The organism is Amorphus sp. MBR-141 (assembly GCF_053628695.1).
This window is the reverse complement of record NZ_JBRJGW010000004.1, coordinates 110,416-334,608: the sequence shown is the minus strand read 5'-3', so window position 1 is coordinate 334,608 and position 224,193 is coordinate 110,416. Positions and strand designations below refer to the sequence as shown.

Genomic DNA, 224,193 nt, shown 5'->3' with positions numbered 1-224,193 from the left:
TACTTCGAGACCATCGAAGACCTCCAGGCGCGCGGCTTCGCCGTCGCCACCTTCGACTGGCGCGGCCAGGGCGGCTCGAGCCGGCTCCTGCGTGACGTCACCAAGGGCCACGTCGCCAGCTTCGACGACTATGTCGACGACCTGGAGGCGGCCGTCGCCGCCGCCGCGCTGCGCGGCCTGCCGCGGCCGTTCTACCTGCTCGCCCATTCCATGGGCGGCGCGGTGGCGCTGCTGGCGGCCGGCCGCCTCGCCGACCAGATCGAGCGGATGGTGCTGACCGCGCCGCTGATCGAGCTCGCCGACAAGCGCGCCTCCAGCCGCTGGGCGAAGAACGCCGCGAGCGTCGCCGCCGCCGTCGGCCTCGCCCGCAGCTCGGTGCGGCCGCGCCGCGCGCCGCCGCCCCAGGACGTGCCGTTCCAGAGCAACGTCGTCACCTCCGACCGCAAGCGCTTCGCCCGCACCCAGGCGGTTCTGAAGGCCGAGCCGCGGCTCGGTCTCGGCGCCCCCACCGTGCGCTGGTTCGCCGCCGCCAACCGCGCCACGCGAACGCTGAACGAGCCCGGCTTCGGCGACGAGCTGAAGATCCCGGTGCTGGTCGTCGCCTGCGGCATGGACACCGTCGTCTCGGTCCGGGCGATCGAACGCTTCGCCAGGACGCTGCGTGGCGGCGGACGGGTGATGATCCCGGGCGCCCGCCACGAGATCCTGATGGAGCGGACCGGCTTCCGCACCCTGTTCTGGGCCGCCTTCGACGCCTTCGTCCCGGGCACCGGCCTGCGGCTTCCCACCGACATCGCGCCGCCGCGGATCCGGATCGCGCCGCCGAAGGGCAAGGTCGCGACCTCCGTGCCGCCGGTGCCCCCGGTGGCGCCCGGCGACACCCGCCAGGCCGGCGAGGCCCAGGCGCCCGCCGGCGACACGGCTTCTGCGGGCGACACCGCGTCGGCCGTCGACACCCGTCCCGCGGACGCCACCGCGACGGATGCCCCGGCCGCGACCGCCGGTCCGGATGCCCAGACCGGGGAGAACGCCGCGCAGCCGGCGGCGCTGGCGCCTGCGGCGCCCGAGGCCGCCGTGGCGGCGAAGCGCTCCCGGTTCGGCTTCTTCCGCCGGCGCAAGGCGGCCGAGGCGGATACGGCCGACGAGGCCTCCGCCCCCGAGACCACGCCCACCGAGCCATCGGAAGACGAAGCCGACCGATCCCGGGCCGACGCACAGCCCAACGCCGCCGAAGCCGCCTTCACCGCGGCCGCCCACCTCGTCGCCGAGGCGACCCGGGGCGAGACCCGCCCGTCGCCGGAGGCCGCGCAGGCGCCGTCCGGCGCGGACGACGCGGCCTCCTCCGCCGCACCGGATGCCAAGTCCGGCCCCGCCGTCCAGCAGGCATCGCCCGACGCGCCGCCGGCGCGGTCCGCCGGCGGCGACGGCCCGTCGCGGGTGAGCCGCCTGTTCCGGCGCCGCGACGCCGGGCCGGCCACCGAAGCCGCCGACCCGCCACGGGAGGCCCCGTCGGAGGGCACCCCCTCCGAGCCGTCCGGGCCCGAGGCGGACCCCGCCGAGGCCGCCGAAACGGCCCTTGCCGAAGCGCCGGCGGCGCCCGCCGAACCGCAGGCCGCCGAACTGCAGGCCACCGGCGCGACTGAGCCGCCCGCCGCCGCGTCGGAGAGCCCCTCGGAGCCGAAGGACGCCGCAGCGGCCGACGCGGACATGACCGCCACCATCACCTTCAAGACAGCCTCGGCGGAGGCCGCGCCGACCGACGCGCCGCCAGCCGCCGAGGACGCGCCGCTGCCGCAGACCGCCGATGCCGAGCCGGCAAAGCCGGGCGACGCGACGGCGGTAGCCGCCGCGGGGCCGTCGGACCTTGCAGCGTCTCCGGAAGACGCCGCCGCACCGTCCGGCGAGGCCGGTGCCGGGCCCGATCCCATGCCATCTGACACATCGACCGACGCCGAGGCGGACGAGCCGCCCGCGGATGCCGCGTTGGGCGGCGGCGAGCCGGACCCCGGCGCCGACCCGTCGCAGGCCGCCGGGCGCCGCAAGGTCGGCAGCACCGCCCGGCCGACCCCGCGTCCCGTCAAGCGCAAGCGCAAGCGCTGAGAGCCCTTTCCAATCAGGTGGACGCGCTTGATCGATTCGAAAGGGCTTAAAATTCAGCGCCTTGAGCAATTCCTCTTCAGTCAGATCGCTTCAATCTGAATGGGAAAGGCTCTCGCGCGGCATGAGGAAAGGTCGGCACCGGCATGTCGCGCCCTTTGCCGGCGCGGCAGATCATGCCACTACCGGCAGTGCGCCGGATCGCGTCGATCCAGCGTCACCCCCACCGGTGCCGCTTCGGGTCCGCTGGCTCCACCCGGTCGACACGGACCGGCGCCGGATTCCATAAGGTGCGTGCGTATCTGCCGGTCGGACCGATTCGCACCGGCCAAGCCGTAGGATCCTGGGCTCTTCGCGATGTCGATCTGGTCCCGTGTGACCCATGCCGTTCAGGACGTTTCCACCGCCGGCGCGGACCTCGTCGAGCGCGTGGTGGAGAGCGTCGCGGGCACCGAGGAGGAGCGGCGCGCGGTCGCCTTCACCGCGGCGATCGTGGCGCTCGCCGCCAAGATGGCGAAGGCCGACGGGGTGGTCACCTCCGATGAGGTCGCGGTGTTCCGGCGCAACGTCCAGATCCCCGAGGGCGAGGAGCGCAACGTCGACCGGCTGTTCCGGCTCGCCCAGCAGGACGTCGCCGGCTTCGAGAGCTATGCCGAGCGCATCGCCCGCCTGTTCCAGGACGACCCCGCCTTTCTCGCCGACATCCTCGACGTTCTGTTCCGCATCGCCGCCGCCGACGGCATCGTCCACGAGTACGAGCTCGGCTTCCTGGCGCGCGTCGGCGAGATCTTCGGCATCGGCGACCTGCAATTCCGCTGCCTGCGCGCCCGCCACATCCGCGAGGGCGCCGTCGATCCCTATCTGGTGCTCGGCATCGACCCCGGCGCCGATCCGGACGCGCTGAGGCGCCAGTACCGCAAGCTGGTGGTCGAGCATCACCCCGACCGGATGATCGCCCGCGGCGTGCCGGCCGAGTTCGTGGCGATCGCCAACGACCGGCTCGCCGCCGTCAACGACGCCTGGGCGCAGATCCGCCGCGAGCGCGGGATCTAGGCGATGATCGCCTCCCCCGGCCGCGATCCCCATGCCACGTGGCAGCCATCGCCCAACATCGACGGCCGCAACGGCGTCCGCCCGTCGCTGGTGATCCTGCACTACACCGGCATGCCCACCGCCGACGGCGCGCTCGCCTGGCTGTGCGACCCGCGCTCGAAGGTCTCGTCGCACTATTTCGTCTTCGAGGACGGGCGCATCGTCCAGTCGGTCGACGAGGCCGAGCGGGCCTGGCATGCCGGGGTGTCCGGCTGGCACGCCTTGCGCGACCTCAACGCCGCCTCCATCGGCATCGAGATCGCCAACCCCGGCCACGACCATGGCTACGTGCCCTTTCCCGACGTCCAGATCGACGCCGTCGAGGCGCTGGTCGGCCGCATCATGGCGCGCTGGGACATCCCGGGCCGCAACGTCCTCGGCCATTCCGACGTCGCCCCCGGCCGCAAGATCGACCCCGGCGAGAGGTTTCCCTGGGCGCGCTTCGCCGAGGTGGGGATCGGCGCCTTCGTGCCGCCCGCGCCGCTCGAGGACGGCCCGTCCCTCGGCCCCGGCGATGCCGGCGAGACCGTCGCCCGCGTCCAGCGGGGGCTCGCCGCCATCGGCTACGTGCTGGAGGAGACCGGCCGCTACGACGACCGCACCGAGACCGTGGTCGCCGCCTTCCAGCGCCACCACCGCCCGGCCCTCATCGACGGCCGCGCCGACATCTCCACCCTCGACACCCTCGACCGGCTGCTGCGCGCATAAGCTCTCAGACGAAAAAACGGGCCGGCGCTGGCCGACCCGTTCACGCATCACACGGAGGGTGGGGCGGTCAGTTGCGCACCACGCCGATGACCTCGCCCGTCTGCGAGTCGACGATCAGCGTGCGACCGTTGACGTTGGCATAGGAATAGGTCGGATAGTCCGGAACGCGGACGACCTGGACGGTGCCCGGGAGCGGCTGGCCGATCATCACCGGCTGCTCGACCCGGACGGCCGGGGCCGGCTGCTGCAGGGCATAGGTGCCGACGGCGGGCGGGACGTCCGAAACCACGTACCTCTCGGGCGGGGTCGCTGCAGCCCGGGAGTTCTGCTCGACGGTGTCGGCCGACGCGCCGATCGTCCCGCCGGCGATCGCCCCGATCACCGCACCGGGAGGGCCACCGATGACGGCACCGGCGATGGCGCCGCCGGCCACCCCGGTGAGGGTCGCGTCCTGGGCGGCGGCGGGGGCGGCTGCGGTGATGGCGAGCGCCAGGGAGGCCGCGGAAGCGACCGTGAAGATCTTGTTCATTTTAGGTTTCTCCTCTGCGCTCCCCAGCTTCCGGACAACAACGCCATCCTCGAATTCCGGTTCCCATCACGCCATCACCCTGCGTTACGAATTCTTACTTTCTCATGCCGGATGATTTCTGCGTGAATACCGCGCGCAGGGATGTCCAACGCAAACGGACCGGCAAAGAGCCGGCCCGCGTAGCGCGTTTCGTCACTGTGATTGGATTAGGCCAAGGGGGTTACCCCTTGACGACGCCGAGCACCTTGCCCGTCTGCGCGTCCACCACGACCGTCTGGCCGTTGATGTTGGCGTAGGCGTACTTCGGGTAATCCGGCACCTTGACGACCTTCACCGAGCTCGGAAGCGGTTCGCCGATGCGGACCGGCTCCTGCACGTTCACGCGCGGGGCCGGCTGCTCGATCGCGTAGGTCCCGACTTCGCGCGGCACCTGCTTGACGACGTGGGCCTGCTGCGTCTGGCCCTTGTTCATCTCGGCCTCGGTGGTGTCGGCCGTGGCGCCGATGGCACCGCCGGCGATCGCGCCGATGACCGCGCCGGGAGGTCCGCCGATGATCGCGCCGGTGGCGGCTCCGCCGGCCACGCCGGTCATCGTCGCATCCTGGGCAAGCGCCGGCGCTCCCGCCGTGGCAATGGCGATGGTGGCAGCGGATGCGAATGTGAAGAACTTGTTCATGATCGGTACTCCTTTGCTGTGTGAGACCGCCCCCTCCCAGGTTCCCTGGCTGGCGACGGTCGAGGCAGCCGCGAAGAGCGCTCGATGGTGATGAGATCGCTCTCGCCCCGTTCACGGTCCGGCCAACGATCCCGTCGGCCATTCGTTCCCCAATAAATTTTCCGGCGCGGCCGGGAACCGCCGCGGGCGCCACCGCGTGTGGTCGGCCGAGCCCCGCTGACCGCCGCTCCCGTCCCGCACCGGCCCGCAGCCGTTTTCCGGGCGGACCGCGGCGATCCGAACCGGGCACGGCCGCGTATCACCGGTCGGGGCAGGCGCCCGCCCGTCCCCTTGCCGCATCAGGATGCCCGCCGTGCCCGACCGCCTCTCCACCGACCGTGACCCGCCGGGCCGGGCCGCCCTCGCCGGCGCCTTCGCATGGCTCGCCACCGTGCAGCTGTTCGCCGTCCAGATCGTCGCCCAGGCCAGCGCCTCCGGCTACACCATGCGCGACGACGACATCAGCGCCCTCGGCATCCCGTTCTGCAGCCCCGCCATCGCCACCTGCTCGCCGCTCCACGCGCTGTTCAACGGCGGCATGATCCTGGTCGGCGTGCTCACCATCGCCGGTGCGCTGCTGACCGGCCGGGCCTGGCCGGCCGGCCGCCTCGCCGGGGCGGCCCGCGTCGTGCTGGCCGGGGCGGGCGTCGGCGCCATCCTCGTCGGCGCGGCGACGGTGGCGACCAGCCCGGTCGTCCACGCCGTCGGCGCGGTGGTCGATTTCTGCTGCTGCGCCATCGGCATGGCGCTGATGGGCCTCGCCGTGCGGCGGCGCGAGCCCGGCTTCGCCGCCTTCAGCGTCGCCTGCGGCGCCCTTGTCCTGACAAGCTTCGCGCTCTACGCCGCCGGCCTCTATCTCGGCCTCGGCCGCGGCGGCATGGAGCGCGTCGCGGCCACCGCGGCCACCGTCTGGTTTGTCGTCGCCGGCGTGCGGGTGCTTGCCCTGGCCCGGCCGATCCGCGCCTGAGCCGCGCTGGCGCTGCGGCAGGCGCGCAACACCCCGCCCCAAACGAGGCGCGCGCGAGCGATCCCGTCTTGCGCAATTCCTGGATGCGGGAATGATGGCCGGTGACGCTCTGAGTCCCGGCCGCGCGGCCGGCCTGGACGCCCGTCCGGACAGGGCGATCGCAACGACAAGAACGCTGGAAAGACCGGTATGAACGACGGAGGCGGAACCCGCAGCGTGGCAGACCCCTCGGCCGATCGACCCGTCGCCCATCCTCCGGCCCGCGCGCTGCGCTCCCCGGCCGCCCTCGCCGCCCTTGCCGCCGCAGCCACCGGGCTGTTCGCCACCGCGCTGCCGCCGCTTCCCGCCGCCGCCCAGTCGTGGTCGCTCTACGACAGCGGCGGCGCCTCCTATGCGATCGAGCCCACCGGCAGCACCGCCAACCGCTACACCTACGCGATCTCGCTGGACGTCGGCGTCACCAGCACCAACACCCCGGTCCCCGTGGAGATGGACACCGGCTCCACCGGCATCGTCATCACCGCCGACCTCATCAGCCGCAACACGAACGCGCTCACGGGCCCGCCCGGCTGGGCCTTCTACAACTCGTCCGGCCTGCTGCTCACCGGCGTCCTCACCCAGGCGACCGTCACCTACCTCAACACCGCCAACGGCACGCCGGTCACCGCCAGCGTCCCCGTCCTCGCCGTCAAGAACCGCTACTGCCTGGGCGTCGGCGGCAACTCCGCCCACTGCTCGGAGACCGGCACCATCGCCATGATGGGCGTCGGCTTCGGCCGCAACACGCTGGGCGCCGACGGCAGCACCGTCGCCGTGAACACGCTGAACTTCGTGACGATGTCGCCGTCGGAGAAGGCGTCGCTGGCCGGCCAGCTCGACGGCGTCGGCGTGACGCCGCTCGCCTACAACCCCCTGGTCAACGTCGTCCCCAACGGCACCTCCACCTTCAACCAGGGCTACATCATCCGCGACGGCAAGATCGAGGTCGGCCTGACCGCCGCCAACACCTCCAACTTCGCCTACGGCAAGCTGCAGCCGACCGCCGACAGCCAGGGCACCAGCACCTGGAGCCAGGCACCGATGGCGATCCAGGTCGGCGCCGCCGGCCCCGCCACCGGCGTGCTCCTCGCCGACACCGGCGTCACCGACGGCTTCGTGCACATCCCCGGCGCCCAGACCTCGGGAGCGGTCACCGCCGGCAGCCTGGTCACCGTCCAGGTGCTCGATGCCGGCGACCTGGTCACCTATTCGTTCGTCGTCGGCTCCCAGTGCGCCCAGGCGCCCCAGCCGGCCAACTGCAACCCCCAGGCCCCCAACGGCATCAGCTGGGTCACCCGCGTGACGTCGGACGCCTACCTCAATTCCAGCATCTACTTCTACAAGGGCTTCGACTACCTGTTCGACCCGGCGAACGGCTATCTGGGGGTGATGAACTCCCAGCGCTCCGGCACCAGCGTCTCCGTCACCCCGGTGATCTCGGCGCTCGGCCAGCTCGACTTCGCCAGCCCCTTCACCACCGACATGCAGGTGGTGCTGCGCGGCGCCACCTCGATCGCCGCCGAGACCACCGCCACCTTCGACGCCGCCCTCATCGGCCCCGGCAGCCTGACCCTCAACGGCACCGGCACCGTCACTCTTAACGGCGCCAACACCTACACCGGCCCCACCACGGTGCAGTCCGGCACCTTCGCGGTGACCAACGCGCTCGCCAGCGCCGTCACCGTCGGCGCCGGCGGCACCTTCGACCTGTCCGGCCGGCTCGCGGTCGCCGGCGCCACCGCCCCGGTGGTCACCGTCGACACCGGCGGTGCCTTCGCCCTCTCCGGCACGGTCACCGGCGCGGTCTCCAACTTCGGCACCACCACCGTCTCCTCCACCGGCACCGTCGCCGGCGACGTCACCAACGCCGGCACGCTGGCCAACAACGGCTCTGTCACCGGCACGCTCACCACCACCGGCCGCCTCACCGGCGCCGGCACCGTCGGCACCCTGGTCGTCGGATCGGGCGGCACGCTCGCCACCGGCAACTCGGTCGGCACGATGACCGTCACCGGCAACTACACCTTCGGCCCCGGCGCCACCCGCGAGGTCGAGGTGGGCTCCGACGGCTCCATCGACCTCCTCGCCGTGGGCGGCACGGCGACGCTCGCCGGCGGAACCGTGGTCGCCACCGAGAACCCGGCGCTGGTGCCGGTGCTCGGCGCCTCCTACGTCTTCCTCACCGCCGGCGGCGGCGTCAGCGGCACCCACGACACCCTCGTCGGCGGGCTGTTTCCCGACGCCGCCTACCCGTTCCTCACCACCGGGCTCGCCTACTCCGCCAACGCCGCCGCCCTCGTCGTCACCCGCAGCGGCGTCAGCTACGCGGCCGCCGGCGTCACCGACAACCAGAAGTCCGTCGGCGCGGCGCTGGACACGTTCGTCCCCGGTTCGGCCCTCGATCTGCCGCTCACCCATTTGAGCGTCGCCCAGTACGACGTCGCCGCCGACCAGCTGTCCGGCCAGATCCACGCCTCGGCGCTCACCACCCTGCAGAACGACGCCACCGTGGTACGCACCACGCTCGCCAACCGGCTCGATGCCGCCTTCGCGGAGATGTCGGGCGGCCCGGCCTTCGCCGCCAACGGCGCCCCCGCCGCGGTGCTTCCGGGCGTCACCGCCAGCGCGTGGATCTCCGCCTACGGCAACTGGGGCGACACAGACGCGAGCTTCAACGCCGCCGAGCTCACCACATCGCTCGCCGGCACGCTGGGCGGCATCGACGCCGCCATCCACGATTGGGGCCGGATCGGCCTCGCCGCCGGCTACGGCGCCAGCCGCTTCAAGGCGGCGGACCTGTCATCCTCCGGCACGGCCGGATCCACCACCGTCGCGGCCTATGGCGGCGCCACCTTCGGCCGCCTCCGCGCCAACCTCGGCGGCACCTGGTCGTGGCACGACGTGGAGACCGACCGCCTCGTCGCGGTCCCCGGCTATTCCGAGAGCTACGACGCCGACTATTCCGCCACCACCGGCCAGCTGTTCGGGGAAGGCGCCGTCGATCTCGGCCAGGGTCCGGTGGATCTGGAAGCCTTCGCCGGCCTCGCCTTCGTGTCGACCACCACCGGCTCGTTCAGCGAGGGAACCGGCCTCGCGGCGCTGTCGGGCGACGGCGACACCCAGTCCAACACGCTGTCGACCCTCGGCCTCAGGATCGCCCGGGTCTATCCGATGGGCGGCGGCTGGCTCCGGCCCCACGCGACGCTCGGCTGGCAGCACGCCTTCGGCGACGTCGAGCCGGAGGCCGACCTCGCCTTTTCCCAGAGTGGCGCCGGATTCACCGTCATCGGGGCCCCGATTGCCCGCGACGCGGCGGTGGTCGGCGCCGGCCTCGACTTCTCGACCTTCCGCTCGGCCGAGGTCTCCGTCCGCTACGACGGCCGCATCGGAAGCGGCACCCAGGAGCACTCCGCCTCCGGCCACCTGTCGTTCACGTTCTGACGGGCGGCGGCAGCCTCGTTCGGCACCGAAAGATAGCGGTGCGACGGGTCGCGCATCTTCTGGTATGATCCGCGGCCTTTCGGGGCCAGTTCGGGGCGTACGGGCGTGGCGCTGCAGCACGCTCAAACCCATCGATTACTTCGCAACCCGGGGAGTCGTTGGATGGCTGACGAGAAAAAGGACCCCTTCCACCCCTACGTTCAGGAACTGCAGGGGCAGGAAGGCGACATCGACAGCAAGATCGGGACGATCGAAGCGATCCTGAAGAATGTCGATGTCGATAGTGGCTTCGACGGCCGCTTCAAGGAGGCCAAGGCCTGGCTGAAGGAAATCAAGAAGAAGATCGCCGAGCGCAAGATTGAGGACCTTGAAAAGGAACTCGAAGATCTGAACGGCCTCGCCCAGAACCCCGGCGGCTTCAATCCGCCGCCGCCTCCCACGCCCTGGATCTGGCCGTGGCCGTGGCCGCCGCCACCCGGCTTTCCCGGCCCGGGCTCGGGCACGCCCGGCGTCATCAACGTGGGCATCGTCAGCCCGCCGAGCGATGCGAAGTTCAAGGTCGGCCTTGCCGAGCGCGACTTCATCGTGGCGCGATCGAACCGCAAGGTGTGGGTCTGGGACCCCGCCAAGCTGGTCTGGGGAGCGGAACTCGACACCGGCGGCGAGATCGTCGAGATGGACAAGGTCGACGGCACCATCGCGGTCCGCACCTCCGCGGACCTCTGGCTGTTCCATCCGCTGGACTATCGCTGGCTGGGCCCGCTCCACGCCGAGATCGAGGAGGTCACGGCCTACAATCTCGCTTTCCCAACGGTGGTGAAGGCCGGGGATTGAAGCGGGACCCGAACATGTGAGAACCCGTTTCCCGCCCGCAGTCCGCCTTGAAACGTGATCCGGCAGCGAGTGTGCTTGAGCGTGCAGCCGACCTTCGACACCCCGCGGCTGCGGCTGCCACCGCGCACCGTGGCCGACCTCGACGCCTGTCTGGCGATGGACCGGGACCCCGAGGTCACCCGCTTCATCCCCGGCCCGTGGGCCGATCCCGTCGCCCACCGGGCGTTCGTGCTCGCCCGCATGGCCGCAAACCACCCCGAAGGCCTCGGCTACTGGACCATCCGCGACCGGGCCGACGGGTCCTTTCTCGGCTGGGTCCTGCTCCTGCCCGTCGAAGGCGTCGGCGACGAGATCGAAATCGGCTGGCGCCTGGTGCGCAGCGCCTGGGGTCGGGGCATCGCCGGCGAGGCGGCGGCCCCGGTGCTCGCCTACGGCCTGTCGATCGCCGGCAACCGCATGATCGTCGCCGACATCGATCCGGACAACGTCGGCTCGATGCGGGTGGCGGAGAAGATCGGCATGACGGCGCGCGGCGACCGCATCGTCGACGGCGTCCCCGCCCGGCGGTTCGCCGCCGGTCCGGACGCGCCGGGCGTCGCGGATTGACATTCGCCGCCGCGCCACTACCCAGCATGATCGGACAGCGCCGCTTTCCGCCGGGTCGATTTCCCTGACCGGTCGGGCACGGCTCCCGTTTCGAGTAGTCGGTCAGCAGAGGCAGCATCATGGACACGGACAACGCAGACGGCGGCATTCGCGGGCGCATGTTCCGGGAATTCCGCGACCTCGACCTCCTCGACCGCGCCGGCGCCCACGCCCGCGCCTACGTGTCCGGCGCGCTCGACCGCCACGTCTTCCCGACCGACGACGCCATCGCCGCCCTCGACGGCTTCCGTGAGCCGCTGCCGGAGCGCCCCGGCGACGGCGCCGCGATCCTGGACCGGCTGAACGACCTCGGCAGCCCGGCCACCGTCTCCCAGATCGGCGGCCGCTATTTCGGCTTCGTCATCGGCGGCGTGGTGCCGACGGCGCTGGCCGCCAAGTGGCTGACCGACGCCTGGGACCAGAACAGCGCCCTCTATCTCCTCTCGCCGCTGGCCGCGACCATCGAGGACGTCACCGAAGGCTGGCTGCGCGACCTGTTCGGGCTGCCCGACGACACCGTCGCCGGCTTCGTCACCGGCAGCTCCATGGCGATCTTCTGCGCACTCGCCGCCGCCCGCTACCGGCTGTTCGAACGCCAGGGCTGGGACGTGAACGCCGACGGCCTCGCCGGCGCGCCGCCGATGCGCATCGTCACCAGCCGGCAGATCCACGGCACGGTGGCCAAGTCCGTCGCCCTGCTGGGCCTCGGCACCCGCGCCATCGAAACGGTGGAGACCGACGTCGAGGGCCGCATCCGTCCCGACCTGATCCCCGAGCTGGACGCCCGCACGCTGCTGATCCTGCAGGCCGGCAACGTCAACTCCGGCTCCTTCGACGACTTCGCGGCGATCTGCGGCAGGGCCCGCGACGCCGGCGCCTGGGTCCATATCGACGGCGCGTTCGGCCTCTGGGCAGCCGCCTCGCCGACGCTGAAGCGCCACGTCGCCGGCGTCGAGCTCGCGACCTCGTGGTCCGCCGACGCCCACAAGACGCTGAACGCGCCTTACGACAACGGCATCGTGCTCTGCCGCGACCGCGACGCGCTGGTCCACGCCATGCAGGCGTCGGGCTCCTACATCACCTACAGCGAGCAGCGCGACGGCATGACCTACACCGCCGAGATGTCGCGGCGGGCCCGCGCCGTGGAAATCTGGGCGGCGCTCAAATACCTGGGCCGGGCGGGGCTGGGCGAGCTCGTCGACGGCTTCCACGCGCTCACCTGCCGGATGCGCGACCGGCTCCAGGCCCGCGGGTTCACCGTCCTCAACGAGGTCGTGTTCAACCAGCTTCTCGTCGCCTGCGCCGATGACCGGGAAACCGAGGCGGTGCTCGCCCGCATCCAGGCCTCCGGCGAGTGCTGGGTCGGCGGCGCCCGCTTCCGCGACCGCGCAGTGATCCGCTTCAGCGTGTGTTCCTGGGCGACCACGCCCGACGACATCGACCGCGCGGCGGCCGCCTTCGCGGCGGCGCTCGAGGCCGTGCGCAATCGGGAAGCGGCCGAATAACGAAAAACGCCGCCGGAGAGATCCGGCGGCGCTGTTCAGTCGAGGCGGTTGGCGTGGGGTTCGCCAGCTCAGAGCTCGTCGCGGTGCCGTCCACCCAGGGCACCGGCGGCGGCGGCCACGAACGCCCCGATCGCCAGCGACAGGGCAAGTGCGAACGACCCGACAGAGGCGGCCTGACGGGCCTCGTCCGCCGTCTCGCGGGCCGAGGCCACCACCTGGTCGACCCGCGCCTCCGCATCCGCCTGGCTGAGACCCGTCTGACGGGCGACGATGCCGGCCAGATAGGTGCGGTCGGCCGGCGACAGGTCGTCGGTGACGCCGCGCGCCAGGATGCGGGCCGCTTCGCCGCGTGCTTCGGCCGGCGATGCCGGCTCGCCGGGGGCGGCGGCATCGGTGCGGAACAGCGTGTCGACCAGATAGCCGTCGGCGCCGTCCATGCCCCGGCTGACGGCGGCAGCGCTTGCGCCCTGCGCGGCACCGGAGCCCACCACGGCCGCCGCACCGACGCCGGTGCCGGCGGCGGTCATCAGGCCGCCGAGGACCACGAGGGTCGCCAGCGCCCAGGCCAAGAAGCCGTGGGCGGTGTCGCGGAAGAACACCTCGTCGGAGTGCATCGCGGCCCACTTCGTCCTGAGACGGCCGGTGAGATAGCCGCCGAAGGCGGCGGCCAGCCACTGCACCACCACCAGCGCGATGACGGCGCCGACGCCGATGCCGGCGAGCGAGGCGCCGCTGTCAGGCCACGCCGAGACGCTGGCGAAGCCGAGGCCTCCGGCGAGGCTCGACAGGACGAGCGACACCGACAGCGCGCCGACGGCGCCGCCGATGATCGCGCCCCAGGAGACACCCGAGCGGGAGGATTCGAGGTTTGGCATTTGACCCGCAACGTAAGCGGGCACGGTCGATCCCGCGGGATCGGCGACGACGGTTGCCATGTTCTTATGTCCTGTCCGCGCCTAGTGCCAGAAAAGCGCAAGGAGAATGATGATCGGAATCGGAATCCCGAGGAACCAAAGGAGAATTGAGCGGCCCATTTTTCTCTCCGGATGTCGTTGCGGCACTCAACAACGACCGACGAGACGCGAATGTTCCGGCTCAATGAGCACTATTGAAAATATTCGCCTGACGAAGACCGCGCCGACCCGAAGACGATGGAAACGCTCGACTTGCGCGGGAGGCCGCTGGGATCAGGCCCACAGCTCCGGGCGCATCAGCGCGTCGGCGCACCGGACGGTACCGCGGGCGCGGGCGAGCACCCCCTCGCAGGACGGTCGGACCATCCAGGCGTCCTGGTGGGCCGGGGCGACCGGAAACGGCGGCGCCACGTCGTGCGGCATGGCCTGGGCGAAGCCGAAGCGGCCGTAGTAAGCGGGATCGCCGAGCACGAACACCAGGGCGATGCCGCCGGCGGCGCAGCGGGCCAGCCCTTCGGCGATCAGCGCCCGCCCGACCCCGAGCCCCTGCACGGACGGCAGCACCGCCAGCGGCGCGAGGATGGTGGCAGCCGGCCGGTCCTGATCGCCGACCCGCGCATGGGTGAACAGGATGTGCCCGACCGGCACATGGTCACGCACCGCCAGCAGCGAGATCACCGGCTCCGCGGTCGGATCGGACAGCAGCGCCCGGACGAGGTCGGCCTCCGCCTCTCCGCCGAACGCCTGCCGCTGCACGTCGAGAACCGCGCCGATATCCCCATCGGCGGTATCGCGAATGTTCATTGAACCCACCAGACCAACACGCACGCTCGGGTTCGCCCCCGGCGGTCACCCTCGCGCGTCGGAGGGCCGCTGGAAAGCCCTTCGCCCGATCACTTTTGCAGCGTGGCGGCGATTGACGCCGCCACGCCTTCTGTTTACCAATTGGTACACTCAAAACCGATCGGTACAAGAGAGGCCGCCCGATGTCGGAATCCCGTCCGCCTTTCCCGCCCTTCAGCCGCGACACCGCCATCGCCAAGGTGCGCGCCGCCGAGGACGGGTGGAACTCCTGCGATCCCCGGCGGGTGTCGCTCGCCTACACCGTCGACAGCGTCTGGCGGAACCGCTGGGAGTTCCCGAAGGGCCGCGACGAGATCGTCGCTTTCCTCACCCGCAAGTGGGCGCGCGAGCACGAGTACCGGCTGATCAAGGAGCTGTGGGCCTTCGAGGGCGCGCGGATCGCGGTGCGGTTCGCCTACGAATGGCACGACGAGGCCGGCCAGTGGTACCGCTCCTACGGCAACGAGAACTGGGAGTTCACCGAAGACGGCCTGATGGCCCGGCGGTACGCCTCCATCAACGACCTGGCGATCGGCGCGGACGACCGCAAGTTCCACTGGGACCGCAGCGGCCCGCGGCCGGCCGACCATCCGGGTCTCTCCGACCTCGGCCTCTGAGGGCCGCTCGATGGCCCGCACCGTTGCCGAACGCCAGGACGTCGTGCCCGTGCTCGTCGAGGTGTTCCGCGAGCACGGCTACGAGGCCGCCAGCCTGGCGCTGATCGGCAAGGCAACCGGCCTCGGCAAGGGCAGCCTCTACCACTTCTTCCCGAACGGAAAGGAGGACATGGCGGCCGCCGTGCTCGCCCACATCGACGGCTGGTTCGCGGCCCGCGTCTTCGCCCCGCTCCGCGATGCCGACGATCCCGCCGACGGCATCCGGACGATGCTCGCCGAGACCGACGCCTACTTCCGCTCCGGCCGGCGGGCCTGCCTGGTCGGCATCTTCGCGCTCGGCGACGCCCGCGACCGCTTCGCCGAGGCGATCCGATCCTACTTCCGGCGCTGGGAGGACGGCTTGCGCGATGCCCTGGTGCGGGCCGGCCACGAACCCCAAGAGGCCGCCGCAACGGCGGAGGACGCCATGGCCACGATCCAGGGGGCGCTGGTGCTCGCCCGCGCCCACGACGACCCCGCCTGCTTCGGCCGGAGCCTCGATCGGCTGGCGGTGCGCATGGGGCTGGGCGCGCCGCGCTGAGGCGGTGCGCACGGCTGCCAATTTGGTGCGCAAAACCCGCGTTTCGCGCAGAAGTACGCAAGTTGGTGCACGCACCGCTGCGCGGCCTGCAGCGCGCGCTGCGGGGTGGATTGCGCAGCGCTGAGCGCGATGCGGATCGTTCGAAATCGCCTGCGGCAGGCGGACGGCGCCAGACCGCCCTTGCGGCGAAACAGCCGGCCGAAGACGCTCGCATCCTCGTCGCCGATCTCCAGCGCCACCGCTTGAACACCATGCACTGCATGCCGGTGTCCCTCGCCCAGGGCGGTGACGGGCTCGGTGCCATGTAGGGGCGCGCGGTGGCCGGGTGCGACTTCGCCGAGGCCGGGTTCGGCTCGGCGCAAGCCCATGAGCCGCCCCACGACGTGCAGGCCTTCTCCTATGCCTGCCGTCCCTGACGGGCGCTTTCGCCGGTGGGCCCGAGCGCCGGCCGACCGGCTCCCTCCCGCCGCCTGGCGTATTCGGGGATCTGGAAGCGCCGCCGATAGGCTCCCGGCGACAGGCTCGTCACCCGCTTGAACAGGCGGCGGAAGAAGGCCGGGTCCTCGTAGCCCACCTGCCAGCCGATCGCCTCGATGGGCTCCGAGGTCCGCTCCAGGCGCCGCTTCGCATCCTCGACCCGCAGCCGCTGGACGTAGTCGATGGGCGAATGGCCCGTGGCGGCCGTGAAGCGCCGCTTGAAGGTGCGCTCGGCGAGGCCCGAACGGCGGATCATTTCCTCCACCGGAGACCCCACCGAGAAATGATCCGCCAGCCACCTCTGGGCATCCGTGATCGCCGCGTCGCCGTGGCCGACCTCGCCGTCGAACACGATGTAGGGCGACAGTCCGTCCCTGTGCCACTGGAACGCGAAGAAGCGCGCGATCGCCTGGGCGACGTTGGCTCCACCATTCCGCGCCGCGAGATAGAGCACCATGTCGTGCCATGTCATGGAGGCGCCGGAGGAAACGAGGTTCTCCGTCTCCCCGGAAACGACGAGGGGGCGTTCGGGAAAGACCGGGATCTCCGGATAGGTGTGGCGGAACGCGCGCTCGAAGCCCCAGTGCACCGTCGCCTCATGCGCGTCGAAGGCGCCTGTCTCGGCAAGCAGGAACAGCCCCGTGCAGGCGGAGGCGAGGACGGCGCCCTGCCGATGCTGGTCGGACATCCATTCGACGAGCTCGCCGTAGCGCCCCTTCTGCCAGACGCCGTCGGTGAGCAGCAGGGACGGCGCGATCACGATGTCGGTGCGGCCGACGTCACGGACGGATCGCTGCACCTCGATCGGCATGCCGCTCGCAAGCGGCAGTTGGCCGGCCGCCGCGCCGACGATCTCGACCCTGAAGGGAGCCGCCATCGGAGGCAGTTGGCCGGCTTCGACGAGGATCGGAATCGAGGAAAGGACGTCGTGGATGCCCGCGAGCGTCGACATCATCGCATCGGGAAATGCCACGATGCTCACGTGCAACTGGCGACCATCATCCGGCATTGCCGTTGTTCCGATGCAGAATGACACGGATGGCGACTGTTCTCTCACCCGTTGTGGCGAGGGTCAACGCGCATTTTCGCGTTGCAGAACCCCTGCGCCCCCCGTGCGCCGCGCCCGCCCGTCAACCCGCCGCGTCGCGCGGCGCCGACCCGATCGCCTGGATCATCGCGTCCACCGCTGCCTCGGGCGCGAGTCCGCCCTCTTTCACCAGGCTGCGCCACGTGTGGAAGCTGAGCGCCAGCCCGAGCATCGCCTGACCGGTGGGATCCAGCCCCTCCCCCAGGACCTGGTGAAAGGCGGCGAACAGCGGCCCCATCCGCTGCGCGACGATCTCCCGCGTCAGCTCGTGCGATTCCGCGTCGCGGAGCACGCACGCCGCCTGCCCCTCGTTGCGGCTGTACCAGGCGTAGATCGCCCCGAGCCCTGCCCGCAGACGCTGGTCACGGCCGGACAAGGCCCTCCACGGCCCCGGGTCCGGCAGCGGATCCCGTTCGAGCGCGGTGCTCGAGCAGACCAGCAGCAGACTGCGTTCGTCGGGGAAGTGGGCATAGAGCGTATGGCGCTGAACGCCTGCGCGCTCCGCCACCATGCTCAGCGTTGTGAAGGCGGGGCCGACGGTCGCATGGAGACCGATTGCGGCATCGACGATGCGCTGCCGCGTTTCGGCCTGCCGCTCCGCCCGCTTTTTCAACCTGTAGGGCCGCGTTTTGGATTTCACTGCACTTGGCCGTGCATCCATATTGACGCCTTCTGATTTTTTCACTACACACCAATGTACGCTTAAATTTCCGATTGTCCAGATCGGCTCCGAGCGAAGCCGCCGGGAGGATCCGTCCACTCCCAGGCTTCGCCGGCTGTCCGCGAATGGCACAAATGGCCCGTTCCTGGCCTTGCACGCACTCGTTGTGAAGGCGCCCGCCGCGCATGGTCGCGCTGCATACATGCCGGGGCGCCGATCGGCGCGTCCGGCGATCACAGGGAGAAACAGGATGAACGCTCTCAACCACGACCGCCTCGCGGCGCTGACCGCGCAGGCGATTTCCGACCTCTCCGCCGGCTACGCGGGGGTGATGGTTTCCATCGGCAGCCGGCTCGGCCTCTACAAGGCCATGGCCGGCGCCGGTCCTCTGACCGCGAGCGATGTGGCGCGCCGCAGCGGCTGCGCCGAACGTTACGTCCGCGAATGGCTGAACGCCCAGGCCGCCGGCGGCTACGTCGCCTATCACCGCGCGGACGCCACCTACGAGTTGACGCCGGAGCAGGAACAGATCTTCGCCGACGACGACAGTGCCGTCTTCGTGCCGCACGCCTGGGAGGTCGTCGCCTCGCTCTGGCAGGATGCGCCACGCGCAGCGGACGCCATCAGGACCGGTGGCGGCATCGCATGGGGCGATCACGACGAGCGCTTGTATTGCGGCTGCGCCTCGTTCTTCCGCAACTCCTACAAGGCGAACCTGATCTCCGACTGGCTCCCGTCGCTCGATGGCGTCGTGGAGCGGCTGGAGGCCGGCATCACGGTGATCGACGTCGGCTGCGGCCACGGGCATTCGACCGTGCTGATGGCCGAGGCGTTCCCGAATTCGCGCTTCTTCGGCGTCGATGCCCATGCCGGCTCGATCGCCGCCGCGCAGGCCCTGGCCGAGGAGGCCGGCCTTGGCGACCGCGTGCACTTCGAGGTCGGCGACGCCCGCTCCTATCCCGACCGCGGCTACGATCTCGTTTGCTTCTTCGATTGCGTGCACGACATGGGCTTCCCGGTCGACGCCGTGGCTCACGCGGCCGAGACGCTCGCCCCGGGCGGCACCGTCATGCTGATCGAGCCGTTTGCGGGAGACCGCGCCGAGGACAACTTCAATCCGGTGGGACGCCTCTACTATGCGGCCTCCACGACGCTCTGCTGCGCCCACGCGATCTCGGAAAAGGGCACGCACGTGCTCGGCGCCCAGGCGGGAGCCCGCGCGATCGCCGCCATTTGCGAACAGGCGGGGCTGTCGAAGGTCCGCCGGACGTTCGCGACGCCCTTCAACATGGTGATCGAGGCCCGAAGATAGCGGCCCGCGCCGCAGACCCGGAAGACCCGCCCGCGCCTGATGACGCGGGCGGCGTCTCTTCCAGAGGCGAGCGGCTCTTCATTCGATGGGAGACACACGATGATGCCCCCGCAAGGCGGTCGCACGGGACTGGTCTGGGACGAGCGCTTCGCGCGCTACGACCCGACGCCCGCGTCGGCAAACGTCTGGAACGCCCCCTTTTCCTCCGCCGACGGGCGGGAGTCCAAGCGCCGCATCTGGAGCCTTCTCCAGGCCAGCGGGCTTGCCTCCAGCCTCGCGCCGATCGCACCCAGGCAGGCCAGCGAGACCGAGCTCCTGCGCGCCCATTCCAGCGCCTATCTCGACCGGCTCTCCGCGCTCGCGGCAACCGGCGGCGGCGATGCCGGCGACAGCGCGTCGGTCTCGAGCTCGAGCCTCCCCGTCGCGCGCCTTGCGGCCGGCGGCTGCATCGAAGCCGCCGACCGGATCATGCGGGGCGACGTCCGCAACGCCTATGCGCTCGTGCGGCCGCGCGGCCATCACGCCGAGCGGGACCGTGGCCGGGGCTACTGTGTGTTCTCGAACGCGGTGCTCGCCGCGCGGCATCTGCAGGCGGTTCATGGGATCGAGCGGATCGCGATCGTCGACTGGGACGTCCATCACGGCAACGGAGCCCAGAAGGCCTTCTACGGCGAGCGGAGCGTGCTGACCGTGTCGCTCCATCAGGAGGGCTACTATCCGGCCGACAGCGGCGGCGTCGACGAGCGCGGCACGGGAGAGGGCTTCGGGTCCAATCTCAACCTGCCGCTGCCGCCGGGCTCCGGACACGGCGCCTATCTCGCTGCGTTCGACGAGATCGTGCTGCCAGCTCTGGCGGCGTTTCGGCCCGAATTCATCATCGTCGCCTGCGGTTTCGATGCGGCGATCGGCGATCCGTTCGGCAGGATGCTCTGTACCAGCGAGACGTTCCGCGAGATGACGAAGGCGGTGCGGGAGATTGCCGACAGCCATGCCGGCGGACGGGTTCTGTTCTGCCAGGAAGGCGGCTATTCGCCGAGCTACGCGCCCTATTGCGCCCTCGCCGTGATGGAGGAGCTGTCGGGCATCCGCACGGCCGTGCAGGACCCGCTTCTCGCCTGGTATGCCGACATCGGCGGACAGGACCTGCAGCTCCACCAGGCCGTTCGGATCGAGGCCCTGGGCCGCATCCTCGACGTGGCGCCCGTTCGTGCTCGACACGCGGCGTGCGTTCCGCAATCGGCCGGCAAAAGCCCCAGCGGGCGGCAAGACGCCGCGTGATGAACAAAAGAAGGCCGGCCGCGCAAAGCGCAGCCGGCCCCTTTTCGACCGGGACTGGAATGGAGGAACGGTCCCGATCGGGCGGACCTCGCGGAGGGGGAACGAGGTCCGTGTCCGGGCGGCCTCAGGCGGCCTGGGTCTCGGCGAGGGCCGGATAGTCGGTGTAGCCCTTGCGACCGCCGCCATAGAGCGTGTCGGGGTCGAGGGTGTTGAGCGGGGCATCCTTCTCCAGCCGCTCGGCAAGGTCGGGGTTGGCGATATAGGGCCGGCCGAAGGCGATCAGGTCGGCCTTGCCGCTCTCCACCGCGTCTATGGCCATCTGCCGGTCGTAGCCGTTGTTGGCCATGTAGACGCCGTCGAAGCGGGCCCGCAGCGCCTCGATGGACAGGCCCTCGTCCAGCTCGCGCGACCCGCCGGTCTGGCCTTCCACCATGTGGAGATAGGCGAGCCCGAAGCCGTTCAGGATGTCCACCGCGCGCTCGAACAGCGGCATCGGATCTGAATCGGCGAGGTTGTTGGCGGCGGAGAACGGGCTGAGGCGAATGCCGACGCGGCCGGCGCCCCACACCTCGGTCACCGCCTCCACCACCTCGCGCATGAAGCGCGTGCGGTTCTCGATGGAGCCGCCGTAGGCATCGGAGCGCTGGTTGGCGCCGTCGCGCAGAAACTGGTCGATCAGGTAGCCGTTGGCGGCGTGGATCTCGACCCCGTCGAAGCCGGCGTCCACGGCGTTCCTGGCGGCCTTGCGATAGTCGTCGATCACCCGCGGGATCTCGGACAGCTCGAGCGCCCGGGGCTCGGAGGTCTCCACGAACCCCTTGCCGTCGAAGGTCTTGCTCTTCGCGCCGATCGCGGACGGCGCCACAGGCGCCTGGCCGTCCGGCTGCAGTACGGTGTGGGAGATGCGGCCCACGTGCCACATCTGCAGGACGATCCGCCCGCCCCTGGCGTGGACGGCGTCGGTGACGGCCCGCCAGCCGGCGACCTGGGCGGCGCTGTAGATGCCCGGCGTAAAGGCGTAGCCCTTGCCTTCCCGACTGATCTGCGTGGCCTCGGTCACGATCAGACCGGCGCCGGCGCGCTGGGCGTAGTACTCGACGTGCATGTCGTAGGGCGCGTCGTCCTCGGCGCGGGCGCGGTTGCGCGTCAGCGGCGCCATCACGATGCGGTTCTTGAGGTCGATGGCACCCGCCTTGAGCGGGGTGAAGAGCTTCGGGGTGGTCATGGGAGGCGGCTCCGGTTTCGTGCGGTCCTGGGAGATGAATTCAGGACTGTCTGGTCCAAAAATAGGTACGAAAAGGTGTTGGAGAAGGGGCAATCAGGCAGGCGGGTCGATCAGCGAGCGGGCTTCGTCCAGCGCGGCGGAGATCGCCTCGGGCGGCAGCCCGGACTTGCGCAACGTTAGCGTGCCGATGGCGAGGGCCGACAGGGCCCGCGCGCGGCCAACGGCGGAGTCGGGATCCGACGGCGAGAGCGCCTCGGCAAACAGCCGCTCGATCCGATCGAGATGGCGCCGCCCCACTTCGCGGACCTCCTCGTTGTGGGGCGCGAGTTCGGCGATGCAGTTCACCAGCATGCAGCCGCGCGGCCCGCCCTTCGGATCGGCGAGCGCCGACAGCATGGCCGGCACCGCCGCACCGTCCGGCTTGCGCGCGAGGTCGGCGAGGGCGGCAAGGCCGGCATCGGAATAGGCCGTGAGGGCGGCGAGCAGCACCTTCTCCTTGGACCCGAACCCCGCATAGAAGCTCGACCGGCTGAGACCCATGGCGGCGGTCAGCTCGTCGAGGGTCGTCGCCTCGAACCCCTTGGTCCAGAAGACCTGCAGGGCGGCGTCGAGGGCGGCGCGCTCGTCGTAGGCGCGAGGGCGTCCTGGGCCGGGCCGGGGTCTGGTGCGGATTGCTTCCATGGCTTGACAATATGGACCGTTCGGTCCCGAAATCAACGCCAAGTGCATCCCGGGGGTCGCCGGACGGCCGCCTCCACCCCAACTGTACGATCGAGACCGGCCTGTGCGATCTCCGGAGCGGCACCTCGCGACCGGACAAGCGGGCTGAGCGAACGCGTGAGGCTTCGATGATCCCCTATTCCCTGCTCGACCTGTCCCCGATTCCCGAAGGCGGGACCGCCGCCGATTCGCTGCGGAACACAGTCGATCTCGCCCGCCACGCCGAACAGCTCGGCTACAACCGCTACTGGCTGGCCGAGCACCACAACATGGCCGGCATCGCCAGCGCCGCCACCGCCGTGCTGATCGGCCAGGTCGCCGCCGCCACCTCGACCATCCGCGTCGGCTCCGGCGGCGTCATGCTGCCGAACCACGCGCCGCTGATGGTCGCCGAGGCGTTCGGCACGCTGGCGACGCTGTTCCCCGACCGCATCGACCTGGGCCTCGGCCGGGCGCCGGGCACCGACATGGCGACCGCCCGGGCGCTGCGCCGCAATCTCGGCGGCGGCGACACGTTCCCCCAGGACGTGGTCGAACTGATGGACTATTTCGACGATGCCGACCCGGCGACCCGGGTGCGGGCGATCCCCGGCGTCGGCACCCACGTGCCGGTGTGGATCCTCGGCTCCAGCACGTTCGGGGCGCAGCTCGCCGCCCATCTGGGCCTGCCCTACGCGTTCGCCTCGCACTTCGCGCCGGCCGCCCTCTCCCAGGCGATCGAGGTCTACCGCACCACCTTCCGACCGTCGAAATACCTGGCCCGACCCTATTTCATGCTGGCGATCAACGTCTTTGCCGGCGCCGACGATGCGGAAGGCCGATACCTGATGTCGTCGATGCAGCAGGCCTTCGCCAACCTGCGCACCGGCAACCCGGGACCGCTGCCGCGCCCGGTGGAGAACGTCGAGGAGACGCTCGACCCGCGCATCATTCCGATGGTGTCGGAAGCACTCGCCTGCACGGCGTTCGGCGGACCGGAGAGCGTCAAGACACGGCTCAAGACGCTGATCGGCCACTACGCTCCGGACGAGGTCATCCTCGCCGGCCAGATCCACGCCCACGACAAGCGGCTGCGGTCGTTCGAGATCGCCGCCGAGGCGATGCGGTCGCTCGGGATGGCGTCGGCTGCCGAGTAGCGCCGAAGCAATCAGGCCAGCACGCGCACCGGCTTGCCATCGAGCCAGGCGCGGATGGCCTCGACCGTCTCGGGGTAGAAGACCTCGTAGGATTCGCGGGTGACGTAGCCGATGTGCGGCGTCAGCAGCAGTCCCGGCACCGAGCGGAGCGGGTCGTCGGCCGGCAGCGGCTCGTGGTCGTAGACGTCGAGCGCCGCCCCGCCGAGGCGCCCCGCCTCGAGCGCGGCCACCAGCGCGTCGTTGTCGACGAGGCCGCCGCGCGAGGTGTTGATCAGGCAGGCATCCGGCTTCATGCGGGCGATGTCCTCGCGCCCGACGATCCCCTGCGTGCGGTCCGACAGGCGCAGGTGCACGCTGACGAAATCGGAGGTCGCGAACAGCTCGGCCTTCTCCACGTAGCGCGCGCCGGCGGCCTCCGCCGCCTCGGGCGTCAGGTTCTGGCTCCACCCCACCACGTCCATCCCGAACGCGGTGCCGAACTTCGCCATCTCGGTGCCGAGCCGGCCCATGCCGAGCAGCCCCAGCCGGGTCCCGCGCAGGTCGCGGCCGAGCCCCACCTGCCAGCCGCCTTCGCGCATCGACGCCATCTGCTCGGGAAGCTTCCGGGCGAGCGACAGGATCATCAGGAAGGAGAGTTCGGCCGTCGCGTGCCCGGACGACGCCGTCCCGCAGACGGCGACGCCATGGTCCCGCGCCGCGTCGAGGTCGACCGCGGCGTTCTTCATGCCCGATGTGACCAGCAGCTTCAGCGCCGGCAGACGGGCGAACAGCGAGCGGGGAAACGGCGTGCGTTCGCGCATGATGGCGATCACGTCGAAGGGCTGCAGCGCGGCGGCGAGCGCGGCCTCGTCCTCGATGTGGCGGTCGAAAACGGTGATCTCCGCCTCGGACAGGGCGGACCAGTCGGCCATGTCGAGCGCCACGTTCTGGTAGTCGTCGAGGATGGCAATTTTCGTCATGCGGATTCCCTCACCTGTGGAACTTCGTGGCCCGTTTCAGGACCGATCCCGGCCGCGCACCAGCGTCGCCATGCCGGAGATGAAGAACATCGCCAGCGCGGCGGTGACGATGGTGGGGCCGGTCGGCGTGTCCCAGACATAGGACGCGTAGAGCCCGGCAAGGGCGGCAAGGCCGCCGATGGCGCCGGCCAGCACCGCCATCACCTCGGGCGTGCGGGAGAAGGGTCTGGCCGCGGCGGCCGGGATGATCAGCATCGCGGTGATGAGCAGCGCTCCGACCACCTTGATCGCCACCGCCACCAGCAGCGCCAGCGCCACCGTCAGGATCAGCTGCTCGCGGCGCGGGTTGAGCCCGCTGGCCGAGGCCAGGTCCTGGTCGAGGGTGGAGGTGAGCAGCGCCGACCAGCGCCAGCCGACCAGGGCCAGCACCGCCAGGGAGCCGGCCCAGATCACCGCCAGGTCGGCCTTTCCCACCGCCAGGATCTCGCCGAACAGATAGGCCTCCAGATCGAGCCCGACCTGCGCCGTGAGCGCGAAGGCGACGAGGCCGACGGCCAGCGAGCCGTGGGCGGCCACGCCCAGCAGCGTGTCCATCTGGAAGGTGCGGCCGGCGAGCGAGGAAACCGCAAACGCCATGGCGACTGCGACGACCAGCACGCCGGCGAACACCGAGACCGAGAAGGCGAAGGAGAGCGCGACGCCGAGGATGGCGGCGTGCGCCGTCGCATCGCCGAAATAGGCCATCCGCCGCCAGACCACGAAGCAGCCGAGCGGGCCCGCCGCGACGGCCAGCCCGACGCCGGCGAGCCCCGCGCGCACGAGAAAATCATCCAGCATGGGTGCCCGCGTCCTCGCTGTCGGCGTGGGTGTGGGTGTGGTCGTGGTCGTGCTGGTGCTGATAGAGCGCGAACGCGCCATGGGTGCCGCTGCCGAACAGCGCCCGGTATTCCGGCGCCGCCGACACGACGAGCGGCGTGCCCTCGCAGCAGATGTGTCCGTTGATGCACAGGACGCGGTCGGAGGCGCTCATCACCACGTGCAGGTCGTGGCTGACCATCAGGACGGCGCAGCCGATCTCCTGCCGGACCATCTCGACGAGCCGGTAGAAGGCCGCGGTGCCGGGCTGGTCGAGGCTCTGGGTGGGTTCGTCGAGGATCAGGATCTGCGGTTTCGACAGCAGCGCCCGGGCGAGCAGCACGCGCTGGAACTGGCCGCCGGAGAGCGCGCTCATCTGCTGTCCCTCCAGTCCGCTGACCCCGACGTGCTCGAGCATCCGGCCGATGTCGTCGCGACGCCGGCGGACGGGGAGGTTGAGGAAGCGCGCCACGGTGATCGGCATGGTCGCGTCGAGGGAAAGGCGCTGCGGCACGTAGCCGATGACCAGCCCGGGCTGGCGCCGGACGAGGCCCCGGGTCGGGGCGATCGCGCCCACCAGGGCCCGCACGAACGTCGACTTGCCCGATCCGTTGGGACCGACCACGGTGACGATCTCGCCTGGCACGATGGAGAAATCGATCGCGCGCAGGATTTCCCTGCCGCCCAGATCGACACCCATTCCGACCGCCTCAATCAGGCCCATGCACACTCCGCTTGTCCGCCGGCCGCGCCCACCCGCCGCGTCCGGCCGCCTCTGATCCCACATTGCGGACGAGCGGTCCACGCGGCGGATGCGAAATCTGCGGGAGGGGACTGGACAAGCGCGGCACCACCGGGGCATAGGTTATGTTATATTATTACATTTCGTCGCCTTGCCCGGCAAGGCGGCCCTGATCCTGAAATGCAGAGAGGACTGACGCATGGGACTTTCACGACTGGGCGTTTCGGCGGCCCTTTTCGGCGCCGTCGCGGGTGTCGCCCTGAGCGCACCGGCTTTCGCGGGGCCTGTTGTCGTCACCGACATCGGCCCTGTGCAGGCGCTCGCGGCCCGCGTCATGCAGGGCGTCGGCGAACCGACCCAGATCCTGCCGCCGGGCGCCTCGCCGCACGGCTATGCCATGCGCCCCTCGGAAGCCGCCTCGCTGGCCGACGCCGACGTGGTGTTCTGGGTCGGCCCGGAGCTCACGCCCTGGCTCGACCGGGCGATCGACACGCTGGCCACCAAAGCCGAGGCCGTGGAGCTGCTGGAGGCTCCGGGCACCGTCCATCTGGCGTTCCGCGAAGGCGCGACGTTCGAGGCCCATCATCATGACGAAGACGGGCACGAGGCGCATGCGGACGGAGAGCCGGAGGGTCATGCCGAGGAGGATCACGCGCACGAGCACGCGGCAGAGACCGACGGCCACGATCACGACGATGACCACGACGCGGCGCATGGACACGACCATCACGGTGTCGATCCGCACGCCTGGCTCGATCCCGAAAACGGCAAGGCCTGGCTCGCCGCCATGGCCGGCGAACTGGCGAAGGCGGATCCCGCCAATGCCGAGACCTACCGCCGCAACGCCGCCGAGGGCCAGAGCGAGCTCGAAGCCCTGACGATCAAGCTCGAGGCGAAGCTTGCCCCGGTCCGCGGTGCTCCGTTCGTGGTGTTCCACGATGCCTACCACTACTTCGAGAACCGCTTCGACATCGAAGCCGCCGGCGCAGTGTCGCTCAGCGATGCCTCCAAGCCGGGACCCGCGCGGGTCGAAGAGGTTCGCAACACCATCCGCAAGCTCGATGCGGTCTGCGTGTTCACCGAACCGCAGTTCAAGCCGACGCTGGTCGCCACCATCGTCGAAGGCACCGACGCACGGGTGGCCACCCTCGACCCGCTGGGCATCAACCTCGAGCCCGGAGCGGCGCTCTATCCCGCCCTGCTGACGCAGCTTGCCGACAACCTGGTCGCCTGCCTGCACTGAGGCCCTCCTCGCCTGCCCGACGTCCGCCGGATCCGTCCGGCGGGCGTTTCCGTTTGCGCCGTCCGCGAAACTCCCAGAACATCAGGATTCCTGCGCCATTCGGCGACTTCAGCGCGTCGATTGACTCGGGGTGTACTACCGTAATACGGTAGTGCGAACGTTTGCACGATGGAGCCCGAAAAAGGGCCGCCGGCCGCAACGACGATCGGCAAACCACCAAGCGTTCGACCGCGGAAAGAACCGCGGTGCAGGGGAGGATACGGAATGCTCGATGCCGCATGGGCCGGTCTCGTTGCACTCGGGACACCGACGGTCGTGTTGTTCACGGTGGTCGGCATCGTCTACGGCATCATCATCGGCCTGCTCCCGGGGCTTGGCGGCATCGTCGCCATGGCGCTGCTGCTGCCGTTCACCTGGGGCATGGATTTCGCGGCCGCCATGTCGCTGCTGATCGGCGCGCACATCGCCACCATTTGGGGCTCCTCGGCCACCAGCATCCTGTTCCGGGTTCCGGGTGCCGCCAAGAGCGTCGCCCTCATCTTCGACGGCTACCCGATGACCCAGCGCGGCGAAGCGAGCCGCGCGCTGGGCGCCTCCGCCATGGCCGCGCTGCTGGGCGGCGTGTTCGGCGCCGTTTTCCTGGCGATCTCGATCCCGATCACCCGGCCGGTGATGATGGCCCTCGGCCCGGCCGAGTACCTGATGCTCGCGCTGTGGGGCCTGACGATCATCGCGACCTTCTCGGAAGGCTCGCTCTTGAAGGGCATGACGGCGGCCTGCCTGGGCGTGCTCACCGCGCTCATCGGCATGGACGTCGTCACCGCAACGCCGCGCTTCACCTTCGACAGCGTCACGCTGATGGACGGGATCTCGTTCCCGGTGGCGATGATCGGCCTGTTCGCCATCTCCGAAATGATGAAGCTGATGGTCAAGGGCGGCGCGCTGATCGAGCGGACCGTCACCGCGGAGAACAGCAGCGTCTGGCAGGGGGTGGGCGATGCCTGCCGCCACTGGGGGCTGGTGATCCGCTCCAGTCTGCTCGGCCTGTGGATCGGCGTGCTGCCGGGCATCGGCCAGAGCGTCGGCTCCATCGCCACCTACGCCCAGGCGCTCCGGACCTCCAAACACCCGGAGACGTTCGGCAAGGGCAACGTCGAGGGCGTGATCGCGCCGGACGCCTCGCTCGGCGCCAACGAGGGCGGCGGCCTGCTGCCGACGCTGGCGCTCGGCATTCCGGGCGGCGAAGGCATGGCGATCCTGCTGATCGCCTTTGTCGGGCTGGGCGTGGTACCGGGCCCGCAGATGCTCACCCAGAACCTCGACCTCGTCTACACGCTGGTGTGGATCGTCGCGATCGCCAGCATCGTCACCGGCATCTTCGCCATCATCCTGACGCCGCTGCTGGCCCGGGTTCCGACGCTCAACCCCAATGTCATCATCCCGCTGGTGCTGGCCGTGTGCGTGATCGGCGCCTACTCGGACCGGCGGGAAGTGGCGGACGTGGTCGTCGCCGGCGTATTCGGCATCATCGGCTACGTGATGGACAAGTACCGCTACTCGCGGGCCAACTTCGTCATCGGCATGGTCCTCGCCCTGCTCATCGAGCGCAACCTGCACATCTCCGTCGCGCTCTACGGCGACTGGTTCATCTTCAAGCGGCCGGTGGCGCTGGCGATGCTGGCGCTGATCATCCTCACGACGGTCTGGCCGTTCTACCGGAACTGGAAACGCGACAAGGAGCTGAAGAAGATCGCGCACGCCAGCCACGGGAGCGCGTCATGAGCCGCCGCATCCAGGAGAACATCGTCGCGGGGCTGATCCTGCTGCTGTTCGTCGCCGTGCTGATCGAGACGAGGAACTACGGCGCTCGCGCCAGCATGGTGCCGAACATCATCGCCGGCATCGGCATCGTGCTGATGACCGCCCAAATCATCCTGCAGAACCTGCGCTCCGAGGCGTCGATGCAGGTCGATCTGATGGAGCTGATCTCGCGGCGGGCGACCGGCGACGAAGAGGGCCTGCCGGAGCACCTGCGCACCGACCTGGCGGAAGCCAAGCAGAAGCAGTTCGTGGCGGCCGGGCAGAGCCGCGGGCCACGACCGGGCAGTTTCGCCCGCGAGCTCCTCGCCCTCGTCGTGGTGGCCTGCGCGATCGGGCTGTTCTTCCTGATCGGGCCGATCCCGACGATGTTCGTCTTCACCTTCGGCTACCTGACGATCACCGGCCACTTCGGTGCCGTCCGCGCCTTCGCGCTGTCGGCCATTTTCACCCTGTGCGTCTACGGGCTCTTCTACGTCTGGCTGCGGATCGACATGAAGCAGGGCCTCTTCGACCTGGGCTTCGGCCTCTGGTGAACCGGGCAACCGCGGCTGCCGCGCGACGGCCGCACCCCTATCAAGACCAAGACGCTGAACGCGCACTGAAGGGAGAGAAGCATGAAAAACCGGGAGGGATACATGCATAGGAAAGCCAAATCCGCCGTGGCGGGCCTCGCTGCGGCAGCGCTCGTGATGGGCGCCTCGATCACCGGCGCGCTGGCCGCGTCGGTCTACGAGGGCAAGGACGTGACGCTGATCGTGCCGAACTCGCCGGCCGGCCTGATGTCCCAGTACGCCCACACGCTGGCCCCGCACATCGCGGAGAACCTCGGCGCCCGCAACGTCCGCGTCGTCAACCACCAGGGCGGCGGCGGTCTCAAGGGATCGAATATCCTCTGGGAAGCCAAGCCCGATGGCATGACGTTTGCGCTGACGAACGTGCCGACGCTGCTGGTCGCCCAGCTGGCGGAGAGCCCGGGCGTGCGGTTCAACGCCACCGACTTCACCTATCTCGGCCGCCTGCAGGCCGACGCGCGGCTGATGTTCACCGGCAAGCCGTCGGGGCTCAAGACCATCGAGGACGTGCGCAAGCTCGACCGGCCGTTCGTCTTCGCCTCCCAGGGCACCGACGAGGACTTCTACACCATGGTCGTGCTCGCCGATGCGCTCGGCTACGACCTCAAGATCGTCACCGGCTACGAGGGCGACGCCGACACCTCGCTCGCGGTCATCCGTGGCGATGCCGACGGCCACATGACCACCTGGACCCAGTCGGCCCCGGCCGTCGAGGCGGGCGACAAGAACGCCGTGCTGACCACCACGTTCGAACGGTTCGAGGGCGCCCCGGACGTGCCGACGGCGCTCGAGCTGATCGACGATCCGGCCCTGAAGGCGAAGATGGAGGCCATCAGCTCCATCCTGGTGCTGAGCCGCGGCTTCTTCGGGCCCCCGGACATGGACCCGGAAGCCGCCAAGGAACTGCGCGCCGCCATCGAGAAGACCCTGACGGATCCGGCGACGCTGGAGGAAATGAAGAAGAAGGGCCTGCCGGTCGGCTACAACTCGGCGGAAGCCCAGAAGGAAAACGTCGACCGCGTGTTTGCAGCCGGCAAGGACCTGACGCCGATGTTCAAGGACGCGGTGTCGAAGATCCAGTAGCGGCGCAAGACCGCGACGGACACGCGTGCCTGCGGCCGCCTCTTCGGAGGCGGCCTCTTTTTTGGCCCCTGCCCCCTGTCGGAACGGACACGATGTCATGGACGCGTTTGTGGCGATGGTGCGCGAATTCGGACCGTGGACGCTGGTGGCGATCGCGCTCGCCGCGCTGGTCACGTCGACCATTCACGGCACGGTCGGGGTTGCCGGCGGGTTCCTGATGACCGCCGCGCTGTCGCTGCTGATCGGCGTGCGCCCGGTGGTGCCGGTGATGAGCATCGCCCTCGTCGTCAGCCACGGGGCGCGCAGCCTGATGAACGTCTCCGATTTCGACCGGCGCGTGTTCCTGGCGATCATGCTGCCGGCGATCCCGATGATCCTGATCGGCGGCGTGATCTACGCCGTGCTGCCGGTCGACTACGTCGCGCTGGTGCTGGGCCTCATCATCCTGAGCTCCATCCCGCTGCGCCATTGGGCGCGGGCCCGCAAGATCCAGGCGTCCCGCCGCACGCTGGCCGGCGTCGGCGCCGCCTACGGCACGCTCGCCGGTGCCTCCATCGGCTCGGCGATGCTGCTCACCCCGTTCATGCTGGGCGCGGGCCTGACGAAGGAAGCCTTCGTCGCGACGATGGCGGTCATCTCGCTGGCCACCAACCTGGCACGCATCACCGCCTTCGGTGGCGCCGATCTGCTGACCAGCGACTACGTGCTGCTGGGGCTCGCCGTGGGCATCGTCATGATCCCCGGCAACTGGATCGGGCGGACCTTCCTGCGCCGCATGGCGCCCGGCACCCACAGCGTGCTCATCGACCTGTTCGCGCTGATCGGCGGCGCAAACTTCCTGTGGCTGGCGTGGGCGGGATGACGGATCCGGAAGTCAGGCCGGCACGCCGGCGGTCGGGTCGAGCACGTGGCGGTGGGCGCCGCGGCCGAGCTGCAGCTCCGGATAGATCTCCGACAGCCGGCAGCCGTGATAGTAGGCCCGCTGGAAGGACGGCCGCGCCTGGACCGCGGCGAGCCACTCGGTGACGCGCGGACAGCCGTCCTCCCACAGCACCTCGAAGCCGATGTCCTCGTTGCGGTCGATCAGCGGCGCCACCGCGATGTCGGCGAGGGTGAACTGCTCTCCCATCAGCCAGGGGCCGCCGGAGGCCGCCAGCATGGCCTCCATGCGCTCCACCGTGGCGCGCAGGTCGCGGAAGGCGGCGTCCATCACGTCGGGCGGAAAGCCGTCCTGCTTGCTCATCTTCTTGTAGAAGCCCGACTTCACCGGCCGCTTGTTGGTCTTCTCGTCGAACTCCTCCTGGCTGAGCGCCTGGAACTTGATCCTGAGCCCGCCGTACTGGAATGACGGAAAGCGCGACGCCGGCGTGGTGACGAGATCTACATAGACGAGCCAGGCGCGCACCGTGGCCTGATCATACGGGTCGGCCGGCATCAGCGGCGGCTCGGGGGCGATCTGGTCGATGTACTGCATGATCACCGAAGACTCGATCACCGGGCGCCCGTCGTGGAGCAGCGTCGGGACGACGCCGTTGGGATTGAGCTTCAGGTACCAGTCGGAGAGATGGTCATGGTCCTTGGAGACGAGGCGCTTGTCGACCCAGGGCAGGCTCTTCTCCTCCAGCGCGATGCGCACCTTCAGGCTGCAGGTCGACTGGGAGAAATTGTAGAGCTCGAGCATGGCGGTCCCTCTCGGGGCGCGGCGCCGGGCAACCGCGCCCGCCCGGCGAGGCCGGGCGTGTTTCCTCCGCGGGCGCTCTCGTTTCCGATCGCCGGCCGGACGCCTCGCAGGGGGAAGACTACCGCGATCGCCCGCCGCTGTCGATCATCGTACTACCGTAATACGCCTATACAGCATGCGGGCGCCAGCACGTCGGGACCGGTTCGCCAGCCGCGTCCGCGCCCTGCGCACGACCCTAGACGGCCAGCGCCTTGAGGTCGGCTTCCGGGTCGGCGGCGACGTCGGGCGGAACGGTGATGCCCTTGTCGAGGAGGCGGCGGGCGGCGAGGTGGTCGGCCGGCGCGTTGACCGATTCCACCGCAATCAGCCGGCCTTTGCGGTAGAGGAAGACGGAGAACTTGTCGGCTGACGGGTCGCCCCGAAGCACCGTTTCGTCGTAGCCGGCCGACAGCCCGGCGATCTGCAGGCGCGCCGGGCCCTGATGGCTCCAGAACCACGGCAGGTTCGTGTAGGGCGCGGGATTGCCGGTCAGCCGACGGGCGATCGACCGGGCCTGGTCGTTGGCGTTCTGCACCGATTCCAACCGCACCCGCCCCTCGCCGTGGACGCACGGGAAGGACGCGCAGTCGCCCAGCGCCGAGATCGACGGGTCGGAGGTGAGGAGCATCTCGTCGACGACGATGCCGTCGCCGATCTCCAGTCCGGCGGCCTCGGCCAGCTCGACGTTGGGCACCACGCCGGCGGCGAGCAGGACCGCGCCGGCGGCCAGGCTGCGGCCGTCCGACAGCTCGACGCGGGCGCCGCCCGCCTCGTGAGCGATGGCGGTGACGCCGGTGTTCAGGTGGATGTCGGTGCCCATGCCCCGGTGCAGGGCCAGGAACCAGGCCGAGACCGGCTCCGACACGGCGCGCGCCATCACCCGGCCGGCCAGTTCGATCACCTCGACGGCCTTGCCCTTCTCGCGCAGGAAGGCGGCGATCTCCAGCCCGATGAAGCCGGCGCCGACGACCGCCACGTGCTCCAGGCCGGGGGCGCGCGCCAGGATGGCGCGGCAATGGTCGAGGCCGCGCAGCTCCATCACCGCCGGGTCGTCGAGGCCGGGCACCGGAGGCCGCCGGTTGCGCGCCCCGGTGGCAAGCGCGAGGTGGCCGTAATCCAGCCGCGTGCCGTCGTCGAGGCGGACGGCCTTGGCCTCCCGGTCGATGTCGGTGACGCGGCGGCCGAGCAGCAGCTCGATGCCGAGCTTCCCGTACAGCGCCTCGGCCTTCAGGAGCAGCGGGCTCGCGCCGTCGCCCTTGAGGAAATCCTTCGACAGCGGCGGCTTCTGGTAGGGCACGTGCGGCTCGTCGCAGACCAGCACGACGCGGCCCTCGAACCCCTCCTTGCGGAGCGAGTGCGCCAGTTCCGCGCCGGCATGACCGGCGCCCACGATGATCACGGCTTCGTTCGACATGCGGGCTTCCTAGACCATTTCCCGGCGAGATCGAAGCGGTCCGGCCGGCAAAAGTTGGGGGACGGGCGCTCCGGCCCCGATCCCCGCCCGCGGCGGACGCCGGGGCCGCAGCGCCGCGCAGCACCCGAGCTGCCCATCGCCTCATCAGAAACCGGATCGGCAGATCCCGCCGCTGCATCTGTTTTAGGCGATGTGCGCGGATTGTGCACATTGTCCTCTATAGGAGTTGACGACACTTTCCGGGATAAATACGCTCTCTTCTCATAGTCCATGAAAGGACTTGATGGAGGGAGGCCGGAGCTCATGAGCGACACGCACGGCGACGGCCGCACGGCGGGCGCGCATGCCGGCCGCAAGTCGAAGCACCGGCTGATCGCCGAACAGCTTCTCAGCGACATCGAGAGCGGCCGCTGGCGGCCCGGCGAACAGCTGCCCTCCGAGGAACAGCTGGCCGGCGAGACCGCCACAAGCCTCGGAACCGTGCAGCGCGCGCTCCGGAACCTGGTGGAGATGGGGGTCGTCGAGCGCCATCACGGGCGCGGGACGTTCGTCTCCGGCGCCCGCGCGCCCGAGCGGCACCTGCGCCACTTCCGCTTCATGGCCGAAGGCGGCACGCAGATCCTGCCGGTCTACTTCAACATCATCGGCATCGAGGTGACGCGGGACACGGGTCCCTGGAAGGACTTCCTGCAGGACCCCACCGACACCTTCGTGCGCATCCACCGGCTGGTGTCGGTGAACAAGGAATTCGAGGTGTTCAGCGAGGTCTACCTGCAGGAGCACCGCTTCGCCGAACTCGCGGCGGTGAAGAAGCCGGCCCTCGACGGCGTGTCGATCCGCGACATGCTGGCCGAGCGCTTCAACGCCCCCACCCTCAACATCCGCCAGACCATCGTCTGCGAGCCGCTGCCGCCCCGGGTGACCCGGCTGATCCACCAGCCGGCCGGCCAGTACGGCATGGTCTGGACGATCTGCGGCCTGAGCTACCGCGACACGCCGCTCAGCTGGCAGCGCGTGTTCGTGCCGCCCAGCGACCGGGTGCTCGACCTCGGCTCCGCGCCGTTCGCCGACGCCGCCCAGAAGCGCGGCCGATGACCAGAGCGGCGGCCCTCGACCCGATCATGCGGATCTTCCGCCTGGCACAGCTTCACGAGAGCGGGCGCCACCGAACCCGCCGGACCGACGGCCCCCGGATCACCGGGGGCTCCACCACCAGAGACAAGGATCGCACCATGGCATTCGCATCCCCCCTCCGTTCCCTGCGCGGCATCGGCCTGAAGGCCGCCGGCCTCGCGGCCGCGGCCCTGATCGCCTCGGCCGCCGTGCCGCCGGCGCTCGCCCAGGACATGCCGGAGCTCGATCTGAAGTTCGGCCACCCCTACAATGAAGACCATCCGCTGGCGAAGGGCGCACAGATGTTCGCCGACATCATCGCGGAGAAGAGCGGCGGCAAGATCACCATCGCGGTGTTCCCGAACTCGACCATCGGCTCGTCGCGCGACCTGGTCGAGGCGATGCAGATCGGCGCGGTCCACTTCGCCCTGGTGCCGACCACCAACGTCGCCAGCTTCTACGAGCCGCTCGACATCTTCTATCTGCCGTTCCTGTTCCGCGACAAGGAGCACGCCTACGCCGTGGCCGACGGCCCGGTCGGACAGAAGCTCTACGCCGACATGCTCGACAAGATCGGCATCCGGACGCTCGGCATGTACGAGAGCGGCTTCCGCACCATCACCACCCGCGACACCAAGGTGGAGATGCCCGACGACATGAAGGGCATCAAGTTCCGCGTCGTGAACAACCCGCTGAACGTCGACACCTTCAAGGCGCTGGGCGCCAACCCGACGCCGATGGCGCTGTCGGAGGTGTTCACCGCGCTCCAGCAGGGCACCGTCGACGGCCAGGACAACCCGGTCGGCAACGTCAAGGCGTTCGGCTTCGACAAGGTGCAGAAGAACATCACGCTCTCCCACCACCAGTGGGCCGGCATCATGTTCCTGGCCGACGACAAGATGTGGGCGGAGCTGCCGGACAACGTGAAGGAGCTGTTCGCCGAGACCGCGCTGGAGACCCAGGAGTGGGAGCGCAAGGCGCTGAACGAGCAGGAAGGCCAGTTCCTGGCCGAGATGGAAGCCGGCGGCATGGTGGTGACCCGGCTGACGCCGGAGCAGAGCCAGGCCTTCCAGGACGCCATGGAGCCGGTCTGGAACACCTACCGCGACAAGCTCGGCAACGACCTGATCGAGAGCGCCGTCAACGCCAAGTGAGGCTGGGCATCGCCCGCCCGCCCGCCGCCGGGGCGTTCCTCCGGCGGCGGTCTGCCGGCCGCCCCGGCCCGTTCCCGAACCGCAATCGGATCAGATCCTGCTTTTCCGAAGACGCATCCCGACCGATGGTGGCGGAGATCGACGAATCTCCGACAAGGACACGGGTCTCATGACGACACAGCCGCCCCGCACCACCATCGCCACCCCCGACGACCTGCGCGCCGTCTACCCCGAACCGCACGAAATGGCCCGGCTGAAGTGCATTCCGCGCCTCGACGACCACTGCCGCCGCTGGATCGCCCTGTCGCCGTTCATCGTGCTGGCGTCGACCGACGACGGCAGCCATGTCGACGTGTCGCCGCGCGGCGGCGAGCCCGGCTTCGTGCGGGTGGCCGACGACACCACGCTGCTCATGCCCGACGTGCCGGGCAACAACCGCCTCGACACGCTGACCAACATCCTGTCGTCGCCGGGCGTCGGCACGATCTTCTTCGTCCCCGGCTTCGAGGAGACCCTGCGGGTGAACGGCACCGCCGAGATCGTCCGCGACGCCGAGCTGTGCGCCTCGTTCGCCGAGCGCGGCCGGCCGGCGTCCGCGGTCGTCCGCATCACCGTGCGCGAGGTCTACTTCCACTGCTCCAAATCGCTGAAGCGCTCCGGCATCTGGCGCGCCGAAACCTATCCGGACCGCGCCTCCTTCCCCTCCCTGGTGGAGGTCGTCACCGACCAGATCCGCGCCAACACGCCGGCGGCGGAGCGGATCGCCGAGACGACGACCGACGGAGCTGGCACCGCATGACCGCAGCCCAGGAGCTCCGGCTCCCACCCTTTCCGCGCGAGGTGAACGCATGACGATGGTCCGCAAGGTTCTCGATGTCAGCGAAACCGTCCTGATGGCGGTGTGCATCGCCATGTTCGCGGTGATGGTGGGGCTCGGCGTCGCCACGGTGGTGTTCCGCTTCCTGCTCGACAGCTCGCTGGCGTTTCCCGACGAACTGATCCGCTATCTGTTCATCTGGCTGATCTTCCTCGGCTCGGCGGTGGCGCTCCGGCGCAATTCCCACGCCGCCATCGGCGTGCTCGTGGAGTACACGCCGCCGCTGGCGAAGCGCGGCCTGGTGATGCTGGCGACGCTGGTCAGCGCCTTCTTCTTCGTCGTGCTGATCGTCAAGGGCATCGAACTGACCATCCGGGTGCTGCCGCAGATCTCGCCGGCGCTGGAGGTGTCGATGGCCTGGGTCTACGCCGCCGTACCGGTCGGCGCCGTGTTTCTCCTCGTCTATTCGATCGAGGTCCTCGTCTGGCAGCGCACCGCGCCGGCCGACGAGCTGAGCACCATCGGCAACTGAGCGTGACGCCGCCCCGCCCTTCCGCAAGGACACCCCGCCCATGACGACCACTGCCGTGTTTCTGGTGCTCCTCGGGCTGATGGCCATTCGCACGTCGATCGCCGTGGCGCTCGGGCTTGCGAGCCTCGTCGGGCTGTGGCTGAGCGGCATCAGCCTGGAGATCGTCGTCCAGCGCATGGTGTCGACCAACAACTCGTTCCCGCTGCTGGCGATTCCCTTCTTCATCCTGGCCGGCGAGATCATGTCGACGGGCGGCATGTCGCGGCGGCTGGTGGCGTTCGCCGGCGCGCTGGTCGGCCATTTCCGCGGCGGGCTCGGCGCCGTGGCGATCCTGAGCTCCAGCTTCTTCGCGGCGCTGTCGGGCTCCAACGCCGCCACGGTGGCGGCGATCGGCGGCGTCATGAACGAACCGATGGCGGAAAAGGGCTACCGGCCCTCCTACACCGCGGCGACGATAGCCGCGGCCGGCGTCACCGGCATGATCATTCCGCCGTCGATCCTCCTGATCCTCTACGGCGTCGTCACCGGCGTCTCGATCGCCGACCTGTTCATCGCCGGCGTCGGGCCGGGCGTCCTGATCTGCGTCAGCCTGCTGCTGCTCAACTATTTCCTCGCCCGGCGCGAGGCCATCGAGACGGAACCGTTCCAGGGCGCCGGCGAGATCGGCCGCACCTTCAAGGCCGCGATCCGGCCGCTGCTGATGCCGGTGATCATCCTCTCGGGCATCTACGGCGGCGTGTTCACCCCCACCGAGGCGGCCGTCGTCGCCGTCGCCTACGGCCTGATCGTCGGCCTGGTGTTCCGGGAACTGACGCTGGCCGGCCTCTACCGGGCGTTCGGTCGCGCGGTGATCTCGTCGGCGGTGGTGATGTTCATCATGAACGCGGCCGGCGTGTTCGCCTGGCTGATCACCATCAACCAGATCCCCCAGTCGATCTCGGCGATGCTCGCCGACACCGCCGGCAGCCAGTTCGTCTACCTGCTGTTCGTCAACCTGTTCCTGCTGTTCGTCGGCTGCCTGATGAACGCGGCGGCGGCGATCGTCATCTTCACCTCGATCCTCTACCCGGCGGCGATGAGCTTCGGCGTCGACCCGGTCCTGTTCGGCATCATCGTCGCGGTGAACCTGTCGATCGGCACCGTGACCCCGCCGCTGGGCGTCGACCTGTTCATCGCCTCCGCCATCACCAAGGTGTCGATCGAGCGGATCGTCGTGGCGATCTGGCCGTACATCCTGGTGCTGGTGATCGACCTCCTGCTGATCACCTTCGTGCCGCCCATCTCCACCTTCCTGGTGCGCCTGATCGGCTGACCGACGCCGGGCGCGCCACCCTTTACCGCGTGAAACTCCGAGGATTGACCGAATGACCGACCGCTGCGCAGCCGAGCCGCAGACCGACCGCCCCTGGGACGACATGGACAGCGGCGTCATCCGCCACGCCATCCCGACCGGCCAGCTCGGCCGCGCCGAGATCTCGCCGACCGGGCGCTTCGAGGCCGGTTCCTACGCCTCGTTCACGCTCACCTATACGGCCGGCGTCTTCGGCATCGACGATTCCGGCAGCCTGCGCATCTGCTTCCGCTTCGCCTCCGACCAGAGCACGCCGCAGTTCGACGACCCGGCCGGCGCCAACTACTGCACGGTGGAGGCCTCCAACGGCGCCGTGCTGCAGGTCCGCTGGGACCCGAAAGCCAACGTGCGCCCCTGGGACCGCACCCTGTGGATCAAGGTCGTGCGCGGCTACCTGAAGGAGGGCGAGACCATCACCGTCCGCTTCGGCGTCACCGACCACGGCGGCCCGGGCATGCGCCTGCAGACCTTCTGCGAGGACACGTTCGAGTTCCGGGTGCTGGCGGATCCGATCGCCACCTTCAACTTCCAGCCGCTGCCCGAACAGCCGATGATCGCCATCGTCCCCGGCAAGCCGGAGCGCTTCGTGGCGGTGATCCCGACGCGGCGCCGGCCGGGCGAGACGTTCTCGCTCAAGGTGAAGGGCGAGGACCGGTGGGGCAATCCGTCCGACCAGTGCGACCGGACCTTCCGCCTGGAGGCGACGGGTCCGATCGGCGGCCTGCCCGAGACCATCATGCTTTCGCCCGGCGCCTTCGCGCTCGAGGTGCCCGGGCTCTCGGTTGCCGAGCCGGGGACAGTCGCCGTCATCCTGCGGGACGCGGCCGGCGCGGTCGCCTTCGAAACCAACCCGCTGATCGTCGAGGACACGCCCCTCGTCCACTTCTGGGCCGACCTGCACGGCCAGTCGGAGGAGACCATCGGCACCGGCAGCGCCGAGGCCTATTTCGCGTTTGCCCGCGACCGCGCCTTCGTCGACGCCTGCGGCCACCAGGGCAACGACTTCCAGATTTCCGACGCGTTCTGGGCCGAACTCAACCGGATCACCGAACGCTTCGACGAACCGGGCCGGTTCGTCGCCCTCCCCGGTTACGAATGGTCCGGCAACACCTCTCTGGGCGGCGACCGCAACGTCTACTTCCCGACCGAGGGCCGCACCATCCGCCGCTCGTCGCACGCGCTGATCGAGGACCGCTCGACCGCCGATACCGACTGCCTGACCGCCAACGACCTGTTCGCGGCGTTCGCCCGCGAGGGCGAGAGCGACGTCGTCTGCTTCGCCCATTGCGGCGGCCGCTATGCCGACATCGGCTACGCCCACGACGGGCGGTTCGAGCGCTCCGTCGAGGTGCATTCCTCCTGGGGCACGTTCGAGTGGCTGCTCCACGACGCCCTCGACCTCGGCTACCGGGTCGGCGTCGTCACCAACTCCGACGGCCACAAGGGCCGGCCGGGGGCGAGCTATCCCGGCGCCGGCAAGTTCGGCGCCATCGGCGGGCTCTCCTGCTACCTGATGGAGGAGCTGTCGCGCCCCGCCCTCCTCGATGCGCTGCGCAAGCGCCACCACTACGGCACCACCGGCGGGCCGGGCGGACGCACGATCATCGACCTCACGGCCAGCTTCCCGGCCGGCGGCACGCTCTATCACGACGATCCGGCGCTTTTCCCCACGTCGGAGGGACGTCCGGCCACCGAAGCGCTGATGGGCGACATCGTCCACCTGCCCGACGGCGACTTCACCCTTGACGTCGCGGTCGCCTCCAACGCGCCGATCGAGCGCATCGACATCTTCAACGGGCGCGAGCTGGTGGAGACGGTGCGGCCCTACGGCGAGGCCGATCTCGGCGCGCGCATCCGCGTGCTGTGGGAGGGGGCAGAGTATCGCGGCCGCTTCCGCGAGGTGATCTGGGACGGACACGCTCGCTTCGACGGCAACGCCATCGTCTCGGCCACGCCGGTGAATTTCCTCAACCGCGACAAGACGCTGTCGCGCCAGGGCAGCAACGGCCTGTCCTGGAAGGCGCTGACGACGGGCAACTTCGGCGGCTTCGACGTGGTACTGGAGAGCGGCGCGGACGGCGTGCTCAGGTTCGAGACGCCGCTGGTCTCGTTCGAGCTGCCGGTCGCTTCGATCGGGCTGGAGGACACCGTGTTCGACGCGTCCGGCGATCTGCCGCGGTTCGTGACGGCGTTCCGGCTGCCGGAGACGAACCCGCACCGCCGCTGCACGCTGTCACGCCCGATCGCGCTGAAGCCCGCAGGCGACAATCCGATCTACGTGCGCGTCACGCAGGAAGACGGCACCCGCGCCTGGACGAGCCCGATCTACGTCTATCGCTGATGTGAGGGGGAATGCGCCTGCCGGCGGATGCAACGGCGGGGGCGTCGATGGCCCGGGCTGATCAAGCCGGAAGCGGGGAAAGCGCCAGCGGCGCCGTGAATTGAATCGTCCCGCCACCAGGCTGCAATCGCCCGGTGGAACGGCCTCAGTCGATCTGAGGTTCGGCGGCGGCGCGCATCGGCACCATCGGCTCGGCGTTGTCGTTGCCGAGGCTCATCTCGGCGCGGCTGAGCGCCTTCAGCAGGTCGGCGCGGTGCACGGGCTTGCTGAGCAGCCCCAGCGGCTCCGGGTCGAACTCGCGGATGGTCTCGATCTTGTCGGCAAGCGTGCCGCTGGCAAAAATGCAGCGGACGTTGAAGTCGGCCTTGAGCTGGCGAGCGACGTCCACGCCGCAGTCGCCGCCGGCGAGCCGGACGTCCATCACGGCCACGTCCGGCCGGCAGGCATTCGCTTCGGAGAGGGCCTCGGCCTTGGTGCGGGCAATGCCCGTCACTTCGTACCCCGCCTCGGCGATCTCGTATTCGAGATCCTCGGCGACCAGCCACTCGTCTTCGACAATCAGCACTTTCATTCGAATCTCCCCCGGAACCTCCCGAAACCGGCAGCGATCGGCGAACTCATCCGATCGTCAGCCATAGCTTCAGGGTCAGCGCCTCGAGCCATTCCTTCTCATCCGGATCGTTCCGATCTCACTCTTTCGGATCGGTTCGATCTCAACGGGAATGGCCCTACCGACCAGCGACGTCAGCCGGTCGTTCATGCGTTGGCTCCAGATTCACGTAACCCACAGAGTCCTTGACGTTTAGCCCAATCCGGCGGCAAACGGCAAAGGCGACAGTGCACAGGCAACTCCCACGCGTGGATTTCGTTCCCAGCTAAGAACATTAGGTGGATTTCGGCAATTTTGCGTTAAGTTGCAAGCCCTCCTCGCAATCGAAATCCTTGGCTGACGGACCGGTACGGCAGACCCCTGAATTGTGATGGCCGGCACTTGGGGCCGACCGGCGGTGTGGCGCCTCGACCCGGGCGGAAGCCTCAGGCCGCCGCCGACGCCGCGTCCGACAGCGCCTCGGCGAGCAGGATCGAGAAGGCCTTCCCCGCCACCCGCGCGACCGTCGGATCCTTGGTGATCATCGCCGTCACGATCGCCCCGTCGATGAGCATCGCCGCCTGGTGGGTCAGGCCTTCCGGATCTGCGGCCCCCGCCTCGCGCGCCAAGCGGCGGATCTCGTCGAGGATGACGGTCTTGTGGGCCAGCGCCATGGCGCGCATCCGGTCGTCGGTCTTGGTCGCCTCGCCCACCGCGTTGATGAACGGGCAGCCGTAGAAGCGCGGCGCCGCGAACCAGGTCTCCAGGACCTTGAAGATGCGCTCCAGCTTGCGGCGGGCGCCACCGCGGGAGCGGTTCACCTCGGCGACGAACCAGGTGCGCCACGCCTCACCCTCCGCCTCCAGCACCGCTTCGACCAGTTTTTCCTTGGAGCCGAAACACTTGTAGAGCGTCGTCTTGGCCGTCCCGGCGGCCTCGACGATCCGGTCCACCCCGGTCGCGTTGATGCCGTCGCGGCAGAAGAGGGTGGAGGCGGCCTCCAGCAGCTTGTCCCGCGGGGTCGCCCCGAAGCGCGGCTCGAAGCCGCTCGCATCAGACATTTCGGCCTCGCCGCCCGAGAAGATGGTGGCACTTCAAGACGCAAACCCTCTGATCCAGCCCGACCGGAGCGGCGGGCGACCTTCGGTCGAAGCGGACCGTCGCGGCAACGCGCGATGCGCCGGGGGCGCGGTCGCTCGGAGCCGGCCCGCTACGGAACGATCTGTTTCCTCATACGCGCCTGCCGGAGATTCGGCAATCCGCGGGGCGCGCTCGGGCGGCCGCGCCGCGCGCCGAACGGGCACCGACCATCGGCGAGAACAGCATTTCCGCTTCGGCGCCGAAATTGGAATGCCGCTGCGTTTCATGACGAGACCGAGCCGCTAGGGTTGGGCGCAAACCATGGAGATATCCATGGCGCTCGAGCGAGGAAATGAGCGGATGCACATGCTGTAGGCGCATGGCGCGCCGTCGGAACCGCGTTGCGGGGGGCGCCCCGACGACCACGCGCACCTGAAATTACCTATGCAAGGCAGATATTTAGCCACTTCTTGGGCAGCGTGGCACAATTTTTGATATTGCCCTTCGGAAACAGACCGGTTTGTTTTTATCACCAGCCAGTCCAGATGGCGGCTGAATTCGAGGAGGGAGCGGCATGGCGCTTCGCGGCGCGCACATCCAGGTCGACCGTGTCAGCCACGCCTACAAGCGCGGCGGACCGCTCGCCATCCGCGACATCGCCTTCGAGGTCGAGCCGGGCGAGGCGCTCGTGCTGGTCGGCCGCTCGGGCTGCGGCAAGTCCACCCTCCTGCAGGTCCTCTGCGGGCTGATCACGCCCGGCCAGGGGCGTGTCCTCATCGACGGGCACACCGTGACCGCGCCGTCGCCCGACTGGGTGATGATGTTCCAGGCGCCGAGCCTCTACCCGTGGATGAGCGTCGAGCAGAACGTCTCGCTCGGCCTGCGCTTCTCCGGCCGCAGCAACGAGATCGCCACCCGGGTGCCGGAGGTTCTGGAGCTCGTGGAGCTCGCGGCGTTCGCCAAGCGCAACGTCCAGGACCTCTCCGGCGGCCAGCAGCAGCGCGTGGCGCTGGCCCGCTCACTGGCCCCGAACCCGCACGTGCTGCTGCTCGACGAGCCGCTGTCGGCGCTGGACGCCTTCACCCGCCACTCGCTGCAGCGCGACATCCGGCGCATCGCCTCGGAGATGGGCATCACCCTGATCCTGGTGTCCCACGACATCCAGGAGGCGGTGATGATGGCCGACCGGGCGCTGGTGCTGACGGCGCACCCCGGCGAAATCTCCGCCGAGATCGCCATCCCGATCCCGGGCGAACGCCTTCCCAACACCGCCGAGTTCGCCAGCGCGCGGGCCGAGCTGGTGCGCGCCTACGAGGACGCCGCCGGGCTCGCCATGGCCGACGTGGAGCGCCTGGGCGATCCCGCGCCGCCGCGCCACGACATTGCGCACACCAGCCGAGCCCGGGTCTGACCGGTGATGACATGCAACGAGAGGGGACATTGATGGGCGATCACGAGGACGACACGCACCGGGCCTGCGGCTGCCACCACGACCACGTGAGCGGCGGCGTCACCCGGCGCCAGACGCTGGACATGCTGGCCGCCGGCGGCCTCGCCGCCCTGATGGGCTCGCTCACCGCCGGGCTCGCGCGGCCGGCCTACGCCCAGGACGATGACGTGGTGCGGATCGGCTACCTGCCGATCACCGACGCCACCGCGCTGCTGGTCGCCCACGGCATGGGCTACTTCGAGGACGAGGGCCTGACCGCGGAGCGCCCGACGCTGATCCGCGGCTGGTCACCGCTGGTGGAAGGCTTCGCGGCCAACAAGTTCAACGTCGTCCACCTCTTGAAGCCCATCCCGGTGTGGATGCGCTACAACAACAACTTCCCGGTCAAGCTGATGGCCTGGGCCCACACCAACGGCTCGGCGCTGGTGGTCGGCGGGCATACCGGCATCCAGGACTTCTCCCAGCTCGGCGGCAAGCAGGTGGCGGTGCCGTTCTGGTACTCGATGCACAACATCGTGCTCCAGTACGCGCTGAAGAAATCCGGGGTCACGCCGGTCATCCGCTCGGCCACCGATCCGCTCGCCGACAACGAGTGCAACCTGCAGATCCTGCCGCCGCCGGAAATGCCGGCCGCCCTCGCGTCGCGCAAGATCGACGCCTACATCGTCGCCGAGCCGTTCAACGCCATGGGCGAGATGAAGGCCGGCGGCCGGGTGCTGCGCTTCACCGGCGACATCTGGAAGAACCACCCGTGCTGCGTGATCTGCATGCACGAGGCAGCCACGACGGAAAAGCCGGAGTGGATCCAGAAGGTGATGAACGCGCTGGTCCGCGCCCAGATCTACGCCTCCCAGAACCGCGCCGAGGCGGCGCTGCTGATGTCCAAGGACGGCGAAGGCTACCTGCCGATGCCGGCGCCGATCGTCGAGCGGGCGATGACCCACTACGCCGAGGATCCCGCCTACATCGACAGCGGCGCGATCAAGCACGCCGACTGGGACATCAACCGCATCGACTTCAACGGCTACCCCTACCCGTCGGCGACCAAGCTGATCGTCGACGCCATGAACGACACGCTGGTCGGCGGCGACACCACCTTTCTGGCCAATCTCGACCCCGAGTTCGTGTCCAACGACCTGGTCAACTACGACTACGTGAAGGCCGCCCTGAACGCCCATCCGGAATGGCTGAACGACCCGTCGGTGAACAAGGCCGACCCGTTCGTCCGCGAGGAGGTCCTTCAGCTGTGACGGTTTCAGGCGACATGGCGGAGAATGCCGTTCCCCTGTCGATGCGCGAGCCCGCATCGGCGGAGCGGCTGGCGAAGGCCGGCGAAGGCATCGCCTACGCGCTGGCGGGGATCGTGCTGCTGCTCGCGCTCTGGTGGGTGGGCGCCTGGCTCGTCCGCAACGATCCGCGGCTGTTCGCCTTCGCCGACTTCGCCCCCGGCCCGGCCTTCGCCCGCCTCGCCGACATGATCCGCGACGGCGAGGTCCGGGACATGAGCGTCCCGAGCCTCTACCGGGTCGGCGGCGGGCTCGCCTGGGCGATCTGCCTGGGCGTGCCGATGGGGCTGGCGGTGGGCTGGTTCGAGCCCGTGCGCAAGCTCACCAACGTGCCGTTCCAGTTCCTGCGGATGATCAGCCCGCTGTCGTGGATGCCGATCGCCATCATGGCCTACGCGACGTGGGACGGCGCCATCGTGTTCCTGATCTCCGTCGCCGCGGTCTGGCCGATCCTGTTCTCCACCGCCGCCGGCCTGAAGCGGATCGACCCGGCCTGGTTCAAGGTTGCCCGCAACCTCGGCGCGCGGCCCTGGCACATGCTGTTCACCATCATCCTGCCGGCCATCTCCCAGGACATCCTGACCGGCATCCGCCTCGCCCTCGGCGTCGCCTGGATCGTGCTGGTGCCGGCCGAGTATCTCGGCGTCACCTCCGGCCTCGGCTACGCCATCAACGACGCCCGCGACACGCTCGAATACGACCGTCTCGCCGCCACCGTCATCGTCATCGGGATCATCGGCTTCACGCTCGACAGCCTGCTTCAGCTCGCCATCCGGCGGCTGAACTGGGTGCGGGCCCGCTGAGACGGCCCGGCCACACCAACCTGGAAAAGGAGACGACCATGTCACAACCCGCAACCGCCCTCACCGGCTGCCTCGCCCCGATCGACAAGACCGGGCTGGAGGACCTCATCGCCAAGGGCAAGGCCAACCCCAAGGCCGTCAAGACGCTGAAGTGCAAGACGGTGGCCGAGGGCCGCTTCCGGCACGCCAACTACATCCGCGACCTGGAACCCTACATCGTCGACGAGCCGCCGGGCCTGCTCGGCGACGACACCGCGCCGAACCCGTCGGAGGCCTCGCTGGCAGCCCTCGGCTCGTGCGTCGCCGTCGGCCTGCATGCCAATGCAATCCATCGCGGCATCACCATCAACTCGCTGGAAGTCGAGCTCGAGGGCGACCTCAACATCACCGCCGTGTGGGGCACCGGCGACGTCACCGAGAAGCCGGTCGGCTTCACCGACGTCCGCATCACCGTCCACATGGACGCCGACTGCCCGCAGCAGGAGATCGACGACCTGATCGCGCACGTCTGCAACTGGTCGCCGGTGTTCAACACCTTCAAGCGGCCGGTGAACATGGTGGCAACGTCCGCCTGATCCCGATGAGGCCCGCCGCGCCGGGGCAACCGGCGCGGCGCCCCGTTCCGACAAGCCGGAGGCTCACCCATGTCCCTACAGCAGGTTTCGACGACGATGACGGCGTCGGCCGTGGTCGCGAACGGCGCCGACGTCCCGGCCTCGGTGCGCGACATCGCCCGCACCGAGCTGTCGCCGCTCGTTCAGGCGATCGACCGGGACGGGCTCTACCCGGAAGGCGTCATGCGCGCGCTCGGGGCAGCCGGGGCCTACCGCAGCCACCTGCCCGGCCTCGACGGCCCCACGCCGGACCTCCTGCGGTCCATCGAGGCGATGGCGATCGCCGGCGAACAGTGCCTGTCCACCTCGTTCTGCATGTGGTGCCAGGACGCGCTCGGCTGGTACATCTACAATTCCGGCAACGCGGCGCTGAAGGCCGAGCTCGGCGAGGGCGTGGCGTCCGGCGAGATCCTCGGCGGCACCGGCCTGTCGAACCCGATGAAGAGCTTCTACGGGATCGAGAAGCTGAAGCTGAAGGCCGAGCGCGTCGACGGCGGTTATGTGGTCACCGGCGCCCTGCCCTGGGTCTCCAATCTCGGCCCCGACCATTTCCTCGGCATCGTGTTCGCCGTTCCCGGCGACGGCGACAAGCGGGTGATGGCGGTGGCCGGCTGCGCCGACGATGGCGTGAAGATCGTCCAGAACGACCACTTCGTCGCGCTGGAGGGCACCCGCACCTATGGCGTGCAGTTCCGCAAGGCGTTCATCCCGGACGCCCGGGTGCTCGCCGATCCGATCACCGACTACCTGCCGAAGATCCGCGCCGGGTTCATCCTGCTCCAGTCCGGCATGACCACCGGCATGATCCGCTCCTGCGCCGACCTGATGCTGCAGATGCGCGCGCCGCTCGGCCACGTGAACGCCTACCTGCCCGACCAGCCGGAGGACTTCCTGGAGAAGCTCGCCGCGATGGAAGCGACGATCGCGGAGCTCTGCGCGACGCCCTACGAGACGGGCAAGGACTACCTCATCGCCGTCATCCGCGCGCGGCTCGAGGCCGGCGACCTGGCGGTGGCGGCCGCCCACAACGCGATGCTCCACTGCGGTGCCCGCGGCTACGTCGCCGACGGGGTCGCCCAGCGGCGCCTGCGCGAGGCCTACTTCTGCGCCATCGTCACGCCCGCCACCAAGCAGCTCCGCAAGATGCTCGCCGACCTCGGCGCGGCCTGACCCCGCATTGCGGCGCCGGCTCCGGCCGACGCCTTGTTGTCTGTGCGTATCCGGCGTCCGCCCCACCGTTTGCCGCGGCGCGGACACGCGAGCCCCTCGACACGAAGGAAGGGGCCTGACGAACGGGGACCAAACGCCTGCGAGTGGACGAAACCCGAGACGCTCTTGCAAGGAAACCGACCATGTCCAAGACGCTTGTTTCTCCAGAAGACCTCCAGGCCATGCAGGCCGCCGGCGGCGTCGTGGTGATCGACACGCGCAGCCCCGACGCCTACGCAGCCGGCCACATCCCCGGCGCCGTCAACCTGCATGACATCTTCACCTATCTCGCCACCTCGACGCCGGAAGGCATGAAGGAGCTGACCGACAAGTTCGCGGCGGCCTTCGGCGGCGCCGGCCTGTCCGGCAAGGAAACCGCCGTGCTGTGCGAACAGTCCATGGCCTCCGGCTTCGGCCAGTCCTGCCGCGGCTACTTCCTGCTGAAATATCTGGGCTACCCGGAAGCCGCGATCCTGCACGGCGGCGTCTCGGCCTGGGAGGCCGCCGGCCTGCCGATGACGTCCGAGGCGCCCGCCGTCGCGCCGGCTGCCTTCCCCGTCGACGAAACCTCCTTCTCGCTGATCGCCGACGTCAACGACGTGAAGGCCGCCCTCGGCGATCCCGGCGTCGTGCTGCTCGACGTGCGCGACGTCGACGAATGGATCGGCGAGAGCTCGTCGCCGTACGGCAAGGACTTCTGCCCCCGCAAGGGCCGGCTTCCCGGCGCCGTGTGGATCGAGTGGTACCGGGTGATGAAGCCGTCGCCGGCCGGCCAGGTGTTCAAGTCGCCGGACGAACTGAAGGCAGAGTTCGCCACCGTCGGCATCAGACCGGGCGACAAGGTGATCGTCTACTGCTTCAAGGGCGCGCGTGCGTCCAACACCTTCGTCGCGCTCGCAGAGGCCGGCATCACCGACGTGTCGATCTACTTCGGCTCGTGGAACGAGTGGTCGCGCGACCCGGCCCTGCCGATCGAGGAGGGTCTGCCCTTCGAGCCGGCGCTCACGGCGGCTGCCGAGTGAAGCCGGCGGCATGACGGTCGAGATCCGCTATTTCTATGCGCCCATTTCGGGGTTCGCCTATCTCGGCGAGCCCCGGCTCATGGAGATCGCGGAGGAAGCCGGCGCGGTCGTCCGCTTCCGGCCGATCGACATCGCGCAAGTGTTCCAGGCGGGCGGCACGACGCCGCCCGCGGCCCAGCATTCCGCGCGCCTCGCCTACCGGCTCCACGACCTGGCGCGGGAAGCGGCGCGGGTGGGGCTGCCGATCAACCCGAAGCCGCGGCACTGGCCGGTGCCCTGCGCGCCGGCCGGACACCTGATCCTGGCGGCGGAGGCCCTGGGGCTCGCGCCTCATCCCGTCTCCTTCGCCCTTCTCCGCGCGACCTACGCCGAGGAGCGCGACATCTCCGACCCGGCGACGCTGCGGGACATCGTGACCTCCCTGGACCTCGACGCGGGCGCGCTCACCGAACGGGCGGCGCAAGCCGACATCGCCGCCGCCTTCGCCGCCAGCACCAAGGAGGCCATCGAGGCCGGCGTGTTCGGGTCGCCGAGCTACCTGGTCGGCGACGAGATCTTCTTCGGACAGGACCGCCTCGGCGCCCTCGCCTGGCGCCTCCGCCAGGCGAGCGCGCCGGCAAATGTTTCAGACCAACGGACAGAAATGCGATGACAGACGCCCCCATCGTCGTGGTCGGAGCCGGACAGTGCGGCCTCAAGGCCGTCGAGACCCTGCGCACCTCCGGCTACGACGGCGACCTCGTGCTGATCGGTGCCGAGCCGCACGCCCCCTACCAGCGTCCGCCGCTGTCGAAGGCCTTCCTGAAGGGCGAGATGAGCCGCGACCGGCTGATGCTGAAGCCCGACCGCTTCTTCGAGGAGCAGCGCATCGCGACTCGCTTCGGGGAGACGGTCGCCTCCCTCGATCCGGCCGCACATCGGGTGACGCTCGCGGGCGGCGAGACGCTCGCCTACGACCGGCTGCTGCTCGCCACCGGCACGCGCGCCAAGCGCATTCCGCTGCCCGGCATCAACCTTCCTGGCGTGTTCACCCTGCGCGAACTCGCCGACGTGGAGTGGATCGCGTCGAACCTGACACCCGGCATGCACATCTCCATCATCGGCGCCGGCTACATCGGGCTGGAGGTCGCCGCTGCGCTGCGCGTGGCGGGCTACGAGATCACCGTGCTGGAGTGCGCCGAGCGCATCCTGCGGCGGGTGGTCTGCCGGGAGATCTCCACCTTCTTCGAAGGCCTCCACCGCGACCACGGCGTCGACATCCGCGCCCCCACCATGCCCACCCGCATCGCCGGCACCGACCGCGTCGAGGCGGTGGAGCTCGGCGACGGGTCGCGGATTGCCTGCGATGCGGTGCTGATCGCCGTCGGCGCCGAACCGGTCGCCGAACTGGCCGAGACGGCCGGGCTCGCCGTCGACAACGGGATCCTTGTGGACACGGCCTGCCGCACGTCGGCGCCGGACGTCTTCGCGGCCGGCGACTGCGCGGCGTTTCCGTCGGAGCGCTACGGCCGGGTGATCCGGCTGGAGAGCGTCCAGAACGCCATCGACCAGGGCAAGGCCGCCGCTCTTTCCATGCTGAACCAGCCGGTCGCCTACGATCCGCTGCCCTGGTTCTGGTCGGACCAGTACCACGTGAAGCTGCAGATCGTCGGGCTGTCGGCCGGCTACACCGACGTGGTGATCGACGGCGATCCGACGGACGCGGGCTTCGCGGTCACCTATCTGCGCCACGGCAGCCCCGTCTGCGTCGACGCGGTGAACCAGCCGCGCGCCCACATGCTGGCGCGCCGCGCGCTCGCCGCCGGCGACGGCCTTCCCCTGGCCGCAGCCTCCTGAGAGCCAGGTCGGAGCAGCCGCGATGCGCGCTCTACTTGAAGGCGTCCAGCGAGATCCCGAGCTTCTTCAGCCGGGAGGCGAGCGTCGTCGGCTTGACGCCGAGGATCTCCGCCGCGCCCCCGGCCCCGAACACCCGGCCCCTGGCGATCCGCAGCGCGGCCGCGATGTCGTCGCGCTCGGCGCGGCGGCGGTCCTCCTCGGTGCGGATGAGGCGCGGCGCCGAGACCGGCTGCGCCTCGCCCCCGCCCCTCGGCACGGGAAGATCGATGGACAGGCGATCGCCGCGGGCGAGGATCAGCGCACGCTCCAGGATGTTCTGCAGCTCGCGCACGTTGCCGGGCCAGTCGTAGGTCTGCAGGCGCTCGATGTCCGCCTTGCTGACCCGGACCTCCTTCGCCCGCCCCTTGCGGCCAGGGTCGGTGAGGAAGTGGGTGACCAGCAGCGGGATGTCTTCCTTGCGCTCGCGCAGCGGCGCCGACTGGATCGGGAACACGTTCAGCCGGAAATAGAGATCCTCGCGGAAGCGGCCGGCGGCGATCTCGGCGCGCAGGTCGCGGTTGGTGGCGGCGATGATGCGGACGTCCACGTTGCGAGTGCGCTCCTCGCCGACCCGCTCGAACTGGCTCTCCTGCAGCACGCGCAAGAGCTTGCCCTGCAGCTCCAGCGGGATCTCGCCGACCTCGTCGAGAAACAGGGTGCCGCCGTCGGCGAGTTCGAAGCGGCCGACCCGGTCGCGCAGCGCGCCGGTGAAGGCGCCGCGCACGTGGCCGAAGAACTCGCTCTCAAACAGGTCGCGCGGGATCGCCGCGCAGTTGACGCGGATGAGCGGGCGACCGCTGCGCGCGCCGGCATCGTGGATGGCGCGGGCGATCAGCTCCTTGCCGGTGCCGGATTCGCCCACCACCAGCACCGTCGCGTCGGTGTCGGCGACCAGCTCGATCTGGCGGCGCAACGTCTCCACCGCCTGGCTGCGGCCGATGATGCCGCGGTCGTTGACGCCGATCTTGATCTCTTCCTGAAGGTAGGCGTTCTCGTGCTCCAGCCGTTCGCGCAGCCGCTCCACCTCGACCAGCGCCTTGCGCAGCTTCTCCTCGGCCTCCTTGCGGGTGGTGACGTCGCGGAACACGATCACCGCGCCGATGACGACGCCGCGGTCGCGGATGGGGGTCGACGTGTACTCCACCGGGATCGGCCGCCCGTCCTTGCGCCAGAACACCTCGTCGCCGACCGTGTGCACCGCGCCGTCGCGGAACGCCGCGTAGATCGGGCAGTCCTTGTTGAGGTAGGGCCGGCCGTCGACGTGATGGTGATGGACGAGGGAATGCATGTCCCGCCCGACCAGCTCGTCCGTGGTCCAGCCGAGCATGTCCTCCGCGGCCGGATTGACGAACGTGGTGACCCCGTCGGCGTTGACGCCGTAGATCCCCTCGCCGGCCGCCTTGAGGATGAGCTGATTCTCGCGCTCGATGTCGCGGAACAGCCGCTCCACCCGCTGCCACTCGGCAATGCCGCTGGTCCAGAAGCGGTTCGCCTCGGCGTCGGTGGTGTGGCGCTCCTGCTCGACCAGGTCGATGACCGTCAAGAGCAGCAGCCGCTTGCCGCCCTCCGCGTCGATCCGGTCGCCGCGATACTCCACCCGCAGCTTCTGGTCGGCCGCGTGCTGGGGCGTCAGCTCCCGCGTCCAGTAGCTCCCGAGCGTCATCACCGCCTCGGAAAACACGATCAGCGCCGGCAGCTGGCCCGGATGCAGCCGGCTGAACCGCTGGTCGAGGAGCGCGCCCAGGTCGAGGCCGAAGAAGCGCGCGGCCTGGCCGTTCGCCCACACTGTCGCATCGGTGGAGGGGTCGATCACCAGCATCGGCAGCGAGGCCCGCTGCCACCATTCGGCCGGTGCAAACTCGAAACGGACGTCGTCGCGCGTGGTCATCGGCGCAGCCTACGAAACTTCGTAGAGAGTTCCTACGAAAATTCGTTATCTACGAAACTTCGTAGCAAATTCAGGCTGACCGTACGGCGCAAAGCACCGGTTTCCGGGCCTTTTCGCATTTGCAGCGCAACTGGCACACCGGGTGCAATGGTCTTCGCAGTTGCAGCACGAACGCTGAGCGGAGGGACCTGAATGAGCACGTTCGACAACCCGTTTGATCCTCGCACGCGGTCCGCCGCGTGCTCCTGCGGCAAGCACACCAGCCAGGGCGCGCACGACGCCGATCTCAGGGCCGAGGCGAGCGAGGTCGCGGCCGACGAGGAGCGGCGTCTGCGCCGGGCCGTCGAGGCCGGGCTGATGCATGCGGTGTTCCCGCAGGAGCATTCGCGCCGCGCCTTCCTGCGCACCGTCGGCGCCTCCACCGCCGCGGCAGCCCTCTCCCAGTTCCTCCCCATCGGCCAGATCACCGAGGCGCTCGCCGCGTCGGGACCGCTGGAGAAGTCGAAGCTCGCGGTCGGTTTCATCCCGATCACCTGCGCGACGCCGATCATCATGGCCAAGCCCATGGGCTTCTACGAGAAGTACGGCCTCGACGTGGACGTGGTGAAGACCGCCGGCTGGGCGGTGGTGCGCGACAAGACGCTGAACGGCGAGTACGACGCCGCGCACATGCTGTCGCCGATGCCGATCGCCATCACCATGGGCGTCGGCTCCAACCCGATCCCGTACACGATGCCCGCGGTGGAGAACATCAACGGCCAGGCGATCACGCTGGCCATGAAGCACAAGGACCGGCGCGACCCGAAGGACTGGAAGGGGTTCAAGTTCGCCGTCCCGTTCGAATACTCCATGCATGCCTACCTGCTGCGCTACTACCTGGCCGAGCACGGCATCGACCCCGACACCGACGTGCAGATCCGCGTCGTGCCGCCGCCGGAGATGGTCGCCAACCTGCGCGCCGACAATCTCGACGGCTTCCTGGCCCCCGATCCGGTGAACCAGCGCGCGGTCTATGACGGCGTCGGCTTCATCCACCTGCTGTCGAAGGAGATCTGGGACGGCCATCCGTGCTGCGCCTTCGCCGCGTCGGAGAAGTTCGTCACCGAGATGCCGAACACCTACGCCGCGCTCTTGAAGGCGATCATCGACGCGACCGCCTATGCCAGCAACCAGGACAACCGCAAGGAGATCGCCGCGGCGATCGCGCCGGCCAACTACCTCAACCAGCCGGTGACGGTGGTGGAGCAGGTGCTGACCGGCACCTACGCCGACGGCCTCGGCAACGTGAAGAAGGATCCCGAGCGGATCGACTTCCAGCCGTTCCCCTACGAATCCTTCGCCATCTGGATCATGAGCCAGATGAAGCGCTGGGGGCAGGTGTCCGGCGACATCGACTATCCGGCGATCGCCCAGAAGGTCTATCTCGCCACCGACGCGGCGAAGCTGATGAAGGAAGTCGGCATGACGCCGCCCGCCTCCAACACCGAGACCTTCTCGGTGATGGGCAAGCCGTTCGATCCGAGCGATCCGGAGGGCTACATCCAGTCCTTCGCCATCAAGCGGACCTGACGCCATGGCCCGCGCCGAACGGCTGAAGCCGCTGCTCCTGTCGATCGCGATCCTCGTCGTCTTCCTGGTCGGGTGGCACGCCGCCACCCGGTCGGGGGAAGGCGCCACCGGCCTCGATCCGGAATATGCCGCCCTGATGGGCGCGCAGGTCACCGAAGGGGCCTCGGCGATGCCGGGGCCCATCGAGGTCGGCGAGGAGCTGTGGAAGCACATCACCAATCCGTTCTACGACGCCGGGCCCAACGACAAGGGGATCGGCATCCAGCTCGGCTACTCCATCGCGCGCGTGCTGCTGGGCTACGGCCTGGCGGTGCTCATCGCGATCCCGCTCGGCTTCCTGATCGGCATGTCGGAGCTCATCTCGCGAGCCCTCGACCCCTACATCCAGATCCTGAAGCCGATCTCGCCGCTCGCCTGGATGCCGCTCGCCCTCTACACGATCAAGGACTCCAACTCGTCGGCCATCTTCGTGATCTTCATCTGCTCGATCTGGCCGATGCTGCTGAACACCGCGTTCGGCGTCGCCAACGTCCGGCGCGAGTGGCTGAACGTCGCCCGCACTCTCGAGGTGCCGGCCTGGAAGCGGGCCTTCACGGTCATCCTTCCCGCCGCCGCCCCCACCATCCTCACCGGGATGCGCATCTCCATCGGCATCGCCTGGCTGGTGATCGTCGCGGCCGAGATGCTCGTGGGCGGAACCGGCATCGGCTACTTCGTCTGGAACGAGTGGAACAACCTGTCGATCGTGAACGTGATCGTGGCGATCCTCTGCATCGGCGTCGTCGGCATGGCCCTCGACCAGATGCTGGCGGCCGCCACCCGCATGGTGACGTTCCCCGAATGAGCGCGCTCCTGACCCTTCAAACGAGGCGCCCTGCGCCGTCGCCGGAGCCCAAGCCCTCCATGAGCAACCGACTCATCTCGATCGAAGGCATCGCCAAGCGCTACCCTCAGAAGGGCGGTCCACCGGTGACCATCTTCGAAGACTTCTGGCTGCCCATCGAAAAGGGCGAGTTCGTCTGCATCATCGGCCACTCCGGCTGCGGCAAGACGACCGTCCTCAACATCCTGGCCGGCCTCGACGCCCCCAGCGAGGGTGTCGTCATCGTCGCCGGCAAGGAGATCGACGGGCCCTCTCTCGACCGTGCCGTCATCTTCCAGGGACACGCGCTGCTGCCGTGGCTCACGGTGCTCGGCAACGTCGCCTACGCGGTCGCCGCCCGTCACCGCGACTGGCCAAAGGCGAGGGTGCGCGAGCACGCCATGCGGTTCATCGAACTCGTCGGCCTGTCGGGCGCCGAGCACAAGCGGCCGGCCCAGCTGTCGGGCGGCATGAAGCAGCGGGTCGGCATCGCCCGGGCCCTCTCCATCGAGCCGAAGACGCTGCTGATGGACGAGCCGTTCTCGGCCCTCGATGCGCTGACGCGCGGCACGCTGCAGGACGAGGTGCGGCGGATCTGCGTCACCACCGACCAGACGGTGCTGATGATCACCCACGACGTCGACGAGGCCATCTACCTCGCCGACAAGATCGTGCTGATGACCAACGGTCCCGAAGCGAAAATCGCCGAGATCGTCCGGAACGCCCTGCCGCGCGACCGCGACCGCAACCAGATGCACCGCCTGCCTGGCTACTACCCGCTGCGCAACCATCTGATGGACTTCCTGGTGAGCCGCTCCGCGACGTTCCGCGACGAGATCGCCGCCGGCCTCGACTGGGATCCCCGGTCGGTGCCGGTCGTCGATCCGCTCGACGGCAACGCCGAGCCAGCCCTCGCCACCCCCTTTCACCCCTCCGCCAACCGCTCCGCGACGGCGGGCAAGTGAAACCGGAGCGCCTCCGGGCGCTGCGGCACCGTTGACCACCGCCACCTCCCCCAACGGCCCGGCCCCGCGCCCGCCCGGGGACGATCCGAAGCCCAACCGAGGAAGCAGACCCAGATGAAACGTGCCGACCTGACCGAGAAGATCCTGGACCACAAGCGCGACAACGACCTCAGCTGGAAGGCCATCGCCGAGGAGATCGGCGGCTACACCCAGCTGTTCATCATGTGCGCGCTGCTCGGCAACATGAAGCTGCCGAAGCCCCAGGCCGCCAAGGCCGCCAAGCTGTTCGGGCTCACGAAGTCGGAGGAGAAGCTCCTGAACGAGGTGCCGATGCGCGGCGAGGGCAGCGTGACGCCGCCGACCGATCCGACGCTCTACCGCTTCTACGAGGCGATGCTCGTCTTCGGCCCGACCATGAAGGAGTACATCCACGAGGAATTCGGCGACGGCATCATGTCGGCGATCGACTTCGATCTGGAGATGGAGCGCCAGCCGGACGCCAAGGGCGACCGCGTGCGCATCACCATGTCCGGCAAGTTCCTGCCCTACAAGTATCACGGGGCCGAAGACGGCGCGATGTCGATCGGTCTGAAGGAAGAGTAGGCCCCGCGCCTGCCGGGTGGCGACACCCGGATGGTTCGAGCACATCCCGCCGTCCCCGACGGCGGGATTTTCTTTGGAATGTCGGAATACTGGCTCAGGCCTTGCGGCGGCCGGCGTTCGGGGCGCCGCTGCGCAGCCCGTCCATCAGCAGCGAGACCAGCCGCAGCGACCGCGCCTTCCAGTCGGGCGTGTCGGGCGCGGAATAGATGCCGGACATCGCCTGCAGGATGTCGGCGCTCTCCACGTCCCGCCGGATCACGCCCGCCTCCGAGGCGGACGCCAGCAGGCGCTCCAGCGCGCCGGAAATCCGGCTGGGCGAATCCTTGAAGATCTCCGAGCCCGTGTCGAACAGGATGCGCAGGCTGTCCATCATCCCGCGCTTGGTCGCGGCGTAGGCCACCATCTGGCGCAGCCACTCCTCCAGCGCCTGATCGGGCGCGAGTTCGGCGGCGAGCACATCGGCGGCCTGGCAGAGCCCGTCGACCTCGCGCCGGTAGACCGCCTCGACCAGATGCTCGCGCGTCGGAAAATGGCGGTACAGCGTGCCGATGCCGACCCCGGCCGTGCGGGCGATGTCCTCCAGCGACGTCTGCACGCCGTGCTCGGAGAAGGCGGCCGCGGCCACTTCCACCAGCTTTTCGCGGTTGCGGCGGGCGTCGGCCCGCATGCCCTTCGGCTTGGCCGGTCCGCTGGCTCCGCGGGACGGACCGTTGGGCTTCTCGAACAATTCCACACTCCGTCGGCCGCGCGGTCTTGAAACGCGGCGGTCGGCTTTCCAGATATGTAAGCGGAGGCGCCTCCGTTTAAAATCCGCCTCCAGTCAGCTTATCGCATCGCGCGCCCGCGCTGTCACGTCCGTCGCCTCCTCGACAACCGGACGCGACATGACGCGCAGACCTCTCAGATGAGGATCGAAGATGACCGACCCCACACTTCGCATCGACCTCCACGTCAATGGCAACATGCACACCCTCGACATCGACCCGCGCGTCACGCTGCTTGACGCGCTGCGCGAGCGGATCGGCCTCACAGGAACCAAGAAGGGTTGCGACCAGGGCCAGTGCGGCGCCTGCACCGTCCATGTCGACGGTGAGCGCGTGCTCGCCTGCATGACGCTCGCCGCCCAGGCCGAAGGCCGCGACATCACCACCATCGAGGGCCTGGCCGGATCGGACGGCCTGCTGCACCGCGTCCAGGCGGCGTTCATCGAGCAGGACGCCTTCCAGTGCGGCTACTGCACGCCGGGCCAGATCATGTCGGCGGTCTCCTGCATCAAGGAGGGCCACGCCGGATCCGACGACGAGATCCGCGAGTACATGTCCGGCAATCTCTGCCGGTGCGGCGCCTACCCCCACATCGTCAGCGCCGTGCGCCAGGCCGCGGAGGCGTCCCGATGACCCCGTTCACCTATTCGCGCGCCCATTCTCTGGAGGCCGCCCGCGCCGCCGCCGCCCTGCCGGGCCATGCCCTGCTCGCCGGCGGAACAACGCTTCTCGACCTCGCCAAGATCGACGTCGTGGCGCCCGAGACAATCGTCGACATCACCCGCCTTGAAGGCCTCGACGAGATCCGCGCCGACGAGAGCGGCGCCTCGATCGGGGCGCTCGCCCGGATGAGCCGCGTCGCCGAGAACACCGGCATCCGCGAGTATTTCCCCGCGGTCGCCCAGTCGCTCGCGCTTGCCGCCTCGCCGCAGCTGCGCAACATGGCGACCATCGGCGGCAACCTGATGCAGCGCACCCGTTGCAGCTATTTCCGCGATCCCGCCGCCTTCCCGGCCTGCAACAAGCGCAACCCGGGCTCCGGCTGCTCGGCGATGGAGGGGATGGCCCGCAATCACGCGGTCCTCGGCACCAGCGAGGCCTGCATCGCCACCTATCCCGGCGACCTCGCCGTGGCGCTGGTCGCCTTCGACGCCGAGATCCACACCACGGAGCGCAGCATACCCGTCGAGGACTTCTTCCTCCTTCCCGGAGACACGCCCGACCGGGAAACCGTGCTGGAACCCGGCGAGGTGATCACCCGCATCAGCCTGCCGGCGTCGAGGACGGCACGCACGTCGACCTACCTGAAGGTCCGCGACCGCCAGTCCTACGAGTTCGCCGCGGCGAGTGCGGCCGTCGGCGTCACGCTGGAGGCGGACGGCCGCACCATCGAGGACGTTCGCGTGGCGCTCGGCGGCGTGGCCACCCGGCCATGGCGCACCCGCTCCGTCGAGGACGCCCTGCGCGGCCAGCCGCTGGAGGAAGACGTCATCGTGGCGGCCAGCCGCCTGTGCGTGGACGACGCGGTCGCCCACGACGGCAACAAGTACAAGATCGACCTCGCACCGCGCGTCGTCGCGCGTGCCATCCTGCAAGCGGGAGGCCTGGCATGACCGTTCACGACACCCGAGAGAAATTCGGCGACGCCTCCGACGGCGCCGCAACCTCCGGCCCGCTGGGGCGGGCCCATGCCCGCGCCGACGGCTCGGCCAAGGTCACCGGCGCGGCGACCTATGCGATGGAGCACCGGGTTGCCGGAGCGCTGCACTGCGTCCTCGTCCAGGCGACCATCGGTGCCGGCCGGGTCGTCTCGCTCGACCGCACCGCGGCCGAGGCAAGCCCGGGCGTGCGGCTGGTGATCGACGCGGACAATGCCCCCAAGGTCAAAGCCCTCGCCGACTACTGGGGCAACCAGCCGAAGGTCGACTACGAATCCCCGTTTGCCACCGACATCACCCACAACGGTCAACTGGTCGCCGCCGTGGTCGCCGACACGCTGGAAGAGGCGCGCGCCGCCGCCGCACGCGTTCGCATCACCTACGAGGAGACCCCGCTTCGCGCGACGTTCGCGGCCGACGGCACCGAGACCCATGTGGTCGACATGCTGGCCAAGAGCTGGGGCGATCCGGACGGGGCGATGGCCGGCGCACCGGTCAGGGTCGAGGCGACCTACGAGACGCCGCGCGAGTACCACATGGCCATCGAGCCGCACGGCCTCATCGTCGAGTGGGAAGCCGACGACCGGCTGACGATCCACGAGGCGACCCAGTGGGTCGACGGCACGGCGGACTGGTTCGCCCGCGCCTTCGAGATCCCGTTCGAGAACGTGCGGATCGTCTCTCCCTACGTGGGCGGCGGCTTCGGCTCGAAGGGCTTCGTGCTGCCGCATTCGATCGCCGCCGCCGTGGCCGCCAGGATGACCCGCAGGCCGGTGAAGCTCACCATCGCCAGGTCCCAGCACTTCACCGCCTTCGGCGCCCGCCCGGCGACGCGCCAGACCGTGAAGATCGCCGCCGCCGCGGATGGCACCATCGTCGGCATCGACCACGACGGCACCAACGAGACGGCGCTCGACAAGGTGTTCGTCGAGACCCTCGGGGTCGTCACCTCGATGATGTATGCGGCGCCCAACTTCCGCTCCACCCAGCGCATTGCGCCGGTGCACACGGTCATGCCGGGCGCCTTCCGGGCCCCGGGCAAGAACCCGAGCGCCTTCGCGCTGGAGAGCGCCATGGACGAACTGGCCGTCGCCCTCGACATGGACCCGGTCGAGCTCAGGCGCCGAAACGAGCCTGATCACGACTTCGAAACGGGCAAGCCGTGGTCGTCGCGACGCCTGCTGCAGTGCTACGAAGTGGCCGCCGAGGCGTTCGGCTGGTCGAACCGCAATCCCGCCCCACGCTCCATGCGCGATGGCCGGCAGCTCGTCGGCTGGGGCATGGCGGTCGGCACCCACCCCGTCTATTCGAGCCCCGGCGAGGCGACGATCCGGGTCCGCGCCGACGGCAAGGTCGAGGTGCTGTCCAGCTCCATCGACATGGGCACCGGCACCTACACGATCCTTGCCCAGACCGCGGCGGATGCCATCGGCGTGCCGATGGAGAGCGTCGAGGTGAAGCTCGGCGATTCCCGTCTGCCCCGCGCGCCGGTGGCCGGCGGCTCGCAGCTCGCCAACCTGATGACCGCGGCGGTGCACAAGACGGCCGTGGCGGTTCGCGAGGAGTTGATCGCGCTCGGCCTCACCGACGAGAACTCGCCGCTCCGCAATGCGGCGAACACGCTGGAAATCGCCGACGGGCGCATCGGTGCGTCGCGCGGCGAGGCGATCCCGATCGCCGCGCTGCTCGCAGCCGTCGGCCGCGACGTCCTGGAGGTGAACCGGGACACCCTGCCTGCGGGCGAGCGGACGCCGGAGGAGCGGCTGCGGTTCTTCACGTCGCTGGTCGGAATGGAGCACGGCGCAACGGCGACGCACGCGCGGCATTCCTTCTGCGCCCATTTCATCGAGGTGAAGGTCGACGAGGATTTCGGAACGGTGCGGGTCTCGCGGGTGGTGACGGCGGTCGATGCCGGGCGGCTCTACAACCCGAAGCTGGCCGACAGCCAGTTCAAGGGCGGCATCATCATGGGGATCGGCATGGCGCTGCTCGAGGAGGGGATCACCGACCCGCGCAACGGCCGCATCCTCAACGCCAACTTCGGCGACTACCTGGTCCCGACGAACGCCGACATCCCGAACATCGCGACGATCTCGGTGGGTCAGCCGGACTACGAGGCGACGCCGCTCGGCGGCAAGGCGGTGGGCGAGCTGTCCATCGTCGGCGTCGCCCCGGCCATCGCCAACGCGGTCTATCATGCGACGGGCAAGCGCGTCCGCGATCTGCCGATCACGCTCGAGAAGCTGATCTGAGAGGCGCGCTAGGCCAGGCATCCTGCCCTGGACAAAGGTGGCCACTATCGGAACAGGCGCGTGACCGCATGGGGTCACGCGGGTCCGTCCGGGGCCAGGGGGAGCTTCGTCATCTCCCGGCGAAACTCCTCGATCAGCAGCTCCGCCGTCTGGCTCAGCGGACGGCGGGGCGAATAGGCGCAGACGATCTTGCGGGTGATCGCCGGCCGGATCGGGTAGCTGACCAGCGCACCGGCGCGCAGCGAACGCTGCACCGCGATGCGCGGCAGGATCGTCACGAACCGCGTCCCGATGACGAAGTCCTCGATCGTGTTCAGTTCGTCGAACTCCATGCGCGGCAGGAGTTCCACCCCCGCGTTCGCCACGGCGTCGTCGATGATCACGCGCAATCCGTGGCGGCGCGACGGGATGACCAGGTCCATCGATGCGATGTCGGAGGCGGCGACCGGGCCGCCCTTCGGCACGGGCGTATCCGGCCCGGCGATCAGGAACAGCTCCTCCTCCAGCATGTCGATGGAGGGCAGATGCGTCCGCCGGTCGGTCAGGTTGATCAGCGCGAAATCGAGCTGGCCGCGGGTGACCATGTCCAGGAGCTCGACGGTAAACCCGCCGGTGGCCCGGACGTTCACCCTCGGATGACGTGCGTGGAAGCTTGCGATGCACGCCGACAGGGCGCTGCTGCTCACCGAAGCGATGACCCCCACGGCCAGCGAGCCGAAGATCTCCCCCCCACCGCTGGTCAGCTGCTGGGTGGCGCTCTGGATGTCACGCAGAATGGGGGCGAACAGCCGGTAGGCCTGGTCGCCGGCATGGGTCGGCGTCATCCCCTTGGGCAGGCGACGGAACAGCGGCTGGCCGAACTCCTCCTCGAGCTTCGACAGCTGCATGGACACCGCCGGCTGCACCACGTTGAGCCGGCGCGCGGCGCGCGTCACCGAGCGCTCTTCGTAGAGCGCCACGAAATAGTGCATCTGCCGAATTTCCATCGGACCCGCCCCTCATCCATCTCCGAGCGTGATGCGAAAACGCATCTGCGATTGGTAGGAGTGATGGCGCGGCGCGTCCATCCCCCAGACGCCCAAGGCAGAAGCGGTGAGCCAGATCTAGCGCAGGGTGGTCAGGGTGACGATCGCGGTCAGCATCGCGCCTGCGGCGAACAGGACCGGCCAGATGAACGCCGGGTAGCCGAGGAACACGATCGCGAACACCCAGATCATCGCGAGGTTGGCGACGAACCAGCCACGGGACGACGGCGGCCCCTGAACCGCATCGCGCAGGAGCCAGCCGAAGACGGGGACGGAATAGGCGAGACGCAGCATGAGACATTCCCTCGATATCGTCGCAGGAGCAGGCCGCATCGGGATGGCCGCAGCCTGGACATCGATCTAGGCGACCGAACGCCCGTGCGACATGCGACAAAGTCCCGATGTCAGCCGTTCCGTCCCCCGCCGATCGCCGCACCGGTCAGGCGACGCCGGCCTCCTCGGCGTCGGCGATCAGTTCGCGCAGGAGCAGCCGGGTGGCCGGCAGCATCTGGCCGCTCGGGCGCCGGACGATCGCCACCCGCCGGCGCCACTTGCTTTCGGCAAGCGGCAGCGGCCGTATCAATCCCTGCTCTTCTTCCAGCGCGAAGAGCGAGCGGGTCAGCATCGTCAGGTAGTCTCCCGACAACACCACGGCCTTGAGTGCCTGGGCGGAGTTGCTGGACATCGTCTCCTTGGGCGGTTCCAGGCCGGCGCGCTGGAACATCGCCCGGTAGCCGTGACGGTTCACGTTGCCCCTCTCCGGCAGCACCCAGGGGAAGGCCGCGAGGTCGGCGACCGTCAGGCCGGACCGCTGGAGCAACGGATGCCCACTGCGGGCAGCAGCGCAGACCTCCTCCTCGCCGAGCGGCGTGACGAGGACGGAGCCGTCGGTGAAATCGTCCGGCTGTCCGACCACGGCGAAGTCCACCTCGCCGCGCGTGACGGCGGCGACCATCTGCTCGCCCAACCCCTCGACCACCCGGACCTGGATGCCCGGCGAGACGGCGAGCGCCCGCCCGAGCGCCCGCGGCAGCAGGCTTGCGGCTGCGCTCGGCACCACGCCGATGCGCACCAGGCCGGTGGCCGCGCCCGCCAGCAGCCGGATTTCCTCCACCACACGGTCGGTTTCGAACTCCAGCTGCTCGGCATAGGTGCGCAGCACCTCGCCGAAGCGGGTCGGCTCCATTCCCTGGGAGTGGCGAACGAAGAGCGGAACGCCGAGCCGGATCTCCAGCCGCTTCAGCGACCGGCTCAGTGCCGGCTGCGTCATGCCGAGCGCCTGGGCGGCCGAATTGATGCTGCCGTGACGCAGGATGCCCAAGAAGACGGCAAGCTCTCGATGGTTCAGACCCATGCAGGATTGTTATAACAAACGCTTCGGAATGCAATGGCTGCGCTTGCGCGCGGTGGTCTAGCCTTTCCCAAGCACCGTCAGATCCAAAGGGAGGGGAACCCCGGATCGAGCGGCAGTGAGGGGCAGGAGCAGGTGCGGAAGACCGTCTTTCTGGACTACACCCAGGACGAGCTGGACCATCTCTACGACCAGCGCGCCTGGGCGCCCAACGCCGGCGCCGTCCTGGCCGAGTGGCAGGATGCAGTGGCACCGGCCCGCGCCTGCGTCACAGGCTATGCCGAGCACGCCTATGGAGACGGGCCCGCCGAGGTCCTCGACCTCTACCCCGCCAACGCGACGCCCGCGCCGGTCCACATCCACATCCACGGCGGAGCGTGGCGCGCGCAATCAAAGGACGACGGTGCGATCCTCGCCCCCGCCATGACGGCGGCGGGCATGCACTTCATCGTCCCCGACTTCGACCTCCTGCCCGACGTGCGCCTCCCCGACATGGTGGAGCAGCTCGCCCGGATGGTCGGGTGGGTGCACGCGCACGCCGCCCGGTTCGGCGGGGATTCGGAGCGGATCTTCCTCTCCGGCCACTCCTCCGGCGCGCACCTGGCGGCGGTGCTCGCGACCCTCGACTGGGCGGAGCGCGGGCTGCCGGCGGACGTGGTCAAGGCGCTCGTCTGCGTCAGCGGGGGATACGATCTGGAAGCCGTGCTCCTGTCGGCGCGGCGGGACTACATTCACCTCTCGCCGGAGGAGGCCGAACGGCTGAGCCCGCCCCGTCAGGCGGACCGTATCGGCTGCCCCGTCTGGGTGCTGTGGGGCGAGAAGGAAACGCCGGAGTTCATCCGCCAGGCCAACGACTTTGCCGCGGCACTGGCCAAGGCCGGGCGACTGGCCGGCGGCGGCCTGGTCCCCGGGCTCAATCATTTCGAGATCTGCGGCGCCATGGCCGCGCCATCCAACCCGGTTCATCAGGCCGTGATGGACGCGCTCGCCGGCCTCGGCCCCGACGCGACGTCGCTTCCCACCCAACCCGATGTCCGATGGAGTGCCGCGCAATGACGGTCGGCACCCATGGAACCGACGCCTTCCTGAGCGCCGTGCGCAGCGCCCTCGGCGAGGCAGCCCTCCACGTCGATGCGGACACGCTCGCGCGCTATGGGACCAGCCGCCTTCCCGGTGGACCCCGCGCCCCGCTCGCCGTCGTCTGCCCGGCCTCGACCGACGACGTGGTCGTTCTCGTGGGCCTCGCGCGTGCCCACCGGATCGCGCTGTGGCCGGTCAGCGCCGGCGAGAACATCGCGCTCGGCGAACGCGCGCCGATCCATGCCGGCCAGGTGGTCGTCGACATGGGGCGACGCATGGACCGGGTCCTGGAGATCGACGAGACCCTGGGCTTCGTCGAGATCGAGCCCGGCGTGACCTTCCAGGCGCTCTATGACGAGCTCCAGCGCCGCGGCTCGGAGCTGATGATCTCCACCACGTCCGGTCCGCCGACCGGCAGCCTCCTCGGCAACGCCCTCGACAAGGGCGCCGGCCACACGCCTTCCTTCGACCAGTTCGGCTCGCTGTGCGGGATGGAGATCGTGCTCGGCACCGGAGAGGTGATCCGCACCGGCGACGGCTCCTATCCCAATGCGGCCACCTGGCACCTGTCGCGCTACGGCTACGGCCCGGTGATCGACGGCCTGTTCGCCCAGTCGAACCTCGGCATCGTCACCCGCGCCGGTCTCTGGCTGCAGAAGCGCCCGCCGGTCATCCGATCCTTCTTCTTTGCCTTCCCCGACGACGAGGACCTCGGCGAGATCTTCGAGCGCGTGCGGCCGCTGCGCCAGAGCGGCCAGATCGCGATGCCGGTGAAGGTGACGTCCGACCTCTACGTGGCCGGGACGGAGGAGACCTACCCCTTCGACGCCATGGGCGGCCACACGCCGCTCTCCGACACGGCCCGCCGGTCGCTCCAGCAGAAGCACGGGATCGGCGCATGGATGGTCGGCGCGGCGCTCTACGGCGCCAGCGAGGCCGACGTCAATGCCCGCATCGACCGGATCCGCGCCCACATGGAAGCGGGAGGCAAAGCCCGCTACATCCCGCACGAGGAAGCGATCGAGCGGCCGATGCTGAAGGCCCAGGTCGATTTCTTCTCCGGCGTGCCGACCCGTCACGAGCTCGGGCTGCTCAAGTGGCGTGACCGGGCCGGCGGAAAGGGCGGCGGCGCCACCTGGTACCTGACCACCTGCCCCATGCGCGGGGCGGACGCCCTGGCGATGCAGGCGCGCTCACGCGCGATCCTGGCGGACCACGGGCTCGACTATCTGGCCGCCTTCGGCTGCGGACCGCGCGGCGCCCGGGCCCTGCACCTGATCATCTTCGACCGGAGCGATCCGGAGGAGTGCGCGCGCGTCGCCGCCTGCTACCGGGCGCTGTCTGAGGCGCACGGCGCCGTCGGGCTGCCGGTGTCGCGCACCGCCCTCGACTTCCAGCAGGAAGAAATGGACCGGCGGGAAGTCGTGCCGTCGGTCCTGCGCCGCCTGAAGGTCGTCCTCGATCCCGAGGGGGTCATCGCACCCGGCCGATACGGCGTCTGACACCAATAACCACGACGAGCCAGACCAGAGGACCAGGAGCAGACGGATGACCAGGAAGTTACTCACCGGACTCTCGGCGGCGGCACTGTCGCTGGCCATGGGCGTCTCCGCCCAGGCCCAGCAGGCCGCCATCGGCACGCTTCCCCAGGGAGCGCTCGGCTACGCCATCGCAGCGGCGGTCGCCAACGTCGTGACCCAGAACTCGTCGGTCGCCGCGACGGCGGTGCCGACCGGCGGCTCGAACGTGGTGCTGCCGCAGGTGAACAACGGCGAGATGGAGTTCGGAACGTCGAACACCGTCGAGACCGTCTACGCGGTGACGGGCACCGGCAACTTCGAGGGCCGGCCACTGGAGAATCTGCGCGTCGCAGCCGTGCTGGTGCCCTTCACCGTGGGTCTCGTGGTGCGCGAGGACTCCGACTACAAGACCGCCGCCGACCTGAAGGGGAAGCCGTTTCCCACCGACTACAGCGCCCAGAAATTCGTCGAGATGTGCCTGAAGGCGACGCTTGCCGCGGAAGGCATGAGCGTTGCGGACTTCGAGCCGGTCTCGGTGCCGAACTTCGCCAAGGCCGTCGACCTTCTGACCGCCGACCGCGTGGCCGGTGCCTACACCGCTCCCGGCTCCGGCGTCATCCGCCAGGCGGACGCGGACGTGGGCGTGCGCTTCATCGGCATCAAGGCGGCGCCGGACGGCGAAAAGGCCATGCAGAAGATCGCACCGGGCTCCTATTTCACCGAAGTAAAGCCGTCTCCGGCCAATGCCGGCGTGAAGGAGCCGGTGACGCTGCTCGGCTACGAGTACACGCTGCTGGTCGGCAAGGACGTGCCGGACGAGACGGTCTACCAGGCCGTCAAGGCGCTCTACCAGCACCCGGACGCGCTCTCCGAGGCGCACGGCATCTTCAAGAGCTGGGATCCGAAGCGGATCTACGTGCCGCTCGACGCGCCGTACCACCCGGGCGCGGAGAAATTCTACAAGGAAGCCGGCCTCATGAAATAGGCCCCAACGGCCGGACATGACGCAGGGGAAGGCGGCCGGGAAGTGCCGCCTTCCCGCTTCGCCTTCGGGCGCACGCCCCCGTCCCACCAGCCCAACCAGCCCCCGGCGAGCGCGACACGACCATGGCCAGCCCCCTCTACGCACGCTCGATCACGGGCCTCCGAACGGCCCTCTCGCTGGCGCTCCCGGCGCTGTCGTTCGCCTTTATTCTGGGTCTGCAGCGCGAACTCGGCCTGTCGCTCTATGACGAACAGTTCCTGGCCGCGATCCTGGCGATCGCGCTGGCGCTGGCCTTCGTCACCCATCCGCTGAAGGCGGCGCCGATGGACGAGGGAGCGTCCGGCCCCCTGCCCCGCTGGTACGACCTCGTGCTCGCCGCGCTGGGGTTCGCCGTACCCCTCTATATCGCCGTCCGCTACGCCTGGCTGGTCGACGAGGCCGCCTACGACCCGAGCGTCGCCCTCGTTCCCGGCGCGCTGTTCGTCATCCTGCTGCTGGAAGGGCTGCGGCGCACCGCCGGCGGCGTGCTGACCGGCATCACCGTCGTCTTCGTCGCCTACGGGCTGTGGGGCAACTTCGTGCCGGCGCCGCTGCAGGGCCGCGCCATCTCGCCCGAACGGCTGGTCTCGCAAGTCTCCCTCGACCCGAACGGCATCCTCGGCACGCCGCTGATGATCGCGGCCACCGTCGTGGTCGCCTTCGTCTTCTTCGGCATGATGCTGACGCACGCCGGCGGCTCGACCTATTTCACCAACCTCTCGATGGCGCTGATGGGCCGCTTCCGGGGCGGATCGTCGAAGATCGCCATCGTCGCCTCGGGGCTGATGGGCTCGATCTCGGGGAGCGCGGTGTCGAACGTCGTCTCGACCGGCGTGGTCACCATCCCGCTGATGCGGCGCGGCGGATACTCTTCCCAGACGGCCGGCGCGGTCGAAGCGGTCGCCTCCACCGGCGGCCAGCTGATGCCGCCGATCATGGGCGCCGCCGCCTTCCTGATGGCCGAGTTCCTGCAGGTGCCCTATGGCGACGTCGCGCTGGCCGCACTGCTGCCGGCGGTCCTCTATTACGCGGCGCTGTTCATCCAGGCCGACCTGTTCGCCGCCCGTCTCGGCATCACCGCCCTGCCGGCGTCGGAAATCCCGGCAGCCGGTCCGGCGTTCCGGTCGGGGTGGTTCTTCCCGATCCCGTTCGCGGTGCTGCTGGGCGGGCTGTTCTGGCTGCACGTGCGGGTCGAGGAGGCCGCCCTGTGGTCGACCGCCGTGCTGATCCTGCTGGCCTTCACGATCGGCTATGCCGGCGCGCGCATGCACCCCCGCGCCATCCTGAAGGGCCTGACGGAAACCGGCGTCGTTTCGCTCGGCGTGGTGCTGATCTCGGCCGCCGCCGGCATCATCATCGGCGTCCTCAACCAGTCGGGGCTCTCCTTCAACCTGACGCTTCTTCTGACTCAGGTGGGCCAGAACAGCATCGTCCTGCTGCTGCTGATCGCCGCCGTGGTCTCCATCGTGCTGGGGATGGGGATGCCCACCGTCGGCGTCTACGTGCTGCTCGCCACGCTGGTCGCGCCGTCGCTGGTCAAGCTCGGCATCGAGCCGCTCGCGGCGCACCTGTTCGTGCTCTATTTCGGCATGATGTCGATGGTCACCCCGCCGGTCGCGATCGCCGCCTTCGCCGCGGCCGGCCTCGCCGGCTCGAACCCGATGCGCACCGCCCTGGAGGCGACCAAGCTCGCCTGGCCGGCGTTCCTGGTGCCGTTCCTGTTCGTTGCCGCCCCCAGCCTGCTGCTGATCGGCTCGCCGCTGCAGGTGGCGCTGGCCGCCACGACGGCGCTGGCCGGCGTCTGGCTGGTGTCGGCCGGCGTCATCGGCCATTTCGCCGGGCCGCTTCCGGCGCCGGTGCGGCTCGCTTTCGTCGTTGCCGGCATCTGCCTGCTGATCCCGGCCGGCGCCTTCGAGGGAGCCGCCCTGGTCGATGTCTTCGGCGCCGTGCTCGGGGGGATCCTGGTCGGCTGGCGACACCTTCAGGCGAGGGCGGCGATCGCCGGATAGAGCGCCCGGTAGCGGGCGTAGGCTTCGTCGTAGCCGGCGGCCAGCGGCAGGCGCGGTTCGGCCGTGTGGGCGATCCGGGGCGGCGTGCAGACGGACGCCGGATCGGCGCCGGTCGCGGCGATCAGCCCGAGCCGTGCCGCGCCGAAGGCCGCGCCGAAGTCGCCCTCGGCGGGAATGTCGACCGGAATGCCGAGCACGGTCGCGATCAGGTTCGTCCAGGCGGGCGCACGGGTGCCGCCACCCACCGCCGTCACCCGTTCGGGCCGGGCCCCCGCCGCCCGCATCGCCTCCAGGCAGTCGCGAAGCGCGAACACCACGCCCTCCAGCACCGCGCGCGTCATTGCGGGCCGGTCGTGTTCGTTGGCAAGCCCCACGAACGCCCCGCGAATGGCGGCGTCGTTGTGGGGCGTGCGCTCGCCCGACAGATACGGCAGGAAGGTGAGGCTGCCCGGCCCGGCGGGCTTGTCGTCGATCTCGCCGAGCAGCATCGCCGACGTGGTGCCGGAGATGCCGGCGAACCAGTCGAGCGAGGCGGTCGCCGACAGGATCACGCCCATCTGGTGCCATTTGCCGGGAAGCGCGTGGCAGAAGCTGTGCACGGCCGTTTCCGGGCTCGGCAGGTAGGATTCGGTGGCGGCGAACAGCACGCCGGACGTCCCCAGCGACACGAACGCCGATCCGGCCGCCACCGTGCCCACGCCCACGGCGGAGGCGGCGTTGTCGCCGGCGCCGCCGGCCACGGCCACCTCGCGCGCCATCCCCCAGCGGGCCGCCAGCTCGGAGCGCAGCACGCCCGACGGCTCGGTGCCCTCCACCAGCCGCGGCATCTGCTCGGCGCGCATGCCGCTCGCCGCGAGCAGCTCGGGCGACCAGGCCCGCGCCCCGGTGTCGAGCCAGCTGGTGCCCGCCGCGTCCGACATCTCGGAGACGTACTCGCCGGTGAGCCAGAGCCGCAGGAAGTCCTTGGGCAACAGCACCTTCGCCGTTGCCGCGAAGACCTCCGGCTCGTGGGCGCGCACCCAGACGAGCTTCGGCGCGGTGAAGCCCGGAAAGACGATGTTGCCGGAGAGGGCGCGAAAGCGCGGATCGGCATCGAGGCGCGCCGCCTCGGCATGGCTGCGGGTATCGTTCCACAGGATGCAGGGACGCAGCGGGCGGCCGGAGGCGTCGATCAGCGTGGCCCCGTGCATCTGGCCGGACAGGCCGATGCCGCGCACCGCCGCCAGCCGCTCGCCGTGGGAGGCCAGCAGCGCCTCGATGGCGGTTTCCGTGGCGGCGATCCAGTCGGCCGGATCCTGCTCGCTCCAGCCCGGATGCGGCCGCGACACGGCGAGCGGCGCCTGCGCCGAAGCCACCACGGCCTGGCGGTCGTCGATCAGGAGAGCCTTCACCCCAGACGTGCCGAGATCGATCCCGAGAAACATGATTGACCCTGAGATCTAGAGGCGTCCGTCGAGATAGCGGGCGAGCACCGCTTCCGTGCCGTCGGCCCAGAGCGCACCGAGGGCGTGGGCGAAGGCCTTGCGGAACGGCGCCGCCCGGCCGACCTCGCCGTAGACGTCCTCCATGGCGAGCCACGCGTCGGGATCGGTCTTCGCCAGCCGGGCGAGCGCCACCAGCCGGTCCCAGCTCGGGTCGTTCGGCTCGATGACCGCGCCGCTTTCCGTTTCGCCGTAGCAGTAGCGGCACCACAGCGCCGACTCCAGCGCCAGCCCCGTGACATCGCCGCCCGCCTTGAGGCGATCGGCGACGGTGGGGACGATGAACTTCGGTTGCCGGTTGGAGCCGTCGAGGCACAGGCGGCGCACGGTGTCGCCGATCTTCGGGTTGGCGAAGCGGCGCTTGATCTCGCCGAAGTACCAGTCGAGATCGGTGTCCGGCACCGGCGGCACCACCGGCATGATCTCCTCGCGCTCGACCTTCTCCAGGAAGGCCGCAACCAGCGGATGCTCCATCGCCTCGTGCACGAAATGGATGTCCAGGAGACCCGCCGGGTAGGCGATCACCGCGTGGCCGCCGTTGAGGATGCGGATCTTCATGATCTCGAAGGGCGTCACGTCCGGGACGAACTGGACGCCGACCTCTTCCAGCGCGGGCCGTCCTGCCGGAAACCTGTCCTCCAGGACCCACTGGGAGAAGTCCTCGCAGAACACCGGCCAGGCGTCGTCGATGCCGAACTCGCGCGCCAGCATCTGGCGTTCGCGCTCGCCCGTCGCCGGCGTGATCCGATCGACCATGCCGTTCGGGAAGGCCACCGTCGCCGCGATCCAGTCGGCGAAGGCGGGGTCGGAGAGCCGCGCCACGCCGGCCACCGCGTTGCGGGCCACCGCGCCGTTGTGGGGGATGTTGTCGCAGGACATGACGGTGAACGGGGCGATCCCCGCCGCGCGCCGGCGCTTCAGGCCGGCGGCGATCAGCCCGAACACCGTCTTCGGCGCGTCCGGCGCGGCGCCGTCGGCAACGATGGCCGGGTGGGTCGGGTCGAAGGTGCCGGTCGCGTCGACGAAATAGCCCCCCTCGGTGACGGTCAGCGACACGATGCGGATGGCCGGATCGGCAAGCCGCTCGACGATCGCCGCAGCGTCGCCAACCGGCAGCATGTCGATCATCGCCCCGGTCACCCGGGCGCTGCTCGCCTCCGCCGACTGCTCAACCACTGTCGTCAGCCAGTCCTGGCCTTCGAGCGCGGCGCGCATCGCCGCGTCGCCCGGCATGACGCCGGCGCCGACGAGCGCCCAGTCATGATCGCGGCCGGTGGCAAACAGCGCGTCGAGATAGACGGCCTGATGCGCCCGGTGGAAGTTGCCGACCCCGAAATGCAGGATGCCGGCGGAGAGCGCCGCCCGGTCGTAGACCGGAACGGCGGCCGAACCGGCAAGGGTGGGAAGTGCTGCGGCGGAAAGCCGTGTGGTCATATCCGGTCCTTGTGGTCGCTGGGCGGGTGGAGCGCCTCAGCTCATCCAGTTGCCGCCGTCGACGTTGTAGGTCTGGGCGACGATATAGTCCGCCTCGGAGGAGGCGAGGAAGACCGCCATGCCGGTCAGGTCGTCGGCACGGCCCATGCGCCCGTAGGGCACCGCCTCGCCGACGAGCCGCTTCTTCTCGCCGAGGGGCCGGTTCTCGTATTTGGCGAAGTGCGCATCGACGCCGTCCCAGTGCTCGCCGTCGACGACGCCCGGGGCGATTGCGTTGACGTTGATGCCGTGCCGGATGAGGTCGAGCCCGGCCGACTGGGTCAGGCTGATCACCGCCGCCTTGGTCGCGCAATAGACGCCGACGAGGGCCTCGCCGCGCCGGCCAGCCTGGCTCGCCATGTTGATGATCCGTCCGCCGTCTCCCTGCTTGATCATCTGTTTCGCAACGGCCTGCAGCACGAACAGCGTCCCGGCAACGTTGATGGAAAACAGGCGGTCGAAGCTCTCCCGGGTGATCTCGACGATCGGCGCCAGATCGAACAGGGCCGCGTTGTTGATCAGGATGTCGATGCGTCCGGCCCGCGCCACCACCGTCTCGACGGCCGCGTCGATGGACGCCTGGTCGGTGACGTCGAGGCGAACGGCATAGGCCGCCTCGCCGATCTCGCGGGCAGTCGCCGTCGCCCTCTCAAGATCGATGTCGGCGATCGCGACCGTCGCGCCCTCCCGCACATAGGCTTCGGCGAAGGCCCGCCCGATGCCGCGCGCCGCGCCGGTGACGATCGCGGACCTGCCATCCAGCCGTTTCATCCGAGCGCCAGCCCCTCGCGATCGAACCGGTGCAGCTTGTCGGCCTGCGGGGTCAGCCAGACGGTGTCGCCGTGGCGGACCGCGAACTCGCCGTCCGCCCGGGCGGTGAGCGTGCCGAGGTGCTCGGTCTGGACGTGGAGGAAGGTGTCGGAGCCAAGGTGCTCGGAGATGCTCACCCGGCCCTTCCACGCGCCCTCGCTGGTGGACACCGCCATGTGTTCGGGACGGATGCCGACGGTGTGGGCGTCGTGCTTTGCGGCCTCCGCACCGTCGATGAAGTTCATCTTCGGCGAGCCGATGAAGCCCGCGACGAAGACGTTGCGCGGCGCGGAGTAGAGCTCCAGCGGCGTCCCCACCTGCTCGATCCGGCCGGCATGCAGGACGACGATGCGGTCGGCCATCGTCATCGCCTCGATCTGGTCGTGGGTGACGTAGATCATCGTCGTCTCCAGGCTGTTGTGCAGCTCGGAGATTTCCAGGCGCATGTTGACGCGCAGCGCCGCGTCGAGGTTCGACAGCGGCTCGTCGAACAGGAAGGCAGCCGGCTCGCGGACGATGGCACGGCCGATGGCGACGCGCTGGCGCTGGCCGCCCGACAGCTGACCCGGCCGCCGGTGCAGATAGTCGGTGAGGTTGAGGATCCGCGCGGCCGAGTCCACCTTGCGGTCGATCTCCGCCTTGTCGACGCCCGCCATCTTCAATGGGAAAGCGATGTTCTTGCGCACGCTCATGTGCGGATAGAGCGCGTAGGATTGGAACACCATCGCCAGGCCCCGCTTGGCGGGCGGCACCTCGGTGGCGTTGCGGCCGTCGATCTCGATGGTGCCGGAGGTGACGTCCTCCAGCCCGGCGATCAGCCGCAGCAGGGTGGACTTGCCGCAGCCTGACGGCCCGACGAAGACGATGAATTCGCCGTCCTGGATCTCCAGATCGAGCGGCCGGATGACCTCCGTCTCGCCGAAGCTCTTGGTGATCTGCCTGAGCGAGATGTGCCCCATTGTTCGAGGTCCCTTATTTGACCGCGCCGAAGGTCAGGCCGCGCACGAGCTGCTTCTGGCTGAACCAGCCCAGGATCAGGATCGGCGCGATGGCCATGGTCGAGGCGGCGGAGAGCTTGGCGTAGAACAGCCCTTCGGGGCTGGAATAGCCGGCGATGAAGGCGGTCAGCGGCGCGGCTTTCGCCGCCGTCAGGTTGAGGGTCCAGAACGCCTCGTTCCAGGCCAGGATGATGTTGAGCAGCAGGGTCGAGGCGATGCCGGGCACCGCCATCGGCGTCAGCACGTAGATGATCTCGGCGCGCAGGCCGGCCCCGTCCATGCGAGCCGCCTCCAGGATCTCGCCGGGGATCTCGCGGAAATAGGTGAACAGCATCCAGATGATGATCGGCAGGTTGATCAGCATGAGGACGATCACCAGGCCCGGCACGGTGTCGAGAAGGCCAAGATCGCGGAAGATCAGGTAGATCGGGATGAGGACGCCCACCGGCGGCAGCATCTTGGTGGACAGCATCCACATCAGGACGTCCTTGGTCCGCCGGCCGGGAACGAACGCCATCGACCAGGCGGCGGGAATCGCGATGATCAGGCCGAGCACCGTGGAGCCGAGCGAAATCACCACGGAATTCCAGAAGTGGCGGAAATAGTCCGACCGCTCCTGCACCTCGGCATAGTTGGCCAGCGTCCAGTCGAAGAACAGGAACGACGGCGGCGAGGCGATGGCCTCGGCCTCGGTCTTGAAGCTGGTCAGCACCGTCCACAGGACCGGGAAGAAGATCAGCAGCCCGATCGCCCAGGCGAGGAGGGTCATTCCCAGTTTCCGGCGTGAAGACGCTGCCCTGGCCATGATCAGATATCCAGGTTCTTGCCGATCATCCGCATCAGGAAGATGGCGACGATGTTGGCGAGGATGATGGCGACGACACCGCCGGCCGACCCGCCGCCCACATCGAACTGCAGCAGCGACTGGGCGTAGACGAGATAGGTGATGTTGGTGGTGGCGTAGCCCGGTCCGCCGTTGGTGGTGACGAGGATCTCGGCGAAGATCGACAGCAGGAAGATGGTCTGGATCAGCACCACCACGGTGATGGCGCGGGCCAGATGCGGCAGCATGATGTGGAAGAAGCGGCCGATCGGGCTGGCCCCGTCCATCTCGGCCGCCTCGAGCTGCTCGCTGTCGAGCGACTGCAGCGCCGTCAGCAGAATCAGCGTCGCGAACGGCAGCCACTGCCACGCCACGATCAGGATGATCGAGGCGAGCGGCGCCTCGGCGAGGAAATCGAAGGGCTGCAGGCCCAGCCCCTTGGCGATGTTCGCGAACAGCCCGTTGACGGGGTTCATGAACATGTTCTTCCACACCAGCGCCGAAACGGTCGGCATGACGAAGAACGGCGCGATCACCAGGATGCGGACGATCCCCTGCCCCCACATCGGCTGGTCGAGCAGGATCGCCAGCAGGATGCCGCCGACGATGGTGATGACCAGGACCCCGCCGACCAGCAGGAGGGTGTTGGTGAGAGCGGCGAAGAAGGCCGGATCGGTGAGGAAGTAGCGGTAGTTCAGGAACCCGATCCAGGCGTTGCTGCCCGGCATCAGCAGGTTGTAGCGCTGGAACGAGAAGTAGATCGTCATGGACAGCGGGATCGCCATCCAGCCGAGAAGCAGCAGCACGGCCGGCGAGATCATCAACCGCGCGGCGGAACGCGAATGAGCCGTTGCCATGGCTGACACTCCAGCGCGGGCAGGCCCCAAGCCTGCGGGCGGAATGGACGGAAGGGGTCCGGGCGCCCCCGCGGAGAGCGCGCCCGGTGGGAGGAAGACCTACTTGGGGTAGCCGGCCTTCGTCATCTCACGCGCGGTGAGGTTCTGGGCGTTCTGGAGCGCCTGATCGGCGTTCATCTGGCCCGCAAGGGCGGCCGAGAACATCTGCCCCACGGCCGTGCCGATGCCCTGGAACTCGGGGATCGCGACGAACTGCGCGCCGGTATAGGGGATTTCCTGCACCGACGGCTTGCTCGTATCCACGGCGTTGATGGAGTTGAGCGTCATCTCGGCGAACGGCGCCGCCTTCTGGTAGTCCGGGTTCTCGTAGAGCGACGTCCGGGTCCCGGGAGGGGCCGCGGCCCAGCCTTCCGTCTCGGCGACCAGGTCGGTGTAGTGCTTCGACGTGGCCCAGGCCACGAACTCCTTCGCCGCCTCGGGTGCATCGCTCGAATTGGGGATGGCGAGGTTCCAGGACCACAGCCAGTTGCCGTGGTTGTCGACGCCTTCCTTGTTCGGGAACTGCGCGAAGCCGACGCTGTCGGCGACCGACGATTCGTCCTTGTCGGTGACGAAGGAGGCGGCGACGGTGGCATCGATCCACATGCCGCACTTGCCGGTCTGGAACAGCGCGAGGTTCTCGTTGAAGCCGTTGGAGGAGGCGCCCGGAGGGCCGTAGTTGTTCATCATGTCGAGATAGTCGGTGAGCGTCGCCTTCCACTCGGGGCTGTCGAACTGCGGCTTCCAGTCCATGTCGAACCAGCGGGCGCCATAGGAATTCGACATGGCGGTGATGAAGGCCATGTTCTCGCCCCAGCCCGCCTTGCCGCGCAGGCAGATGCCGTAGATCTCGTTGTCCTTGTCCGTCATCGCCTTGGCGGCCGCCTTGATGTCGGTCCACGTCGGCTGATCGGGGATGGTGATGCCGGCCTTCTCCGCCAGATCGGTGCGGTACATCAGCATCGCGGACTCGCCGTAGAACGGCGCCGCATAGAGGGTGCCGTCGACCGAGAGGCCGCCCGCGATCGCCGGCAGGATGTCCGCCGCGTCATAGCCCTCGGGCATGCCGTCGAGGGGCAGCAGCCAGTTCTGCTTGGCCCACAGCGGCACCTCGTAGTTGCCGATGGTCAACACGTCGTACTGCCCGCCGTTGGTGGCGATGTCGGTCGTCACGCGCTGGCGCAGCACGTTTTCCTCGAGCGTCACCCACTCGAGATCGATGTCGGGATGATCCTTGGTGAAGTCGTCGGTCAGCTTCTGCATCCGGATCATGTCGCCGTTGTTCACGGTGGCGATCGTGATCGTCTCGGCATTCGCTGCCGCGGTCAGGGCCAACACGGATGCGGCGCCGACCAGCCATGCTGGATAGCTCATGCTTTCCTCCCAATGCCGCGCGGCTGTCATGGGCGCCACGCTGTTGTTCTCGGCCGGACAACCCAAGGATGCCGGTGCTTCGTCCTGAGCGCAACACGGCCACGCCAGCGCGGGCGGCCGTTCAACTCCGGTTCGAAACCGATGCGTCCGAAAACTACATCATCCGCCCCGAGGGCTGTCAATAATTAAATCACTTTGATTTTTCAATTAGGCGCAGCTCTCCCCTCTCCGCCGACCGACGCGCCGCCGAACGGGAACAACGTTGCCGCCTTGTCACCGCCGCGCGACCCGGGGGCCCTTGCCTTTGTTCCCGGCTCCGCACCGCGGGAGGCCGCAGCCTGGAGCGATCCCCGGCCGGCGCGAGGCCTCAGTTGACGACGCCGAGGGGGCGGAGCTCGGACCGGCGCGGCAGGTCGGCGCCGCGGCGGCCGCAGGTAATCGCCGCCGCGTCCGAGGCGAAGCCCAGGAGCGCGCGGACCTCGTCGGCACCAAGGGCGGCGAGGGCCGCCCGCGAGCGGGTGCCGGTCTCGGCGAGGCGGGCGATCGCGGCGGCCATGAAGCTGTCGCCGGCGCCGACGGTATCGGCCACGGCGACGGGGCGGCCGGGCTCTGAGACGCGGCCGAAGGGGGCGTAGGCGTCGGCGCCCTCGCGGCCGCGGGTGACGATGACGAGGGCGGCGCCCGCCGCCCGCCAGTCGCCGGCGACCGCCTCGGCGGCGCGGCTGGGATAGAGGAGATCGAGGTCCTCCTGACTGACCTTGACGAGGTCGGCGAGGCGGACGAAGGCGGCGATCCGCTCCCGCCACAGGTCGAGATCCGGCTCCGCGGTCAGGCGGACGTTGGGGTCGAGCGTGACCAGGCGCCGGCCCGCCGCGCGCCCCAGAAGCTCAAGAAAGCTTGAGCCGACGGGCTCGGCCACCAGCGAGAAGGAGCCGACGTGCAGGCCCCAGACGTCGTCGCCGAGGACGGGAAGATCGGCCGGGGCGATGGTCCTGTCGGCGGCGTGATCGCCGTAGAAGGCATAGGCCGGCGACCCGTCCGGGCCGAGGTCGACCAGGCTGAGCGTGGTCGGCCGCGCCACCCGCACCAGGAAGGAGGTGTCGACGCCCTCGGCCTCGAGCGCCTGGAACAGCCGCTGGCCGAGCCGGTCGGTGGAGAGGCCCGTCAGCAGCGCGGCGGGCTGGTCGAGCCGGGCCAGGCCGACGGCCACGTTGAAGGGCGAGCCGCCGACCCGCGCGTCGAAGGCGAGGCTGGCCCCGCCCTCCCGCGCGAACAGATCCCACAGCGCCTCGCCGCAGACGACGAACATTCCTCCCACGTGCACTCTCTCTTCTTATGTCGTTGGCGCGCGTCTGGTGCGCGCGTTCGGTGTCGTTCCTGCGTGCGCTTTTGCGCGTTTTTCGCTGCGCGATCCTGCGCGATTTTGCGCGAATCCGCACGCGACGCGCATCGCGAATGGCGCGCCAAGCGGTGCGCACGGCCTGCGCGATCCGTGCGCGGCAAGCTGCCGCCTGCGCGCACGAGCGCGAAGCCAGCCACAGCCCGGACCGATCGTCAATAATTAAATCAGATTGGTTTTATAACTCCCTTTCCGCTAGACTTCGCAGAGCGGTTCCCGCGGGGCCGGCTCCCGACCGCCTCGACCGACGCCGTTCTGCGGCAGCGGCCGACGTTGCGGTTCCGGAGCACGTGTTGCATACGGTCGTCGGCCCTTTCGCTGAAACGAAAAGGCGCCGAACAAACAAGAGGCTCGCTCTTTCGCCGTCCGAACGCAACGTCGGATGGCAACGCGGTCCAGGGGCAAACGCGCATGCGGGGTGGGGACACCAGCGGCCTTCGTGCCTACAACGAGCGGCTCATCATCGATGCGCTGCTGCGCGCCGGCGCGCTCTCCAAGGCCGAGATCGCGCGCGAGACCGGCCTCAGCGGCCAGGCCGCCTCCGTCATCGTCAACAAGCTGCTGACCGAAGGCCTGCTGGTGAAGCGGGACAAGGTGCGCGGCCAGGTCGGCCAGCCGTCGACGCCGATCGCCCCGAACCCGCAGGGCGCCTTTTCGCTCGGCGTGAAGATCGGCCGCCGCAGCACCGAGGCGATCCTGGTCAACCTGCTCGGCGAGGTGATCGGCTCCAGCAGCGAAAGCTACGACGCCCCCCTGCCCGAGCGCACCATCCCCTCGGCGATCTCCCAGGCGCGGCGCCTGATGGAGCGGGCGCCGGCGTCGGTCAGGGCGCGGATCGTCGGCCTCGGCATCGCCATGCCCGGCGAGATCTACGCCTGGTCGAAGGAGCTGGGCCTCGCCCCCGGCGCGCTCGACGGCTGGCGCGGCGCGGACGTGGCGGGCGCGCTGGCCGAGGCCACGGGGCTCGAAACCTCGCTGCACAACGACGCCACCGCGGCCTGCGCGGCCGAGATGATCTGCGGCAAGGCGATCGACCGACCAAGCGCGCTCTACATCTATCTCGGCACCTTCATCGGCGGCGGCGTGGTGATCGACGGCAAGCTCTACCCCGGCGCCCAGCTCAACGCCGGCGCGGTCGGCTCCATGCCGGTCGGCCCGTCGGGGGGCGGCGCGCCGCCGGAACAGCTCATCCACAGCGCTTCGGTGATCAAGCTGGAGCGCGCCCTGGTCGCCGCGGGGATCGATCCCTCGGTGGCGCTGACCCAGGACGCGCCCGAGGGCGCCCGCGCCGTCTTCGAGGCCTGGGCCGACGCGGCGATCCCGGACCTGTCGCGCGGCGTGGTCTCGGCGCTGAGCATCATCGACTTCGAACGGGTGGTGATCGACGGGCTCCTGCCGCCGCCGTGGCGCGACGCGATGGTCGGCCGGCTGACCGCGGCGCTGGACGGCTTCAACCGCGCCGGCCTGGCGCCGACCGAAATCACCACCGGCTCGATCGGCCCGATGGCCCGCGTGCTCGGCGCGGCGGTGCTGCCGCTGCACGGCCGCTTCTCGCCGGACCCCGGGATGCTGGTCCGCGTTTCCGATGCGCGGGCCGACGGCGGGGCGCTGCGCGACCGCCGCCCCGCCGAGGTTCTCCAGGGCACGTAGACGTGCCTCATCCGACCGGTCAGGGTGTCCCGACCGACCGGAGAGGGGCGTTCAGACCTTCGCCGCCACGCGCCCCCCGGCCAGGCGCGGGCCTGGCCGGGGGGCTTCGTTGGGTGGTTTGCGACGCCGCCGCTCAGGCGAAGACGGCGTCCACCGCGATCTTCAGCTTGGCGGCGATCAGGTCCGCCTCGTCCGGCCGCAGGCAGAGCGGCGGTGCGAAGCCGATGATGTCGCCCTGGGGCATCGCGCGGGCGATGACGTTCTCGCCGAGCAGCGCCTGGGTGATGCGCGCGGAGACCTTCTCAGCGGCATCGAAGTAGGTGCGGCTGTCGCGGTCCTTCACGAACTCCACCGCGATAAAGAGCCCCTCGCCGCGCACCTCGCCGACGTGGACATGGTCGCCGACGGCATCCGCCAGCGCCTTCTTGAGATAGGCGCCCGTCTCGCCGGCGTTCTTCACCAGGCCCAGCTCGTCGATGAGCTTGAGGTTGGCGACGCCTGCGGCCGCCCCGATCGGATGGGCGGAGTAGGTCCAGCCGTGGCCGATGACGCCGAACTCGTCGGTGCCCTTTTCCAGCACCTTCCACACCTTGTCGGAGACGATGGAGCCGGACAGCGGCGCGTAGGCCGAGGTGAGGCCCTTGGCGATGGTGATGATGTCCGGCTTGATGCCGTAGTGGTCGGAGCCGAACATCGAGCCCAGACGCCCGAAGCCGGTCACGACCTCGTCGGCGATCAGCAGGATGTCGTGCTTCTCCAGCACCGCCTGGATCGCTGCCCAGTAGCCGGCCGGCGGCGGCACGAGACCGCCGGTGCCGAGGGCCGGCTCGCCGATGAAGGCGGCGATGGTGTCGGCGCCTTCCCGCTCGATCAGCGCCTCCAGCTCGGACGCACAGTGGGCGACGAACTGCGCTTCGCTCATGGAGGTGTCGGCGCGGCGGAAATAATACGGCGCCTCGGTGTGGATCACCTGGGAGAGCGGCAGGTCGAACTTCTTGTGGAACAGCTCCAGCCCGGTCAGCGAGCCGGTCATCAGGCCCGAGCCGTGGTAGCCGCGCCAGCGCGAGATGATCTTCTTCTTCTCCGGCCGGCCGAGCACGTTGTTGTAGTACCAGACGAGCTTGACGTTGGTCTCGTTGGCGTCCGAGCCGGAGAGGCCGAAATAGACCTTCGACATGTTGGAGGGTGCCCGGTCGAGCACCATCTTGGCCAGCGTGATGGAGGCCTCGGTGCCGTGGCCGACATAGGCGTGGTAGTAGGCGAGCTCGCGTGCCTGCTCGGCGATCGCCTCGGCGATTTCAGGCCGCCCGTAGCCGACGTTGACGCAGTAGAGCCCGGCGAACGCGTCGAGCAGCTTCCGGCCGTCCCGATCCTCGATGTAGACGCCCTTGCCGCCGGTGATGATGCGCGTCGGCGTTTCGCCGCGCGCGTGCTGGGCGAGATGGGTCGAGGGATGGAAGAAGGTCTCGCGATCCCATTCGGCGAGCGTATCGTTGGTCAGCATGGCAGTCTCCTGTTTGGGCAACGAAGGCTCAGGCCCAGTTGCGGCAGACGTATTTGATGTCGGTGAAGGCCTCGAGGCCGTGGCGGGCGCCCTCGCGGCCGATGCCGGACTGCTTCATCCCGCCGAACGGGATCGGTGCACCGGTGACCTTGGTGCGGTTGACCGCGACCATGCCGAACTGCAGCGCCCGGCTGGCGCGGTAGATGCGGCGCGGATCCTGGGTGTGGAGGTAGGCGACGAGGCCGTATTCGGTGTCGTTGGCGATGCGGATCGCTTCGGCCTCGCCGGTGAACGGCGCGATGGCGGCGACCGGACCGAACGTCTCCTCGTGGAAGATCCGCGCGTCCAGCGGCACGTCGGTGAGCACCGTCGGCTCGTAGAAGAGGTCGCCGAGGGGCGAGCGTTTTCCCCCGGCAAGCAGCTTCGCGCCGCGCGCCAGGGCGTCGGCGACGTGCTCCTCCTGCTTGGCGACGGCTCGGGCGTTCATCAGCGGCCCGAGATCCGGATCGTCGAGCCCCGGACCGAGGGTCAGCGCGGCGGTGCGCTCGGCGAAGCGCCGGCAGAAGGCGTCGTAGACCGGCCGCTCCACCAGGAAGCGGTTGGCGCCGAGGCAGTCCTGGCCCGTGGTGGCGAACTTCGCCTTGATGGCCTCGTCGACGGCGAGGTCGAGATCGGCATCGGCGAACACGATGAACGGCGCGTGACCGCCGAGCTCCAGCACCAGCCGTTTCACCGTGTCGGCCGACTGGCGATAGAGGAGCTGCCCGATTTCCGTCGAGCCGGTGAACGACAGCGCGCGGACCCGCGCGTCGGCGGTCCAGGCGCCGACGACCTCCGGGGCGTCGCCCGTCACCACGTTGAACAGGCCGGCCGGGAAGCCGGCGCGATCGGCGAGTTCGGCGAGCGCCAGCGCCGACAGCGGCGTTTCGGCGGAAGGATGCACGACCACCGTGCAACCGGCGGCGATCGCCGCGGCCGCCTTGCGGGTGATCATCGCGCAGGGAAAGTTCCAGGGCGTCACCAGGGCGGCGACGCCGACCGGCTCGCGCCACAGCTCGACCTCGGCATCGGCCAGATGCGACGTGACGCCCTCGATGTTCGGGCGCTTGGCCTCCTCGGCGTAGAACTCCACGAACGAGGCGGCGTAGTCGATCTCGCCGCGCGCCTCGGAGACCGGCTTGCCCTGTTCGATCGTCATGATCCGGGCGAGGTCCTCGCGGTGGGCGATCATCAGGTCGTGCCAGCGGCGCAGCAGCTGCGTGCGCGTCTGCGGCAGCGAATGAGACCAGTCCCGGAAGCACCGGTCCGCGGCGGCGACGGCGGTGCGCGCATCGTCGGCCGACAGCCGTGCCACCTCGGCGACGATGCGGCCGTCGGCGGGGTTGGTGACGGTGAGCGTATCGCCGGTGCGGGCCCCCACCCACCGGCCGTCCACATAGGCGAAGCTGCGCGCAAGCGCCCGGTCGGCGAGATCGGCCATGAGCGTGTCGCGGATGGTGTCGGTCGCAATCATCGGACGCCTCCGTGGAGAATTCCCCCGCCAGGACCGAACCGACCCGAACGAGGAGGAAGTGCTCAGGACATTGATCCTGGGCCCGTTTCTGACCGATCGCGCGGGTCCACCCGATCGGAAGCGGCACCAGGGGATCGAGAGGCGAAGGGTAGCGAACCTGAGGCGAGGGAAATTCTGTTCTGCGGGGCGTGCGCAGAGGAATCGTCTGAAGTGGGCCGGCGGATGCGTCAGATCGTCTGGCGGCCCGCGGCGAGCAGTTCGGCAAGCGGCGCAGGCCCGGCCTTCACCTCCTTGGTGACGATGTAGGTGAAATAGCGCTTCAGCCCGAGCTCGGCGGCCAGCAGTTCGTCGACGAGGCGTTGATAGCTGTCGATGTCGCGGGTAACGATCTGCAGCAGATAGTCGAACCCGCCGCCGATCGCCCAGCAGAACACGATCTCGTCGTAGCGTCCGACCGCGCGCTCGAAAGCCTGGAAGCTCTCCGCCCTATGGTTTTCCAGCTCCGCGACCACGAAGACCACGACGTGGGGCGCCACCTTCGCCAGCACCACGTCGGCCCGGTAGCCGCGGATGAAGCCCGAGGCCTCCAGCCGGCGCAGGCGCTCCCAGCACGGCGTGGCCGACAGGTTGACCCGGCGCGCAAGGTCGACCTTGGAGATGCGGCCTTCCCGGCTGAGGATCGAAAGGATCTGCAGGTCACGGTCGTCGAGGGGGATCGCGCTCATTCGGCACCGCTCTTGAGGGCAGGAAATCTTGTCAATCTAGCCATGTCATGCAGGATAGTCTCATGACAATGTGGCCACCCAATCCCGCGACCCTCAAGCGTCCGGTGTACCGGTCGCTGGCCGAGAGCCTGATCGGCGCGATCAAGTCGGGCGAGGTGCAGCAGGGCGACCGGCTGCCCACCCACCGCGATCTGGCCGAAACGCTCGGCATCAGCGTCCAGACCGTGAGCCGCGCCTACGAGGAGCTGCACCGGCTCGGCGCCATCGCCGGCATGGTCGGCCGCGGCACCTTCGTGCGGGCCGCGGCGACGGACACCCGCACGCCGTGGCACCGAATCGGCGACGGCGACGAGGTCATCGACCTGTCGATGCTGACGCCGGTGACCGGCGAGATCCACGAACAGCGGATGCGGGCGACGCTGGCGGAGATGTCGAAGGACGTGTCCTCCGAGGTGCTGTTCTCGTTCCGGCCGCGGGCGACGCTGATGTCCCACAGCGAGGCGGCGCTCGGCTGGCTGAAGCGCTGCGGGATCGAGGCGAAGCGGGCGCAGGTGCTGCCCACCAACGGCAACACCTCGGCGATGACGGTGGCGCTGATGACGGTCGCCAGGCCCGGCGACCACGTCGTCTCGGAGGACCTGACCCATCACACGCTGAAGGCCCTGTGCAGCTACCTCGACCTCGGCCTCCGGGGGCTGGAGACCGACGCCGAGGGCATCGTCCCGGAGGCGTTCGACGGCGCCTGCCGGGCCCGCAAGGTGCGGGTCCTGTTCGTCATGCCCACGGGCCTCAACCCGCAGGCGACCACGATGGGGGTGGCGCGCCGGCGCGCGCTGATCGAGATCGCCCGCCAGCACGACGTGACCATCGTCGAGGACGACGCCTGGGGGCCGGTGCAGCCCGACCGTCCGCCGCCGATCGCGGCGCTGGCGCCGGAACGGACGTTCTATTTCACCAGCCTGACCAAGCCGCTGCTGCCGGGGCTGCGCTACGGCTGGCTGGTCGCGCCGGAGACGCTGGTCTCCGCCACCGCCAACCGGCACCTGGTCACCAACTGGATGGCGACGCCGCTGATGGCCGAGATCGGCACGCGCTGGCTGCGCGACGGAACGGCCGACGAGCTGCTCGCCTGGCAGATGGACGCGCTGTCGCGGCGCAACCGAATGGTCGTCGAGGCGCTCGGCGACTTCGCCCCGCGCGGCAGCCCGAACGGCATGCACGTCTGGCTGCCGCTGCCGGAGCAGTGGAACGAGGACGCCTTCGTCGCCCACGCCCGCAGCGAAGGCGTCGCGGTGGCGGCGGGATCGGCGTTCGCGGTCGACCTGCCGACCCATGCCCCCGGCATCCGGATCTGCCTCGGCGGCTCGAGCGAACCGAGCCTGGCACGCGGCCTGGAGGTGATCGCCCGGCTGGTGCGCAACAAGCCGGAACCGGCCCTCCTCACCCTCTGAACCCCCGCCGCCGCCCCGCCGATGGCGCCGAACCGGTCAATCGGCGGCCGGCGCACGCGCAGGCGCGCGGAACCATGCCGAGATTTCAGGCAATTTATTGTCATGAGTAAGAAATAGATTGACGTGGCTTTGTCATGGTTCAACTCTAGGCGCGTCGGATGTGACGGCGCGGGGCGCGGGTCTTGGCCGATTGAAACGCCGTCCCCGTGATCGTGACGCGCGGCCCCCGGGAGCCGCCGCATGCGCCGCGCCGTCCGGCGCGGACCGCGGCGGCCGAGGCCGCACCGGTCCTGGAAATGAACACGGCCTCCCAAACGCGGAAGGAAAAGCGACATGACAATGCGACGGACACGAACCCTTGCGGCGGTTGCCGCCGGCGCCCTGCTGATCGGCGCCGCAGGAAGCGCCAACGCCGCCACGTGGCGCTACGCCTTCGAGGAGGCGATGGACGAGGTGCAGGGCAAGTTCGCCCAGAAGTTCAAGGAGGAGGTGGAAGCCAACTCCGACCACACCATCCAGCTGTTCCCGTTCGGCACGCTCGGCGAATCCGCCGACATCATGGAGCAGGCCCAGGCCGGCATCCTGCAGTTCGTCGACCAGTCGCCGGGCTTCACCGGCGCGCTGATCCCGGAGGCCCAGGTGTTCTTCGTGCCCTACCTGCTGCCCCAGGACGAGGCGACGCTGGAGGCGTTCTTCCGCAACTCCAAGGCGATCAACGAGATGTTCCCGCCGCTCTACGCCGAGCAGGGGCTGGAACTCCTGACGATGTTCCCGGAGGGCGAGGTCTGCATGACCACCCAGGAGCCGGTGCACAGCCCGGCCGACCTGGAGGACGTCAAGTTCCGGGTGATGACCAACCCGCTGCTGGTGGAGAGCTACAAGGCGTTCGGCGCGACGCCGACGCCGCTGCCGTGGGGCGAGGTGTACGGAGCGCTGCAGACAGGCATCATCCAGGGCCAGGAGAACCCGGGGTTCTTCCTCGAGTCCACCAAGATGTATGAGGTGACCGACGTCGTCACCTGCATCGGCCACAACAACTTCACCACCGCAGTGATGGCCAACAAGGACTTCTTCGACGGGCTGTCCGAAGAAGAGCAGACGATGATCAACAACGCCACCGACGCGGCGTTCACCTACATCCTGGACTACCAGAAGAGCCTGCAGGAAGAGGCGCTGAAGAAGATCAAGGAAGCGAAGCCGTCGATGCAGATCAACATCCTCTCGGAAGAGGAGCGCAAGCCGTTCATGGAGACGGCGGACGACGTGGAAGCGGCGTTCGTGAACATGACCGGCGACAGCGGCAAGAAGATCCTCGACCAGATGAAGGCCGACCTGAAGGCCGCCGGCCAGTCCCAGTAGTCCGGCCCAGCCCCGGCCGCCCGGAGCACCCCCGTCCGGATCGCACCGATCCGGACGGTTCCGGGCGTCCGGGGCCCCTTTTTCCTGCACAGCCCGGGATCGATGCGGTGACCGACAACCCTGACGCGACAACCGAAACGAGCGGCAAGACCGCGACGAGTTCGACCGATCAAACCGATTTCGGCGACTACAAGTCGTCGCTTCCGGGGGTCCTCGGCACCATCGACATCGCCATCAGCCGGATCGAGGCGGTGGTGCTGGCCGGCGGCGTGCTGCTGATGGCGGCCAACACGATCTCCAACGTGATCGGGCGGTTCGTCTTCCAGCAGAGCATCTTCTTCTCTGAAGAGCTCAACCGCATCCTCATCATCCTGATCACCTTCGCCGGCATCAGCTACGCGGCGCGGCACGGCCGCCACATCCGCATGTCGGCGATCTACGACGAGATGCCCCCGCACGTGCGCAAGATCCTGATGGTGGTGATCTCGCTGGTCACTGCGATCTTCATGTTCGGGCTCTGCTATTACGCCATCGGCTACATCCTCACCCAGGCCGGCCGCGGCCGGCTGTTGCCGGCGCTGCAGATCCCGGTGTGGTGGATCTATCTGTGGGTGCCCGTCGGCTTCTTCATGACCGGCGCGCAGTACGCCCTGACGGCGGCCAAGAACCTCCTCGAACGCGACATCTACCTCTCCACCAACGTCCTGGAAGGGTACGACGACGACGAAGTCGAGGTCTGAGGAGAACCGCCATGGCCACCACAATCTTCTCGGTGATGATCGTCCTGCTGCTGCTCGGCTTCCCGATGATGATCCCGCTGATCATCGGCGCCTTCATCGGCTTCTATTCGCTGTTCGGCGGCATGGGCCAGCTTGAGACGATGATCCAGCAGATGCTCGCCGGCATCCGGCCGGCCTCGCTGATCGCCGTGCCGATGTTCATCTTCGCCGCCGACATCATGACGCGCGGCCAGTCGGCGAACCGGCTGATCGACCTGGTGATGACCTTCGTCGGCCACGTGAAGGGGGGCCTCGCGGTCTCCACCGCCGCCGCCTGCACCATGTTCGGCGCGGTCTCCGGCTCCACCCAGGCGACGGTGGTCGCGATCGGCTCGCCGCTGCGCCCGCGCATGCTGAAGGCCGGCTACAACGACAGCTTCGTGCTGGCGCTGATCGTCAACGCCTCCGACATCGCCTTCCTGATCCCGCCGTCGATCGGCATGATCATCTATGGCGTCGTCTCCAACACCTCGATTTCCGAACTGTTCATCGCCGGCGTCGGCCCGGGCCTGCTGATCCTGGTGCTGTTCTCCGCCTACAGCGTGATCTACGCGTACCGCCACAACGTGCCGACCGAGCCCAAGGCCTCGTGGGGCGAGCGCGCCCGGGCGGTCCAGCGCGCGCTCTGGCCGCTGGGCTTCCCGGTCATCATCATCGGCGGCATCTACGGCGGCATCTTCTCGCCGACCGAGGCGGCCGCCGCGTGCGTCTTCTACGCGCTGATCCTCGAGATGGTGATCTTCCGCTCGATCAACATGAAGGCGCTCTACGAGACCGCCAAGTCGACCGGCCTGATCACCGCCGTGGTGTTCATCCTGGTCGCCGCCGGCGCGGCGTTCTCCTGGGTGATCTCGTTCGCGCAGATCCCGCAGGAGATCCTGTCGTCCGTGGGCGTCGCCGACATGGGGCCGATCGGCGTGCTGTTCGTCATCTCGATCGCCTTCTTCATCGGCTGCATGTTCGTCGACCCGATCGTGGTGATCCTGGTGCTGGTGCCGATCTTCGCCCCGGTGGTGAACTCCGTCGGCCTCGACCCGGTGCTGGTCGGCGTCGTCATCACCCTGCAGGTGGCGATCGGTTCGGCGACACCACCGTTCGGCTGCGACATCTTCACGGCGATAGCCGTGTTCAAGCGGCCCTACATCGAAGTCATCCGCGGCACGCCGCCGTTCATCATCATCCTGCTCGGCGTGTCCGTCGCGCTCATCCTCTTCCCGCAGATCGCCCTGTTCCTGCGCGATCTTGCCTTCAACAAGTGACGGGGCGGCGATGTTCCGACGTATCCTGGTTCCCTACGACGGTTCGAAGGGTGCCGAGCGCGCCCTCTACAAGGCGATCGAGCTCGCCAAGCTCTGCGGCGCCGAACTGATGCTGCTGACCATCTACCGGCATCACAGCCTGCTGGAGGCGTCGTTCTCGATGGTCCGGCCGGAAGACCCCGGCAACATGGACGACATCATGCGCGGCCATGCCAGCGACGTGGCCGACTATGCCAAGCGGCTCGCGGTGGATGCGGGCATCAAGCCGCGCGCCTTCGTCAAGGCCGGCCAGCCGGCCCGCAGCGTGGTCGCCTTCGCGACCGAGCACGAGGTCGACCTGATCGTGATGGGCAGCCGGGGGCTCGGCTCCATCGAGGGCTATCTCCTCGGCAGCGTTTCGCACAAGGTGACCGGGCTCGCGCACTGTCCGGTCATGGTGGTGTGACACGGGAACGGATCGGAACCCCAGCATGCTTTCCCGCGGCGTTGCCCCCAGGGTGCTGTCCAGCGACAGCCTGGCCCTCGTGCCGTCCACCTCGGTGACGCGGCTGGGGCTTCTGCTCCTCGCCACCGACCTCAGGAGCGAGATCGACGCGGCGCGGCTGCTGCCGGCCGGCGAGGTCGCCGTGCACGCCGCGCGCGTCGCCTTCGACAACCCGACCACGCCGGAAAACCTGCGCGACATGGAGCCGCGGCTGGCGACGGCCGCTGCGCTGCTGACGCCGGGAACGCCGCTTTCGGCGATCTACTATGCGTGCACGTCGGCGTCCGCGGTGATCGGCGACGAGGCGATCGACCGGACCATCGGAGCATCCCAGCCGGGCATTCCCATCGTCACGCCGACCCGTGCCGCGCGCATTGCCTTCGACGCGATGTCGGTGCGCCGGGTGGCGCTGGTGACGCCCTACATCGAGGCAACCGCGCTGCCGATGATCGCCTATTTCGGCTCCCACGGGATCGAGATCACCAGCGCCCTCTGCTTCGGCTTCGAGGACGACCGGACGATGGCGCGCATTTCGCCCGAAAGCCTCGTGGACGCGACGCTCCGGGCCGACGTGTCGGCGGCCGACGCGGTGTTCGTCTCATGCACCGCCCTGCCCGCCCTCGATGTCGTGGCGGAACTCGAAGCACGGCTCGGCAAGCCCGTCGTCACCGCCAATCAGGCCGCACTCTGGATGATGCGCCACTTCGCCGGGCTGACGGCCGACCCGGGCGGGGCCGGCCGGCTGTTTGCGCTGTCACCGTCCTGACGCCCATTCCGGCCAGACGTCGCGGACTGGCCGCCGACTGACGCGAACCGCACTGCGGGCGCGGCACCAGACCAAGGATCATGAGTTCGCAGCCCCGATCGTCGCGATCGGGCATCAGAGGAGCTTCGAAGAATGCCGGATGGCGTGACGCTGCCGTTCACCCGCGAGGAGTACTCCAGCCGCCTGAAGAGGACGCGCGACGCGATGGCCGAGCTCGGCGTCGACGTTCTCGTCGTCGTGGATCCGTCCAACATGGCGTGGCTCACCGGCTACGACGGCTGGAGCTTCTACGTGCACCAGGCGGTGCTGGTCTTTCACGATCAGGACCCGATCTGGTGGGGCCGCAAGCAGGATGCGAACGGCGCCCGGCGGCGCGTCTACATGGCCGACGACCAGATCATCGGCTATCCGGAGATCTACATTCAGTCGAACGACCGCCACCCGATGGACCATCTCGGCGGCGTGCTCACCGAGCGCGGCTATTCGAAGGGACGGATCGGGCTGGAGCTGGAGAACTACTACTTCTCCGCCGCCGCCTATCTGGCCCTCAACAAGGCCCTGCCGGACGCCAAGGGGGTCGATGCGACGGGTCTGGTCAACTGGAAGCGCGGCCGCAAGTCGCCCGCCGAGATCGTCTTCATGCGGCGCGCGGCGCGCATCGTCGAGCGCATGATGCGCGCCGCCATGGACAAGATCGAGGTGGGCCTGCCGAAGAACGAGCTGGTCGCCGAGATCTACCGGGTCGGCATCGAGGGCGCGGCGGAGGCCGACGGCGCCAAGTTCGGCGGCGACTATCCGGCAATCGCGCCGCTGCTGCCGTCGGGAACCGAGGCCGCCGCCCCGCACCTGACCTGGGACGACCGCCCCTTCAAGACCGGCGAAGGAACCTTCTTCGAGATCGCCGGCTGCTACTGGCGCTACCACGCCCCGCTGTGCCGCACGGTGTTCCTGGGCACGCCGCCGCCGAACATCCGCGACGCCGAATCCGCCCTGATCGAGGGCCTGGAAGCGGGCATCGACCAGGCGCGGGCCGGCAACCGGGCCTGCGACGTGGCCAACGCGCTCGCCGCGGTGCTGAAGCGCCACGACATCGAGCGCACCGCGCGCTGCGGCTATCCGATCGGCCTCTCCTATCCGCCCGACTGGGGCGAGCGGACGATCTCGTTCCGCGACAGCGACGAGACGATCCTGGAGCCCGGCATGACCTTCCACTTCATGCCGGGGCTGTGGATGGACGACTGGGGCCTGGAGATCACCGAGAGCATCCTGATCAAGGAGGATGGCCCGGCGGAGTGCCTTGCCAACTATCCCCGCGAGATCTTCGTCAAGGATTGATCCATGCTTGGCGACACCCGCCGGATCCTCGCCGACCTGATCGGCTTCCCGACCGTCTCGGCGGACGGGAACCTGGAGCTGATCGCCTATGCGGGCGCGGCGCTGACCGCGCTCGGCATCCACACCCGGACGACCCTGGACGCCACCGGCAGCAAGGCGAACCTGTTCGCCACCATCGGCCCGGACGTGCCCGGCGGCGTGGTGCTGTCCGGCCATACCGACGTGGTGCCGGCCGACGGCGAATGGACCGACGACCCGTTCACCGCGGTGGAGCGCGACGGGCTGATCTACGGGCGCGGCACCTGCGACATGAAGGGCTTCATCGCCTGCGCGCTGGCGATGGCGCCGGCGTTCGCCGAGGCCCGGCTCACCCGGCCGATCCACTTCGCCTTCACCTACGACGAGGAGGTCGGCTGCTTCGGCGCCCGGGCGCTGATGGCCGCGCTCGCCGAGTGGGAGGTGAAGCCGGCCACCTGCATCATCGGCGAGCCCACCTCGATGCGGATCATCGAGGGCCACAAGGGCTGCTACGAGTACACTACCGCCTTCACCGGCATCCCCGGGCACGCCTCGGAGCCTGACCGCGGCGTCAACGCCATCGAATACGCGGCGCGCTTCCTGGCCAAGCTCGCCGAGACCGGCGAGGCGATGAAGGCCCGCGCGCCGTCGGGCAGCGTGTTCAGCCCGCCGTGGACGACCCTGCAGCCGGGGGTGATCCGCGGCGGCACGGCGCGCAACGTCATCCCGGACGCCTGCGAGGTGGAATGGGAGATGCGGCCGGTGACCGGCGGCGACGCGGCATTCGCGCTCGACCGGATCCATGCCTTCGTGGACGGCGAGATCGTGCCGGAGATGCGCGGCAGGCACCCGGAGGCGGGCGTGGTCACCCACACCATCGGCGAGGTGGACGGGCTGGAGCCGGTGCCCCATTCGGAGGCGCTGAGGCTGGTGCGCGAGCTGACCGGAGGCAATTCCGTCGACGTGGTGTCGTTCGGCACCGAGGCGGGGCTGTTCCAGAAGGCCGGCATCCCGACGGTGGTGTGCGGGCCCGGCTCCATCGAGCAGGCCCACAAGCCCGACGAGTTCGTCGCCCTCGACCAGCTCCAGCTCTGCCTGGACATGCTGGACCGGCTCGGGCGCAAGCTCAGCGCCTGAGCGCGAACGGCTCCATCGGTGCGTCGCGCGGCGCTCAGGTCTGGCGCGGCTCGCCGACCTCGTAGGCGCGGAGGTTGCGGTCGCCGATCCCGAGCCGCGGCCATGCGGCGCGCCATTCCGCGATGTGATCGGTGGCGAAATGCCGGTCGAGGGCGGCCTGGTCGGTCCACAGCTCCTTGATGTGGATGAGACCCGGCTCGAAGAGGTCCTCGGCGTAGCCGTAGTCCAGGCAGCCGTCCTCGGCCCGGCTCGCGTCGACCATCCGTTTCATGACGGGACGCGCATCGGCGAGATTTTCGGCAGGAAGGCGGACGGTTCCGACGATCAGCAACATGCGGGCACCATAGGGCGGATCGGCCCCGGACGGAAGCGGGACCCGGAGCCGAACGGCCCCCTCAGACGGACATTCTGGACCCGGCGCCGCGCTCGGCGCAGACGGTGCGCGCCAGCGTGGCGATGGCGGTGTCCTGGGCGCCGGTGCCGGTGAGGTCGCAGATGGTGACATCGGCATCGCCGCGCCGGCCGGCCGCCTTGCCGGTGATCACGTCGCCGAGCTCCGGCGGGGGCGCACCCGTCCAGGTGCCGGCGGCAAGCGCGGACCGGAGCTCGCCCAGCGCCTCGCACTGGCTGACCCGGTCGCAGACGTAGAGGTCGGCGTCGGCAAGCGCCTTGGGATCGATCTCGTTCTTCTCGTGCTGGTCGGAGCCCATGGCGGTGACGTGCAGGCCCGGGTGCAGCCACGCGGCCTTGAGCACCGGCTCGCGGGCGGGCGTGGTGGTGATCACCAGCTGGCTGTCGGCCACCAGCCGCGCGGGGTCCGCCTCGGCGCGCGCCGCCACGCCGAGCTTTGCCCCGATGTCGGCGGCGCACGCCTCGGCCCTGGCCGCATCGCGGCCCCAGACCAGCACCTCCGTAAACGGCCGGACCAGATGCGCCGCCTCGATCTGCAGCCGGGCCTGGACGCCCGTGCCGATCACCCCGGCGGTGGTCACCGTCTGCGGCGCCATGTGCTTCGCCGCCACCGCGCCGGCGGCGGCGGTGCGGATGTCGGTGAGGTAGCCGTTGTCGAGGAACAGCGCCTCGACGAGGCCGGTTGTCGCCGAGAACAGGATCATCAACCCATTGAGGCTGGGCAGGCCGAGCTTCGGGTTGTCGAAGAAGCCGGGGCTGACCTTGATGGCGAAGCCGTCGAAGCCGGGGATGTAGGCGGTCTTCACGTCGACCTCGCCGTTCGCCGCCGGGATCGCCATCGACAGGATCGGCGGCATGACGACGGTGCCGGAGGCGAGTGCGGCGAACGCCGCCTCGACGGTCTCCACGGTCGTCAGGTCGAGCCCGACCGCGTCGCGCAGCTCCGCCTCGGTGACGATCACGATGTCATGGGGCATAGGGCGCTCCCTTGATGGTCAGGTCGCCGAGCGGCACGTCCCGGCCGGTCACGATGCGGGTGAACACGTCCATGTCGACGCTGCGGCCGGTGATGATGGTGGCGACCGGCCCGCGCGCCTGCAGCCTGCCGGACTGGAGCGCCGCGATGCCGACCACGCAGGCGCCCTCGGCGACCAGCCGGTCCTCGAAATAGAGGGTCTGCATGGCCCGGTAGATCTCCTCTTCCGTGACGAGGAGTGTGTCGTCGAGGTGGGCGCGACAGAGCTCGAAGGTGAGCCGGTTGTCGAGGCCGATACCGCCGCCCAGCGAATCGGCGAGGCTCGCCACCTCCTCCACCGCGACGGGGCGGCCGGCGCGGAGCGAGGCATGCATGGCGGCGCCGCGGTCCATGGAGATGCCGATGACGCGGGTGGCCGGGCTGATCGTCTTGACGGCAAACGCGATGCCGGCGGCGAGCCCGCCGCCCGACAGCGGCACCAGCACCATGTCGAGGTCCGGCCGGTCCTCCATCAGCTCCAGGCCGATGGTGCCCTGGCCGGCGATCACGCGGGCGTCGTCAAAGGGCGGGATCTCCACGAGCCCCTCTTCGGCGCAGAGGCGGCGGGCCTCCACCTGGGCCTCGTCCTGGCTGCGGCCGACGATCTTCACCTCGGCGCCGAGCGCCTTGATGCCGTCGATCTTCGCCTGGGGCACCAGCGCCGACATGCAGACGACGGCGCGCAGGCCGCGCTCGCGCGCCGCGTACGCGACGCCGCGCCCGTGGTTGCCGGTGGAGCAGCAGGTGACGCCGGGGGTGTCGGCGGGCAGGCCGAAGACGGCGTTGGTCGCGCCGCGCAGCTTGAAGGCGCCGGTCGGCTGGCCGATCTCGAGCTTGAGGAGGAAGTCGTGGCCGGCCAGCGCCGTGAGGTGCGGCGACGGCACCAGCGGGGTGCGCACTGCGGTGCCGGCGATGCGGCGGCGCGCGGCCAGGATGTCGGCGAGCGAAAGGCTCAAATCGGGTCTCCGGAGCAGCGTTGGTCTGGCCGCACGGTCGGTGGGGAACGGCCCGGGGTGCCCGACGGGGCGGCCGGACCATGCGGCGGCACCATACGGTGGCACCGGGGCCGAGGATCGCCGCCCGCTTTGGCGAGGTCAACGCGGAAGGCCCGGAGAATCCTCTGTTTGCCGGCCGCCCGGCGGGGTGGATCGCCGGGCGGCCAGAACGATCTCTCTCTGCCGGCCTCAGCCGGCCGCCGCCTCGTCGACGACGCCGTTGCGCAGGATCCCGATGCCGTCCGCCTCCACCTCGATGACGTCGCCCGGGACCAGCCAGCGCGGCGGGTCGAAGCGGGCGCCGGCGCCGGTGGGCGTGCCGGTGACGAGCACGTCGCCGGGGACCAGCGTGGTGAAGGTCGAGATGTAGGAGATCAGCCGCCGGAAGGAGAAGATCATCCGGCTGGTGCGGTCCTGCTGGCGGACCTCGCCGTTCACCCGGGTGGTGAGCGCGATGTCGGCAAGCTGGCTCTCGTCGGTGTAGGGCACCAGCCATGGGCCGATGGCGCCGGAGGCGTCGAAGTTCTTGCCCTGGGTGACGTTGAACTTGGCGTGGCGCAGCCAGTCGCGGACGCTGCCCTCGTTGCAGAGCGACAGGGCTGCGATGTGGTCGAGGGCGTCGGCCTCGGCGATGTGGCGGCCGGGCTTGCCGATGACCACGACGATCTCGCCCTCGTAGTCGAGCTGCGGCGAGACGGTGGGCCGCACGATCGGCTGGCCGTGGCCGACGAAGCTGCGCGGGAATCGCGGGAACAGCGACGGGTTCGGCGGCGCCTCCTGGCCGTCCTTGTACTCGGCGTTGCGGTCGGGGAAGTTGACGCCGACGCAGATGATCTTCTCCGGCGCCGGGATCGGGATCTTGTAGACGATGTCGGCTTCGGCGAAGTCGGCCGGGTGGGATTCGGCCTTCTCGGCCATCGACGCGAGAACGCCGGCCTCGATCGCCTCGCGCAGCGTCGGGTAGGAGAGGCGGGCGGACAGGTCGACGACGCCGTCGGCGCGGACGAGGCCGTAGCGGTCCTTGCCGTCGGCGGAGAAGGCCGCGAGTCTCGGCTGGATCTCGCTCATGGGGCGATGATCGGCTGGGCGTCGAGGCGCGCCGGAACGACTTGGGTATCGGCGAACAACGTTCCCTCCTCGAACCACGAGCGGGGCGCGGCGGCGCCCCACAGCGTCTGGCGCTGCGGATCCTTCAGGTCCCACCGGATGGGCTCCAGATCCGGATCGACGGTCTGGTAGTCGGAGCAGTAGATCTCGACCCGGTGGCCGTCCGGGTCGCGGACGTAGAGGAAGAAGGCGTTGGAGATGCCGTGCCGGCCGGGGCCGCGCTCGATGTTCTTCACGTAGCCGGTGGTCGACATCAGGTCGAGGAGATCGATGATGTTGAGCGGCGTCGGCACCCAGAAGGCGATGTGGTGGAGGCGCGGGCCGCGGCCGTTGGTAAACGCGATGTCGTGGACGCCGCCCTTGCGGTGGGTCCAGGCGGCCCACAGGCGCTTGGTCACCTCGTCCTCGGTGTACTCGGTCACCCGGAAGCCGATGTCGTTGTAGAATTCGACCGCCTCGTCGACGTCCGGCGAGAAGACGTTGAAGTGGTCGATGCGCAGCGGCTTGACGCCCCGATAGAGCTTGTACTGCTGGTGGATCGGCGGCAGCCGGTCCATGCGGGTGTAGAACTCCAGCGGAATGCCCTGCGGGCAGCTGGTGCGCATGGTGCGCGACTGGAACGGACGATCGATCCACTCGAGCGGCCGGCCGCGCTCGATGAAGAAGCGCTCGGCGTGGTCGAGGTCCGGCTCGTCGAACAGCTTGAAGCCGAGCGCGTTGGCCACCGGCTCCGGCCCCTTGCGCAGCACCAGGCAGTGGTGGCCGCGCTCCTCCATGGCGCGCAGATAGAGCGTCTCGTCGTCCTCGTCGGTCACCTGGAGGCCCAGCGTGTCGACGTAGAAGGCGCGCGAGGCTTCCAGATCGGTGACCGCCAGTTCCACGTGGCTGAGCCGCACGATGTTGAACGGCGGATAGAGGTTCGGGGCAGGTATCGGCATCTCAGTCCCTCCCATGCCTCCCGCGCGGCCTGAGCCTTCGCGCCGGATCGGCATCCTTGTCTCTTGCTGGAGGCGGCCACCCTCTCCGGCCGGCCGCTCCCCCTGTTGGATCCGCCACTGTGCAGCCGCGGCCGGCGCCGGATTTGACCCAGCGCAATCGGCGGGTGCGGGCGTCTTAAGTCAGCATCGGACACTTCCCGAAACCGGATCCCACTTTCGGGTCCGATGCTCTAGCCGCCGAGCTTCGGGATCCGATGCTCGGTGGTGGCAAACGCGATGTTCTTCGTCTCCATGTAGAAGTCGAACGAGTAGTCGCCGCCGTCGCGGCCGATGCCGGAGGCCTTCATGCCGCCGAACGGCGACGGCAGGTGGCGCACGTTCTCCGAGTTCACCCAGATCATGCCGGCATCCAGCGCGTTCGACACCCGGAACGCCCGGCCGACGTCGCTGGTCCAGACGTAGCCGGCGAGGCCGTAGGCGACGCCGTTGGCGATCTCCAGCGCTTCGGCCTCGTCCTTGAACGGGATGGCGGTGAGCACCGGGCCGAAGATCTCCTCCTGGGCGATCCGCATGTCGGGGCGGGCGCCGGTGAACAGCGTCGGCGCGACGTAGCAGCCGCCGCCCGGCCCGTCGGCCGCACCGCCGCCGAGCGCGACGGTCGCGCCCTCCTCGCGCGCCAGCTCCAGATAGGAGAGCACCTTCTTCTGGTGCTCGGGATGGATGAGCGGGCCCACCACTGTCTCCGGGTCGAGCGGGTGGCCGATCTTGATGGCGCGCGCCTTCTCCGCGATCTTTGCCGTGAAGGCATCGTAGATGTCCGCCTCCACCAGGAGCCGGCTGGACGACGTGCAGCGCTCGCCGTTCAGCGAATAGATCATGAAGACGGCGGCTTCCGCCGCGCGGTCGAGATCGGCGTCCTTGAAGACGATCACCGGGTTCTTGCCGCCCAGCTCGAAATGCACGCGCTTCAGCGTCGGCGCCGCCTGGGCCATGATCGCCGAGCCGGTGGCGGATTCGCCGACGAAGGCGATCGCCTTGATCGCCGGATGCTCGGTGAGCGCCCGGCCGGCGTCCTCGCCGAAGCCGTTGACGGTGTTCCACACGCCCTTCGGCAGGCCGGCTTCCTCGGCGATCTCGACGAGCAGGCGGGCGGTCAGCGGCGACAGCTCCGCCGGCTTGTGGACGACCGTGCAGCCGGCGGCGAGCGCCGGCGCGATCTTCCAGGTCGACAGCATGAACGGCGTGTTCCACGGGGTGATGACCCCGACCGGGCCGAGCGGCACGCGGGTGGTGTAGTTGAACTGGCCCTCGGTGGTCAGCGCCTGGCCGTCGCGCGCCTCCGGCGCCCGGTCGGCATAGAAGCGGAAGTTCTCCGCGCCGCGCAGCGCCGCCTTCGACATGAAGCGGTGGGCCTGGCCGGTGTCCATGCACTCGACGAAGGCGATCTCCTCGGCGCGCGCGACGATGGCGTCGGCCACCTTGTGCAGGAGCTTCTTGCGCTCCTTGCCGGGCATCGCCGCCCATTCGGGGAAGGCGGCCTTGGCCGCCTTGGCGGCACGGTCGATGTCTTCCGCACCGCCGCGCGCGACGGTGGCGATCTTCTGAAGGTCGACCGGCGAGATCACCTCGAAGGTGGCGCCGTCGGCGGCCGGAACCGCCTCGCCGCCGATCTGGTTCAGGACGACGCCGTCGCGGAAGCGGGCGAGATAGGTTTCGGCTTTCGCCAGATTGTCGTTCAAAGTGGCCATGGGATTCCCGATGTTTCCGATGCGCCGCGGCCCGGCCTAGCTGGCGGCCTGGCTGCCCTCACGCCGTTTCATGTGGTCGCGGATCGAGCTCGCCTTCGGCGCCAGGTCCGGGTCGATGTCGCGCATCTCCATGGAGAGCGCGAATGGCCGGCGGACGAAGAGATCGGCGAGGAAGGTCTCCGCCGCGTCGAAGATCGCCTGGGTCGCGGCCTTGCGCATGTCGAGCGGCCGCCCCCCGCGCAGCCGCACGGAGAGGTCGATGAAGGCGTTGTCCGGATGGCCATCGGCGATGAGGTAGTCGGCGCAGCGCACGGCGCGGACGCGGATGCCGGCCGGCTCGAACACGCCCGTCGCCACCGCGGCCGCCCGAAGCGTCTCGCAGAAGCCCTGCATGTCCAGATCGCCATCGAGATTGGCGGAGTACTCGAACGAGATATGGGGCATGCGAGGCCTCTTCCGGTTATTAATTAACGTGTGAACTATAGCGCCCTGACCTGTCAACCGCCGACGCTCCGGCGGGGTCGGGCGCGCGCGGTCAGCGCTCGGTTCGCGACCGCCTGCGATGGGGCTCGCCGACGATCTCGCTGAGGGCGTCGGTCAGTTCGCCGCCCTGGTAGGTCTTCGGCGGCAGCGCGTTGAGGGTTTCCGTCAGGTCCTTCAGGAGCGCCTGCAGGGTCTCCATCTTCTCCGGCCCGAAGGCGCTGGTCACCTCGGCGTAGATCTCCTCGGAATAGGGCGCCACCGCGTCGATGAGAGTCAGGCCGGACGGGCTGATGGAGATCAGCGCGCGGCGCTGGTCGTCGGGGGCGCGCCGGCGGACGACGAGCTTCCGCGCTTCCAGGTCGCGCAGGATGCGCGACAGCGACGGGGCCAGCAGCGAGGTGGCGTTGGCGAGATCCGTGACCTCGATCTCCGCGACCGAATTGAGCGCGCGCAGCACCCGCCACTGCTGCTCGGTGATGTTGAAGAGATGCAGCGACGAGCGGAACCGGTTCATCACCGCCTCGCGGGCGAGCAGCAGCGACATGGGCAGCGAACGCGAGAAGCTGCGCAGCTTGACGTTGACGCTGGGCCGTTGGGGAGCGGACATCGACGGGTTTCCCATGAAGGCGACGCAGGCGCGGGGCGGCGGCCCGAAGGCCGCCGGATCCGGACCCTTGCCTCTTAACACGTTAATGGAGCCGCGCCATTCCCGGACGATCCATCGGGCGACCACATAACCGGTCCGGGTGACGCCCGCGCGCTACGGCGCCTTGTCCACCGAGTGGCGGCGGCAGAACGCCGTCAGCGCCTCGATCACCGGCGAGCCGGGCGCGATGTCGTCGGGGTTGGTGCCGATGAGGGTGACGGCGGCCTGCGCCTGGCCCTGCCAGTCCAGGATCGGCGCGGCGGAGGCAACCAGACCCGGAATGTAGCGCCCGTCGATGGTGGCGTGGCCGGCGGCCCGCACCTTTTCCGCCAGCGCCTTCGCGCCTTTGGCGTCGGGGGTCATGTCGGGGACCAGCTCGGGCCGGCCCTGCACCCGGCGCAGCTCGCGCCGCAGCTGGGCCGCCAGCACCGTGTCCGGCAGGTAGGCGAGGAAGATGCGGCCGCTCGCCGACGACAGCAGCGGCATGGTGGTGCCGAGCCCGAGCGCCGTGACGATGAAGGTGGTCGCGCGCTCCCAGCGCACCACCGTGGGCCCGGCGTTGCCCCAGACCACCAGCAGCGCGGTGCGGCCGGTCTCGGCGGCGAGCCCGGCGAGATCGTCGGCGGCCCAGTTGAAGAAGTCGTGCCGGTGCAGGGCGGCGAGGCCGAGCTCGATGGCGGTGGCGCCGAGGTCGTATTTTCCCGACCGCCCCGTCTGGCGCACCAGGCCGGCGTGGAGGAAGGAGGCCAGGTAGCGGTGCACCTTGGGCACCGGCATGTCGCAGGCGCGGGCGAGTTCGGTCAGGCCGACCGGGCCGTCGAGGCGCCCCATGGCGACGAGCACCCTGAGCGCGGCATCCAGCGACTGGATGCCGCCGGAGGCCTCGCCCGCGCCGTCGCCGTTCGCGTCGCGTCCCTGAGCGGACCTGCCCATCGCCGCGCCTGCCCTCACGCCACCGCCGGCAGGGCGAGATAGGCCTTCAGCGGCGCCACCGACGCGAGCTTCAGCCGGTCGCCGTTGCGCACGAACAGGCCGCGCACCTCGAAGCCGTCGAGCACCAGCCGGTCGTCCACATGGCCCTGATAGGCGAAGCGGACCGAGCGATCGGTCCACTCAGCGGGCGCCACCGTGATGGTCAGCGCGTCGCCGTCGGTGGCCGGCGAGCGGAACTTCGCGCCCACCTCCATCAGCCCCATGCCGACCACGCCGAGCTCGGCGCAGAGATCGCCGTGGCCGCGCCCGCGGCTGCGGACGAGCGCATGGAAGGTGCCGTCGAACCAGCGCAGATAGTTGGGGTAGTAGACGATTCCGGCCGGGTCGCAGTCCCCGAAGCGGATCGTGTGGGACGTCTGGAACATCGACGGTCTCTTTCCGTGAATTTCATCTATCGGAACCAATTGCATCATATGCAACTGGAAACTATGGTCCACCCGAATGCCGCGGGACAATAAGGCATCTGGGAGGATCAGGGTGACATCGCTTGCACACGTGGAAATTCTGGGTGGCGGGCCGGCCGGACTCTATGTCGGCATCCTGCTCAAGCAAGCCTTTCCGGAGGCCCGCGTCCGGGTGACCGAGCAGAACCCAGCCGACGCGACGTTCGGCTTCGGCGTGGTGTTCTCCGCCCAGGCGCTCGACTTCCTGAAGGCCGACGATCCCGAGACCCATGCGCTGATCACGCCCGAGATGGAGCGCTGGCAGAACATGACCCTCGTCCACAAGGGCGAAACGGTGGTGATCGACGGCGTCGGATTTTCGGCCATCGGACGCCTCGAACTCCTGATGATCCTGCAGGCGCGCGCCCGCGACGTTGGCGTGGAGCTTGTCTATGACCACCGGGTCGAGAGCGTCGACACGCTGGAGGCCGACCTCGTCATCGGCGCGGACGGACTGAACTCGCTGGTGCGCACCTCCGACGAAGCGGCCTTCAAGCCGTCGGTCGAGCCCTTCGAGAATCATTTCGCCTGGTTCGGGACCACCCTGCCATTCGAGACGCTGACGCAGACCTTCCGCGCCACCGAGCGCGGCACGCTGAACGCCCACCACTATCGCTACGCGCCGGGCATGAGCACCTTCATCGTCGAGTGCGACGCCGCGACGTTCGACGCCTACGGCTTCGCCGATCTCGACGAGGCCGCCACCGCGCGTGTCTGCGAGGAGATCTTCGCCGACACGCTGAAGGGCCATCCGCTGGTCGCCAACAACTCCATCTGGCGGCGCTTTCCGCGGCTGTGGTGCGAAAACTGGGTGTCCGGCAACCGGGCGCTCATGGGCGACGCCGTCCACACCGCGCACTATTCCATCGGCTCCGGCACCCGGCTCGCCATGGAGGACGCCATCGCGCTGGTCCGCGCCCTGCGCGAGGAGGACAGCGTCGAGGCGGCGCTCGCCGCCTACCAGGCGATCAGGCCGCCGATCGCCCGGAAGATCGTCGACGCCGCCAACACCTCGGCGCTCTGGTACGACCGCTTCCCCGAGTGGATGACGCTCGATCCCCTCGACTTCGCCTTCGCCTACATCACCCGCTCCGGGCGGGTCGACCTGGAGCGGCTGCGCACCGCCTCGCCGGGGTTCATGGCGGCCATCGACGCCGGCCGCGCGGCCAAGGGCGGCCACGAGCCGGCGGCGGCGATCGTCGACCCGGTCGGCGAGACCGACGGCGACCGCGAGATCGGCTTCGTCCGTAGCGACCACCCGAACTGCAGCGCCACGCTGTTCGACAACCTCGACCGCAACCCCGACGCCGTCGCCGTCACCGGCCCGGCCGGCACGCTGACCTACCGCGCGCTCTGCGCCGAGGCGGCGCGCTGGGGCAACGCCTTTGTCGCGGCGGGGCTGGCGCGCGGCGAGCGCATCGTGTTCTTCCTCGACGACACCCCGGCCTACCCGGCGGCGTTCTTCGGCGCCGTGCGCGCCGGCTTCGTGCCGGTGCTCTTGAACACCCAGGCGACGCCCGACCTGCTGCGCTTCTTCGTGGCCGACACCGGCGCCCGCATCGCGCTCTGCGAGGCGTCGCTCGGCGCGATGTTCGACGACCCGGAGATGCGGGCAAACGGGCTGGAGCGCACCATCGTCGTCAACGGATCGGGCGCGCTCGCCGACGGCTTCGAGCACGCCGACGCCTTCCTCGCCGGCCAGCCGGAGACGCTTGCCGCGGCCGACACCGGGCCGGACGACATGGCCTTCTGGATGTACTCCTCCGGCTCGACGGGCCGGCCCAAGGGCATCGTGCACCTGCACCACGACATGGCCTACACCCAGGCCTCCTACGCCGAGGCGATCCTGAAGCTGGCGCCCGGCGACGTGTGCTTCTCGATCCCGAAGATCTTCTTCGCCTACGGCTTCGGCAACGCCTTCACCTTCCCCTTCTCGGTCGGCGCGTCCGCGGTGCTGATGCCGGGCCGGCCGGAGGCGGAGCGGGTGCTGGACGTCATCGAGGCGTTCAAGCCGACGGTGCTGTTCGGGCTGCCGACGCTCTACACGGCGCTGGCGCGCGCCGACAGCATCGCGAAGCGGGACCTGTCGTCGATCCGCCTGTCGGTGTCGGCCGCCGAGATCCTGTCGGCCGACGTCTTCAACGCCTGGAAGGAGCTCACCGGCAAGGGGCCGGTGGAAGGCCTCGGCTCCACCGAGATGCTGCACGTCTACCTCTCCAACACCATCGACGAACAGCGCCTCGGCTCGGCCGGCAAGCGGGTGCCGGGCTACGAGGTGGCGCTGCGCGATCCCGACGGCACCGACGTCGCGCCGGGCCAGGAGGGCGTCATGTGGGTGCGCGGCAACTCCTCCGCGCCGCTCTACTGGAACCGGCCGGAGACCACCGAAAGCACGATGCGCGGCGACTGGATCTACACCGGCGACCGCTTCGTCGAGGAGGACGGCTTCTACTTCTTCCAGGGGCGCGCCGACGACCTGATCAAGGTGTCCGGGCAGTGGGTGTGGCCGCTGGAGGTGGAGCGCTGCCTGAACGAGCATCCGCACGTGCAGGAGTGCGCGGTGCTGGCGCACGAGCTGGAGGACCGGCGGATGACGCTGCGCGCCGTGGTGGCGCTGCGCGACGGCCATGCGGAGAGCCCGGAGGAGACGCGCCTGCTGCAGGACCACGTCAAGCAGGTGCTGATCGCCTACAAGTATCCGCGCATCGTCGAGTACGTCGCCGAGCTGCCGAAGACCGGCACCGGCAAGATCGACCGGCAGGCGCTCGCCCGCCCCCGCAACTGACGCCGGGATCACGTTCCCGGTTTCCGTTTCCACCGAAATGACGCATTTAGGCGAGGACGAACCGCCTATCCGTTCACGTGTTCCTGCCGTCCGCCTTGCATTCGGCCCAGCCATACCGCGGGGCCGGGCGGCAAACGAGGAGACCGCAATGCTGTTCGACGTTCCGACCACCCCGGCCGTCCCCGTCAAGGGCGAGGCGTCGGCCTATCCCGTCCACCGGATCTTCTGCGTCGGCCGCAACTACGCCGCCCACGCCGCCGAGATGGGCTTCGAGGTCGACCGCGAGGCGCCGTTCTACTTCACCAAGCCGGCGAGCGCGATCGTCCACACCGGCGCGACCATCCCCTACCCGCCCGGCACCCAGAACTTCCACTACGAGATGGAGCTGGTGGTGGCGATCGGAAAGCCGGTGTTCAAGGTCGACACGAAGGCCGCCCAGGACGCCGTCTACGGCTACGCCGCCGGCCTCGACATGACCCGCCGCGACCTGCAGCTCGCCGCCCGCGAGAAGGGCCGCCCGTGGGACCTGGGCAAGTCGTTCGAGAAGTCGGCCGTCATCGGCGAGATGACCAAGGCCGCGGACTTCGGCGAGATCGGCCGCCAGCGCATCTGGCTGACGGTCAACGACGAGACCAAGCAGGACGCCAAGCTCACCGAGCTGATCTGGAACGTGCCGGAAATCGTCAGCCACCTGTCGGGCTACTATCACCTGATCCCGGGCGACCTGATCTACACCGGCACGCCGGCGGGCGTCGGCCCGGTGGTGGCCGGTGACGTGCTGAACGGCGGCATCGACGGCCTCGCGCCGATCTCGCTGACCATCGGTGACGCCGAATGATGACGTTCTACGGATATTTCCGCAGTTCGTCGGCCTACCGCTGCCGCATCGCCTTCAACCTGAAGGGCATCGAGGTGGACTTCCGCCCGGTGCACCTCAGGAAGGGCGAGCAGAAGTCCGACGACTACCGCGCCCTCAACCCGCAGGGCCTGGTGCCGGCGCTGGTCGACGGCGACACGGTGCTCACCCAGTCGCTCGCCATCATCGAGTGGCTGGACGAGACGCACCCGGAACCGAAGCTGTTGCCGGGCAATGCGGAGATGCGGGCGAAGATCCGCGCCTTCTCCCAGGTGATCGCCTGCGAGATCCACCCGCTGCAGAACCTGCGCGTGCTCGCCTACCTGAAGGGCGAGCTCGGTCAGGATCAGGCGGGCGCCGACGCCTGGTGCCAGCGCTGGATCGGCGACGGGCTCGCCGCCTGCGAGGCGCTGCTCGCGCGCGAAGCCAACGACGGCCCGTTCTGCTTCGGCGACACGCCGACGCTCGCCGACATCTGCCTGGTGCCGCAGGTGTTCTCGGCCGAGCGCTTCGGCGTCGACCTCTCCGCCATGCCGCGGGTGCGCGACGTGCATGCCGCGTGCGAGGCGCTGCCGGCCTTCGCCGACGCCCATCCGGCCAAGCAGCCGGACAACGACCTCTAGCACTCGACCACTCGGCCCGCTCTCAAGCGGCCGGCCCCCTCTCCGACCCGACGGCGGCGCCTCTCGCGCCGCCGTTTGTCGTTCCGGGCGGGGCGGACTGGCGGTTCCCACGTTTCCTCATCCCGCTCGGAAGACTGCCGGCGCGCGGTGGATCCGGCGCCATCCTCGGCGGCATGCCGGCACCGCCCCGGGCGCCGTGCGCGACCTTCATCCTGCTGCCGTCGAACGCCGCCAGGATGGCGCCGGACCGACCGCGCAGCGGGCCCGCGCCTCGATTGACATGAAACATGAATCATGCGTCATAATGGGAAAACCGGCGATGCGGGACCGCGTGGTGTCCAGCCCGACCGGTTCGTCCAGGAAGGGGCGCCCCGTGCCTGCGGGAGCGGGACGCCGACGGACATTCACCAGGGAGGGTTCCAGATGAAACGCCTGATCGCTGCCGCCGCCGCGGCCGCACTGGTCTTCGCCGCGACACACGCCTCGGCCCAGTCCGATCCGGTCAAGATCGCCCACGTCTACGGCAAGACGGGCGCGCTCGAGGCCTACGGCAAGCAGTCCAACATCGGGCTGATGATGGGGCTGGAATACGCCACCGACGGCACCATGGAGATCGACGGCCGCAAGATCGAGGTCATCGAGAAGGACACCCAGGGCAAGCCGGACGTAGGCAAGGCCGCGCTCGCCGAAGCCTACGGCGACGACGAGGTCGACATCGCGGTCGGGCCCGTGTCGTCGGGCGTGGCGCTCGCCATGCTGCCGGTCGCCCAGGAATACGAGAAGGTGCTGCTCGTCGAGCCGGCGGTGGCCGACTCCATCACCGGCGCCAACTGGAACCGCTACATCTTCCGCACCGGCCGCAACTCCTCCCAGGACGCGATCGCCAACGCCGTCGCGCTGGGCGGCGAGAACGTCAAGATCGCGACGCTCGCCCAGGACTACGCCTTCGGCCGCGACGGCGTCGCCGCCTTCAAGGACGCGCTTGCGGGCACCGGCGCCGAGCTGGTCTTCGAGGAGTACGTGCCGACCGACACCCAGGACTTCACCGCCTCCGCCCAGCGCATCTTCGATGCCCTGAAGGGCGAGGACGGCCGCAAGTTCCTGTTCGTCATCTGGGCCGGCGGCAACAACCCGATCGGCAAGATCAAGGCGATGGCGCCGGAACGCTTCGACATCGAGATCGCCACCGGCGGCAACATCCTGGCGGCGATGGCCGCCTACAAGGATCTGCCGGGGATGGAAGGCGCGACCTACTATTACTACGAGATCCCGAAGAACCCGGTGAACGACTGGCTCGTGAAGGAGCACCAGGCGCGCTACGGCCAGCCGCCCGACTTCTTCACCGCCGGCGGCATGGCGGCGGGCATGGCCATCGTCGCGGCGATCAAGGCCTCCGGCGGGTCCACCGAGACCGACGACCTGATCGCGGCGATGGAGGGCATGGAGTTCGACACGCCCAAGGGCACGATGATCTTCCGCAAGGAGGACCATCAGGCGCTGCAGTCCATGTACCACTTCAAGATCGAGGTGAAGGACGACGTCGCCTGGGGGATCCCGGTGCTCGTGAAGGAGCTGAAGATCGAGGACATGGACATCCCGGTCCGCAACTGATCCACGGCTCGCGCTCCGGGGCACCGGTCGGCCTCAGCCGTCCGGTGCCCCCGTCTTTCCCCCGATCGAGCAGCACCCCGCCATGAGCGAACATCCGGTCCTCGAGACCCGTGACCTGACGATCCGCTTCGGCGGCCACGTCGCCGTCAACGGCATCTCGGCGGCGTTCGCGCGCGGCACGCTGACGGCCATCGTCGGCCCGAACGGCGCCGGCAAGACCACCTATTTCAACCTGATCTCCGGCCAGCTCGCCGCGACCCGCGGCCAGGTGCTCTTGAACGGCGAGGACATCACCCGCGTCGGCGTCGCCGCCCGCACCCGGCGCGGCATCGGCCGCGCCTTCCAACTGACGAACCTGTTTCCCGACCTGACCGTGCGCGAGAACGTGCGCCTCGTCATCCAGGCGAAGGCGCACCGCGGCTTCGACCTGTTCTCCATGGCCGACAGCCACACCGAGCTGCTGGAGAAGGCCGACCACGTGCTCGCCCAGGTGCGGCTCGACAGCGTCGCCGACCAGACCGTCGCCACCCTCTCCCACGGCAACCAGCGCAAGCTGGAGGTGGCGCTGCTGATCGCGCTGGACCCGGACGTGATGATGTTCGACGAGCCGACCGCCGGCATGAGCGTCGACGAGGTGCCGGTGATCCTCGACCTGATCACCGCCATGAAGGCCGATCCCAGCCGCACCATCCTGCTGGTGGAGCACAAGATGGACGTCATCCGCTCGCTCGCCGACCGCATCCTGGTGCTGCACAACGGCCAGCTGGTCGCCGACGGCGACCCGGCCGAGGTGATCGCCTCGCCGATCGTCCAGCAGGCCTATCTGGGCGTGGAGGCCGAGGATGCCTGAGGCGCTGCTGACGCTCGACGGCGTCCACACCCACATCGCCCAGTACCACATCCTCCAGGGCGTCACCTTCCAGGTGCCGGCCGGCGGCGTCTCCATGCTGCTCGGCCGCAACGGCGCCGGCAAGACCACCACGCTGCGCACCATCATGGGGCTGTGGCGGGCCTCCGCCGGCACCATCCGCTTCGACGGCCGCGACATCACCGCGCTCGCCACCCCCGACATCGCCCGGCTCGGCATCGCCTATGTGCCGGAAAGCATGGGCATCTTCTCCGACCTGACGGTGCGCGAGAACGTCTACCTGGCCGCCACCTCCGGCCCGATGGATCCGGCCCGTCTCGACTGGCTGTTCGCGCTGTTTCCGCCGCTGAAGACCTTCTGGGACATGCCGGCCGGCAACCTCTCCGGCGGCCAGAAGCAGATGCTGTCGATCGCCCGGGCGATCATCGAGCCGCGCCGGCTGATCCTCATCGACGAGCCGACCAAGGGGCTGGCGCCGGCCATCATCCGCTCGGTGCGCAAGGCGCTCGTCGACCTGAAGGAAACCGAAACGACCATCCTGCTGGTCGAGCAGAACTTCCAGCTCGCCAGCCGGGTCGGCGACACCGTGTCGGTGATGGACGACGGCCGCATTCTGCACACCGGCGAGATGGCGGCGCTCACCGCCGACCGCGCCTTGCAGGAGCGGCTGATGGGCCTGAGCCTGGAGGCGCACCAGTGAGCGACACCGCCATCCGCCCCACCATCGAACGGCCGAGCCTGCAGGACCGGGTGAAGACGCACGCGCCGCTGGCGCTGGTGCCGGTGCTGGCGCTCCTCGGCCTCGTCGCCATGGGCAGCCCGTCGACCTGGCTGACGCTGACGGTCGCCGGCCTCGCGATGGGCATGATGATCTTCATCATGGCCTCCGGCCTGACGCTCGTCTTCGGGCTGATGGACGTCATCAATTTCGGCCACGGCGCGTTCGTCACCGTCGGCGCCTTCGTCGGCTTCTCGGTGCTCGGCTGGCTCGCCGGCTGGACCTCCGATCCCTCGGTGCTGCTCAACCTCGCCGCCGTGCTGATCGCCATCCTGGTCGCGATGGCCGCCACGGCGCTGATCGGCTACGGCTTCGAGCGGGTAATCGTGAAGCCGGTCTACGGCAGCCACCTGAAGAAGATCCTGGTGACCATGGGCGGGCTGATCATCGCCCAGCAGCTCATCTACGTGGTGTGGGGCCCCGACGCGCTGCACATCTCGCGGCCGGAATCGCTGCAGGGCTCGTTCATCCTCGGCAACGCGCTGATCGAGAAGTACCGGCTGCTCGCCGTGGTGATCGGCGTCGCCCTGTTCCTCGCCATGACCTTCGTGCTCAACCGCACCAAGATCGGCCTGCTGGTGCGCGCCGGCGTGGAGAACGGCGAGATGGTGGAGGCGCTCGGCTACCGGATCCGCCGGCTCTTCCTGGGCGTGTTCATGGCCGGCTCGGCGCTGGCCGGCCTCGGCGGCGTGATGTGGGGGCTCTACCAGCAGACCATCACCGCCCACATGGGCTCGGAGATCATGGTGCTGGTGTTCATCGTCGTCATCATCGGCGGCCTCGGCTCGGTCGGCGGCTGCTTCATCGGCGCCATGCTGGTCGGGCTGCTCTCCAACTACGCGGCGTTTCTGGTGCCGAAGTTCGCGCTGGTCTCGACGATCGTCCTGATGATGGCGGTCCTGATGTGGCGGCCACAGGGGCTGTTCCCCGTGGTCAAGGCGAAGTGAGGCCGGCCCGATGATCACCCGGCTTCTCTCCGGCGACCGGCCCGGCAGTCTTGTCCTCGCGATCGTGCTGCTGGCGATCTTCGTCTGCCTCGCCTTCGCGCCGTTCCTGTTCCCCGGCACACGGTCGGTGGAGACGGCGGCGCGCATCTGCATCTTCATCGTGCTGGTGGCGAGCTACGACCTGCTGCTCGGCTACACCGGCATCGTCTCGTTCGCCCACACGATGTTCTTCGGCATCGGCGCCTACGGCGTGGCCATCGCCATCTCCGCCATGGGCCCGAGCTTCGGCGCGATCATCGTCGGCGGGCTCGCGGGCGTTGCCGTCGCGATGCTGCTCGCCCTGCTGATCGGGCTGTTCTCGCTCCGGGTGAAGGCGATCTTCTTCGCCATGGTGACGCTGGCGGTGGCGAGCGCCTTCGCGGTGCTGGTCTCCCAGACATCGGGCCTCACCGGCGGCGAGGACGGCCTCAACTACGCCATTCCGAAGGTGTTCAGCCCGGCCTTCAAGCTCCTGGACGACCGCGTGCTCGGCGTCCGCATCGACGGGAAGCTGCTGCTCTATTATTTCGTCTTCGTCGCCTCGACGGTGCTGTTCCTGGTGATGCTCCGGATGGTCAACTCGCCGTTCGGGCGGGTGCTCCAGGCGGTTCGCGAGAACGCCTTCCGCGCCGAGGCGATCGGCTACCGCGTCGTCTTCTACCGCACCGCCGCCACCGTGCTGTCGGCCGCCATGGCGGCGCTCGCCGGCGTGCTGATCGCGGTGTGGCTGCGCTACACCGGGCCGGCGACCACCCTGTCGTTCGAGATCATGATCGACATCCTGCTGATGGTGGTGATCGGCGGCATGGGGACCATGTACGGCGCGGTGATCGGCGCGACGCTCTTCATCCTCGCCCAGACCTATCTGCAGAACCTGATGGGGGCGGCCTCGGACGCCACCGCGGCGCTGCCGCTGGTGCCGGACCTGCTCGATCCCGGCCGCTGGCTGCTGTGGCTCGGCGTGCTGTTCATCCTCTCCGTCTACTTCTTCCCGACCGGCATCGTCGGGCGCCTGCGCGGGCGCACCGGGTGAGCGACCGGTCCGGCGGCCTGCACCTGCGCGAAACCGGGACCGGGCGGCCGATCCTGTTCCTGCACGGCTGGAGCTGCCACGGCGGCTTCTTCGACGCACCCATGGCGGCGCTCGCCGATACCTTCCACGGCCTCGCCCCCGACCTGCCGGGGCACGGCGGAACGGGGATGGCCGGCCCGGCGCTGACCATCGAGGCGGCGGCCGATGCCTGCGCCGGCCTGCTGGCCGACCGCGGCCTCTCCGACGTCGTGCTCGTCGGCTGGTCGATGGGCGCCCACGTCGCCTATTCCCTGATCGAGCGCCACGGGGCGTCGCGCATCGGCGGCCTCGTCGTGCTCGACATGACGGCGAAGATCCTCAACGACGAGGGCTGGAAGCTCGGCATCTCCGGCGGCTTCGACGCGGCCCGCAACGCGCTCGCGCTGCGCCTGATGCGGACGGACTGGTCGGCCTATGCCGCCGCCCTGACCCGCAACATGTTCGCCGACGGGATCGCGCCGAAGGACCCGGCGATCGCGGCGCTGCTCGCCGACATCCGCCGCGACGACCCGGCCGCGATGACCGCCATGTGGACGTCGCTCGCCGCCCAGGACTTCCGGCCGCTGCTGCCACGCCTCACGGTGCCGACGGTGATCGCCCACGGCGCGAAGAGCCGGATCTACGGCGCCGACGTCGCCCGCTTCCAGGCCGACGCCATCCCGGACGCCCGGATCGAGACGTTCGCGGCGTCCGGCCACTCGCCGCATCTGGAGGAACCGGACGCGTTCGCCGCGATGCTGCGGCGGTTTGCGGCCGGCGCCTGACAGTCAGCGTCGGGTGGAGTCCCCGCGTCTGGACAGCGAACCGGCACCCACCTCGCCTGGAAACGCTACGCGCGGAGCCAGCGCGCGACTGCGCGCCGGCCGGAGGCCGCCCACCCGGAGCCGGTGAGCGCAAGCGAACTCGGCGTGAGGGGAATTATTCAGCCGCGTTTCCGGACGGCGAACCGGTGCCCACTTCGCCTGGAAACGCTTTGGCTCAGGCGCCGACGTCCTTCACCAGCACCAGCGCGCGGCCCCGGCAGATCTCGGCGCCCGACGCATCCCGGCAGACGGTGGCGAGGTCGACCAGGTGCTTGTCGGGCCGCACCCGCGTCACCTCGACGGTCGCGGTCAGCGGCTCGTCGAACGGGGCGGGCCGCAGGAACGTCATCTCCTGCTTCAGGTAGTTGGTGCCCGAGCCCGGCAGTTCGACGCCAAGGAGGTAGGAGAACAGCGCACCGATCAGCGGCTCCGGCACCGCCTCGACGGTGAGGTCCTCCATCCCCGACAGCTGCGCGAACGCCGCGCCGTCGGCGTGCCGGTAGGTGCGGCTGGTCGCCGCCGTCTGGCCGATGGCGATCATGCCGCCTCCCGGTCGAGCGCGCAGGTGCCCTGCAGGACGATCTCGCCGTCGGCGTCGCGGGCGACGGTCACGGCCAGGCCGCCGCTCTCGTCCGGCACGATGCGGATCGTCAGCGGCTCTCCGGCGAAGGCGGGATTGGGGAACATCAGCGTCTGCCCGGCGTGGCGGGCGTCGGGCCAGCGACCGCGGATCAGCGCCCAGACGCGGGAATAGATCAGCATGCCGTGGGAGACGGTGCGGCCGAAGCGCGTGCGGGCGGAAAAATCCGGGTCGACATGGATCGGGTTGTCGTCGCCCGACAGCGCCGCGAACCGGTCGAATGCGTCCTGGGTGGGCGTCCAGCCCGCCACCACGCCGTTCGCCTGCGTTGCGTCCGCGCTCATGCCGATCCCTTCCTGAGGATGTGTTTCTGGACCTTGCCGGCGGCCGTCCGGGGGAAGTCGTCGACCACGCTCATGTGCTTCGGGACCTTGTAGGCGGCGAGCCGCTCGCGGCACCACGCCCGGAGCGCGTCGGGCTCGATGGCGCGGCCCGGGCGCGGCAGCAGGAAGGCGTGGCCGACCTCGCCCCAGGTCGCGTCGCCGACACCCACGACGACGGCCTCCAGCACGTCCTCGTGGCACGAGAGAACCCGCTCCACCTCGGCCGGATAGACGTTTTCGCCGCCGGAGATGTACATGTCCTTGATGCGGTCGACGATGTAGAAATAGCCGTCGGCGTCCCGCCGGGCGACATCGCCGCTGCGCAGCCAGCCGTCCTCGGTGAACGCCTTGTCGGTCGCTTCCGGGTCCTCGAAGTAGCCGGGGGTGACGCCGGGCCCGCGCACCTGCAGCTCCCCCTCCCCCTCGCCGGCGATCGGCCGTTCCTGCGCATCGACGATCCGGGCCTCGGCGAGGATCTGCGCCTTGCCGACGGAGCCGATCTTGGCGCCGGCGTGGGCGCGGTCCATCAGGAACAGCGTCGGCCCGGTCTCGGTCATGCCCATGCCGTTGCAGACGGCGACGCCGCGCTCGGCGTACTGGCGGATCAGCGCCGCCGACAGGGGCGCCCCGCCGCAGCCCCAGAAGCGGACCTTGTCGACCGCGAGCGCCTCGAAGCGCGCCGACAAAGCGAGCGCCTGGTAGATCGCCGGGACGCCGAAGAAATGGGTGAGCGTGCCGGCCGCGATCAGGTCCAGCACGGCGTCCGGCTCGAACTTCGGCAGCACGTGGCTGAGCCCGCCGTTGAGGAACAGCGGCAGCGTCGGCAGGTTGATGCCGGCGGTGTGGAACAGCGGCAGGAAGTTGATGGAGATGTCGTCGGCCGTGAGCCCGGACGGCTGGCCGTAGTTGACGGCGTTCGCCCAGGCCATGCCGAAGGTGCAGATCACCGCCTTCGGCTCGCCGGTGGTGCCCGAGGTGAACAGCAGGTACCAGACGTCGCCGGCGCGGCGGCGGCCGGGGCCGTACGGCCGGCCGGAGGCGCCGCAGATCAGCGCCTTCATGTCGTGGTCGGCGCGGCCGCCTGGGTCCATGGCGACCCGCGCAACGCCCGCCTCCGCGGCGATCGCCTCGGCGAGCGGCGCGGACGCGGCGTCGTGAAACAGCAGCCGGGCGCCCGAGCGGCGCAGCACCGGCCCCGCCTCGGCCGGCGGCTGGCGCCAGTTCAACGGCACCAGGATCAGCTCCGCCTTCAGGCAGGCGAACAGCAGAACGAAGAAGTCGGCCCGGTTGAGGCAGACGGCGGCGATGCGGTCGCCCGGCGCCATGCCGAGCCCCGCCAGCGCCTCGGCAAGCCGGTCGGCGCGGGCGTTGACGCCGGAAAAGCTGATGGCGCCGCCGTGGTGCGCATCGACGAACGCGAACCGCTCGGGGGTCAGTTCGGCCCGCTTGGCCGACATGTCGGTCACGAAATCCAAGGTCCTCCCCCCTCGTTCGAGACGTTTCTCTGGTCAGGCACCACCGGCGATGCGTTGCCGCCGGTTCAGGAATGAGGTCATCCGCGCCGCCGTCTCCGCCGACGCGATCAGCTCCAGGAACGACCGCTCCTCCGCCGCCAGGCGCTCCGCCACGCGGGCGCGGCGCGCCGCGTCCCAGACCAGGCCACGGGTCGCCCGGAGGCTCGCCTGCGACTTGGCCGCAAGCGCCTCCAGCCAGCCGGCGACGACGCCGTCCAGGCCGTCCCGGGGCGCGACCGTCGTGGCCAGCCCGAGGCCAAGCGCCTCGGCCGCGCCAATGCGGCGGTTGAGGACCTGGATCTCCAGCGCCTTCGCCGCGCCGAGCCGGTCGGGCAGCAGCGCCGTCCAGCCGCCGTCGGGCGAGAAGCCCACCTCCGAGTAGAACGGCTGGAGGAAGGCGTCGTCGGCCATCGCCACCAGATCGGCGGCGAGCACCAGCCCGACCGATCCGCCGGTCACCGGCCCGTTCACCCGCGCGATCACCGGCATCGGCAGGGCGAGAAGCGCCAGGATCGCGGCGTGCAGGGTGCCCACCGTCTGCCGCGCATAGTCCCGCAGCGCCGCGGGATCGTCCGCCGCAGCGGCGAAGCCGGCAACGTCGCCGCCGGTGGAGAAGCTGCGCCCGGCGCCGGTCAGGACGACGGCTGCGGCTGTCCCCTCCTCCGCTTCGCGGAGCGACGCGCGCAGGTCGTCCAGCAGCGCCGGCGTCAGCGCGTTGTGACGCTCCGGCCGGTCGAGGACGACGGTCGCCACTCTGTCCTGCCAGTCGGTGCGGACGAGGCCCATCTCAGCCCCGCCCCAGGCCGTTGACGATCAGGTCGTGGGCGGCGGCGACCACTTCGTCGATGGGCTGGTCGTTTCCCCAGATGACGGCGCGTTCGCCGAGCGTCTTGGCCATTCCCATCAGCGCCCAGGCGCGCACGTCGGTGTCGCCGGGCCGGATCTCGCCGGCCGCTTCCGCCGCCTGCAGGCCCTCGCGATAGGCGTCGGCGAAGGTCTGGAAATAGGTCCGGTAGGCGTCCGGATCGACGAACAGCGCCTCCTGGACGATGCGGTAGAGCTCCGGATGCGCGGAGACGAAGGTGAGGAAGGCGCGCAGGCCCTCGCGCTCGGCGGCCAGCCGGTCGGGGCTCGCCTCGATCGCCTCGCTGAGGACGCCGCGCAGCCGGCGGCCCATTTCCAGCACGAGCGCCCGGAACACCTCCTCCTTGCCCTTGAAGTAGATGTAGAATGTGCCCTGCGCGACGCCGGCGAGCCGGGTGATCTCGGCGATCGAGGCGTCGTTGTAGCCGATCGTCCCGATGACCTTCTCGGCGGCGACGAGGATGGCGCGCCGGGTCGCCTCGCCGCGCGCCGTCTTGGGTCTGGGCTTCGCCGCCACGGTCACGTTTCCAGCCAATGACATGAGACATGAATCATGCGTCACATTAGGCACCGGAACCGCTGGGTGGCAAGAGCCTTGCTGCGATGGGTGGCGTGCGTTGGGACAGCATGAGGGCGACTGGACCGGGAACCGGCGCCCCGTCCGTCGCCTCCTTGCCGCGCCCTGCCCTCCAGCGGCCGTCGCGCCCGGACGCCGGCAGCGTTGCGGCCGCGACGCACGACGGCGCGTCGGATGGCAGGGCGGTGGAGCTCCTATCGGCCGGAGCGCCCTGAGCGGACGGGGGTGGGGCGTTCGGCTTGTCGACGGCCCTCGGGAGGACTGGTGTCCGCCGATCCGCGATTGCCCGCGGCGACCCGGTCGCGCTTGGCCGCTCGGATCGAGACCCAAGCAGCAAGGCCTCGGCCAAGGAGGCGGCTCCGGCCCGATCCGGCCGGGACCCGGCTAGACCGACAGGTAGCGCTGCTTGACCGTCTCGTCGGCGGCGAGCTCGGCGGAGGTGCCGGTCCAAACCACCTTGCCCTTCTCGATGACCACGTGGCGGTCGGCGAAGCGCGACAGGGCGTCGATGTTCTTGTCGACGATGAGGATCGACTGACCTTCCGCCTTGAGCTTGACCAGCACCGTCCAGATCTCCTCGCGGATCAGCGGCGCCAGCCCCTCGGTCGCCTCGTCGAGGATCACCAGCTTCGGGTTGGTCATCAGCGCGCGACCGATCGCCAGCATCTGCTGCTCGCCGCCCGACAGCTGCTTGCCGGAGTTCGTGCGGCGCTCGGCCAGCCGCGGGAAGAAGCCGTAGACCTCCTTCAGCGTCCAGCGCGGAGCACCGCCGAACCGGTTCGCGGCGGTGGCGATCAGGTTCTCCTCCACCGACAGCGTCGGAAAGATCTGGCGCCCCTCCGGGACCAGCCCGAGGCCGGCCTGGGCGATCCGGTAGGCCGGCTGGCCGGTCAGGTCGGCGCCGGCGAAGGCGACGCGGCCGGCGCGCGTCGGCACCAGGCCCATGATCGTGTTGATGGTGGTCGTCTTGCCCATGCCGTTGCGGCCGAGCAGCGTCACCGCCTCGCCGGCATCGAGCCCGAAGCCGATGCCGAACAGCACCTGGCTGTCGCCGTAGGAGGCCTCGAGCCCTTCCACGGCCAGCATGGGAGGGGTCACCGCCGCGTCCATCACGCCTCCTCGCCCAGATAGGCCTGGCGCACCTTGGCGTTGGCGCGGATCGCCTCGGGCACGTCGGTGGCGATCACCTCGCCATAGACCAGCACCGAGATCCGGTCGGCGAGCGCGAAGACGGCGTCCATGTCGTGCTCCACCAGGATCATCGTGTAATCGGCCGACAGGCGCCTCAGCACCTCCACCAGCCGTTCGGTCTCCTCCCGGCCCGTGCCCGCCATCGGCTCGTCGAGCAGCAGCAGCTTCGGCCGGGTGGCCAGCGCGATGGCAAGCTCCAGGCTGCGCTTCTCGCCGTGGGACAGGCTGCCCGACCGCAGGCCCGCCCGGTCGGCGAGACCGACGGTCTGCAGGTGGGCGTAGGCCTTCTCCGCCAGCGCCCGGTCGCGGGCGACCGAGCGGATGAACCGGAACGAGTGGCCCTCGCGGGCCTGCACGGCCAGCGCGACGTTGTCGAGCACCGTGAAGTCCGGGAGGATGGTGGTGATCTGGAACGAGCGCGCCAGCCCCCGCCGCGCCCGCTGCGCCATCGACAGCGCCGTGACGTCCCGGCCATCGAACACGATGCGGCCGGAATCGGGCGCCAGTCCGCCGGAGATCTGGCTGATCAGCGTCGTCTTGCCGGCGCCGTTCGGGCCGATGATGGCGTGGACCTCGCCGGGAAGGACGTGGAGGGACAGGTCGCTGGTGACCCGGAGCGCGCCGAAATTCTTCGACAGGCGCTCCAGCCGCAGAAGCGGATCAGCCATCCTTGCGCCCTCCATTCAGCAGGCGGACGAGGCCGCCGTGGCCGAACAGCACGACGAGCACCAGGATCGGTCCGAAGATCAGCCGCCAGTGTTCGGTGAAGTCATGCAGGAATTCCTCCAGCAGCAGATAGGCGGCGCCGCCGATGATGGCGCCGTGCAGCGTGCCGATGCCGCCCAGCACGACCATCACGATCAGGTCGCCGGAGCGATGCCAGCCCATGTAGGCGGGGCTCACGAACTCGGTCTGGTTGGCGAGCAGCACGCCGGCCAGCGCACACAGCATCGCCGCGATGACGTAGGCGACGAGCCGGTAGCGGTAGGGATCGATGCCCACCGCCTGCAGCCGGATCTCGCTCTGCTTGGCGCCCGTCAGCACCCGGCCGAAGCGCGAGGCGACGATCATCCGGCAGAGGAGATAGGCCCCCAGCAGGCAGCCGAAGGTGACGTAGTAGAACGTCGTGCGGTCATCGAGGATGCTGACGCCGAAGAATTCGGTGCGCCGCCAGATGGTCAGGCCGTCGTCGCCGCCATAGGCCGACAGGCTGGTGGTCGTGTAGTAGGCCATCTGGGCGAAGGCGAGCGTGATCATGATGAAGTAGACGCCGCGGGTCTTCAGCGAGATGGCGCCGGTGACGAGGGCGAACAGGCCGGCGGCGATGAGCGCCACCGGCACCGCGATGAAGCCGTTGTAGGTGCCCTCGGCGGCGAGGATGCCGACCCCGTAGGCGCCGATCCCCAGGAAGGCGGCGTGGCCGAAGCTGATCAGCGCGCCGTAGCCGAGGATCAGGTCGAGGCTGACCGCGGCGATGGCGAAGATCATCACCCGGATGACGAACAAGGTGAGGAAGGAATCGTCGAGCGCGATCGACAGGGCCGGCACCACGGCGAGCGCGGCGAACACGACGATCGGGATCCAGACGCCGCCGAGGATGCGGCTCGGCCGGGGCGGCGCGGATGCCGCGGCCGGCGTTTGGGCGGTGGTGGGGGCGGTCTCGGCCATCTCGGCTACTGCCCTTTCGCCGGAAACAGGCCGGTCGGCCGGAAGAACAGGACCGCAGCCATCAGGATGTAGATCAGCATCGATGCCACCGCCGGACCGACGTCGTTCGCCGCGGCCGGCGGCATCGCCAGCTTGGCGATGTCGGTCATGAAGCTGCGGCCCAGCGTGTCGACGAGGCCGACGATCAGCGCCGCGAAGAAGGCGCCGCGGATGGAGCCGATGCCGCCGATGACGATCACCACGAAGGCGAGGATGAGGAGGCTGTCGCCCATGCCGGGCTCGACCGACAGGATCGGCGCCGCCATGAAGCCGGCGAAGCCCGCCAGCATCACCCCGAAGCCGAACACGATCATGAACAGCTGGCGGATGTTGACGCCCAGCGCCGAGACCATCCGCGCGTTGGTGGCGCCGGCGCGCACCAGCATGCCGATGCGGGTGCGGGTGACCAGCAGCCAGAGCCCGATCGCGACCAAGAGGCCGGCGACGATGAGCGCGATCCGGTAGACCGGGTAGAGCAGCCCGTCCATCAGCACGATGGCGCCGGAGAGCGACTCCGGCACCGCCACCGTCAGCGGCGACGGGCCGAACAGCACCCGCGCCAGCTCGTTGAGGAACAGGATGACGCCGAAGGTGGCGAGCACCTGGTCGAGGTGATCCCGGTCATAGAGCCGTCTGTAGATGATCACCTCGAGCAGCAGCCCGATCAGCAGGGCCGCCCCCATCGCCAGCACCAGCGCCAGGAAGAAGTTGCCCACCAGCCCGGTGAAGACCACCGCCAGGTAGGCGCCGACCATGTACTGGACGCCGTGGGCGAGGTTGACGAAGTCCATCACCCCGAACACCAGCGTCAGCCCCGCCGCGATCAGGAACAGCAACACGCCGAGTTGGAGGCCGTTCAGCAGCTGAACGGCGAAAAGCGTCATCGACACGAAAGGCGAACCTCGCTCGTACGGGTCAGGCCCCGGGCCGGAGCCCTCCGCCCGCCGGCGCGCGGCGCGGCGGACGGAGGGTCACGAACCGTGACCGGGCAGGGTCAGGACAGGGTGTCGCCAGCCTACATCTTGCACTGGTCGGCGTAGCTGTCGACGTACCCTTCGAGCACCTTCTCGGTGGTCACCATCACGTACTTGCCGTCGTCGGTCTTGGTCGCCTCGGCCAGGTAGTAGTCCTGGACCGGGAAGTGGTTCTTGCCGAAGGTCAGCGGCCCGCGCAGGGTGTCGACGCCACCCGCGGCGATCGCCTCGATCAGCTTGTCGGTGTCCTTGAAATCGCCGCCGGCCTTCTTCACCGCGGCGTCGATGACGACCGCCACGTCATAGGCCTGGGCCGCATAGAGCGGCGGCGGGGCGCCGTATGCGCTCTCGTAGTCGGCGACGAAGGTCTTCGTCAGCGCGTTGTCGAAGTTGCGGCCCCACTGCTGGCCGGACTTCAGGCCGACGGCGGCATCCTGGGTGGCCGGCAGCGACAGCTCGTCGACGGTGAACGCCGACAGGAACGCCACCTTGTCCTTCAGCCCCGCCTGATCCCACTGCTTGACGAGGTTCACGCCCATGCCGCCGGGCATGAAGGTGTAGACCGCATCCGGCTTGGCGGCGGCGATGCGCGCCAGTTCGGCGGAGAAGTCGAGCTGGCCGAGCTGGGTGTAGATCTCGTCGACGATCTCGCCGTCATAAAACTGCTTGAAGCCGGCGACGCCGTCCTTGCCGGCCTGGTAGTTCGGCGCCAGCACGATGACGCGCTTGTAGCCCTGGTCGGCGGCGTACTTGCCGAGCACGGCGTGGTTGGCGTCGTTCTGGTAGGCGACGTTGAAGTAGTATTTCGAGCAGGCGGGGCCGGCCAGCGGCGACGGGCCGGCGTTGGGGCTGATCAGAAGCGTCTCGGCGTCGAACACCGGCTTGGCGATCGCCATCATGATGTTGGAGAACACGGTGCCGACGACGATGTCCACCTCGTCGCGCTCCAGCAGCGCCTTCACCTTGGTGACGCCGACGTCCGGCTTCAGCTCGTCGTCGACCACCACGACCTCGGTCGGCACGCCGCCGATCTGCCCGTCGTGCTGCTTCAGGAACAGCATGAAGCCGTTGCGCACGGAATCGCCGATCGCGGCGGCCGGGCCGGAGAAGGTGGCAACGAGCCCGATCTTCAGCTGATCGTCCTGCGCCTGGGCGCCCGTCGCCGCGAATGCCAGCGCCGCCGCGCCGGCCAATAGCGTCTTCAACCGAATCATCTCGCTCAGTTCCCCTTGCTGCCGTCGGAAGTGTGCCTGTTTATTTTTTGTGCGCTGCCGCATCTGCCCAAACAATTTGCCACAGAGTGCGTGCGCCGGTCGACACGGAGAACATTTTAGGTTTGAAATATCTCCGTTGTGAAGCCCTATGTGGCGCGCCGCTGCGAGGAGCCGGGACCGCGCGAGGTCCCTGGAAACTGGCGCGCGCATTGCAGGCCGCACACGGGAACTCGAGACGCAACCGGCCAGAGGAGACTTCGAGAATGTCCGTCTTTGCCACCCGACTGAAGGTTGGCGCCGTCGCGGCCACCTTGTGCCTGACTGCCGTGATCGGCCAGGCGCACGCCGACACCGTGCTGCGCGTATCGAACTGGCTCCCGCCGGGACATCCGCTGGTCACCGAGATCATCCAGCCGTGGGGCGAGAAGGTCGCCGAGGTCACCGACGGCCGCGTGACCGTCGAGGTGATGCAGGCGCCGATCGGCAAGCCGCCGGCCCAGTACGACCTCATCCGCAACGGCGCCGCCGACGTCGCCTACGGCGTGCACGGCTACACGCCGAACCGGTTCGGCCTGACGACCATCGTCGAGCTGCCGTTCCAGTCGAACACCGCCGAGGCGCTCTCGGTGGCCTACTGGCGGGTCTACGAGAAGTATCTGAAGGCCGCCAACGAGCACGAGGGCGTCAAGCTCATCACGCTGTTCACCCACGGCCCCGGCATGATCTTCACCACCAAGGGGCCGGTCACCGCGGCCGACCAGCTGTCGGGCTCCAAGTACCGGGTCGGCGGCGGCCTCGCCAACATGGTGGCCGAGCGCCTCGGCATCGTGCCGGTCTCCGCCCCCTCCCCGCAGGTCTACGAGATCCTGTCGAACGGCGTCGCCGACGGCATCCTGTTCCCGGCCGAATCCGTGCCCTTCTTCAAGATCGACACGGTCATCAAGAACGGCACGCACGTCGACGGCGGCCTCTACGCCACGAGCTTCTTCATCATCATGAACCAGAAGACGTGGGACAGCCTGTCGGCGGAGGACCAGAAGGCCATCGACGGCGTGTCCGGCGAGGCGCTGGCGCGCATCGCGGGCCAGGCCTGGGACAACGCCGACACCGCCGGCACCAAGAAGATGGAATCGGAAGGCATCAAGATCATCGATGCCGACGAAGCCTTCATGACGTCGCTGCACGAGAAGCTCGACGGCATCGAATCCGTCTTCCTCGACGCCGCCAAGGCGAAGGACGTCGACGGCGAGGCTGCCTTGAAGATGCTCAAGGAAGAAGTCGCCAAGGAAAGCAAGTGAACGCGAAAACCGCGCTTCCTTCCCCTGCAGCGCGCCGCCCCTGGGCGGCGCGCTTGCCCGCCGCCTGCGCGGCCCTCCTCCACATCATCGCGGGCGTCCTGCTGTTCACGATGATGATCCTCACCACCGTCGACGTCATCGGCCGCTACATCTTCACCGCCCCGGTTCCCGGCGCCTTCGAGGCGACGGAGATCATGCTGATGCTCATCGTCTTCGTCGGCCTGCCGATCGTCACGGCGCGGAGCGAACACGTGAGCGTGCTGCTGTTCTACGATCGCGCGCCGCCCTTCCTCACGCCGATCCTGCGCCTGTTCGCGCGGGTGCTCACGGCGATCTCCATGGGCTTCGCCGCGTGGCTGCTCTACGGCAAGGCCGTGGAACTCGCCGGCTACGGTGACACCACCGTCCTCCTCAGAATTCCCCTTGCGCCGGTCGCCTTCATCGCGGCCGCGCTGTCCGCCGCGGCCACCGTCGTCGCGGTGATCGCGGTGTTCGAACGCAGCGAAGCGGAGACATAGGCCCGATGGATGCCTGGGTACCGGGGCTCGTCGCCCTTCTCGTTCTGCTGTTCGCGGGCGTGCCGATCGCGGTCGCGATGGGCATCGTCGGCGCCATCGGCCTCACCCTGATCCTCGGCCTGCAGGGCGGCATGGCGATCGTCGGGCAGACGCTGTTCGACACCAGCCTCTCCTATTCGCTGTCGGTGGTGCCGCTGTTCATCCTGATGGGCAACTTCGTCACCCGCGCGGGCCTGTCCGACGAGCTCTACGCGGCCTGTCACGCCTGGCTCGGGGCCAGACCGGGCGGCCTCGCCATGGCGACGGCGGTCGCCTGCGGCGGCTTTTCCGCCGTCTGCGGCTCGTCGCTCGCCACCGCCGCCACCATGGGCAAGGTGGCGCTGCCGCAGATGCGCAAGTACAACTACGACGACAGCCTCGCCTCGGGCGTCATCGCCGCCGGCGGCACCCTCGGCATCCTGATCCCGCCGAGCGTCATCCTGGTGATCTACGGCGTCACCACCCAGCAGGACATCGGCAAGCTGTTCATCGCCGGCATCGTGCCGGGCCTGATCGGCATCCTCAGCTACATGGCCGCGGTGCGGGTCGTCTGCGCCATCCACCCCGAGAAGGGCCCGCCGGGCCCGAAGGTTGCGATGGCGGAGAAGCTGCGGGCGACGCGCGGCGTGCTCGGCATCCTCGGCCTGTTCGTCCTGGTCATCGGCGGCATCTACGTCGGCATCTTCACCGCCACCGAGGCGGCCGGCGTCGGCGCCTTCGGCGCCTTCCTGATCGCGCTCTTCCGGCGCACGCTGACGCTGCGCGTCATGCGCGACATCCTGGCGGAGACCGCGTCGACCACCACCATGATGTTCGCGCTGCTGATCGGCGCGATCGTGTTCGCCAACTACGTCAATATCGCCGGCCTGCCGAACGACCTCACCTCGTTCGCCGCCCGCCAGGACGTGCCGCCCTTCGTCGTCCTTCTCGGCGTGCTGGTCGTCTACCTGCTGCTCGGCATGGTGCTGGAGAGCCTGTCGATGGTCCTCCTCACGGTGCCGATCTTCGCCCCGATGATGGATGCCCTCGGCTACGACCTGATCTGGTTCGGCATCGTGGTGGTCATCATGACGGAGATCTCGCTGATCACCCCGCCGGTCGGCCTCAACGTCTTCGTCCTCAAGACGGTGCTGCCCGACGTCCCCATCGGCACGATCTTCAAGGGTGTGGTGCCGTTCATCCTGGCCGACGTCGTCCGCATGATCCTGCTGCTGGCGTTCCCCATCATCGCGCTGGGGCTGCCGAGGCTGATGGGTTAGGGCGCAGCCGGTGGCGCTCCGACGGGGGTGACCCGGCGGAGCGTCAGGTTGATGCGGCCGCCGTCGGGCATCAGCGTCGACGAGCCGGCGATGATGCGGTCGATGCCGTGAAATGCCAGCCGGTCGTCGCCGCCGAAGACGATGACGTCGCCCGACGCGAGGCGCACCGACCGGGTGGGGCCCTTGCGCGTCGTGCCGCCGATCCGGAAGACGGCGGTGTCGCCCAGCGACACCGACACGACCGGCGCCTCGAACGTCTGCTCGTCGCGGTCCTGGTGCAGGCCCATCCGCGCCTTGGTGTCGTAGAGGTTGACGAGGCACGCCTCGGGCGGCGCCTCGACGCCGGACACCGCCGCCCACAGGTCCAGCAGCGGCTGCGGAATCGCCGGCCACGGCCGGCCGGTCGCCGGATGCAGCGGCTGGTAGCGGTAGCCGTCGACGTCGGAGACCCAGCCGAGCGGGCCGCAATTGGTCATGCGCACCGAAAACGCCTTGCCTGTGCGCGGCATCCGCGGCACGAACCACGGGGCGGCGCGCAGGAGCGCGCGCTGCGCGGCGGCATCGAAGCGTTCGGGAAGGAGGTCTATTGCCATTCCCCCTCCCTACACCGATCCTGCGGCGCGCGAACAGGGCCAGGGGGCGGCTCGGACCTCCTGAGCGGCGAACAAGGCGGTGTTCATACCTCCTGTTCTACTCCGGGCGGCTTGCGGGCTATTTGAGCCCTTCTTATATAGCTCGCAGCGTTCTGGCCCATCAGCGCCAGGATGAATCCGTTTGCGTTCGTAACGTTAGGGGGCCGGCCGGCTTCATGTCGGCTTCGTCGGACGCCGTCCCCGGGTCCGAACGGTCTGCCAGAAGGAGAGATTGAAAGAATGAGCAAGGTCATCGGCATCGACCTCGGCACCACGAACTCGTGTGTCGCGGTGATGGAAGGCAAGCAGGCGAAGGTCATCGAGAACGCCGAGGGCGTGCGGACGACCCCGTCCATGGTCGCGTTCACCGACGAGGGCGAGCGCCTGGTCGGGCAGCCGGCGAAGCGCCAGGCCGTCACCAATCCCGAGCGCACCCTCTTCGCCGTCAAGCGCCTGATCGGCCGCCGCTTCGACGATCCGATGGTGTCGAAGGACAAGGGCCTCGTCCCCTACAAGATCGTGCGCGCCGACAATGGCGACGCCTGGGTCGAGGTGGACGGCAAGGAATATTCCCCGTCGCAGATCTCCGCCTTCATCCTGCAGAAGATGAAAGAGACCGCCGAATCCTATCTCGGCAGCGAGGTCACGCAGGCGGTCATCACCGTCCCCGCCTACTTCAACGATTCCCAGCGTCAGGCCACCAAGGACGCCGGCAAGATCGCCGGCCTGGAAGTGCTGCGCATCATCAACGAGCCGACCGCGGCGGCGCTCTCCTACGGTCTCGACAAGACCGAGGGCAAGACGATCGCCGTGTACGACCTCGGCGGCGGCACCTTCGACGTGTCGGTGCTCGAGATCGGCGACGGCGTCTTCGAGGTGAAGGCCACCAACGGTGACACCTTCCTCGGCGGCGAAGACTTCGACATGCGCCTGGTCGACTATTTCGCGGCCGAGTTCCAGAAGGAACAGGGCATCGACCTGCGCAAGGACAAGCTCGCCCTCCAGCGCCTGAAAGAGGCTGCCGAGAAGGCCAAGATCGAGCTGTCGTCCGCCCAGCAGACCGAGATCAACCTGCCGTTCATCACCGCCGACGCCTCCGGGCCGAAGCACATGACGATGAAGCTGTCGCGCTCCAAGTTCGAGAGCCTGGTCGACGATCTCGTGCAGCGCACGATCGAGCCCTGCCGCAACGCCCTCAAGGACGCGGAGATGCAGGCCGGCCAGATCGACGAGGTCGTCCTCGTCGGCGGCATGACCCGCATGCCGAAGATCCAGGAAGTGGTGAAGCAGTTCTTCGGCAAGGAGCCCCACAAGGGCGTGAACCCGGACGAGGTCGTCGCCATCGGCGCCGCGATCCAGGCCGGCGTCCTGCAGGGCGACGTCAAGGACGTGCTGCTTCTCGACGTGACCCCGCTGTCGCTGGGCATCGAGACGCTGGGCGGCGTGTTCACCCGCCTGATCGACCGCAACACGACGATCCCGACCAAGAAGTCGCAGACCTTCTCGACCGCCGAGGACGGGCAGACCGCGGTGACCATCCGCGTCTTCCAGGGCGAGCGCGAGATGGCCGCCGACAACAAGATGCTCGGCCAGTTCGACCTCGTCGGCATCCCGCCGGCGCCGCGCGGCGTGCCGCAGGTCGAGGTCGCCTTCGACATCGACGCCAACGGCATCGTCAACGTCTCGGCGAAGGACAAGGGCACCGGCAAGGAGCAGCAGATCCGCATCCAGGCCTCCGGTGGTCTCTCCGACGACGAGATCCAGAACATGGTCAAGGACGCGGAAAGCCACGCCGAGGACGACAAGAAGCGTCGCGCCCTCGTCGAGGCCCGCAACCAGGGCGAGGCCCTCGTCCACTCGACCGAGAAGATGCTGTCGGAGAACGGCGACAAGCTCCCCGATGCCGACAAGTCGACGGTCGAGGCGGCGATCGAGGATCTGAAGACCGCGCTTGCCGGCGAAGATCTCTCGGCCATCGAGGCGAAGAGCCAGACCCTTGCCCAGGCGTCCATGAAGCTCGGCGAGAGCCTCTACAAGGATCAGCAGGAAGCCCCTGCCTCCGAGGAGGGCGCCACCGGCCAGGCCCAGGACGACGTGGTCGACGCCGACTTCGAAGAGGTCAAGGACGACGATCAGAAGCGGAGCGCGTAACGGCGCCCGGCTCAGGCACCCAGATGCGGCGCACCACGTGCGCCGCATCTTTCGTATGAACCGTGTTCCAAGCGAGCCTGCCCTGAGTTTCGCCCCGATGCCTTGTCGGTCGTGAGGCGACGCAGATGCCGGAGGGTCCGCGATTTGGCGGGACCCTGCCGGCGACGCGGAGACCAGGGACGCTCGGATTTTTGCAAGCAGAGTTACGCAGCCGATGTCCAAGCGCGACTACTACGAGGTTCTCGGCGTCCACGCCCAGGTGACCGAAACCGAGTTGAAGGGCGCGTATCGCAAGCTCGCGATGCAGTATCATCCCGACCGCAATCCGGGAAATGCCGAGGCTGAAGCCAAGTTCAAGGAAGTCAGCGAGGCCTACGACGTCCTGAAGGACCAGCAGCGGCGCGCCGCCTACGACCGGTTCGGCCACGCCGCCTTCGAGAACGGCATGGGCGGGGGTGGCGGCGGGCAGGCCGGCTTCGGCGGCGACTTCGCCTCCGCCATGTCCGACATCTTCGACGAGTTCTTCGGCATGGGCCAGCGCCGGCCCAACAGCGGCGGGCGCGAGCGTGGCGCCGACCTGCGCTACAACCTGGAAATCTCGCTCGAGGAATCCTTCACCGGCAAGACCGTGGCGATCGAGGTTCCGACCTCGGTCACCTGCGTCACCTGCTCCGGATCCGGCGCCAAGCCCGGCACCTCGCCCACCACCTGCCAGACCTGCAAGGGCGCCGGCCGCGTCCGGGCGACCCAGGGCTTCTTCACCCTGGAGCGGGCCTGCCCGACCTGCCACGGCCGCGGCTCGATCATCACAGATCCCTGCGACGTCTGTTCCGGCGAGGGGCGCATCGCCCAGGAGCGCAACCTCTCCGTCAACATCCCGGCCGGGATCGAGGACGGCACCCGCATCCGGCTCGCCGGCGAGGGCGAGGCGGGCGTCATGGGCGGACCGTCCGGGGATCTCTACATCTTCCTGTCGATCAAGCCGCACGCCTTCTTCCAGCGCGAGGGCGCGGACATCTTCTGCCGCGTGCCGATTTCGCTGACCAAGGCGGCGCTGGGCGGCGATTTCGAGGTGCCCACGGTGTCCGGTGAGAAGACCCGGGTGAAGGTGCCCGACGGCACCCAGACCGGCCGTCAGTTCCGCCTGAAATCCAAGGGCATGCCGATCATCCGCAGCTCCCAATACGGCGACATGTACATCCAGGTTGTCGTCGAGACGCCACGCAATCTGACGAAAAGGCAGCGGGAGCTGCTGGAGGCCTTTGAAGAAGAGGCATCTCAGGATAATCATCCAGAATCGCATGGTTTCTTTTCCCGGGTGAAGGATTTCCTCGAAGGCCTGGGAAGCTAGGGTCTGGTCGCCGCGAGGCTCAGACGCGTTCGCCGTAATTTTGCCTGGGATCAGGCGTCAGTGCGCCCCGCCGACTGTAACGTGAAGGCTTCTCATGCTTGCCATTGCCCGGACCCACGCCCGCAGGTTCTCCGACCGATTCGTCGATGAAGTCCGCTTCCTGCGCGCCTGGGTCGAGCGACCTTTGACCACCGGCGCGGTGGCGCCGTCGGGCGCCGCCCTGTCGCGGCTGATGGCGAGCTTCGTCGACCCGGAGTGTCCGGGCCCGATCGTCGAGCTGGGACCCGGCACCGGCGTCGTCACCGACGCGCTGGTCAAGCGCGGCATCGACGAGTCCCGCCTGGTGCTGATCGAATACAGCGCCGACTTCTGCACGCTGCTGGAAGAGCGCTTCCCCCGCGCCACCGTGATCCAGGGCGATGCCTACGCCATGGCCGAGGTGATCGGCCGGCCGATCGCCGGCTCGCTGGCCGGCGTCGTCTCCAGCCTGCCGCTGTTCACCCGCCCGCTGGAAATGCGCCAGAAGCTGATCGAGGACGCGCTGGAGCTGATGAGCCCGGGCGCCCCGTTCATCCAGTTCTCCTACGCGCTGGTGCCGCCGGTGCCCGAGGTCCACGGCCGCTACGGCGTGACCCGCACCTCGTGGGTGGTCCGCAACGTGCCGCCGGCCCGCGTCTGGCTCTATCGCCGCGTCGTCGACGCCGAGGGGGCCGCCTCCACCCTCGCCGCCTGACACGCCGGGTGCGCGCGGAATTGCAATCGGCGCCCGGAAACTTACATCTCCCTCGACCCACCGACCCTCCGCGGCCCGTCACGGGCCGCGCGTTCGTTCAATCGAGGTGCTTATGACGTCCCCTCCCGATCCCATTGGCTGGCATGGCACGACCATTCTCGGCGTGCGCAAGGGCGATGCGGTGGTGATTGCCGGCGACGGTCAGGTCTCGTTCGGCCAGACCGTGATGAAGAACAACGCCCGCAAGGTGCGGCCCATCGGCGACGGCGACGTCATCGCCGGCTTCGCGGGCGCCACCGCCGATGCCTTTACCCTCCTGGAGCGCCTTGAGCAGAAGCTCGAGCAGTATCGTGGCCAGCTCATGCGCGCCTGCGTCGAGCTCGCCAAGGACTGGCGCACCGACCGCTACCTGCGCCGCCTGGAAGCGATGATGATCGTCGCCGACCGCGACACCACCCTGGTGCTGACCGGCAACGGCGACGTGCTGGAGCCCGAGCACGGCGTCGTCGGCATCGGCTCCGGCGGTCTCTACGCCCTCGCCGCCGCCCGCGCCCTGATGGACACCGACATGGACGCCGAGGAGATCGCCCGCCGCGCCATGGGCATCGCCGGCGACATCTGCGTCTACACCAACGGCCAACTCACCGTGGAGCGGCTCGCCAGGGGCGCCTGACGACGGCAGCCCGAGCCGCCGATCGCGACGCCCCCGCGCGACCTCCCCAACGCCTTCCGAAAGTCAGCCATGACCGAATTTTCCTCTTCCGACGTCCAGGAGCCGGCCACCGAGCCCGAGCGGCAGTGGGGCTCCAAGCGGCGCGACTACACGCCGCTCACCAACTTCTCGCCCCGCGAGATCGTCTCCGAGCTCGACCGGTTCATCATCGGCCAGCACGCGGCCAAGCGGGCGGTCTCCATCGCCCTCAGGAACCGCTGGCGGCGCCAGCAGCTCGACGACGAGATCCGCGACGAGGTGATGCCGAAGAACATCCTGATGATCGGCCCCACGGGCGTCGGCAAGACCGAGATCGCCCGCCGCCTCGCCAAGCTCGCCAACGCGCCGTTCATCAAGATCGAGGCGACCAAGTTCACCGAGGTGGGCTATGTCGGCCGCGACGTGGAATCGATCATCCGCGATCTGGTGGAGATCGGCATCACTCAGGTGCGCGAGCGGCGCCGCAAGGACGTGCGGGCGACGGCCCATCTCGCCGCCGAAGAGCGCGTGCTCGATTCCCTCGTCGGCAAGAACGCCAGCCCGGCCACCCGCGACAGCTTCCGCAAGCGGCTCCGGGCCGGCGAGCTCGACGACAAGGAGATCGAGATCGAGGTCGTCCAGGCGCCGTCGATGCCGAACTTCGACATCCCGGGCATGCAGGGCAACGTCGGCGTCATGAACCTCTCCGACGTGCTCGGAAAGGCCTTCGGCAACGTCAAGAAGACCCGCAAGACGACGGTCAAGGAATCCTACGAGGTGCTCATCAACGAGGAGTCCGACCGGCTGATCGACGACGAGAGCCTGGTCCAGGAAGCCGTCTCCCAGGTGCAGAACAACGGCATCGTCTTCCTCGACGAGATCGACAAGATCACCGCGCGCGGCGGCCGCTCCGGCGACGTCTCCCGGGAAGGCGTGCAGCGCGACCTCCTGCCGCTGGTGGAGGGCACCACCGTGCAGACCAAGCACGGGCCGGTGAAGACCGACCACGTTCTGTTCGTCGCCTCCGGCGCCTTCCATGTCTCCAGCCCGGCCGACCTGCTGCCCGAGCTGCAGGGCCGCCTGCCGATCCGCGTCGAGCTGAAGCCGCTGACCAAGGAGGACTTCCGCGCCATCCTCACGGAGACCGAGGCGAGCCTCATCCGCCAGTCGATCGCGCTCCTGAAGACCGAGGACGTCGATCTCGTCTTCACCGACGACGCCATCGACGCGATCGCCGCCATCGCGGTGGACATCAACGCCTCGGTGGAGAACATCGGCGCCCGCCGGCTGCAGACGGTGATCGAGCGGGTGCTGGACGACATCTCGTTCACCGCCTCCGACCGCGCCGGCGACACGGTGACCATCGACGCGGACTACGTGAACACCAACCTCGGCGAACTGGCCAAGAACACCGACCTCAGCCGGTTCATTCTGTAGGACGCCGGCCCCGAAAGCGCGACGCGAGGCGCCGTCCCGATCCGATCGGGACGGCGCCCCCGTGCATCCGCAGCCCGGGCGGGCCCGCCGGGCGCTATTGCGCGGCGGGTGCCTCGCCGAGGCGGGTGATGCTGGCCGTCACCGGATCGCCCAGCGCCTTCAGCTCCAGAAGCGTCGAGGTCTTGACCGGCACGCGCACCGCCGTGCTGCCGTCGAGCGTGTAGACGGTGCCGTCGACGCGCATGCGGAACGGCCCGTCGGCGGTCACCAGCACTTCGGTCGCGCCGCCGGCGCCCGGCGTCACCACGCTGGTCCAGTCGGCCGGAACCGTCATCTCGTCCGCCTCGCCGAGGCTGGAGACTTCGCGGTTGGGGCTTCGCAGCAGGTCGGCGATGCCGGCCTTGTCGATCCAGTAGGCCGCGTAGCCGACGCCACCGGCGATCACCAGCAGGAACAGCAGCAGGGCGATCCAGCCGCCCTTGCCGCCGCGGCGCCGTTCCTCCTCCGGCAAAAGCCCATCCGCGTCCGCCGTCCGGGCGGACGATCGGCCCCAGCCCCGGCGCCGCGGTTCGTGCTCCGCATCGCGCAGCACGTCGTCGATCGACGGATCGTCCTCCTCGGCGTCGCGGTCCGACCCCGATGCCAGCCAGGCGCTGCCGGCGGCCGCGGCCTCGCCGGCGCGGCGGCGCGACAGGTCGGGGCCGGCACGCCGGCGCCGCGCCGGCGGCCGCGGGACCGCAGGCTCGCGCGGCGGCTCCGGCGCCGCGCCCTCGCCGTGTTCCGGCTCGACCGGCGCATCGTCGTCCGTCACCGGCGCCGCCGCTCCGCGGTCGAGGCGGCCGGTCCGCCGGGCATCGGCGGCGAGCGGACGCTGGCGCCCGCCCGACAGCGACGGCTCGACCCGTCCGGGGCCGCGCGGGGCTGCAGGCTCGCCGGCCCGCGCGGCCGCCGGCACCGCGCCGAGGACGGCGCGGTCGTCACGAATGCGGTCGGGAGCCGGAGGCCCGGGCGGCGCCTGCGGGGCGTCGTCCTCCGGGCCAGCATCCTCCTCCGAACCCGGCTCGCCGGCATCGCGCGGCGGTGCGGATCGGTCGGGATCCGCCAACGGCTCCGCAGGCAGGTAGGTCACGTCCGCACCGGGATCGGCCGGCGGCGCTGCGGTCCACGCGTCGGCGGGAAGCGTCTCGTCCTCGATTGCGGAAGGCGCGGCGGCGTCGGCCGGGCGCAGCGCCTCGTCCGGCGCGCGGTCGTCCGTCCCGGGCAGCTCGCCGTCGCTGCGCGGCGGCGCCACCGCCGTGCCGTCGAGGGAGACGGCCGAGCGGAAAGCGCCGCAATAGGGACAGCTCAGAACGGGACGAACCAACGGCTCTCCGCAGGCGCTGCAGCGAAATCGCGCTGTGGTCAAAAGGTCTCTCCCGTCGTGCGCCCCGGACCCGGGCGGGTTCGGAACGCCGTTGTCGCCTTGGTGCGGGCGGTCTGCGCCGGCACAGGTGTGATGAGCATCCACTTCCGGATGCGATGTTCAACGCCTCTCGCGCCGAACATCTACGCTGAAACTGGGAGATGGTGTGGCGAAGCCGGAGCGAACATTACGAATTCCGGCAAAAATCGCCGGACTCCGACGGTTCGGCCGGCAATCCCGTCCCACGGTTGCCGCCGGAGAGGCCGCCGGCCGGCCGGAACGGCAGGCGGAACGGCCCCCTCGGAAAACGGTGCCCATCGCCCTTCCCGGCCCCGGCCCCGGCCCCGGCCCCGACGGAAACGCGGCTGGCCGGACGGCGTTCCGCCGCAGTCCCGGATCAGGGCCGCAAGACCTCGCGCAGCTTCGCCGGTTCCGGCAGACCCTTCATCTCCAGTTCCGGTGTGTCGCCGGCGGTGTAGATGCGCAGCGTGCCCACGTCGAGCATGCGGTCGAGCAGCGACTGGTCGATCTTCACGGTGCGGATCGACGACAGCTCGATCTCGGTGTGTTCCTTCGACAGCAGCCCGCGGTCCAGCGAGATCCGCTCCTCGCCGACGGTGACTGTGGTGGCCCGGTTGAACAGCCACCAGACGACGAGGGCGACCACGCCGATCACCGCCGGAATCAGGATCACGCACAGGACGAACAGGAACGGGTGGCTCTTGAACATCGACGGATGGGCTTGGTAGCGGACGGGCATCGGGCGTTTCCTGACCTGCGGAAGGGCACACGTGGGCGGGCTGACGATGCCGGCGCGCGACGACGCACGTACGACACGGGGGCCGGCCGCGCCGGCCCGTCGGCCACCCTACCCAAATCCCGACGGTTTCGCGCCGACGAAATCAGTGGAGCTGCGACAGCGAGTCCACCGAGCGCCATTCCCAGCCGCCGATCAGCTGCCGGTAGCCGACGTCGACCGAGTGCAGCGTGCCGTCGAGCTCGCGGCGCCAGAAGTCGAGGAAGCGGTTGAGCTCGGGAAAGGCCGGCGCAAGATCGTAGTCCTGCCACAGATAGGTCTGCAGCAGGCCGGGGTGATCCGGCATCCGGTAGAGGATCTTCGCGGTGGTCAGTCCGTAGCCGTCGAGCTGTCGGTCGAAAGCGGAATCGATCATCGGAGCCTCGGTGTTGCAAGCGACCCTGAAATGGTGCATTGCAACCCCGCCGCTGGCAAGCCGGCTTTTCCATTCTCTCAAAGATTTCAGAAACTTAGCAGCACATCTCCTCGATTGCTGCCACCGGCGCCGCGCCGTCCGGCTTCGATTGCGCGGCCGCCTGTTAGCACTTTCTTCTGGCGAGTGCCAAGAAAGTGTGTCAGGTACCTTGCTACCGGTGATGGAGCCTCCCATCTCAGCACCACACGGCCCGCATGCCGAAGACGGATGCGGCCGCCGTGCGGAGGACTCTCAGTCACCGAAATCAGAAATCTGGTTCATTAGGAGGAACACATCATGCAGTTCCGGCCGCTTCACGACCGCGTCGTCGTCCGCCGTATCGAATCCGAAACCAAGACCGCCGGCGGCATCATCATTCCGGACACCGCTCAGGAAAAGCCGCAGCAGGGCGAAGTCGTCGCCGTCGGCCCGGGCGCCCGCAACGAAGCCGGCGAGCTCGTCACGCCGGACGTCAAGGCCGGCGACCGCGTCCTCTTCGGCAAATGGTCCGGCACCGAAGTCAAGATCGACGGTGAAGATCTCCTCATCATGAAGGAGAGCGACATCATGGGTGTCCTGGAAGGGACCGCCGCCGCCAAGGCCGCCGCGTAATCCGCACGGCTCTTGCCGTCAACGCAGTCTCTCAAGGGAGAACATCACTATGGCTGCCAAAGAAGTTAAGTTTTCGACCGCCGCTCGCGACAAGATGCTCAAGGGCGTCGACACGCTGGCCAACGCGGTCAAGGTGACCCTCGGCCCGAAGGGTCGCAACGTGGTCATCGAAAAGTCCTACGGCGCCCCGCGCATCACCAAGGACGGCGTCACCGTCGCCAAGGAGATCGAGCTGGAAGACCGCTTCGAGAACATGGGCGCCCAGATGGTGCGCGAAGTGGCCTCGAAGACCAACGACATGGCCGGTGACGGCACGACCACGGCGACCGTCCTCGCCCAGGCGATCGTCAAGGAAGGCGCCAAGGCCGTTACGGCCGGCATGAACCCGATGGACCTGAAGCGCGGCATCGATCTCGCCGTCGCCGCCGTCGTTGCCGAGCTCGCCGCGAAGGCCAAGGAAATCTCCTCCAACGAAGAGATCGCCCAGGTCGGCACGATTTCGGCGAACGGCGACACGGAAGTCGGTAGCTTCCTCGCCGAGGCGATGCAGAAGGTCGGCAACGAGGGTGTCATCACCGTCGAGGAAGCCAAGTCGCTCGAGTCCGAACTCGAAGTCGTCGAAGGCATGCAGTTCGACCGCGGCTACATCTCGCCGTACTTCGTCACCGATGCCGACAAGATGCGCGTCGAGCTCGAGGATCCCTACATCCTCATCCACGAGAAGAAGCTCTCCAACCTGCAGGCGCTTCTGCCGGTACTCGAAGCCGTCGTCCAGTCCGGTCGTCCGCTGCTGATCATCGCCGAGGACGTCGAAGGCGAGGCGCTTGCCACGCTCGTGGTCAACAAGCTGCGCGGCGGCCTGAAGGTCGCAGCCGTGAAGGCGCCGGGCTTCGGTGATCGCCGCAAGGCGATGCTGCAGGACATCGCCGTCCTGACCGCCGGCACGGTCGTTTCCGAGGACGTGGGCATCAAGCTCGAGAACGTCACGGTCGACATGCTCGGTCGCGCCAAGAAGGTGTCGATCTCCAAGGACGAGACCATCGTGGTCGACGGTGCCGGCGAGAAGTCCGACATCGAAGCCCGCGTGTCGCAGATCAAGGCGCAGATCGAGGAGACCACCTCGGACTACGACCGTGAGAAGCTTCAGGAGCGTCTTGCCAAGCTGGCCGGTGGCGTCGCCGTCATCCGCGTCGGCGGCATGACCGAAGTCGAAGTGAAGGAGAAGAAGGACCGCGTCGACGACGCCATGCACGCCACCCGTGCAGCCGTCGAAGAAGGCGTGGTTCCGGGCGGCGGTGTCGCTCTCCTGCGCTGCATGAAGGTGCTGGAAGGCCTCAACTCCGAGAACGCCGACCAGAAGGCCGGCATCGCCATGGTCCGCAAGGCCATTCAGGCTCCGGCCCGCCAGATCGCCATCAACGCGGGCGAAGAGGGTTCGGTCATCGTCGGCAAGATCCTCGAGAACGAGTCGTTCGGCTTCGGCTGGAACGCTCAGACCGGCGAGTACGGCGATCTGTTCAAGATGGGCATCATCGACCCGACCAAGGTCGTGCGCGCCGCCCTTCAGGACGCCGCCTCGATCGCCGGCCTACTGATCACCACCGAAGCGATGGTCGCCGAGAAGCCCAAGAAGGATGGCGGCGCTCCCGCCATGCCGGGCGGCATGGGCGACATGGACTACTAAGTTCCAGGAGACCCGACCGGCTCTGCCGGAACGGGCCTCTGACGAACACGAAAGGCGCGGGAGCAATCCCGCGCCTTTTTCTGTTGGGCTGTCGGGACGGATACGCTCAGGCGTCGTGGGTCATCGCGTAGACGCGCAGCCGATGGCCATCCGGGTCCACCGCGACGAAGCTGCGCCCGAAGCCGAGGCTGGTCGGCGGCAGCGTGATCGTCGCCCCCCTCGCCTTCCAGGCCTCGTGGGTGGCATCCACCTCCTCCGGGCTAGCCACCTTGAAGCCGAGTTCGCCGCCGCCCGGGCCGCCCTCCGGCGCAGGCTGGATGACGGTCGGATCCCAGAGGCCGAGCTCGGTGCCGGAGGCCAGTTTGAAGAGGGCGAATGGCGGGCTGACGAAGGCCGGCTCCAGACCCAGCAGGTTGGCATAGAAGCGCGCGCTCGCTTCGGGGCTGGACACGTAGAGAAGAACGGTATGGTCGGTCATGGTCGGCTCCGTTGCCGTGTTGCGATGAACCGACCCTGGACGCCCCTGCTGTCAGTTTTTGTCAGCAGTCGCATTCGCCTGCCGCTGCCTCCGCGCCGTCTCCCATTCCCGCGCCAGCACCTGCCGCCGCCGCGGATAGCGCTCGGGCAGCATCTCGGCCGAGCGGATCCGGTCGGTGCGGAAATGCCGGAAGTCCTGGCGCAGCTCGCACCAGGCGGCGAGCACCCGCACCTGATCGAAGAAGGCGAGCGCGAACGGCCAGACGGTTCGCTGCGACGCCGCCCCCGCCGCATCGCCATAGTCGATCGCGAGCTTGCGCTCGGCGCGGATCGCCGCGCGCAGCAGCGCCGGATCGAGCCCGTCCGGGGGGATCTCCCGGCCGGGGCCGATGACGAGAGTCGAGGCGTCGAGCTCGTCACGGAGGTCCTTCGGCAGCACCGCCGCGATGCGCGACAGCGCGCCCGCCGCCGCCCCCTTCAGCCGGTCGTCCCCCCGCTCCGCGACCCAGCGCGAGCCGACGATCAGCGCCTCCAGCTCCTCGATGGAGAACATCAGCGGCGGCATCAGGAAGCCGGGCTTCAGCACGTAGCCCACCCCCGGCTCGCCCTGAATGTCGGCACCCAGCGCCTGAAGGCTGGCGATGTCGCGGTAGACGGTGCGAAGGCTGACGCCGAGGCCGTCGGCAAGCGCCTGCCCGCTCACCGGCCGTCGGCGGGCGCGCAAGAGATCCAGAAGGTCGAACAGGCGTTGGGAGCGCGACATGGCGCGACCATCGCACGTCCCTGCTGCCAGATCACGGCAGGATCGGCAGACACCGAAAGCTCCCGGTGCCCCCGGGCCAGGCCGGCCGACCCACGACAGGACTGCGAAAGAACGCCGCATTGCATATGCGCGGATGGGCGCCCAATCATGGATTCACGCCGACTTTACACGCACGAAATCCAGTAAGTCCGTCTTTATTTGAATAATTCCAATTAAAGATCGAGATCTCAACGCGCTTCGAAAGAGTAATCAGCCGTGATCACGCGTCGAAACGTCTTGAAGGCGGGCGGGCTTCTCGGCCTTTCCGGCATCGGCCTGGGGATCGCGGGCGGCTGGCGGGCGGTGCGCGCGGCGGCGCCGATGGCGCTCAGGGCGCACGAAATCGAAGCCGTCCTCGACGGCAAGTCGCCGACCAGGGGCGTAATGACCTGGAACGACGGCCCGGAACCGCCGGTGATCCGGGTGCGCCAGGGCGATCCGTTCGCGGCCCGGCTGATCAACGGCCTGAGCGAGCCGACGACCATCCACTGGCACGGCCTGCGGATTGCCAACGCCATGGACGGCGTGCCCTTCCTCACCCAGCCCTACATCTACCAGAACCAGACCTTCGACTACGCCTTCGCGCCGCCGGACGCCGGCACCTTCTGGTACCACCCCCATTGCAACACGCTGACCCAGATGGGGCACGGGCTGGCCGGGCTGTTCATCGTCGAGAACCCCGACGACCCGCCGTTCGACCACGAGGTCGCCCTCAACCTCCGCGACTGGCGGCTCGACGGCAAGGGCCAGTTCATCGCCCAGTTCAAGCCGCGCACCGCCGCCCGCTCCGGCACCTTCGGCACCGTGAAGACGGCGAACTGGAAGGTGGCGCCACGCTATGACGCGCCGGCCGGCGGGCTCACGCGGGTCCGCATCGCCATCACCGACGTGACGCGAATCTACCGGTTCGGGCTGGAGGGTGCGACGGCTATGGTCATCGCGATCGACGGCAATCCGGTGGCCGAGCCCTTCCCGTTCGACACGCTCACCTTCGGCCCCGGCCAGCGCCTCGACCTCGCCGTGCTGATGCCGACGGAGGAAGGCGCGACGGCGCGGCTGATGAACTACCAGACCAGCAGCCCCTACGAGATCGCCAGCTTCCGGGCGACCGGCCAGCCGCTCGGCCGGAGCCTGGCCGACGTCACCGCGCTGCCCCGGAACCCGATCGGCGAGGCCGAACTCGGCAACGCCCCGGTGTTGCCCCTCGCCCTCTCCGCCACCGCCGAGGGCGCCCCGGTGACCGAGAGCTTCTGCGGCTCGCTCGGCTACAATTTCTGGGCCATCAACAAGGTGCCGTGGTCGGGCGACACACCCGATCCCCATGAACCGCTCTACGAGCTGAAGCTCGGCCGGTCCTACGTCCTCGAACTCGCCAACCGGACGCCGCATTCGCACCCGATGCACCTGCACGGCATGACGTTCAAGGTCCTGCAGTCGACCAAGGGCCCGGTACTGCCGCTCTACACCGACACCTACCTGATCCGGCCGGACGAGAAGGTGCAGCTCGCGCTCAAGGCCGACAATCCCGGCGACTGGGTGTTCCACTGCCACATCATCGAGCACCAGAAGACCGGCATGACCGGCTTCTTCCGGGTCAGCTGACGGTGCGCACGGATGCGCATCGCGCGCGCTGCGCAATAGCGCAAAAAAGCGCAGAAAAGCGCAGATTTGGGTGGCGAACGGTCACATTGCGGGACGAGACGAGGCGGACGCCGGCTTTGCGCGCACAGCCCCTCCAAGCTATTGGATTGCCTCAGGTTTCATGAACTGAGGTCGATCAGGCGCGCATCGATCGCGCTAGCGCCGCCGCAGGACGAAGCGCGACAGCGCGTTCTTGCGGCGCGCGAACGCGAGCTTGGAATTGCGCAGATAGTGCTCGAAGAAGTCGTACTTCTCCCGGTCCCAGGTGGCGACGATCTCGTCCTTCGCAGCGCGCAGGTTCCTGATCCACTGGTCGAGGGTGAGGATGTAGTCCTCCCGCCGGTTCTCCAGATATTCCAGCCGGAACAGCGGATGGCTGGCGGTCACCACCTCGTCGATGAACGGGATGTCGGACTGGGGGAACACGGTCTCGGGGATCCAGGTCTTGGCTTCCTCGAAGGTGGGCGTGTCCCAGACTATGGTCTGCAGCGAGACCAGGCCGTTCGGCACCAGATTGGCGTGGCAGATCTCGAAGAACCTCCGGTAGGCCTCGATCTTCTGGGACTTGTCCATGGCCGGGCGGGCGAAGTGCTCGAACGCCCCGACCGACACGATCCCGTCGAACGTGCCCTCCAGCGTCGCCTCGTAGACGTCCTCCAGCCGGACCTCGACGCCCGGCAGGTTGCGCCCGACGATGTGGTCGCGCTGGTCCCTGGAGAGCGTCAGCCCGAGCGCCCCGCGCGCCTCGTATTCGGTGACCGCTGCGGCGAGGACCGCCCCCCATCCGCAGCCGACGTCGAGAATGCGCGCGCCGGGCTTCAGCTGCAGCGCGTCGAGGTGAAAGCGGATCTTCGCCCACTGGGCGTCGTGGAGGTTGTCGAGAACGGGTTCCGCCCGGTTCGGAACGTGAAAGCGCGCGGCGCTGTAGCTGAGCGTCTTGTCGAGGAACAGCGAGAAGAAGCGAGTCTCGTTGTCGTAGTGGTACTGGATGGCCTCCGACGCCGAAAGCGTCCCCGCCGTCTCCCGGTCGACGGGCCGGAATGCCTCTCGCTGGTTCATCGGCTGAGCCTCCACCCGGCGCGCCCGCTGCCCGGCAGCGCGCACCCACAATCCGAAGCGGGCGCCCCGCCCCCGCAATCCAGAGGCGAGTATTGCGTCACAGGCGCCGGGGTTCAAGGGCCGCTGCGCGCACGAAAAAGCCCGCGCGAAGGGGCGCGGGCTTCCTGCAGATTGCAACCTGCTCGGCAACGAAGGTCCGCCTGAGGCGGACCCGGGTCCGCTGCGGACCCTGCTACATGCCCATCGCCTTGGCGACCCGGTCGGAGACCGTGTCGAGGAAGCCGGTGGTCGACTGCCACGACTGGTCGGCACCGACCAGCAGCGCCAGGTCCTTCGTCATGTGACCGTCCTCGATCGCGCCGACCGTCTCCCGCTCCAGCGTCTCGGCGAAGGTCTTGAGGTCGTCGTTGTTGTCGAGCTTCGCCCGGTGGGCGAGGCCCCGCGACCACGCGAAGATCGACGCGGTGGAGTTGGTGGAGGTCTCCTCGCCGCGCTCGTGCTGGCGGAAGTGGCGGGTGACGGTGCCGTGCGCGGCCTCGGCCTCGACCGTCTGTCCGTCCGGGGTCATCAGCACCGAGGTCATCAGGCCGAGCGAGCCGAAGCCCTGGGCGACGATGTCCGACTGCACGTCGCCGTCGTAGTTCTTGCACGCCCACACGTAGCCGCCCGACCACTTCAGCGCCGCGGCGACCATGTCGTCGATCAGGCGGTGCTCGTAGGTCAGGCCGGCCTTGTCGAACTGCGCCTTGAACTCGGCGTCGAAGATCTCCTGGAAGATGTCCTTGAAGCGGCCGTCATAGGCCTTCAGGATCGTGTTCTTCGTGGAGAGGTAGACCGGAACGTTGCGCATCAGGCCGTAGTTCAGCGAGGCCCGGGCGAAGTCCTTGATGGACTCGTCGAGATTGTACATCGCCATCGCGACGCCGGAGCCGGGTGCATCGAACACGTCGTGCTCGATGGTCTGGCCGTCCTCGCCGACGAACTTGATGGAGAGCTTGCCCTTGCCGGGGAAGCGGAAGTCGGTGGCGCGGTACTGGTCGCCGTAGGCGTGGCGGCCGACGATGATCGGCTTCGTCCAGCCGGGCACCAGCCGCGGCACGTTGCGGCAGATGATCGGCTCGCGGAAGATCACGCCGCCGAGGATGTTGCGGATGGTGCCGTTCGGCGACCGCCACATCTTCTTCAGGCCGAATTCCTCGACGCGCGCCTCGTCCGGGGTGATCGTCGCGCACTTCACGCCGACGCCGCAGGCCTTGATCGCGTTGGCCGCATCGATCGTGATCTGATCGTCGGTCTCGTCCCGCTTCTGAACGCTGAGGTCGTAGTACTGAAGGTCGATGTCGAGATAGGGATGGATCAGCTTCGTCTTGATGTAGTCCCAGATGATCCGGGTCATCTCGTCGCCGTCGAGCTCGACGACCGGGTTATCGACTTTGATCTTTGCCATGTGGGAACGGACCTCGGTGCTTAGCCTGGACGGACCGGAGCCGGCGGGAGGACCCCGGCGGCCGGTCGCACGCGAAAAATTCTGGGTGCGGCCGTTCTTCTAGGTCATGACACCCGAAAAGTGAAGAATGGGCGTCGCATTCCGCCCGCCGGCGGACCAACAAATGCGCGCGTCCCCGGCCCCAGGCCCCGGGATGGCCACCGCAGCGGTGCGGCGCGGCTCAGTTGGAGCCGCCGAACCTGTACTCGGCCAGGATCTCTTCGATCTGCCCGTTCGCGTCGGCGCGGCCGATGCCGATGCCCACGACCGAACCCGTGGCCGTCGGCCATGCCGAGTTCGGCGAGCTTGTCGCTGACCGCCATGACCGTGTCCTCGATCTCGCCCGACGGGATCGCATAGACATTGATGCTGCCGGCCGACGCCGTGGACGCTGCAGCGAACAGGGTGGCGGCCATGATGGCGGTGCCAAGGAAACGGGGGATCATTCGAGCGTGCCTCCGATTGCCGCCAGCCTCGTGCCGACGATCGACCGCACCTTGCCGCCGTCCGATGACCGGCGGGTGACAGGATGCGCGGCCCCTCCGCCCCCCGGGACGCGGCGCCGCGCCGGGGCGCCTCCCGGGCTCGCCTGTTGCACTTTCACCGCGTTTTCATTAGAGATTTTCCAGCGGTCCGACCGGGCCGTTCATTCGGGTGATCAAACCGGGAAACCCAGCGTGCCCGTCGAGCAGACGAAAAAGCTCCGGATCGCACTGACAACGGACGCCGCAAGCGCCCGCACCCTTCTTCTCGGCCGGATTCTTCTCCTTAGCTGCCCCTGAGTGCTGTCGGCCCGTTCGGGCAGGCTCTCAGGGGAGGATTGACGAGGCGAACCCAGGACACCCTCGGCCCCGGCGCATTCCCGACATCAGCCTGCGCGGGCCGACCTTGAGAAGGACATTGCCATGACCACCCAGACCCCGACGGTCGACGCGCCGGCCGAGATCAAGATCTTCGACACCACCCTGCGCGACGGCGAGCAGTCGCCCGGCGCCTCCATGACGCTTGAAGAGAAGGTGCAGGTCGCCGAGGTGCTCGATGCGATGGGCGTCGACATCATCGAGGCCGGCTTCCCGATCGCCTCGAACGGCGACTTCGAGGCGGTGCAGACCATTGCCCGGCGCACCGAGCACTCGGTGATCGCCGGCCTCGCCCGGGCCGTCATCGCCGACATCGACCGCGCCGGCGAAGCCGTCCGCGACGCCCGCCGCGGCCGCATCCACACGTTCGTGTCGACCTCGCCGATCCATCTCGCCCACCAGATGATGAAGAACCAGGACGAGGTTCTCGACATCATCACCGCAACCGTCGGCCGGGCCCGCAACCTGATCGACGACGTGGAGTGGTCGGCGATGGACGCGACGCGCACGCCGCTCGACTATCTGTGCCGCTGCGTCGAGGCGGCCATCAAGGCCGGCGCCACCACGATCAACCTGCCCGACACCGTCGGCTACGCGACGCCCGACGAGTACCGGGCCATGTTCGAGACGATGATCGAGAAGGTGCCCGGTGCCGACGAGGTGACCTTCTCCGTCCACTGCCACGACGACCTGGGCATGGCGGTGGCCAACTCGCTCGCGGGCGTCGCCGGCGGCGCGCGCCAGATCGAGTGCACCATCAACGGCCTCGGCGAGCGGGCGGGCAACGCCGCGCTGGAAGAGGTGGTGATGGCGATCCGCACCCGCGGCGACGTGCTGCCCTACCGCACCAACATCGACCCGTCCTTCATGATGCGGGCCTCCAAGCTGGTCTCGACGGTCTCCGGCTTCCCGGTCCAGTACAACAAGGCGATCGTCGGCAAGAACGCGTTCGCCCACGAGTCGGGCATTCACCAGGACGGCATGCTGAAGCATGCGGAGACCTACGAGATCATGAAGCCGGAGGACGTCGGCGTGAAGTCGACCTCCCTGGTGATGGGCAAGCATTCCGGCCGCCATGCCTTCCGCGAGAAGCTGAAGGAGCTGGGCTTCGAACTGGGCCAGAACGCCTTCGAGGACGCCTTCAAGCGCTTCAAGGATCTCGCCGACCAGAAGAAGCACGTCTACGACGAGGACATCGAGGCACTGGTCGAGGATCAGATGGCGATCGCCGGCGAGACCATGCGGGTGATCTCGCTGACCGTCATCGCGGGCACCGGCGCGCCGCAGAAGGCGATCGTCACCATGGAGATCGACGGCCGCCACGTGACCCAGGAGGCCCAGGGCTCAGGTCCGGTCGACGCCACCTTCAACGCGATCAAGCAGATCGTGCCGCACGAGGCGCGGCTGTCGCTCTACCAGGTCCACGCGGTGACCGAGGGCACCGACGCCCAGGCCGAGGTCTCGGTGCGGCTGGAGGACGGCGGCCGGATCGCTTCGGGCCGCGGCGCCGACGTGGACACCATGGTCGCCTCCGCGAAGGCCTATGTGGCCGCGCTCAACAAGATCGCCATCAAGCGCATCCACGCCCAGGGCGTGCGCGAGGCCTCTTAACCTCCTCGCCCGGCGACGAAAACAGAAGGCCCGCGATCGCAGGATCGCGGGCTTTTTTCGTGCCGGGCGGCTGCGCGTTCTGCGCGCGCAGCGTGGGCGGCAGACTGCGCGAAATTGCGCGAATCTGCGCGTTTTTGCGCGCGCGCACGCACCCTATCCCGCAGCGGGCCCGCCCTTCGCCAGCACCGCGAAGATGTCCGGGCGCCGGCGCGCGATGACCCTCAGGTCGTCCTCCGGGAGGATCAGGAGGCGGGCCGTCACCGTGGCCACCACCGGCCCGTCGGTCCCGAGGTCCGTCAGCACAATCGGCCCGCCGAACATGTCCCCCTCGCGGAAGATCACCGGCTCGGGCGGTTCGTCCTTCACCGCCTCGCCGGCGGGGACATCCCCGTCCGAATCGGCTTCGTCGTCGCCCCGGTCCGGGGGCATCGGCTCGCCTTCCAGGGTCCCGAACACCAGGATGTGCAGGTCGGCGGGGGTCTCGTGCAGGTGCACCACGATGTCGCCGGGGTGGTACGTGCGGGCGACGAGCCGCGGCATGATGCGGACGATGGTGGCCGCGTCGAGGCTGGCGAAGGCCGGCACCCGGCCGATCATCCCCCAGGTGATGGTGAAATCGCGCCGGCGGATGACCTCGGCGAACGACGACGACAGGATGGCGGTCGGAAGCGCGATGAAGGCGAAGCCGACCACCATGGTCGCGACCGCGATGAAGCGGCCCAGCGGCGTCACCGGCACCGCGTCGCCGTAGCCGACCGTGGTGATCGTCACCACCGCCCACCAGAGCGACTTGGCGATGCTGCCGAAGATCTCCGGCTGCACGGCGCGCTCGGCGTGGGTGATGCTGGTGGCGGCGATCAGCACGACCGCCACCAGGATGACGGAGCAGGCGAGCAGCGCGCGGCGCTCGGCGAACACCGCCTCGCCGAGCGCCGCCATGCCGCTGGAATAGCGAAACAGCTTCAGGAGCCGCACGACCCGGAGGAACAGGAACGACGACAGGTCGATGGCCACGAAAGGCGCCGCTGCCAGCGGCAGGATCACCATGCCGTCGATGAGCGCCGCCGGGGTCAGCGCATAGCGCAGGCGCGCCTTCCAGTGCGGCAGCCCGTGATAGCGCGGATGCTCGACGGCCGACCAGATCCGCGCCGCGTATTCGACGGCGAACAGCAACAGCGTCGCCACTTCGATGACGACGAACAGCGTCTCGTGGCCACGCCGGATCTCCGGGCTGGTTGCTGCAAGTCCGATGACGACGTTGAAGACGACCAGCGCGATCAGCGCGTAGCGCAGCGCCAGCGCCCACGGATCGGGCGATCCGTCGCTCTCCAGCAGGAAGTAGGCCTTGCGCCGGGCCCTCTCGCGCCAGCCCATCGGGGCCGGACGCGCCACCGAAATGGGCGAGCGCCTGCGACCGTTCCCCGGTCCACGCCCCGCGGTGCGGCCGTCCGATGCCATACAGCCCCTCCCCGCTTCGCGTGCCCGTACGACCGGACCCGGCGCCTCCCCCGATCGGCCGACATCACCGGATCGACGAGAATGGACCCCGGACCGACGACCTTGCGCCGTTTCGTCGCGTCCGGATCGACGCGACCCGGACAGGAAACACTTTAGCCGACGGCCGCGACGGCCGCCTCGACCGCGGCGATGGCGGCAGCCGCATCGGCGGCGTTCGGACCGCCGGCCTGGGCGAGATCCGGCCGTCCGCCGCCGCCCTTGCCGCCGAGCGCCTCGGATCCGGCGCGTACCAGATCGACGGCGTTGAACCGGCCCGTCAGGTCGCTGGTCACGCCCACCACGATGCCAGCCTTGCCGTCGTCGGCGCGGCCGATGACCGCCACGACACCGGATTCGATCTTCCGCTTGGCGTCGTCGACCAGGCTCTTCAGGTCCTTGCCGCCGATCCCGTCGACGATGCGGCCCATGAAGCGGATCGAGCCGACCGTCTTCACCTCGTCGCCGCCGCCGGCGACCGCCGGCCCGGCGAGCGCGAGCTTCTTGCGGACGTCGGCGAGTTCGCGCTCCAGTCGGCGCTTGTCCTCCATGAGGGCGGCGGCGCGCTCGACCACGTCGGCAACCGACACCTTCAGTGCGCCGGCGACCTCGCGCAGGCGCTGGTCCTGCCCCTCCAGGTAGCGGCGCGCGTGATCGGCGGTGAACGCCTCGATGCGGCGCACGCCGGCCGACACGGCCGATTCGGAGGCGACCGTCACTAGCCCGATCTCGCCGGTGCGACCGACATGGGTGCCGCCGCACAGCTCCATCGAGTAGACCCGCTCGCGCCCGTCGGCGGCCGCCTCGTGGCCCATCGACACGACCCGGACCTCGTCGGAATATTTCTCGCCGAACAGCGCCATCGCGCCCGCCGCGACGGCATCCTCCAGCGCCATCAGACGGGTAGAGACGCGGTCGTTCTGCAGCACGATGCGGTTGGCTATGTCCTCGATCCTGGCGAGGTCTTCCGCCGAGATCGGCTTGTTGTGGGAGAAGTCGAAGCGCAGCCGGTCGGGGGCGACGAGCGAGCCCTTCTGGGCGACATGGGTGCCGAGCACCTGCCGCAGCGCCTCGTGGATGAGATGGGTGGCGGAATGGTTGGCGCGGATCGACGTGCGGCGCGCCGCCTCGATCGCCAGGTCCACCGCCAGGTCGCGGACGAGGACGCCCTCCTCGACGGTGCCGAGGTGCACGAAGACGCCGTCGGCCTTCTTCTGGGTGTCGGTCACCCGGAAGCGCACGCCCTGGGCGGAGATGGTGCCGGTGTCGCCGACCTGGCCACCCGATTCGCCGTAGAACGGCGTCTGGTTCAGCACCACGGCGCCGCTCATGCCGGTCTCGAGCTGGTCGACCTCCTTGCCGTCGGCGACCAGCGCGGTGACGATCGCCTCGGCGACGTCCGTCTCGTAGCCGAGGAAGTCTGTCGCCCCGACCCGGTCCTTGACCGCAAACCAGACGGTCTCGACGGCGGCGTCGCCGGAGCCGGACCAGGCCTTGCGGGCCTCGGCGCGCTGGCGCTCCATCGCCGCGTCGAAGCCGGCGACATCGACGGTGAGGCCGCGGCCGCGCAGCGCGTCCTGGGTGAGGTCGAGCGGGAAGCCGTAGGTGTCGTAGAGCTTGAACGCCGTCTCGCCGTCGAGCGTCGCGCCCTGTCCAAGCGGCTCGGTCGCCTCGTCGAGCAGCGCAAGACCGCGCTCCAGCGTGCGGCGGAAGCGCTCCTCCTCGAGCTCCAGCGTCTCGGCGATCATGTCCTCGGCGCGGCCGAGCTCCGGATAGGCGCGGCCCATTTCGCGGACCAGCGTCCGCACCAGCCTGAAGATCACCGGATCGCGCGCGCCCAGGAGCTGGGCGTGGCGCATGGCGCGCCGCATGATCCGGCGCAGCACGTAGCCGCGGCCCTCGTTGGACGGCATCACCCCGTCGGCGATGAGGAAGCTCGTCGCACGCAGATGGTCGGCGATCACCTTGTGGCTGACCGCCTGGGCCCCTTCGGCCGGAACGCCGATGAGGTCCTCCGAGGCGCCGATCAGCGCGCGGAACAGGTCGATGTCGTAGTTGTCGTGGACGCCCTGGAGGACCGCGGCGACGCGTTCCAGCCCCATGCCGGTGTCGATCGACGGCTTCGGCAGGGCCAGCCGCTCGCCGCCCGGCTGCTGGTCGAACTGCATGAACACGAGGTTCCAGATCTCGATGAACCGGTCGCCGTCCTCGTCGGGCGAGCCGGGCGGACCGCCCGGAACGTCCGGACCGTGGTCGAAGAAGATTTCCGAGCACGGTCCGCAGGGGCCGGTGTCGCCCATCTGCCAGAAGTTGTCGGAGGTGGCGATCCGGATGATCCGGTCCTCCGGCAGCCCGGCGATCTTCTTCCAGAGGTCGTAGGCCTCGTCGTCCTCGGAATAGACGGTGGCGATCAGCCGGTCGGCCGGCAGCCCGAACTCCTTGGTGACCAGGTTCCAGGCGAGCTCGATCGCCCGGTCCTTGAAATAGTCGCCGAAGGAGAAGTTGCCCATCATCTCGAAGAAGGTGTGGTGGCGGGCCGTGTAGCCGACGTTGTCGAGGTCGTTGTGCTTGCCGCCGGCGCGCACGCACTTCTGGGCGGTCACGGCGCGCGGGATGGCGCGGTGCTCGTGGCCGGTGAAGACGTTCTTGAACTGCACCATTCCGGCGTTGGTGAACATCAGCGTCGGGTCGTTGCGCGGGACGAGCGAGCTCGACGGCGCGATCTCGTGACCCTCACGCGCAAAATAGTCCAGGAAGTGGGACCGGATTTCGTTGACGCCGCTCATGAAACTGCCCGTTGGTACCGGCGGCTCCCGCCGGATCTTCGTTTTGCCGGATTTATAGACGTGCACCCGGTCCTGTCCACCGCACGTCTGCGATCGAAGTGAACGCCGGCGGCGCAACCCGGTCCGGGCGCCCGCGCGAGGGCCGTCGCCGCAGGGTGCGGTCTCCGGCCGCGGACTGCCGGTCGGCGAGCCCTGCGATGTCCGCAGGACGCATCGGGCGGAGGCGACCGGGGGTCCCCGGCGGCTGCCGCCCGGACCGAGATGTAGCACGTTCCGTGGGCTCGTCGCGCCCGGCGCGGACACCGGCGTTCCCGAGCCGCGGCGCCCAAACGCAAAGCGGCCGACCTTTCGGGGCCGGCCGTCTTCGGGACACTCGCCGCAACGCTGACGAACCCGTCGGTCCGGATCGCTGCCACCGCCGCGGGCGCAGGCCCGGTGCGTCTTCCGACCACATCGGGCTGTCTGGTCGGCCGCAGCTTCGGCATCAATGCCGTCCGCAGTCGTCTCCGGTCAGGCTGGGTCGACCCGACCAGCACAGGCTCCGGTTCACGACGAAGCCAGGTCCGATCAACCTGACGCCATGAACCGTGGCCGGCAGTAACCGTGGCCGGCGGTGAAATCCCGGAACGGGATGCGAGCGGAACGCCGGCATCCCGCTGTCCTCATCCCGCTCTAGCCGTCGGCAGCGAGGTCGGCTTCGCTGCCTTCCGCGTCCGGCTCCGCCTGGCCGACGATGCGCTCGGCGATCAGGCCGGCATTCTGCCGGATCGCCGCCTCGATCGTGGCCGCCACGTCCGGATGATCGCGCAGGAACTGCTTGGAGTTCTCGCGCCCCTGCCCGAGCCGCTGGCTGTCGTAGGAGAACCAGGCGCCGGACTTCTCGACGATGCCGCCCTTGACGCCCAGGTCGAGGAGCTCGCCCACCTTCGACACGCCCTCGCCGTACATGATGTCGAACTCGACCTCGCGGAACGGCGGGGCCAGCTTGTTCTTCACCACCTTCACGCGGGTCTGGTTGCCGACCACCTCGTCGCGGTCCTTGATCGCGCCGATGCGGCGGATGTCGAGGCGGACCGAGGCGTAGAACTTGAGCGCGTTGCCGCCGGTGGTGGTTTCCGGCGACCCGAACATGACGCCGATCTTCATCCGGATCTGGTTGATGAAGATGACCATCGTGTGCGAGCGCGAGATCGAACCGGTGAGCTTGCGCAGCGCCTGGCTCATCAGCCGCGCCTGCAGGCCGGGCAGCTGGTCGCCCATCTCGCCCTCGAGTTCGGCGCGCGGCGTGAGCGCCGCGACCGAATCGATCACCAGCACGTCGATGGCGCCGGAGCGGACCAGCGTGTCGCAGATTTCCAGCGCCTGCTCGCCGGTATCGGGCTGCGAGATCAACAGATCCTCGATCCCCACCCCGAGCTTGCGCGCATAGATCGGATCGAGCGCGTGCTCGGCGTCGATGAACGCGCAGATGCCGCCCTTCTTCTGGGCTTCCGCCACCGTGTGCAGCGCCAGCGTCGTCTTGCCGGACGATTCCGGACCGTAGATCTCGACGACGCGCCCGCGCGGCAGCCCGCCGATCCCGAGCGCGATGTCCAGGCCCAGCGAGCCGGTCGGCACGGACTCCACCTCGACCACCTGGCCGGCGCCAAGCTTCATGATGGAGCCTTTGCCGAACGAACGCTCGATCTGGGAGACCGCCGCGTCCAGCGCCTTGCTTTTGTCCATGGAGGATCCCTCGACCAACTTCAGATTCGACTGCGCCATTCGTGGTCTCCTATGTCTCACGACGCCGGGAACGTTTCAAACAAGCTGAGTGTACTCGTTTTGTTCATGTTCGCAATATGTTCTTTTTTCACGGTTGCAGTTTCATCCTTTCGATGGCGCCAATCGGCCGGGCCCGCGCGGCACGTTCGCTCCGCCGGACAGCCCGGAGAATCAATTCGATGGCGATTTGTCCTGCCCCTCCCGTAACATACTGCGAACCAAAAGGGGTGGGCGCCGTTGACCATCGTCGCGGTCTCGGGTCCGCACGCCCTCAGCACGATCGGGACACGCATGCTTTCCAAGTGGCAATGGATCCTCCTGCAGATCACGAGAAAGCTGTGGGTTCGCGCCAGCCTGTTCGCGGTGCTCGCCGTCATCTCGGCGCTCGCGGCCACCGTCATCGGCCCGTTCATCCCCTACGAGCTGTCGGCTTCCATCGGCGCGGACGCCGTCGACGACATCCTCAAGATCCTCGCCTCCAGCATGCTGGCGGTCACCACCTTCTCGCTGAGCGTGATGGTGACCCACTACTCGTCGGTGACCAGCAACGTGACGCCGCGCGCCACCCGGCTCCTGTTGCAGGACAGCACCGCCCAGAACGCGCTCGGGACCTTCATCGGCTCGTTCCTGTTCAGCCTCGTCGGGATCATCGCGCTGTCCACCGGGGCCTACGGCGAGCGCGGCCGGGTGATCCTGTTCGCGGTCACCACCGTCGTCGTGCTGCTGATCGTGCTGACCATGCTGCGCTGGATCGACCATCTGTCGAGCATGGGGCGGATCGAGGAACCGACCGAACGGGTGGAAGACGCCACCCGCTCCGCCCTGGCCGCCCGGGGCCGCAGCCCGACGCTGGGCGCCCGGCCGCTCGGCTCCGTTCCGCCCGACGCGGTGGCCATCTACCCGGATCGGGTCGGCTACGTGCAGCATCTGGCGATGTCGGGCCTGGCGGACATCGCCGAGGACCACGCCGTCGACATCTACATCAACGCGCCGCCCGGCCGCTTCGTCCATCCCCGGTTTCCGCTGGCCTGGGTGAACGGCAACGACATCGAGGACGCCCGCACGCTGATCGCCAGCTCGTTCTCCATCGACGACCTGCGCACCTACGACAGCGACCCGCGCTTCGGCCTGTCTGTGCTCGCCGAAATCGCCTCGCGGGCGCTCTCGCCCGGCATCAACGACCCGGGCACGGCGATCGACATCATCGGCCGCGGGGTGCGCGTTCTCGCCGAATGGCACGCGACCGCTGAGGCGGCCGAGGATGGCGAACAGCTCTATTCGCGGATCTGGATCGCCCGTCTGGAGACCGACGACCTGTTCGAGGACATGTTCACGCCGATCGCCCGCGACGGCGCGGGCTTCGCCGAGGTGCAGATCCGGCTCCAGAAGGCCTTCACGGCGCTGGCGGAGATCGGCGGCCCCGAGTTCGCCGCCTGCGCGTACCGGCAGTCGGAAATGGCGCTCAAGCGCAGCGAGGCCGCGCTCCACCTGGAGGAGGAAAAGGACCGGGTGCGCGCCGTCGCGATGGCCGCAAAAACACCGGCGCCGGATGCCGCTCGGCCATGAGTCCGCCGCGATGGTGGCTGTAAGCTCCGCCTCAGGCGGCCCCGTCCCCCCGCCGGCGCCGGCCTGACAGCCGGGCTTCCCGGGGTTCACGCGACGTGGATCTGCAGCTCGCCTTCATCCTCGCCCTCATCTTCGTCATCCACCTGGTCGGCACCCTCGCCTACGCGTTCCGCATCGCCGGCGTCCGCACCGGGCGGATCGCCACGGCGCTGTCGCTGTTCAACATCCTCGTGCTGGTGTCGCGCACGTCGAACTCGTTCCAGGGGCCGTTCATCGCCAAGCGGGTGGAGACCGACATTCTCGGCCTGGTGGCGCATCCGCTGCTGCTCGACTTCAGCCTGATCCTCGGGGCGGCCTCGCTCGCCACCATCGTCGGGGGGCTGATGATCCCCACCATGCAGCGCATCGCGGTGAGCGGCGTCGACCGCTTCGCCCGCGACCGCTCGGTGCCCCGGCTGGTCGCCCGGGCGATGGCGCCTTCGGGGCTCGCCGTGCTCAGGCGCTCGCTGGCGCTGCCGCGGCTGGCGAACCTCCGGGGCCTCAGCCCCGGTCGCGACGTTTCCTGGTCCATCCTGGTGCTGAACGTCGTGGCGAACGCCCTGTGGACGGTGGGCGTGCTCGCGGCCATCTACGCGGGCACGATCGATCCCGCCTTCCGCGTCACCGCCGCGACCCTGTCATCCATCGTCAACGGGGTTGCCACGATCGCACTGTTCGTGGTGATCGATCCCTACCTTGCCGGCCTGACCGACGACGTGGTGCGGGGCCGCGAAAGCGAACCGCGATTCCGGCGGGTCGTGGTGTGGATGGTCGCAAGCCGGCTGCTGGGAACCTTGCTCGCACAGGCGCTGCTGGTCCCCAGCGCCTACCTGATCGCCTGGATCGCGCGGCTGATCTGAGGCGGAACCGCCAGCGCGCACGGGACGCCGGCACGCGCGGAAGCCGCCCCACAATCCAATGCGGGACGGCTCCTGGTGACATCGCAGCGTCAGGCCATTTCTGATCGATCCGGCGAGTCGAGCCCGCCTGATCGGAACGGGCCCTAGCGGTAGACGGAGATGGCGCGGCCGCCGACGGTGGCGCCGTTGAAGTTGTCGGCCTGGGTCGCCAGCAGGGTGGCGACGTTGCCGCCCTCGCTGTTCTTCAGCACGATCTGCTTGCCGGACAGCTCCCAGGCCGAGACCTTGGACAGTTCCTCGCCCTGACAGCCCCGCGTCGAGGCCCGGTAGCCGCCGGTCCAGGTGGTGAGCGTCATGAACAGCTGGCAGGTTTCACCGCCGGAGGTGACGCCCCAGCCGCCGAGAAGATCCGTGCGCTGCAGTTCGAGCGCAGACGTCTGGTCGGGCAGCGCGGCGACCTGGGTTTCGGTGGCAACCTGTTCTTCCACGACCGGCTCCTGCACCGGAGGCGGGGTCGGCTCGATCGGGCGAAGCTGGCCCGAACTCACCGGCTGGCTCGGCGTGGCGGGAAGCGGGGACGCATAGCGCGTCGAGGTGCTGGAGCAGCCGGCCAGGGCAACGGCGGTGGCCAGGAGCGCGAAGGTCCATGTCTTGAAGGGCATTTCGTCAGACTTCCTATTCCGCTTCCTCGATCGGGATACAGATCCAACAACGTGTTTGGTCGCAGAAAGTTTATGCAACCTTGACGTCTGTCGGCAGTTTTTCCGGTTTTTTTTCGCACGCCCAGTCTACCGGGTCATCCATCGCTCTTTCATGACCCGCCGAAACGGCCTCAATCGGGCGCCTCGCATGCCCCGTCTTCCGGTCCAGGGCTGTCACTCCGCAGGACGTCCGGCCGCGCCGGGCGGCTTTCGGCACGGCGCGCCTACGTGCGTGCCCGTCACCACCCAGGAACGGCAAAGGTGGTGGCCGGTTTGCCGACCGCAACCCGCAGCCCGGCAGCAGCGTCGTCCAGGTCTCGTCAGGTCGGCCTGGCTCGGCCTGAAGCCGTCTTTGATCCGGGAGCTTGATCCGGGAGCGCCCCAACCCGGTCACGCGCCCGCCACACTGTGCAGTGCACAATGAGCATAGCTGGTTCCCGGCACCTTGTCTTGTTTCGGCGATCCGCCGAACCTATTCAGGGTATACGCGAGAAATCACCTGGGATGGAAGCCTGAGCGCGGGTTGTCTTCGGATTGCAGGAGCAACCAAATGCCGCACCGCAACATAAACATCACCGATCGGACCGGCCTGTGCCGGCGCCTGCGGACAAGCGACGAAGAAAGCTTCCGCGAGCATCTTCTGCGCCTCGATACCATCACCCGGCGCGGCCGCTTCGGCCTCGCCGTTTCCGAGCATTTCCTCGAAGCCTACGCCGCACGCACGATGGCGAGCGAAGCGATCCTGTATGGATATTTCGAGGACGAGGTCCTGCGCGGCGTGTCCGAACTGCATCCGCTGGGGACGATGGACATCGCCACGGCGGAAGCGGCCTTTTCGGTGGAGCGCGACTGGCAGGGCCGGGGAATCGGCTCGACGCTCATGGAGCGCATTCTGGCCGCGGCCTGCGCGCGCAGCATCCGCCGGGTCATCGTGACCTGCCAGGCCTCCAACCGCACCATGCGCCGCCTCGCGGCCGGCTTCGCCGCCGATCTGGAGATCATCGGCGACGAGGTCGTCGGGCACGTGTCCACCCCGCGTCCGACCGCCTTCACCTTTGCGCGCGAGGCGATCGAGGAAAGCTACAACGTCGCCAACGTCATGTTCGACGTGGGCCGGCTGCTGACCGCGCGCGGCTGACCGGCAGGACGCCTGCGCGTATTCGCGGCGATCAGGCGTCCCTGCTCACCTAGAGCATCGACGGCAGGACGCGGTCCGGCGGGCGATGCCCGTCCATGAAGGTGCGGATGTTGATGATCACCTTCTCGCCCATGTCGATGCGGCCCTCGATGGTCGCCGACCCCATGTGCGGCAACAGGACGACCTTGCCCGTCCGCGTCAGCGCCATCAGCTTGGGATTGACCGCCGGCTCGTGCTCGAACACGTCCAGCCCGGCGCCGGCGAGGTCGCCGGCCTCCAGGAGCCGAATCAGCGCCGTCTCGTCCACCACGTCGCCGCGGGCGGTGTTGACGATGTAGGCCTCGGGCCGCATCAGCTTCAGCCGGCGCGCCGACAGGAGGTGGAAGGTCGCCGGGGTGCGCGGGCAGTGCACCGACACCACGTCCATCCGGGCCAGCATCTGGTCGAGGCTGTCCCAGTAGGTGGCCTCCAGGCTTTCCTCAAGGTCGGAGGAAACGCGCCGGCGGTTGTGGTAGTGGATCGACATGCCGAAGGCCTTCGCCCGCCGCGCCACCGCGGTTCCGATCCGGCCCATGCCGACGATGCCGAGGCGCTTGCCCCAGATGCGCCGCCCCAGCATCCAGGTCGGCGACCACCCGCCCCATTCGTCCGCCTCGACCGCGCGGATGCCGTCGATCAGCCGGCGCGGCACGGCCAGCATCAGCGCCATGGTCATGTCGGCGGTGTCCTCGGTGAGGACGCCCGGGGTGTTGGTCACGGTGATGCCGCGGTTGGTCGCGGTGTCGACGTCGATGTTGTCCACACCGTTGCCGAAGTTCGCGATCAGGCGGAGATTCGGGCCGGCCTGGGACAGCACCGCCGCATCGATGCGATCGGTGATCGTCGGCACAAGGACGTCGGCGGTCTTCGCCGCTTCGACGAGCTCGGCCTGGGTCAACGGCCGATCGTCGAGATTGAGCCGCGTCTCGAAGAGCTCGCGCATGCGGGTCTCAACGGCATCCGGCAATTTCCGGGTGACCACCACCAGAGGCTTTTTCTTTGCCATCGCGCGCCACTCGCCAGAGCTGTTGAAGCTTCCTTTACCCTATACCGGCAAGCGTCCATCTCAGCAGACGGCCACCCCCCGGCACAAGGTCAGAACGTCTAGCAGACCGCGCCTGAAACTCAACTCGGCACTGTGCGCCCGCCGCAACGGTGGCTGATGGGCGGGCGGGCCGGATCGGGAGGCACGCCCGGGACAGCCGCACACACCGACGCGAGGAAACGCCCCGTGACCGCCCCTTCCGACACCCCGATTTGATCGCCGCCGGGGATCGGCTAGGGTTCCAGGATCCACCCATGAGCCAGGCAGTGTCCCTATTGACCCAAGCACTCACGCGCCGGCGCTGGCTCGCCGGCCTGTTCTTCGCCGCAGGCATCGTTGCGTGCCTGCCTCTTGCCGCCCACGCCCAGACGCCCGGCACCGTCCAGAAGGGACCGAGCGGCCTGCCGCTGCCGCGCTTCGTGAGCCTGAAGTCAAACGAGGTGAACGTGCGTGCCGGTCCCGGCACCGACTACGCGGTGAAATGGACCTTCAAGCGGACCGGATGGCCCGTGGAGGTCGTCCAGGAGTTCGACAACTGGCGCCGCATCCGTGATTCGGACGGCGCGGAGGGCTGGGTCTATCACAGCCTGCTGGCGTCGCGCCGCACCGCGCTCGTGGCCCCCTGGCGCACCGACCCGGTGCCGCTCTACGCGGGCCGGGACGACACTGGACGCGTCGCGGCCCTGCTGGAGCCGAAGGTGCTGGGCGACGTCAAGGCCTGCGACGGGGTCTGGTGCGAGGTGTCCGGCACCAACTGGCAAGGCTTCATCTCGCAGAAGACGCTGTTCGGGGTCTACCCGAACGAGACCTTCGACTGACCGCCAGCCCCGCCCCTGCGACCCGTGCACCCCAAACGCAAATCGGCGCCCCGAGGGCGCCGATCACACAGTCTGGCCAGTGGACTGGGCCGACGAACCGTCGGTCTAGCTGCGCTGGATCGGCCGGATGCGCACCACCACGTCGACGCGGACGATCTCCATGCCTTCCGGCGGGGTCGGAACGTCGTCGATCGACAGGCCGCTGCCGGGAATGTCGACCACCGAATTGTCCAGCTCGTTGAAGAAGTGGTGATGGTCGGTGACGTTGGTGTCGAAATAGGTCTTGGTGCCGTCCACCGCGACTTCCCGAAGGAAGCCGGCCTGGGTGAACTGGTGCAGCGTGTTGTAGACGGTCGCGAGCGACACCGGCACGCGGGCCGAAATCGCCTCCTCGTGCAGCTGCTCCGCCGAAATGTGACGGTTGCCGTGCCGATACAGGATGTCGGCGAGCGCGACGCGCTGGCGTGTCGGACGGAGCCCTGCTTCACGAAGCATCGATTTGATGTCGCGCGCAGTCGCGGCCGCATGAAGGTGGTCGTGATGCGAGCGGGCAACCTGCATCGCTGTCTCCTTGTCTCCGACGGTGGTCCGAACGCGTGGGCGTCCAGTGTAGCCGAAACAAAGCCGTGCCTGTTCCGGCCGATTGGTACAACAGTCAATATCGTTGCGTATGTAACCGTATTAAAAGCCGATCACAATAGTCTAAATTAGCAGCGCGCACCGCCTGCCGCAACATTCCCCCGATGGCCCGGCCACGATGTCGCAGCCGCCGGTCGAGACAGCCCTCCGCAACGGTGGCTTTGCGACCCGGATTGCCTGTGTTAGGAACTCGCCCGTCGCGTGTTCCTCGCGATTGTTCACAGAACGCGGGACGGGGAACGGGGCGGCGAGAGCCTCGAGCGGAATGGCGTGCCGGACGGTACCGCCGCAACGCGCTCGGGCCAAGGGGAAACAAGGAATCTATACCGGCATGACCACTGAAGAACGCCGCTCCAGTTTCGAGTACGAAGATCTCCTGGCGTGCGGTCGCGGTGAGCTGTTCGGTCCCGGCAACGCGCAGCTTCCGCTTCCGCCGATGCTGATGTTCGATCGCATCTCGTCGATCGGCGAGGACGGCGGCGCGCACGGCAAGGGCCACATCACCGCCGAACTTGAAGTGCGGCCCGACCTCTGGTTCTTCGCCTGCCACTTCAAGGGCGACCCGGTGATGCCGGGCTGCCTGGGCCTCGACGCCCTGTGGCAGATGCTCGGCTTCCACCTTGGCTGGCTCGGTGCGCCGGGCCGCGGACGCGCCCTGTCGACGAGCGAAGTGAAGTTCACCGGCATGGTGCTGCCGACGGTGAAGAAGCTCGAGTACGGCGTCGATGTGAAGCGCATCATGCGGTCGCGACTGACCCTCGGCATCGGCGACGGGTGGGTGAAGGCCGACGGAGAGCAGATCTTCAGCGCCCAGGGGCTGCGGGTCGGCCTCTTCGTGGACGAAGCACCGGCCGCCGCCTGATCAGCGAGCCGCCTGCCCTGCCGGCGGCTTGACTGGAACGAACGGCAGCCTTGTGGCTGCGGCCTGGTCGCTCCAGCTTATAGGAATTGGTCACGATCGCGGGCGATGGGTGCCATCACCCATCCTGATCGTGCTCCAGAGGCATTTGGACTCGCCGGGAGGTCCAGGAAATGATCAGCTTCGATGTGATGGAGCACCGGGCAGGCGCCGTCGCCCGCCCCGGCCGCTTCAGCGCCGGCGAACACCTACGGAGGCCTGAATGAGACGTGTCGTCGTCACCGGCATGGGGATCGTGTCGTCGATCGGCAACAACACCGATGAGGTTCTGGCCTCGCTGCGCGACGCCAGGCCAGGCGTGGTGCGGGCAGAGAAATATGCCGAACTCGGGTTCCGCTCGCAGGTTCACGGCGCGCCGACGCTGAACGCGGAAGACGTCGTCGACCGCCGGGCCATGCGCTTCCACGGCGGCGGCACCGCCTGGAACCATGTCGCCATGGACCAGGCCATCGCCGACGCAGGGCTGGAGGAGAACGAGATCTCCAACATCCGCACCGGCATCATCATGGGCTCCGGCGGACCGTCGACCCGGACGATCGTCGAGGCGGCCGACATCACCCGCGACAAGGGTCCGCGCCGCGTCGGACCGTTCGCGGTCCCGAAGGCGATGTCGTCCACCGCATCGGCGACACTCGCCACCTGGTTCAAGATCAAGGGTCTCAACCACTCGATCGCCGCCGCCTGCGCAACCACCAACATCTGCATCGGCTCGTCTTACGAGCAGATCCAGATGGGCAAGCAGGACATCATGTTCGCCGGCGGCTGCGAGGAGCTGGACTGGACGCTGTCCGTCCTGTTCGACGCCATGGGCGCCATGTCCAGCAAGTACAACGACACGCCGGCCAAGGCCTCGCGCGCCTATGACGCGAACCGCGACGGCTTCGTCATTTCCGGCGGCGCCGGCGTGCTGGTGCTTGAAGAGCTCGAACACGCCAAGGCGCGCGGCGCGACCATTCACGCCGAGATCGTCGGCTACGCCCACACCTCCGACGGCGTCGACATGGTGGCACCGTCCGGTGAAGGCGGCGCGCGTTGCATGCGCCTGGCCGTCGACCAGGCCGGCTGCACGATCGATTACATCAACCCGCACGCGACCTCGACGCCGATCGGCGACCTGCGCGAGATCGAGGCGATCCAGACCGTGTTCGGCGACAACATTCCGCCCATTTCGGCGACCAAGTCCCTGACCGGTCACTCGCAGGGGGCCGCGGGCGTCCACGAGGCGATCTACTCGCTCCTGATGATGAAGAACCGCTTCATCTGCGAATCGGCCAACATCGAAACGATTGATCCGGCGTTTGCGAACATGCCGATCGTGCGTGAGCGTCAGGACAACGTCGATCTGGAATGCGTCATGTCGAACGCCTTCGGGTTCGGCGGCACCAATGCGTCCATCGTGTTGAAGCGCTACGACGGGTAGTCGGCTCCGGGCCCTTGCCCGGCGTCCCTTAGACATCGGAACGGCAAGAGCGGAACGGACCGTTCTGCTCCAGGAGGTTGATCGAATGGCGGGAGTGATGGCGGGCAAGCGCGGCCTCGTGATGGGCGTCGCGAACAACCATTCGATCGCTTGGGGTATCGCCAAGCGCCTCGCCGACGAGGGCGCCGAAGTTGGCTTCACGTATCAGGGCGACCAGTTCGGCCGGCGCGTGAAGCCGCTGGCCGATTCCGTGAACTCGCCGTTCGTGGTGCCGTGCGATGTGGAGGACACCGCCTCCGTCGACGCCGTGTTCGAGACGGTGCGGGAGACGTGGGGCTCGATGGACTTCCTCGTCCACGCGATCGCCCATTCCGATCGCAACGAGCTCAAGGGCCGCTACTGCGACACCAGCCGCGAGAATTTCGTGCGCACCATGGTGATCTCCTGCTTCTCGTTCACCGAGGCGGCCAAGCGCGCCGCCGCGCTGATGACCGACGGCGGCTCGATCGTGACGCTCACCTACGGCGGCGCCAGCCGCGTCATGCCGAACTACAACGTGATGGGCGTCGCCAAGGCCGCGCTCGAATCGTCGGTGCGTTATCTCGCCTCCGACCTCGGCGAGCAGAACATCCGCGTCAACGCGATCTCGGCAGGTCCCGTGCGCACGCTCGCCGGCGCCGGCGTCACCGACGCGCGGCTGATGTTCAACTACCAGCGCAAGCACGCGCCGCTGCGCCGCACGGTGACCATCGACGAGATCGGCGGCACCGGCCTGTACCTGCTGTCGGACCTGTCGAGCGGCGTGACCGGCGAGATCCACTTCGTCGATTCCGGCTACAACATCATCTCCATGCCGCAGCTCGACGAGCTCAAGGCCGAAGAGCGCCGCGAGCTGGTCGAGGAAGAGATGGAGGCGGCGGGGCGGCCGATCGAGCCGACCCGCGCGAGCGGATGAGCCAGTCCGGCCGCGCGGTCGGCGCGGCGGACCGTCTGCTGATCAAGATCTGCGGGCTGACCGATGCGGCCGCCGTCGACGCCGCCCTCGATGCCGGCGCGGACATGATCGGCCTCGTGTTCTTTCCGCCGAGCCCACGCCACCTGTCGCTTCAAGACGGCGCCGCGCTGGCCGCGCGCGCCCGGGGCCGCGCCGGGATCGTGGCGCTGACCGTCGATGCCGACGATCAGACGCTGGCGGACATCGTGCGCACCGTGGCGCCGACCATGCTGCAGTTCCATGGGTCGGAGAGCCCCGACCGCGTCCGCGCGGCGCAGGCCGCCCACGGGCTGCCCGTGATGAAGGCAATCGGCATCGCGACATCGGCCGACCTCGCCCGCCTCGACCTCTACCGCGATGTCGCCGATCACCTGCTGCTGGACGCCAAGCCGCCCCGGGACGCGACCCGTCCCGGCGGTAACGGCGCCGCCTTCGACTGGTCGCTGCTCGCCACGCTTGACCCGAATTTGCGGTTCATGCTTTCCGGAGGGCTGGATCCCGACAGTGTCGCGGACGCGGTCATGCGCAGACGCCCCGCTGCGATCGACGTCTCGTCGGGCGTGGAGGCCGCGCCTGGCCGCAAGGACCCAGCCCTGATTGCCGCCTTCGTGGCTGCGGCGCGCAGGGCGGAGCGAGAGGGTTCGGGCCGCCTGCCCTATCGCGAGACCGCCTGACCGCCGCCAGCCGAGCGACCTGTCCCGAAACCCGAGCGAGCCGACCGCCGTGACCCACAAGCCGAACACCTTCCGATCCGGACCCGACGCCTCCGGCCATTTCGGCGTCTTCGGCGGCCGGTTCGTCGCCGAAACCCTGATGCCGTTGATCCTGGAGCTGGAGGCCGCCTACCGCGCCGCCCAGGCCGATCCGGCCTTCCAGGCCGAGCTCGACGGGCTGCACGCGACCTACACCGGCCGCCCGAGCCCGCTCTACTTCGCCGAGCGGCTGACCGAGGAACTCGGCGGCGCCAAGGTCTACTTCAAGCGCGACGAGCTGAACCACACCGGCTCCCACAAGATCAACAACTGCCTCGGCCAGATCCTGCTCGCCCGCCGCATGGGCAAGACGCGCATCATCGCCGAGACCGGCGCCGGCCAGCACGGCGTCGCGACCGCGACCGTCTGCGCGCGCTTCGGCCTGCCCTGCGTGGTCTACATGGGCGCCACCGACGTGGAGCGGCAGAAGCCCAACGTGTTCCGCATGAAGCTCCTCGGCGCCGAGGTGATTCCGGTGACGTCGGGTGCCGGCACGCTGAAGGACGCCATGAACGAGGCGCTGCGCGACTGGGTCGCCAACGTCGACAGCACCTACTACCTGATCGGCACGGCCGCCGGTCCGCACCCCTATCCGGAGCTCGTCCGCGACTTCCAGTCGGTGATCGGCCGGGAGACCCGCGACCAGATCCTCGAGGCCGAGGGACGGCTGCCGGACCAGCTCGTCGCCTGCGTCGGCGGCGGCTCCAACGCCATCGGCCTGTTCCATCCCTTCCTCGACGATCCCGGCGTGGCGATCACCGGCGTCGAGGCGGGCGGCGACGGGCTCGACGGCGACCGGCACTGCGCCTCTCTGACGGCCGGGCGGCCGGGCGTCCTGCACGGCAACCGCACCTACCTGCTGCAGGACGACGACGGCCAGATCCTCGAAGGCCATTCGATTTCGGCCGGCCTGGACTATCCGGGCATCGGCCCGGAGCATTCGTGGCTGAAGGAATCCGGCCGCGTGACCTATGTGCCCATCGGCGACCAGGAGGCCCTGGAGGCGTTTGCGCTGTGCGCGCGCACCGAGGGCATCCTGCCGGCGCTCGAGCCCTCCCACGCCCTCGCTCAGGTCGCCAAGATGGCGCCGGGCATGGACAAGGACCAGGTCATCGTCATGAATCTGTGCGGCCGCGGCGACAAGGACGTCCACACCATCGCCAAGACCATGGGATGGGACCTGTGACCGTCGCCCGCCTCGACGCCCGCTTCGCGAAGCTGAAGGCCGAAGGCCGCGCCGGTCTCGTCACCTTCCTCACCGCCGGCGACCCCGATCAGGCCGCCAGCCAGGCCATGCTCGACGGCCTGCCGGCCGCCGGCGCCGACGTGATCGAGCTCGGCATGCCGTTCACCGATCCGATGGCCGACGGGCCGGCGATCCAGGCGGCCTCGCTGCGGGCACTCAAGGCCGGGCAGACGGTGCCGAAGACGCTCGACATGGTGCGCGCCTTCCGGCGCACCGACGACGAGACGCCGATCGTGCTGATGGGCTATTTCAACCCGATCCACTCCTACGGCCGCGACCGCTTCCTCGCCGATGCGATTGAGGCCGGCGTCGACGGGCTGATCATCGTCGACCTGCCGCCGGAGGAGGACAGCGAGCTCTGCCTGCCGGCGCTGAAGGCCGGCCTTGCCTTCATCCGGCTGGCAACGCCGACCACCGACGAGACGCGCCTGCCGGTGGTGCTCGCCAACACCTCCGGCTTCGTCTACTACGTGTCCATCGCAGGCGTCACCGGCACCGCCGCGCCCGATCCGGCGCGGGTGTCGGCGGCCGTCCAGCGGATCAAGGGGCACACCCCCCTTCCCGTGGCGGTCGGCTTTGGAGTAAGGACGCCCGAACAGGCGCGCGAGATCGCCGCCGCGGCCGATGCCGTCGTCGTCGGCTCCGCGCTGGTCGGCGCCGTCGCAAATTCGCTCGATGACGGCGGTAAGGTAACGGCAGCGACCGTGCCCGCCGTGCTTGATATGGTGCGCAGTCTGTCCGACGGGATCCGCACCGCGCGCACCGGCGCAGCCGCCTGAGAGCGCGTCCACGCATGACCGAGGGGTTTCACCCGTGAACTGGATCAACAGCGTCATCCGGCCGAAGATCAGCTCCTTCCTGAACAAGCGGGAGGTGCCCGAGAAGCTCTGGATCAAGTGTCCGGAGACCGGCGAGATGGTGTTCCACCGCGATCTCGAGGCCAACCAGTTCGTGGTGCCGAACTCCGGCGTCCACATGCGCATTCCGGTCAGCCGGCGGCTCGAACTGCTGTTTGACGAGAGCGCCTTCGAGACCATCGCGACGCCGTCGGTCGTGGCCGACCCGCTGAAGTTCCGCGACGAGCGTCGCTATTCCGAACGGCTGAAGGACGCGCGCACCAAGACCGGCCGCGACGATGCCGTCGTGGTCACCCGCGGCCGCATCGAGACGATGGACACCGTCGTCACGGTGCAGGACTTCAACTTCATGGGCGGCTCGCTCGGCATGGCGGCCGGCGAGGCGCTGATCACCGGCCTCGACCTCGCCCGCCACGAGCACCTGCCGTTCGTGCTGTTCGCCGCCTCCGGCGGCGCGCGCATGCAGGAGGGCATCCTGTCGCTCATGCAGATGCCACGCACCACCGCGGCGGTGATGGCGCTGAAGGAAGCCGGCCTGCCCTACATCGTCGTGCTGACCAACCCGACCACCGGCGGCGTCACCGCCTCCTACGCGATGCTGGGCGACATCCACATCGCCGAGCCCGGCGCGCTGATCGGCTTCGCCGGCCCCCGCGTCATCGCCCAGACCATCCGCGAGAAGCTGCCCGAGGGCTTCCAGCGCGCCGAGTACCTGCTCGAGCACGGGATGGTCGACATGGTCGTCCACCGCCACGAGATGCGTGCGACGCTGGCGCGGATCCTGCGCCTCCTGACGCATCAGCCGGACCCCGCGACGCTGCCGGTTCCGCTCGCCGAGGCGTCGCTGGCGGCCGGCGACGGCACCGCCGACACGGCAGTCGCCGCCGACGGCGTCCCCGCAGACCAGACAGCCTAAGCCGTACCTTTCATGGATCACACCAACGCCATCCTGGAGCGCCTGCTGACGCTCCACCCGAAAGTCATCGATCTGTCGCTCGAGCGGATGACGCTGCTGCTCGACGCGCTCGGCAATCCGGAAAAGCGGCTGCCGCCGACGATCCACATCGCCGGCACCAACGGCAAGGGCTCGACGACGGCCTTCCTGCGCGCCGCGCTGGAGGCCGACGGCAAGGCCGTGCACGTATACACCTCGCCCCATCTGGTGCGGTTCAACGAGCGCATCCGCCTCGCGGCCCCCGACGGCGGCCATTTCGTCGACGACGGGATGCTGACCGATGCGCTCGAACGGGCCGAGCGCGCCAACGACGGCGCGCCGATCACCTTCTTCGAGATCACCACCGCCGCCGCCTTCCTGCTGTTCTCAGAGATGCCGGCGGACGTGCTGCTGCTGGAGACCGGCCTCGGCGGACGGCTCGACGCGACGAACGTCGTCGATCAGCCGCTGGTCTCGGTCATCACCCAGATCGGGCTCGACCACCAGCGCTTCCTGGGCGACACCGTCGAGGCGATCGCCGAGGAGAAGGCCGGCATCATCAAGCGCGAACGGCCGGTCGTGGCTGCCCCCCAGTCCGACGCCATCACCGCGGTGATCGAGCGGGCGGCCGCGCGCGCCCGCGCACCGCTCCATCTCGGCGGCCAGGAATGGTCGGTGATGGAGGAGCGGGGCCGGCTCATCTACCAGGACGAGACGGCGCTCTTCGACATGCCGCCGCCGCGCCTGCCGGGCCGCCACCAGATCACCAACGCCGGCACGGCGATCGCCGCGCTGCGCGCCGGCGGGCTGTGGTCCGGTCTCGACAGCGCCGAGAAGGCGCTGCAGAACGTCGAGTGGCCGGCGCGCCTGCAACGCCTCACCCGCGGCAAGATCGTCGACGCCGCCATGCCCGGCGCCGAGATCTGGCTCGACGGCGGACACAATCCGGATGCCGGCGAAGCGCTCGCCGCGTTCATGGCCGATCTCGAAGACCGGGTCTCCCGCCCGCTGTTCCTGATCAGCGGCATGCTGGCCACCAAGGATCCGGTCGGCTTCTTCCGGCCGTTCTCGGGCCTCGTCCGGCACGTCTTCACGGTGACGGTGTTCGGTTCGGAAGCGGCGATCCAGCCGGGGCCGCTGGCCGACCTCGCCGAGACGGCCGGGGTGACAGCCGAACCGGTGTCGAGCGTGCTCACCGCGCTGCGGCTGCTGTCGGAGAGCTGGCGGTTCGAGCCGCCACCGCGCATCCTCATCTGCGGATCGCTCTACCTGGCCGGCGACGTGCTGGCCCAGAACGGGACGCCGCCCGTCTGAGGCGTCACGCCCTGCGGAACGCGCCCCGGGCGCGGGCGATTTCGGCCGGTGCATGCCCACGAAATCGGCAACAAGTCCTTGAATTCACAACAGACATGGTTCGCCAGATCATGTATGGTCGCGCCCGTTCCGGCTGCCGACGGCGACCGCCGGAACCGATCGTCCGCTCCCGGAAACGGAGCCGGGAAAGGAGACCGCAATGAGCCTTGATGCCGATGTCCTGGTCGATCGCCGCAGGCTGCGCCGGTCGGTTACGGTCTGGCGCGCGCTTGCGGTCGTGGCGATCGTGGCGGCGATCGCCGGGATCGCCTTCGCCGTCCTGGGCGGCGACACACTCGGCCGGAACGCCCCGCAGATTGCGCGGCTGCCCATCGAAGGCGTGATCACCGACGACCGCGACACCGTCGAACTGATCGACAAGCTGGCGCTGAACGACAACGTCAAGGGCGTGATCCTCTACATCAATTCGCCGGGCGGCAGCACCACCGGCGGCGAGGTCACCTACAACGCGCTGCGCAAGCTGGCGGAAAAGAAACCCGTCGTCGCCCAGATTGGCACGCTTGGTGCTTCCGCAGGATACATGATCGCGCTCTCGGCCGACCACATCGTCGCCCGTTACACGTCGCTGACGGGCTCGATCGGCGTGCTCATGCAGTACGGGCAGATCCACGACCTGCTCGCCAAGCTCGGCGTCGAGGTCAACATGGTCCACAGCGGCCCGTTGAAGGCCGAGCCCTCCCCCTTCGACCCCGCCCCGCCGGCCGCCGTCGACATGCTGCAGGGCATCGTGATGGATTCCTACGACTGGTTCGTGGGCCTGGTCGTGGAGCGCCGCAAGCTCGATGACGCGACGGCCCGCGGCCTCGCCGACGGACGCGTCTTCACCGGCCACCAGGCCCTGGAGGCCAAGCTCATCGACGAGATCGGCGACCAGGCGCAGGCCGTCGACTGGCTCGGCCGCGAGCGTGGCGTCGACGTCACCTTGCCGGTGCGGACCTGGGAGACGACCGACGAATTCGAGGATCTTCCGTTCACCTCGCGGATCGCCTACGGGATCGCCGATCGGCTGCTTGGCGCCGTCGGCCTCGATGGCGCGCGTGCCTTTTCACTTGGTGGGCCCGTGCAGCTTGACGGTCTGGTGTCCCTTTGGCACGGTCCAAATCCACCCGAAGACGTTGGGCGACAGAGGCGGGTCCCATGATCAAATCGGAATTGGTGCAGCGGATTGCTGAGCAGAACCCGCATCTCTACCAGCGTGACGTCGAGAACATCGTCAACGCGATCCTCGACGAGATTTCCGATGCCATGACCCGCGGGGACCGGGTGGAGTTGCGCGGCTTCGGCGCCTTTTCCGTGAAGAGTCGACCGCCGCGGATCGGGCGCAATCCGCGCACCGGCGATCAGGTCGACGTCGATGCGAAACACGTCCCGTTCTTCAAGACGGGCAAGGAGATGCGCGAGCGTCTCAACAACGGATACGACGGGGAATAGTGCCTTCCGATCGGGCTCAGACGCCGGATCGACGGGATGGCGCCGTGCCTCGATTCTAGAGCGGGATGCGGGCGCAAGACCGGCGCCCACTGTTCCTCCTCCCGCTCCAGGTGTTATCGTTCGACCGCGGGCTGATCAGGAGACTGTACCGTCGTGAAGCGCTTTATCGAGACCCTGATCTTCCTTCCCATCGCCGTCCTCCTTGCGCTGCTGGCGGTCGCCAACCGGGGGCCCGTGCGCCTGTCCCTCGACCCCTTCCGGCCGGCCGAGAGCGGACTGGCGATCTCCATTCCGCTCTACTGGGTGATCTTCGCGTGCCTGGCCATCGGCGTCGTGCTCGGCGGCGTGTCGGTCTGGCTGCGCCAGGGACGCTTCCGCCGGGAAGCCCGCCGGAAGCGGGCCGAGGCCCGTCATCTTCGCGAGGAGGTCGAGACGATCCGCAAGGCTCCGCCGGAGCCGACCGTGGCGGCCCTGCCCGCCTCCCGTCGCGCTGCGCCGCTGGGCCTCACCCACCGCGCCTGACGCCGCCCTCGGCCCTGCGCCAATCGCTTGAAGCAGATCTCGATCTGGACCACTGTGGCTCGGTGCAGAACGCCGGCGGAAACGTCTGTGTCCCCTCGTTCCCGCGCCGCGCCAGCCCGGTCTGCTGCCATCACCCAGGAGGGCCTATGCGTATCCGATCTTGGATCGTCGCGACCGGTCTCGTCGCGATCACGGCAACGGCTGGCCAGGCCGCCGACTTTTCCTTCGCATTCGCCTGGGGCGATTTTCCCCGGTGCACGACGGGGCGGCCGCTGACGGTCGCCAGTCCGGCCTTCGAGCTCCGCAACGTGCCGCAGGGCGCGGCCAGCATACGCTTCAAGATGGTCGACCTCGCGGTTCCCAACTTCAACCACGGCGGCGGCAAGGTGGCCTACTCCGGCGGATCGACCATCGCGCCGGGCGCGTTCAAGTACAGCAGCCCCTGCCCGCCGAACGGCACCCACACCTACGAATGGACGGCGGATGTCCGCAACGCCGAGGGAAAGTCGATCGCCAAGGCAACCGCCCGCAAGAAGTATCCCTGACGCATCGCCAAGTGAGGTGAAGGCCGCGGCGCGCGGCGCTACCGGCGGCCCTCAGTCCGGGTATTCGCCATCCGGGACCCCGGCCCGCTGCAGCAGCCCCTTCAGGCAGTCCAGCTGCTCGGTCTGCAGGCGCAGCAGCGTTTCCAGCTGGCGCATGCGGACGTCGTCCATCTTCTCGTGAAGGTTCATGATCTCCACCTCGGCCTTGAGGTTGACCTCGTAGTCGTAGGTGGCGGCCAGACGGTCCTTCTGGGCCTGCCGGTTCTGGGACATCATGATCACCGGCGCCTGGATCGCCGCAAGCATCGACAGCACGAGGTTCAGGAAGACGAACGGATAGGGGTCGAACACCTCGCTCTTCGACAGCCAGACGGTGTTCAGGACGACCCAGAGCAGCAGCACCGCGAAGAACAGGATGATGAAGCTCCAGGACCCGCCGAAGGCGGCCACCCTGTCGGCCAGCCACTCGCCGAACGTCAGCTTCTCGCGGAAGCGCTCGTTGACGTTCTGGGAGATGGCCACCCGCTTCGCCACCTGGCGCAGGACGCGCTTCTCCCGCTCAGGCAGGTCCTCGTAGCCGCGCTGCAGCAGCCGCTCAGCCAGGCCCCTGACGTTCTGGTCCATTTCGATCTCTCCGAGCGCACGCCCCGCATCCGTCCCCGGTACGCCGGCCGACCTGAACCGGCATCGCGAGTCGGTCCATGGCAGCGAGCCTAGCGCCCGGATGACGGCCGGGCGAGGGCCGCGCGGTTGCGCGGCGGGGCCGAAACGCGAAACGCCCGCATCGAGGATGCGGGCGCTTGCGCGTGCTGCGAGTGGCGTTGGAGGCCCGGCCAGCGCCGAGGGCACAGGGCGGGCGAACTCACATGTGGATGGCGCGGCCGTCCACGGCCATCGCCGCTTCCTTGACCGCCTCCGGTAGCGTCGGATGCGCGTGGCAGGTGCGGGCGATGTCTTCGGCGGAGGCGCCGAATTCCATGGCGAGGGCGACTTCCGCGATCATGTTGCCGACATCGGGCCCGATCATGTGCACGCCGAGGACCCGGTCGGTCTTGGCGTCGGCCAGGATTTTCACGAAGCCATCGGTGGTGCGGTTCACCTTGGCGCGGCCGTTCGCCAGGAACGGGAACTTGCCGACGTTGTACGCGACGCCGTCGGCCTTAAGCTGCTCCTCGGTCCTTCCGACCGACGCGACCTCGGGATAGGTGTAGACCACGCTCGGGATGACGTCGTAGTTCACGTGGCCCGCCTGGCCGGCGAGGATCTCGGCGACCGCGACGCCCTCGTCCTCCGCCTTGTGGGCGAGCATCGGCCCGGTGATCACGTCGCCGATCGCGTAGATGCCGTCGACGTTGGTCTTGAAATGGCCGTCGGTCTTCACCCGGCCCTTGTCGTCGCGCTCGACGCCGACCTCGTCGAGGCCGAGGTTGTCGGTGAACGGGCGCCGGCCGACGCAGACGAGCACGACGTCGGCTTCCAGCGTCTCCGCGTCACCGCCCTTGGCCGGCTCCACGGTAACCTTCAGCGCATCGCCCTCGGGGGTCACGCCGGTGACCTTCGAGGACAGCTTGAAGGTCATCCCCTGCTTCTGCAGGATCTTCTGGAACTGCTTGGAGACTTCCTTGTCCTCCGGCGGCAGGATCCGATCGAGGAACTCGACCACCGTCACCTCGGCGCCGAGGCGGCGCCAGACGGAACCGAGCTCCAGGCCGATCACGCCGCCGCCGATCAGCAGCAGACGCTTCGGCACCTCCGGCAGCGACAGCGCGCCGGTGGACGACACCACCTTCTTTTCGTCGATCTCGATGCCCGGCAGGCTCGCCACGTCGGAGCCGGTGGCGATGACGATCGCCTTGGTCTCCAGCGTCTGGGCCTCGCCCTCTTCCGGGGTGACCTTCACCTTGCCCGCGGCCTCGATGGTTCCGGTGCCGTGGAAGGTGTCGACCTTGTTCTTCTTGAGCAAGAACTCCACGCCCTTCACATTGCCGTCGACGCCGTCGTCTTTGAAGGCCAGCATCCCGGCCAGGTCGAGCTCCGGCTGGACCTTGATGCCCATGCCGGCGAAGCCGTGGCCGGCCTCCTCGTAGAGCTCGGAGGCGTGCAGCAGCGCCTTCGACGGGATGCAGCCGACGTTGAGGCAGGTGCCGCCGTGGGTGGCGCGCTTCTCCACCACGGCGACCTTCATGCCGAGCTGCGCCGCGCGGATGGCGCAGACATAGCCGCCAGGGCCGGTTCCGATGACGATGAGGTCGTAGCTCGACATGGATGTGCCTCTCTTCCAGTCGGTCGGTCGGCGCGCGCCCGCAAGCGCCGCGCCGCCGCAACAGCCGCGGTCGAAGGACCGCTTTCGATCAGTCGGTCATTCGCGGATCAGAGATCCAGCACCAGCCGCTGCGGATCCTCGATCGCTTCCTTGACGCGCACCAGGAACGTCACGGCTTCCTTGCCGTCGACGATGCGGTGATCGTAGGAGAGCGCCAGGTACATGATCGGCCGGATGACGATCTGGCCGTTGTGCACGACCGGGCGCTGGTCGATGCGATGCATGCCGAGGATGCCCGACTGCGGCGCGTTGAGGATCGGCGTCGACATCAGCGAGCCGTAGACGCCACCGTTGGAGATGGTGAACGTGCCGCCCTGCATCTCGTCGAGCTTCAGCTGGCCGTCGCGGGCCCGCTTGCCGAAGTCGTTGATGGTCTTCTCGATGCCGGCGATCGACAGCTCGTCGGCGTCGCGCACCACCGGCACCACGAGGCCCTTCTCGGTGCCGACCGCCACGCCGATGTGGTAGTAGTTCTTGTAGACGATCTCGTCGCCGTCGATCTCGGCGTTGACGTTCGGGATCTCCTTCAGCGCCTGAATCACGGCCTTGGCGAAGAAGCCCATGAAGCCGAGACGGACGCCGTGCTTCTTCTCGAACAGGTCCTTGTAGGACTTCCTGAGCTCCATCACCGCGCCCATGTCCACGTCGTTGAACGTGGTGAGCATCGCGGCGGCGTTCTGCGCGTCCTTCAGGCGACGGGCGATGGTCAGGCGCAGACGGGTCATCTTGACCCGTTCCTCGCGCGCGCCGTCCTCCTCGTTGGACGGGCCGCGCGGCGCCTTGGGCGCGGCATCCTTGCTGGCCGTCAGGCCCTTTTCGACGGCGGCGAGGACGTCTTCCTTGAGCACCTGGCCGCGCTTGCCCGAGCCGGACACCTGGTCGGCGGAGAGGCCCGCCTCTTTCAGATGCTTGCCGGCAGCCGGCGACGGCGGCATGTCGCCGTCGGACTTGCCTGCCGGCTTCGCGGCCGGGGCCTCGCCCTTCTCGGCCGGGGCCGCCGATGTCTTCGCCGATCCGCCGGCGCCGGGTGTCACCTGGCCCAGCAGCGCGCCGACCTCGACGGTGTCGCCTTCCTTGGCGGAGATCGACCCGAGCGTGCCGGCCGCCGGCGACGGAACCTCGACGCTGACCTTGTCGGTCTCCAGCTCCACCAGCGGCTCGTCCTCGGCGACGCTGTCGCCCTCCTTCTTGAACCACTTGGCAATCGTCGCCTCGGTGACGGATTCACCGAGCGCCGGCACCTTGATCGACACGGCTTCGCCGCCACCGGATGCCGGCTTGTCCTCGGACGCCTCGGCCTTCGGCGCGGGCTTCTCTTCGGCCTTCGGAGCTTCCGACTTCTTCGCGTCGGACCCGGAGGTCTTCGCCGCGGCGGCGCCGCCGCCCTCGGAGATCGTGCCCAGGAGCGCGCCCACTTCGACGGTCTCGCCCGACTTCACCGCGATTTCGCCCAGCGTGCCGGCGCTCGGGGCCGGCACTTCGACGGTCACCTTGTCGGTCTCCAGCTCCACCAGCGGCTCGTCCTGAGCAACGGTGTCACCTTCCTTCTTGTACCACTGGGCGATCGTCGCCTCGGTTACGGATTCCCCGAGGTTGGGAACGCGGATTTCGCTGGCCATGGCGCCTGTTTCCGTATGCTTGTGATCTAATTCGGGGTCGGGGGGACGGTGGACCGCCTCAGGACGAGGGGCCCAGCGCCTCCTCGAGGAAAGCCTTCAACTGGGCGAGGTGCTTCGACATCAGGCCGGTGGCCGTCGACGCCGCAGCACTGCGGCCGGCATAGCGCGGCGCCGTCTGGTTGGTGCCGGCCTGCGCGAGCACCCATTCCAGGAACGGACGCACGAACGACCAGGCGCCCATGTTCGCCGGCTCTTCCTGGCACCAGACCATCTCGGCCTTCGGGAACCGCTTGAACTCGTTCAGCACCGACTTCGACGGGAACGGATAGAGCTGCTCGACGCGCATCAGGTAGACGTCGTCGACGCCGCGCTGCTCGCGCTCCTCCAGCAGGTCGTAGTAGACCTTGCCCGAGCACAGCACGACGCGCCGGATCTTGTCGTCGGAGACCAGACCGCCGCCCTCGTGGCCGGTGTTCGGGTCCAGATCGTCGAACAGGATGCGGTGGAAGCTCGTCTCCGGCGTCATCTCGTCGAGGCGCGACACCGCCTTCTTGTGGCGCAGAAGCGACTTCGGCGTCATCAGGATGAGCGGCTTGCGGAAGTCGCGGCGGATCTGCCGGCGCAGGATGTGGAAGTAGTTGGCCGGCGTTGTGCAGTTCGCGACCTGCATGTTGTCTTCGGCGCACAGCTGCAGATAGCGCTCGAGGCGGGCCGACGAATGCTCCGGCCCCTGGCCCTCGTAGCCGTGCGGCAGCAGCAGCACGAGACCCGACATGCGCAGCCACTTGCGCTCGCCGGACGAGATGAACTGGTCGATGATCACCTGGGCGCCGTTGGCGAAGTCGCCGAACTGGGCCTCCCAGCACACCAGCGTGTTCGGCTCGGCCAGCGAATAGCCGTACTCGAAGCCGAGCACCGCCTCTTCCGAGAGCATCGAGTTGATGACCTCGTAGCGTGCCTGGCTCTCCGAGACGTTGTTGAGCGGAATGTAGCGCTCCTCGGTCTCCTGGTCGTAGAGCACCGAGTGACGCTGCGAGAACGTGCCGCGCTCGACGTCCTGGCCCGAGAGGCGGACCGGAAAGCCTTCCGCCAGCAGCGAGCCGAACGCCAGCGCCTCGCCGGTCGCCCAGTCGATGCCTTCGCCGGTCTCGATCATCTTGGCGCGGTTCTCCATGAACCGCTTGATCGTCCGGTGCGCCTGGAAGCCGTCCGGGATTTCCGTCAGCTTCTCGCCGATCCGCTTCAGGGTGTCGGCGTCGACGTCCGTCTTGCCGCGCCGCGGATCGTCCGGGCTGTCGGCGATGCCGAGCCCGCTCCAGCGCCCGTCGAGCCAGTCGGCCTTGTTCGGCTTGAAGCCTTCGCCGGCGTCGTACTCCTGCTCGAGCCGGTCGCGCCACGCCTGCTTCATGCCGTCGAACTCGTCGGTCGACACGACCCCGTCGTCGACGAGGCGCTTGGCGTAGATGTCCAGGGTCGACGGGTGATCCCGGATGACCTTGTACATCAGCGGCTGGGTGAACGCCGGCTCGTCGGACTCGTTGTGGCCGAAGCGGCGGTAGCAGAACATGTCGATGACGACCGGCTTGTGGAACTGCTGCCGGAACTCGGTCGCGATCTTCGCGCAGAACACCACGGCCTCGGGGTCGTCGCCGTTCACGTGGAAGATCGGCGCCTCGATCATCTTCGCCACGTCGGAGGGATAGGGCGACGAGCGCGCAAAGCGCGGATTGGTGGTGAAGCCGATCTGGTTGTTGACGATGAAATGCAGCGACCCGCCGGTACGGTGCCCCTTCAGGCCCGACAGGCCGAAGCACTCCGCCACCACGCCCTGGCCGGCAAACGCGGCATCGCCGTGCAGCAGCACCGGCATCACCATCGTGCGCTCGGCGTCCGACATCTGGTCCTGCTTGGCGCGCACCTTGCCGAGCACCACCGGGTCGACGATCTCCAGATGCGACGGGTTGGCCGTCAGCGACAGGTGCACCTTGTTGCCGTCGAACTCGCGGTCCGACGAGGCCCCGAGGTGGTACTTCACGTCGCCGGAACCCTCGACGTCGTCGGGGGTGTAGGAACCGCCCTTGAACTCGTTGAAGATCGCCCGGTGCGGCTTGCCCATCACCTGGGCGAGCACGTTCAGGCGGCCGCGATGCGGCATGCCCAGCACGATGTCGCGCAGGCCGAGGTTGCCGCCGCGCTTGATGATCTGCTCGAGCGCCGGGATCAGCGCCTCGGCGCCGTCCAGGCCGAAGCGCTTGGTGCCGGTGTACTTGACGCCCAGGAACTTCTCGAAGCCGTCCGCCTCGATCAGCTTGTTGAGGATCGCCTTCTTGCCGTTGTCGGTGAACTCGATGCCCTTGTCCGGCCCCTCGATGCGCTCCTGGATCCAGGCCTTCTCGGCCGGATCGGAGATGTGCATGAACTCGACGCCGATGGTCGAGCAGTAGGTCCGCTTGAGGATCGCCTTCATCTCGCGGATGGAGGCGAACTCCAGGCCGAGCACGTTGTCGATGTAGATCGGCCGATCGAGATCGGCCTCGGTGAAGCCGTAGCTTTCCGGCTTCAACTCGTCGTGATCCTCGAGACGTGCGATGCCGAGCGGGTCGAGATCGGCGTGCAGATGGCCGCGCACACGGTAGGCGCGGATCATCATCAGCGCGCGAACCGAGTCGCGGGTGGCCCGCAGCGCCTCGTCCTCGGAGATCTCGACGCCCTTCTCCTGGGCCTTCGCCTTGATCTTTTCGCCGATCACGCCTTCGACCGGCCGCCAGTCCGTATCGAACGCCGAGACCAGCTCGCCGTTCATCGGGATCGGCCAGTCCTTGCGCTGCCAGGGGGCGCCACGCGCCTCGGCAAGCACTTGATTCTTATCGTCTTTCAGCGCCGAAAAGAAGGCCCGCCACTCCGCATCCAGCGAGTCCGGATCGGTCTGGTAGCGGGCGTATAGGTCTTCGAGATAGGCGGCGTTGCCACCGTAGAGAAAGGACGTCTGCCGAAACGCTTCGTTCGGATCCTGTGATGCCATCGTTTTAACGCTACGGGGCCCCGTAGGGCCCCCTCCTTGTCCTGCGCCGCGCCGTCCGCAAGATGGCGTCACCGTCCCGCGGACGCAACATATCCAAACACATCCCCGCCCCAGCTTCGAGGCCCTGAGAGCAATTCCCGCCAGATTGCTCCGACCCGGCTGATCAGATCGGACCAGGCAGGCAACCCTGAGGCCAATTCATGTCGGTCAGACGTCGCCGTCTGACCGGGTCTTGCTTCGGTCGCCCGACGGCGCCCGTAACGGCTACTGCCCCGGAGCGTTTCCCGCCGCGATCGAAACGATCCGGGCGAACGGGAATTGCTCGCGATATTGGTCCGGGCGCTCCGAAACGTCCGGAGGTTCCGGTCCCTAGCCCTTCAGGAGGGCCGAGAGCGTCTTGCCAAGCTGCGCAGGCGACGGTGACACCTTGATGCCAGCCGCCTCCATTGCCGCGATCTTGTCTTCCGCGCCGCCCTTGCCGCCGGAGACCACCGCGCCGGCATGGCCCATGGTGCGGCCCTTCGGTGCGGTGCGCCCCGCGATGAAGCCGACCATCGGCTTCTTGCGGCCCTTCTTCGCCTCGTCGGCGATGAACTGGGCCGCGTCCTCCTCGGCCGAGCCGCCGATCTCGCCGATCATGATGATCGACTGGGTCGCGTCGTCGGCGAGGAACATTTCCAGCATGTCGATGAACTCGGTGCCCTTCACCGGATCGCCGCCGATGCCGACGGCCGTCGTCTGGCCGAGGCCCTCGTTGGAGGTCTGGAACACCGCCTCGTAGGTCAGCGTGCCGGAGCGCGAGACGATGCCGACGTTGCCCTTGCGGAAGATGTTGCCCGGCATGATGCCGATCTTGCATTCCTCGGGCGTCAGCACGCCCGGGCAGTTCGGGCCGATCAGCCGCGACGTCGACTTGTCGAGCTTCGCCTTCACCTTGACCATGTCCATCACCGGGATGCCCTCGGTGATGCAGACGATCAGGTCGATCTCGGCGTCGATCGCCTCCTCGATGGCAGCAGCAGCCCCCGCCGGCGGAACGTAGATCACCGAGGCGGTGGCCCCGGTCCGGTCCTTGGCCTCGGCGACGGACGCGAAGATCGGCAGCTCGACGGGGTTGCCGCCAGCCGTGCCGTGCCACTTCTCGCCGCCCTTCTTGGGATGCGTGCCGCCGACCATCTGGGTGCCGTAATAGGCGAGCGCCTGCTCGGTGTGGAAGGTGCCGGTCTTGCCGGTCAGACCCTGCACGATCACCTTGGTGTTCTTGTCGACGAGAATGGACATAACGTGCCTTCTTTACCTATGCATCAAGTCGCGAAGTAACGGTCCGGACATCGGCGCCTCGTCATCACGAAGGCGGCCGCGTCCGGACCCCGCAGAACACCGTTACTTCACCGCCGCGACGATTTTCTTGGCGGCGTCGTCGAGATCGTCCGCCGCCGTGATGGCGAGGCCGCTCTCGTTGAGGATCGCCTTGCCCTTGTCGACGTTGGTGCCCTCGAGGCGCACCACCAGCGGCACCTTGAGCCCGACCTCCTTCACCGCGGCGACGACGCCCTCGGCGATGATGTCGCAGCGCATGATGCCGCCGAAGATGTTGACCAGGATGCCTTTGACGTTCGGATCCGCGGTGATGATCTTGAACGCCGCCGTCACCTTCTCCTTCGAAGCGCCGCCACCGACGTCGAGGAAGTTGGCCGGCTCGGAGCCGTACAGCTTGATGATGTCCATCGTGGCCATGGCGAGGCCGGCGCCGTTGACCATGCAGCCGATGTCGCCGTCGAGCGCCACGTAGGCGAGATCGTGCTTGGACGCCTCGATCTCCTTGGCGTCCTCTTCGGTCTCGTCGCGCAGCGCCTTCATGTCGTCGTGGCGGAACAGCGCGTTGCCATCGAACGAGCACTTCGCATCGAGGACGCGGAGGCGGCCGTCAGTCATCACGATCAGCGGGTTGATCTCGAGAAGGCTCATGTCCTTCTCGGTGAACGCCTTGTAGAGGATCGGGAACAGCTTCATCCCGTCGTCGCGGGCAGCACCCTCGAGTCCCAGCGTGTCGCAGAGCTTCGCCGCGTCCGCCTCGGTCACGCCGGCAACCGGATCGATCGGCAGCGTGAGGATCTTCTCCGGCGTCTCTTCGGCGACGGTCTCGATGTCCATGCCGCCCTCGGTCGAGGCGACGAAGGCCACCTGGCCAACCGTGCGGTCCACGAGAAGGGAGAGATAGAGCTCGCGGTCGATGTCGGCCCCGTCCTCGATATAGAGGCGGTTGACCTGCTTGCCGGCGTCGCCCGTCTGCTTGGTGACGAGGGTGTTGCCGAGCATCTCCTTGGAGAAGGCGACGACTTCGTCGACCGACTTGGCAAGGCGGACGCCGCCCTTGGCGTCGGGGCCGAGTTCCTTGAACTTGCCCTTGCCGCGTCCACCGGCGTGGATCTGGCTCTTGACCACATAGAGCGGTCCGGGAAGCTTGCCCGCCGCAGCCGCAGCTTCGGCGGCATCGGTGATGGCAATGCCCTGGGCCACCGGCGCGCCGTAGCCCTTGAGCACTTCCTTGGCCTGATATTCGTGGATGTTCACGTGCGTCTCCCGGCCTCTCGCGGAGCGAAAATCTGAGGGCCGGGCGACCCGGCCCTCGGCATGTTACTTCAGTTGCGGAGCGATGCCCTTGCAGGCTTCCATCAGCCCGCGCACCGACTCGACCGACTTGTCGAAGCCGGTCTTTTCCTCGCCTTCGAGGGTGATTTCGACGATCCGCTCGACGCCGCCCTCACCGATGACGGTCGGCACGCCGACATACATCCCGTTAAGGCCGTAGGCCCCATCGAGGTAGGCCGCGCAGGGCAGCACGCGCTTCTTGTCGCGCAAATAGGCCTCGGCCATCTCGATGGCGGAGGAAGCCGGCGCGTAGAAGGCGGAGCCGGTCTTCAGGAGGCCGACGATCTCGGCGCCGCCGTCGCGGGTGCGCTGGACGATCTGGTCGAGCTTCTCCTGGGTGGTCCAGCCCATCTTCACGAGATCCGGAAGCGGGATGCCGGCAACGGTGGAGTAGCGCACCAGCGGCACCATGGTGTCGCCATGGCCGCCGAGCACGAAGGTGGTCACGTCCTCGACGGACACCTTGAACTCCTCGGCGAGGAAGTAGCGGAAGCGCGCGGAATCGAGCACGCCGGCCATGCCGACCACCTTGTTGGTGGGCAGGCCGGAGAACTTCTGCAGCGCCCACACCATCGCGTCGAGCGGATTGGTGATGCAGATGACGAAGGCGTTCGGCGCGTTGTCGCGGATGCCCGCGCCAACCTGCTCCATGACCTTCAGATTGATGCCCAGCAGGTCGTCGCGGCTCATGCCCGGCTTGCGCGGGACGCCGGCCGTCACGATCACCACGTCGGCGCCGGCGATGGCCTCATAGCCGTTGGCGCCGGTGAGCTCGGCGTCGAACCCTTCGACCGCGGAAGCCTGCGCGATGTCGAGCGCCTTGCCCTGCGGCGTCCCCTCGGCGATGTCGAACAGGACGACGTCGCCCAGCTCCTTCAAGCCAGCCAGGAGCGCGAGCGTGCCGCCGATCTGGCCGGCGCCGATCAATGCGATTTTCGTGCGCGCCATAGAACCGGTCCCCTTGTGATGATTGCGAAACGGAGAAGAAAAACAGAGTGGCGCCGGAGGGCGAACCGGGGGTGTCACTACTCCCTTTGGCAGAGAGGTTCAAGACACGAGGCCCGCCCAATTCGGCCGGTTTTGCCGATCAAGTCATCGGCATCGTCTCGCAGGCCTCGACGTAGCCGGCCGAGCGCATTTCCACCAGCCGGGAGGCCGTGCGCCGGAATTCGAAGGCTTCGGTGCCCTCGTCGCCGCTGAACAGGTGATCGGGCTCGGCCGCCGCCGACACGATCAGCCGCACATGGGTGTCGTAGAGAACGTCGATCAGGGTGATGAAGCGCTTCGTCTCGTTGCGCTTTTCCGGAGAGAGCGGCGGCACGTCGGTGACGAACACGGTGTGAAAGCGATCGGCGATCGCGCGGTAGTCGCTGGCGCCGAGCGGCTTCTCGCAAAGGTCCGCGAAGGCGAACCGCGCCAGCCCCCCGGCGGCCTGCGGCACGGTGACCGGATGCCCGACCACGGTCAGCTTCTCCGCGGCCGGCTCGCGCCCTCCCAGCAGGCGGCGCCAGAGGCGGCCCATCGCCGCCACCTGCTCCTCGTCGCCGGTGAGAAAATACATCGGCGTGCCGGCCAGCTTGTCGAGGCGGTAGTCGGCGTTGGCGTCGAGGCGGGCAACGTCGACGTTGCGCTTCATGAGATCGATGAAGCCCAGGAAGAAGCCCCGGTTGAGCCCGTCCTTGTAGAGGTCGTCGGGCGCCACGTTGGAGGTCGCGACCAGCACCACCCCGCGCTCGAACAGGCGGGTGAACAGCCGGCCGAGGATCATCGCGTCGGCGATGTCGGTGACCGAGAACTCGTCGAAGCACAGGAGCTCGGTCTCATCGGCGATCGAGGCGGCAACGGGCGGGATCGGGTCGTCGCCCTTGATCTCGCCGGCCGCGATCGCCTGCCGCGTCGTATGAACCCGGGCGTGGACGTCGGCCATGAAGTTGGTGAAGTGGGCGCGCCGCTTGCGCTCGACCGGAGCCGCCTCGAAGAACATGTCCATCAGCATGGTCTTGCCGCGGCCCACCTCCCCCCAGAGATACAGCCCCTTCAGCCGCACGGCGCCCGAATGACGCCGCTTCAGGAGCCGGCCGATCATGCTGCCGGACCGCCCCGGCTCGGGACGGTCGGCGAGGCTGTCGCAAAGCTCGCCGAGGCGCTGGGCCACCGCCTCCTGGGCGGGATCGCGGTCCAGGCTTCCGGAGGCGACCAGCGCGTCGTAGCGATCGAGCACGGAGGCTGTCGGCATGCTTTATTCCCTTGGGAACCGATGAGCAGACGGGGCGGCCCGCATCGCGGTCATGACCTAGCCGATCCCGCCGGGCGGGGAAATGCCGGGGCCAACGCCGCGGCAGGCCGCTGGTTGCAGCCCATGTACCGGCCGCCGATCGAGGTTGAAAGGGGCCCGCCGCTTCGCTACCGCTTTCGTCAGGATACCCGATCCGCTGGGCACCGGTGCCGCCGGTGCGGCGCACGCGCGATCGCGGCCACCTGTCGGCTTCCGGCCCGCGGCCAGCCGACGGCATCCCGGAGAGGACCCATGGCCTACGAGAACATTCTTTACGAGACGCGCGGCAAGGTCGCGATCATCACGCTGAACCGCCCGAAGGCGATGAATGCGCTGAACGCGGCGCTGGTCGGCGAACTCGTCGCCGCCCTCCGCATCGTCGAGGCCGACCCGAACCTCGGCTGCACGGTGCTGACCGGCTCCGAGCGCGCCTTTGCCGCGGGGGCGGACATCAAGGAGATGGCCACGCTCGACTTCGTCGACGCCTACGTCGGCGACTTCATCGGCTCGTGGGACCAGGTCGCGACGATGCACAAGCCGGTGATCGCGGCCGTCGCCGGCTATGCCCTCGGCGGCGGCTGCGAGCTCGCCATGATGTGCGACTTCATCCTGGCCGCCGATACGGCGAAGTTCGGCCAGCCGGAAATCACCCTCGGCGTCATGCCCGGCGCTGGCGGCACCCAGCGCCTGACGCGCTTCGTCGGCAAGTCGAAGGCCATGGAGATGGTCCTCACCGGGCGGATGATGGACGCGGCGGAGGCCGAGCGCGCCGGGCTGGTCTCCCGGGTCGTCCCCGCCGACGAACTGCTCGGCGAGGCGATCGCGGCGGCGGAGAAGATCGCCGACTTCTCGCAGCCGATCGTCATGATGGCCAAGGAGAGCGTGAACCGCGCCTACGAGACGACGCTTGCCGAAGGCGTGCGGTTCGAACGGCGGCTGTTCCACGCGATGTTCTCCACCGCCGATCAGAAGGAAGGCATGGACGCGTTCGCCGCCAAGCGGACCCCGCAGTTCCGGAACAAGTAGCGGCACGGCGCCGAACTCCGCCTGGCGAGGCCCCGTGTGCGCTGCGGCGGCGCCCTTTCACCGTTGACCGGGGCGCCGCGGCGGCGTATAGACGCGCCCTTATCCAAGGATGCCGTGCTGCTGCAACGGTGTTGAGACGGGCTTCCCCGAAGCATCGTTTCGGACCGCGGCTGCGGCGTCCGCGAGCAACCGGATCCTTCTGCATCTGGCCGGCCCATCGGGTCGCCGACGATCGGAAGACCGAACACACCATGCTGGAGCAGCCCGTCCGCGTCCGCGCGATCGCCGGCTTGTCTCCACACCGACCCGGAACGGCCCGCGACGACGCCGTCGCGACACAGCGGTTCCGGACATGCGAACGGGATCATTCGCTCGGAACCGCTGGGGGTTTCGACCGGGTCGATCGGAACAAGGACAGGAGCGTCGATGGCCAACACGCGATCGGCTAAGAAAATGACTCGCAAGATCGAGCGCCGCACGGAAGTGAACAAGGCGCGCCGGTCCCGCATGCGCAGCTTCGTGCGCAAGGTCGAAGAAGCGATCAGCTCCGGCGACACCGCCGCGGCAAAGACGGCCTTCCATCAGGCGCAGCCCGAAATCATGCGGGCGGCGACCAAGGGCGTCATCCATCGCAACACCGCCTCGCGGAAGGTTTCGCGACTGGCTCAGCGCATCAAGGCGCTGCCGGCCTGACGGCCGACATCGTCCGCTTGCGAGACGTTCAAAAATCGGGCTCGGCGGCATCGTCGGGCCCGATTTTTTTTGGCTTCCAACGCCCGAAACGGCCGCCCCGGTGCGTTTCCACTTTTGTCCACAAGCCTTACCCGGCTAATAAATCCACCGCCGGTCGTGCGCGGCGCCTCCGCCCGCTCCGTGTCATGAAAAACTCCGCGAATTCATCGGCTTAGGGATAGGTCGATTCAAGGTCGCCGGGTTTTGCCTACACCCCAAAGAGTCAAGTAGCCTGTCGATTATTTTTTTGCCGCCTTTGTTCCCGACCCCGTCTGCGCCCCCCCGGAGACAGGAATCCTTTGAGTCGAAATGGCTTGCCCGATTCGCCGGACCCAACGGAGCCGGACGGCAACCATCGAAGCGACCCGGCGTTTACGATTTGGTCATCTCTGGCGGTTGCAGCCCGCCAACGGCCTGTGTATCTTCAAGTCATCAACGGGGAGCGACCTGTTGCAGATAACAATAAATCCAAAAATTACAGTAAATCATGCGTATACTTTTCATGCTTTGAGTAATGGAGAGTGGTACTTGCTATCATTCGCCACGGGGACACCGTCCTTCTGACATCACACAACTGAGCCCTACGAAGCCGCCGACACGGTGGCAAGGGCCTCAGCCTTGACCATTCGAACGTTGAATTCGATGGCGCTGCTGCAGCGACATCACGAGGAAAGTTTTGTCGATGACGTCCGATCAAGCCTATGCGGGAGACATCTCCAGCGCCGACGCCTGGAAGGTCCTGTCCGAAGACGACACCGCCGTCCTCGTCGACGTACGCACCCGGGCGGAATGGACGTTCGTCGGCGTGGCCGACCTGCGCGCCGCCGGCAAGGAGCCGGCCCTGGTGGAGTGGCAGCAGTTTCCCGGGATGGACGTTAACCCGGGCTTCGTCGACCGCGTGGCAGAAGCGCTGCGCGAGCGGAACGCCGGTGCCGATTCCCCCGTGTTCTTCCTCTGCCGCTCCGGCGCGCGCAGCCGCGCCGCGGCGATCGCCATGACGGCGTCCGGTCTCCGGGCGGCCTACAACATCTCCGACGGCTTCGAAGGCCCCCCCGATGCGGACCACCATCGCGGTGGCGTCGCAGGCTGGAAGGCCGCCGGACTTCCCTGGGTTCAATCCTAGCAACCTGACGAAAGCACCGACTGACGCGGCGCGCAGCGCCGCAAAAAGCATAGCCGGCTCATATAATTAGCGCACCAAGCGCACAATAACCGGGCCGGTCACTGAGGCGGACAAAAGACAAAGCGGATTAGGAGACTTCACGATGGCGACGGCCCAGATCGAACCAGCCCCGGATCACCAGTGGGGACGCGTGAAAGCGCGCCTGCGACATGAACTGGGCGAGGACGTGTATTCGAGCTGGTTCGCCCGGATCAATTTCGAGAGCCGCGCCGCCTCGGTGGTGCAGCTGTCGGTCCCGACGCCGTTCATCCGCCAGTGGGTGCAGAACCACTACGGCGACCGGATCGTCCAGCTCTGGCAGAAGGAAACCGGCGACATCCGGCGCATCGAGTACGTCGTGCGCAGCGCCGTCCGCAGCCCCTGCGCCGCGACCCGTCCGCATGCGTCGGCCCCGTCCGCCCGGTCCGCCACCCCGTCCGGCCACTTGCCGACGGCGTCCGCGCCGAGCATGACCACCCCGACGCCGCGCGAACCCGATCCCCACGATGCGCTCGACGGTTCGCCGCTCGATCCGCGCTTCACCCTCGACAGCTTCGAGGAAGGCCCGTCCAACATGCTGGCGCTCGCAGCCGGCCGGAAGGTGGCGCTCGCACCGTCGGGCGAGAAGGCCGCCTTCAATCCGCTGTTCGTCCACGGCGCGGTCGGCTTCGGCAAGACCCATCTGCTGCAGGCGATCGCCGCCGAGGCGCGCCAGCGCGCGCCCCGCCGCGTGCTCTATTTGACCGCCGAGCACTTCATGTACCGGTTCGTGGTGGCGCTCCGGAACCAGACCGCGCTCGTCTTCAAGGACATGCTGCGCGACATCGACCTGCTCTTGATCGACGACCTGCAATTCCTGCACGGCGGCAAGGTCCAGGAGGAGTTCTGCCACACCCTGAACGCGCTGGTGGACGGCGCCCGGCAGGTGGTGATCGCCGCCGACCGGCCCGCCGGTGAACTGGACGGGCTGGAGCAGCGGGTCCGCTCGCGGATCGGCGGCGGCCTGTCGGTGGAGATCGGCGCGCCGGACCTCGACCTGCGCACCAAGATCCTGACCCGCCGCCTCGCCGCCCAGAAGGGCGCGTTCCCGGAACTGGACTTCCCGGCGGAAGTGCTGGAGTTCGTCGCCCGCTCGGTGACGACCAACGGCCGCGACCTCGACGGCGCCGTCAACCGCCTCGTCGCCCACAACCAGCTCACCGGCGCGGCGATCAACATGCAGATGGCCGAAGGCGCGCTCAAGGACCTGCTGAAGGCGCGGGAAGGCCGGCGCCCTAAGATCGAGGACATCCAGCGCGTCGTTGCCCAGCACTTCAACGTGTCGAAGGCCGACCTGCTGTCGGCGCGCCGCACCCGCGCCGTGGTGCGTCCCCGCCAGGTGGCGATGTATCTGGCCAAGTCGCTCACCCCGCGCTCGCTTCCCGAGATCGGCCGGCGCTTCGGCGGCCGCGACCACACCACGGTGCTGCATGCGGTTCGCAAGATCGACAGCCTGATGGGCTCCGACGGCACGCTGGCCGAGGATATCGAGACCCTGAAGCGCCTGCTCGACGCCTGACCCGCAGGTCGCGCCTCTGGCGCTTGCAAGCGCTTTGCCGCCAGCCTCGGGTGCCCCCGGGGCTGGCGGAATCGGGTCCGCCCCGACGGCGGCTGGATGTCCGGCCCGATGTGCCGGCCGCCGTTTCCACCCCGGCGCGAGGCAGCCGATCGACACCCGGATCGGGAAAAGGCTCCGATAAGGCCTCGATGCGGCACTTTTTCGCCGGATGAGCGGCCCGCAGGGCTTGCATCCCGCCCCCGTAGACGGCACCTTGCGCTCCCCCGAAGGCGACCTGCCGGCTTTCTGCGGCAGCACCAGCCTCGGGTCGGCCGACGGCATCCCAAGCGTCGACCGTCCTTCGTAGACAACAGCATTTCGGACGTCTCAAGGCCATGCGCGCGACACTGGAACGGGCCCACCTGCTGAAATCGCTGACCCACGTGCATCGCGTCGTGGAACGGCGAAACACGATCCCGATTCTGTCGAACGTCCTGATCCGTTCGGACGGCAGCGCCCTGAACCTCAAGGCGACCGACCTCGACATCGAGGTGACCGAGCAGGTTCCGGCGATGGTCGAACAGGGCGGCGCCACGACGGTGCCGGCCCACATGCTCCACGACATCGTCCGCAAGCTGCCGGAAGGCGCGCAGATCGTGCTGGAGACCAACAGCGACGGCGCCACGCTGACGCTGTCGGCCGGCCGCTCCCGCTTCTCGCTGCAGATCCTTCCGGAAGCCGATTTCCCGGACATCACCACCGGCAGCTTCTCGCACTCCTTCGCGCTGAAGGCGGGCCAGTTGAAGCGGCTGATCGACCGGACCCAGTTCGCGATCTCCACCGAAGAGACCCGCTACTATCTGAACGGCATCTACCTGCACTCGGTCGACACTCCCGAGGGCCCGATGCTGCGCGCCGTCGCCACCGATGGCCACCGCCTCGCCCAGGCCGAAGTGCCGGCACCGGAGGGCGCCAACGGCATCCCCGGCGTGATCGTGCCGCGCAAGACGGTCAGCGAGATCCAGCGTCTCATCGAAGACGCCGACGAGACCGTGAAGGTCGAGCTGTCGGACGCGAAGATCCGCTTCACGTTCGAAACCGTCGTGCTCACCTCCAAGCTCATCGACGGCACCTTCCCCGATTATGTCCGGGTGATCCCGCAGAACAACGACAAGTCGCTGCACGTCGACCGCCAGGAGTTCGCCAACGCCGTGGACCGCGTGTCCACCGTGTCGAGCGAGCGCGGCCGCGCGGTGAAGCTGTCGCTGCAGCCGGGCAAGCTGGTGCTCTCGGTCAACAACCCGGATTCCGGCAGCGCCACCGAGGAACTCGTCGTCGAGTACGACGCCGAGCCGCTCGATATCGGCTTCAACTCGCGCTACCTGCTCGACATCGCCGGCCAGCTCGAGACCGAGACCGCCGAGTTCAAGCTCGCCGATCCCGGCTCGCCGACCCTCGTGCACGACATCGGCGAGAACCGGACGCTCTACGTCCTCATGCCGATGCGGGTGTGATCCAGGCGGATCCCGGCATGACGGACGCGGTCCCCCCGTCCGTCGCCCGCGTGGCACTGACTGGCCTCACCCTGACCGACTTCCGCAACTACGCGGCGCTGCCGGCTGACTTCGACGGCCGGTCGGTGGTGCTTGTCGGCGCCAACGGGTCCGGCAAGACCAACCTTCTCGAAGCCGTCTCCTTCCTGTCGCCGGGCCGCGGGCTGCGGCGCGCCACCTACGATGCCGTCGCGCGGGTCGGCGGATCCGGCGGCTGGACCGTCCACGCCGGCCTGGAAAGCCGGGGCGCGCGCGTGGCGATCGGCACCGGCCTGCAGCCGGACCTCGGCGCGGGCGCCGCGCGAAGCCGCCGCATCCGCATCGACGGCGAGGACGCCGCCACCTCCGACGCGCTTCTCGCCCATCTCGACGTCCTCTGGCTGACCCCGGCGATGGATGGCCTGTTCACCGGTCCGACCGGCGACCGGCGGCGGTTCCTCGACCGCCTGGTGATGGGCCTCGACGCTGCGCACGGGCGGCGCGCGTCGGCCTACGAGAAGGCCGTGCGCCATCGCAACCGCCTGCTGGAGGACCTCTCGGCCGATGCGGCGTGGCTGGATGCGATCGAGGTGGAGATCGCCCGGCACGGCGCTGCCATGGCCCGGGCCCGGGCCCGGCTGGTCGCCCGCTTCCGAACCGCCTTTGCCGCAGTGCCGGCCGACGACAGCGCCTTTCCGCGCGCCGAGCTTGCGCTCGACGGGGCGGTCGAAGCGCTGTCGGACGAGACCGCCGGCGACACCGATGCGCTCGCCGAGGCATTCCGCCGGCTCCTGCACGACGGGCGGCCGCGCGACCGCGTTGCCGGGCGCACCCTGACCGGGCCGCACCGGACCGATCTCGTCGTCACCCATGCTGACAAGCGGATGCCGGCCGCCCAGGCCTCCACCGGCGAGCAGAAGGCCCTGCTGATCGGCATGGTGCTCGCGCACGCGAGCCTCGTTGCCGAGGAGAATGCACGGGCGCCGGTCCTTCTTCTCGACGAGGTGGCGGCCCATCTGGATCCCGGCCGGCGCGCCGCGCTGTTCGACCGGCTCGACCGCCTCGGCGGCCAGACCTTCATGACCGGAACCGACCCTCTCCTGTTCGAGGCGGTGGGCGACCGCGCCCAGGTGTTCCAGGTCGCCGAGGGCACCCTGTCCACCTGATCTGCGAGCTGTCACAGTGCAGTCGCGTGCTGTTGATTTACGGTTTTCCGGGCGATCGGGTCTTGTGAGCCGGCAGACGGGACGAAGCTGCCGCTCGTCAGATCGACAGCAGCGCAAACTCAGGGAGACATCTCGATGACCACTGCCAGGACCTACTCGACCGCCGCAATCGCAGGAGCCGTTGCCAGCGCGCTCGCCGCCGCCACGACACCTGCCGCCGCCGAGGACATGGTGAAGTGCTTCGGCGTCGCGCTTGCCGGCGAGAACGACTGCGCCGCGGGCCCGGGCACCACCTGCGCGGCCACCTCCACAATCGACTACCAGGGCAATGCCTGGAAGCTCGTTCCCAAGGGCACCTGCACCACGATGGATCTCCCCGGCGACCGTCACGGCAGCCTCGAGGCCCTCGACCGCGACCTGCCGACGAAATCCGCGTCCTGAGCGACGGGTGAGCGCCGTCCCCCGGCGCCGCGAGCCAATGTCCATGAGCCCCTCGGCACCCACGACGCGCGTGGCGAGCCCCGTCCCGGCGCGCGCCGGGGTCGGACTCAAACTCCAGCATGTGCACGACATCCTCGAAGGGGCCGATATCGGCTTCTTCGAGGTGCACGCGGAAAACCAGATGGGTGACGGCGGCCCCCCGCACCGCCTGCTGGCGGCAATCCGCGAACGCTTTCCGCTCTCGGTGCACGGTGTCGGCCTGTCGATCGGCGGCGCCGGCCCGCTGGACCGCGACCACCTCGCCCGGCTGAAGGCGGTCGTCGAGAGGACCGATCCCGGGCTGGTGTCGGAGCATCTGGCGTGGTCGACCCACGACGGCGTCTACGTGCCCGACCTGCTGCCGCTTCCCTACACGGAGGCGACGCTCGCCACCGTTGCCGACCACGTCGACCAGGTGCAGGACGCCCTCGGCCGCCCGATCCTGATCGAGAACCCTTCCACCTATCTGGCGTTCGCCGAGACCACGCTGACGGAGACGGAGTTCCTGGCGGCGCTGGCGCGGCGCACCGGGTGCGGCCTCCTCCTCGACGTCAACAACGTCGCGGTCGCCTGCGCCAACCGGCAGTCCGATCCGGACGCCTACCTTGCCGCCTTCCCGATGGCGTTCGTCGGCGAGATCCACCTTGGCGGGCACGCCCCCGACCACGACACCGCCGGGCGGCCCTTGCTCATCGACACCCACGACCGCCCGATCTGCCGCGACGTGTGGGACCTCTTCGCCCGCACCCTGGCGCTTGCCGGCCGACCGATCCCGACGCTCATCGAGTGGGACGACGACGTGCCGGCCTGGCCGGAGCTCGCCGCCGAGGCCGCCCGCGCCGAGGCCATTCTGGTGCGGGCGCATCCGGATGCGGAGGCCCGCCGTGCCGTCTGAAGCGGGGCGGCACGCGACATTCCTCGGCGCCGTCTGCGATGCCGGCGTCCCGATCCCCGACGGTTTGCATGGACCCGATGGCACCGGCGACCCGAAGCGCTTCCAGGTCTATCGCAACACCGTCGCATCGACGCTGATCGAGGCACTTGCAGCGACCTTTCCCACCGTCGTGCGCCTTGTCGGCGAGGACTTCTTCCACGCGGCCGCCGGCGCCTATGTGGCGGCCGAGAAGCCGGCCTCGCCGCTGCTGTTTCGCTACGGCGCGACCTTTCCCGACTTCCTCGCCGGCCTCGACAGCCTTGCCGCCTACCCGTACGTGCCCGACGTCGCCCGACTCGATTTCGCCTGGCTCGCGGCCTACCACTCCACCGACGCCGAGCCGCTCGGGCCCGACGCCCTGGCGCGGATCCCGTCGGACCGGCTGGCGGAGACCCGGCTGGCGCTGCACCCGGCCACGCGCCTCGTCTCCTCGCCCTATCCGCTGGTGACCATCTGGCAGGCCAACCGCGGCGACGGGCCGGTGCCCGAACGGCTTCCCGGCGGCGGCGAGGATGCGCTCGTAGCCCGCCCCGGCCTCGCCGTTTCCGTCCACGCACTGCCGGCCGGCGGGGCCGCCTTCGGCCGCGCCCTCGGCGAAAGGCTGCCCCTCGCAAGAGCGGCTGAGGAAGCGGCCGCGTCCAATGCCCAATTCGATCTCGGCACAAGCCTGGCGCTGCTGCTGACAGCTGGTGCGCTGGCTGCTCCAACCGAAGACTCAGTCTAGACTTCGAACCGTCCTGCACACGGGCCGGCCCTTGGGGGGCCAATAAGAAGGCGACCGACCATGTCCATCCTGATGCGCATCCACGCCAGCGTGTTCCACACCCTCGACCGGATCCTCGGCGACTGGTTCCTCGGCCTCGCGGCCCGGTTCGTGTTCGCCGCCGTGCTGTTCCTGTATTTCTTCCGCTCCGCCCTGACCAAGGTCGGCGACGGCTTCCTCGGGTTCTTCCAGGCATCGGTCGGCGCCTACGCCCAGATCCTGCCGAAGCTGATGGAGGAGGTGAGCTACAACACCTCGGCCATTCCGGTGTTTCCCTACAAGGTGATCGTTTATCTCGGCACCTATGCCGAGTTCGTGCTGCCCATCCTGATCGTGGTGGGGCTGTTTACCCGGCTCGCGGCGGTTGGCATGATCGCCTTCATCGCGGTCATGACCTATACCGACATCAATGGCCACGACGTCGGCGCCGAAACCGTCGGCAGCCTGTTCAGCCGCGACCCGAGCTCGCTGATCGCCGATCAGCGGACGCTCTGGGTGTTCGTCCTTCTGGTCCTGGTCCTGAAGGGGCCCGGCTTCATCTCGCTCGACGCGCTTCTTGGCCGAAGACTGCGTCGCTGATCCGCGACGGGAGAGTGCATGAACTTCGCCAGCGACAACTGGGCGGGCGTCAGCCCGAAGGTGGCGGCCGCGCTCACCGAGGCCGCCGCCGGGCTCGCCCCGGCCTACGGCACCGATGATCTGACGGCCAAGGCCACCGCAGCGCTCAGGGAGGTGTTCGAGACCGACCTCGACGTCTTCTTCGTGGCCACCGGAACCGCGGCCAACTCGCTGTCGCTCGCCGCCGTCTCCGGCCCCGGCGGCATCGGTTTCTGCCATGCCGATGCCCACATCGCCAACGACGAGGGCGGCGCGCCCGCCTTCCTCGGCCGCGGCCTGACGCTCGTCTCCATTCCGGGCGCCGACGGCAAGATCACCCCGGAGGCGCTGGCGGCCGTGCTCGGCCACTATCCCCAGGGCTCCTACCAGCGCGGCACGCCGCGCGTCGTCAGCCTGTCGCAGGTCACCGAGGCCGGGACCGTCTACACGCCCGAGGAGATCGCCGCGCTCGGCTACGCCGCCCACGGGCGGAAGATGGCCGTCCACATGGATGGCGCGCGCTTCGCCAACGCCGTCGCCCACCTGGGCGTCAGCCCGGCGAAGATCACCTGGGAGGCCGGCGTCGACGTCCTCTCACTGGGTCTGACCAAGACCGGCGCCTGGTGCTGCGAGGCGATCGTCGTCTTCGACGCGGCGAAGGCGCCCGAGGTCGAGGCCCATCGCAAGCAGGCCGGCCACCTGTTCTCCAAGAGCCGCTTCGTCGCCGCCCAGATGCTGGCGATGCTGGACGGCGGCCACTGGCTGGAGCTCGCCGGCGCGGCCAATGCCGCCGCCGCCCGGCTCGCCGCCGGCATCGAGGCCTCGCCGAAGGCCCGCCTCGCCTGGCCATGCCAGTCCAACGAGGTGTTCGCCCACATGGAGACCGAGACCCTCCAGCGGGTCCAGGAGGCCGGCGCCACCCTCTATCCCTGGCGGACCCGCGGGGCCACCGCCGACGAGGCGCCGCGCCCGGGCGAGACGCGGGTGCGGATGATCGCCAACTTCGCCACCACCGACGCCGAGGTCGACGCATTCCTTGCCGCCCTCGGAACCAGCGGCGCCTAGATCCATGAGCCCGGATTGGGATCTTCGCCACCGGTTCGACTTCCAGGGCCAGGCGGTCGCCTGGGACCGGTTCGGGGACGGCCGGCCGGTGGTGCTGGTCCACGGCACGCCGTTCTCGTCCTATGTCTGGCGCCGGATCGGCCGTGAACTGGCGCGCACATGCCAGGTCCATGTCTTCGACCTGCTGGGCTATGGCCAATCGGAAAAGCGGGCCGGTCAGGACGTCTCGCTCGGCGTGCAGAACCACGTGTTCGCCGCCCTCCTCGATCACTGGGGGCTGGACCGGCCCAGCGTCGTCGCCCACGACTTCGGCGGCGCGACGGTGCTCCGCGCGCATTTCCTGAACGGCCGCGACTACGAGACCCTGCTGCTGGTCGATCCGGTGGCGATCCGGCCGTGGGGATCGCCGTTCGTACAGCACGTCCGCCAGCACGAGGCGGCCTTTGCCGGCGTGCCGGACTACCTGCAGCGCGCGATCCTGGCCGCCTACATCCGCGGCGCGGTCAGCCGGACGATGGACGACGAGGCGCTCGCCCCGTATCTGGCGCCCTGGCTCGGGGAGACCGGGCAACCCGCCTTCTATCGCCAGATCGCCCAGATGGACATGGCCTACACCGACGCGGTCGAGGGGCGCTACGGCACGCTCCGCTGTCCCGTCCACCTGCTCTGGGGAGCCGAAGACGCCTGGATCCCGATCGAGACGGGCCGGCGCTTCGCCGCAATGCTTCCCGACTGCGAGCTGACCGAGGTCCCCGGCTCCGGCCACCTGATGCAGGAGGACGCCCCGGAGGCCATCGTCGCGGCAGCGCTGCGCCTCTTCGGCGCGGGCTGAGGCCGGCGGCCGCCCTCAGCGCGCATCCTCGAGGATCATTCCGGCACCCTTTTCGGCAATCATGATGGTCGGGGAGTTGGTGTTGGCCGACACGATCGTCGGCATGATCGAGGCGTCGACAACCCGCAGGCCGTCGACGCCGCGCACCTTCAGCCGCGCGTCGACCACCGCCATCGGGTCGTCGTCGGTGCCCATCTTGGCGGTGCCGACCGGGTGGAAGATCGTCGTGCCGAGATCGCCCGCAGCCTTCAGGAGGTCGGCGTCGCTCTCCACCTGCGGCCCCGGCAGATACTCTTCCGGTTGATAGGGAGCGAGCGCCGGCTGGCCGACTATCCGCCGCACCAGCTTCAGCGAGTCCACCGCCACCTGCCGGTCCGCCTCCGTCGACAGGTAACGCGGGCTGATCAGCGGCTTCGGCGTGCCGTCGTCGGCCCGGCCGAGGTGGATCGAGCCGCGGCTGGTCGGGCGCAGGTTGCAGACGCTGGCGGTGAAGGCATCGAACGGGTGCAGCCCGTCGCCCCACTTGTCCAGCGACAGCGGCTGGAAGTGGAACTCGACGTTCGGTGTCGCGTAGGCGTCGGAGGTGCGGGCGAAGGCGCCGAGCTGCGACGGCGCCATGGTCAGCGGCCCGGTGCGGCGCAGCGCGTACTCGACGCCCATCATCGCCCGGCGGAACAGGTTGGCGTACAGGCCGTTGAGGGTCGGAATGCCGCTGACCTGATAGACCGGTCGGATCTGCAGATGGTCCTGCAGGTTCTCGCCGACGCCGGGCAGCCCGCGCACGACGTCGATCCCGGCGGCCGACAGCCGCTCCGGATCGCCGAGCCCGGACGCCTCCAGGATCAGTGGAGAGCCGACCGACCCGCTGGACAGCACGATCTCGCCGGCAGCCGACGCCCGGATTTCCTCGCCGCCGCGATCGAATACCACGGCGCGGGCCCGGCCCTCCTCGATGATCAGCCGGTGGACATGCACATCGGTCTCCACCCGCAGGTTCGGACGCCCGAGCACCGGCTTCAGGAAGCCGCGCGCCGCGCTCCAGCGCCGGTCGGCCTTCTGGTTCACCTGGAAGTAAGACGAGCCCTCGTTGGTGCCGGTGTTGAAGTCGTCGACCTTGGGGATGCCGACGCCCTCGGCGGCGGTGCGGATCTCGTCGAGGATCTTCCAGCGCATGCGCGGATGTTCCACCCGCCATTCGCCGCCGCTGCCGTGGAACGGGCCCTCCCCGTCGATGTGGTCCTCGTGGCGGAGGAAGACCGGCAGCACGTCGTCCCAGCCCCAGCCGGTGAGCCCCATCTGCCGCCAGGCGTCGTAGTCGGCGGCCTGGCCGCGCAGATAGAGCATGGCGTTGATGGCCGAGGAGCCGCCCAGCACCTTGCCGCGCGGATAGGCGAGCGCGCGCCCGTTGAGGCCCGCCTCGGCCTCGGTGGTGAACATCCAGTCGGCGCGCGGATTGCCGATGGCGAACAGGTAGCCGACCGGGATGTGGAACCAGATCCAGTTGTCACGACCGCCGCGCTCCAGCAGCAGCACCTTGCGACGCGGGTCGGCCGACAGCCGGTTGGCGAGCACGCAGCCGGCCGAGCCGCCGCCGACGACGATGTAGTCGTAGTTCCCCAGGTCCTGCACCGGTCCCCCTCCCGCACGCCTTTTTTCGCTCCCTTCCCGAGGCGGCGGGAGACTCGACGACGTCTTCTTCCCTATCTGTGAATCGCGAAGCGGCTCCGGCGCAAGTCCGCCGGGGCATCATCAGGCAGGGATGGAGAGAGGATGGCAATCTTCGTGGTGAGCGTGGGCACCGGCGATGTCGACATTCCGGACCGCCCGCTCGATTTTCCCGGCGAGGCGGTGGCGCTCGGCCCGCGCCTGTTCGTGTGCACGACCGACGCCAGCCAGTCGCGGCTCTACCATGCGGTCAAGAAGCAGCTTCCCGACGGGACGCCGCTGTTCGTCGGCATGCTGTCGGAGCGTCCCAAGTTCATGGGCATGGCGGACGGCTCGACCAAAGCCGTCCGCGAGCTCTTCGGCAAGGGATAGGGTGACTGCCCCTCAGTCGGGCAGTGCGAGGTCAGACCAGATCGCGTCGGTCAGCCGCGTGAACGCCGGATCCTGGCGCATGGCGCGGGTGTGGCGAGGCCGCGGCAGATCGACCGTGTATTCCGCCACGATCGTCGCCGGCCGGGCGCTGAACACGACGACCCGGTCGGCCAGCGCCACCGCCTCCTCAATGTCGTGGGTGACGAACACGATCGAGCGCCGCTCCGCCTCCCAGACCCGCAGGAGCTCGAACCCCATGGCGATCTTGGTCTGGTAGTCGAGCGCCCCGAACGGCTCGTCCATCAGCATCAGCGACGGGCGATAGGCGAGCAGCCGCCCAAGCGACACGCGCTGCCGCATGCCGCCGGATAGCTGGCTCGGCCAGGCATTCTCGAAGCCCTCCAGCCGAAGGAGCTTGATCAGCCCGGCCACCTGCGCCGACCGCTCGGAGGCCGGCGTCCCGCCCAGCTCGGCTCCGACGCGGATGTTCTGCGCCACGGTCCGCCAGGGCAGCAAGGCGTCCTTCTGGAACATGAAGCCGACTTCCGCCGGCGTCTCGGTGACGTGGCGGCCGTTGACGATGACCTCGCCGCTCTGCGGTGCCAGGAGACCGCACATGGCCCGGAGGATGGTCGACTTGCCGGAGCCGCTCGGCCCCACCACGGCGACGAATTCGCCCTCGCCGACCGACATCGTGATGCCGTCGATGACCAGCAGCGGGTCGTCGTCCGGCCGCGGGAAGGAGATCCGGAGATCCCTCAGCCTGGCCGTCACGGCCGATGTGGCAGGTTCTGCGGTCACGGTGGATTCCCTCAGCGCCATTTGATCACCCGCCGCTCTGCGAACCCGATGATCTGGTTGGCGAGCATCGCCAGGATCATCAGCACGACCAGTCCGGTGAAGACCCCGGTGGTGTCGAGCTGGCCGCCCGAGCTCTCGACGTACCAGCCGAGGCCGCGGCTCGCGCCAATCAGTTCGCCGACGACGGCTCCGATCAGGGCCAGCCCCACGCCGATGCGGAACGAGGCGAGGATCCAGGGCACGACGGCCGGCAGCAGCACGCGGTAGACGAGATAGAAGCGGCCCGCGCGCATGGAGCGCATCAGGTCCAGATGGTCCTGGTCGATGGTGCGGATGCCCTCCATCACGTTCAGGAGGAAGATGAAGACGACCATGGTGAAGGCCATCATGATCTTGGAAAACAGGCCGATGCCGAACCAGAGGATGAAGAGCGGCGCCAGCGCCACGCGCGGCAGTCCGTAGAGTCCCATGATGACGGGATCGAACATGCTGGCGATCCGCGGCGCCCGGGCGAGCCCGATGCCGAGCGGGATGCCGATCACGGCGGCCAGCAGCAGGCCCAGGCCCGCTTCCTGCACCGTCGTGCTGGTGTGGATCCACAGCTCGCCGCTGACCGCGAGCTCCCAGATGCGCTCGGCGATCATGGTCGGCCGGCTGCACCAGAACGGATTCAGCAGCGTGCGGGACGCAAATTCCCAGAGCCCGAGCAGCACCACGATCACCGCGATCTGCTCCAGCGCCTTGCGACCGACCAGCAGCTTCCGTCCGTTCCCCTGGCGGACGAGCTGACGCTCGTCCGCATTTGCCGTGTCGGTCATGGTGCCGCTCACTTCGCGAAGTAGGTCGTCACGATGACGTCTTCGTAGGGCACGGCCTTGTAGCTCGGGTCGGAAGCCGCCAGCATTTCATTGAGGACCTGGTAGCTTTCCTCGCTCATGACGCCGTCCGGGGAGAGGTAGCCAGCCGCGACATCCTTGGCGACCTGGGCCACCAGCGCGTCGTCGAACTTCGGAAACATCTCCTTGATCGCCTGGTTCAGGACGGCGGGATCCTTCTGGATCATCGCCAATGCCTTCACGACGGCGCGGGTGACCTTCTCGGCCGTCTCCGGGTTCTTCTCCAGCCAGGAGTCGGTGACCACGAGGTCCTGGGCCGGATATTTCATCACCCGGAAGTCCTCGACGAGCTTGTACTTGCCGTCCTCGGCCAGGTTGACCTGGATGTCCGGCGTGGTGAACATGCCGGCAGCGATCGCCCCGGTCTCAAGAGCCGCCCGCATGGCACCGCCGCGGCCGATGGCGATCAGCTCGAAGTCCTTGTCCGCGTCGAAGCCCGCTTCCTTGATGGCATAGCGGATGGTGTTGTCGGTCAGGCTGCCGGCCGAGGTGATGCCGAGCTTCTGGCCGGTGAGGTCGGCAAACCCCTTGGCCGGAGAGTCGCCGTTCGCCATCAGCGCGTAGCTGTGCTGGCTGGCGAGCGCCACGAGGACGGCGCCGCCGAGGCCGCGCTGCTCGAGACGGGCGGCGTGGTCGGCCGCGCAGATGCAGATGTCGATGCTGCCGGCGGCCAGCGCCTGCACGGCGGGAGCGCCGCCCTTGAAGTCGATGCGCTCGTAGGTGAGGCCTTCTTCCTTGAAGAGCCCCTGCTGGTCGGCGACGACGATGGGCAGGGAGCCGGCGGAGTTCGCCGCGGCGCCGACCTTGAGCGCCGTTTCGGCGTGGGCCGGAAGCGCGCCCAGACCGATGACCGGAACGAGGGCGGCAAGAACAGTCAGACGTCGGAACACTGGAAGCATGGATTGTCCCCTTTCAGGAAAGCGTTTTGGTCCTGAGGCGATTCCACCGCTCTGCTTCTATCTCCAGGCGTTTCTTCGGTGGTCAGTACGAGGCGTGTCTGCATGCGTCATGACAGCAGTCAGGCCCCCGGCGGCTTGGCAGCGAATTCGGAGCCGCGCAGGCACATGCGGCCGCGCGGATCCTGCCAGAGCCGCTCCGTTTCGTGCAGGCGGCCCAGCGCCTTGGCGACGGTGACGAAGTCGTAGCTGGAGAACGCGTCGGCGATGTCGGTGTAGTAGCGCGGCTCGGCGCCGATCATCTCGGCGATCCGGTCGGCAAGCGCCTCCACGTCGGCCTCGTCGCCGGCCGTTCCGGGCGCGTCCGACTTGCCGCCGACGTAGTCGTCGATCTTGGCGGTGTCGGCATAGGCATAGGCGATCCGCTCGTACCGCTCCTTCGGAATGCCCTCCGAGATGGTCGCGTCGATGCCGACCTTCGCCGTTGTCGGCACCTGCCCCGGAGGCGTCGGCGGCAGGCTCGGATCGAGCGGCTTTCCGCGGGCGTGGGTGACGACCATGATGTCCTTGTCGCCCTGCACTCGGGTGGCAATCGCCCATTCCACGTCGACCGGGTTGAACACGTCGATGTCGTCGTCGACCACGACCACGTGCTTCAGGTCCATCACCGACAACGCGGCGAGCAGCGCGTTTTTGCCCTCTCCGGCCTGCTTCTTGATGGAGATGACGGCGTGCCAGAAGGCGCAGCCGCCGAGCGTGACGTTGATGTCCTTGACCTGGACGCCGGCGGTCTTGAGCGCCTGGCGGATGGCCGTGTAGCGCGTCGGCGCCGCCAGCCAGGTGTTCTCCCACGGCATGTGCAGCGCGTAGTAGACCGCGTCCTTGCGCATGCGGATGGCGTTGATGCGGACGATCGGGTTCCAGTGCAGGCCGCCCATCAGCCGCGTGAACTCGCCAAAGCGGCCCTCCGGATAGACCCAGCCGGTCGGCAGGATCTCCGCCTCGAGCACGATCTCGGAGTTGGCGATGTAGGGCACGTCTATGGTCGAGCACGGCGCCAAGTCCACCGGCCCGCCGCGCAGCCCGCCGGAAACCGACATCTCGTCCATGCCCAGCGGCGCGCGGAAGCCCGAGCCCATGATCTCGTACGGGTGATTGCCGATGGAAATGGAGATCGGGCAAGTCCGCCCCGCCTCGAACGCCCGCTGCGCGAACAGCCGCATGTTGTTCGGCGTGACGATGTCGATGCCGGTCAGGTTCTTCTGCTTGACGATGAACCGGTAGATTCCGGCGTTCAGGCCGTAGTCCGGGTCGCGGGCGATGGTGATGCCCGCCGTGATCATCGGGCCGCCGTCGTAGATCGAGCTCATCGGGATCGGCAGGCGGTAGAGGTCGACGTCGTCGCCGGTCAGCACCACCTCGTCGGTCGACGAGCCCTGGACGGAATGCGACTCGACCGGATGGTCGATCGCCTGCTTCAGCTTCGCCTCGATCTCGGGATAGGTGGTGCAGCCGAGCGACATGATCGCGCGCTTCTGCGTGCGGATGATGCCGGAGACCACCGGCTGATCGTAGCCTATGACGTTGTGGAAGAAGAGCGCCTTGTCCGACTGGTCGACGAGCGTCGCGATATGACGGATGTCGACCGGCTGTTCGAGATCGAGCATCTCGCCATCGGCCCGGAGCCGGTCGAGAAAGCCGCGAAAGGATTCCGTATCGTGCATGGGGGCGCCGCTTCCGCCGGGAGGCCACTCCGGTCACTTGAACCCAAGGATGCCGGGTTGAAACGGCGCGTCAGTCGCGGGTCAACCAAGCCTCGGCCTGATCAAAATCATTTCATAGCTAGCTATAACTGTCTAGGATATGTCCGTGCGCAAATGTTGAGCAATTGAGACTATCTTTTCCTCAGATCCCCCTCGAGGCGAAACGCTATTCCGCTCAGCGTCTCGCGCAGATCGGAGCATTGCGCGGCATCGAGGCCCTCGAAGGCGACGCGGTTCACGTCGAGCGCATTTTCCACCGCGATGGCCGCCAGCCGCCGTCCCATCGGCGTCAGGTGGTTGGTGGCCAGCCGGCCATTGTCCGACGTGGGCCGGCGCTCCACCAGCCCGTCGCGCTCCATCCGCTTCAGCGTGTTCGCCACCGTCGCCTGCTCGATCCGCACCGCCTCGCAGAGGTCGCGCTGGGTCGCGCCGTCGTGGCGCAGGAGCTCGAGCGCGATCGGATACTGTCCCGGCATCACCCCGCCGGCCCCGTTGCGCGCCTTCAGCGCCTGCGCCAGCAGCCGCGCGATCAGGTTGATCAGATAGCCGACCGTTTCCTGCTGCAGCGGTTGTGGCGCATCGACGTCGAGCGTGTCGTCGATGGCGCGCTCCGGCCCCTGGGTCTGCGGCATGAGTCCATTCCTCCTGTCGCCCGGGAGGGCGGGATGTCGGCTGCAAGACAGGCCCCAGGTCGTGGTCGCCCGGGGGCCTGCCTTCTCTGAGAGCCCTCTGGCTGATGGGCGGGGCCAGCCGTTGCGGCGGGCCCGGTCGGGCGAGTATACGGCAAGTCCGAATGCAAGCCCGGCGCCAGACGGCGGGGACGGCCTGTCGCAGGCCGTTGGAATCGGCTCCGTTTCACGATCCTGCACCCCCGCGGCCCGAAGCCGTCCTGGTCCGGGTCTTGGATCCCTTGCCCCCATCTGCTCGAATGGGTCCGATCATCGCCGGCCCTCCGGATCGGGGGCCAGCCAGCCCGAGGCAGCTCCCCATGACCACCGACCACAGGCTGGACGCTCCCGCCGTCGCGCGCAACAGGGACCCGATCCTGTCGGTCCTGCAGCGTGTGCTGCCCGAAGCGGGCCTGGTGCTGGAGATCGCCAGCGGGACCGGCCAGCACGTCGTCCATTTTGCCCGCGCGCTGCCCGCCCTCGACTGGCAGCCGAGCGAGCCCGACCCCGGCGGGCGCCGCTCGATCGCGGCCTGGGTCGCGGCCGAGGAGCTTGCCAACGTCCGGGCCCCGCTCGACATCGACGTCGTGGGCGGGCGCTGGCCGGTCGACGCGGCCGATGCGGTCGTCTGCATCAACATGATCCACATCGCGCCCTGGGCGGCGACGCCTGCGCTGATGCGCGGCGCCGGCCGGCTGCTGCCGGAATCCGGCCCGCTGGTGCTCTACGGTCCGTTCCGCCGCGACGGCCACGGCACGGCGCCCTCCAACGACCGCTTCGACGCCGATCTGAAGGCCCGCGATCCCGCCTGGGGCATCCGCGACCTGGCCTATGTGGCCGCGGAAGCGGACGCCGCCGGGCTTCGCCTCGACGAGGTCATCGAGATGCCGGCCAACAACCTGACGGTCGTGTTCCGCAAGGCGGCCGGCGCCTGACGCGCGTGCGCAGCCTGTGCGCAGCCCCAGTGCGCAGTCAAACCACGGCATTTAACCGGGACGGATCTGCGCATTCCTGCGCTTTTGGTGCGCTTTTTGGTGCGCACTGGACGGCGTGCGCACTGCGCGTTCGGCATCCCGGCGCCGAGCGCCCCGGCGAGAGCATGAGCACCGGACGGAGCCGCCGGCGGGCCGGCATCGATTGACGCCGACCGTGCGAGCTTTATTGTTTTCGGTCGCGCACCCGCAACCTCCTCATCCTCGGTGCGCGCCAACGCTCTGCACACAACGTTCTGGGGGTTTCATGTCTTTGCACTCGACATCGCTTCATGCGAGGCCGAGCACCCGGTCAGGCCCCCAAGACCGCTCAATCTCCCACGACGAAGCCCCCCGCCGGCACGGCCATGAGCCCGGCTGCGACGCCTGCTGCTGCGGCGGCGCGGCGTCGCTTGCCGTCGGCGCGAAGGTGACGGCCGACCTGTCGCGCCGGGCCCTGCTCGTCGGCGCCGCGGCGGCAAGCGTGGCGCCTTTCCTGGCCGCCCGGGCCGCGAAGGCCTTCACCCCGGAGCCGCGCGCGCCGGACCGGCCGCTGCTGCTGACCAACCTGCGCCTGTTCGACGGCCTCGACCGCGGCGTCCGCGAGGGCGTGTCGGTGCTGGTCGAGGGCAGCCGGATCGCCGGACTTCCGGACGTCGGCGACCGTATCGAGGGCGCCGAAGTCCTCGACTGCGGCGGCCGGCTGGTGATGCCGGGCCTGATCGACGCCCACTGGCACGCCATGCTGTGCGGCATCACCGAGCTGACCGCCATGACCTCGGACGCGGGCTACCTCTATCTGGTGGCGGGCCGCGAGGCCGAGCGGACCCTGATGCGCGGCTTCACCAGCGTCCGCGACGCCGGCGGCCCGAGCTTCGCGCTGAAGCGGGCGATCGACCAGGGCATCGTCCACGGCCCGCGCATCTACCCGTCCGGCGCGATGATCACCCAGACCTCCGGCCACGGCGACTTCCGCATGCGCCACGAGGTCCCCGCCGCCCTCGGCGACGTCAGCTACGGCGAGCGCGTCGGCATGTCGGCGATCGCCGACGGGCGCGCCGAGGTGCTCCGGCGGGTCCGCGAGCAGCTGATGCTGGGCGCCTCGCAGATCAAGCTGATGGCGGGCGGCGGGGTGACCTCCGCCTACGACCCCCTCGACACCACCCAGTACACCGCCGAGGAACTGCGGGCCGGCGTGGCGGCGGCGGGCGACTGGAACACCTACGTGATGGCGCACGTCTACACGCCGCGCGGCATCAAGCGGTCCGTCGAAGCGGGCGTGCAGTCGATCGAGCACGGCCAGCTGGCCGACGAGGAGGCCGTGCGGATGATGGCCGACGCCGGCGTCTGGTGGAGCCTCCAGCCGTTCCTGGCCGACGACGACGCCAACATCAAGTCGGGCCCGGATGCCCGCGCCAAGCAGCTCCAGGTCGCCGAGGGCACGGTCAACGCCTACCAGTTGGCGATCGCCCACGACGTGAAGACCGCCTGGGGCACCGACATCCTGTTCAGCCCGCTGAACCTGCCGAGCCAGGGACGGCAGCTGGCCAAGCTCACCCGCTTCTACGATCCGCTGCCGCTGCTCGCCATCGCCACCGCGAAGAACGGCGAGCTGCTGCGGCTGTCGGGTCCGCGCAACCCCTACGACGGCAAGCTCGGCGTCATCGAGCCCGGCGCCTTCGCCGACATCCTGGTCGCCGACGGCGACCCGACCCGCAGCCTCGATTTCCTCGGCGATCCGGAGACCAACCTCCGGCTCATCATGAAGGACGGAAAGATCTACAAGGACACCCGCGCATGATCCGCACCGTGACGCTGGGCCTGGCCCTGGCCGCCCTCGCCGCGCCCGCCGCCCACGCCGCGGACGGCTGGCGGTTCCAGCTGACGCCCTATGGCTGGGCGGCCGGCTCCGCCAGCGAGATCCAGCCGCGCGCCGGCGGGCCGAGGCTGGAAAGCGACATGACGTTCGGCGACATCCTCGACCGCCTCAACGGGGCGTTCTTCCTGACCGGCAGCGCCCGCTACGACCGGTTCGTGGTGATCGGCGACTTCACCTGGGTGTCGCTCTCCGACAGCGGCAGCATCACCGGCAAGCTGCCGGTTCCGGTCTCCGTCGACGGCGACCTCACGCAGACCTCCGAGTCGATCGCCGCCGGCTATTCCGTGGTCAGCCGGCCGGACCTCACCGTCGACGTGGTCGGCGGCGTCCGCGCCTGGCAGATCGACGCGTCGGTCTCGGCGGAGGCGCGGATCGCGCCCTACTACAGCCTCGGGGCCTCGGCCAGCCGCTCCCTCTCCTGGGTCGATCCGATCGTCGGCTTGCGGATGCGCGCGGCGCTGTCGCCGAAGTGGTCGATCACCGGCTACGGCGACGTCGGCGGCTACGACGACCGCACGACGTGGCAGTTGCTGGGGACGGTCAACTACCGGATATCGGACAGGTTTTCGATCTCCGCCGGCTACCGCCAGATGTCGATCGAGTACGAGGACAGCGAGACGAGCCTCGACGTCGACATGGGCGGCCCGCTCGTCGGGGCGACACTGCGATTCTAGCCTCGGGGTCGGGCGGAAGCCCGGTCCCGGCCTTCCCGACTGCCTTCCGGCGGCGCCGGCCGGCGCCAGCCATCCAGCAGGACAAGGATCCCTGCGCACGTCTTCCCCACCCGCTTCCCTCCATCTCCGGTCGAGTGAGCCACCATGTGCACCTCCCTCCTCTACAGTGACCAGAGCGGCCAGGTCTATTTCGGCCGGACGCTCGAGCTGACGGTCGACCTGCCCTATCAGCTCGTCTTCTTTCCGAAGGGACATGCGTTCTCGTCGGAGGTGACCGGCCATCCGGCCCTGGCGTTTGCCTGCGAGCACGCCTTCCTGGCGGTCGCCATGCCCGGACGGGTGCCGACCGCCGACGCGCCGATGGGCCTCGGCGACCTGAAGGTGCTGGAGGGCCTGAACACGGAAGGCCTCACCTTCAGCGTGCTCTCCTACCCGGCGGCCGGCGGCACGCGGAAGCCGGTCGAGATGACCCGCGCCGTTCTCTCGGCCTCCGACCTCGGCGCCTGGGCGCTCGGCACGTTTTCCCGGGTCGCCGACCTGAAGGCGGCGCTCGCCGACCAGCCGGTGGTGCTGGAGGCGCTGGCCATCCTCGGCGGGGTGGAATCGCCCTTCCACTACGTCGTCCACGACGCCGGCGGCGCGTCGATCGTCATCGAGTTCCACCGCGGCGAGATGACCGTCTACGACAACCCGGTGGGCGTGATGACCAACGGCCCGCAGTTCGACTGGCACCTGACCAACCTCGACAACTACACGCACCTGACCAACGTCGACCGCTCGTCGGCGACGTTCGGCGCCTACAAGGCCGTGCAGCCGGATTCCGGCATCGCCACGGCGGCGCTGCCGGCCTCCAACACCTCCGTCGGGCGGTTCGTGCGGGCGGCGTACTATGCCCACTTCACCGAGAAGGCGGCGACGCCGGATCTCGCCGTGCAGACCCTCGCCCACATCATGAACAACTTCGACCGGCCGCGCGGCGCGACCATCGACTACCCCGAGGACGGCGGCGGACACATGGAAGTCGCCGGTCTCGCCCAGGACGGGGCGACGGACTACGCGACGGAGTTCACCGCCTGGACCAGCCTGTCGGACCTGGCACGCGGCCGCTTCTACGTCCGGGACTACCGGAGCCTGAACTTCGTGCGCTTCGACCTCGCCGATCTGGCCGCCACCCCGGCACCGCGGGTGCTGTCGCTGAAGAGCGCCGCCGAGGCGACCCTGGCCGCGTCGGACCTGCAGCCGGCGACGCGACCGGCCTGACCAGCCGCAGCCCCCATTCCCACAGCCGAGGAGAGAACGTCATGGCCACCGGCCGCCCCACCCTTCAGCCAGACGGCACGATCGACGAGACCTACGGCGCGGGGGACCTGCTGCTCGCCCTGCCGAAGGCCGGCTTTCCGCAAGCCGAGCGCGATCCCCGCCGGGTCTACTCGGCGGTGCGCGACGAACTGATGCTCGACGGCAACGCCCGGCAGAACCTGGCGACCTTCTGCCAGACCTGGGAAGAGCCGGAAGTCCATCAGCTGATGGACGACTGCATCGACAAGAACATGATCGACAAGGACGAGTACCCCCAGACGGCCGAGCTCGAGGCCCGCTGCGTCCGCATGCTCGCCGACCTGTGGAACGCGCCGCAGCCGGAGCAGGGCGTGGGCTGTTCGACCACCGGTTCCAGCGAGGCGGCGATGCTGGGCGGCCTGGCGATGAAGCGGCGCTGGGAGGCGCGCCGCAGGGCGGAGGGCAAGCCCACCGACAAGCCGAACCTGGTGACCGGCCCGGTGCAGATTTGCTGGCACAAGTTCACCCGCTACTGGGACATCGAGCACCGCGAGATCCCGATGGAGGACGGCCGCCTGCTGATGACCCCGGAGGAGGTGCTGAGCCGCTGCGACGAGAACACCATCGGCGTGGTGCCGACGCTGGGCGTCACCTTCACCGGCGAGTACGAGCCGGTGAAGGCGGTCAGCGACGCGCTCGACGACCTGCAGGCCCGGACCGGCCTCGACATCCCCCTCCACGTCGACGGCGCCAGCGGCGGCTTCCTGGCGCCGTTCTGCGCGCCGCAGGTGGAATGGGACTTCCGCCTGCCGCGCGTGCGCTCGATCAACGCCTCGGGCCACAAGTTCGGGCTGGCGCCGCTGGGCGTCGGCTGGGTGCTGTGGCGCGAGGACGCGGATCTGCCCGACGAGATGGTGTTCTGGGTGAACTATCTCGGCGGCAACATGCGCGACATCGCGCTGAACTTCTCGCGCCCCGGCGGGCAGATCGTCTGCCAGTACTACAACTTCCTGCGGCTGGGCCGGGACGGCTACCGCAAGGTGCACGACGCCTGCTACGTCAGCGCGGCCTACCTCGCCGACGCGATCGCCAAGATGGGGCCCTTCGACATCGTGTTCGACGGCAACCCGGCCGACGGCATCCCGGCGGTTTCCTGGAAGCTGAAGGAGGGCGTCGACCCGGGCTTCACCCTGTTCGACCTGGCGGACCGGCTCCGGGTCCGCGGCTGGCAGGTGCCCGCCTACACGCTGCCCGCCAACCGCCAGGACCAGGCGATCCAGCGCATTCTCGTGCGCAACGGGGTGAGCTACGACCTCTGCTCGCTGCTCGTCGACCACATCAACGCGGCGCTCGAGCACTTCAAGGACCACCCGATCCAGGAATCGATGTCCAAGCACGAGGCGTCGGGCTTCCATCATTGACGCGGCCCATGCAGGATCGAACGGCGCCTGCGCCCGGCGGCCCCGACGCGGCCGACCACCGGGCGCAGCCCATCCATCAATCGGGTCCCTGGCCGTTCGTCACCCAGCGCCGCTACCGGCACGGCGGGCGGCTGCGGATCTGGCGGGCACGCCAGCACCGCAAGGGGCTCGCGCACGAAGCGCGCGGCCTCGATCCGGCGCGCGCGCCGGTCTGGCAGACCGCGCGCTACAACTGGCTGACCGGCCTGGTGTTCGCGGTCGGGGCCTTCCTGTTCATGACCGGCTGCGGGCTGACGCTCGTCAATCAGCTGTGGGGCGTTCCGGCCCTGATGCCGATCAACATCGTGTTCTTTCTCGGGTCGATCCCGTTCACGACGGCGGGCTACCTGCAGCATTTCCAGGCCGCCAACGCCGGGCCGTTCGGCCCCGAGCGGCCGGCGACCGATGCCCGGCCCGGCCGGATCGCGCTGATCGGCTGGCATCCGGAGAGCCCGGGCTGGCTCAGCACCCTCAGCCAGTTCGCAGGCACCATCGCCTTCAACTTCAACACGTTCGACGCGATCATCGCGCCGTCGACGTGGCTGATGCAGGATCTCGCCATCTGGGTGCCGGGAATGATCGGCTCGATCCTGTTTCTCGTGTCCGGCTATCTTGCCTTCATCGAGGCGGGGCATGCCTACTGGAGCTGGCGCCCGCGGGAACTCGCCTGGTGGATCGTCTTCGTCAATCTCGTCGGGTGCATTGCCTTCATGACGGCCTCGATCCTAGCCTACGTTCCCAGCCGGTCGGAGCCGGGCTGGATTCCGGTCGTCAGCAATGCGCATTTGTGGTTCGGAGCGCTGTGCTTCTTCGTCGGCGCCCTCCTGCTCATGCGCGAGAGCCGCACTGCCGCGGGCGGATGAGTGAAGTCGGTGAAAGTCGTGGCCGTGTCCCCTCCCGAATTGCCCACCGGCGCTGACGGCCGCGACAGGCGACGCCGGCTCCTCCCGCCGGCGGGCCGGATCAGTGCGCCCGGCGCGGCGCTGCTGGCCGTTCCGTTCGGCGGCTGCGCGCCGACGCCGGCGCCGGCGATCCCGTTCATCGGGGCGTACTTCCCCTCCTGGCTGCTGTGCACGCTCGCCGGCGTGGTGATCGCCATCGTGGTGCGGGTGGTGTTCGTGCGGATCGGGCTCGACGACGTGCTGCCGGCCCGGCTGCTCGTCTATCTGGGGGTGGCGACGGTGGCGGGCCTTGTCATGTCCACCCTGGTCTTCGGGCGGTGACGGGATGAGCGGCGGGCACATCCACGCGTCGCGCGTCGGCGGCGCCCTCGTCGCGGTGGTCATCGTGGTGGCGGCGGCGATCCTCGGCTGGAACCATCTGCGCACCGCCCGCCTCAACCCGCTCTCCCAGGAAGCGGTGCTGACCGCCAACGTCGTCCACATCGCCGCGACGGTGTCCGGGCGGATCGCCGAGCTGCCGGTCAGCGAGAACGCCGCCGTCCGCACGGGCGACGTCCTGTTGCGCATCGACCCCGCCCCCTATCAGCTGGCGGTGGAGCAGGCGGCGGGCGACCTGGCGATCGCCGAGGCCGCCCTGTCCGACCGCCGCCGGGAGATCGAGGCGGAGAAGCGCAACGCCGAGATCGCCACCGGGCAGGTGGACCGCGCCGAAGAGAACCTCGCCTATGCCACCGCGACCCTCGACCGGCTGCTGCCGCTGGCGCCGAAGGGCTACGTCAGCGCCCAGGAGGTGGACACCGCGGCCACCGCCAGGCGCGACGCCCAGATCAGCCTGCGCGAGGCCCAGCGCCAGGCGGAAGCGGCGGACGCCCTGGTCGGCAACCCCGCGGCGGCCCAGGCCCTCGTGCAGGCGCGCGAAGCGGCACTCGCCATCGCCGAGCACGAACTGGAGGCGACCGTGGTGCGGGCGCCGCACGACGGACGGGTGGCCGGCCTGACGGTGGGCACCGGCGAGTTCGTGCTGCCGGGCGAAGCGGTGTTCACCCTGATCGACACCTCGGCCTGGTACGCCAGCGCCAACTTCGTCGAGACCGAGCTCGGCCGCATCCAGGCCGGCAGCTGCGCCACCGTGCACGCGCTCGCCGACCGCAGCGTGGCGATCCGCGGCCGCGTCGAGAGCGCCGGCTGGGGCGTCACCACCGAGCAGACCATCACCCTCCCGAGCGGGCTGCCGATCGTGCCGCGCTCGCTGGACTGGGTGCGCGTGGCACAGCGGTTCCCGGTGCGGATCCGGCTGCTGGATCCGCCGCCCGCGCTGATGCGCATGGGCGGCTCGGCAACCGCGACGGTGCACGATGACACCGATTGCTGAAGCCACCTGGCCGGCGATCTTCGATCGCGCCGTGCGGGATCTCGGGCCCTTCCCGGGGCGCTTCGCGATGGCCTGGCGCATCGCCCTGCTGTGCGCCTTGGTGACGGCGACGGCGATGCTCTACAAGATCCCGGAGGCGGCGATCAGCTGCTATCTGGTGATCTTCCTGATGCGGCCGGACGCCAGCGAGACGATCGGCCAGGCGGTCGGCCTGATCGGGCTGGCGACGGTGATCGTCGCGGTGATGTCGCCGCTGATGACGGCGACCATGGAGTCCGCCTTCCTGCGCCTCCTGGTGATGGCGGCCGCCTCGTTCGTCACGCTCTATCTGAGCTCGGCCACCTCGCTCGGCGAGACCGGCGCGATCATCGGCCTGGTGATCGCCTTCATCATGACCCTGTCGAGCGACGTGCCGGCCGGCATCGTCGCCTCCGAAGGGCTGAAGTACGCCTGGGAGATGGCGGTGATGCCGATGGTGCTGATGATCGGCTTCTGCCTCGCCCTCGGGCGCGGCCCGCACAGCCTCGCCGCCGAGCGCATCGGCGACCGCCTGGCCGCCGTGGCGCAGGCCCTGGAGGACGGGCGCGGCGGGGACGGGCACAACCGGGACGGGCGCGGCGCCGAAGCCGTGGACGCGCTGCTCGCCGAGGGCAACGACGACCTGGCCAAGAAGGTGCAGACGGCGCGCCTCCTGCACCTGGTGCCGGCCGAGCGGACGCGCTGGCTGGCCGGGGCGGTGGAGACGAGCTACCGGCTGCTGGTGGCGGCCGCCGCGCTGCCGCGCGAGGCGACGATGGCGCGCACCCGGCTTGCCGCGGCGTGCCGGGCGGCCGCAGCTGAGCTGGGCGCCCGACAGCGGCCGTCCGCGCCGTCGCGCGCCGAATCCCCCGGTTCGCCGGCCGAGGCGGTGGCGTGGCGGGCGCTGGACGGGCTCGCCGCCCCGGACGGCGGCGCCGATCCCAGGCCGAAAAAGCCGCCGTTCCTGGCGGCCGACGCCTTCACCAACCCCGATCACCAGCGCTACGCCCTGAAGACCACGGCGGCGGCGATGATCTGCTACCTGATCTACACCGGCATCGGCTGGGACGGCATCCACACGGCGATGATCACCTGCTACGTGGCGGCGCTGGGGACGACCGGCGAGACGGTCCACAAGCTGGCGCTGCGGATCGCCGGGTGCCTGGTCGGCGCGGCGATGGGGGTGGCCGCCATCGTCTTCGTGGTCCCCGAGCTGCAGTCGATCGGCGGGCTGATGGCGCTGGTCTTCGCCGGCATCCTGGTGGCCGGCTGGGTGGCGGCGGGCAGCGAGCGCATCGCCTATGCCGGCGTGCAGGTCGGCCTCGCCTTCCTGCTGACGGTGCTCAACGGCTTCGGCCCGAGCACCGACATGAGCAACGCCGGCGACCGCATCGCCGGCATCCTGCTCGGCAACGTCATCGTCTACGTGATCTTCACCGGGATCTGGCCGCGCAGCGCCGTCGCGGCGGTGCGCGACCGGCTGGTCGAGGCGCTGGGCGCGCTGGCGCGGGCGGCGGCGGCGCCGCCGCCGTCGCGGCGGGACCGCAGCGACGACGTGGCCGCCGCCGCGGTGGCGCTCGGGCGGGCCCGGGAAGGGCTGTTCCTGCTGCCGTTCGAGCCGCGCGGCCAGCAGCCGCAGGACGACGAGGTGCGCCGGCTGGCGGCGCTGATCGCCGCGGCGGAGGCGCTGGCGCCGGAGATCTACCTGTCCACCGCGGATCTTGCGGCGGCCTCGGAAAGACTTGCCGCCGCGGCCGATGCCCTTCACGGTGCCCGGCCGTGGCGCCAGCACGCACCGGAGCCGCCGCGCGCCCGCGACGGGATCGGTGGTCAGGTGGCGCGCATCGAAGACCTGGTCGTGGGCTGAATGACGCCGGAACGCCGCCGCCCCCCTGAAGAGCGCATCGCCCGATGCGGCGTCGTCGCGGCGCTGGCGCTGGCGGTTGGGCTCGCGGGCTGCGCGGACAACGCGCTGAAGCTGGCGCCGAAGTCGCCGTCCGAGCCGTGGACGCCGTCGGCGAACGCCGGCTCCGCGCTGCTGCCGGAGGGCGAGACGACGCCCGCGGCGCCGGGCCCCGCCGACTTCGCGGCGCCGGCCAACCCGGCCGCCGCCAGGCTCGCCCCGCCGCCGCAGCTGGTGGCCGGCGAGACCTACGAGCTGCCGCAGCTCATCGACATCGCGGCGCGCAACACGCCGTCGACGCGCCTCGCCTGGGAGGAGGCGCGGCAGGCGGCGCTGGCCGTCGGCATGACCGAGGCGACGTTCCTGCCGACGATCACCGCCACCGTCATCGGCGGCGCGCAGCGGGTGCGCACGCCGCTTCCCGACAACATCACCGGCATCGATTCCTTCACCACCACCGTCGACGGCGTCGTCCCGGCGGTGCTGCTGGAGTGGCTGGTGTTCGACTTCGGCCAGCGCCGCGCCAACGCGGAAGCCGCGCGGCACACCTCGTTCGCGGCCAACGTCGCCTTCACCGGCGCGCACCAGCAGGTGATCTACGCCGTCACCGTCGCCTACTACCGCTACGGCGCCACGCGCGCCCAGGAACGCGCCGCGCGGCAGGCGCTCGCCAACAGCCGGCTGATCCAGGACGCCGCCGACGGGCGCATGGACCGCGGCATCGGCACCAGCGTCGAGGTGGCCCAGGCGCGCCAGCAGGTGGCCCAGTCGAAGCTGCGCCTGGTGGAGGCCGAGGGCGCCCGGCGCGACGCCTACCAGGGGCTGCTGGCGGCGATGGGCATCTCGCCGATGACCGACATGCGGATCGGCGACGTCGCCGGGCGCCGGCTGCCGCGCTCGGTCGGCGCGCCGACCGAAGAGGTCATCGAGGCCGCCCTGGCCCGGCGCCCCGACGTGCTCGCCGCCTATTCGCGGCTGAAGGCCTCCGAGGCCGGCATCCGCGCGTCTGAGGCGGAGTTCCTGCCGAAGGTCTATCTGAGCGGCATCGCCGCCAGCGACCGCACCAGCTTCTCCGTCAGTGGACTGCCGGGGGTGGGCCAGCAGTCGACCTCGGCCGGCGTGCTGGTCGGCGTCGCCGTCCCGATCTATTCGGGCGGGCTGCGCAAGGCCCAGCTGGAACAGGCGAAGTCGCTGTCGCAGAGCGCCCGGCAAACGTTCACCCAGACGCAGGATGCGGCCGCCCGCGAGATCGTCGTGGCCGGCGACACCCTGCGCACCGCGCTGGCCGCCCAGGCGGCGGCAAGCGAGCTGGTCGCCGCCGCCGACGTCACCTACGACGCGGCGCTGCAGTCCTACCGCAGCGGCGTCGGCACCATCACCGACGCGACGGCGGCCGACACCGGCCTGCTCGACGCCCGCCAGGCCCAGGCCGACGCCCACGCCGCGGCGCTGGCGGCCGCCGCCACGCTGGCGTTCTCGCTGGGCACAATGACCTCAAACGACGCCCCGGCCCGGACCACCCGCTGAGACGGCATGGTTGGCCCGAAACGGCTCAGAGGAGCAGGCCGGGCAGCCACAGGGTCAGGCCGGGGAACCGGAACAGCAGCGTCATCACCACGACCTCGGCGAGGAGGAACCAGCTGACGCCGCGAAAGATCGTGGTGAGCCCGATCTCGGGCGGCGCGACGGACTTGGCGGCGAACACGTTGAGGCCCACCGGCGGCGTGACGAGGCCGATCTCGATGAACTTCACGATGATGATCCCCATCCAGATCAGGTCGAAGCCAGCGCGCCCGGCAGCGAGACCAGCTGTCCTCCGAGAATGGTGGTGAACGACACCGCGCCGTCGGTCGCCTCGGTGATCGCCTTCAGCAGCGGCAGCACGCCGGCGCGGTTCGCCGACGAGCGCTCGGGCACCCCCGATCCGTAGGTGAAGGTTTCCGCAGACGCGCCCGTCGCGAGCAAGGCCAGCGCGAGCGCCGTCGCGGTCCCGGCAGCAAAACCCGGCATGATTGTCCCCCTCCATGTCCGATCGCCGCGGCCCCTCTTCGCTCGCGACACGGGGAGGACAATGCGTCGCGGCGTTCCCGGTCAGTCGCGGCGCGGGCGCGGTTTCAGCCAGAGATAGAGCAGCAGCGCCGCCACCAGCAGGCTCGCCGCGCTCACCGGACGGGTCACGAAGACGGTGAAATCCATCCGGCTGACCGTCAGCGCGTTGCGCAGGTTCTGCTCCAGGATCGGCCCCAGGACGATCCCCAGCACCGCCGGCGCGGTGGGAAAGTCGAACCGCATCATCAGATAGCCGAGGGCGCCGAAGATCAGCACCAGGCGCACGTCGAAGGCGTTGTTGTGGAGCGAGAACGCGCCGGCCGCCGCCATCAGGCAGATCGTCGGCACCAGCACGCCCGGCGGGATGCTCAGCAGCCGCGCCGCCAGCCGGCGTCCCCACAGGCCGAGACCGACCATGAAGACGTTCGACAGGAACAGCAGCAGCAGGATCGAGACGAACAGCGCGCCGTTCTGGGCGATCAGGAACGGCCCGGTGTGGACGCCCTGGATCATCAGGGCCCCGATGAGCACGGCGGTCACCGGATCGCCGGGAATGCCGAGCGTCAGCAGCGGCACCAGCGCGCCGCCGGTCACCGCGTTGTTGGAGACCTCGCAGGCGATCACGCCCTTGACCTCGCCGCGGCCGAACTTGTCGCCGGGCTTTGCCGTGCGCAGCGCATCGGAGTAGCTGACCCACGAGGCGATCGCCGGTCCGGTGCCCGGCAGCACGCCGATCAGGCTGCCGATGACGGCCGACTTGAAGGCAAGCCACTTGTTGCGCCAGATGTCCTTCACCACCGACCATTGGGAGGCCGGCGTCTGGGTGGGCAGGATCTGCGCATCCCCCACGCCGGTCTTCGACAGCAGCAGCATCTGGCCGATGGCGAACAGGCCGATCAGCGCGCTGATCGTCGGCACCCCGCCCATCAGGTTCGGCTCGCCGAACATGAAGCGGCCGACGCCGCTGACCGGGTCGAGCCCGACGGTGGAGACGAGCACGCCGATCAGCGCGGCGGCGAGGCCCTTGGTCAGCGAGCCCTGGGAGATTCCGGCGACGCAGACGAGCCCCACGAGGGCGAACGAGAAATACTCCACCGAGGTGAACGACAGCGCCACCTTGGCCAGCATCGGCGCGATGGTGGCCAGCAGCAGCAGCGAGAACAGCCCGCCGACGAACGAGCACATCACCGCCACCGACAGCGCCCGGTCGCCTTCGCCGGCCCGCGCCATCTGGTAGCCGTCGAGCGCGGTGGCCGCAGCGCTCGGCGTGCCCGGCGTGTTGATGAGGATCGCCGGGATGGAGCCGGCGAAATAGCCCGAGCAGTAGATGCCGAGCAGCAGCGCCATCGAGGTGGTCGGGCCCATGGCGTAGGTGACGGGCAGGAACAGGGCGATGGCGGAGGGTGCCGTCAGCCCCGGGGCCGCGCCGAAGATCATGCCGATCACCGCGCCCAGGAAGACGAACAGGATCACCCACGGATCGGCCACCAGCCCGATCGCCTGGACGAAGTCGGCGGATCCGATCAGTTCCATGACGGCAGCACCACGCCGAAGCCTTCGGTGAAGGCAAGGTAGAGAACGGCGGTCAAGCCGGCCGGATAGAGGGCCAGCAGAAGCGGCCGCCGAATGCCGAAGGCGAGCAGAGTGCCAAGCGCCACGACGAACGCACCGACCCGGAAGTCGATCTGGGCGAACCACCAGAAATAGATGCCGAGCAGGACCGCGACGACCGCGAACCGGCGATCGACGAGAGCCGGCAGGGGCTTGCCGCCGACGGTCAGGCCGCGCGCCAGCAGGGCCACGCCGCACAGCGCGATCCCGGCGGCACAGACCAGGGGAAAGAAGTTCGGTGCCAGCGTCGCGCCGGCCGCACCGGAGCCCATGTCCACGGACATCCAGGCCACCGCACCGGCAAGGCCCAGCAGCACCGCGCCCGGTATCGTGTTGTCGTTCGTTATCGCCACAGCATCACCCTCCCTGCATGGACCGACAGGCGGGCGGGAGCCGAGCGCCTGCCCGGCCCCCGCTCTCCGTCACTTTTTCAGCAGGCCTAGTTCGTCGAGGATGGGCCGCATGCTGTCTTCCTCTTCCTGGATCTGGGCGCGCATGGCGTCCGGACCGAGAAAGGCGGGGTTGAAGTAGAATTCCTTCAGCCGCTCCTGGAAGGCGGGATCGGCGACCAGTTCCTCGATCGCACCGGCGAGGGTGTCGATCGCCTCCTGGGGCGTGCCGGCCGGCGCCACGAAGCCGAACCACTGGGAGCGCAGATAGTCGAAGCCCTGCTCCTTGTAGGTCGGCACGTTCGGCAGGTAGGGCCAGCGCTCCTCGGCGGCGAGGCCGAGCACGCGGATGTCGCCCTTGCCGTTCTCGTCGAACAGCGACGGGAAGTTGGACCCGCCGCCGGTGAGGAAATCGACCTCGCCGGAGAGCAGCTTCACCAGGCCCTCCTGGTTGGAGTTGGAGTTGACGAAGACCGCCTCGACGTCGTTCTCGGCCAGGAACACGGCCATCGCCAGGTGCGGGCCGGAGGCCACGCCGGAGCCCGAATAGGTGAGGTCCTCGGTCTTCATGGCGTCGACGAGATCGTTCAGCGTCTGGTAGTCGCTGTCGGCCCGCACCGCCACGCCCGACGGGATCTCGACGATCCGGGCGATGGTGGCGAGGCTCTCGGAGGTGTAGCCGGTGTCCGACATCATCGGGCGGGAGCCGAGGGTCGTGTCGGAGCCGATGCCGATGGTGTAGCCGTCGGCGCGGGCGCGCGCCAGGTTGGCGAGGCCGATGGCACCGCCGGCGCCCGGCTGGTTCACGATCACCACCGACTGGCCGAGCTTGTCCTCGAGCAGCGGGGCGATCATCCGCGCCACCTGGTCGGTCGCGCCGCCCTGGCCGAACGGCACGATCATCTGGACCGGCTTGGTGGGATAGTCCTGGGCGACGGCGCTGGCCGGCGCGGCGATGAGCCCGGCAAGCGCCACAGCGCCGGCGGACAGAAAGAGCTTCCTCGCAGTCATCGTGTTTTCCTCCTTTTGGATGTGGTCTTCGGGTCTTCCCGTCTCTTGCGGACGGTTCGGGCGCGGCCGCCGGCCCATCGGGCCGACGCGACCGCGGTGCCTGGTCGGATCTAGTCGGGCTCTCCCGTGTCGGGGTTGAAGCGGGTTTCCGGCTTCACGCCGGGGCGCTGCTGGTCGAGGCTGATCCGCCCGTTCTCCAGGTAGCCGCCGGAGGCCGCGCGCGCCGCCGCAGCGTCCCAGACCGCGTGCCACGCCCCCAGCGAGTAGCCGTGCCAGGGCGACTTGGGCGCCAGCTTGGGCAGCCCCAGCTCCTCCCAGATGCCCTGGGCGCGCTCCATGTATTCGCGGGCGGGCAGCGCCAGCGGCGGCATCGGCGATTTCATCGTCGCATCGACCAGCAGCGTGGAATCCTGCTCGCCCGCGTGCTCGCGCTTGGGGCCGTGCCCCTGGCCGCGGTGCGGCAGGGTCAGCATGTCGTTGACGGGATTGGCCCGGTAGGCCATCGCCCACAGGATGCCGTCCGGGCTGTCCACGTCGATGTCGTCGTTGACGGCGATGCAGATCTTGCCGCAGTCGCCCTTGAAGGACGCCGCGCCGTAGAGCGCCCGCCACACCTCGGTGGGCGGCGTGCCGGCCTCCACCGTCACCACGGTGACGCGCAGGAGGCCGGTGAGCGGCTCGTGCAGCGAGACCTTCTTGACGCCCTTGATGGCCATCTGGTCGCGCAGGTGATGCAGGAACAGCGGCTCGTAGGCGACGCGCTTGATGACGCTCGATTCGCTGGGCGCGACCTGGCTGATGTAGGAGGGAATGACCGCGTCGCGCCGCCGCGTCACCGCGGTCACGCGCATCGGCATGTTGTATTCCTCCAGCGCCACGTGGCCGTGGGATTCGCCGAACGGGCCCTCCGGCTCGACCTTGGTGGTGTCGATGTAGCCCTCGATCACCACCTCCGCCTCGGCCGGCACCAGGAGGTCGACGGTCTTCGCCCGCGCCACCCGGATCGGCGCCCCGGCGAGCCCGCCGGCGACGGTGAACTCGTCGACGCCGAGCGGCAGCTTCTGCGGGCCCATGAAGGCCACGTAGGGCGGGCAGCCGAGGACGATCGCCACCGGCATTTCCGTGTCGCCGCGCTTCTGGTGGCCGAGATAATGCTGGTAGCCGCCGGCGCCACCGACCCTGGTCGCCATGCGCACGACGAGGCGGTCCGGCGCCTTCAGCGCGCACCGGTAGGTGCCCATGTTCTGGACGCCGGTCTCCGGATCCCTGGTGATGACGTTGGTGGCGCTCAGCGTCGGCGCGCTGTCGAAGCCCGGCGTGGACACCGGGATCGGCAGGCAGTCGATGCCGTGCCCCTCCTCCGACAGGATGTCGCCGGTCTCGACGATCTCGTGGCAGGGCGCGTCGTCGACCTCCACCGGATCGATCGGACGGGCGATCGCCGCGTCCCACTTGGCCTGGATGGCGGAGAGGTCGCAGTCCATGCCGGTGGCGTAGACCGCGCGGTTGGCGGCCAGTCCGCCGACGATCACCGGGATGTCGTAGGCGCGGCCCTTGCCGTCGCGGACGTTGGTGAACAGGAAGGCCTTGCGCGCCTCCTCCGGCAGCCCGCCGACGAACTGCCAGCGCACCAGCGGATGCATCTCCGCGTCCTTGTCGATCGGGCGGTCGACGCGCACCAGCAGGTCGCGACGCTCCAGCTCGGCGATGTGGTCGTGAAGGTCGCGATAGCCTGCGGCGGCGGCGGTGCTCATGGGCGATCCCCGTTCTGGCGTCAGGTCCCGATGCGGGGGCTCCCGCATGCGTGGCGTGGCGGGGCCGGCGACGGGCGGGCCGCCGGCCGGCGGGTCAGTGGCGGCCGCAGTTGCAGCCGCCCTCGATGTGGAACAGCTTCGCCGCGGTGTTGCCGAGGATGTTCCAGGTGGTCGCCTCGTCGAAGCCGGCCTCGCCGACCACGTCGAGCGGCTTCTCCAGGTCGCCGATCGGGAACGGATAGTCGGAGCCGAGGACGACCTTGTCGGCGCCGGCCACCTCGCAGAGGAAGCGCAGGGCGGCCGGGTCGAACACGACGCTGTCGAAGTAGAGCTTGGCGAAGCCGTCGCGCGGGTTGGCGAACTCGCCGTTGTGGATGTCGTAGTTGCGCATCAGCCGACCGAGCATGTAGGGCAGCGCGCCGCCGCCGTGGGAGAGGATCATCTTCAGCCCCTCGTAGCGCAGCAGGTGGCCGGAGAAGAGCAGCCGGGCCACGGCGATGGAGGTGTCCATGCCCCGCCCGACGCCGTTCATCAGGCCGAAGTCGTGCAGCCGCGGATCGTCGCAGCCGAACATCGGATGCAGGAACAGGGTGGCGCCAAGGTCCGACGCCGTCTGCCAGAACGGGTCGAGGTCAGGATCGTCGAGGGCACCGCTGGTCCCCTTCGGCTGGGTGCCGATCATGGCGCCGTGGAACCCCTGGCCCATCGCCTCCTTCAGCACCTCGGCGGCAAGCCGGCCGTCCTGCAGCGGCACGGTGGCGAGCGGTACCAGCCAGCCCTGCCGCTCGATGCCCTGCAGCATCTGCTCGTTGAGGAAGCGCGACCAGCGCGCCCCTTCCTCGGCCGGCAGCTCGTAGCCGAACATGTCAAGCCAGCCGCCCACCACCTGATGGGTGATCTCGCGACCGTTGGCCCAGCGCATGCGCTCGGTCATGTCGATCAGCTTCGGGCTGACCGGCCGGGTCGGCTTGCCGTTGTTGAAGGCGAGCGAGAACGTCTTGCCGGCCGGCGTCACCGCGACCGAGGGAAACTCGCTGGCGCGCTTGGCGAAGTCGTCATTGAAGCTCTCGGCGACGAGGTGGGCGTGGGTGTCGATGATCATGGTCGGGTCCGTGTTGCGCGTGAAACGTGTCCGGGTCATTCGGGCCTGGTGGCGATCAGTCTGCCGAGGTCCTTGAGCCGCATCGGCAGGCTCATGATGTCCAGCCCGAGCGGTTCGAGGGCGTCGTTGACCGCGCTGGAAATCGCGGCGGGGGCGCCGAGATAGCCGGCCTCGCCCGAGCCTTTCTGGCCGAGCGGGGTGAGCGGCGACGGCGTGCAGTGGTCGATCATCCGGATCTCCGGCACCTCGTGGGCGGACGGGATCAGGTAGTCCATGAAGGTGGCGGCGAGGAGCTGGCCCTCGGGGTTGTACTCGAACCACTCGTAGAGGGCGGCACCAATGCCGTGGGCGACGCCGCCGAAGGTCATGCCGTGGACGATGTCGGGATTGATCTGGGTGCCGCAGTCGTGGCCGACGAAATAGTCGAGGATCGACACCTTGCCGGTCGCCCGGTCGACGTGGACCAGCGGGATGTGGGCCTCGAAGGAGTAGCACGGGTACATCTGGACCCGGCCGTCCTCGGTCGGCATCCTGCCGCCGGTCGGCACCTCCCAGACGAAGGTCTCCTGCAGGCCCGGCTCCATGTCGGCCGGCATCAGGTGATACTTGCGGTGGGCGATCAGCACCACGTCCATCCAACTGAGGGAACGGGACGGATCGTCGGTGACGGCGAAGCTGCCGCTGTCATAGCTGATCCGGTCGGCCGGCAGCTGGAACTGGTGCGCGGCGATCTGCTTCATGCGGCCCAGCATCTTCCGGGCGGCATGGGAGGCGGCGCCGCCCAGCATGATCGCCATGCGGCTGCCGACGGGGCTGTTGGACGGCAGGGCGGACAGCGAGTCCGCGTGCAGCACCCGGATGCGGTCGGGGTCGATGCCGAGCTCCTCGCCGACCACGGTGGAGGCCATCGTTTCGTGGCCCTGGCCGGAGGTCGAGGTCGCCATGATCACCGTGACGGTGCCGGACAGATCCACCTTCAGCTGGACGGACTCCATCCAGGTGGTGGTGTCGTTCTTCGGGTTGAACAGCGGCTCGAAGGCCGAGTTGCCGCCCGACGGCTCCAGGCACGTCGACAGGCCGACGCCGGCGAGCTCGCCCCGGGCGCGGAGCTCGTCGCGCTTGGCGTAGAGCGCCTCCAGCCTGGCGAAGTCGACCAGCTTGTCCATCACCGCGTGGTAGTCGCCGCTGTCGTAGGTCGAGCCGGACGGGATCGTGTAGGGGAACTGGTCGGCGGTGATGAAGTTGGCGCGGCGCAGCGCCAGCCGGTCCATGCCGAGATGGCGCGCCACCCGGTCCATCGCCGTCTCGATGGCGTAGTTGGTCGGCGCCTGGCCGAAGCCGCGGACGGCCTCCTGGCTGGTCTTGTTGGTGGTGACCGAGATCGCCTCGTAGGCGGCGCTGCCGATCCGGTAGGGGCCGACGATCGCGCCGATCGGCTTGCCGAGCTGCAGCGGCGCGCGGCCCGGATAGCAGCCGACGTCGTCGAGGGCGCGGATGCGCAGCGAGCTGACGATGCCTTCCCCGGAGAACGCCACCGCCACGTCGAAGATGCGGTCCGGCCCGTGGGCGTCGCCGCCGGTCATGTTCTCCAGCCGGTCCTCGATGAGGCGCACCGGAAAGCCCAGCCTGCGCGCCAGGTAGCTCGCCACCACCGACTGCTTGATGCCGCGCTTGACGCCGTAGCTGCCGCCCACGTCCACGTCGTAGTGGACCCGCACGGCGTTGCCGGGGAGGCCCAGCGCCCGGGCGATCTGGTCGTGGTATTTCGGCATCTGGATGGATGCCCAGACGTCGAGGATCTCGGTGCCGGGATCCCAGCTGGCGATGACGCCGAAGGTCTCGATCGGCACCGCCGAGTTGCGGTTCCAGCGCACCCGGAACGACAGCTCGTGCTCGGCCGCGGCGAAGTCGCGGTCGACGTCGCCCCACACGAACTGGCGGTGGAACAGCACGTTGGAGCCGTGCTCGGCATGGACCGGCGTCGACGTCGGCTCGAACGCCTCCTCCGGGTCCATCACGAAGGGCAGCGGTTCGTAGTCGACCAGGATCGTCTCGGCGGCGTCCTCGGCGACGAACCGGCTGTCGGCGACAACGACCGCCACCCACTCGCCGACATAGCGCACCACACCAGCCGCCATCGGATAGCGGTGGACGTTGGGCAGGTCGAGGCCGCTCAGGAGTTCGCTGGTCTCGGCGTGCAGCTCGTCGCCGGTGAGGACGTAGTGGACGCCGTCCATCGCGCGGGCCTCGGCACAGTCGATGGAGACGATCCGCGCCGCCGGATGCGGGCTGGTGACGATGCAGGCGTGCTTCATGCCCGGCAGCTCGATGTCGGCGACGAAGCGGCCGCGCCCGGTGACGAAGCGCCGGTCTTCCTTGGTCCGGCGCTTGCGGGAGACGTACTTGAAGCCGGTGGGGGCGTCGGTCACGGTCATCTCAGGCACCTCCGTGCAGGTCGCCGCCGCGACCGGCGGCCAGCCGCACCGCATCGACGATCTGCTGGTAGCCGGTGCAGCGGCACAGATTGCCGCTGATGGCATCGCGGATCTCCGCGTCGGTGGGATCCGGGTTCTCGTCGAGCAGCGCCTGGGCGGCGATCAGCATGCCGGGAGTGCAGTAGCCGCACTGCAGGCCGTGGGCGGTCCAGAACGCCTCCTGCAGCGGGCTCAGGCCGCCGTCGTCGCGGGCCAGCCCCTCCACGGTGCGGATGTCGGCGCCGTCCGCCTGCACCGCGAACATCAGGCACGAGCGCACCGGCGCGCCGTCGAGAATGACCGAGCAGGCGCCGCAGACGCCGTGCTCGCAGCCGACATGGGTGCCGGTCGCCCGCGCCACGTCGCGCAGGAAGTCGACGAGCGTCATGCGGGCCGGCGCGGCGCCCGAAAAGCGCTTGCCGTTCAGCGTGATGGTGATCTGGTGCGCACTCATTGGGTCAGTCCTTTCCGGGCCGCGTCGCGGGCATCGCGCAGGGCGCGTTCGGCGACCGTGCGGGCAAGGCCGCGGCGATAGGCCAGTTCGGCGGCGTCCTCGGTGGCGATCTCGACGAACGGGTCGACATGGCCAACCGCAGCGGCGATGGCCTCATCGTCGGGTACGGCGCCGGTGAGTCCGTCGATGGCCGCGTCGACCCGGAACGGCTTGGCGGCCACGCCGCCCACCGCCAGGGTCACCCGCGCGCAGGTCCCGGCGCCGTCGAGCACCATCTGGGCGGCGGCCGAGGCGACCGCGAAGTCGCTGGCGCGCGCGCTGATCTCGTGGAAGCCGACGCCGAGCGACCCGCCGCCCCGCCAGACCGGGAAGCGCACCGCGACCAGGCATTCGGTGTCCTCGATCGCCGTGGTCATCACGTCCTCGAAGAAGTCCGCCGCCGGGCGCGCCGTTTCGCCCTCCCGACTGACGCAGATCATGGTGGCGCCGAGCGCGGTGGCGACCAGGGCGATCTCAGCGGACGGATCAGCGTTGACGATGGAGCCGCCGACGGTGCCGCGGTTGCGGGTCTGGGTGTGTCCGACGAAGGTCAGCGCCAGGGCGAGCAGCGGCAGGTTGGCCTGGACGTCGGGCGAGCGCTCGGCGTGGCGCTGGCGCGTGCAGGCGCCGATCACCAGGTGGTCCGCCTCAAGCCGGATGCCCTGGAGTTCGGCGACATGGTTGATGTCGACGAGCCGTTCCGGGCGGGCCATGCGCATCACCATCAGCGGGACCAGCGTCTGGCCACCGGCGATGATCTTGGTCTCGATGTCCGGATCGGCGAGGAGATCGCACACCTCGGCGAGGGATCCGGCACGGACATAGTCGAACTCGGCCGCTTTCATCGGATCGATCCGTTCAGGCCCCGGGGTTGCCGTAGCTGGTGGGCGACAGGACCATGCTGTCGAGGGAGGCGACGATCGGGCCGTCGGCCTCGCTCTCGGCCTTGACGCGCTTCCAGTCGGGGTCGGCCTGGAAGGCGTCCCAGGCGGCCTTGCGGGCGGCATCGGACTCGAACCGCACCAGGTAGACGATGCGCTCCTCGTCCTCTTCCGGCACCCAGAAACCGACCAGCGAGATGCCGTGCCGCGCAAACAGCGCCAGCGTGTGGTCCTCGAAGCGGCGGTGCAGCTTGTCGACCGATCCGGGGGTCGCCTTGTAGTTCCTGAGTTCGAAAATCATTCCGGGTCTCCTCGGGTCGGGTCCATGGGCATCCATGCCGTCGTCAAAGCGCGAGCGCCTTGCGGATCACGGCCTTCGCCTCTTCCTTGTCGGCCTCGGTGGTGCCGACGCGCACGTCCGCCATCACCTTCGCGGGCTTGGCGAACACCAGGACGCGGTGCGCGATGGTCAACGCTTCCTCGATGTTGTGGGTGATGAACATCGCGGTGATCCGGCTCGCCTGGACGAGCTCGTTGAAGTCCTCGCGCAGCTGGCCCGCGGTGATCTCGTCGAGGGCGGAGAACGGCTCGTCGCACAAGAGCACGTCGGGGTTCACCGAGAAGGCCCGGGCGATCGCCACCCGCTGCTTCATCCCGCCCGACAGCTGGTGCGGATAGTCGTTCTCGTGGCCGGACAGGTTGAGGCGCTCCAGCCACTTGCGGCCAATCTCGTAGCGCTCGTCCTCGGGCACCTTCTCCAGCTCCAGCCCGAGGCAGACGTTGTCGAGGGCGGTGCGCCACGGCATCAGCCGGTCGTTCTGGAAGATGATCGCCATCCGCCCCTTGAGGGCGTTGAACTGGCGGTAGGAATCGTAGCCGTCGACGTGGACCGACCCGTCGCTCGGGGCGATCAGCCCGGCCACCAGGTTGAACATGGTGGATTTGCCGCAACCGGTCTTGCCGACCACGGCCACCACCTCGCCGGTGGCAACAGTGAACGAGAGGTCGCGCACCGCCCAGAAGGTTTCGGCCCCCTTTGCGGTGCCGCCGAAGCCCTTGGAAACGTGATCGAAAACGATGGCGTCCATGGTCATCGCCCCCTTTCCGACTGCGGCCGGTAGCGCAAGACCCAGTTTTCGATCCGGGCAAGCACCCACTGCATGACGAGGACGAAGACGACCAGCGTGATCGTCCAGGCGATCGCGCCTGCGAGATCGAAGAACTGCTGGCTCTGGAGGAGCTCGTAGCCGACGCCCGAGGTCGCCCCGACCAGCTCCGCCACGACGACGACGCGCGAGGCGTTGCCGAGATTGACCTTCCAGGCCGTCAGGATGCCGGGCACCACCGTCGGCACCACCAGCACCCGCAGATAGTCGAGCCTTGTGGGCCGGAACGAGAGCGTCATCTCCATCAGGTCCTTGGAGATTGCCCGGTAGGCATCGAGAAGCTGGAAGGTGAACGCCGGCAGCGTGGTCGCCACCATGATGAACCAGATGCGGAACTCGGTATGCTTGAACCAGATGATGGCGAACACCACCCAGGAGAGCGCCGGAATGCCCTGCAGCAGGTTGATGATCGGAAAAAGGTAACGGTGCACCGTCTCCGAGTTGCCCATGACGAAGGCCAGGGTACCGCCCAGGACGAACGCGCCAGCCATGCCCGCCAGGATTCGCATGTAGGTCGCGGACGCTTCCCAGATCTGGCCGTCGATGATGATCGCGCCGAGAGCGTCGCCGATCATGTTGACGGGCGGAAACAGGTAGGTGGGGAACGCGTAGGAGGCGAGCTGCCAGAGAATGACCACCGCGAGCAGCGACACGACTGTCTCGGTCTGCCGGCGCAGCTTGTAGAGTATGCCCATCCCTGTGCCTCGCTTGGGACGTCGGGAACCGGCGACGGCAGGCCGCCGCCGCCGGAAAGCCCGGATCGCTCAGTTCGACTGGAAGATGACCGAGGCGTCGGGAATCTTGCCCAGATAGCCGAGGTCGACGCCCGCTTCGAACACCGCGTTGATCTCCGAGGTGAGATCGCCTGCCGGCACCACTTGGAGCGCCAGCCGGCCGTTGTCGCGGATCAGATCGGCGATCACCGACGCATCGCCGCCCTTGATGCCGCCTGCGATGATGTCGGCGGCCTCGTCAGGATTGGCGAGCACCCAGTCGGCGGCGTCCTGGTAGGTCTTGATCAGCGCCGGGATATCCTTGGCGTGCTCCTGGGCCCAGTCGGCGTGCGCCGCGACGCCCAGATAGGGAATGCGGTCGCTGTCGGCGAAGGCCTTCCAGGTCTCCTCGACCTTGAGATCGAGGGCGCGGATCTCGGGCTTCTGCGCCTTCAGCACCGAGTAGGCGGGCTCCCAGAGCTGTACGGCATCGGCGCGGTCGGCCAGCATGTAGCTGATCAAGCCGGGCGTTGCGGTGTTGACCACCTCCAGGTCGTCGGCATCGACGCCCTGCTTCTGCAGCAGCCAGCGGAACATGGCGTAGTTGGTGGTGGCGGTGGCGGCGGCGACCGTCTTGCCCTTCAGATCCTCGAGCGACTTGATGTCGGGATCGTCGGTCACGACGACTCCGAAATAGTCAAAGATGTTGAACAGGTAGACGACGTCCACGCCGCGCAGCTTGGCGTTGGCGACGGACAGCAGCGCGGCGCTGCCGCCGAGCTTGAACTCGCCGGAATTGAACTGGGTGTTGTAGGCGCCGGGCGGGCGCTCGACGAACTCCAGCTCGAGGCCGTTCTTCTCGTCGAATTCGTTCTTCTGGATGATCGGCGGCAGGAACGCGCCGAGCGACGGCGGACCGAACACCACCATCTGCATCTTGGTCGCGGCCGAGGCGGGGGTCGCGGCAACCGCCATCGTCGCGGCGGCGGCAATCAGGGCTGTGCGGGCGCACTGAGCCAGCGATTTCATGGTCGTCCTCCCTTGACGTATGGCAGTCATCCGCTTTTTGCTGCGGGTTAGACCATATCAATTGGACTGATTGGTCGAGATGATCTATATCTTTTCCAATCAATCCGGTCAACCGGGTTCCACTCAGAACACCACGAGGAAACGGCGTGATTGACACAAGGCACGGAAAAACAAAGAAAATCTCTTACGAAGCGCGCCCCGGGCCGGGTGTCGAGAAATTGATCCTTTTACATGCGATTGGTACAGACCGGTCGCTCTGGGACGACGTTGCCGCCGACTGGGCCGGCCTCGGCACCCTGGTGCTGTGCGACCTCCCCGGCCACGGGTCCGCCCCCGACCCCTCCGGCGCGCCGACGATGTTCGAGCTTGCCGACAGCGTCGTGGAGATGATGGACGCGGAAGGGATCGACGCC

208 protein-coding genes (2 of these 208 cut by a window edge) are annotated in these 224,193 nt (G+C 69.0%); 114 read left to right on the top strand and 94 right to left on the bottom strand.

The window, feature by feature from the left end; translation table 11 throughout:
- The 3 genes from ACSSVZ_RS08120 to ACSSVZ_RS08110 form a co-directional block, all read left to right on the top strand.
- Positions 1–2,100: the 3' portion of an alpha/beta fold hydrolase gene (locus tag ACSSVZ_RS08120; protein WP_453969293.1), read on the top strand. Its footprint begins 192 nt before the window's first position; the window shows 2,100 of its 2,292 coding nt (coding positions 193–2,292); its start codon lies off the left edge, out of view; it ends in the stop codon at positions 2,098–2,100.
- Positions 2,101–2,454: 354 nt separating this feature from the next.
- A complete protein-coding gene (locus ACSSVZ_RS08115) occupies positions 2,455–3,150 on the top strand; it encodes a TerB family tellurite resistance protein (protein ID WP_453969292.1) in 696 nt (231 codons plus the stop codon).
- Between the two features lie 3 nt (positions 3,151–3,153).
- Positions 3,154–3,897 carry an N-acetylmuramoyl-L-alanine amidase gene (locus tag ACSSVZ_RS08110; protein ID WP_453969290.1) on the top strand — a complete coding sequence of 248 codons (744 nt, stop codon included), beginning with the start codon at positions 3,154–3,156 and terminating at the stop codon, positions 3,895–3,897.
- Positions 3,898–3,964: 67 nt separating this feature from the next.
- On the opposite strand, the gene ACSSVZ_RS08105 is transcribed toward ACSSVZ_RS08110, so the two are convergent.
- Together ACSSVZ_RS08105 and ACSSVZ_RS08100 are read right to left on the bottom strand one after the other, a co-directional pair.
- Positions 3,965–4,426 carry a DUF1236 domain-containing protein gene (locus tag ACSSVZ_RS08105; RefSeq protein WP_453969289.1) on the bottom strand — a complete coding sequence of 154 codons (462 nt, stop codon included), beginning with the start codon at positions 4,424–4,426 and terminating at the stop codon, positions 3,965–3,967.
- 220 nt (positions 4,427–4,646) lie between these two features.
- On the bottom strand, positions 4,647–5,102 hold the full coding sequence (locus ACSSVZ_RS08100) for a DUF1236 domain-containing protein (RefSeq protein WP_453969288.1): 456 nt from the start codon (positions 5,100–5,102) through the stop codon (positions 4,647–4,649).
- A 352-nt stretch (positions 5,103–5,454) separates the two neighbouring features.
- On the opposite strand from ACSSVZ_RS08100, the gene ACSSVZ_RS08095 reads away from it, so the two are divergent.
- From ACSSVZ_RS08095 to ACSSVZ_RS08075, 5 genes are all read left to right on the top strand, one after another.
- A complete protein-coding gene (locus ACSSVZ_RS08095) occupies positions 5,455–6,108 on the top strand; it encodes a DUF998 domain-containing protein (protein ID WP_453969287.1) in 654 nt (217 codons plus the stop codon).
- Positions 6,109–6,324: 216 nt separating this feature from the next.
- The gene (locus tag ACSSVZ_RS08090) at positions 6,325–9,588 is read left to right on the top strand and encodes an autotransporter outer membrane beta-barrel domain-containing protein (RefSeq protein WP_453969286.1); all 3,264 of its coding nucleotides are present in this window, start codon (positions 6,325–6,327) and stop codon (positions 9,586–9,588) included.
- Between the two features lie 162 nt (positions 9,589–9,750).
- Entirely contained in the window at positions 9,751–10,422 is a 672-nt protein-coding gene (locus ACSSVZ_RS08085; protein ID WP_453969285.1) for a hypothetical protein, read from the top strand.
- Between the two features lie 81 nt (positions 10,423–10,503).
- Positions 10,504–11,028: a GNAT family N-acetyltransferase gene (locus ACSSVZ_RS08080; protein ID WP_453969308.1), complete on the top strand. Its 525-nt coding sequence runs from the start codon at positions 10,504–10,506 to the stop codon at positions 11,026–11,028.
- Between the two features lie 119 nt (positions 11,029–11,147).
- A complete protein-coding gene (locus ACSSVZ_RS08075) occupies positions 11,148–12,572 on the top strand; it encodes a pyridoxal phosphate-dependent decarboxylase family protein (RefSeq protein WP_453969284.1) in 1,425 nt (474 codons plus the stop codon).
- 68 nt (positions 12,573–12,640) lie between these two features.
- Here ACSSVZ_RS08075 and ACSSVZ_RS08070 read toward each other — a convergent pair whose 3' ends face one another.
- Positions 12,641–13,447 carry a hypothetical protein gene (locus ACSSVZ_RS08070; protein ID WP_453969307.1) on the bottom strand — a complete coding sequence of 269 codons (807 nt, stop codon included), beginning with the start codon at positions 13,445–13,447 and terminating at the stop codon, positions 12,641–12,643.
- Positions 13,448–13,759: 312 nt separating this feature from the next.
- A complete protein-coding gene (locus tag ACSSVZ_RS08065) occupies positions 13,760–14,290 on the bottom strand; it encodes a GNAT family N-acetyltransferase (protein ID WP_453969283.1) in 531 nt (176 codons plus the stop codon).
- A 182-nt stretch (positions 14,291–14,472) separates the two neighbouring features.
- Between ACSSVZ_RS08065 and ACSSVZ_RS08060 the strand changes: the two genes are divergently transcribed.
- The 3 genes from ACSSVZ_RS08060 (at position 14,473) to ACSSVZ_RS08050 (ending at position 15,834) form a co-directional block, all read left to right on the top strand.
- A complete protein-coding gene (locus ACSSVZ_RS08060) occupies positions 14,473–14,946 on the top strand; it encodes a nuclear transport factor 2 family protein (protein ID WP_453969282.1) in 474 nt (157 codons plus the stop codon).
- Between the two features lie 10 nt (positions 14,947–14,956).
- Complete coding sequence (locus ACSSVZ_RS08055; protein WP_453969281.1) at positions 14,957–15,526, top strand: TetR/AcrR family transcriptional regulator; 570 nt, start codon at positions 14,957–14,959, stop codon at positions 15,524–15,526.
- 62 nt (positions 15,527–15,588) lie between these two features.
- Positions 15,589–15,834: a hypothetical protein gene (locus ACSSVZ_RS08050; RefSeq protein ID WP_453969280.1), complete on the top strand. Its 246-nt coding sequence runs from the start codon at positions 15,589–15,591 to the stop codon at positions 15,832–15,834.
- Between the two features lie 89 nt (positions 15,835–15,923).
- Here the strand turns inward: ACSSVZ_RS08050 and ACSSVZ_RS08045 are convergent, their stop codons facing one another.
- Positions 15,924–16,976 carry a GlxA family transcriptional regulator gene (locus ACSSVZ_RS08045; protein WP_453969279.1) on the bottom strand — a complete coding sequence of 351 codons (1,053 nt, stop codon included), beginning with the start codon at positions 16,974–16,976 and terminating at the stop codon, positions 15,924–15,926.
- A gap of 157 nt (positions 16,977–17,133) precedes the next feature.
- Positions 17,134–17,730 carry a TetR/AcrR family transcriptional regulator gene (locus ACSSVZ_RS08040; protein WP_453969278.1) on the bottom strand — a complete coding sequence of 199 codons (597 nt, stop codon included), beginning with the start codon at positions 17,728–17,730 and terminating at the stop codon, positions 17,134–17,136.
- 271 nt (positions 17,731–18,001) lie between these two features.
- On the opposite strand from ACSSVZ_RS08040, the gene ACSSVZ_RS08035 reads away from it, so the two are divergent.
- Both ACSSVZ_RS08035 and ACSSVZ_RS08030 read left to right on the top strand, forming a co-directional pair.
- On the top strand, positions 18,002–19,063 hold the full coding sequence (locus ACSSVZ_RS08035; RefSeq protein ID WP_453969277.1) for a class I SAM-dependent methyltransferase: 1,062 nt from the start codon (positions 18,002–18,004) through the stop codon (positions 19,061–19,063).
- Between the two features lie 99 nt (positions 19,064–19,162).
- Entirely contained in the window at positions 19,163–20,341 is a 1,179-nt protein-coding gene (locus ACSSVZ_RS08030; RefSeq protein ID WP_453969276.1) for a class II histone deacetylase, read from the top strand.
- Between the two features lie 124 nt (positions 20,342–20,465).
- On the opposite strand, the gene ACSSVZ_RS08025 is transcribed toward ACSSVZ_RS08030, so the two are convergent.
- Entirely contained in the window at positions 20,466–21,566 is a 1,101-nt protein-coding gene (locus tag ACSSVZ_RS08025) for an alkene reductase (RefSeq protein WP_453969275.1), read from the bottom strand.
- A gap of 93 nt (positions 21,567–21,659) precedes the next feature.
- The gene (locus ACSSVZ_RS08020) at positions 21,660–22,247 is read right to left on the bottom strand and encodes a TetR/AcrR family transcriptional regulator (protein ID WP_453969274.1); all 588 of its coding nucleotides are present in this window, start codon (positions 22,245–22,247) and stop codon (positions 21,660–21,662) included.
- A 167-nt stretch (positions 22,248–22,414) separates the two neighbouring features.
- Between ACSSVZ_RS08020 and ACSSVZ_RS08015 the strand changes: the two genes are divergently transcribed.
- Positions 22,415–23,422 (top strand): LLM class flavin-dependent oxidoreductase, encoded by a 1,008-nt coding sequence (locus ACSSVZ_RS08015; RefSeq protein WP_453969273.1) that lies wholly within the window; start codon positions 22,415–22,417, stop codon positions 23,420–23,422.
- A gap of 11 nt (positions 23,423–23,433) precedes the next feature.
- Here the strand turns inward: ACSSVZ_RS08015 and ACSSVZ_RS08010 are convergent, their stop codons facing one another.
- Genes ACSSVZ_RS08010 through ACSSVZ_RS08000 form a run of 3 tightly spaced genes read right to left on the bottom strand, consistent with a single transcriptional unit; the run spans position 23,434 to position 25,960 of the window.
- Entirely contained in the window at positions 23,434–24,381 is a 948-nt protein-coding gene (locus ACSSVZ_RS08010) for a D-2-hydroxyacid dehydrogenase family protein (RefSeq protein WP_453969272.1), read from the bottom strand.
- Positions 24,382–24,417: 36 nt separating this feature from the next.
- Complete coding sequence (locus ACSSVZ_RS08005; protein ID WP_453969271.1) at positions 24,418–25,218, bottom strand: iron chelate uptake ABC transporter family permease subunit; 801 nt, start codon at positions 25,216–25,218, stop codon at positions 24,418–24,420.
- On the bottom strand, positions 25,208–25,960 hold the full coding sequence (locus ACSSVZ_RS08000; protein ID WP_453969270.1) for an ATP-binding cassette domain-containing protein: 753 nt from the start codon (positions 25,958–25,960) through the stop codon (positions 25,208–25,210). The genes ACSSVZ_RS08005 and ACSSVZ_RS08000 overlap by 11 nt, the downstream gene beginning before the upstream one ends.
- A 217-nt stretch (positions 25,961–26,177) precedes the next feature.
- Here ACSSVZ_RS08000 and ACSSVZ_RS07995 point away from each other — a divergent pair, with 217 nt between their 5' ends.
- The 5 genes from ACSSVZ_RS07995 to ACSSVZ_RS07975 all read left to right on the top strand — a co-directional run bounded on the left by ACSSVZ_RS07995 (position 26,178) and on the right by ACSSVZ_RS07975 (position 31,559).
- Complete coding sequence (locus ACSSVZ_RS07995; protein ID WP_453969269.1) at positions 26,178–27,221, top strand: zinc ABC transporter substrate-binding protein; 1,044 nt, start codon at positions 26,178–26,180, stop codon at positions 27,219–27,221.
- A gap of 264 nt (positions 27,222–27,485) precedes the next feature.
- A complete protein-coding gene (locus ACSSVZ_RS07990; protein ID WP_453969268.1) occupies positions 27,486–29,003 on the top strand; it encodes a tripartite tricarboxylate transporter permease in 1,518 nt (505 codons plus the stop codon).
- Positions 29,000–29,575 carry a hypothetical protein gene (locus ACSSVZ_RS07985; RefSeq protein WP_453969266.1) on the top strand — a complete coding sequence of 192 codons (576 nt, stop codon included), beginning with the start codon at positions 29,000–29,002 and terminating at the stop codon, positions 29,573–29,575. The genes ACSSVZ_RS07990 and ACSSVZ_RS07985 overlap by 4 nt, the downstream gene beginning before the upstream one ends.
- A gap of 102 nt (positions 29,576–29,677) precedes the next feature.
- Positions 29,678–30,697 carry a Bug family tripartite tricarboxylate transporter substrate binding protein gene (locus tag ACSSVZ_RS07980; protein WP_453969265.1) on the top strand — a complete coding sequence of 340 codons (1,020 nt, stop codon included), beginning with the start codon at positions 29,678–29,680 and terminating at the stop codon, positions 30,695–30,697.
- Between the two features lie 97 nt (positions 30,698–30,794).
- Entirely contained in the window at positions 30,795–31,559 is a 765-nt protein-coding gene (locus ACSSVZ_RS07975) for a TSUP family transporter (protein WP_453969264.1), read from the top strand.
- 12 nt (positions 31,560–31,571) lie between these two features.
- On the opposite strand, the gene ACSSVZ_RS07970 is transcribed toward ACSSVZ_RS07975, so the two are convergent.
- Together ACSSVZ_RS07970 and ACSSVZ_RS07965 are read right to left on the bottom strand one after the other, a co-directional pair.
- Positions 31,572–32,378, bottom strand: a complete 807-nt coding sequence (locus ACSSVZ_RS07970) for a glutathione S-transferase family protein (RefSeq protein ID WP_453969263.1) — start codon at positions 32,376–32,378, stop codon at positions 31,572–31,574.
- 235 nt (positions 32,379–32,613) lie between these two features.
- Entirely contained in the window at positions 32,614–33,831 is a 1,218-nt protein-coding gene (locus ACSSVZ_RS07965; RefSeq protein WP_453969262.1) for an NAD(P)/FAD-dependent oxidoreductase, read from the bottom strand.
- 303 nt (positions 33,832–34,134) lie between these two features.
- Between ACSSVZ_RS07965 and ACSSVZ_RS07960 the strand changes: the two genes are divergently transcribed.
- From ACSSVZ_RS07960 to ACSSVZ_RS07935, 6 genes are all read left to right on the top strand, one after another.
- The gene (locus ACSSVZ_RS07960; protein WP_453969261.1) at positions 34,135–34,926 is read left to right on the top strand and encodes a GntR family transcriptional regulator; all 792 of its coding nucleotides are present in this window, start codon (positions 34,135–34,137) and stop codon (positions 34,924–34,926) included.
- A gap of 137 nt (positions 34,927–35,063) precedes the next feature.
- The gene (locus tag ACSSVZ_RS07955) at positions 35,064–36,098 is read left to right on the top strand and encodes a TRAP transporter substrate-binding protein (protein WP_453969260.1); all 1,035 of its coding nucleotides are present in this window, start codon (positions 35,064–35,066) and stop codon (positions 36,096–36,098) included.
- Between the two features lie 169 nt (positions 36,099–36,267).
- Positions 36,268–36,897 carry a pyridoxamine 5'-phosphate oxidase family protein gene (locus tag ACSSVZ_RS07950; RefSeq protein WP_453969259.1) on the top strand — a complete coding sequence of 210 codons (630 nt, stop codon included), beginning with the start codon at positions 36,268–36,270 and terminating at the stop codon, positions 36,895–36,897.
- 49 nt (positions 36,898–36,946) lie between these two features.
- Positions 36,947–37,447: a TRAP transporter small permease gene (locus ACSSVZ_RS07945; RefSeq protein ID WP_453969258.1), complete on the top strand. Its 501-nt coding sequence runs from the start codon at positions 36,947–36,949 to the stop codon at positions 37,445–37,447.
- A gap of 40 nt (positions 37,448–37,487) precedes the next feature.
- A complete protein-coding gene (locus ACSSVZ_RS07940; protein ID WP_453969257.1) occupies positions 37,488–38,759 on the top strand; it encodes a TRAP transporter large permease in 1,272 nt (423 codons plus the stop codon).
- Between the two features lie 52 nt (positions 38,760–38,811).
- Entirely contained in the window at positions 38,812–41,139 is a 2,328-nt protein-coding gene (locus ACSSVZ_RS07935; protein WP_453969256.1) for a DUF3604 domain-containing protein, read from the top strand.
- Positions 41,140–41,284: 145 nt separating this feature from the next.
- Here ACSSVZ_RS07935 and ACSSVZ_RS07930 read toward each other — a convergent pair whose 3' ends face one another.
- Positions 41,285–41,710: a response regulator gene (locus ACSSVZ_RS07930; protein WP_453969255.1), complete on the bottom strand. Its 426-nt coding sequence runs from the start codon at positions 41,708–41,710 to the stop codon at positions 41,285–41,287.
- Between the two features lie 464 nt (positions 41,711–42,174).
- Positions 42,175–42,789, bottom strand: coding sequence for a TetR/AcrR family transcriptional regulator (locus tag ACSSVZ_RS07925; RefSeq protein WP_453969254.1), 615 nt, complete (start codon positions 42,787–42,789; stop codon positions 42,175–42,177).
- A 593-nt stretch (positions 42,790–43,382) separates the two neighbouring features.
- Here ACSSVZ_RS07925 and ACSSVZ_RS07920 point away from each other — a divergent pair.
- From ACSSVZ_RS07920 to ACSSVZ_RS07885, 8 genes are all read left to right on the top strand, one after another.
- Complete coding sequence (locus ACSSVZ_RS07920; RefSeq protein WP_453969253.1) at positions 43,383–44,219, top strand: ABC transporter ATP-binding protein; 837 nt, start codon at positions 43,383–43,385, stop codon at positions 44,217–44,219.
- A 32-nt stretch (positions 44,220–44,251) separates the two neighbouring features.
- Positions 44,252–45,508, top strand: a complete 1,257-nt coding sequence (locus ACSSVZ_RS07915; protein ID WP_453969252.1) for an ABC transporter substrate-binding protein — start codon at positions 44,252–44,254, stop codon at positions 45,506–45,508.
- A gap of 14 nt (positions 45,509–45,522) precedes the next feature.
- The gene (locus tag ACSSVZ_RS07910; RefSeq protein ID WP_453969306.1) at positions 45,523–46,347 is read left to right on the top strand and encodes an ABC transporter permease; all 825 of its coding nucleotides are present in this window, start codon (positions 45,523–45,525) and stop codon (positions 46,345–46,347) included.
- A 38-nt stretch (positions 46,348–46,385) separates the two neighbouring features.
- A complete protein-coding gene (locus tag ACSSVZ_RS07905) occupies positions 46,386–46,922 on the top strand; it encodes an OsmC family protein (protein WP_453969251.1) in 537 nt (178 codons plus the stop codon).
- 69 nt (positions 46,923–46,991) lie between these two features.
- Positions 46,992–48,131: an acyl-CoA dehydrogenase family protein gene (locus tag ACSSVZ_RS07900; RefSeq protein WP_453969250.1), complete on the top strand. Its 1,140-nt coding sequence runs from the start codon at positions 46,992–46,994 to the stop codon at positions 48,129–48,131.
- Between the two features lie 182 nt (positions 48,132–48,313).
- A complete protein-coding gene (locus ACSSVZ_RS07895) occupies positions 48,314–49,192 on the top strand; it encodes a sulfurtransferase (RefSeq protein ID WP_453969249.1) in 879 nt (292 codons plus the stop codon).
- Between the two features lie 10 nt (positions 49,193–49,202).
- On the top strand, positions 49,203–49,844 hold the full coding sequence (locus ACSSVZ_RS07890) for a DsbA family protein (RefSeq protein WP_453969248.1): 642 nt from the start codon (positions 49,203–49,205) through the stop codon (positions 49,842–49,844).
- Positions 49,841–51,028, top strand: a complete 1,188-nt coding sequence (locus ACSSVZ_RS07885; protein ID WP_453969247.1) for an NAD(P)/FAD-dependent oxidoreductase — start codon at positions 49,841–49,843, stop codon at positions 51,026–51,028. The genes ACSSVZ_RS07890 and ACSSVZ_RS07885 overlap by 4 nt, the downstream gene beginning before the upstream one ends.
- A 31-nt stretch (positions 51,029–51,059) precedes the next feature.
- On the opposite strand, the gene ACSSVZ_RS07880 is transcribed toward ACSSVZ_RS07885, so the two are convergent.
- Positions 51,060–52,955, bottom strand: coding sequence for a sigma 54-interacting transcriptional regulator (locus ACSSVZ_RS07880; RefSeq protein WP_453969246.1), 1,896 nt, complete (start codon positions 52,953–52,955; stop codon positions 51,060–51,062).
- A gap of 192 nt (positions 52,956–53,147) precedes the next feature.
- Between ACSSVZ_RS07880 and ACSSVZ_RS07875 the strand changes: the two genes are divergently transcribed.
- From ACSSVZ_RS07875 to cynS, 4 genes are all read left to right on the top strand, one after another.
- Complete coding sequence (locus ACSSVZ_RS07875; RefSeq protein ID WP_453969245.1) at positions 53,148–54,524, top strand: CmpA/NrtA family ABC transporter substrate-binding protein; 1,377 nt, start codon at positions 53,148–53,150, stop codon at positions 54,522–54,524.
- Between the two features lie 4 nt (positions 54,525–54,528).
- Positions 54,529–55,368, top strand: coding sequence for a nitrate ABC transporter permease (gene ntrB / locus ACSSVZ_RS07870; protein WP_453969244.1), 840 nt, complete (start codon positions 54,529–54,531; stop codon positions 55,366–55,368).
- Complete coding sequence (locus tag ACSSVZ_RS07865) at positions 55,365–56,351, top strand: ABC transporter ATP-binding protein (protein WP_453969243.1); 987 nt, start codon at positions 55,365–55,367, stop codon at positions 56,349–56,351. Before ntrB ends, ACSSVZ_RS07865 begins: the two co-directional genes overlap by 4 nt.
- Before the next feature lie 114 nt (positions 56,352–56,465).
- On the top strand, positions 56,466–56,954 hold the full coding sequence (gene cynS, locus ACSSVZ_RS07860) for a cyanase (RefSeq protein WP_453969242.1): 489 nt from the start codon (positions 56,466–56,468) through the stop codon (positions 56,952–56,954).
- 94 nt (positions 56,955–57,048) lie between these two features.
- Here cynS and ACSSVZ_RS07855 read toward each other — a convergent pair whose 3' ends face one another.
- Complete coding sequence (locus ACSSVZ_RS07855) at positions 57,049–57,681, bottom strand: TetR/AcrR family transcriptional regulator (RefSeq protein ID WP_453969241.1); 633 nt, start codon at positions 57,679–57,681, stop codon at positions 57,049–57,051.
- Positions 57,682–57,871: 190 nt separating this feature from the next.
- Between ACSSVZ_RS07855 and ACSSVZ_RS07850 the strand changes: the two genes are divergently transcribed.
- From ACSSVZ_RS07850 to ACSSVZ_RS07840, 3 genes are read left to right on the top strand one after another with little or no spacing between them, the layout of a single operon-like run.
- A complete protein-coding gene (locus ACSSVZ_RS07850) occupies positions 57,872–58,351 on the top strand; it encodes a (2Fe-2S)-binding protein (RefSeq protein ID WP_453969240.1) in 480 nt (159 codons plus the stop codon).
- Positions 58,348–59,331, top strand: a complete 984-nt coding sequence (locus ACSSVZ_RS07845) for an FAD binding domain-containing protein (RefSeq protein ID WP_453969239.1) — start codon at positions 58,348–58,350, stop codon at positions 59,329–59,331. Before ACSSVZ_RS07850 ends, ACSSVZ_RS07845 begins: the two co-directional genes overlap by 4 nt.
- The gene (locus ACSSVZ_RS07840; RefSeq protein WP_453969238.1) at positions 59,328–61,628 is read left to right on the top strand and encodes a xanthine dehydrogenase family protein molybdopterin-binding subunit; all 2,301 of its coding nucleotides are present in this window, start codon (positions 59,328–59,330) and stop codon (positions 61,626–61,628) included. Before ACSSVZ_RS07845 ends, ACSSVZ_RS07840 begins: the two co-directional genes overlap by 4 nt.
- A 74-nt stretch (positions 61,629–61,702) precedes the next feature.
- Here ACSSVZ_RS07840 and ACSSVZ_RS07835 read toward each other — a convergent pair whose 3' ends face one another.
- The 3 genes from ACSSVZ_RS07835 to ACSSVZ_RS07825 form a co-directional block, all read right to left on the bottom strand.
- Positions 61,703–62,614, bottom strand: a complete 912-nt coding sequence (locus tag ACSSVZ_RS07835) for a LysR family transcriptional regulator (RefSeq protein WP_453969237.1) — start codon at positions 62,612–62,614, stop codon at positions 61,703–61,705.
- 117 nt (positions 62,615–62,731) lie between these two features.
- Positions 62,732–62,947, bottom strand: a complete 216-nt coding sequence (locus tag ACSSVZ_RS07830; protein WP_453969236.1) for a hypothetical protein — start codon at positions 62,945–62,947, stop codon at positions 62,732–62,734.
- Between the two features lie 145 nt (positions 62,948–63,092).
- Positions 63,093–64,007 (bottom strand): LysR family transcriptional regulator, encoded by a 915-nt coding sequence (locus ACSSVZ_RS07825; protein WP_453969235.1) that lies wholly within the window; start codon positions 64,005–64,007, stop codon positions 63,093–63,095.
- 132 nt (positions 64,008–64,139) lie between these two features.
- On the opposite strand from ACSSVZ_RS07825, the gene ACSSVZ_RS07820 reads away from it, so the two are divergent.
- From ACSSVZ_RS07820 to ACSSVZ_RS07805, 4 genes are all read left to right on the top strand, one after another.
- Positions 64,140–65,060 carry an alpha/beta hydrolase gene (locus ACSSVZ_RS07820; RefSeq protein ID WP_453969234.1) on the top strand — a complete coding sequence of 307 codons (921 nt, stop codon included), beginning with the start codon at positions 64,140–64,142 and terminating at the stop codon, positions 65,058–65,060.
- On the top strand, positions 65,057–66,586 hold the full coding sequence (locus ACSSVZ_RS07815) for an FAD-binding oxidoreductase (protein WP_453969233.1): 1,530 nt from the start codon (positions 65,057–65,059) through the stop codon (positions 66,584–66,586). Before ACSSVZ_RS07820 ends, ACSSVZ_RS07815 begins: the two co-directional genes overlap by 4 nt.
- A gap of 46 nt (positions 66,587–66,632) precedes the next feature.
- On the top strand, positions 66,633–67,589 hold the full coding sequence (locus ACSSVZ_RS07810; RefSeq protein ID WP_453969232.1) for a TAXI family TRAP transporter solute-binding subunit: 957 nt from the start codon (positions 66,633–66,635) through the stop codon (positions 67,587–67,589).
- Positions 67,590–67,711: 122 nt separating this feature from the next.
- On the top strand, positions 67,712–69,637 hold the full coding sequence (locus ACSSVZ_RS07805; RefSeq protein WP_453969231.1) for a TRAP transporter permease: 1,926 nt from the start codon (positions 67,712–67,714) through the stop codon (positions 69,635–69,637).
- Here ACSSVZ_RS07805 and xylB read toward each other — a convergent pair.
- The 8 genes from xylB to ACSSVZ_RS07765 form a co-directional block, all read right to left on the bottom strand.
- The gene (gene xylB / locus ACSSVZ_RS07800; RefSeq protein ID WP_453969230.1) at positions 69,610–71,061 is read right to left on the bottom strand and encodes a xylulokinase; all 1,452 of its coding nucleotides are present in this window, start codon (positions 71,059–71,061) and stop codon (positions 69,610–69,612) included. The two genes, ACSSVZ_RS07805 and xylB, sit on opposite strands and share 28 nt — an antisense overlap.
- Before the next feature lie 15 nt (positions 71,062–71,076).
- Positions 71,077–72,552, bottom strand: a complete 1,476-nt coding sequence (locus ACSSVZ_RS07795; RefSeq protein ID WP_453969229.1) for a mannitol dehydrogenase family protein — start codon at positions 72,550–72,552, stop codon at positions 71,077–71,079.
- A gap of 36 nt (positions 72,553–72,588) precedes the next feature.
- Positions 72,589–73,362 carry an L-iditol 2-dehydrogenase gene (locus tag ACSSVZ_RS07790; protein WP_453969228.1) on the bottom strand — a complete coding sequence of 258 codons (774 nt, stop codon included), beginning with the start codon at positions 73,360–73,362 and terminating at the stop codon, positions 72,589–72,591.
- The gene (locus tag ACSSVZ_RS07785) at positions 73,359–74,360 is read right to left on the bottom strand and encodes an ABC transporter ATP-binding protein (protein ID WP_453969227.1); all 1,002 of its coding nucleotides are present in this window, start codon (positions 74,358–74,360) and stop codon (positions 73,359–73,361) included. Before ACSSVZ_RS07785 ends, ACSSVZ_RS07790 begins: the two co-directional genes overlap by 4 nt.
- A gap of 13 nt (positions 74,361–74,373) precedes the next feature.
- The gene (locus ACSSVZ_RS07780) at positions 74,374–75,204 is read right to left on the bottom strand and encodes a carbohydrate ABC transporter permease (RefSeq protein WP_453969226.1); all 831 of its coding nucleotides are present in this window, start codon (positions 75,202–75,204) and stop codon (positions 74,374–74,376) included.
- 2 nt (positions 75,205–75,206) lie between these two features.
- A complete protein-coding gene (locus ACSSVZ_RS07775) occupies positions 75,207–76,079 on the bottom strand; it encodes a carbohydrate ABC transporter permease (RefSeq protein ID WP_453969225.1) in 873 nt (290 codons plus the stop codon).
- A 99-nt stretch (positions 76,080–76,178) separates the two neighbouring features.
- Positions 76,179–77,492, bottom strand: coding sequence for an ABC transporter substrate-binding protein (locus tag ACSSVZ_RS07770; protein WP_453969224.1), 1,314 nt, complete (start codon positions 77,490–77,492; stop codon positions 76,179–76,181).
- A gap of 367 nt (positions 77,493–77,859) precedes the next feature.
- Entirely contained in the window at positions 77,860–78,816 is a 957-nt protein-coding gene (locus ACSSVZ_RS07765) for a carbohydrate kinase family protein (protein WP_453969223.1), read from the bottom strand.
- Positions 78,817–79,302: 486 nt separating this feature from the next.
- On the opposite strand from ACSSVZ_RS07765, the gene ACSSVZ_RS07760 reads away from it, so the two are divergent.
- Positions 79,303–80,541 carry an ROK family transcriptional regulator gene (locus ACSSVZ_RS07760; protein ID WP_453969222.1) on the top strand — a complete coding sequence of 413 codons (1,239 nt, stop codon included), beginning with the start codon at positions 79,303–79,305 and terminating at the stop codon, positions 80,539–80,541.
- A gap of 133 nt (positions 80,542–80,674) precedes the next feature.
- On the opposite strand, the gene ACSSVZ_RS07755 is transcribed toward ACSSVZ_RS07760, so the two are convergent.
- The 3 genes from ACSSVZ_RS07755 to ACSSVZ_RS07745 form a co-directional block, all read right to left on the bottom strand.
- Positions 80,675–82,045 carry an aminotransferase gene (locus ACSSVZ_RS07755; protein WP_453969221.1) on the bottom strand — a complete coding sequence of 457 codons (1,371 nt, stop codon included), beginning with the start codon at positions 82,043–82,045 and terminating at the stop codon, positions 80,675–80,677.
- A gap of 28 nt (positions 82,046–82,073) precedes the next feature.
- Positions 82,074–83,558 carry an NAD-dependent succinate-semialdehyde dehydrogenase gene (locus tag ACSSVZ_RS07750; protein ID WP_453969219.1) on the bottom strand — a complete coding sequence of 495 codons (1,485 nt, stop codon included), beginning with the start codon at positions 83,556–83,558 and terminating at the stop codon, positions 82,074–82,076.
- A gap of 227 nt (positions 83,559–83,785) precedes the next feature.
- Positions 83,786–84,283 carry an Lrp/AsnC family transcriptional regulator gene (locus ACSSVZ_RS07745; RefSeq protein WP_453969218.1) on the bottom strand — a complete coding sequence of 166 codons (498 nt, stop codon included), beginning with the start codon at positions 84,281–84,283 and terminating at the stop codon, positions 83,786–83,788.
- A 62-nt stretch (positions 84,284–84,345) separates the two neighbouring features.
- On the opposite strand from ACSSVZ_RS07745, the gene ehuR reads away from it, so the two are divergent.
- From ehuR to argE, 8 genes are all read left to right on the top strand, one after another.
- Positions 84,346–85,734, top strand: coding sequence for a MocR-like ectoine utilization transcription factor EhuR (gene ehuR, locus ACSSVZ_RS07740; protein ID WP_453969217.1), 1,389 nt, complete (start codon positions 84,346–84,348; stop codon positions 85,732–85,734).
- A 333-nt stretch (positions 85,735–86,067) separates the two neighbouring features.
- On the top strand, positions 86,068–87,093 hold the full coding sequence (locus tag ACSSVZ_RS07735) for a TRAP transporter substrate-binding protein (protein ID WP_453969216.1): 1,026 nt from the start codon (positions 86,068–86,070) through the stop codon (positions 87,091–87,093).
- A gap of 107 nt (positions 87,094–87,200) precedes the next feature.
- Positions 87,201–87,833 (top strand): TRAP transporter small permease, encoded by a 633-nt coding sequence (locus ACSSVZ_RS07730; RefSeq protein ID WP_453969215.1) that lies wholly within the window; start codon positions 87,201–87,203, stop codon positions 87,831–87,833.
- An 11-nt stretch (positions 87,834–87,844) separates the two neighbouring features.
- Positions 87,845–89,131 (top strand): TRAP transporter large permease, encoded by a 1,287-nt coding sequence (locus ACSSVZ_RS07725; RefSeq protein WP_453969214.1) that lies wholly within the window; start codon positions 87,845–87,847, stop codon positions 89,129–89,131.
- Positions 89,132–89,141: 10 nt separating this feature from the next.
- Positions 89,142–89,576, top strand: coding sequence for a universal stress protein (locus ACSSVZ_RS07720; protein WP_453969213.1), 435 nt, complete (start codon positions 89,142–89,144; stop codon positions 89,574–89,576).
- A 25-nt stretch (positions 89,577–89,601) separates the two neighbouring features.
- Positions 89,602–90,381 (top strand): aspartate racemase/maleate isomerase family protein, encoded by a 780-nt coding sequence (locus tag ACSSVZ_RS07715; protein ID WP_453969212.1) that lies wholly within the window; start codon positions 89,602–89,604, stop codon positions 90,379–90,381.
- Between the two features lie 132 nt (positions 90,382–90,513).
- Positions 90,514–91,716, top strand: a complete 1,203-nt coding sequence (gene doeA, locus ACSSVZ_RS07710; RefSeq protein ID WP_453969211.1) for an ectoine hydrolase DoeA — start codon at positions 90,514–90,516, stop codon at positions 91,714–91,716.
- A gap of 3 nt (positions 91,717–91,719) precedes the next feature.
- Positions 91,720–92,871, top strand: coding sequence for an acetylornithine deacetylase (gene argE, locus ACSSVZ_RS07705; RefSeq protein WP_453969210.1), 1,152 nt, complete (start codon positions 91,720–91,722; stop codon positions 92,869–92,871).
- A gap of 34 nt (positions 92,872–92,905) precedes the next feature.
- Here argE and ACSSVZ_RS07700 read toward each other — a convergent pair whose 3' ends face one another.
- From ACSSVZ_RS07700 to ACSSVZ_RS07655, 10 genes are all read right to left on the bottom strand, one after another.
- A complete protein-coding gene (locus ACSSVZ_RS07700; RefSeq protein WP_453969209.1) occupies positions 92,906–93,205 on the bottom strand; it encodes a putative quinol monooxygenase in 300 nt (99 codons plus the stop codon).
- 61 nt (positions 93,206–93,266) lie between these two features.
- A complete protein-coding gene (locus ACSSVZ_RS07695) occupies positions 93,267–94,259 on the bottom strand; it encodes a cyclodeaminase (RefSeq protein WP_453969208.1) in 993 nt (330 codons plus the stop codon).
- Entirely contained in the window at positions 94,249–95,253 is a 1,005-nt protein-coding gene (eutB, locus tag ACSSVZ_RS07690; RefSeq protein ID WP_453969206.1) for a hydroxyectoine utilization dehydratase EutB, read from the bottom strand. The genes ACSSVZ_RS07695 and eutB overlap by 11 nt, the downstream gene beginning before the upstream one ends.
- Before the next feature lie 228 nt (positions 95,254–95,481).
- Complete coding sequence (locus ACSSVZ_RS07685) at positions 95,482–96,360, bottom strand: fumarylacetoacetate hydrolase family protein (RefSeq protein WP_453969205.1); 879 nt, start codon at positions 96,358–96,360, stop codon at positions 95,482–95,484.
- Positions 96,357–97,337 (bottom strand): 3,4-dihydroxyphenylacetate 2,3-dioxygenase, encoded by a 981-nt coding sequence (hpaD, locus tag ACSSVZ_RS07680; protein ID WP_453969204.1) that lies wholly within the window; start codon positions 97,335–97,337, stop codon positions 96,357–96,359. Before hpaD ends, ACSSVZ_RS07685 begins: the two co-directional genes overlap by 4 nt.
- A 230-nt stretch (positions 97,338–97,567) precedes the next feature.
- The gene (gene hpaE, locus ACSSVZ_RS07675) at positions 97,568–99,085 is read right to left on the bottom strand and encodes a 5-carboxymethyl-2-hydroxymuconate semialdehyde dehydrogenase (RefSeq protein WP_453969203.1); all 1,518 of its coding nucleotides are present in this window, start codon (positions 99,083–99,085) and stop codon (positions 97,568–97,570) included.
- 36 nt (positions 99,086–99,121) lie between these two features.
- The gene (locus tag ACSSVZ_RS07670; RefSeq protein WP_453969202.1) at positions 99,122–99,529 is read right to left on the bottom strand and encodes a 5-carboxymethyl-2-hydroxymuconate Delta-isomerase; all 408 of its coding nucleotides are present in this window, start codon (positions 99,527–99,529) and stop codon (positions 99,122–99,124) included.
- Between the two features lie 91 nt (positions 99,530–99,620).
- Positions 99,621–100,175, bottom strand: a complete 555-nt coding sequence (gene hpaR / locus ACSSVZ_RS07665) for a homoprotocatechuate degradation operon regulator HpaR (protein ID WP_453969201.1) — start codon at positions 100,173–100,175, stop codon at positions 99,621–99,623.
- 153 nt (positions 100,176–100,328) lie between these two features.
- Complete coding sequence (locus tag ACSSVZ_RS07660; protein WP_453969200.1) at positions 100,329–101,147, bottom strand: IclR family transcriptional regulator; 819 nt, start codon at positions 101,145–101,147, stop codon at positions 100,329–100,331.
- 14 nt (positions 101,148–101,161) lie between these two features.
- Positions 101,162–101,572, bottom strand: coding sequence for an acyl-CoA thioesterase (locus ACSSVZ_RS07655; protein WP_453969199.1), 411 nt, complete (start codon positions 101,570–101,572; stop codon positions 101,162–101,164).
- Between the two features lie 112 nt (positions 101,573–101,684).
- Between ACSSVZ_RS07655 and ACSSVZ_RS07650 the strand changes: the two genes are divergently transcribed.
- The 9 genes from ACSSVZ_RS07650 to ACSSVZ_RS07610 all read left to right on the top strand — a co-directional run bounded on the left by ACSSVZ_RS07650 (position 101,685) and on the right by ACSSVZ_RS07610 (position 111,993).
- Positions 101,685–104,435 carry a benzoate-CoA ligase family protein gene (locus ACSSVZ_RS07650; protein ID WP_453969198.1) on the top strand — a complete coding sequence of 917 codons (2,751 nt, stop codon included), beginning with the start codon at positions 101,685–101,687 and terminating at the stop codon, positions 104,433–104,435.
- A gap of 148 nt (positions 104,436–104,583) precedes the next feature.
- Entirely contained in the window at positions 104,584–105,273 is a 690-nt protein-coding gene (locus ACSSVZ_RS07645; protein ID WP_453969197.1) for a fumarylacetoacetate hydrolase family protein, read from the top strand.
- Positions 105,273–105,914: a maleylacetoacetate isomerase gene (gene maiA / locus ACSSVZ_RS07640; protein ID WP_453969305.1), complete on the top strand. Its 642-nt coding sequence runs from the start codon at positions 105,273–105,275 to the stop codon at positions 105,912–105,914. The genes ACSSVZ_RS07645 and maiA overlap by 1 nt, the downstream gene beginning before the upstream one ends.
- A gap of 423 nt (positions 105,915–106,337) precedes the next feature.
- A complete protein-coding gene (locus tag ACSSVZ_RS07635; protein ID WP_453969196.1) occupies positions 106,338–107,525 on the top strand; it encodes a substrate-binding domain-containing protein in 1,188 nt (395 codons plus the stop codon).
- Between the two features lie 82 nt (positions 107,526–107,607).
- Complete coding sequence (locus tag ACSSVZ_RS07630; protein ID WP_453969195.1) at positions 107,608–108,375, top strand: ABC transporter ATP-binding protein; 768 nt, start codon at positions 107,608–107,610, stop codon at positions 108,373–108,375.
- Positions 108,368–109,093 (top strand): ABC transporter ATP-binding protein, encoded by a 726-nt coding sequence (locus ACSSVZ_RS07625; RefSeq protein ID WP_453969194.1) that lies wholly within the window; start codon positions 108,368–108,370, stop codon positions 109,091–109,093. The genes ACSSVZ_RS07630 and ACSSVZ_RS07625 overlap by 8 nt, the downstream gene beginning before the upstream one ends.
- Positions 109,090–110,118, top strand: a complete 1,029-nt coding sequence (locus ACSSVZ_RS07620) for a branched-chain amino acid ABC transporter permease (RefSeq protein ID WP_453969193.1) — start codon at positions 109,090–109,092, stop codon at positions 110,116–110,118. The genes ACSSVZ_RS07625 and ACSSVZ_RS07620 overlap by 4 nt, the downstream gene beginning before the upstream one ends.
- Positions 110,119–110,128: 10 nt before the next feature.
- A complete protein-coding gene (locus ACSSVZ_RS07615) occupies positions 110,129–111,190 on the top strand; it encodes a branched-chain amino acid ABC transporter permease (RefSeq protein ID WP_453969192.1) in 1,062 nt (353 codons plus the stop codon).
- Complete coding sequence (locus ACSSVZ_RS07610) at positions 111,187–111,993, top strand: alpha/beta fold hydrolase (protein ID WP_453969191.1); 807 nt, start codon at positions 111,187–111,189, stop codon at positions 111,991–111,993. The genes ACSSVZ_RS07615 and ACSSVZ_RS07610 overlap by 4 nt, the downstream gene beginning before the upstream one ends.
- A gap of 214 nt (positions 111,994–112,207) precedes the next feature.
- On the opposite strand, the gene ACSSVZ_RS07605 is transcribed toward ACSSVZ_RS07610, so the two are convergent.
- The 10 genes from ACSSVZ_RS07605 to ACSSVZ_RS07560 all read right to left on the bottom strand — a co-directional run bounded on the left by ACSSVZ_RS07605 (position 112,208) and on the right by ACSSVZ_RS07560 (position 121,033).
- A complete protein-coding gene (locus ACSSVZ_RS07605; protein ID WP_453969190.1) occupies positions 112,208–112,573 on the bottom strand; it encodes a phosphate acetyltransferase in 366 nt (121 codons plus the stop codon).
- Positions 112,570–112,956 carry a MaoC family dehydratase gene (locus ACSSVZ_RS07600; protein ID WP_453969189.1) on the bottom strand — a complete coding sequence of 129 codons (387 nt, stop codon included), beginning with the start codon at positions 112,954–112,956 and terminating at the stop codon, positions 112,570–112,572. The genes ACSSVZ_RS07605 and ACSSVZ_RS07600 overlap by 4 nt, the downstream gene beginning before the upstream one ends.
- Entirely contained in the window at positions 112,953–114,461 is a 1,509-nt protein-coding gene (locus ACSSVZ_RS07595; protein ID WP_453969304.1) for an AMP-binding protein, read from the bottom strand. Before ACSSVZ_RS07595 ends, ACSSVZ_RS07600 begins: the two co-directional genes overlap by 4 nt.
- 42 nt (positions 114,462–114,503) lie before the next feature.
- Positions 114,504–115,295 (bottom strand): enoyl-CoA hydratase/isomerase family protein, encoded by a 792-nt coding sequence (locus ACSSVZ_RS07590; RefSeq protein WP_453969188.1) that lies wholly within the window; start codon positions 115,293–115,295, stop codon positions 114,504–114,506.
- 1 nt (position 115,296) lies between these two features.
- A complete protein-coding gene (locus ACSSVZ_RS07585; protein WP_453969187.1) occupies positions 115,297–115,914 on the bottom strand; it encodes a TetR/AcrR family transcriptional regulator in 618 nt (205 codons plus the stop codon).
- Positions 115,915–116,334: 420 nt separating this feature from the next.
- Positions 116,335–117,036, bottom strand: coding sequence for an ABC transporter ATP-binding protein (locus ACSSVZ_RS07580; protein ID WP_453969303.1), 702 nt, complete (start codon positions 117,034–117,036; stop codon positions 116,335–116,337).
- A 23-nt stretch (positions 117,037–117,059) separates the two neighbouring features.
- Positions 117,060–117,809 (bottom strand): ABC transporter ATP-binding protein, encoded by a 750-nt coding sequence (locus ACSSVZ_RS07575; protein ID WP_453969186.1) that lies wholly within the window; start codon positions 117,807–117,809, stop codon positions 117,060–117,062.
- Entirely contained in the window at positions 117,802–118,809 is a 1,008-nt protein-coding gene (locus tag ACSSVZ_RS07570) for a branched-chain amino acid ABC transporter permease (protein ID WP_453969185.1), read from the bottom strand. The genes ACSSVZ_RS07575 and ACSSVZ_RS07570 overlap by 8 nt, the downstream gene beginning before the upstream one ends.
- Positions 118,810–118,814: 5 nt before the next feature.
- Positions 118,815–119,732 carry a branched-chain amino acid ABC transporter permease gene (locus ACSSVZ_RS07565; RefSeq protein WP_453969302.1) on the bottom strand — a complete coding sequence of 306 codons (918 nt, stop codon included), beginning with the start codon at positions 119,730–119,732 and terminating at the stop codon, positions 118,815–118,817.
- 131 nt (positions 119,733–119,863) lie between these two features.
- The gene (locus ACSSVZ_RS07560; protein ID WP_453969301.1) at positions 119,864–121,033 is read right to left on the bottom strand and encodes an ABC transporter substrate-binding protein; all 1,170 of its coding nucleotides are present in this window, start codon (positions 121,031–121,033) and stop codon (positions 119,864–119,866) included.
- Positions 121,034–121,299: 266 nt separating this feature from the next.
- Here ACSSVZ_RS07560 and ACSSVZ_RS07555 point away from each other — a divergent pair, with 266 nt between their 5' ends.
- The 3 genes from ACSSVZ_RS07555 to ACSSVZ_RS07545 are packed head-to-tail and all read left to right on the top strand — an operon-like array spanning position 121,300 to position 124,150.
- Entirely contained in the window at positions 121,300–122,334 is a 1,035-nt protein-coding gene (locus ACSSVZ_RS07555) for a TRAP transporter substrate-binding protein (protein ID WP_453969184.1), read from the top strand.
- Positions 122,331–122,852 (top strand): TRAP transporter small permease, encoded by a 522-nt coding sequence (locus tag ACSSVZ_RS07550; protein WP_453969183.1) that lies wholly within the window; start codon positions 122,331–122,333, stop codon positions 122,850–122,852. The genes ACSSVZ_RS07555 and ACSSVZ_RS07550 overlap by 4 nt, the downstream gene beginning before the upstream one ends.
- Positions 122,853–122,857: 5 nt before the next feature.
- The gene (locus ACSSVZ_RS07545; protein WP_453969182.1) at positions 122,858–124,150 is read left to right on the top strand and encodes a TRAP transporter large permease; all 1,293 of its coding nucleotides are present in this window, start codon (positions 122,858–122,860) and stop codon (positions 124,148–124,150) included.
- On the opposite strand, the gene ACSSVZ_RS07540 is transcribed toward ACSSVZ_RS07545, so the two are convergent.
- Positions 124,147–124,743 (bottom strand): alpha-ketoglutarate-dependent dioxygenase AlkB family protein, encoded by a 597-nt coding sequence (locus tag ACSSVZ_RS07540; RefSeq protein WP_453969181.1) that lies wholly within the window; start codon positions 124,741–124,743, stop codon positions 124,147–124,149. The genes ACSSVZ_RS07545 and ACSSVZ_RS07540 overlap by 4 nt on opposite strands.
- 279 nt (positions 124,744–125,022) lie before the next feature.
- Between ACSSVZ_RS07540 and dnaK the strand changes: the two genes are divergently transcribed.
- From dnaK to hslU, 5 genes are all read left to right on the top strand, one after another.
- Positions 125,023–126,933 carry a molecular chaperone DnaK gene (gene dnaK / locus ACSSVZ_RS07535; protein ID WP_453969180.1) on the top strand — a complete coding sequence of 637 codons (1,911 nt, stop codon included), beginning with the start codon at positions 125,023–125,025 and terminating at the stop codon, positions 126,931–126,933.
- A 214-nt stretch (positions 126,934–127,147) separates the two neighbouring features.
- A complete protein-coding gene (gene dnaJ / locus ACSSVZ_RS07530; RefSeq protein ID WP_453969179.1) occupies positions 127,148–128,284 on the top strand; it encodes a molecular chaperone DnaJ in 1,137 nt (378 codons plus the stop codon).
- A 94-nt stretch (positions 128,285–128,378) separates the two neighbouring features.
- Positions 128,379–129,017: a class I SAM-dependent methyltransferase gene (locus ACSSVZ_RS07525; protein ID WP_453969178.1), complete on the top strand. Its 639-nt coding sequence runs from the start codon at positions 128,379–128,381 to the stop codon at positions 129,015–129,017.
- 112 nt (positions 129,018–129,129) lie between these two features.
- Complete coding sequence (gene hslV / locus ACSSVZ_RS07520) at positions 129,130–129,690, top strand: ATP-dependent protease subunit HslV (protein ID WP_453969177.1); 561 nt, start codon at positions 129,130–129,132, stop codon at positions 129,688–129,690.
- A 69-nt stretch (positions 129,691–129,759) separates the two neighbouring features.
- Complete coding sequence (gene hslU, locus ACSSVZ_RS07515) at positions 129,760–131,145, top strand: ATP-dependent protease ATPase subunit HslU (protein ID WP_453969176.1); 1,386 nt, start codon at positions 129,760–129,762, stop codon at positions 131,143–131,145.
- A 94-nt stretch (positions 131,146–131,239) separates the two neighbouring features.
- Here hslU and ACSSVZ_RS07510 read toward each other — a convergent pair whose 3' ends face one another.
- From ACSSVZ_RS07510 to ACSSVZ_RS07500, 3 genes are all read right to left on the bottom strand, one after another.
- Positions 131,240–132,508 carry a hypothetical protein gene (locus ACSSVZ_RS07510; protein ID WP_453969175.1) on the bottom strand — a complete coding sequence of 423 codons (1,269 nt, stop codon included), beginning with the start codon at positions 132,506–132,508 and terminating at the stop codon, positions 131,240–131,242.
- Between the two features lie 436 nt (positions 132,509–132,944).
- Positions 132,945–133,307 carry a PH domain-containing protein gene (locus ACSSVZ_RS07505; RefSeq protein WP_453969174.1) on the bottom strand — a complete coding sequence of 121 codons (363 nt, stop codon included), beginning with the start codon at positions 133,305–133,307 and terminating at the stop codon, positions 132,945–132,947.
- A gap of 142 nt (positions 133,308–133,449) precedes the next feature.
- Positions 133,450–133,719 carry an usg protein gene (locus ACSSVZ_RS07500; RefSeq protein ID WP_453969173.1) on the bottom strand — a complete coding sequence of 90 codons (270 nt, stop codon included), beginning with the start codon at positions 133,717–133,719 and terminating at the stop codon, positions 133,450–133,452.
- Between the two features lie 336 nt (positions 133,720–134,055).
- Between ACSSVZ_RS07500 and groES the strand changes: the two genes are divergently transcribed.
- Together groES and groL are read left to right on the top strand one after the other, a co-directional pair.
- The gene (gene groES, locus ACSSVZ_RS07495; RefSeq protein WP_453969172.1) at positions 134,056–134,370 is read left to right on the top strand and encodes a co-chaperone GroES; all 315 of its coding nucleotides are present in this window, start codon (positions 134,056–134,058) and stop codon (positions 134,368–134,370) included.
- A gap of 49 nt (positions 134,371–134,419) precedes the next feature.
- Positions 134,420–136,054, top strand: a complete 1,635-nt coding sequence (gene groL, locus ACSSVZ_RS07490) for a chaperonin GroEL (RefSeq protein WP_453969171.1) — start codon at positions 134,420–134,422, stop codon at positions 136,052–136,054.
- Between the two features lie 106 nt (positions 136,055–136,160).
- Here groL and ACSSVZ_RS07485 read toward each other — a convergent pair whose 3' ends face one another.
- Together ACSSVZ_RS07485 and ACSSVZ_RS07480 are read right to left on the bottom strand one after the other, a co-directional pair.
- Positions 136,161–136,532 carry a VOC family protein gene (locus tag ACSSVZ_RS07485; protein ID WP_453969170.1) on the bottom strand — a complete coding sequence of 124 codons (372 nt, stop codon included), beginning with the start codon at positions 136,530–136,532 and terminating at the stop codon, positions 136,161–136,163.
- Positions 136,533–136,583: 51 nt separating this feature from the next.
- Positions 136,584–137,294, bottom strand: coding sequence for a helix-turn-helix transcriptional regulator (locus ACSSVZ_RS07480; RefSeq protein WP_453969169.1), 711 nt, complete (start codon positions 137,292–137,294; stop codon positions 136,584–136,586).
- 255 nt (positions 137,295–137,549) lie between these two features.
- Between ACSSVZ_RS07480 and ACSSVZ_RS07475 the strand changes: the two genes are divergently transcribed.
- Positions 137,550–138,935: a multicopper oxidase family protein gene (locus ACSSVZ_RS07475; protein WP_453969168.1), complete on the top strand. Its 1,386-nt coding sequence runs from the start codon at positions 137,550–137,552 to the stop codon at positions 138,933–138,935.
- Between the two features lie 195 nt (positions 138,936–139,130).
- On the opposite strand, the gene ACSSVZ_RS07470 is transcribed toward ACSSVZ_RS07475, so the two are convergent.
- The 3 genes from ACSSVZ_RS07470 to ACSSVZ_RS07460 form a co-directional block, all read right to left on the bottom strand.
- Positions 139,131–140,033, bottom strand: coding sequence for a class I SAM-dependent methyltransferase (locus ACSSVZ_RS07470; RefSeq protein ID WP_453969167.1), 903 nt, complete (start codon positions 140,031–140,033; stop codon positions 139,131–139,133).
- 232 nt (positions 140,034–140,265) lie between these two features.
- On the bottom strand, positions 140,266–141,480 hold the full coding sequence (locus tag ACSSVZ_RS07465; protein WP_453969166.1) for an NADP-dependent isocitrate dehydrogenase: 1,215 nt from the start codon (positions 141,478–141,480) through the stop codon (positions 140,266–140,268).
- Between the two features lie 104 nt (positions 141,481–141,584).
- Positions 141,585–141,965, bottom strand: a complete 381-nt coding sequence (locus ACSSVZ_RS07460; RefSeq protein ID WP_453969165.1) for a hypothetical protein — start codon at positions 141,963–141,965, stop codon at positions 141,585–141,587.
- 459 nt (positions 141,966–142,424) lie between these two features.
- Here ACSSVZ_RS07460 and ACSSVZ_RS07455 point away from each other — a divergent pair, with 459 nt between their 5' ends.
- The gene (locus ACSSVZ_RS07455; RefSeq protein ID WP_453969164.1) at positions 142,425–143,990 is read left to right on the top strand and encodes a 2-isopropylmalate synthase; all 1,566 of its coding nucleotides are present in this window, start codon (positions 142,425–142,427) and stop codon (positions 143,988–143,990) included.
- Between the two features lie 153 nt (positions 143,991–144,143).
- Here ACSSVZ_RS07455 and ACSSVZ_RS07450 read toward each other — a convergent pair whose 3' ends face one another.
- The 3 genes from ACSSVZ_RS07450 to recA all read right to left on the bottom strand — a co-directional run bounded on the left by ACSSVZ_RS07450 (position 144,144) and on the right by recA (position 150,034).
- Positions 144,144–145,448 (bottom strand): cyclic nucleotide-gated ion channel, encoded by a 1,305-nt coding sequence (locus ACSSVZ_RS07450; RefSeq protein ID WP_453969163.1) that lies wholly within the window; start codon positions 145,446–145,448, stop codon positions 144,144–144,146.
- Between the two features lie 152 nt (positions 145,449–145,600).
- Entirely contained in the window at positions 145,601–148,270 is a 2,670-nt protein-coding gene (gene alaS, locus ACSSVZ_RS07445) for an alanine--tRNA ligase (protein ID WP_453969162.1), read from the bottom strand.
- A 672-nt stretch (positions 148,271–148,942) separates the two neighbouring features.
- Entirely contained in the window at positions 148,943–150,034 is a 1,092-nt protein-coding gene (gene recA / locus ACSSVZ_RS07440; protein ID WP_453969161.1) for a recombinase RecA, read from the bottom strand.
- A gap of 237 nt (positions 150,035–150,271) precedes the next feature.
- Between recA and ACSSVZ_RS07435 the strand changes: the two genes are divergently transcribed.
- Together ACSSVZ_RS07435 and ACSSVZ_RS07430 are read left to right on the top strand one after the other, a co-directional pair.
- Positions 150,272–151,600: a DUF2254 domain-containing protein gene (locus ACSSVZ_RS07435; RefSeq protein ID WP_453969160.1), complete on the top strand. Its 1,329-nt coding sequence runs from the start codon at positions 150,272–150,274 to the stop codon at positions 151,598–151,600.
- Positions 151,601–151,695: 95 nt separating this feature from the next.
- A complete protein-coding gene (locus ACSSVZ_RS07430) occupies positions 151,696–152,499 on the top strand; it encodes a lipid II flippase Amj family protein (RefSeq protein WP_453969159.1) in 804 nt (267 codons plus the stop codon).
- Positions 152,500–152,642: 143 nt separating this feature from the next.
- Here ACSSVZ_RS07430 and ACSSVZ_RS07425 read toward each other — a convergent pair whose 3' ends face one another.
- Entirely contained in the window at positions 152,643–153,161 is a 519-nt protein-coding gene (locus ACSSVZ_RS07425; protein ID WP_453969158.1) for an AprI/Inh family metalloprotease inhibitor, read from the bottom strand.
- A gap of 589 nt (positions 153,162–153,750) precedes the next feature.
- Here ACSSVZ_RS07425 and ACSSVZ_RS07420 point away from each other — a divergent pair.
- Positions 153,751–154,338, top strand: coding sequence for an N-acetyltransferase family protein (locus ACSSVZ_RS07420; RefSeq protein ID WP_453969157.1), 588 nt, complete (start codon positions 153,751–153,753; stop codon positions 154,336–154,338).
- Positions 154,339–154,387: 49 nt separating this feature from the next.
- Here ACSSVZ_RS07420 and ACSSVZ_RS07415 read toward each other — a convergent pair whose 3' ends face one another.
- Positions 154,388–155,383: a 2-hydroxyacid dehydrogenase gene (locus tag ACSSVZ_RS07415; protein WP_453969156.1), complete on the bottom strand. Its 996-nt coding sequence runs from the start codon at positions 155,381–155,383 to the stop codon at positions 154,388–154,390.
- A gap of 293 nt (positions 155,384–155,676) precedes the next feature.
- On the opposite strand from ACSSVZ_RS07415, the gene ACSSVZ_RS07410 reads away from it, so the two are divergent.
- Positions 155,677–156,240, top strand: coding sequence for an SH3 domain-containing protein (locus ACSSVZ_RS07410; RefSeq protein ID WP_453969155.1), 564 nt, complete (start codon positions 155,677–155,679; stop codon positions 156,238–156,240).
- A gap of 105 nt (positions 156,241–156,345) precedes the next feature.
- Here the strand turns inward: ACSSVZ_RS07410 and irrA are convergent, their stop codons facing one another.
- A complete protein-coding gene (gene irrA / locus ACSSVZ_RS07405) occupies positions 156,346–156,801 on the bottom strand; it encodes an iron response transcriptional regulator IrrA (protein ID WP_453969154.1) in 456 nt (151 codons plus the stop codon).
- Positions 156,802–157,210: 409 nt separating this feature from the next.
- Between irrA and fabA the strand changes: the two genes are divergently transcribed.
- The 12 genes from fabA to ACSSVZ_RS07345 all read left to right on the top strand — a co-directional run bounded on the left by fabA (position 157,211) and on the right by ACSSVZ_RS07345 (position 167,873).
- Entirely contained in the window at positions 157,211–157,741 is a 531-nt protein-coding gene (fabA, locus tag ACSSVZ_RS07400) for a 3-hydroxyacyl-[acyl-carrier-protein] dehydratase FabA (RefSeq protein ID WP_453969153.1), read from the top strand.
- 259 nt (positions 157,742–158,000) lie between these two features.
- A complete protein-coding gene (gene fabB / locus ACSSVZ_RS07395) occupies positions 158,001–159,218 on the top strand; it encodes a beta-ketoacyl-ACP synthase I (RefSeq protein ID WP_453969152.1) in 1,218 nt (405 codons plus the stop codon).
- A gap of 85 nt (positions 159,219–159,303) precedes the next feature.
- Entirely contained in the window at positions 159,304–160,173 is an 870-nt protein-coding gene (gene fabI / locus ACSSVZ_RS07390) for an enoyl-ACP reductase FabI (protein ID WP_453969151.1), read from the top strand.
- On the top strand, positions 160,170–160,886 hold the full coding sequence (locus ACSSVZ_RS07385) for a phosphoribosylanthranilate isomerase (protein ID WP_453969150.1): 717 nt from the start codon (positions 160,170–160,172) through the stop codon (positions 160,884–160,886). Before fabI ends, ACSSVZ_RS07385 begins: the two co-directional genes overlap by 4 nt.
- A 49-nt stretch (positions 160,887–160,935) precedes the next feature.
- Positions 160,936–162,150, top strand: coding sequence for a tryptophan synthase subunit beta (gene trpB, locus ACSSVZ_RS07380; RefSeq protein ID WP_453969149.1), 1,215 nt, complete (start codon positions 160,936–160,938; stop codon positions 162,148–162,150).
- Entirely contained in the window at positions 162,138–162,989 is an 852-nt protein-coding gene (gene trpA / locus ACSSVZ_RS07375; RefSeq protein WP_453969148.1) for a tryptophan synthase subunit alpha, read from the top strand. The genes trpB and trpA overlap by 13 nt, the downstream gene beginning before the upstream one ends.
- 34 nt (positions 162,990–163,023) lie before the next feature.
- The gene (gene accD, locus ACSSVZ_RS07370; protein ID WP_453969147.1) at positions 163,024–163,983 is read left to right on the top strand and encodes an acetyl-CoA carboxylase, carboxyltransferase subunit beta; all 960 of its coding nucleotides are present in this window, start codon (positions 163,024–163,026) and stop codon (positions 163,981–163,983) included.
- 12 nt (positions 163,984–163,995) lie between these two features.
- Entirely contained in the window at positions 163,996–165,315 is a 1,320-nt protein-coding gene (locus ACSSVZ_RS07365; protein ID WP_453969146.1) for a bifunctional folylpolyglutamate synthase/dihydrofolate synthase, read from the top strand.
- A 199-nt stretch (positions 165,316–165,514) separates the two neighbouring features.
- Entirely contained in the window at positions 165,515–166,516 is a 1,002-nt protein-coding gene (gene sppA / locus ACSSVZ_RS07360) for a signal peptide peptidase SppA (RefSeq protein ID WP_453969145.1), read from the top strand.
- Entirely contained in the window at positions 166,513–166,806 is a 294-nt protein-coding gene (gene ihfB, locus ACSSVZ_RS07355) for an integration host factor subunit beta (protein ID WP_453969144.1), read from the top strand. Before sppA ends, ihfB begins: the two co-directional genes overlap by 4 nt.
- Positions 166,807–166,959: 153 nt before the next feature.
- Entirely contained in the window at positions 166,960–167,328 is a 369-nt protein-coding gene (locus ACSSVZ_RS07350) for a lipopolysaccharide assembly protein LapA domain-containing protein (RefSeq protein WP_453969143.1), read from the top strand.
- Between the two features lie 146 nt (positions 167,329–167,474).
- Positions 167,475–167,873: a phospholipid-binding protein gene (locus ACSSVZ_RS07345; RefSeq protein WP_453969142.1), complete on the top strand. Its 399-nt coding sequence runs from the start codon at positions 167,475–167,477 to the stop codon at positions 167,871–167,873.
- A gap of 51 nt (positions 167,874–167,924) precedes the next feature.
- Here ACSSVZ_RS07345 and ACSSVZ_RS07340 read toward each other — a convergent pair whose 3' ends face one another.
- The 8 genes from ACSSVZ_RS07340 to zapE form a co-directional block, all read right to left on the bottom strand.
- Positions 167,925–168,497 carry a DUF1003 domain-containing protein gene (locus ACSSVZ_RS07340; protein WP_453969141.1) on the bottom strand — a complete coding sequence of 191 codons (573 nt, stop codon included), beginning with the start codon at positions 168,495–168,497 and terminating at the stop codon, positions 167,925–167,927.
- Positions 168,498–168,735: 238 nt separating this feature from the next.
- Entirely contained in the window at positions 168,736–170,136 is a 1,401-nt protein-coding gene (gene lpdA, locus ACSSVZ_RS07335; protein WP_453969140.1) for a dihydrolipoyl dehydrogenase, read from the bottom strand.
- A 107-nt stretch (positions 170,137–170,243) separates the two neighbouring features.
- Positions 170,244–171,815 (bottom strand): 2-oxoglutarate dehydrogenase complex dihydrolipoyllysine-residue succinyltransferase, encoded by a 1,572-nt coding sequence (gene odhB, locus ACSSVZ_RS07330; RefSeq protein ID WP_453969139.1) that lies wholly within the window; start codon positions 171,813–171,815, stop codon positions 170,244–170,246.
- Positions 171,816–171,873: 58 nt separating this feature from the next.
- Positions 171,874–174,837 carry a 2-oxoglutarate dehydrogenase E1 component gene (locus tag ACSSVZ_RS07325; protein WP_453969138.1) on the bottom strand — a complete coding sequence of 988 codons (2,964 nt, stop codon included), beginning with the start codon at positions 174,835–174,837 and terminating at the stop codon, positions 171,874–171,876.
- 369 nt (positions 174,838–175,206) lie between these two features.
- Positions 175,207–176,118, bottom strand: a complete 912-nt coding sequence (sucD, locus tag ACSSVZ_RS07320; protein ID WP_453969137.1) for a succinate--CoA ligase subunit alpha — start codon at positions 176,116–176,118, stop codon at positions 175,207–175,209.
- Positions 176,119–176,220: 102 nt separating this feature from the next.
- Positions 176,221–177,411: an ADP-forming succinate--CoA ligase subunit beta gene (gene sucC / locus ACSSVZ_RS07315; RefSeq protein WP_453969136.1), complete on the bottom strand. Its 1,191-nt coding sequence runs from the start codon at positions 177,409–177,411 to the stop codon at positions 176,221–176,223.
- Positions 177,412–177,474: 63 nt separating this feature from the next.
- Entirely contained in the window at positions 177,475–178,437 is a 963-nt protein-coding gene (gene mdh, locus ACSSVZ_RS07310; RefSeq protein WP_453969135.1) for a malate dehydrogenase, read from the bottom strand.
- Positions 178,438–178,576: 139 nt separating this feature from the next.
- The gene (gene zapE / locus ACSSVZ_RS07305; protein ID WP_453969134.1) at positions 178,577–179,725 is read right to left on the bottom strand and encodes a cell division protein ZapE; all 1,149 of its coding nucleotides are present in this window, start codon (positions 179,723–179,725) and stop codon (positions 178,577–178,579) included.
- Between the two features lie 291 nt (positions 179,726–180,016).
- Between zapE and ACSSVZ_RS07300 the strand changes: the two genes are divergently transcribed.
- The 12 genes from ACSSVZ_RS07300 to ACSSVZ_RS07245 all read left to right on the top strand — a co-directional run bounded on the left by ACSSVZ_RS07300 (position 180,017) and on the right by ACSSVZ_RS07245 (position 191,590).
- Positions 180,017–180,790 carry an enoyl-CoA hydratase gene (locus ACSSVZ_RS07300; RefSeq protein ID WP_453969133.1) on the top strand — a complete coding sequence of 258 codons (774 nt, stop codon included), beginning with the start codon at positions 180,017–180,019 and terminating at the stop codon, positions 180,788–180,790.
- A gap of 426 nt (positions 180,791–181,216) precedes the next feature.
- A complete protein-coding gene (gene rpsT / locus ACSSVZ_RS07295; RefSeq protein ID WP_453969132.1) occupies positions 181,217–181,483 on the top strand; it encodes a 30S ribosomal protein S20 in 267 nt (88 codons plus the stop codon).
- A 721-nt stretch (positions 181,484–182,204) separates the two neighbouring features.
- The gene (locus ACSSVZ_RS07290; RefSeq protein ID WP_453969130.1) at positions 182,205–182,645 is read left to right on the top strand and encodes a rhodanese-like domain-containing protein; all 441 of its coding nucleotides are present in this window, start codon (positions 182,205–182,207) and stop codon (positions 182,643–182,645) included.
- 142 nt (positions 182,646–182,787) lie between these two features.
- Positions 182,788–184,242 (top strand): chromosomal replication initiator protein DnaA, encoded by a 1,455-nt coding sequence (gene dnaA / locus ACSSVZ_RS07285; RefSeq protein ID WP_453969129.1) that lies wholly within the window; start codon positions 182,788–182,790, stop codon positions 184,240–184,242.
- 374 nt (positions 184,243–184,616) lie between these two features.
- The gene (dnaN, locus tag ACSSVZ_RS07280; RefSeq protein ID WP_453969128.1) at positions 184,617–185,735 is read left to right on the top strand and encodes a DNA polymerase III subunit beta; all 1,119 of its coding nucleotides are present in this window, start codon (positions 184,617–184,619) and stop codon (positions 185,733–185,735) included.
- Positions 185,736–185,752: 17 nt separating this feature from the next.
- Positions 185,753–186,919 carry a DNA replication/repair protein RecF gene (gene recF, locus ACSSVZ_RS07275; protein ID WP_453969127.1) on the top strand — a complete coding sequence of 389 codons (1,167 nt, stop codon included), beginning with the start codon at positions 185,753–185,755 and terminating at the stop codon, positions 186,917–186,919.
- A 135-nt stretch (positions 186,920–187,054) separates the two neighbouring features.
- On the top strand, positions 187,055–187,360 hold the full coding sequence (locus ACSSVZ_RS07270) for a BufA1 family periplasmic bufferin-type metallophore (RefSeq protein ID WP_453969126.1): 306 nt from the start codon (positions 187,055–187,057) through the stop codon (positions 187,358–187,360).
- A gap of 43 nt (positions 187,361–187,403) precedes the next feature.
- Entirely contained in the window at positions 187,404–188,294 is an 891-nt protein-coding gene (bufB, locus tag ACSSVZ_RS07265; RefSeq protein WP_453969125.1) for an MNIO family bufferin maturase, read from the top strand.
- Entirely contained in the window at positions 188,284–189,057 is a 774-nt protein-coding gene (locus ACSSVZ_RS07260) for an HvfC/BufC family peptide modification chaperone (RefSeq protein ID WP_453969124.1), read from the top strand. The genes bufB and ACSSVZ_RS07260 overlap by 11 nt, the downstream gene beginning before the upstream one ends.
- 60 nt (positions 189,058–189,117) lie before the next feature.
- Positions 189,118–189,675 carry a DoxX family protein gene (locus tag ACSSVZ_RS07255; RefSeq protein WP_453969123.1) on the top strand — a complete coding sequence of 186 codons (558 nt, stop codon included), beginning with the start codon at positions 189,118–189,120 and terminating at the stop codon, positions 189,673–189,675.
- An 18-nt stretch (positions 189,676–189,693) separates the two neighbouring features.
- Positions 189,694–190,758 (top strand): threonine aldolase family protein, encoded by a 1,065-nt coding sequence (locus ACSSVZ_RS07250; protein WP_453969122.1) that lies wholly within the window; start codon positions 189,694–189,696, stop codon positions 190,756–190,758.
- A gap of 4 nt (positions 190,759–190,762) precedes the next feature.
- A complete protein-coding gene (locus ACSSVZ_RS07245; protein WP_453969121.1) occupies positions 190,763–191,590 on the top strand; it encodes an alpha/beta fold hydrolase in 828 nt (275 codons plus the stop codon).
- A gap of 15 nt (positions 191,591–191,605) precedes the next feature.
- On the opposite strand, the gene ACSSVZ_RS07240 is transcribed toward ACSSVZ_RS07245, so the two are convergent.
- Complete coding sequence (locus ACSSVZ_RS07240; RefSeq protein WP_453969120.1) at positions 191,606–193,219, bottom strand: GMC family oxidoreductase; 1,614 nt, start codon at positions 193,217–193,219, stop codon at positions 191,606–191,608.
- Between the two features lie 141 nt (positions 193,220–193,360).
- Between ACSSVZ_RS07240 and ACSSVZ_RS07235 the strand changes: the two genes are divergently transcribed.
- A complete protein-coding gene (locus tag ACSSVZ_RS07235; protein ID WP_453969119.1) occupies positions 193,361–193,627 on the top strand; it encodes a hypothetical protein in 267 nt (88 codons plus the stop codon).
- 12 nt (positions 193,628–193,639) lie between these two features.
- Here the strand turns inward: ACSSVZ_RS07235 and ACSSVZ_RS07230 are convergent, their stop codons facing one another.
- From ACSSVZ_RS07230 to ACSSVZ_RS07210, 5 genes are all read right to left on the bottom strand, one after another.
- Entirely contained in the window at positions 193,640–194,428 is a 789-nt protein-coding gene (locus ACSSVZ_RS07230; RefSeq protein ID WP_453969118.1) for an ABC transporter ATP-binding protein, read from the bottom strand.
- Between the two features lie 11 nt (positions 194,429–194,439).
- On the bottom strand, positions 194,440–195,246 hold the full coding sequence (locus ACSSVZ_RS07225) for an ABC transporter permease (RefSeq protein ID WP_453969117.1): 807 nt from the start codon (positions 195,244–195,246) through the stop codon (positions 194,440–194,442).
- An 8-nt stretch (positions 195,247–195,254) separates the two neighbouring features.
- The gene (locus tag ACSSVZ_RS07220; RefSeq protein WP_453969116.1) at positions 195,255–196,223 is read right to left on the bottom strand and encodes an ABC transporter substrate-binding protein; all 969 of its coding nucleotides are present in this window, start codon (positions 196,221–196,223) and stop codon (positions 195,255–195,257) included.
- 119 nt (positions 196,224–196,342) lie between these two features.
- A complete protein-coding gene (locus ACSSVZ_RS07215; protein ID WP_453969115.1) occupies positions 196,343–197,944 on the bottom strand; it encodes a UbiD family decarboxylase in 1,602 nt (533 codons plus the stop codon).
- A 170-nt stretch (positions 197,945–198,114) separates the two neighbouring features.
- Positions 198,115–198,615, bottom strand: a complete 501-nt coding sequence (locus ACSSVZ_RS07210; RefSeq protein WP_453969114.1) for a MarR family winged helix-turn-helix transcriptional regulator — start codon at positions 198,613–198,615, stop codon at positions 198,115–198,117.
- A gap of 356 nt (positions 198,616–198,971) precedes the next feature.
- Here ACSSVZ_RS07210 and ACSSVZ_RS07205 point away from each other — a divergent pair, with 356 nt between their 5' ends.
- From ACSSVZ_RS07205 to ACSSVZ_RS07160, 10 genes are all read left to right on the top strand, one after another.
- Positions 198,972–199,586 (top strand): DUF938 domain-containing protein, encoded by a 615-nt coding sequence (locus ACSSVZ_RS07205; protein WP_453969113.1) that lies wholly within the window; start codon positions 198,972–198,974, stop codon positions 199,584–199,586.
- A gap of 466 nt (positions 199,587–200,052) precedes the next feature.
- Positions 200,053–201,423 (top strand): amidohydrolase family protein, encoded by a 1,371-nt coding sequence (locus ACSSVZ_RS07200; protein WP_453969112.1) that lies wholly within the window; start codon positions 200,053–200,055, stop codon positions 201,421–201,423.
- Complete coding sequence (locus tag ACSSVZ_RS07195) at positions 201,420–202,175, top strand: hypothetical protein (RefSeq protein WP_453969111.1); 756 nt, start codon at positions 201,420–201,422, stop codon at positions 202,173–202,175. Before ACSSVZ_RS07200 ends, ACSSVZ_RS07195 begins: the two co-directional genes overlap by 4 nt.
- Before the next feature lie 144 nt (positions 202,176–202,319).
- Positions 202,320–203,435, top strand: a complete 1,116-nt coding sequence (locus ACSSVZ_RS07190; RefSeq protein WP_453969110.1) for a linear amide C-N hydrolase — start codon at positions 202,320–202,322, stop codon at positions 203,433–203,435.
- A gap of 41 nt (positions 203,436–203,476) precedes the next feature.
- Complete coding sequence (locus tag ACSSVZ_RS07185) at positions 203,477–204,874, top strand: glutamate decarboxylase (RefSeq protein WP_453969109.1); 1,398 nt, start codon at positions 203,477–203,479, stop codon at positions 204,872–204,874.
- Positions 204,875–204,882: 8 nt separating this feature from the next.
- Positions 204,883–205,776, top strand: coding sequence for a hypothetical protein (locus tag ACSSVZ_RS07180; RefSeq protein ID WP_453969108.1), 894 nt, complete (start codon positions 204,883–204,885; stop codon positions 205,774–205,776).
- A 9-nt stretch (positions 205,777–205,785) separates the two neighbouring features.
- Positions 205,786–206,136 (top strand): YtcA family lipoprotein, encoded by a 351-nt coding sequence (locus ACSSVZ_RS07175; RefSeq protein WP_453969107.1) that lies wholly within the window; start codon positions 205,786–205,788, stop codon positions 206,134–206,136.
- A gap of 4 nt (positions 206,137–206,140) precedes the next feature.
- Positions 206,141–207,187: a multidrug transporter subunit MdtN gene (gene mdtN / locus ACSSVZ_RS07170; RefSeq protein ID WP_453969106.1), complete on the top strand. Its 1,047-nt coding sequence runs from the start codon at positions 206,141–206,143 to the stop codon at positions 207,185–207,187.
- Positions 207,171–209,072 (top strand): FUSC family protein, encoded by a 1,902-nt coding sequence (locus ACSSVZ_RS07165; protein WP_453969104.1) that lies wholly within the window; start codon positions 207,171–207,173, stop codon positions 209,070–209,072. Before mdtN ends, ACSSVZ_RS07165 begins: the two co-directional genes overlap by 17 nt.
- Positions 209,073–210,635 (top strand): TolC family protein, encoded by a 1,563-nt coding sequence (locus ACSSVZ_RS07160; RefSeq protein WP_453969103.1) that lies wholly within the window; start codon positions 209,073–209,075, stop codon positions 210,633–210,635.
- Positions 210,636–210,660: 25 nt separating this feature from the next.
- On the opposite strand, the gene ACSSVZ_RS07155 is transcribed toward ACSSVZ_RS07160, so the two are convergent.
- From ACSSVZ_RS07155 to ACSSVZ_RS07090, 14 genes are all read right to left on the bottom strand, one after another.
- Positions 210,661–210,876 (bottom strand): TRAP transporter large permease subunit, encoded by a 216-nt coding sequence (locus ACSSVZ_RS07155; RefSeq protein WP_453969102.1) that lies wholly within the window; start codon positions 210,874–210,876, stop codon positions 210,661–210,663.
- Between the two features lie 5 nt (positions 210,877–210,881).
- Complete coding sequence (locus tag ACSSVZ_RS07150; protein WP_453969101.1) at positions 210,882–211,118, bottom strand: hypothetical protein; 237 nt, start codon at positions 211,116–211,118, stop codon at positions 210,882–210,884.
- 81 nt (positions 211,119–211,199) lie between these two features.
- Positions 211,200–212,690, bottom strand: a complete 1,491-nt coding sequence (locus ACSSVZ_RS07145; RefSeq protein ID WP_453969100.1) for a tripartite tricarboxylate transporter permease — start codon at positions 212,688–212,690, stop codon at positions 211,200–211,202.
- Positions 212,681–213,121, bottom strand: a complete 441-nt coding sequence (locus ACSSVZ_RS07140; protein WP_453969099.1) for a tripartite tricarboxylate transporter TctB family protein — start codon at positions 213,119–213,121, stop codon at positions 212,681–212,683. The genes ACSSVZ_RS07145 and ACSSVZ_RS07140 overlap by 10 nt, the downstream gene beginning before the upstream one ends.
- A 69-nt stretch (positions 213,122–213,190) precedes the next feature.
- Positions 213,191–214,168, bottom strand: coding sequence for a Bug family tripartite tricarboxylate transporter substrate binding protein (locus ACSSVZ_RS07135; protein WP_453969098.1), 978 nt, complete (start codon positions 214,166–214,168; stop codon positions 213,191–213,193).
- A gap of 110 nt (positions 214,169–214,278) precedes the next feature.
- Positions 214,279–215,922 carry a UbiD family decarboxylase gene (locus tag ACSSVZ_RS07130; protein ID WP_453969097.1) on the bottom strand — a complete coding sequence of 548 codons (1,644 nt, stop codon included), beginning with the start codon at positions 215,920–215,922 and terminating at the stop codon, positions 214,279–214,281.
- A 94-nt stretch (positions 215,923–216,016) separates the two neighbouring features.
- A complete protein-coding gene (locus ACSSVZ_RS07125; protein ID WP_453969096.1) occupies positions 216,017–217,063 on the bottom strand; it encodes an amidohydrolase family protein in 1,047 nt (348 codons plus the stop codon).
- The gene (locus ACSSVZ_RS07120) at positions 217,060–219,459 is read right to left on the bottom strand and encodes a xanthine dehydrogenase family protein molybdopterin-binding subunit (protein WP_453969095.1); all 2,400 of its coding nucleotides are present in this window, start codon (positions 219,457–219,459) and stop codon (positions 217,060–217,062) included. The genes ACSSVZ_RS07125 and ACSSVZ_RS07120 overlap by 4 nt, the downstream gene beginning before the upstream one ends.
- A gap of 1 nt (position 219,460) precedes the next feature.
- Complete coding sequence (locus ACSSVZ_RS07115; protein WP_453969094.1) at positions 219,461–219,952, bottom strand: (2Fe-2S)-binding protein; 492 nt, start codon at positions 219,950–219,952, stop codon at positions 219,461–219,463.
- Entirely contained in the window at positions 219,949–220,836 is an 888-nt protein-coding gene (locus tag ACSSVZ_RS07110; protein ID WP_453969093.1) for an FAD binding domain-containing protein, read from the bottom strand. The genes ACSSVZ_RS07115 and ACSSVZ_RS07110 overlap by 4 nt, the downstream gene beginning before the upstream one ends.
- 13 nt (positions 220,837–220,849) lie before the next feature.
- Positions 220,850–221,173, bottom strand: coding sequence for an NIPSNAP family protein (locus ACSSVZ_RS07105; protein ID WP_453969092.1), 324 nt, complete (start codon positions 221,171–221,173; stop codon positions 220,850–220,852).
- Positions 221,174–221,216: 43 nt separating this feature from the next.
- Entirely contained in the window at positions 221,217–221,960 is a 744-nt protein-coding gene (locus ACSSVZ_RS07100; RefSeq protein WP_453969091.1) for an ABC transporter ATP-binding protein, read from the bottom strand.
- Positions 221,961–221,962: 2 nt separating this feature from the next.
- A complete protein-coding gene (locus tag ACSSVZ_RS07095; protein WP_453969090.1) occupies positions 221,963–222,733 on the bottom strand; it encodes an ABC transporter permease in 771 nt (256 codons plus the stop codon).
- Positions 222,734–222,802: 69 nt separating this feature from the next.
- A complete protein-coding gene (locus ACSSVZ_RS07090) occupies positions 222,803–223,780 on the bottom strand; it encodes an ABC transporter substrate-binding protein (protein ID WP_453969088.1) in 978 nt (325 codons plus the stop codon).
- Positions 223,781–223,998: 218 nt separating this feature from the next.
- On the opposite strand from ACSSVZ_RS07090, the gene ACSSVZ_RS07085 reads away from it, so the two are divergent.
- On the top strand, positions 223,999–224,193 hold the 5' portion of the coding sequence (locus tag ACSSVZ_RS07085; protein ID WP_453969086.1) for an alpha/beta fold hydrolase. The gene runs 525 nt beyond the window's last position; only the first 195 of its 720 coding nucleotides appear in the window; it begins with the start codon at positions 223,999–224,001; the stop codon falls past the right edge of the window.

What these genes read in the sequence shown, in the direction of transcription:
- ACSSVZ_RS07850 (WP_453969240.1), top strand. Translation starts at nt 57,872, where the DNA reads ATGACCGACCCCACACTTCGCATCGACCTCCACGTCAATGGCAACATG.
- ACSSVZ_RS07960 (WP_453969261.1), top strand. Translation starts at nt 34,135, where the DNA reads ATGAGCGACACGCACGGCGACGGCCGCACGGCGGGCGCGCATGCCGGC.
- ACSSVZ_RS07500 (WP_453969173.1), bottom strand. Translation starts at nt 133,719, where the DNA reads ATGATCGATTCCGCTTTCGACCGACAGCTCGACGGCTACGGACTGACC.
- ACSSVZ_RS07325 (WP_453969138.1), bottom strand. Translation starts at nt 174,837, where the DNA reads ATGGCATCACAGGATCCGAACGAAGCGTTTCGGCAGACGTCCTTTCTC.
- ACSSVZ_RS07150 (WP_453969101.1), bottom strand. Translation starts at nt 211,118, where the DNA reads ATGCCGGGTTTTGCTGCCGGGACCGCGACGGCGCTCGCGCTGGCCTTG.
- ACSSVZ_RS07585 (WP_453969187.1), bottom strand. Translation starts at nt 115,914, where the DNA reads ATGTCATTGGCTGGAAACGTGACCGTGGCGGCGAAGCCCAGACCCAAG.
- ACSSVZ_RS07545 (WP_453969182.1), top strand. Translation starts at nt 122,858, where the DNA reads ATGGATGCCTGGGTACCGGGGCTCGTCGCCCTTCTCGTTCTGCTGTTC.
- ACSSVZ_RS07210 (WP_453969114.1), bottom strand. Translation starts at nt 198,615, where the DNA reads ATGCCGCAGACCCAGGGGCCGGAGCGCGCCATCGACGACACGCTCGAC.
- ACSSVZ_RS07255 (WP_453969123.1), top strand. Translation starts at nt 189,118, where the DNA reads ATGTCCATCCTGATGCGCATCCACGCCAGCGTGTTCCACACCCTCGAC.
- xylB (WP_453969230.1), bottom strand. Translation starts at nt 71,061, where the DNA reads ATGTTTCTCGGGATCGATCTCGGCACGTCTGGGGTGAAGGCTCTCCTG.
- ACSSVZ_RS07905 (WP_453969251.1), top strand. Translation starts at nt 46,386, where the DNA reads ATGTCACAACCCGCAACCGCCCTCACCGGCTGCCTCGCCCCGATCGAC.
- ACSSVZ_RS07505 (WP_453969174.1), bottom strand. Translation starts at nt 133,307, where the DNA reads ATGCCCGTCCGCTACCAAGCCCATCCGTCGATGTTCAAGAGCCACCCG.
- ACSSVZ_RS07645 (WP_453969197.1), top strand. Translation starts at nt 104,584, where the DNA reads ATGCTGTTCGACGTTCCGACCACCCCGGCCGTCCCCGTCAAGGGCGAG.
- rpsT (WP_453969132.1), top strand. Translation starts at nt 181,217, where the DNA reads ATGGCCAACACGCGATCGGCTAAGAAAATGACTCGCAAGATCGAGCGC.
- ACSSVZ_RS07830 (WP_453969236.1), bottom strand. Translation starts at nt 62,947, where the DNA reads ATGCTGCGTCTCGCCTATTCCGTCCCCGTCTTCGGCTGGCTCCTGCGC.
- ACSSVZ_RS07600 (WP_453969189.1), bottom strand. Translation starts at nt 112,956, where the DNA reads ATGAGCGCGGACGCAACGCAGGCGAACGGCGTGGTGGCGGGCTGGACG.
- groES (WP_453969172.1), top strand. Translation starts at nt 134,056, where the DNA reads ATGCAGTTCCGGCCGCTTCACGACCGCGTCGTCGTCCGCCGTATCGAA.
- lpdA (WP_453969140.1), bottom strand. Translation starts at nt 170,136, where the DNA reads ATGTCGAGCTACGACCTCATCGTCATCGGAACCGGCCCTGGCGGCTAT.
- ACSSVZ_RS07685 (WP_453969205.1), bottom strand. Translation starts at nt 96,360, where the DNA reads ATGAGCGAGATCCAGCCGAGACTCGCGGCCTTCTCCGCCGACGGCAAG.
- ACSSVZ_RS07590 (WP_453969188.1), bottom strand. Translation starts at nt 115,295, where the DNA reads ATGGGCCTCGTCCGCACCGACTGGCAGGACAGAGTGGCGACCGTCGTC.
- ACSSVZ_RS07945 (WP_453969258.1), top strand. Translation starts at nt 36,947, where the DNA reads ATGACGATGGTCCGCAAGGTTCTCGATGTCAGCGAAACCGTCCTGATG.
- ACSSVZ_RS07235 (WP_453969119.1), top strand. Translation starts at nt 193,361, where the DNA reads ATGGCAATCTTCGTGGTGAGCGTGGGCACCGGCGATGTCGACATTCCG.
- ACSSVZ_RS07205 (WP_453969113.1), top strand. Translation starts at nt 198,972, where the DNA reads ATGACCACCGACCACAGGCTGGACGCTCCCGCCGTCGCGCGCAACAGG.
- ACSSVZ_RS07090 (WP_453969088.1), bottom strand. Translation starts at nt 223,780, where the DNA reads ATGAAATCGCTGGCTCAGTGCGCCCGCACAGCCCTGATTGCCGCCGCC.
- argE (WP_453969210.1), top strand. Translation starts at nt 91,720, where the DNA reads ATGCTTGGCGACACCCGCCGGATCCTCGCCGACCTGATCGGCTTCCCG.
- ACSSVZ_RS07415 (WP_453969156.1), bottom strand. Translation starts at nt 155,383, where the DNA reads ATGGCAAAGAAAAAGCCTCTGGTGGTGGTCACCCGGAAATTGCCGGAT.
- ACSSVZ_RS07970 (WP_453969263.1), bottom strand. Translation starts at nt 32,378, where the DNA reads ATGCTCGAGCTCTACAATTTCTCCCAGTCGACCTGCAGCCTGAAGGTG.
- ACSSVZ_RS07465 (WP_453969166.1), bottom strand. Translation starts at nt 141,480, where the DNA reads ATGGCAAAGATCAAAGTCGATAACCCGGTCGTCGAGCTCGACGGCGAC.
- recF (WP_453969127.1), top strand. Translation starts at nt 185,753, where the DNA reads ATGACGGACGCGGTCCCCCCGTCCGTCGCCCGCGTGGCACTGACTGGC.
- ACSSVZ_RS08085 (WP_453969285.1), top strand. Translation starts at nt 9,751, where the DNA reads ATGGCTGACGAGAAAAAGGACCCCTTCCACCCCTACGTTCAGGAACTG.
- ACSSVZ_RS07930 (WP_453969255.1), bottom strand. Translation starts at nt 41,710, where the DNA reads ATGAAAGTGCTGATTGTCGAAGACGAGTGGCTGGTCGCCGAGGATCTC.
- ACSSVZ_RS07845 (WP_453969239.1), top strand. Translation starts at nt 58,348, where the DNA reads ATGACCCCGTTCACCTATTCGCGCGCCCATTCTCTGGAGGCCGCCCGC.
- ACSSVZ_RS07570 (WP_453969185.1), bottom strand. Translation starts at nt 118,809, where the DNA reads ATGGCCGAGACCGCCCCCACCACCGCCCAAACGCCGGCCGCGGCATCC.
- ACSSVZ_RS07455 (WP_453969164.1), top strand. Translation starts at nt 142,425, where the DNA reads ATGACCACCCAGACCCCGACGGTCGACGCGCCGGCCGAGATCAAGATC.
- ACSSVZ_RS08010 (WP_453969272.1), bottom strand. Translation starts at nt 24,381, where the DNA reads ATGACGAAAATTGCCATCCTCGACGACTACCAGAACGTGGCGCTCGAC.
- trpA (WP_453969148.1), top strand. Translation starts at nt 162,138, where the DNA reads ATGGGACCTGTGACCGTCGCCCGCCTCGACGCCCGCTTCGCGAAGCTG.
- ACSSVZ_RS07715 (WP_453969212.1), top strand. Translation starts at nt 89,602, where the DNA reads ATGCTTTCCCGCGGCGTTGCCCCCAGGGTGCTGTCCAGCGACAGCCTG.
- ACSSVZ_RS07160 (WP_453969103.1), top strand. Translation starts at nt 209,073, where the DNA reads ATGACGCCGGAACGCCGCCGCCCCCCTGAAGAGCGCATCGCCCGATGC.
- ACSSVZ_RS07635 (WP_453969196.1), top strand. Translation starts at nt 106,338, where the DNA reads ATGAAACGCCTGATCGCTGCCGCCGCCGCGGCCGCACTGGTCTTCGCC.
- ACSSVZ_RS08075 (WP_453969284.1), top strand. Translation starts at nt 11,148, where the DNA reads ATGGACACGGACAACGCAGACGGCGGCATTCGCGGGCGCATGTTCCGG.
- ACSSVZ_RS07655 (WP_453969199.1), bottom strand. Translation starts at nt 101,572, where the DNA reads ATGTTCCAGACGTCCCACACGATCCGCTTCGGGGACTGCGACCCGGCC.
- ACSSVZ_RS07105 (WP_453969092.1), bottom strand. Translation starts at nt 221,173, where the DNA reads ATGATTTTCGAACTCAGGAACTACAAGGCGACCCCCGGATCGGTCGAC.
- ACSSVZ_RS07805 (WP_453969231.1), top strand. Translation starts at nt 67,712, where the DNA reads ATGGCCAGCCCCCTCTACGCACGCTCGATCACGGGCCTCCGAACGGCC.
- ACSSVZ_RS07720 (WP_453969213.1), top strand. Translation starts at nt 89,142, where the DNA reads ATGTTCCGACGTATCCTGGTTCCCTACGACGGTTCGAAGGGTGCCGAG.
- ACSSVZ_RS07565 (WP_453969302.1), bottom strand. Translation starts at nt 119,732, where the DNA reads ATGACGCTTTTCGCCGTTCAGCTGCTGAACGGCCTCCAACTCGGCGTG.
- ACSSVZ_RS07525 (WP_453969178.1), top strand. Translation starts at nt 128,379, where the DNA reads ATGCTTGCCATTGCCCGGACCCACGCCCGCAGGTTCTCCGACCGATTC.
- ACSSVZ_RS07125 (WP_453969096.1), bottom strand. Translation starts at nt 217,063, where the DNA reads ATGACCCGGACACGTTTCACGCGCAACACGGACCCGACCATGATCATC.
- ACSSVZ_RS07785 (WP_453969227.1), bottom strand. Translation starts at nt 74,360, where the DNA reads ATGGGGCACATCTCGCTCAGGCAGATCACCAAGAGCTTCGGCGAGACG.
- ACSSVZ_RS08110 (WP_453969290.1), top strand. Translation starts at nt 3,154, where the DNA reads ATGATCGCCTCCCCCGGCCGCGATCCCCATGCCACGTGGCAGCCATCG.
- ACSSVZ_RS07095 (WP_453969090.1), bottom strand. Translation starts at nt 222,733, where the DNA reads ATGGGCATACTCTACAAGCTGCGCCGGCAGACCGAGACAGTCGTGTCG.
- ACSSVZ_RS07700 (WP_453969209.1), bottom strand. Translation starts at nt 93,205, where the DNA reads ATGTTGCTGATCGTCGGAACCGTCCGCCTTCCTGCCGAAAATCTCGCC.
- ACSSVZ_RS07270 (WP_453969126.1), top strand. Translation starts at nt 187,055, where the DNA reads ATGACCACTGCCAGGACCTACTCGACCGCCGCAATCGCAGGAGCCGTT.
- ACSSVZ_RS07555 (WP_453969184.1), top strand. Translation starts at nt 121,300, where the DNA reads ATGTCCGTCTTTGCCACCCGACTGAAGGTTGGCGCCGTCGCGGCCACC.
- ACSSVZ_RS07880 (WP_453969246.1), bottom strand. Translation starts at nt 52,955, where the DNA reads ATGACCACGCGCGACGACGTCCGTTTCGAGTTTGCACCGGCCGAATGG.
- ACSSVZ_RS07980 (WP_453969265.1), top strand. Translation starts at nt 29,678, where the DNA reads ATGCATAGGAAAGCCAAATCCGCCGTGGCGGGCCTCGCTGCGGCAGCG.
- ACSSVZ_RS07950 (WP_453969259.1), top strand. Translation starts at nt 36,268, where the DNA reads ATGACGACACAGCCGCCCCGCACCACCATCGCCACCCCCGACGACCTG.
- ACSSVZ_RS08000 (WP_453969270.1), bottom strand. Translation starts at nt 25,960, where the DNA reads ATGGGCCTGATTGAGGCGGTCGGAATGGGTGTCGATCTGGGCGGCAGG.
- ACSSVZ_RS07895 (WP_453969249.1), top strand. Translation starts at nt 48,314, where the DNA reads ATGTCCAAGACGCTTGTTTCTCCAGAAGACCTCCAGGCCATGCAGGCC.
- bufB (WP_453969125.1), top strand. Translation starts at nt 187,404, where the DNA reads ATGAGCCCCTCGGCACCCACGACGCGCGTGGCGAGCCCCGTCCCGGCG.
- ACSSVZ_RS08060 (WP_453969282.1), top strand. Translation starts at nt 14,473, where the DNA reads ATGTCGGAATCCCGTCCGCCTTTCCCGCCCTTCAGCCGCGACACCGCC.
- ACSSVZ_RS07925 (WP_453969254.1), bottom strand. Translation starts at nt 42,789, where the DNA reads ATGTCTGATGCGAGCGGCTTCGAGCCGCGCTTCGGGGCGACCCCGCGG.
- ACSSVZ_RS07965 (WP_453969262.1), bottom strand. Translation starts at nt 33,831, where the DNA reads ATGTCGAACGAAGCCGTGATCATCGTGGGCGCCGGTCATGCCGGCGCG.
- ACSSVZ_RS07340 (WP_453969141.1), bottom strand. Translation starts at nt 168,497, where the DNA reads ATGGACCAGAACGTCAGGGGCCTGGCTGAGCGGCTGCTGCAGCGCGGC.
- ACSSVZ_RS07480 (WP_453969169.1), bottom strand. Translation starts at nt 137,294, where the DNA reads ATGTCGCGCTCCCAACGCCTGTTCGACCTTCTGGATCTCTTGCGCGCC.
- ACSSVZ_RS07165 (WP_453969104.1), top strand. Translation starts at nt 207,171, where the DNA reads ATGACACCGATTGCTGAAGCCACCTGGCCGGCGATCTTCGATCGCGCC.
- hslU (WP_453969176.1), top strand. Translation starts at nt 129,760, where the DNA reads ATGACCGAATTTTCCTCTTCCGACGTCCAGGAGCCGGCCACCGAGCCC.
- ACSSVZ_RS07915 (WP_453969252.1), top strand. Translation starts at nt 44,252, where the DNA reads ATGGGCGATCACGAGGACGACACGCACCGGGCCTGCGGCTGCCACCAC.
- ACSSVZ_RS07385 (WP_453969150.1), top strand. Translation starts at nt 160,170, where the DNA reads ATGAGCCAGTCCGGCCGCGCGGTCGGCGCGGCGGACCGTCTGCTGATC.
- ACSSVZ_RS07755 (WP_453969221.1), bottom strand. Translation starts at nt 82,045, where the DNA reads ATGCTGACCAACGATACGCTCGCCGAATGGGATCGCGAGACCTTCTTC.
- ACSSVZ_RS07795 (WP_453969229.1), bottom strand. Translation starts at nt 72,552, where the DNA reads ATGACCACACGGCTTTCCGCCGCAGCACTTCCCACCCTTGCCGGTTCG.
- cynS (WP_453969242.1), top strand. Translation starts at nt 56,466, where the DNA reads ATGAAACGTGCCGACCTGACCGAGAAGATCCTGGACCACAAGCGCGAC.
- ACSSVZ_RS07775 (WP_453969225.1), bottom strand. Translation starts at nt 76,079, where the DNA reads ATGGCAACGGCTCATTCGCGTTCCGCCGCGCGGTTGATGATCTCGCCG.
- ACSSVZ_RS07130 (WP_453969097.1), bottom strand. Translation starts at nt 215,922, where the DNA reads ATGAGCACCGCCGCCGCCGCAGGCTATCGCGACCTTCACGACCACATC.
- ACSSVZ_RS07825 (WP_453969235.1), bottom strand. Translation starts at nt 64,007, where the DNA reads ATGGGTCTGAACCATCGAGAGCTTGCCGTCTTCTTGGGCATCCTGCGT.
- ACSSVZ_RS07290 (WP_453969130.1), top strand. Translation starts at nt 182,205, where the DNA reads ATGACGTCCGATCAAGCCTATGCGGGAGACATCTCCAGCGCCGACGCC.
- mdtN (WP_453969106.1), top strand. Translation starts at nt 206,141, where the DNA reads ATGAGCGGCGGGCACATCCACGCGTCGCGCGTCGGCGGCGCCCTCGTC.
- hpaE (WP_453969203.1), bottom strand. Translation starts at nt 99,085, where the DNA reads ATGGCCACTTTGAACGACAATCTGGCGAAAGCCGAAACCTATCTCGCC.
- ACSSVZ_RS07810 (WP_453969232.1), top strand. Translation starts at nt 66,633, where the DNA reads ATGACCAGGAAGTTACTCACCGGACTCTCGGCGGCGGCACTGTCGCTG.
- ACSSVZ_RS07120 (WP_453969095.1), bottom strand. Translation starts at nt 219,459, where the DNA reads ATGACCGTGACCGACGCCCCCACCGGCTTCAAGTACGTCTCCCGCAAG.
- hslV (WP_453969177.1), top strand. Translation starts at nt 129,130, where the DNA reads ATGACGTCCCCTCCCGATCCCATTGGCTGGCATGGCACGACCATTCTC.
- ACSSVZ_RS07955 (WP_453969260.1), top strand. Translation starts at nt 35,064, where the DNA reads ATGGCATTCGCATCCCCCCTCCGTTCCCTGCGCGGCATCGGCCTGAAG.
- ACSSVZ_RS07470 (WP_453969167.1), bottom strand. Translation starts at nt 140,033, where the DNA reads ATGAACCAGCGAGAGGCATTCCGGCCCGTCGACCGGGAGACGGCGGGG.
- ACSSVZ_RS07745 (WP_453969218.1), bottom strand. Translation starts at nt 84,283, where the DNA reads ATGAGCGCGATCCCCCTCGACGACCGTGACCTGCAGATCCTTTCGATC.
- dnaA (WP_453969129.1), top strand. Translation starts at nt 182,788, where the DNA reads ATGGCGACGGCCCAGATCGAACCAGCCCCGGATCACCAGTGGGGACGC.
- ACSSVZ_RS08035 (WP_453969277.1), top strand. Translation starts at nt 18,002, where the DNA reads ATGAACGCTCTCAACCACGACCGCCTCGCGGCGCTGACCGCGCAGGCG.
- alaS (WP_453969162.1), bottom strand. Translation starts at nt 148,270, where the DNA reads ATGAGCGGCGTCAACGAAATCCGGTCCCACTTCCTGGACTATTTTGCG.
- ACSSVZ_RS07875 (WP_453969245.1), top strand. Translation starts at nt 53,148, where the DNA reads ATGAGCACGTTCGACAACCCGTTTGATCCTCGCACGCGGTCCGCCGCG.
- ACSSVZ_RS07195 (WP_453969111.1), top strand. Translation starts at nt 201,420, where the DNA reads ATGATCCGCACCGTGACGCTGGGCCTGGCCCTGGCCGCCCTCGCCGCG.
- dnaK (WP_453969180.1), top strand. Translation starts at nt 125,023, where the DNA reads ATGAGCAAGGTCATCGGCATCGACCTCGGCACCACGAACTCGTGTGTC.
- ACSSVZ_RS08105 (WP_453969289.1), bottom strand. Translation starts at nt 4,426, where the DNA reads ATGAACAAGATCTTCACGGTCGCTTCCGCGGCCTCCCTGGCGCTCGCC.
- ACSSVZ_RS07670 (WP_453969202.1), bottom strand. Translation starts at nt 99,529, where the DNA reads ATGCCCCATATCTCGTTCGAGTACTCCGCCAATCTCGATGGCGATCTG.
- ACSSVZ_RS07575 (WP_453969186.1), bottom strand. Translation starts at nt 117,809, where the DNA reads ATGGCTGATCCGCTTCTGCGGCTGGAGCGCCTGTCGAAGAATTTCGGC.
- ACSSVZ_RS07110 (WP_453969093.1), bottom strand. Translation starts at nt 220,836, where the DNA reads ATGAAAGCGGCCGAGTTCGACTATGTCCGTGCCGGATCCCTCGCCGAG.
- ACSSVZ_RS07300 (WP_453969133.1), top strand. Translation starts at nt 180,017, where the DNA reads ATGGCCTACGAGAACATTCTTTACGAGACGCGCGGCAAGGTCGCGATC.
- ACSSVZ_RS07835 (WP_453969237.1), bottom strand. Translation starts at nt 62,614, where the DNA reads ATGGAAATTCGGCAGATGCACTATTTCGTGGCGCTCTACGAAGAGCGC.
- ACSSVZ_RS07695 (WP_453969208.1), bottom strand. Translation starts at nt 94,259, where the DNA reads ATGCCCCATGACATCGTGATCGTCACCGAGGCGGAGCTGCGCGACGCG.
- zapE (WP_453969134.1), bottom strand. Translation starts at nt 179,725, where the DNA reads ATGCCGACAGCCTCCGTGCTCGATCGCTACGACGCGCTGGTCGCCTCC.
- ACSSVZ_RS08020 (WP_453969274.1), bottom strand. Translation starts at nt 22,247, where the DNA reads ATGGAAGCAATCCGCACCAGACCCCGGCCCGGCCCAGGACGCCCTCGC.
- ACSSVZ_RS07865 (WP_453969243.1), top strand. Translation starts at nt 55,365, where the DNA reads ATGAGCGCGCTCCTGACCCTTCAAACGAGGCGCCCTGCGCCGTCGCCG.
- ACSSVZ_RS07180 (WP_453969108.1), top strand. Translation starts at nt 204,883, where the DNA reads ATGCAGGATCGAACGGCGCCTGCGCCCGGCGGCCCCGACGCGGCCGAC.
- ACSSVZ_RS07605 (WP_453969190.1), bottom strand. Translation starts at nt 112,573, where the DNA reads ATGATCGCCATCGGCCAGACGGCGGCGACCAGCCGCACCTACCGGCAC.
- ACSSVZ_RS07990 (WP_453969268.1), top strand. Translation starts at nt 27,486, where the DNA reads ATGCTCGATGCCGCATGGGCCGGTCTCGTTGCACTCGGGACACCGACG.
- dnaJ (WP_453969179.1), top strand. Translation starts at nt 127,148, where the DNA reads ATGTCCAAGCGCGACTACTACGAGGTTCTCGGCGTCCACGCCCAGGTG.
- ACSSVZ_RS07995 (WP_453969269.1), top strand. Translation starts at nt 26,178, where the DNA reads ATGGGACTTTCACGACTGGGCGTTTCGGCGGCCCTTTTCGGCGCCGTC.
- ACSSVZ_RS07540 (WP_453969181.1), bottom strand. Translation starts at nt 124,743, where the DNA reads ATGGCAATAGACCTCCTTCCCGAACGCTTCGATGCCGCCGCGCAGCGC.
- hpaR (WP_453969201.1), bottom strand. Translation starts at nt 100,175, where the DNA reads ATGTCCGCTCCCCAACGGCCCAGCGTCAACGTCAAGCTGCGCAGCTTC.
- ACSSVZ_RS07735 (WP_453969216.1), top strand. Translation starts at nt 86,068, where the DNA reads ATGACAATGCGACGGACACGAACCCTTGCGGCGGTTGCCGCCGGCGCC.
- ACSSVZ_RS07920 (WP_453969253.1), top strand. Translation starts at nt 43,383, where the DNA reads ATGGCGCTTCGCGGCGCGCACATCCAGGTCGACCGTGTCAGCCACGCC.
- ACSSVZ_RS07660 (WP_453969200.1), bottom strand. Translation starts at nt 101,147, where the DNA reads ATGGGCAGGTCCGCTCAGGGACGCGACGCGAACGGCGACGGCGCGGGC.
- sucD (WP_453969137.1), bottom strand. Translation starts at nt 176,118, where the DNA reads ATGTCCATTCTCGTCGACAAGAACACCAAGGTGATCGTGCAGGGTCTG.
- hpaD (WP_453969204.1), bottom strand. Translation starts at nt 97,337, where the DNA reads ATGCCGATACCTGCCCCGAACCTCTATCCGCCGTTCAACATCGTGCGG.
- ACSSVZ_RS07225 (WP_453969117.1), bottom strand. Translation starts at nt 195,246, where the DNA reads ATGACCGACACGGCAAATGCGGACGAGCGTCAGCTCGTCCGCCAGGGG.
- ACSSVZ_RS07425 (WP_453969158.1), bottom strand. Translation starts at nt 153,161, where the DNA reads ATGCCCTTCAAGACATGGACCTTCGCGCTCCTGGCCACCGCCGTTGCC.
- ACSSVZ_RS07975 (WP_453969264.1), top strand. Translation starts at nt 30,795, where the DNA reads ATGGACGCGTTTGTGGCGATGGTGCGCGAATTCGGACCGTGGACGCTG.
- ACSSVZ_RS07245 (WP_453969121.1), top strand. Translation starts at nt 190,763, where the DNA reads ATGAGCCCGGATTGGGATCTTCGCCACCGGTTCGACTTCCAGGGCCAG.
- ACSSVZ_RS07725 (WP_453969214.1), top strand. Translation starts at nt 87,845, where the DNA reads ATGGCCACCACAATCTTCTCGGTGATGATCGTCCTGCTGCTGCTCGGC.
- ACSSVZ_RS07215 (WP_453969115.1), bottom strand. Translation starts at nt 197,944, where the DNA reads ATGCACGATACGGAATCCTTTCGCGGCTTTCTCGACCGGCTCCGGGCC.
- ACSSVZ_RS07460 (WP_453969165.1), bottom strand. Translation starts at nt 141,965, where the DNA reads ATGATCCCCCGTTTCCTTGGCACCGCCATCATGGCCGCCACCCTGTTC.
- fabB (WP_453969152.1), top strand. Translation starts at nt 158,001, where the DNA reads ATGAGACGTGTCGTCGTCACCGGCATGGGGATCGTGTCGTCGATCGGC.
- ACSSVZ_RS07185 (WP_453969109.1), top strand. Translation starts at nt 203,477, where the DNA reads ATGGCCACCGGCCGCCCCACCCTTCAGCCAGACGGCACGATCGACGAG.
- ACSSVZ_RS07630 (WP_453969195.1), top strand. Translation starts at nt 107,608, where the DNA reads ATGAGCGAACATCCGGTCCTCGAGACCCGTGACCTGACGATCCGCTTC.
- ACSSVZ_RS07985 (WP_453969266.1), top strand. Translation starts at nt 29,000, where the DNA reads ATGAGCCGCCGCATCCAGGAGAACATCGTCGCGGGGCTGATCCTGCTG.
- ACSSVZ_RS07410 (WP_453969155.1), top strand. Translation starts at nt 155,677, where the DNA reads ATGAGCCAGGCAGTGTCCCTATTGACCCAAGCACTCACGCGCCGGCGC.
- ACSSVZ_RS07815 (WP_453969233.1), top strand. Translation starts at nt 65,057, where the DNA reads ATGACGGTCGGCACCCATGGAACCGACGCCTTCCTGAGCGCCGTGCGC.
- ACSSVZ_RS08100 (WP_453969288.1), bottom strand. Translation starts at nt 5,102, where the DNA reads ATGAACAAGTTCTTCACATTCGCATCCGCTGCCACCATCGCCATTGCC.
- ACSSVZ_RS08055 (WP_453969281.1), top strand. Translation starts at nt 14,957, where the DNA reads ATGGCCCGCACCGTTGCCGAACGCCAGGACGTCGTGCCCGTGCTCGTC.
- ntrB (WP_453969244.1), top strand. Translation starts at nt 54,529, where the DNA reads ATGGCCCGCGCCGAACGGCTGAAGCCGCTGCTCCTGTCGATCGCGATC.
- ACSSVZ_RS07190 (WP_453969110.1), top strand. Translation starts at nt 202,320, where the DNA reads ATGTGCACCTCCCTCCTCTACAGTGACCAGAGCGGCCAGGTCTATTTC.
- ACSSVZ_RS07770 (WP_453969224.1), bottom strand. Translation starts at nt 77,492, where the DNA reads ATGAGCTATCCAGCATGGCTGGTCGGCGCCGCATCCGTGTTGGCCCTG.
- ACSSVZ_RS07220 (WP_453969116.1), bottom strand. Translation starts at nt 196,223, where the DNA reads ATGCTTCCAGTGTTCCGACGTCTGACTGTTCTTGCCGCCCTCGTTCCG.
- ACSSVZ_RS07485 (WP_453969170.1), bottom strand. Translation starts at nt 136,532, where the DNA reads ATGACCGACCATACCGTTCTTCTCTACGTGTCCAGCCCCGAAGCGAGC.
- ACSSVZ_RS07365 (WP_453969146.1), top strand. Translation starts at nt 163,996, where the DNA reads ATGGATCACACCAACGCCATCCTGGAGCGCCTGCTGACGCTCCACCCG.
- ACSSVZ_RS08115 (WP_453969292.1), top strand. Translation starts at nt 2,455, where the DNA reads ATGTCGATCTGGTCCCGTGTGACCCATGCCGTTCAGGACGTTTCCACC.
- ACSSVZ_RS07790 (WP_453969228.1), bottom strand. Translation starts at nt 73,362, where the DNA reads ATGAAACGGCTGGATGGCAGGTCCGCGATCGTCACCGGCGCGGCGCGC.
- ihfB (WP_453969144.1), top strand. Translation starts at nt 166,513, where the DNA reads ATGATCAAATCGGAATTGGTGCAGCGGATTGCTGAGCAGAACCCGCAT.
- ACSSVZ_RS07780 (WP_453969226.1), bottom strand. Translation starts at nt 75,204, where the DNA reads ATGGCCAGGGCAGCGTCTTCACGCCGGAAACTGGGAATGACCCTCCTC.
- ACSSVZ_RS07615 (WP_453969192.1), top strand. Translation starts at nt 110,129, where the DNA reads ATGATCACCCGGCTTCTCTCCGGCGACCGGCCCGGCAGTCTTGTCCTC.
- ACSSVZ_RS07115 (WP_453969094.1), bottom strand. Translation starts at nt 219,952, where the DNA reads ATGAGTGCGCACCAGATCACCATCACGCTGAACGGCAAGCGCTTTTCG.
- ACSSVZ_RS07910 (WP_453969306.1), top strand. Translation starts at nt 45,523, where the DNA reads ATGGCGGAGAATGCCGTTCCCCTGTCGATGCGCGAGCCCGCATCGGCG.
- sppA (WP_453969145.1), top strand. Translation starts at nt 165,515, where the DNA reads ATGAGCCTTGATGCCGATGTCCTGGTCGATCGCCGCAGGCTGCGCCGG.
- recA (WP_453969161.1), bottom strand. Translation starts at nt 150,034, where the DNA reads ATGGCGCAGTCGAATCTGAAGTTGGTCGAGGGATCCTCCATGGACAAA.
- ACSSVZ_RS07625 (WP_453969194.1), top strand. Translation starts at nt 108,368, where the DNA reads ATGCCTGAGGCGCTGCTGACGCTCGACGGCGTCCACACCCACATCGCC.
- groL (WP_453969171.1), top strand. Translation starts at nt 134,420, where the DNA reads ATGGCTGCCAAAGAAGTTAAGTTTTCGACCGCCGCTCGCGACAAGATG.
- ACSSVZ_RS07890 (WP_453969248.1), top strand. Translation starts at nt 49,203, where the DNA reads ATGACGGTCGAGATCCGCTATTTCTATGCGCCCATTTCGGGGTTCGCC.
- ACSSVZ_RS07145 (WP_453969100.1), bottom strand. Translation starts at nt 212,690, where the DNA reads ATGGAACTGATCGGATCCGCCGACTTCGTCCAGGCGATCGGGCTGGTG.
- ACSSVZ_RS08015 (WP_453969273.1), top strand. Translation starts at nt 22,415, where the DNA reads ATGATCCCCTATTCCCTGCTCGACCTGTCCCCGATTCCCGAAGGCGGG.
- ACSSVZ_RS07420 (WP_453969157.1), top strand. Translation starts at nt 153,751, where the DNA reads ATGCCGCACCGCAACATAAACATCACCGATCGGACCGGCCTGTGCCGG.
- ACSSVZ_RS07345 (WP_453969142.1), top strand. Translation starts at nt 167,475, where the DNA reads ATGCGTATCCGATCTTGGATCGTCGCGACCGGTCTCGTCGCGATCACG.
- irrA (WP_453969154.1), bottom strand. Translation starts at nt 156,801, where the DNA reads ATGCAGGTTGCCCGCTCGCATCACGACCACCTTCATGCGGCCGCGACT.
- odhB (WP_453969139.1), bottom strand. Translation starts at nt 171,815, where the DNA reads ATGGCCAGCGAAATCCGCGTTCCCAACCTCGGGGAATCCGTAACCGAG.
- ACSSVZ_RS08030 (WP_453969276.1), top strand. Translation starts at nt 19,163, where the DNA reads ATGATGCCCCCGCAAGGCGGTCGCACGGGACTGGTCTGGGACGAGCGC.
- ACSSVZ_RS08025 (WP_453969275.1), bottom strand. Translation starts at nt 21,566, where the DNA reads ATGACCACCCCGAAGCTCTTCACCCCGCTCAAGGCGGGTGCCATCGAC.
- ACSSVZ_RS08005 (WP_453969271.1), bottom strand. Translation starts at nt 25,218, where the DNA reads ATGCTGGATGATTTTCTCGTGCGCGCGGGGCTCGCCGGCGTCGGGCTG.
- ACSSVZ_RS07100 (WP_453969091.1), bottom strand. Translation starts at nt 221,960, where the DNA reads ATGGACGCCATCGTTTTCGATCACGTTTCCAAGGGCTTCGGCGGCACC.
- ACSSVZ_RS07155 (WP_453969102.1), bottom strand. Translation starts at nt 210,876, where the DNA reads ATGGGGATCATCATCGTGAAGTTCATCGAGATCGGCCTCGTCACGCCG.
- doeA (WP_453969211.1), top strand. Translation starts at nt 90,514, where the DNA reads ATGCCGGATGGCGTGACGCTGCCGTTCACCCGCGAGGAGTACTCCAGC.
- ehuR (WP_453969217.1), top strand. Translation starts at nt 84,346, where the DNA reads ATGACAATGTGGCCACCCAATCCCGCGACCCTCAAGCGTCCGGTGTAC.
- ACSSVZ_RS07935 (WP_453969256.1), top strand. Translation starts at nt 38,812, where the DNA reads ATGACCGACCGCTGCGCAGCCGAGCCGCAGACCGACCGCCCCTGGGAC.
- ACSSVZ_RS08070 (WP_453969307.1), bottom strand. Translation starts at nt 13,447, where the DNA reads ATGCCAAACCTCGAATCCTCCCGCTCGGGTGTCTCCTGGGGCGCGATC.
- ACSSVZ_RS07885 (WP_453969247.1), top strand. Translation starts at nt 49,841, where the DNA reads ATGACAGACGCCCCCATCGTCGTGGTCGGAGCCGGACAGTGCGGCCTC.
- ACSSVZ_RS07760 (WP_453969222.1), top strand. Translation starts at nt 79,303, where the DNA reads ATGCGGGGTGGGGACACCAGCGGCCTTCGTGCCTACAACGAGCGGCTC.
- ACSSVZ_RS07900 (WP_453969250.1), top strand. Translation starts at nt 46,992, where the DNA reads ATGTCCCTACAGCAGGTTTCGACGACGATGACGGCGTCGGCCGTGGTC.
- dnaN (WP_453969128.1), top strand. Translation starts at nt 184,617, where the DNA reads ATGCGCGCGACACTGGAACGGGCCCACCTGCTGAAATCGCTGACCCAC.
- fabA (WP_453969153.1), top strand. Translation starts at nt 157,211, where the DNA reads ATGACCACTGAAGAACGCCGCTCCAGTTTCGAGTACGAAGATCTCCTG.
- ACSSVZ_RS07580 (WP_453969303.1), bottom strand. Translation starts at nt 117,036, where the DNA reads ATGCTGGCCGTGGAAGGGCTCGAGGCCTCCTACGGCGACAGCCAGGTG.
- ACSSVZ_RS08065 (WP_453969283.1), bottom strand. Translation starts at nt 14,290, where the DNA reads ATGAACATTCGCGATACCGCCGATGGGGATATCGGCGCGGTTCTCGAC.
- fabI (WP_453969151.1), top strand. Translation starts at nt 159,304, where the DNA reads ATGGCGGGAGTGATGGCGGGCAAGCGCGGCCTCGTGATGGGCGTCGCG.
- ACSSVZ_RS07135 (WP_453969098.1), bottom strand. Translation starts at nt 214,168, where the DNA reads ATGACTGCGAGGAAGCTCTTTCTGTCCGCCGGCGCTGTGGCGCTTGCC.
- ACSSVZ_RS07940 (WP_453969257.1), top strand. Translation starts at nt 37,488, where the DNA reads ATGACGACCACTGCCGTGTTTCTGGTGCTCCTCGGGCTGATGGCCATT.
- ACSSVZ_RS07750 (WP_453969219.1), bottom strand. Translation starts at nt 83,558, where the DNA reads ATGATTGCGACCGACACCATCCGCGACACGCTCATGGCCGATCTCGCC.
- mdh (WP_453969135.1), bottom strand. Translation starts at nt 178,437, where the DNA reads ATGGCGCGCACGAAAATCGCATTGATCGGCGCCGGCCAGATCGGCGGC.
- ACSSVZ_RS07250 (WP_453969122.1), top strand. Translation starts at nt 189,694, where the DNA reads ATGAACTTCGCCAGCGACAACTGGGCGGGCGTCAGCCCGAAGGTGGCG.
- maiA (WP_453969305.1), top strand. Translation starts at nt 105,273, where the DNA reads ATGACGTTCTACGGATATTTCCGCAGTTCGTCGGCCTACCGCTGCCGC.
- ACSSVZ_RS07840 (WP_453969238.1), top strand. Translation starts at nt 59,328, where the DNA reads ATGACCGTTCACGACACCCGAGAGAAATTCGGCGACGCCTCCGACGGC.
- ACSSVZ_RS07450 (WP_453969163.1), bottom strand. Translation starts at nt 145,448, where the DNA reads ATGGCATCGGACGGCCGCACCGCGGGGCGTGGACCGGGGAACGGTCGC.